The sequence below is a fragment of the Nesterenkonia sp. F genome (assembly GCF_000220985.1).
Lineage (GTDB): Bacteria > Actinomycetota > Actinomycetes > Actinomycetales > Micrococcaceae > Nesterenkonia.
Window position 1 is genome coordinate 1 of the sequence record NZ_AFRW01000118.1, and the last position, 178217, is coordinate 178217.

145 protein-coding genes, 3 tRNA genes, 4 pseudogenes and 1 riboswitch are annotated in these 178217 nt (G+C 71.4%); of the genes and pseudogenes, 66 read left to right on the forward strand and 86 right to left on the reverse strand.

All coding sequences use genetic code 11. The annotated features are described in order from the left end of the window. Positions 1-420: 420 nt before the first annotated feature. Together xylA and xylB are read left to right on the forward strand one after the other, a co-directional pair. Positions 421-1602, forward strand: a complete 1182-nt coding sequence (xylA, locus tag GU5_RS0110235) for a xylose isomerase (RefSeq protein WP_010525478.1) — start codon at positions 421-423, stop codon at positions 1600-1602. 165 nt (positions 1603-1767) lie between these two features. Continuing rightward, positions 1768-3213 (forward strand): xylulokinase, encoded by a 1446-nt coding sequence (gene xylB, locus GU5_RS0110240; RefSeq protein ID WP_010525479.1) that lies wholly within the window; start codon positions 1768-1770, stop codon positions 3211-3213. Between the two features lie 109 nt (positions 3214-3322). Here xylB and GU5_RS0110245 read toward each other — a convergent pair whose 3' ends face one another. From GU5_RS0110245 to GU5_RS0110285, 9 genes are all read right to left on the reverse strand, one after another. Then, complete coding sequence (locus tag GU5_RS0110245) at positions 3323-3823, reverse strand: Dps family protein (protein WP_010525480.1); 501 nt, start codon at positions 3821-3823, stop codon at positions 3323-3325. Positions 3824-4167: 344 nt separating this feature from the next. Beyond that, positions 4168-6546 carry a glycoside hydrolase family 3 N-terminal domain-containing protein gene (locus tag GU5_RS0110250; protein ID WP_010525481.1) on the reverse strand — a complete coding sequence of 793 codons (2379 nt, stop codon included), beginning with the start codon at positions 6544-6546 and terminating at the stop codon, positions 4168-4170. Between the two features lie 55 nt (positions 6547-6601). Next, positions 6602-7543: a carbohydrate ABC transporter permease gene (locus tag GU5_RS0110255; protein WP_083830475.1), complete on the reverse strand. Its 942-nt coding sequence runs from the start codon at positions 7541-7543 to the stop codon at positions 6602-6604. A gap of 1 nt (position 7544) precedes the next feature. After that, positions 7545-8453, reverse strand: coding sequence for a carbohydrate ABC transporter permease (locus GU5_RS0110260; RefSeq protein ID WP_010525483.1), 909 nt, complete (start codon positions 8451-8453; stop codon positions 7545-7547). 7 nt (positions 8454-8460) lie between these two features. Further along, positions 8461-9759 (reverse strand): extracellular solute-binding protein, encoded by a 1299-nt coding sequence (locus GU5_RS0110265; RefSeq protein WP_010525484.1) that lies wholly within the window; start codon positions 9757-9759, stop codon positions 8461-8463. Between the two features lie 249 nt (positions 9760-10008). After that, positions 10009-11298, reverse strand: coding sequence for an ABC transporter substrate-binding protein (locus tag GU5_RS0110270; protein WP_033228149.1), 1290 nt, complete (start codon positions 11296-11298; stop codon positions 10009-10011). A 234-nt stretch (positions 11299-11532) separates the two neighbouring features. Next, positions 11533-12972 carry a GntP family permease gene (locus tag GU5_RS0110275; RefSeq protein WP_010525486.1) on the reverse strand — a complete coding sequence of 480 codons (1440 nt, stop codon included), beginning with the start codon at positions 12970-12972 and terminating at the stop codon, positions 11533-11535. 259 nt (positions 12973-13231) lie between these two features. Beyond that, complete coding sequence (locus tag GU5_RS0110280) at positions 13232-14221, reverse strand: 3-hydroxyacyl-CoA dehydrogenase family protein (protein ID WP_010525487.1); 990 nt, start codon at positions 14219-14221, stop codon at positions 13232-13234. 43 nt (positions 14222-14264) lie between these two features. After that, on the reverse strand, positions 14265-15206 hold the full coding sequence (locus GU5_RS0110285) for a sugar phosphate isomerase/epimerase (RefSeq protein WP_010525488.1): 942 nt from the start codon (positions 15204-15206) through the stop codon (positions 14265-14267). Between the two features lie 192 nt (positions 15207-15398). Between GU5_RS0110285 and GU5_RS0110290 the strand changes: the two genes are divergently transcribed. After that, positions 15399-16148, forward strand: coding sequence for a GntR family transcriptional regulator (locus tag GU5_RS0110290; RefSeq protein WP_010525489.1), 750 nt, complete (start codon positions 15399-15401; stop codon positions 16146-16148). Between the two features lie 95 nt (positions 16149-16243). On the opposite strand, the gene GU5_RS0110295 is transcribed toward GU5_RS0110290, so the two are convergent. From GU5_RS0110295 to GU5_RS0110320, 6 genes are all read right to left on the reverse strand, one after another. Continuing rightward, positions 16244-17215 (reverse strand): SMP-30/gluconolactonase/LRE family protein, encoded by a 972-nt coding sequence (locus tag GU5_RS0110295; RefSeq protein ID WP_010525490.1) that lies wholly within the window; start codon positions 17213-17215, stop codon positions 16244-16246. A gap of 108 nt (positions 17216-17323) precedes the next feature. Beyond that, the gene (locus GU5_RS0110300; RefSeq protein ID WP_010525491.1) at positions 17324-18244 is read right to left on the reverse strand and encodes an SMP-30/gluconolactonase/LRE family protein; all 921 of its coding nucleotides are present in this window, start codon (positions 18242-18244) and stop codon (positions 17324-17326) included. A 21-nt stretch (positions 18245-18265) separates the two neighbouring features. Next, the gene (locus tag GU5_RS0110305) at positions 18266-19060 is read right to left on the reverse strand and encodes an SDR family NAD(P)-dependent oxidoreductase (RefSeq protein ID WP_010525492.1); all 795 of its coding nucleotides are present in this window, start codon (positions 19058-19060) and stop codon (positions 18266-18268) included. A gap of 67 nt (positions 19061-19127) precedes the next feature. Further along, positions 19128-20606, reverse strand: a complete 1479-nt coding sequence (locus tag GU5_RS0110310; protein WP_010525493.1) for a GntP family transporter — start codon at positions 20604-20606, stop codon at positions 19128-19130. A 67-nt stretch (positions 20607-20673) separates the two neighbouring features. After that, positions 20674-21576 (reverse strand): phosphogluconate dehydrogenase C-terminal domain-containing protein, encoded by a 903-nt coding sequence (locus GU5_RS0110315; protein WP_010525494.1) that lies wholly within the window; start codon positions 21574-21576, stop codon positions 20674-20676. Further along, positions 21573-22376, reverse strand: coding sequence for a sugar phosphate isomerase/epimerase (locus GU5_RS0110320; RefSeq protein ID WP_010525495.1), 804 nt, complete (start codon positions 22374-22376; stop codon positions 21573-21575). Before GU5_RS0110320 ends, GU5_RS0110315 begins: the two co-directional genes overlap by 4 nt. Before the next feature lie 124 nt (positions 22377-22500). Here GU5_RS0110320 and GU5_RS16815 point away from each other — a divergent pair. Next, positions 22501-23142, forward strand: a pseudogene (locus GU5_RS16815) (FadR/GntR family transcriptional regulator); the annotation flags it as partial. Positions 23143-23304: 162 nt separating this feature from the next. Here GU5_RS16815 and GU5_RS0110330 read toward each other — a convergent pair. Next, entirely contained in the window at positions 23305-24069 is a 765-nt protein-coding gene (locus tag GU5_RS0110330; protein ID WP_010525497.1) for a triose-phosphate isomerase, read from the reverse strand. A 34-nt stretch (positions 24070-24103) separates the two neighbouring features. Next, positions 24104-25813 carry a dihydroxyacetone kinase family protein gene (locus GU5_RS0110335; RefSeq protein WP_010525498.1) on the reverse strand — a complete coding sequence of 570 codons (1710 nt, stop codon included), beginning with the start codon at positions 25811-25813 and terminating at the stop codon, positions 24104-24106. 182 nt (positions 25814-25995) lie between these two features. Between GU5_RS0110335 and GU5_RS15250 the strand changes: the two genes are divergently transcribed. Then, a complete protein-coding gene (locus tag GU5_RS15250) occupies positions 25996-27024 on the forward strand; it encodes a sugar-binding transcriptional regulator (protein WP_010525499.1) in 1029 nt (342 codons plus the stop codon). Between the two features lie 121 nt (positions 27025-27145). On the opposite strand, the gene GU5_RS0110345 is transcribed toward GU5_RS15250, so the two are convergent. Beyond that, positions 27146-27619: a ribose-5-phosphate isomerase gene (locus GU5_RS0110345; protein WP_010525500.1), complete on the reverse strand. Its 474-nt coding sequence runs from the start codon at positions 27617-27619 to the stop codon at positions 27146-27148. 167 nt (positions 27620-27786) lie between these two features. After that, positions 27787-29076 (reverse strand): serine--tRNA ligase, encoded by a 1290-nt coding sequence (gene serS / locus GU5_RS0110350; protein ID WP_010525501.1) that lies wholly within the window; start codon positions 29074-29076, stop codon positions 27787-27789. 163 nt (positions 29077-29239) lie between these two features. Here serS and GU5_RS15255 point away from each other — a divergent pair, with 163 nt between their 5' ends. After that, positions 29240-30520 (forward strand): diacylglycerol kinase family protein, encoded by a 1281-nt coding sequence (locus GU5_RS15255; protein ID WP_010525502.1) that lies wholly within the window; start codon positions 29240-29242, stop codon positions 30518-30520. A gap of 31 nt (positions 30521-30551) precedes the next feature. On the opposite strand, the gene pheA is transcribed toward GU5_RS15255, so the two are convergent. Continuing rightward, positions 30552-31484 (reverse strand): prephenate dehydratase, encoded by a 933-nt coding sequence (gene pheA / locus GU5_RS0110360; RefSeq protein WP_010525503.1) that lies wholly within the window; start codon positions 31482-31484, stop codon positions 30552-30554. After that, positions 31481-31810, reverse strand: a complete 330-nt coding sequence (locus tag GU5_RS0110365) for a rhodanese-like domain-containing protein (RefSeq protein ID WP_010525504.1) — start codon at positions 31808-31810, stop codon at positions 31481-31483. The genes pheA and GU5_RS0110365 overlap by 4 nt, the downstream gene beginning before the upstream one ends. 215 nt (positions 31811-32025) lie before the next feature. On the opposite strand from GU5_RS0110365, the gene GU5_RS0110370 reads away from it, so the two are divergent. Continuing rightward, complete coding sequence (locus GU5_RS0110370; RefSeq protein WP_010525505.1) at positions 32026-33651, forward strand: amidase; 1626 nt, start codon at positions 32026-32028, stop codon at positions 33649-33651. A 78-nt stretch (positions 33652-33729) separates the two neighbouring features. On the opposite strand, the gene GU5_RS0110375 is transcribed toward GU5_RS0110370, so the two are convergent. Then, positions 33730-34974, reverse strand: a complete 1245-nt coding sequence (locus GU5_RS0110375; protein WP_010525506.1) for a Gfo/Idh/MocA family protein — start codon at positions 34972-34974, stop codon at positions 33730-33732. A gap of 149 nt (positions 34975-35123) precedes the next feature. Beyond that, a complete protein-coding gene (locus tag GU5_RS0110380) occupies positions 35124-35306 on the reverse strand; it encodes a hypothetical protein (RefSeq protein WP_010525507.1) in 183 nt (60 codons plus the stop codon). Between the two features lie 184 nt (positions 35307-35490). On the opposite strand from GU5_RS0110380, the gene GU5_RS0110385 reads away from it, so the two are divergent. Next, entirely contained in the window at positions 35491-36054 is a 564-nt protein-coding gene (locus tag GU5_RS0110385; protein ID WP_010525508.1) for a TIGR03086 family metal-binding protein, read from the forward strand. On the opposite strand, the gene GU5_RS0110390 is transcribed toward GU5_RS0110385, so the two are convergent. Then, a complete protein-coding gene (locus GU5_RS0110390) occupies positions 36023-36556 on the reverse strand; it encodes a GNAT family N-acetyltransferase (RefSeq protein WP_029514206.1) in 534 nt (177 codons plus the stop codon). The genes GU5_RS0110385 and GU5_RS0110390 overlap by 32 nt on opposite strands. A 192-nt stretch (positions 36557-36748) precedes the next feature. Between GU5_RS0110390 and GU5_RS17435 the strand changes: the two genes are divergently transcribed. Further along, positions 36749-37465, forward strand: a complete 717-nt coding sequence (locus tag GU5_RS17435; RefSeq protein WP_202797597.1) for a DJ-1/PfpI family protein — start codon at positions 36749-36751, stop codon at positions 37463-37465. Positions 37466-37545: 80 nt separating this feature from the next. Here GU5_RS17435 and GU5_RS17440 read toward each other — a convergent pair. Continuing rightward, positions 37546-38883, reverse strand: a pseudogene (locus GU5_RS17440) (uracil-xanthine permease family protein); the annotation flags it as partial. A 338-nt stretch (positions 38884-39221) separates the two neighbouring features. Between GU5_RS17440 and GU5_RS0110400 the strand changes: the two are divergent. The 4 genes from GU5_RS0110400 (at position 39222) to GU5_RS0110415 (ending at position 43714) form a co-directional block, all read left to right on the forward strand. Continuing rightward, positions 39222-40838, forward strand: coding sequence for a DASS family sodium-coupled anion symporter (locus GU5_RS0110400; RefSeq protein ID WP_029514207.1), 1617 nt, complete (start codon positions 39222-39224; stop codon positions 40836-40838). A 302-nt stretch (positions 40839-41140) separates the two neighbouring features. Continuing rightward, the gene (gene ectA / locus GU5_RS0110405; RefSeq protein ID WP_029514208.1) at positions 41141-41671 is read left to right on the forward strand and encodes a diaminobutyrate acetyltransferase; all 531 of its coding nucleotides are present in this window, start codon (positions 41141-41143) and stop codon (positions 41669-41671) included. Between the two features lie 167 nt (positions 41672-41838). After that, on the forward strand, positions 41839-43125 hold the full coding sequence (gene ectB, locus GU5_RS0110410) for a diaminobutyrate--2-oxoglutarate transaminase (protein WP_010525514.1): 1287 nt from the start codon (positions 41839-41841) through the stop codon (positions 43123-43125). Between the two features lie 199 nt (positions 43126-43324). Then, the gene (locus GU5_RS0110415; protein WP_010525515.1) at positions 43325-43714 is read left to right on the forward strand and encodes an ectoine synthase; all 390 of its coding nucleotides are present in this window, start codon (positions 43325-43327) and stop codon (positions 43712-43714) included. A gap of 103 nt (positions 43715-43817) precedes the next feature. On the opposite strand, the gene GU5_RS0110420 is transcribed toward GU5_RS0110415, so the two are convergent. Together GU5_RS0110420 and GU5_RS0110425 are read right to left on the reverse strand one after the other, a co-directional pair. After that, positions 43818-44723, reverse strand: coding sequence for an ROK family protein (locus GU5_RS0110420; protein WP_010525516.1), 906 nt, complete (start codon positions 44721-44723; stop codon positions 43818-43820). A gap of 44 nt (positions 44724-44767) precedes the next feature. Further along, positions 44768-45922: an ROK family transcriptional regulator gene (locus GU5_RS0110425; protein WP_010525517.1), complete on the reverse strand. Its 1155-nt coding sequence runs from the start codon at positions 45920-45922 to the stop codon at positions 44768-44770. Positions 45923-46152: 230 nt separating this feature from the next. Here GU5_RS0110425 and GU5_RS0110430 point away from each other — a divergent pair, with 230 nt between their 5' ends. From GU5_RS0110430 to GU5_RS0110445, 4 genes are all read left to right on the forward strand, one after another. Further along, a complete protein-coding gene (locus GU5_RS0110430; protein WP_010525518.1) occupies positions 46153-47430 on the forward strand; it encodes an extracellular solute-binding protein in 1278 nt (425 codons plus the stop codon). A gap of 49 nt (positions 47431-47479) precedes the next feature. Beyond that, positions 47480-48466 carry a carbohydrate ABC transporter permease gene (locus GU5_RS0110435; RefSeq protein ID WP_010525519.1) on the forward strand — a complete coding sequence of 329 codons (987 nt, stop codon included), beginning with the start codon at positions 47480-47482 and terminating at the stop codon, positions 48464-48466. Beyond that, entirely contained in the window at positions 48463-49320 is an 858-nt protein-coding gene (locus tag GU5_RS0110440) for a carbohydrate ABC transporter permease (protein ID WP_010525520.1), read from the forward strand. Before GU5_RS0110435 ends, GU5_RS0110440 begins: the two co-directional genes overlap by 4 nt. 85 nt (positions 49321-49405) lie before the next feature. Next, positions 49406-51226 (forward strand): family 20 glycosylhydrolase, encoded by a 1821-nt coding sequence (locus GU5_RS0110445; RefSeq protein WP_010525521.1) that lies wholly within the window; start codon positions 49406-49408, stop codon positions 51224-51226. A 43-nt stretch (positions 51227-51269) separates the two neighbouring features. On the opposite strand, the gene GU5_RS0110450 is transcribed toward GU5_RS0110445, so the two are convergent. The 3 genes from GU5_RS0110450 to GU5_RS0110460 are packed head-to-tail and all read right to left on the reverse strand — an operon-like array spanning position 51270 to position 54892. Beyond that, on the reverse strand, positions 51270-51914 hold the full coding sequence (locus GU5_RS0110450) for a bifunctional 4-hydroxy-2-oxoglutarate aldolase/2-dehydro-3-deoxy-phosphogluconate aldolase (protein WP_010525522.1): 645 nt from the start codon (positions 51912-51914) through the stop codon (positions 51270-51272). Next, on the reverse strand, positions 51907-53550 hold the full coding sequence (locus GU5_RS0110455) for an amidohydrolase family protein (RefSeq protein WP_010525523.1): 1644 nt from the start codon (positions 53548-53550) through the stop codon (positions 51907-51909). The genes GU5_RS0110450 and GU5_RS0110455 overlap by 8 nt, the downstream gene beginning before the upstream one ends. 10 nt (positions 53551-53560) lie before the next feature. Further along, positions 53561-54892, reverse strand: a complete 1332-nt coding sequence (locus GU5_RS0110460; protein WP_010525524.1) for an alanine racemase — start codon at positions 54890-54892, stop codon at positions 53561-53563. A 150-nt stretch (positions 54893-55042) separates the two neighbouring features. Between GU5_RS0110460 and GU5_RS15265 the strand changes: the two genes are divergently transcribed. The 4 genes from GU5_RS15265 to GU5_RS15270 all read left to right on the forward strand — a co-directional run bounded on the left by GU5_RS15265 (position 55043) and on the right by GU5_RS15270 (position 58616). Then, positions 55043-56083 carry a sugar kinase gene (locus GU5_RS15265; RefSeq protein WP_010525525.1) on the forward strand — a complete coding sequence of 347 codons (1041 nt, stop codon included), beginning with the start codon at positions 55043-55045 and terminating at the stop codon, positions 56081-56083. Next, positions 56080-56835, forward strand: coding sequence for an IclR family transcriptional regulator (locus GU5_RS0110470; RefSeq protein ID WP_010525526.1), 756 nt, complete (start codon positions 56080-56082; stop codon positions 56833-56835). The genes GU5_RS15265 and GU5_RS0110470 overlap by 4 nt, the downstream gene beginning before the upstream one ends. A 3-nt stretch (positions 56836-56838) precedes the next feature. Continuing rightward, positions 56839-57240 carry a RidA family protein gene (locus GU5_RS0110475; RefSeq protein WP_010525527.1) on the forward strand — a complete coding sequence of 134 codons (402 nt, stop codon included), beginning with the start codon at positions 56839-56841 and terminating at the stop codon, positions 57238-57240. A 230-nt stretch (positions 57241-57470) separates the two neighbouring features. Continuing rightward, on the forward strand, positions 57471-58616 hold the full coding sequence (locus GU5_RS15270; protein WP_010525528.1) for an ABC transporter ATP-binding protein: 1146 nt from the start codon (positions 57471-57473) through the stop codon (positions 58614-58616). A 102-nt stretch (positions 58617-58718) separates the two neighbouring features. Here the strand turns inward: GU5_RS15270 and GU5_RS0110485 are convergent, their stop codons facing one another. The 6 genes from GU5_RS0110485 to GU5_RS0110510 all read right to left on the reverse strand — a co-directional run bounded on the left by GU5_RS0110485 (position 58719) and on the right by GU5_RS0110510 (position 67709). Further along, entirely contained in the window at positions 58719-60233 is a 1515-nt protein-coding gene (locus tag GU5_RS0110485; protein ID WP_010525529.1) for a mannitol dehydrogenase family protein, read from the reverse strand. A gap of 62 nt (positions 60234-60295) precedes the next feature. Further along, positions 60296-62086: a thiol reductant ABC exporter subunit CydC gene (gene cydC / locus GU5_RS0110490; protein ID WP_237704713.1), complete on the reverse strand. Its 1791-nt coding sequence runs from the start codon at positions 62084-62086 to the stop codon at positions 60296-60298. After that, entirely contained in the window at positions 62083-63939 is a 1857-nt protein-coding gene (gene cydD / locus GU5_RS0110495) for a thiol reductant ABC exporter subunit CydD (RefSeq protein WP_010525531.1), read from the reverse strand. The genes cydC and cydD overlap by 4 nt, the downstream gene beginning before the upstream one ends. 68 nt (positions 63940-64007) lie before the next feature. Continuing rightward, positions 64008-65021: a cytochrome d ubiquinol oxidase subunit II gene (gene cydB, locus GU5_RS0110500; RefSeq protein ID WP_010525532.1), complete on the reverse strand. Its 1014-nt coding sequence runs from the start codon at positions 65019-65021 to the stop codon at positions 64008-64010. 15 nt (positions 65022-65036) lie between these two features. Then, a complete protein-coding gene (locus GU5_RS0110505; protein WP_010525533.1) occupies positions 65037-66467 on the reverse strand; it encodes a cytochrome ubiquinol oxidase subunit I in 1431 nt (476 codons plus the stop codon). A gap of 255 nt (positions 66468-66722) precedes the next feature. Continuing rightward, complete coding sequence (locus GU5_RS0110510) at positions 66723-67709, reverse strand: sugar-binding transcriptional regulator (protein ID WP_010525534.1); 987 nt, start codon at positions 67707-67709, stop codon at positions 66723-66725. A 198-nt stretch (positions 67710-67907) separates the two neighbouring features. Between GU5_RS0110510 and GU5_RS0110515 the strand changes: the two genes are divergently transcribed. The 4 genes from GU5_RS0110515 to GU5_RS0110530 all read left to right on the forward strand — a co-directional run bounded on the left by GU5_RS0110515 (position 67908) and on the right by GU5_RS0110530 (position 72743). Continuing rightward, positions 67908-69275: a sugar ABC transporter substrate-binding protein gene (locus tag GU5_RS0110515; protein WP_029514212.1), complete on the forward strand. Its 1368-nt coding sequence runs from the start codon at positions 67908-67910 to the stop codon at positions 69273-69275. A 3-nt stretch (positions 69276-69278) separates the two neighbouring features. After that, positions 69279-70232, forward strand: coding sequence for a carbohydrate ABC transporter permease (locus GU5_RS0110520; RefSeq protein ID WP_010525536.1), 954 nt, complete (start codon positions 69279-69281; stop codon positions 70230-70232). Next, a complete protein-coding gene (locus GU5_RS0110525; RefSeq protein ID WP_010525537.1) occupies positions 70229-71125 on the forward strand; it encodes a carbohydrate ABC transporter permease in 897 nt (298 codons plus the stop codon). Before GU5_RS0110520 ends, GU5_RS0110525 begins: the two co-directional genes overlap by 4 nt. 61 nt (positions 71126-71186) lie before the next feature. Further along, positions 71187-72743 (forward strand): SDR family oxidoreductase, encoded by a 1557-nt coding sequence (locus GU5_RS0110530; RefSeq protein ID WP_010525538.1) that lies wholly within the window; start codon positions 71187-71189, stop codon positions 72741-72743. 68 nt (positions 72744-72811) lie between these two features. Here the strand turns inward: GU5_RS0110530 and GU5_RS0110535 are convergent, their stop codons facing one another. From GU5_RS0110535 to GU5_RS15290, 13 genes are all read right to left on the reverse strand, one after another. Then, positions 72812-75511, reverse strand: a complete 2700-nt coding sequence (locus tag GU5_RS0110535) for an FtsX-like permease family protein (protein WP_010525539.1) — start codon at positions 75509-75511, stop codon at positions 72812-72814. Then, on the reverse strand, positions 75508-76275 hold the full coding sequence (locus tag GU5_RS0110540; RefSeq protein ID WP_010525540.1) for an ABC transporter ATP-binding protein: 768 nt from the start codon (positions 76273-76275) through the stop codon (positions 75508-75510). Before GU5_RS0110540 ends, GU5_RS0110535 begins: the two co-directional genes overlap by 4 nt. Before the next feature lie 212 nt (positions 76276-76487). Then, complete coding sequence (locus GU5_RS0110545; protein WP_010525541.1) at positions 76488-77201, reverse strand: response regulator transcription factor; 714 nt, start codon at positions 77199-77201, stop codon at positions 76488-76490. A 58-nt stretch (positions 77202-77259) separates the two neighbouring features. Beyond that, on the reverse strand, positions 77260-78588 hold the full coding sequence (locus tag GU5_RS15275) for a sensor histidine kinase (RefSeq protein WP_010525542.1): 1329 nt from the start codon (positions 78586-78588) through the stop codon (positions 77260-77262). A gap of 84 nt (positions 78589-78672) precedes the next feature. Then, a complete protein-coding gene (locus GU5_RS0110555; RefSeq protein WP_010525543.1) occupies positions 78673-80715 on the reverse strand; it encodes an alpha/beta hydrolase in 2043 nt (680 codons plus the stop codon). Next, positions 80712-81059, reverse strand: coding sequence for a hypothetical protein (locus GU5_RS0110560; RefSeq protein ID WP_158217728.1), 348 nt, complete (start codon positions 81057-81059; stop codon positions 80712-80714). Before GU5_RS0110560 ends, GU5_RS0110555 begins: the two co-directional genes overlap by 4 nt. Positions 81060-81246: 187 nt before the next feature. Beyond that, on the reverse strand, positions 81247-82014 hold the full coding sequence (locus GU5_RS0110565; protein ID WP_237704714.1) for a glycerophosphodiester phosphodiesterase: 768 nt from the start codon (positions 82012-82014) through the stop codon (positions 81247-81249). Between the two features lie 31 nt (positions 82015-82045). Further along, positions 82046-83065, reverse strand: coding sequence for an HAD family hydrolase (locus tag GU5_RS15280; protein ID WP_010525546.1), 1020 nt, complete (start codon positions 83063-83065; stop codon positions 82046-82048). Beyond that, positions 83065-84069 (reverse strand): carbohydrate kinase, encoded by a 1005-nt coding sequence (locus tag GU5_RS0110575; protein WP_010525547.1) that lies wholly within the window; start codon positions 84067-84069, stop codon positions 83065-83067. Before GU5_RS0110575 ends, GU5_RS15280 begins: the two co-directional genes overlap by 1 nt. A 66-nt stretch (positions 84070-84135) precedes the next feature. After that, a complete protein-coding gene (gene moeB / locus GU5_RS15285) occupies positions 84136-85473 on the reverse strand; it encodes a molybdopterin-synthase adenylyltransferase MoeB (RefSeq protein ID WP_010525548.1) in 1338 nt (445 codons plus the stop codon). Next, positions 85470-86378, reverse strand: coding sequence for a thiazole synthase (locus tag GU5_RS0110585; protein WP_010525549.1), 909 nt, complete (start codon positions 86376-86378; stop codon positions 85470-85472). The genes moeB and GU5_RS0110585 overlap by 4 nt, the downstream gene beginning before the upstream one ends. Before the next feature lie 13 nt (positions 86379-86391). Then, complete coding sequence (gene thiS, locus GU5_RS0110590) at positions 86392-86631, reverse strand: sulfur carrier protein ThiS (protein WP_010525550.1); 240 nt, start codon at positions 86629-86631, stop codon at positions 86392-86394. Between the two features lie 6 nt (positions 86632-86637). Beyond that, a complete protein-coding gene (locus tag GU5_RS15290) occupies positions 86638-88014 on the reverse strand; it encodes an FAD-dependent oxidoreductase (protein WP_010525551.1) in 1377 nt (458 codons plus the stop codon). Next, positions 88006-88112: riboswitch (TPP riboswitch) on the reverse strand. (Overlaps the previous gene by 9 nt.) Before the next feature lie 68 nt (positions 88113-88180). Between GU5_RS15290 and GU5_RS0110600 the strand changes: the two genes are divergently transcribed. Together GU5_RS0110600 and GU5_RS0110605 are read left to right on the forward strand one after the other, a co-directional pair. Then, positions 88181-88591, forward strand: coding sequence for a metalloregulator ArsR/SmtB family transcription factor (locus tag GU5_RS0110600; RefSeq protein ID WP_010525552.1), 411 nt, complete (start codon positions 88181-88183; stop codon positions 88589-88591). Next, positions 88591-89376 (forward strand): cation diffusion facilitator family transporter, encoded by a 786-nt coding sequence (locus GU5_RS0110605; RefSeq protein ID WP_083830492.1) that lies wholly within the window; start codon positions 88591-88593, stop codon positions 89374-89376. Before GU5_RS0110600 ends, GU5_RS0110605 begins: the two co-directional genes overlap by 1 nt. 19 nt (positions 89377-89395) lie before the next feature. Here the strand turns inward: GU5_RS0110605 and GU5_RS0110610 are convergent, their stop codons facing one another. Beyond that, a complete protein-coding gene (locus tag GU5_RS0110610; protein ID WP_010525554.1) occupies positions 89396-90292 on the reverse strand; it encodes a macrolide 2'-phosphotransferase in 897 nt (298 codons plus the stop codon). A gap of 142 nt (positions 90293-90434) precedes the next feature. Beyond that, positions 90435-90508 (reverse strand) — tRNA-Gly (locus tag GU5_RS0110615). Between the two features lie 230 nt (positions 90509-90738). Between GU5_RS0110615 and GU5_RS0110620 the strand changes: the two genes are divergently transcribed. Both GU5_RS0110620 and GU5_RS0110630 read left to right on the forward strand, forming a co-directional pair. Next, complete coding sequence (locus GU5_RS0110620; protein ID WP_010525555.1) at positions 90739-91371, forward strand: malonic semialdehyde reductase; 633 nt, start codon at positions 90739-90741, stop codon at positions 91369-91371. A 307-nt stretch (positions 91372-91678) separates the two neighbouring features. Next, positions 91679-93388, forward strand: a complete 1710-nt coding sequence (locus GU5_RS0110630; protein WP_010525556.1) for a BCCT family transporter — start codon at positions 91679-91681, stop codon at positions 93386-93388. Positions 93389-93487: 99 nt separating this feature from the next. Here GU5_RS0110630 and GU5_RS0110635 read toward each other — a convergent pair whose 3' ends face one another. Continuing rightward, positions 93488-94150: a TetR/AcrR family transcriptional regulator gene (locus GU5_RS0110635; protein WP_010525557.1), complete on the reverse strand. Its 663-nt coding sequence runs from the start codon at positions 94148-94150 to the stop codon at positions 93488-93490. Between the two features lie 112 nt (positions 94151-94262). Here GU5_RS0110635 and GU5_RS0110640 point away from each other — a divergent pair, with 112 nt between their 5' ends. After that, positions 94263-94787, forward strand: coding sequence for an HPP family protein (locus GU5_RS0110640; RefSeq protein WP_010525558.1), 525 nt, complete (start codon positions 94263-94265; stop codon positions 94785-94787). Positions 94788-94871: 84 nt separating this feature from the next. Here the strand turns inward: GU5_RS0110640 and GU5_RS0110645 are convergent, their stop codons facing one another. Beyond that, a complete protein-coding gene (locus tag GU5_RS0110645) occupies positions 94872-95855 on the reverse strand; it encodes a bile acid:sodium symporter family protein (RefSeq protein WP_010525559.1) in 984 nt (327 codons plus the stop codon). Between the two features lie 105 nt (positions 95856-95960). Then, entirely contained in the window at positions 95961-96659 is a 699-nt protein-coding gene (locus tag GU5_RS0110650; RefSeq protein WP_139084419.1) for a haloacid dehalogenase type II, read from the reverse strand. 123 nt (positions 96660-96782) lie between these two features. Here GU5_RS0110650 and thiE point away from each other — a divergent pair, with 123 nt between their 5' ends. After that, positions 96783-97514, forward strand: a complete 732-nt coding sequence (thiE, locus tag GU5_RS0110655; protein ID WP_010525561.1) for a thiamine phosphate synthase — start codon at positions 96783-96785, stop codon at positions 97512-97514. On the opposite strand, the gene GU5_RS15295 is transcribed toward thiE, so the two are convergent. From GU5_RS15295 to GU5_RS0110670, 3 genes are all read right to left on the reverse strand, one after another. Next, positions 97411-98274: a LysR family transcriptional regulator substrate-binding protein gene (locus tag GU5_RS15295; protein ID WP_010525562.1), complete on the reverse strand. Its 864-nt coding sequence runs from the start codon at positions 98272-98274 to the stop codon at positions 97411-97413. The two genes, thiE and GU5_RS15295, sit on opposite strands and share 104 nt — an antisense overlap. A 57-nt stretch (positions 98275-98331) precedes the next feature. Next, the gene (locus GU5_RS0110665) at positions 98332-99612 is read right to left on the reverse strand and encodes an ABC transporter substrate-binding protein (protein WP_010525563.1); all 1281 of its coding nucleotides are present in this window, start codon (positions 99610-99612) and stop codon (positions 98332-98334) included. Between the two features lie 276 nt (positions 99613-99888). Continuing rightward, on the reverse strand, positions 99889-100587 hold the full coding sequence (locus GU5_RS0110670; protein WP_010525564.1) for a dienelactone hydrolase family protein: 699 nt from the start codon (positions 100585-100587) through the stop codon (positions 99889-99891). Between the two features lie 180 nt (positions 100588-100767). Between GU5_RS0110670 and gdhA the strand changes: the two genes are divergently transcribed. Continuing rightward, on the forward strand, positions 100768-102126 hold the full coding sequence (gene gdhA, locus GU5_RS0110675) for an NADP-specific glutamate dehydrogenase (RefSeq protein WP_010525565.1): 1359 nt from the start codon (positions 100768-100770) through the stop codon (positions 102124-102126). 43 nt (positions 102127-102169) lie between these two features. On the opposite strand, the gene GU5_RS0110680 is transcribed toward gdhA, so the two are convergent. Together GU5_RS0110680 and GU5_RS0110685 are read right to left on the reverse strand one after the other, a co-directional pair. Further along, entirely contained in the window at positions 102170-102721 is a 552-nt protein-coding gene (locus tag GU5_RS0110680) for a GNAT family N-acetyltransferase (protein WP_010525566.1), read from the reverse strand. Between the two features lie 169 nt (positions 102722-102890). Further along, entirely contained in the window at positions 102891-103430 is a 540-nt protein-coding gene (locus GU5_RS0110685; protein WP_010525567.1) for a YceI family protein, read from the reverse strand. 418 nt (positions 103431-103848) lie between these two features. On the opposite strand from GU5_RS0110685, the gene GU5_RS0110690 reads away from it, so the two are divergent. Genes GU5_RS0110690 through GU5_RS16455 form a run of 7 tightly spaced genes read left to right on the forward strand, consistent with a single transcriptional unit; the run spans position 103849 to position 114565 of the window. Continuing rightward, positions 103849-104745, forward strand: a complete 897-nt coding sequence (locus GU5_RS0110690; protein ID WP_010525568.1) for a DUF3662 and FHA domain-containing protein — start codon at positions 103849-103851, stop codon at positions 104743-104745. A gap of 1 nt (position 104746) precedes the next feature. Continuing rightward, entirely contained in the window at positions 104747-105250 is a 504-nt protein-coding gene (locus GU5_RS0110695) for an FHA domain-containing protein (protein WP_010525569.1), read from the forward strand. 4 nt (positions 105251-105254) lie between these two features. Beyond that, positions 105255-107312 carry a PP2C family serine/threonine-protein phosphatase gene (locus GU5_RS17675; RefSeq protein WP_010525570.1) on the forward strand — a complete coding sequence of 686 codons (2058 nt, stop codon included), beginning with the start codon at positions 105255-105257 and terminating at the stop codon, positions 107310-107312. Positions 107313-107317: 5 nt separating this feature from the next. Continuing rightward, entirely contained in the window at positions 107318-108769 is a 1452-nt protein-coding gene (locus tag GU5_RS0110705; protein WP_033228174.1) for an FtsW/RodA/SpoVE family cell cycle protein, read from the forward strand. Then, positions 108766-110226, forward strand: a complete 1461-nt coding sequence (locus tag GU5_RS0110710) for a penicillin-binding transpeptidase domain-containing protein (protein WP_010525572.1) — start codon at positions 108766-108768, stop codon at positions 110224-110226. The genes GU5_RS0110705 and GU5_RS0110710 overlap by 4 nt, the downstream gene beginning before the upstream one ends. Further along, entirely contained in the window at positions 110223-112256 is a 2034-nt protein-coding gene (locus GU5_RS0110715) for a serine/threonine-protein kinase (protein ID WP_010525573.1), read from the forward strand. The genes GU5_RS0110710 and GU5_RS0110715 overlap by 4 nt, the downstream gene beginning before the upstream one ends. Further along, positions 112253-114565: a protein kinase gene (locus GU5_RS16455; RefSeq protein WP_010525574.1), complete on the forward strand. Its 2313-nt coding sequence runs from the start codon at positions 112253-112255 to the stop codon at positions 114563-114565. Before GU5_RS0110715 ends, GU5_RS16455 begins: the two co-directional genes overlap by 4 nt. 79 nt (positions 114566-114644) lie before the next feature. On the opposite strand, the gene GU5_RS0110725 is transcribed toward GU5_RS16455, so the two are convergent. From GU5_RS0110725 to GU5_RS15315, 3 genes are read right to left on the reverse strand one after another with little or no spacing between them, the layout of a single operon-like run. Continuing rightward, positions 114645-115325 carry an aminodeoxychorismate/anthranilate synthase component II gene (locus GU5_RS0110725; RefSeq protein ID WP_010525575.1) on the reverse strand — a complete coding sequence of 227 codons (681 nt, stop codon included), beginning with the start codon at positions 115323-115325 and terminating at the stop codon, positions 114645-114647. Positions 115326-115383: 58 nt separating this feature from the next. Further along, on the reverse strand, positions 115384-115581 hold the full coding sequence (locus GU5_RS15310) for a hypothetical protein (protein ID WP_010525576.1): 198 nt from the start codon (positions 115579-115581) through the stop codon (positions 115384-115386). A 1-nt stretch (position 115582) separates the two neighbouring features. Next, complete coding sequence (locus GU5_RS15315) at positions 115583-116452, reverse strand: class E sortase (protein ID WP_010525577.1); 870 nt, start codon at positions 116450-116452, stop codon at positions 115583-115585. A 311-nt stretch (positions 116453-116763) separates the two neighbouring features. Between GU5_RS15315 and GU5_RS0110740 the strand changes: the two genes are divergently transcribed. Beyond that, positions 116764-117102: a cell division protein CrgA gene (locus tag GU5_RS0110740; protein ID WP_010525578.1), complete on the forward strand. Its 339-nt coding sequence runs from the start codon at positions 116764-116766 to the stop codon at positions 117100-117102. A gap of 117 nt (positions 117103-117219) precedes the next feature. Here GU5_RS0110740 and GU5_RS0110745 read toward each other — a convergent pair whose 3' ends face one another. Beyond that, the gene (locus GU5_RS0110745) at positions 117220-118098 is read right to left on the reverse strand and encodes a hypothetical protein (protein ID WP_010525579.1); all 879 of its coding nucleotides are present in this window, start codon (positions 118096-118098) and stop codon (positions 117220-117222) included. Between the two features lie 226 nt (positions 118099-118324). Here GU5_RS0110745 and GU5_RS0110750 point away from each other — a divergent pair, with 226 nt between their 5' ends. The 3 genes from GU5_RS0110750 to GU5_RS0110760 all read left to right on the forward strand — a co-directional run bounded on the left by GU5_RS0110750 (position 118325) and on the right by GU5_RS0110760 (position 121108). Beyond that, positions 118325-118858 (forward strand): peptidylprolyl isomerase, encoded by a 534-nt coding sequence (locus tag GU5_RS0110750; RefSeq protein WP_010525580.1) that lies wholly within the window; start codon positions 118325-118327, stop codon positions 118856-118858. A gap of 476 nt (positions 118859-119334) precedes the next feature. Then, the gene (locus tag GU5_RS0110755; RefSeq protein ID WP_010525581.1) at positions 119335-119994 is read left to right on the forward strand and encodes a rhomboid family intramembrane serine protease; all 660 of its coding nucleotides are present in this window, start codon (positions 119335-119337) and stop codon (positions 119992-119994) included. Between the two features lie 211 nt (positions 119995-120205). After that, positions 120206-121108, forward strand: a complete 903-nt coding sequence (locus GU5_RS0110760; protein WP_010525582.1) for a PhzF family phenazine biosynthesis protein — start codon at positions 120206-120208, stop codon at positions 121106-121108. Positions 121109-121153: 45 nt separating this feature from the next. On the opposite strand, the gene GU5_RS0110765 is transcribed toward GU5_RS0110760, so the two are convergent. From GU5_RS0110765 to GU5_RS16460, 17 genes are all read right to left on the reverse strand, one after another. Next, positions 121154-122710: a copper amine oxidase gene (locus GU5_RS0110765; protein ID WP_139084421.1), complete on the reverse strand. Its 1557-nt coding sequence runs from the start codon at positions 122708-122710 to the stop codon at positions 121154-121156. 181 nt (positions 122711-122891) lie between these two features. Then, positions 122892-126497 carry a choice-of-anchor G family protein gene (locus GU5_RS17790; RefSeq protein ID WP_158217729.1) on the reverse strand — a complete coding sequence of 1202 codons (3606 nt, stop codon included), beginning with the start codon at positions 126495-126497 and terminating at the stop codon, positions 122892-122894. Between the two features lie 549 nt (positions 126498-127046). Further along, the gene (locus GU5_RS0110775) at positions 127047-127952 is read right to left on the reverse strand and encodes a mechanosensitive ion channel family protein (RefSeq protein WP_010525585.1); all 906 of its coding nucleotides are present in this window, start codon (positions 127950-127952) and stop codon (positions 127047-127049) included. A 375-nt stretch (positions 127953-128327) separates the two neighbouring features. Beyond that, positions 128328-129665, reverse strand: coding sequence for an arylsulfotransferase family protein (locus GU5_RS15320; RefSeq protein WP_158217730.1), 1338 nt, complete (start codon positions 129663-129665; stop codon positions 128328-128330). Between the two features lie 370 nt (positions 129666-130035). Further along, positions 130036-130108: transfer RNA gene (locus GU5_RS0110785), tRNA-Ala, on the reverse strand. A gap of 9 nt (positions 130109-130117) precedes the next feature. Continuing rightward, positions 130118-130240 carry a DLW-39 family protein gene (locus GU5_RS17690; protein ID WP_237704715.1) on the reverse strand — a complete coding sequence of 41 codons (123 nt, stop codon included), beginning with the start codon at positions 130238-130240 and terminating at the stop codon, positions 130118-130120. A gap of 72 nt (positions 130241-130312) precedes the next feature. Continuing rightward, positions 130313-130386: transfer RNA gene (locus tag GU5_RS0110795), tRNA-Ile, on the reverse strand. A gap of 102 nt (positions 130387-130488) precedes the next feature. Continuing rightward, positions 130489-131106 carry a DUF3566 domain-containing protein gene (locus GU5_RS0110800; protein ID WP_010525587.1) on the reverse strand — a complete coding sequence of 206 codons (618 nt, stop codon included), beginning with the start codon at positions 131104-131106 and terminating at the stop codon, positions 130489-130491. 70 nt (positions 131107-131176) lie between these two features. Then, entirely contained in the window at positions 131177-133882 is a 2706-nt protein-coding gene (gene gyrA, locus GU5_RS0110805) for a DNA gyrase subunit A (protein ID WP_010525588.1), read from the reverse strand. 73 nt (positions 133883-133955) lie between these two features. Next, positions 133956-136031, reverse strand: coding sequence for a DNA topoisomerase (ATP-hydrolyzing) subunit B (gyrB, locus tag GU5_RS0110810; protein ID WP_010525589.1), 2076 nt, complete (start codon positions 136029-136031; stop codon positions 133956-133958). Between the two features lie 302 nt (positions 136032-136333). Continuing rightward, the gene (locus GU5_RS0110815; RefSeq protein WP_010525590.1) at positions 136334-136924 is read right to left on the reverse strand and encodes a DUF721 domain-containing protein; all 591 of its coding nucleotides are present in this window, start codon (positions 136922-136924) and stop codon (positions 136334-136336) included. Next, positions 136921-138195 carry a DNA replication/repair protein RecF gene (recF, locus tag GU5_RS0110820; protein ID WP_010525591.1) on the reverse strand — a complete coding sequence of 425 codons (1275 nt, stop codon included), beginning with the start codon at positions 138193-138195 and terminating at the stop codon, positions 136921-136923. The genes GU5_RS0110815 and recF overlap by 4 nt, the downstream gene beginning before the upstream one ends. A gap of 14 nt (positions 138196-138209) precedes the next feature. Beyond that, positions 138210-139337: a DNA polymerase III subunit beta gene (dnaN, locus tag GU5_RS0110825; RefSeq protein ID WP_010525592.1), complete on the reverse strand. Its 1128-nt coding sequence runs from the start codon at positions 139335-139337 to the stop codon at positions 138210-138212. An 833-nt stretch (positions 139338-140170) separates the two neighbouring features. Beyond that, on the reverse strand, positions 140171-141754 hold the full coding sequence (dnaA, locus tag GU5_RS0110835) for a chromosomal replication initiator protein DnaA (protein WP_369750473.1): 1584 nt from the start codon (positions 141752-141754) through the stop codon (positions 140171-140173). Positions 141755-142223: 469 nt separating this feature from the next. After that, positions 142224-143927 (reverse strand): ABC transporter permease, encoded by a 1704-nt coding sequence (locus GU5_RS0110840; RefSeq protein ID WP_010525595.1) that lies wholly within the window; start codon positions 143925-143927, stop codon positions 142224-142226. Continuing rightward, entirely contained in the window at positions 143928-144863 is a 936-nt protein-coding gene (locus GU5_RS0110845) for an ABC transporter ATP-binding protein (protein ID WP_010525596.1), read from the reverse strand. After that, on the reverse strand, positions 144860-145645 hold the full coding sequence (locus GU5_RS16460) for a TetR/AcrR family transcriptional regulator (protein ID WP_010525597.1): 786 nt from the start codon (positions 145643-145645) through the stop codon (positions 144860-144862). The genes GU5_RS0110845 and GU5_RS16460 overlap by 4 nt, the downstream gene beginning before the upstream one ends. Positions 145646-145974: 329 nt before the next feature. On the opposite strand from GU5_RS16460, the gene rpmH reads away from it, so the two are divergent. The 8 genes from rpmH (at position 145975) to GU5_RS15335 (ending at position 154933) form a co-directional block, all read left to right on the forward strand. Then, positions 145975-146112, forward strand: a complete 138-nt coding sequence (gene rpmH, locus GU5_RS16830; RefSeq protein ID WP_010525598.1) for a 50S ribosomal protein L34 — start codon at positions 145975-145977, stop codon at positions 146110-146112. Positions 146113-146305: 193 nt separating this feature from the next. Then, positions 146306-146851, forward strand: a complete 546-nt coding sequence (gene rnpA, locus GU5_RS15330; protein ID WP_010525599.1) for a ribonuclease P protein component — start codon at positions 146306-146308, stop codon at positions 146849-146851. Next, a complete protein-coding gene (gene yidD, locus GU5_RS0110860; RefSeq protein ID WP_010525600.1) occupies positions 146848-147348 on the forward strand; it encodes a membrane protein insertion efficiency factor YidD in 501 nt (166 codons plus the stop codon). Before rnpA ends, yidD begins: the two co-directional genes overlap by 4 nt. Positions 147349-147456: 108 nt before the next feature. Next, positions 147457-148431 carry a membrane protein insertase YidC gene (gene yidC / locus GU5_RS0110865; protein WP_010525601.1) on the forward strand — a complete coding sequence of 325 codons (975 nt, stop codon included), beginning with the start codon at positions 147457-147459 and terminating at the stop codon, positions 148429-148431. After that, positions 148431-149096: a R3H domain-containing nucleic acid-binding protein gene (locus tag GU5_RS0110870; RefSeq protein WP_010525602.1), complete on the forward strand. Its 666-nt coding sequence runs from the start codon at positions 148431-148433 to the stop codon at positions 149094-149096. The genes yidC and GU5_RS0110870 overlap by 1 nt, the downstream gene beginning before the upstream one ends. Positions 149097-149151: 55 nt before the next feature. Further along, entirely contained in the window at positions 149152-149889 is a 738-nt protein-coding gene (rsmG, locus tag GU5_RS0110875) for a 16S rRNA (guanine(527)-N(7))-methyltransferase RsmG (RefSeq protein ID WP_010525603.1), read from the forward strand. A 108-nt stretch (positions 149890-149997) separates the two neighbouring features. After that, positions 149998-150996, forward strand: a complete 999-nt coding sequence (locus GU5_RS0110880; protein WP_010525604.1) for an AAA family ATPase — start codon at positions 149998-150000, stop codon at positions 150994-150996. 2176 nt (positions 150997-153172) lie between these two features. Beyond that, positions 153173-154933, forward strand: a complete 1761-nt coding sequence (locus tag GU5_RS15335) for a ParB/RepB/Spo0J family partition protein (RefSeq protein ID WP_237704716.1) — start codon at positions 153173-153175, stop codon at positions 154931-154933. Between the two features lie 140 nt (positions 154934-155073). Here the strand turns inward: GU5_RS15335 and trxA are convergent, their stop codons facing one another. The 5 genes from trxA to GU5_RS0110915 all read right to left on the reverse strand — a co-directional run bounded on the left by trxA (position 155074) and on the right by GU5_RS0110915 (position 161100). Continuing rightward, on the reverse strand, positions 155074-155400 hold the full coding sequence (trxA, locus tag GU5_RS0110895) for a thioredoxin (protein WP_010525606.1): 327 nt from the start codon (positions 155398-155400) through the stop codon (positions 155074-155076). Between the two features lie 41 nt (positions 155401-155441). Continuing rightward, the gene (gene trxB, locus GU5_RS0110900; protein ID WP_010525607.1) at positions 155442-156434 is read right to left on the reverse strand and encodes a thioredoxin-disulfide reductase; all 993 of its coding nucleotides are present in this window, start codon (positions 156432-156434) and stop codon (positions 155442-155444) included. Positions 156435-156684: 250 nt separating this feature from the next. Then, positions 156685-158568: a hypothetical protein gene (locus GU5_RS0110905; RefSeq protein ID WP_010525608.1), complete on the reverse strand. Its 1884-nt coding sequence runs from the start codon at positions 158566-158568 to the stop codon at positions 156685-156687. 47 nt (positions 158569-158615) lie between these two features. After that, a complete protein-coding gene (gene murJ, locus GU5_RS15340) occupies positions 158616-160475 on the reverse strand; it encodes a murein biosynthesis integral membrane protein MurJ (RefSeq protein WP_010525609.1) in 1860 nt (619 codons plus the stop codon). A 79-nt stretch (positions 160476-160554) separates the two neighbouring features. After that, positions 160555-161100: an NUDIX hydrolase gene (locus GU5_RS0110915; RefSeq protein ID WP_083830498.1), complete on the reverse strand. Its 546-nt coding sequence runs from the start codon at positions 161098-161100 to the stop codon at positions 160555-160557. Between the two features lie 189 nt (positions 161101-161289). On the opposite strand from GU5_RS0110915, the gene GU5_RS0110920 reads away from it, so the two are divergent. After that, positions 161290-162714, forward strand: coding sequence for a CCA tRNA nucleotidyltransferase (locus tag GU5_RS0110920; RefSeq protein WP_029514225.1), 1425 nt, complete (start codon positions 161290-161292; stop codon positions 162712-162714). Positions 162715-163027: 313 nt separating this feature from the next. Here GU5_RS0110920 and GU5_RS17925 read toward each other — a convergent pair. Next, positions 163028-164209: pseudogene (locus tag GU5_RS17925) on the reverse strand (glycosyltransferase 87 family protein); the annotation flags it as partial. A gap of 31 nt (positions 164210-164240) precedes the next feature. Here GU5_RS17925 and GU5_RS0110930 point away from each other — a divergent pair. From GU5_RS0110930 to rplI, 14 genes and pseudogenes are all read left to right on the forward strand, one after another. Next, positions 164241-165326, forward strand: coding sequence for an inositol-3-phosphate synthase (locus GU5_RS0110930; RefSeq protein ID WP_010525613.1), 1086 nt, complete (start codon positions 164241-164243; stop codon positions 165324-165326). Between the two features lie 868 nt (positions 165327-166194). After that, a pseudogene (locus GU5_RS17930) lies at positions 166195-166644 on the forward strand (DUF418 domain-containing protein); the annotation flags it as partial. A 49-nt stretch (positions 166645-166693) separates the two neighbouring features. Beyond that, positions 166694-166804: a hypothetical protein gene (locus GU5_RS17935; RefSeq protein WP_369750474.1), complete on the forward strand. Its 111-nt coding sequence runs from the start codon at positions 166694-166696 to the stop codon at positions 166802-166804. Positions 166805-166919: 115 nt separating this feature from the next. Continuing rightward, positions 166920-167882: an ABC transporter ATP-binding protein gene (locus GU5_RS0110940; protein ID WP_010525615.1), complete on the forward strand. Its 963-nt coding sequence runs from the start codon at positions 166920-166922 to the stop codon at positions 167880-167882. Beyond that, complete coding sequence (locus tag GU5_RS0110945) at positions 167882-168847, forward strand: ABC transporter permease subunit (protein ID WP_010525616.1); 966 nt, start codon at positions 167882-167884, stop codon at positions 168845-168847. Before GU5_RS0110940 ends, GU5_RS0110945 begins: the two co-directional genes overlap by 1 nt. A 75-nt stretch (positions 168848-168922) precedes the next feature. Next, entirely contained in the window at positions 168923-170431 is a 1509-nt protein-coding gene (locus tag GU5_RS15350; RefSeq protein ID WP_139084423.1) for a sensor histidine kinase, read from the forward strand. Then, on the forward strand, positions 170421-171260 hold the full coding sequence (locus GU5_RS0110955) for a response regulator transcription factor (protein ID WP_010525618.1): 840 nt from the start codon (positions 170421-170423) through the stop codon (positions 171258-171260). The genes GU5_RS15350 and GU5_RS0110955 overlap by 11 nt, the downstream gene beginning before the upstream one ends. 59 nt (positions 171261-171319) lie before the next feature. Beyond that, positions 171320-171916: an ATP-binding cassette domain-containing protein gene (locus GU5_RS0110960; protein ID WP_010525619.1), complete on the forward strand. Its 597-nt coding sequence runs from the start codon at positions 171320-171322 to the stop codon at positions 171914-171916. After that, the gene (locus tag GU5_RS0110965) at positions 171913-173568 is read left to right on the forward strand and encodes a hypothetical protein (RefSeq protein ID WP_010525620.1); all 1656 of its coding nucleotides are present in this window, start codon (positions 171913-171915) and stop codon (positions 173566-173568) included. Before GU5_RS0110960 ends, GU5_RS0110965 begins: the two co-directional genes overlap by 4 nt. A gap of 100 nt (positions 173569-173668) precedes the next feature. Further along, positions 173669-175051: a M18 family aminopeptidase gene (locus tag GU5_RS0110970; protein WP_010525621.1), complete on the forward strand. Its 1383-nt coding sequence runs from the start codon at positions 173669-173671 to the stop codon at positions 175049-175051. Between the two features lie 403 nt (positions 175052-175454). Further along, entirely contained in the window at positions 175455-175754 is a 300-nt protein-coding gene (rpsF, locus tag GU5_RS0110975) for a 30S ribosomal protein S6 (protein WP_010525622.1), read from the forward strand. Positions 175755-175823: 69 nt separating this feature from the next. Continuing rightward, positions 175824-176387 (forward strand): single-stranded DNA-binding protein, encoded by a 564-nt coding sequence (locus GU5_RS0110980; RefSeq protein WP_010525623.1) that lies wholly within the window; start codon positions 175824-175826, stop codon positions 176385-176387. Positions 176388-176488: 101 nt separating this feature from the next. Continuing rightward, the gene (rpsR, locus tag GU5_RS0110985; RefSeq protein WP_010525624.1) at positions 176489-176728 is read left to right on the forward strand and encodes a 30S ribosomal protein S18; all 240 of its coding nucleotides are present in this window, start codon (positions 176489-176491) and stop codon (positions 176726-176728) included. Between the two features lie 35 nt (positions 176729-176763). After that, positions 176764-177216, forward strand: a complete 453-nt coding sequence (rplI, locus tag GU5_RS0110990; RefSeq protein WP_010525625.1) for a 50S ribosomal protein L9 — start codon at positions 176764-176766, stop codon at positions 177214-177216. Positions 177217-178217 lie beyond the last annotated feature (1001 nt).

Consider the following 178217-nt stretch of genomic DNA (forward strand, 5'->3'; position numbering starts at 1 on the left):
GACCGGGCTGGACGTCGTCCCCGCCGCCGTTGAGCCCCCGGCCGGCGCCGCGACGGCCCAGCCGGGCGATCGGGGCCGGGCCGACGACGCGCCCGCCGGCTGAGCGCGACTCTCCCCGACCCGTTCCCCGGCCCTCGTCCGGGGCCTCGTCGGGGGCGGCATCCTGGGCTGCGTTCCGTGCGGCGTTCCGTGCGGCGTCCTGGTCGGCGGCGCGCGCTCCGGCCCCTCGCCCGGACCCGGACCCGGACGCGGGTCCGGCGGGCGGCTGAGCGTCGGCGTCGCCGGGTCTCGATTCGGTCACGGACTTGATCTTATCCCCCGTAAGATTTAGGTTCGATCTAGAAACAAAATGAGTGCCGAGTCACACCTGTGCTCCACACTATGCGCTCGCCCCGCATTCTTCTGCCAAGGAGGACCTCCATGACCCATCACGACGCCGTCTCCCCCAAGTTCTCGTTCGGCCTCTGGACCGTCGGCTGGACCGCCCAGGACCAGTTCGGCTCCGCCTCGCGACCGGCCTTCGAGCCGTGGGAGTATCTGCCTCAGCTCAAGGAGGCCGGAGCCGACGGCGTCACCTTCCATGACGACGACGTCGCCCCCTTCGGCACCGACGACGCCGAGCGGGAGAAGTACTTCTCGACGTTCAAGGAGGTCGCCGAACAGGTCGGGCTGACCGTCGAGATGGTCACCACCAACACCTTCGGCCACCCGGTCTTCAAGGACGGCGGGCTGACCTCCAACGACCGCTCGATCCGTCGCTTCGGCCTGCGCAAACTGCTGCGCAACGTCGACCGCGCCGCCGAGTTCGGCGCCGAGACCTTCGTGATGTGGGGCGGGCGCGAGGGCTCCGAGTTCGACGGCGCGAAGGACCTGCACGCCGCGCACCAGCGCTACGCCGAGGGCCTCGACACCGTCGCCGCCTACATCAAGGAGAAGGGCTACGACCTGCGCATCGGCCTGGAGCCGAAGCCGAACGAGCCCCGCGGCGACATCTTCCTGCCGACGATCGGTCATGCCCTGGGCATGATCGCCCAGCTCGAGCACGGTGACATCGTCGGACTGAACCCGGAGACCGGCCATGAGCAGATGGCGGGGCTGAACTTCACCCACGGCATCGCCCAGGCGCTGTGGGCCGGCAAGCTGTTCCACATCGACCTCAACGGCCAGCGCTCGATCAAGTACGACCAGGACCTGGTCTTCGGCCACGGCGACCTGACCTCGGCCTTCTTCACCATCGACCTGCTGGTCAACGGCTTCCCCGGCGGCGGCCCGCGCTACGACGGCTGGTACCACTTCGACTACAAGCCCGCCCGCACCGACCACGTGCAGGGCATCTGGGACTCGGCGAAGGCCAACATCGAGATGGTCACCATGCTCGCCGAGAAGGCGAAGGCCTACCGCGCCGACGCGGAGGTCCAGGAGGCCATGCGGGCCGCCGGCATCTACGAGCTCGGCGAGTCCACCCTGGCCGAGGGCGAGTCGATCGGCGACCTGCTGGCCGACCGTTCCGCCTACGAGGACTTCGACCCGGAGCAGGCCGCCGAGCGGAACTTCGGATTCGTGCAGCTCAACCAGCTGGCGCTGAAGCACCTCATCGGCTGATCCGCCGACGGGAGACGTGCGGGGAAGCCGCCGCGTCGGATCAGGCACCGCCCGTGACGCCGGCGACTTCCCCGCACGTGTCTGCGGCCTGCTGTGCCGCAGGTCACCCTCTGCCTCTAGACTGACACCGATCCCGACACCCGCCTCAGCACCAAGGAGACCGCAGTGCCCACGCTCGTCGCCGGCATCGATTCCTCGACCCAGTCCTGCAAAGTCGTCATCCGCGACGCCGAGACCGGCGAGCTGGTCCGCACCGGCTCCGCCAAGCACCCCGACGGCACCTCCGTGGCACCCTCCGCCTGGTGGGAGGCGCTGCAGCGGGCGATCGAGGAGGCCGGCGGGCTGGGCGACGTCGCCGCTGCCGCCGTCGGCGGCCAGCAGCACGGCATGGTCGCTCTCGACGCCGAGGGCGAGGTCATCCGCGACGCGCTGCTGTGGAACGACACGCGCTCGGCCGACGCCGCCGAGGACCTGGTCGCCGAGCTCGGCGGCGGCACGACCGGCGCGGCCGAGTGGACCCGGATGACCGGCTCGGTGCCGGTGGCCTCGCTGACGGTGACCAAGCTGCGCTGGCTGGCCGACGCCGAGCCGGAGAACGCGCGGCGCGTGGCCGCCGTCGCCCTCCCCCACGACTGGCTGACCTGGAAGCTCTCCGGCGCCGCCCGGCTGGAGGAGCTCACCACGGACCGTTCCGACGCCTCGGGCACCGGCTACTACGATCCCGCCGGCGGCGTGTACCGCCGCGACCTGCTGGCCCGGGCGCTGCGCATCGACGAGGACGCCGCCGAGCAGATCGTGCTGCCGCAGGTGCTTCAGCCCGGCGAGCGCGCCGGCGCCGGCGATGCCTCCCGGGGATGGGGCGAGCTGGTGCTCGGCCCCGGAGCCGGGGACAACGCCGCGGCCGCGCTGGGGCTGGGCATGACGCCGGGAGACGTGGCGATCTCCATCGGAACCTCCGGGGTGGTCTCGGCGATCTCCCCGCAGCCGATCCAGGACCCCACCGGCATGGTCACCGGCTTCGCCGACGCCACCGGCGCCTTCCTGCCGCTGGCGGTGACGCTGAACGGCTCCCGCGTGCTCGACGGCGCGGCCCGGATGCTCGACGTCGACCACGACCGGCTGGCCGAGCTGGCGCTCTCCGCCGCGCCCGGCGCCGACGATCTGACGCTGATCCCCTATCTGGAGGGCGAGCGCACGCCGAACCTGCCGCGGGCCACCGGCTCCTTCGTGGGGCTCTCGCTGGCCTCGATGAACCCAGCCGACGTGGCGCGGGCCGCCGTCGAAGGACTGCTCTGCGGCCTGGCCGACGGGCTGGAGGCGATGACCGGGCAGGGTGTGCCGGTGGAGTCGGTGAAGCTCATCGGCGGCGCGGCCCGCTCGGCGGCGGTGCAGCAGATCGCCCCGGCGGTGCTCGGCCGCGAGGTGCAGGTGCCCGAGCCGGGCGAGTACGTCGCCGACGGCGCGGCGCGGCAGGCGGCGTGGGTGCTCTCCGGGGCCGCGCAGCCGCCGGCGTGGACGACGTCGACGGTGCACACCTTCACCGCCGAGCCGACGCCGCAGGTGCGCGAGGCCTACGCCGCCCGCCGCGGCCTCTACGCCGAGCGGGACTGAGCCCACCCGTCACAGCGATGACTCGGCGGAAAGTGCGGGAAAGCGAATCTATTCCCGCACTTTCCGCCGAGTCACCGTGGGGGGGGGTGCCTATGAGGAGCGGGCCGGATCAGCCGGCCGAGCGCTCCAGGTGGGCGCGGATGAACCACTGGAACTGCTCGAGCTCCTTGGTCTGGCCGATCAGGATGTCCTCGGTGATCGGGTCGACCTGGCCGGACTTGGCGATCACCTCGCGATGGTCGCCGATGACGCCGCTGTAGACCTTCTCGAGCTCGGCCAGGTGGGCCATGGTGTCGGCCTTGCCCAGCGGGTAGTCCTCCCAGTGGCGTGCGCCGACGAGCTCGCCGGTGCGACCGCTGGGGGATCCGCCGAGGGTGGCGATCCGCTCGGCGAGCTCGTCGACGAACCCGCGGACCGTGGTCACCTGCGGGTCGATCATCTCGTGCACGCCGATGAAGTGCGGGCCGGTGACGTTCCAGTGGACGTGCTTCAGCGTCAGCTGCAGGTCGTTCAAGGCGTGCAGCCGGATCTGCAACAGCCCCGCGATCTCGTGGCCGTTCTCCGTCGCGAGTCCCGGGACGGTGTAGTCGGCGAACTGTTCGTCTGCCATGCGGTGATACCTCCTGGGGACGGTCCGTCCGCCCCGTGGGTCCTGATGTCGTCCTGATGTCGCCCTGACGTCTGCATGCTACGACGAGCACCCCCGGCCTGGGGACCCCTCCGGCCCGGGATGAGGTGGTGCATCGGGTCACGTCGCCCCGGCGGGCGCGCCTCCGCGCTGAGCGGTCGGCGACGACGGCACCCGGTTCGCATCTCCGAGGCAGCTCGCCGCCGCCGTCGCCGCTCGCACCGCGTCGCCGAGCGTCCGTCGCACCCGGGACGCGGCCCACCTGGTGCGGGAACGCGTCGATTCCCCGCGCGAGACGGAGCTGCGACTGACGATCCGGGACCCGCTCAGCCCTCGCGGGCGGGAGTGGTCATCACCCGGGCGCCGGTGACTTCGCGCAGCGCGCCGGTCAGCTCGACCTCCCCGGCCAGCGGCAGATCGCCCGCGGAGCGGCCGATCCACAGGTCCATCGTGCCCGGCTCGACGATGCGTCGCAGGTCGACGCCGATGAAGGAGAACCGATCGGCGTGCACCTCGAAGGTCACCCGCCTCGACTCCCCCGGCGCCAGCTCGACACGGGCGTAGCCGATCAGCTGCCGCACCGGACGCGCCACCTGGGCGATCCGATCGCCGACGTACAGCTGGACCAGCTCGTCCACGGGCCTCTCGCCGCTGTTGGTCACCGTCGCCGAGACCTCCACCGTGCCGTCCACCGGCATCTCGGCGGCCGAGACCTGGAGCCCGGAGTACTCCACCGTGGTGTAGCTCAGCCCATGGCCGAAGGGGTACAGCGGCGTCGGGTCCAGATTGGACACGCCCTCGCTGTTCTGCCCCAGCGGCGCGGCCAGGTAGCCCGCCGGCTGTCCGCCCGGCAGCGCGGGCACGCTGATCGGCAGCCGTCCGGCGGGCTCGATCGAACCGCTGAGCAGCTCGGCCAGCGCCGGGCCGCCCTCCTCGCCGGGGAAGAAGGCCTGCACGATCGCCGCGCAGCGCTCGGCGACCGCCCCCAGGGCGTAGGGACGCCCGGAGACGACGGCGAGCACCACCGGCGTGGACGAGGCCTCGGCGGCGTCGAGGACCGCCTCGACCAGCTCCTGCTGGGCGCCGGGCAGCCGCAGGTCCTCGACATCGCAGCCCTCGCCGGAGGTTCCGGCGCCGAACATGCCCGCCAGGTCGCCGACGGTGACCACCGCCAGGTCCGCCGCGGCGGCCTGCTCGGCGGCCTCGGCGATCCGCGAGGCGTCGTGCTCGACGATCGGGCAGCCGGACGCGTGGGTGATCTCGGCCCCGCCCCAGGCCTCGCGCAGCGACTCCAGGATCGTCGGCATCGGGACCCCGATCCCGCGATGCGGGAAGGTGCCGGCGGGGTACTTCGCCAGCACGTGGTTCGGGAAGGAGTAGCAGCCCATCATCGTCCGCGGCTCGTCGGCCGAAGGGCCGACGACGGCCACCCGCTTGCCGGACAGCGACTCGGGGCGGGCCGGCAGCACGCCGTCGTCGTTCTTCAGCAGCACCAGCGAACGCTCGGCGACCTTCTTCGCCAGCGCGCGGTTGGACGCCGAGTCCAGGTCCGTCGACTCGTCGACGGCCGGCTCCCAGGTCTCGCCCGCGCCGGCGTCGAGCAGCCCGAGCTCGATCTTCTGGCGCAGCACCCGGCGCGCCGAGCGGTCGACGATCGCCTCGTCGAGCTTCCCGTCGCGGACCTGCTGGGCCAGCGTGCGGTAGCCGCCGGTGTGCGGCAGCTCCACGTCGAGCCCGGCCGAGACCGCCAGGCGGGCAGCCTCGGCCTGGTCGGCGGCCGCACGGTGCATCGACTCCAGGAAGGCCACCGACCAGTAGTCGGCGACCACCGTGCCCTCGAAGCCCCACTCGTCGCGCAGGATCTCGGTGAGCAGCCGGCGCGACGCCGCCGGCGGCTCGCCGTCGATGTCGGCGTAGGAGTTCATCACCGAGCCGACCTGCCCCTCGCGCACCGCCATCTCGAACGGCGGCAGGATCAGGTCGTGCAGCTCGCGCGGACCGATGTGCACCGGCGCGTGGTTCCGTCCGGCCCGCGAGGCGGCGTAGCCGGCGAAGTGCTTCAGCGTGGCGATGATGCCGGCCTTCTGCAGCCCTTTCACGTAGGCGGTGCCCACGGTGCCGACCACGTGCGGGTCCTCGCCGATGGTCTCCTCGACGCGGCCCCAGCGGGCGTCGCGGACGACGTCGAGCACCGGCGAGAGGCCCTGCTGGACGCCGACGGCGGCCATGTCGGCGCCGATGGCCGCGGCCATCTCCTCGACCAGCTCGGGGTCGAAGGTCGCGCCCCAGGCCAGCGAGGTCGGGTAGACGGTGGCCTGGTAGGCGGTGAAGCCGGTCAGGCACTCCTCGTGGGCGACGGCCGGGATGCCGAAGCGGTTGGCCGCGACGACGGCGGCCTGCCGCTCGCGCAGGTCGGCCGCGCCCTCGGGCACCGAGAGCGCCGTCGTCCCGTAGGTGCGGGTCAGCTGGCCCTCGCCGTCGACGATCTCCTGCTCGAAGGGCAGCTTGCCCGCCGACATCGCGCTCTCCATCGGCGCGACCTCGCCCTGGGCCTCCTCGTCCTGGCGCATCTCCCAGTGCGAGCCCAGCTGCGAGACCTTCTCCTCCAGGGTCATCTCGGCCAGCAGGGCCTCGACGCGCTCGGCGACGGGGCGCGAGGCGTCGTTCCACGCTCCGGTGAGGCGCTCGGCGGTCACATCGGTCACAGGAGTCTCCTTCGTCCTCTGGTCCATCCTCGGATGCGCCCTCGGCAGGGCTGGGTCACTTGCTGAAGCCGGCGGTCAGCCCGGCGACGATGTAGCGGCGGCCGATGATGTAGGCGGCCAGCAGCGGCAGCGCCGAGAGCACGACGGCGGCCAGCGTGGCCGGCACGTCGACGGCGAACTGGCCCTGGTACTCCCACAGCGACAGCGGCAGCACGCGGACCTCGCGGCTCTGCGTGAGGATCAGCGGGAAGAGGAACCCGTTCCACACCTGCAGCGCCTGATAGATGCCGACGGTCATCATCGCCGGGATCGCCATCGGCAGCACGAGGTTCAGCAGGATCTTCCACTCGCCGGCGCCGTCCACGCGCATCGACTCGAAGAGCTCGGCGGGGATGTCGCGGACGAAGTTGACGATGATCAGCACGCTCAGCGGGATCGCGAAGGCGATCTGCGGCAGGATCAGCGCCCACAGGGTGTCGTACAGTCCGAGCTCTCGGATCAGGTAGTAGACGGGGATGATCGTCGCCTGCACCGGGATCGCGATGCCCAGCAGGATCAGGCTGAACAGCCGACGGCCGCCGAAGGTCGTCGAGCGGACGATGTAGTACGAGGCCATCAGCGAGACCGCCAGCACCGCCGCCACCACGGCCACCGTGACGATGACCGAGTTGAAGAAGAAGTGCATGAAGTCGTTCTCGAGGACCTTGACGAAGTTCTGCAGCGTCGGCTCGCTCGAGGGCACCAGCGGGTTCGAGTTGGCCAGGTCCTGGCGGCTGCGGAACGCCGTGATGACGATGAAGTAGATCGGCAGGATGATGACCGCCAGCCAGGCCCAGCCGGCCAGGCCGCCCAGGATGTTCGGACGGTCGGTGGGCTTGCGGGCCTTGTGGTTCGGGCCCTGCGCCTTCGGGGCCGCGGCGGCCGGGCGGCCTGATCCGGCGCCCGACGTCGCGCGGCCGCTCCCCTGACGGGAGGTGTCGTCCACAGTCGTGCTCATCTCACGCCCCTGCCTTGTCGCTCTCCATGCGGCTGGATCCGGAGATCTTGTTCAGCAGCAGGGAGAGGGTCACTCCGACGGCCACCAGGATCACCGCGATGGCCGAGGCTCCGCCCATGTCGTACTCGCGGAAGCCGGTGATGTACATGTCCAGCGGAAGGATCCGGGTCGCTCCGGCCGGTCCGCCCTGGGTGAGGACGAAGACCAGGTCGAAGTAGGTCAGCGATCCCACCAGCATCAGCGTGGAGGACGTGATGATCGTGTAGCGCAGCTGCGGCAGCGTCAGGCTGAAGAACTGACGCATGCGCCCGGCGCCGTCGATCGTGGCGGCCTCGTAGATGGTCGCCGGGATCTGGCGCACGCCGGCCTGGTACAGCAGCGAGTGGAACGGCACGAAGCACCAGCCGACGACGAAGATCACCACCAGCAGCGCGATGTTCGGGTCGCCGAGCCACTGGGCGGGGAGCCAGTCCCACCCCAGCGCGGGGCTCAGTCCGTAGTTGGGGCTGAACAGCGTCTGGAACGTGATGCCGACGGCCACCGAGGAGAACAGCAGCGGCAGGAAGTAGAGCACCGACAGGAAGGCCCGGTACTTCTGCTGGCCGGCCATGAACACGCCCAGCAGCAGCGCCACCGGCGCCTGGAAGACGTAGGAGATGACCACGAACAGGAAGGTCAGCCACAGCGCATTGCGCGTCTGGTCCTCCTGCAGGATGCGGAACCAGGTGTCGAGGCCGTTGAACGACGGCGTGCCGAGGCCGTCCCAGGACATGAAGGACAGCACGACGACGCCGGCCAGCGGCACCAGCGCGAAGAGGCCGAAGAAGAGCACCGCCGGCAGCGCCATCAGGAACGAGGGTCCCTGACGGCGCCGCGCGTCGGACTTGGGGGACGTCACAGTCTGGGTCATGCGGCGATCAGCCCTGCTGCCCGTTCATCGCCTCGGCGAACTCCTCCGGCGTGATCTCGCCGACCAGGATCTTCTCCAGGTTCTCCATCAGCGGCTGCGAGACCTCGGGGGCCACCGCCTGATCCCAGGAGAGCTGGAAGTTGTCCGCCTCGCTGACCAGTTCGTCGGCGAAGGTCAGGAAGTCGGCGTTCTCCGCAGACTCGATCTCCTCGTCGATGTCGTTCAGCGGGGGAAGGTTGCCGTCGTCGAGGGTGTCCTGCACGTACTCGTCGTTGTAGAGGTGCTCGGTGATGTAGTCCACCGCGACCTCCTGCTCCTCCTCGGAGGCGTCGGCCGAGACCGACCAGAAGTTCGCCGGGTTGCCGGTGATGTTGCTCGGGTCGCCCTCGCCGGACTCCAGTGCGGGGAACTCGGTGAAGCCGAAGGCGTCGGACTGCGCGAACTCCGGGAAGTCGGCGTGGATGGTCGAGTAGACCCAGGAGCCCTGCAGCAGCATCGCGGCCTCGCCCTCGGCGAGCAGGCGCGCATCCTCGTTCTGCGAGGCGTCGACGCCGGTGAAGGTCTCGTCGAAGCCGCCCTCGTCCGCCAGCCACTGGATCTCCTCCAGAGCCCAGAGGATCGACTCGTCGCTCCAGGCGCCCTCCTCGCCGTCGACGACGGCCTGGAAGACCTCGGCGCCGCCGTGGCGGTCGGTGAGGTACTGCAGCCACATCAGCGCCGGCCAGACCGAGCCGCCGGCCAGCGAGAACGGCGTGTAGCCGGCGTCGCGCAGCTGCGGGATGACCTCCTTGACCTCGGCCCAGGTCTGCGGGACCTCGACCCCGGCCTCGTCGAAGACGTCCTGGTTGAGGTACATGACCGCCGGCTGCACGCCGTTCATCGGCACGCCGTAGGTCGAGCCGTCGACGACGCCGTTGTTCCAGACCGACTCGTGGACGCGGGACTCCAGGTCGCCGACCTCGTCGGTGATGTCGACGACGCGCTCCTCGGCCACATACTCGGCCAGCGTGCCGCCGGTCCAGTTCATGATCAGCGTCGGCGCCTCGCCGGAGCCGACGACGGTGCGGATGCGCTCCTTGAAGGCGTCGTTCTCGAACGACTCCACCGCGATCTGCCGGCCGTCCTCGGCCTGGTCGTTCCAGCGCTGGATGTCCGACTCGACGTTCGGCCAGCCGCCGCCGGTCAGGATCCAGGCGCCGGCCCCGTCTCCGGAGCCTCCGCCGGATCCGCCGCAGGCGGAGAGGGCCAGCAGCGAGGCGGCGGCGACGCTCGCCGCGCCGGTGCGGGTGAGGGTGCGGGTGTTCATGAGAGATCCTTTCTCATCAGGGCGAGACGCCGTCGACCGACCGGGGAGGAGGCGGTCGCACGGCAGGTGATGCCATATGATCGGCATTTCGTCTTGCCGAAAGACTAAATAGATCGAACCTGGGTGTCAAGCGCCACATATGTCTCTGATCACACCCCGGACGCACCGCGGGCGACGGACGGCCGCCTCCGACCGTCCGCCGCCCGCGCGACGCTCCCCCGCACCCCGCCGAAGCGGGACGCCGACGACTCACTGCCCCTGAGTCGCGTTCATCTCCTCGGCGAACTCCTCCGGACTCATCTCCTGCAGGAAGACCTTCTCCAGGTTCTCCAGCAGCGGCTGCACCTGCGAGGGGGCCACCGCCTGGTCCCAGGAGAGCTGGAAGGTGTCGGCCTCCTGGACGGCGTCGTAGGCGAAGCCGAGGAACTCCTGGTCCTCGGTCTCGGCGATCTCGTCCTCGAGACCGGTCAGCGGCGGCAGATTGCCGGTCTCGAGCATCCCGTCGACGTACTCCTCGTTGAACAGCGAATCCTCCAGGTAGCCGGAAGCGGCCTCCTGCTGCTCCTCGCTCGCGTCGGCGGAGATCGACCAGAAGTTCGCCGGATTGCCGACGATGCTGCTCGGGTCGCCCTCGCCGCCCTCGACGGCGGGGAAGGTGGTGAAGCCCAGGTCACCGGACTCGACGAAATCGGGCTCGTCCTGGAGCAGCCGGGAGTAGACCCAGCTGCCCTGCAGGACCATGGCGGCCTCGCCGTCGGCGACCAGCTGACCGTCCTCGTTCTGGTCGGCGGAGACCGAGGCGAAGCCGGGGTCGAAGGCCCCGGCCTCGACGAGCTCCTGGCAGCGTTCCATGGCCTCGATGATGGCCGGGTGGGACCAGGCGTCCTCCTCGCCGGCGACGACGGCCTCGAAGACCTCCGCGCCGCCCAGCCGGTCGGTGAGGTAGGAGGCCCACATCAGGTACGGCCAGCGCGAGTTGCCGGCCAGCGAGAACGGATGCACGCCCTGCTCCTCCAGCGCGGGCACCACATCCATGAGCTCCTGCCAGGTGGTCGGCGCCTCGACGCCGGCGTCGGCGAGGACCTGCCTGTTGTAGTACAGGACCACCGGCTGCATGTTGTTCATCGGCACCGCGTAGGTGGTGCCGTCGACGACGCCGTTGTCCGCCACCGAGTCGATGAGCCGATCCTGCAGCCCCTCGGTCTGCTCGGTGATGTCGACCAGATAGTCCTCCTCGACGTACTCCAGCAGCGTGCCGCCGGTCCAGCCGACGATCATCGTCGGCGCCTCGCCGGAGCCGACGGCGGTGCGGATCCGCTCCTTGTAGACGTCGTTCGCGAAGCTCTCGACCTGGAAGTCCACCCCCTCGGTCTCCTCGCTGTAGCGGTCCAGGTCCTCCTCGACCACCGGCCAGACGCCGCCGTTGAGGACCCACGCGTCGGGGTTCTCGTCGCCTCCGGAGCCTCCGCAGGCGGAGAGGGCGAGCAGCGAGACGGCCGAGAGGCCGGCGACCACGGACGTCGTTCGACGTGCAGGCATGAGCGTGATCCTTTCCTCGTCAGTGCATGCGAGTGATGTGATTCACATTATGTGGTCCTGCAAAACTAATGCCGACGGGAACATGTGTCAAGAATCACGTGCACAGGTGTTCACCCCCGGGTCGTCGTCACCCGGCCACCCCCTCCCCGAGACACGATGAGTCCGCGGTTCGTGCGGGAAAGAACCGTCTTTCCCGCACGAACCGCGGACTCATCGCTCGCGCAGCGGCCTCGCTCAGGCGACCAGGGCGTAGACCACCCAGGCCAGCAGGAACGCCAGCACGCCGATGGCGGTGCCGATGACCGACCAGGTCTTCAACGTGGTGACCGTGTCGAAGCCGCAGAAGCGGCCGACCATCCAGAAGCCCGAGTCGTTGAAGTGCGAGCAGGTGATCGAGCCGGCCACGATGGCCACCACGATCGCCGCCAGCCCGAAGCCCTCCAGGCCCAGCTCGGCGACGCTCGGGGCCATGATCGAGCCCGCCGTCGTCGCCGCGACCGTCGCCGAGCCCTGCGCGACGCGCACGGCGACGGCGACCAGGAAGCCCGCCAGGATGACCGGCATCCCGAAGGAGTCCAGCGCCGAGGCGATGGAGTCGCCGATGCCGGTGGCGGTCAGCACGCCGCCGAAGGCGCCGCCGGCGCCGGTGATCAGGATGATCGAGCAGACCGGGGCGAAGGCCTTGTCCACCAGGTCCGAGAGGCCCGAGCGGATGTCCTGCACCCCGCGGCGCGGCCGGAGATAGAGCAGGTACATCGCCGTCAGCGTGGCGATCAGCAGCGCGATCGGCGTCGGGCCGATGAGCTTGGAGATGGTCAGCCCCACATTGTCCGCGGCGACGGCGCCGGTGGACTCCAGCGTGCTGAAGACCGTGTTGTAGAAGATCAGCGCCAGCGGCAGCAGCAGACAGAAGATCACCGTGCCGAACTTCGGGGCCCGCACGTGCTCGGTGATCTCCGGTTCGCCGAAGATGTCCGGCACCGGCATGTTCGGATGATTCTTCGCCAGCAGCAGGCCCAGCCGGTAGCCGGCCAGGTACCAGGTCGGGAGGCCGACGAGCATCGCGACGACCAGCACGGTGCCGATGTCGGCGCCCATCACCGTCGCCGCCGCCGTCGGGCCGGGATGCGGCGGGGTGAGCGCGTGCATCATCAGGAACGCGCCGACCGAGGGCAGCACGTAGATCATGAAGCCGCCCTGCAGCCGCCGGGCGACGGTGTAGATGATCGGCAGCATCACGATGAAGCCGGCGTCGAGGAAGATCGGGAAGGCGTAGAAGAGCGAGGCCACCGCCAGGGCCAGCGGGGCGCGCTTCTCGCCGAAGGTCGCCAGCATCCGGTCGGCCAGCACCTGGGCGCCGCCGGAGACCTCGACGAGTCGGCCGAGCACGGCGCCGAAGCCGATGAGCAGCGCGACGCCGCCGATGGTCGAGGAGAATCCGTCGACGACGACGTCGAAGACCTCCCCGTAATGGATGCCGGCGGCCAGTCCGGTCGCCAGCGAGGTGATGATCAGGGCGAAGAAGGCGTGCAGGCGGACCTTGATGATCAGCACCAGCAGCAGCACGATCGCCAGCGCGGCGATCGTCAGCAGCACCGGGGTGCCGGGCTCGAAGGACCGTCCGACGTCGGCGGCGGCCAGGGGCGAAAGCCCGGACGACAGTGTCTCAAGCATACGGGGATTCTCCGTGGGTCGCCCGCCGCCTCAGGCGGCGGGATGGCGGACGAGGATGTCGTGATGAGGGGAGGTGGGCCGCGCGGCGAGGGCGGCCGCAGACGTGGTGACGACGCTCACGGGCGGCGCGGGATGCACTCCGGCCGGAGCCCGCCGTCGACGACGGCGGGCCCGGGCCGATGCGCGGTGGTGGCGGGAGCCGACTGCGCCGGGCGTCGACTGCCCGAGGCCGCGCGGTGGCCGCGCGGCCGGGCAGGGCTCAGACCTGGTCGCTGCCGGTGCCGCGCGGCGCCGGACCCAGCTCGCGCAGCAGGTCGCCCATCTTCGCGTAGGCCTTGTTCCGGTAGGCGACCAGCTCGGCGGCGGTCTCCTCGTCGAAGTCGCCGGTCCAGCCCTTGCCGTTCTTCACGCCGTGGCGGCCGGCCTCGACGTTGTCGGTGAGCATCTGCGGCGTCGCCATCCGCTCGCCGTAGGCGTCCTCGACGATGGTGAAGCACTTGGCATAGACGTCCAGGCCGGCCTGGTCGGCGATGGCGAAGGGGCCGAAGAAGCCCAGCCGGAAGCCGAAGGTGGTGCGCACGATGGTGTCGACCGCCTCGGGCGTGGCCACGCCCTCCTCGACGACGTTCACCGCCTCCTTCAGCAGCGCGTACTGCAGACGGTTGAGCACCATGCCCGGCTTGTCGGCGACCTCGGCGCCCTCCTTGCCCGAACGCTCCAGCAGCTCCTTGACCGCCGCGACGGCCTCGGGGGCGGTCTCCTCGCCGGAGACCAGCTCCACGCCGGGGATGAACGGCGCCGGATTGGAGTAGTGCACGGTGAAGAAGCGCTCGGGGCGCTTCACCGCCGGCGCCAGCACGTGCACCGGGATGGTGGAGGTGTTGGTGCCGATGATCGCGTCCTCGCGGGCGCTCTCGGAGATCCGGCCGAGGACGTCCTTCTTCACCTCGGGGGACTCGAAGACCGCCTCCTCGATGAAGTCGACGTCGGCGACGGCCTCCTCCAGCGTGCGGCCGGCGGTCAGATTCGCCCGGATGGTCTCCGTGGAGCCGGCCGGGTAGAGGCCCTGGTCCTCGAAGTCCTGCGCCTCGCCGAGCAGACGCTCCAGGCCGCGGCGCGAGGCCTCGACGTCGACGTCGACGATCTCCACGGTGTAGCCGGCCAGCGCCAGGGACTGGGCGATGCCGCCGCCCATGTAGCCGGCGCCGACGACGGTGACGGTGCTGATGGACTGGACTGTGGATGTCATGGGGGACCCTCCTGGGTGATGGTCGGGCAGTGTCGGGATGCGGTCAGCGAGGCAGGGCCGAGGCGAGCACGCCGCGGATGTAGTCGCGGTTCTCGGCGCAGACGCCGATCGAGTCGGAGCCGTAGTGCTCGCAGCAGAACGGGCCGGTGAAGCCCAGCTCGAGCGCGCGGCGGATCATCCGGCGGTAGTTGATGTAGCCGGTCTTCAGCGGCGTCGGGGCGGAGAAGTACGCGCCGGTGGCCGGGTCGTAGTCCCGCGAGTAGTTCTTGATGTGCCAGAAGTTGATGTGCGGCAGGACCTTCTCGTGCATCTCCTCCGGCGTGCCGCCCAGCTCCTCCAGCGGGCGGTGCAGTCGCACCAGATTGCCCAGATCCGGGTTGAGGCCGACGGCGGGGTGGTCGACCTCCTCGAGGAAGGCCACCGCACGCTCGGGGGTGCCGATGAAGGTGTCCTCGTACATCTCCAGGCTCAGCTGGATGCCGTTGGCCTGCGCGTGGTCGCCGAGCTCGCGGACGCGCTCGATCGCCAGCGGACGCAGCGCCGGGTCGTCGACGTGGCCGGCGGCGTGCCAGAACCACTGCGCCTCGGCCTGGGCGGGGGTGAAGGCCTGCATGAAGCCGGTGTTGACGATCGCCGCTCCGAACGTCGGAGCGATGTCGATCAGCCGGTGGGCGTCGGCGAGGTTCCGCTCACCGTGCTCGGCGTCGACGACGGAGTTCCGCGTCATCGAGATCGACGAGATGCCCAGTCCCTCGGCGGCCAGCACGCCGCGGAACTCCTCCAGCCGCTCTGCGGAGAGCCGATGCAGCGGCAGCCAGGCGTCGGTGGGATCGATGTGGTCGAAGCCCAGCTCGCGCATCTGCCGCAGGCAGTCGGCCCAGTAGGCGGCCTCGGCCTCGTGCACGGGTGTGCCGTCGGGCGTGGCGCTGCCGAAGGCCAGCATGTTGCCGGCGATCGGCCAGGTCTCAGCGTCGTGGGCGATCAACGGATCGAACCTCCAGAATCTGCGGACGTCGGCGTCCACCGGCCATGTGACGCACACTACTGTCACATATCCAATAGGATATTGGGAAGTCGGTGACGTGACGTGTCGCACCATCGGCCCGACGACCGCATGATGAGAGAGGGCTCCGCGGCATCGAGCGCCCGGAGGACGTCCAGCTAGGATCGAGGGATCATGACGACTTCCCAGCCCGCCGCCGAGCCCGGCCCCGACGACGTCGGCGCGCGCCCGAGCCCGTCGATCTCTCGGCGCGCGCTGCGCGACGGGGTCTACGACGCGCTGCTCGAGAAGATCCTGGACGGCTCCGCGCCGGCCGGCAGCTCGCTGACCATCGACGCGCTGGCCCGCGAGCTCGCAGTCTCCCCCACCCCGGTGCGCGAGGCGCTGGTGCAGATGGAGCACACCGGCCTGGTCACCCGCGAGGCGCTGAAGGGCTACCGGGTGGCCCCGCCGATGTCCCGCGAGCAGCTCGAGCAGCTCTTCGACATGCGGCTGATCCTGGAGCCGGCCGCCGCCGCCCGCGCGATGGCCCGCATCGACGAGCTGCTGCCCGAGCTCCGCGCCGCCCACGCCCGGCACGAGGCCGCCGCCGAGCGGGTGCGCCGCCGACTGGACGCGGGCCGGCCGGCCTACGGCGAGGGCTTCGCGGAGCTGCGCGAGTACTTCACCTCGGACTGGGCCTTCCACCTGGCGATCGTGCGCGCTTCGGGAAACGTCTTCCTGCAGCAGTCGCTGGACTCGCTGCAGACCCACATCCAGCGCATGCGCCAGACCGCCGACCACGGCCGGCTGGACATGGAGGAGGCCGTCGCCGAGCACGCCGAGGTGCTGGCCGCCTTCGAGACCCGCGAGCCGACCACGGTCGACGACGCCCTGCGGCGCCACCTGCACGCCGTCGCCGGCCGCGTCTCCTCCGACGGCTGATCTGCCTCATCACCCGGGCGATGAGTCCGTGGAAGGTGTGGGAAAGATGCGATATTCCCACGCCTTCCACGGACTCATCGCCGGGGCGGGCGCGCTCAGCCGCCGATCCGCGACCAGGTCGTGTCGCGCACCAGCACCGGCAGGTGGTACAGCCCCGTGGTGGCGGCGATGTAGAGGTCCAGACCCTCCGGGCCGCCGAAGCAGAGGTTGGCCACCACCTCCGGCACCGGGACGGCGCCCAGGTGCGCGCCGTCGTCGGCGGAATAGACATGGACGCCGTCGGCCGCCGAGCTCCAGACCCGCCCGGCCTCATCGACCCGGATGCCGTCGGGCACCCCGGCCGGCGGCGTGAAGAGCACCCGCCCACCGGTGCAGCGCACCCGCCCCTCGGTGCGGACGACGTCGTAGGAGCGCACGTGCCGGTGTCCGCCGGAGGTCAGCCGGCCCGCCGAGGTGTCGCTGACGTGCAGCACCGACTCGTCCGGGGAGAAGGCCAGGCCGTTGGGGTCGCCCATGTCGGTGATCATCGACTCGGCCTCCCCGGTCTCCGGGTCCACGCGGAAGACGTGGCAGCCGCCGTATTCGAACTCGCCGGGATGGCCCTCGCGCGGGTTCACGATCCCGTAGGGCGGGTCGGTGAACCAGACCGCCCCGTCGGAGGCGACGACGACGTCGTTCGGCGAGTTGAAGCGTCCGCCGGCGAAGCGCTCGACGATCGGGGCGACCTCGCCGTCGCGCTCGACCTCGATCCGGCGCCGGCCGTGCGAGCACTGCACGATCGCGCCGTCGGCGCCGCGCGTGCGCCCGTTGGTGAACTCCACGCCGGCGCGATGGACGCGCGTCCGGCCGGCGGCCGGGTCGTGCTCCAGGATCTGGTCGCCGGGGATGTCGCTCCACCGGACCGTGCCCGTCTCCGGGATCCAGCAGGGACCTTCGGACCAGATCGCGCCGTCGGCGACCTTGGTCGGCGTCGCGCCCTCGGGGATCAGCCCGGCGCGGACCAGGGCGGCCAGCGTCTCCGCATCGGCGACCGAGGCGTCGGCGGGTTCGGAGTCTGCAGTCGTCACGGGCGTCTCCTTCGTCTCGCGGCGGACGGCACGACCGCCCTCGGGCGGCGCCGCTCCACCCCGGGGGACACGCTCATCATGCCATCCGCGGCGACGAACGGGCGCCGGTCAGCCGCCGATCCGTGACCAGGTCGCGTCGCGCACGGCGACGGGCAGCTGGTAGATGCCGGTGGTGGCGGCGATGAACAGCTCCCGTCCGTCGGCGCCGCCGAAGCAGAGATTCCCCACGACCTCCGGCACCGGGATGCGTCCCAGGTGCTCGCCGGCGTCGGTGTACACGTGGACGCCGTCGGCCGCCGAGCTCCAGATCCGTCCGGCCTCGTCCACCCGGATCCCGTCCGGGATGCCCGCGGGGATCTCGAAGAGCGTACGACCGCCGGTGCAGCGGATCCTCCCCTGCTCTCCCTGCTCCCGGACGACGTCGTAGGAGACCACCCGCCGCTCGCCGACGCCGACCGGCCGGCGCACCGCCGAGGTGTCGCTGACGTGCAGCACCGACTCGTCCGGGGAGAAGGCCAGGCCGTTCGGCTCGGCGATGTCGGTGATCATCGGCTCGGCCTCGCCGGTCTCGGGGTCGACGCGGAAGACATGGCAGCCTCCGTACTCCATCTCCCCCGGGTGCCCTTCCCCCGCGACGGTGATGCCGTAGTGCGGGTCGGTGAACCAAACCGCGCCGTCGGAGGCGACGACGACGTCGTTCGGCGAGTTGAAGCGCCCGCCCGACCATCGCTCCACCAGCGGCTCGACCACGCCGTCGCGCTCGACCTCGATCCGGCGCAAGCCGTGCGAACACTGCACGATCGCGCCGTCGGCGCGCCGCGTGCGCCCGTTGGTGAACTCCACCCCGTCCCGATGCACCGAGGTCGCCCCGGTGAGCAGGTCATGCTGGAGGATGCGGTCCCCGTGGATGTCGCTCCACCGCACGGTGCTCGTCTCCGGGATCCAGCACGGCCCCTCGGACCAGGTCGCGCCGTCGGCGATCTTCACCGGTTCGGCGCCGTCGCGGACCAGCTCGTCCAGGGCTGTCATGGTCTCTCCTCCCTCAGGCGGCTACACCGCGGTGTAGCCGCCGTCGACCTGCAGATTCGCCCCGGTGATGAACGAGGCCTCGTCGGCGAGCAGGAAGCACATGGCCGCGGCGACCTCCTCCGGGTCGCCGATGCGCCCGACCGGATGCGTCGCGGCCAGAGACTCTTCGGCCGCGGCCGGGTCCTCCTGGCTGCCCAGGAAGGAGTCCAGCACCGCCGAGCGTACCGAGCCCGGCCCCACGGAATTGCACCGGATCCCCTCGGCGGCGTGCTCGCCGGCGACCTGCCGGGTCAGCTGGACGATCGCACCTTTGGAGGAGGCGTAGGCCGCCTGGCCGTCCTGCCCGGCGAGCGCGGAGATGGATCCGGTGTTGACGATCGCCGCGCCGCGTCCGTGCTCCCGGGCGTGGCGCACCAGATGCTTGCATCCCAGGAACGCTCCGCGCGCGTTGACCTGCAGGCACCGGTCCCAGTCCTCCACCGTGGTGTCCACCAGCGCGCGCGTGACGATGACGCCGGCGTTGTTGACCAGTCCGGTCACCGGTCCGAGCGCCTCCGCCGTCTCGGCGATCATGCGGGCGACGTCGGCCTCCTGCGAGACGTCGACCGACAGCGCAGCGGCCGTGCCGCCGACCGCGGAGATCTCGTCGCGCACCTCCTCGGCGGCCGCGCGGTCGATGTCCGCCACGCCCACGGCCGCCCCGCGCCGGGCCGCCAGCCGGGCGGTCGCCGCGCCGATCCCCGACCCGCCGCCGGTGACGATCACCGTCCGGCCGGCGAGCTGCGACGTCTCCGTCGATGGCTGTCCCTGTCTCATGCTCACTCCTCCTCCGAGGCCGCCGAGCGGCGGCTCTCCCGTCGTCACCTCATTCTGCGCCGGACGATCACGCCGCCAGAAGCCAGAGCGCGGCGAGGATGATCATCGTGGTCCACCCCAGCACGGTCGTCAGCACCGTCCAGGTGCGCAGCCCGTCGGCCACCGAGAGCCCCAGGAAGGTGTTGGCCACCCAGAATCCGGAATCGTTGATGTGGGACAGCGCCACCGATCCGCAGCCGATGGCCAGCACGATCAGCGCCACCTGGAAGGAGGTGAAGTCACCGTCGACGACGACGTTCTGCACCAGCCCCGCCGAGGCGAGCGTCGCCACCGTGCCGGAGCCCTGCGCCACCTTGAAGACGGTGGCCAGCAGGAAGGCCATCAGCAGGATCGGCATGCCGGTGCCCAGCAGCTCCTGCGAGATGGTGTCGCCGACGCCGGTCTGGGTGAGCACCTCGGCGAAGACGCCGCCGGCGCCGGTCACGAACACCACGATGGCGGCGGGAGCCAGCGAGGAGTCCATCACCCCGCCGAGGTCCCGCATGCTCCACCCGCCGCGGATCCCCAGCACGAAGATCGCCGCGGCCACCGTCACCAGCAGCGCGAAGGCCGGCTCGCCGACGAGCGACACGACGCGTCCGGGGAGGCTCTCCTCCGCGACCACGAGGGATCCGAGGGTGCCGACGGTGATCATCAGCACCGGCAGCACCACCATGCTGGCCACGGAGACGGCCCCGGGGCCGCGCACCGGCGTCGGTGCTGTCCGCACGGCCGTCGCGACGTCGCCCCCTCCAGCAGGTGCCCGGCGGCCGGCGGCTCCGCCGGATCCGTCGCCCCCTTCCGTGCCGATCTCCTCGCCGGTCGCCCGACGGTCCTGCGCGTCGACGGTCTGCTCGAATCGCCGCCGGACCATCGGGTCGATCGGGAAGTCCCGCCGGTCGGTGATCAGGCGGCCGACGACATGGACCAGGAAGCCCATGGGCACGGCGATCCCCAGGCCGAGCAGAGTCACCAGGCCGACGTCGGCCCCGAGCAGCGTGGAGCTTCCGGTCACGCCGGGGTGCGGCGGCACCATGTTGTGGATGAACACCATCAGCGCGGCGATCGGTGCGCCGACGGCGATGGGCGCGCGGTGACCGGCGGCCCGCGCGAAGGAGAAGATGATCGGCAGCATGATGATGAAGCCGACGTCGAAGAAGATCGGCACCGCGAAGACCCCGGAGGTCAGCAGCAGGGCCGGACCGACGCGCCGCGGGCCGAGCGCGGCGGTCAGGGTCGTCGCCAGGGCGGCCGCGCCCCCGGTCTTCTCGATGATCGCGCCGAGCATGGCGCCCAGCCCGACCAGCAGGGCCACCGAGCCCAGCGTCCCGCCCATCCCGTCGACGAAGGTCGGGATGACCTCGTCCAGCGGCATCCCGCTGGCGAGGGCGGTCACCAGGGCGGCGGCGAGCAGGGCCACGAAGGCCGGAACCTTGAAGCGGATGACCAGCACCAGCAGTACGGCGACTGCGGCGACGGCCACTCCGATGACGGTGAGAGTGCTCATGGTCAGTGGTCTCCTTCCCCACGGACGACGCGGACCCGGCCGGCAGCACGGACGGGGCCCGACGACGTCAGCGGCGGACCGCCTCGATCTTCAGCATCTTGGCGATCGTGTCGTCGAGGACGGAGTCGTCGAAGACGCGCTTCCAGTCCTCCTTGATGATCATGTCCCGGCCGTGCCCCATGGCGATGTGGCAGGCCTCGGAGAAGGGGTTGTCGCCGCGCAGCGCGTTGGCCAGCGCGACCTGGATGTGGCCGTGGAAGAGCGCCTCGGCGGCTTGGCGGGGGACGCCGACAGTGTTCACGGTCTCCTCGAGGGCCTCGTGGAGCAGCTCGCCGATCATGCAGGCGATGGTCTCCACCAGCGTCGGCTCCAGCACCGCGAGCTGCTTGACCGTCACCCAGTGGACGTCGATCACCGGCGCGTAGATGGCGCGGATGACCTCGGCCGCACGCTCGGCGACGGCCTCGTCGCCGGACTCCACGGCGGCGACGGCGTGCTGCGGGGCCGCGACGCCGCCGAAGGTGTCGGCGTACTCCTCGTCGGTGCGCCGCTTGAGGAAGATCGAGGGATGCGCCGGGTGGGCGCAGACGTACTCGACGTCGTCGCGGGGGCTCAGCAGTCCCGCATAGGCGGCGGCCGGGTCCAGGGTCATCAGGATCGCCCCGGCCGGCAGCAGCGGCACGACCTCGGCGCTGACCGCGCCCAGGGCGACGTCGGGCACCGCCAGGATGGCGACGTCGACGCCGTCGACGGCCTCCTCCAGCGGCATGGTCTCCACGCCGGCCTCGCGCAGCCGTTCGGCGCCGGCCTCGGACTTCTCCACGTGGCGCACCTGCGCCTCGGTGGTGCGCAGGTTGTCGGTGATGCGGCGGCCCATCTTCCCGCCGGCGCCGATCAGCGCGATCGTCATGGTGTCGATCGTCGTGGTGTCGATGGTCGTGGTGTCGATGGTCGTGGTGTCGATGGTCATGCGTGCGTCCTCCTCAGACGGTTCTTCAGGTAGTCCATGCTGTGGACGGTCCAGTCGTGCTCGGCCGCCACGGTGGTCTCGGCGTCGGCCTGCCAGGGCAGCCAGTGCTCGACGATCTGGTCGATCCCGCGCTCCTCGGGCGCGACCGCCTCGACCATCGCCGCGTAGTCCAGGAGCCCCTCGCCCAGCCGCGCGCCGCTGAACGTGAATCCGACCCAGCCGGGCTCGCGGACGAAGGCGAAGTCCTTCACGTGCAGGTTCTTCACATGGGCGGCGGTCGCGGCGACGACGTCGGCGGGGCGCTCGAGGGCGGCCACGGAGTTGCCCGGGTCCAGAGTGATGCCCAGCGCCGGGCTGTCCACGGTCTCGACGAGGTCGACCAGCGCGGCGGTGGACAGCTGCTCGTAGGTCTCCAGCGCCAGCTCGACGCCGGCGTCCGCGTAGGCCGGCAGCGCGGCCCGCAGCTGCTCGCGGGCGACGTCGACGGGGGTGTCGGCCGGCTGGACCATCGAGCGGACCGTCCCGGCGCCCAGCGCCTCGGCGACGGCGAGGAAGCGCCGCAGGTGGGCGGTGCGCACGCCCCGGGTGCCCACCGCCAGCCGCAGGTCCAGGTCGTCGGCGAGGGAGCGCAGCTCGTGCAGCCGCGCGACGCCCATGTCCTCCAGGGGCGCGTGGTCGCAGATCTCGAAGACCTCGGCGCCCAGCGAGGCGGCGTCGGCGAGCATCTGCGGCAGCGTCCATGGCTCGGGGACCCGGTCGGACCCTCGCCACAGATAGGCGTAGGTGCTGATGCCGAGCATGCGGCTCCTCCCGTGAAGCAGGTTCTGGGTGATCTGACTCACCACAGCGAACCAGGGGAACGCAGAGTTGTCAACCGGTTGACCAATTGGGGCGCCCTCCGGTCCTGCTCGATACACTCGCGGCATGCCTCGTTATCCGCAGAACCCGGCCGAAGAGCTCCACGGCAGGCTGTCGACGATCCCGGCCAGCACACCGACGGCGGCGGTGGCCTCCCGGCTGCTGGCCTACTTCACCTCCGGCGGCCAGGAGCCGGGGACCCGGCTGCCCGCCGAGCGCCAACTGGCCGAGATGCTGGGCACCGGCCGCTCAGCGGTGCGCGAGGCCCTGGCCGCCCTGGAGATCCTGGGCATCGTCGAGGTCCGCCCCGGCTCGGGGACGTACCTGCAGTCGCATGCCTCCGAGCTGCTCCCCCGCACGCTGAACTGGGGCCTGATGCTCGGTGCGCAGAACGTCGCCGACCTGGTCGAGCTGCGCTCGACGCTGGAGACGCAGGCGGCGCGGCACGCCGCCGAGCGGCGCGACGACGACGCCGTCGACCGCCTGCAGCGGCACGTCGACACGATGGCCCGTCACCAGGACCTGGATGACCGCCAGCAGTTCATCGAGGCCGATGCGCACTTCCACCAGGAGCTGGCGGCCTGCACGGGCAATGCCGCGCTCTCCGCGCTGCTGCAGAGCGTGCGCGCGCTGCTGCGCATCTGGGTCGATCGCGGCGTCGCCCGGCCGCAGGACGCCGAGGAGGCGATCACGGAGCATGCGGCGATCATCGAGGCGGTCCGCGCCGGTGATCCGGAGGCCGCAGCGGCGGCCATGGGCTCGCACATGGGCACCGCCCAGGACCGCGTGCTCACCGCCGTCGAGGATCACTCCGGCGCGGATCGCACCGGAGAGGACGCCGGAGGGGGACGCCGAGGGGGACGCCGCAGCTCAGCCGGCCGCCAGGCGCAGCAGCTCCAGGTAACCCTCCAGCCGCCAGGCGGCCCGGCCGACGAAGAGACCGTCGACGTCGTCCATGGCCAGCAGCTCGGCGGCGTTGTCCTGGTGCACCGAGCCGCCGTAGAGGACCGCCGCGGTGCGGCTGCCGAACTCGCCTTGCAGCGCGGCGAAGGGCTCCTCGAGCTCGGGCACCGTCGCCGGACGCCCCTGCTCGCCGATCGCCCAGATGGGCTCGTAGGCGACCAGCACCCGGCCCAGCTCCTCCTCGGACAGCCCCTCCAGGGCCCCGCGGACCTGGGCGAGGACGTGCTCGGCCGAGCCGCCGGCGTCGCGGACCTCGGCGGACTCGCCCACGCAGAGCAGCGGCGTCAGCCCGTGGCGCAGCGTCGCCGCGACCTTCGCGGCGGTGGTCTCCACCGTCTCGTTGAAGTGCTCGCGCCGCTCGGAGTGGCCGATCTCGATCAGCGCCGCGCCGGCGTCGGCGACCTGCGGCACCGAGACCTCCCCGGTCCAGGCGCCGGCGTCCTCCCAATGGGCGTTCTGCGCGCCGACGACGACGCCGGAGCCGTCCAGCTCCGCGGCGACGGCGGCCAGCGCAGTGTGCGGCGGGATCACGAAGGGATGCACCCGCTCGCGCAGCCGCGGTTCCGCGGCCAGCGCCTCGGCCAGCCCGCGGGCGAACTCGCGACCCTCGGCCAGCGTCTTGGTCATCTTCCAGCTGGTGCCCACCCACGGGGCGCCGTCGATCCGCTCCATGCGGCTCCTCCTCGGCTCAGGCCCGGACACGTGCTCACGCCTCGGCGAGGTGCTCGCCGAGGGCCTGCATCAGCAGCGAGAACGAGACCGCTCCGGGGTCGGGCGTGCCCAGCGACTTGTCCCCGAGCACCCGGGAACGACCCAGCCGGGCGGTCATGTCAGCGGTGTCCCGAGCCGCCTGCTGGGCGATCTCGGCGGCGGCGGTGATGGCGTCGGCCAGCGGCGTGCCGGCGTCGAGGGCCTTGCGCAGCTCGCCGGAGAAGGGAACCGCGGCGTCGATCATCGTCTTGTCGCCGACTTCAGCGCCGCCCAGGCGGCGGACCGCGTCGACGGCGTCGAGCAGCGCCTGCCCCTTGGCCGCGTCGTCGCTGGCCCGCTCGTCGGAGAGCGCCCGACCGGCCGCGGTCAGCGCCGCGCCCCACAGCGCCCCGGAGGTGCCTCCGGCCGACTCGGCCCAGGCGGTCCCGGCATGGACCAGCACCGTCCGCGCGCCGGCGCCGCGCTCCAGGGCGGCGGCGCCGGCCTCGACGGCGCCGCGACTGCCGAGCACCATGCCCTGCCCGTGGTCGCCGTCGCCGGCGATCGCGTCGATGCGGCCGAGCTCCTCCTCCTGCTCGGCGCAGATGCGCGCGAAGAGCTCGATCACGGACTGCACGCGGCGGGCCTGCCGCTGCGCGTCCTCCTGGGCGGCGGGGACCTCCTCCTCGCCGGGGGTGAAGAACTCGGTGCGCGGGCTCCGCTCGCCGTCGACGACGCCGCGGCGGTAGGCCGGAGTGTCCACCGGGGCGGTCCAGTGCCGCTCCAGCTCCTCGTCGAGGTGGACCACGGTCAGCGAGAGCCCGGCCATGTCCAGGCTGGTGACGAACTCGCCGACCTCCGGACGCACCGGGGTCAGTCCGGCGGTCTCCAGCCGCTCGGCCACCCGACCGTAGACGACGAAGAGCTCCTCGTACTTCACCGTGCCCAGGCCGTTGAGGATGACCGCGACACGGCCGGATCCGACCCCGGGGTCCTCGTCCAGCACGCCGTCGACCAGCAGGTCGGCGACCTCGGAGGCGGTGCCCATCGGCAGGTCCTTCACGCCCGGCTCGCCGTGGATGCCCAGACCCACGCCCATGGTGTTCTCGGCGACGTGGAACAGCGGCTCCTCCGCCCCGGGCAGCGTGCAGCCGTCGAAGGCCAGTCCGAAGGAGCGGGTGGCGTCGTTGGCCTTGGAGGCGACCCGCTCGGCCTCGGCGACGTCGGCGCCGGCCTCGATGGCCGCCCCGGCGATCTTGAACACCGGCAGATCTCCGGCGATGCCGCGGCGGTCGCGGTGGTTCTCCTCCGAGTTGGAGGCGACGTCGTCGCTGACCTTGACGATGCGCACGTCCACGCCCTCGGCGCGCAGCTTCTCCGCGGCGGCGCCGAAGTGCAGCACGTCGCCGGCGTAGTTGCCGAAGCCCAGGATGACCCCGCCGCCGTTCTCGGCGTTGCGGGCCACCGAGTAGACCTGCGAAGCCGACGGGGAGGAGAAGATGTTGCCGCAGGGGGCGCCGTGGCCCATGCCGGGCCCGACCCAGCCGGCGAAGGCCGGGTAGTGCCCGGAGCCGCCGCCGATCACCAGCGCCGGCTGGCCCTTCGGCGTCTCGGTGGAGCGCACCACACCGCCGTGGACGGCGCTGACGTGCTCGGGGTGGGCGGCCACCAGGCCGCGGACCGCCTCGGCGGAGAAGTCGGATGCATCGTTGATCAGGTAGGTCATGTCTCGTCAGTCCTCGTGCTGTCCCGGGGTCCGACCAGCGGCGGGCGACAGGCCGTCGGCGCTGGTACAGATGTTCTCTGACAATTGTTCTGTCGCCCACCTTACGGCAGGATGGGTGACCAGCACCACTCTGAACCGCCGATCCGAGCGGAGGATACGATGAATCGATCGACGAGGATCCGATGGAGGCTGAGATGAACGACCAGGCGCCCTCGCCCCACGAGGACCCCGCCGCGACCGCCGACGCGAGCCCCTCGGGGCCCGCGGCCGACGCTCCGGAGTCCGCGGAGGCCGCCGAGACCGAGCGGCTCTACCGCGCCGCGCAGCTCTACTACGAGCAGGGAGCGACCCAGGCCGAGGTCGCCGCGCAGCTGCAGGTCTCCCGCCCCTCCATCAGCCGGATGCTCTCCGAGGCCCGGACGCGCGGGATCGTCGAGATCCGCGTGCACCGGCCGTCGGCCTTCGGCGTCGACGACCTGCAGGAGCGGCTGCGCACGCGGCTGGGGCTGCATGAGGTGCTCATCGCCTCCGGCGACCAGCGCCAGCGCATCGGCATGGGGCTGGGACCGCTGACGCGGCACGCCCTGGCCGGCACGGAGCTCGGCCCGGGCGACGTGCTGCTCATCGCCTCCGGCGAGACCACCTACGCGCTGGCCCAGCAGCGGCTGGGCTCCTTCTCCGGCGTCGTCGTCGCCCCCACCGTCGGCGGGCAGGCGGAACCGGACCCCTGGCATCAGACCAACGAGGTCGTCCGCGCCTTCACCTCCACCTCGGGCGGATATCCGCACTACCTCTTCGCCCCGTCGATGCCCTCGCAGGCGCTGCTGACCGCGCTGCAGGACGACCCGGGCTACCGGCAGGTCGCCGAGGACTGGCGCACGGCGAAGGTCGCGCTGGTGGGCGTCGGCGCTCCGGCGCTGTCCCGCGAGTCGATCGCCCGCTCGGTGCCCCGCGACCACCCGAACCTGGCTCGCTCGGTGGGCGACGTGTGCCTGGCCTTCTTCGACCAGAACGGCGACGAGGTCACCTTCCCCGGTCACGAGCGGATGGTGCGCATCCCGGGCGAATCGCTGCGCACGGTGCCGCATCGCATCGCCGCCGCCGTCGGCGTGCACAAGGCGCCCAGCATCATCACCGCGGCGAAGTCGCAGTGGTTCACCACGCTGATCACCGACGAGGTCACCGCCCGCGCGATCGACCGCACGCCGTAGTCGCGGACGGGGCCGGAGTCGGAGTCGGAACGACGATCGCCGCGCCGTCCACCCATCGCCGACGAACTCCTCGGCGATCGGTGACCAGCGCGGCGACTCGGGGAATGCTCGGCAGCCGAGCTCAGCAGCTGCCGGTCTGCTCGTAGTTCTCGATGGCGGCGACCTTGGCCGCCGAGGCGCTCTCCGGGTCGAAGGCATGGTCCAGCCACTGGGATGCGAGCATGCGGGCCAGCTCCAGGCCGACCACCCGCTCGCCGAAGCACAGCACCTGGGCGTTGTTCGACTTCACCGAGCGCTCCACGGAGAAGGGGTCGTGGGCGGTGACCGCGCGGATGCCCTCGACCTTGTTGGCCGAGATCGCCACGCCCAGGCCGGTGCCGCAGATCAGCAGGGCCCGGTCGGCCTCGCCGGCGGCGACCTTCTCCGCCGCGGCGACGGCGACGTTCGGGTAGGCGGTCGAGTCGCCCGCCGCGACGCCGACGTCGACGACGGAGGCCACCCGGTCGTCCGCCTCGAAGTCCTTCTTCAGGGCTTCCTTGTACGAGAAGCCGGCGTCGTCGCCGCCGACGATCAGGCGCAGCTGCTGAGTGCTCATCGTTCCGTCTCCTTGGTCGACATGGTCTCCGTCACCATGCTGACCCCGTCCAGCACGAACGTCAAGGCACATATGTTCACGGCCCCTGCGCACCGACACGACGACGCCCCGCGCCGGAATCCGGGGCGGGCGTCGTCGGCGGGGCCGAAGATCGGCGGCCGGAGGCTTCAGCGGATCGGCTCGAAGACCTCCTGGCCGCCCAGGTACGGGCGCAGCGCCTCGGGCACGCGGACCGAGCCGTCGGCCTGCTGGTGGTTCTCCAGGATCGCGACCAGCCAGCGGGTGGTGGCCAGCGTGCCGTTGAGCGTGGCGACCGGGCGCGTGCCGGCCTTGGCGCCGTCGTCGGCGGTGCGCCGCTCGCGGATGTTCAGCCGTCGGGCCTGGAAGGTGGTGCAGTCCGAGGTCGAGGTCAGCTCGCGATAGGTCTCCTGGCTCGGGACCCAGCCCTCGCAGTCGAACTTGCGGGCGGCACTCATGCCCAGGTCGCCGGCGGCGATGTCGACCACCCGGTAGGGCAGCTCCATCTTCGCCAGCATCTGCTCCTCCCAGGCCAGCAGCCGCTCGTGCTCGGCCGCCGAGTCCTCCGCGGAGCAGTAGACGAACATCTCCAGCTTGTTGAACTGATGCACGCGCAGGATGCCGCGGGTGTCCTTGCCGTGGGATCCGGCCTCGCGGCGGTAGCAGGTCGACCAGCCGGCGATCCGGCTGGGACCCGAGGAGAGGTCGAGGATCTCGTCGGCGTGGTAGCCGGCGATGGCGACCTCGGAGGTGCCGGTCAGATAGAGGTCGTCACGCTCGAGCCGGTAGATCTCGTCGTCGTGCTCGACGTCGAAGCCGGTGCCCTGCATCGTCTCCGGGCGCACCAGCGTCGGGGTGATCATCGGGGTGAACCCGGCGGCGAGCGCCTGATCCATCCCCATCTGCATCATCGCCAGCTCCAGCCGCGCGCCGACGCCCTGCAGGAAGTAGAACCGCGCGCCGGAGGTCTTCGCGCCGCGCTCCATGTCCACTGCGCCCAGCGACTCGGCCAGCTCCAGGTGATCCTTCGGGGTGAAGCCCTCGGCGGCGAAGTCGCGCGGGCTCCCCTCGGTGCGCAGCACGTCGAAGTCGTCCTCGCCGCCGGCGGGCACGCCCTCGTGGATCGGGTTCGGGACGCGCCGCTGCAGCGACCGGAAGGTCTCCTCGGCCTCGTTCGACGCCGCCTCGGCGGTCTTGACCCGCTGGGAGAGGTCCTTGACCTCGGCCAGCAGCCGGTCCTTCTCCTCGCCGGAGGCCTGCGCGACCTGCTTGCCGAAGGCCTTCTGCTCGGCGCGCAGCGACTCGAACCGGGCGATCGCCTCGTTGCGGGTCTGCTGGGCGGAGATGACGAGGTCGACGAGCGACTCGTCCTCCTGTCGCGCCCGCTGACTGGCCCGGTACTTCTCGGGATGCTCGATGAGGTCCTTGGTGTCGATCACCCCACCAGACTATCGGCAATGCGTCCCGCACGCTCCCGGCGTCGTGTCCGCGCAGCACCGCGCAGTACCGCGCAGGGCCGCGCGGGCACGACGCCGGCCGCCGGCGGCCCGCCGGGCGCCGGCACCCGGGTGCTCGCAAGCTTTCACAGTAGACTCGGCGCTGATGGATTCCGATCTGCTCCTCTGGCTGCTCGTCGCCTCCGCCGCCGTCCACGTCATCGCCGTGATCGTGCTCCTCCGCGCGCAGATCACGACTCGCCGGCTGCACGAGGAGATCCTCGAGCTCCGCCGCGCCCGCGATCGGGCCGCCGAGACCTCCCACGAGGTCGACGGCCGGCCGACGGTCGCCCTGGTGATCAACGCCTCCAAGCCCGAGTCCGACGCCGTCGCCCGCCTGGTGCACTCGGCCTGCTCGCGGTCGGGGCTCGGCGAACCGCTGGTGCTGCCGACCAGGCCCGAGGACCCCGGCGGAGCGATGGCCCGCGAGGCCCTCGACGCCGGCGCCCGCGTGGTCATCGCCGCCGGCGGGGACGGCACCGTCCGCGCGGTGGCCGCCCATCTGACCGGCACCGAGGCCGCGCTGGGCGTGGTGCCGATGGGCACCGGCAACCTCTTCGCCCGCAACATCGGCCTGCCCCACCACGACCTCGAGGCCTGCGTGGACCAGGCGCTGCACGGTCGGCCGCACCGTGTGGACACGCTGGAGCTGATGCTCGAACACCCCGACGGCACGCAGGCGCGGCACAGCTCGCTGGTCATCGCCGGCGGCGGTCTGGATGCCGAAGTCATGAGCGACACCCGCGACGCGCTGAAGGCCCGCGCCGGATGGCTGGCCTATGGCGAGGCCGGCATGCGCCACGTCACCGGGCGCCGTCGCACGCTCACCGTGGCCCTGGACGACCAGCCGCCGCACACGCACAAGGTGCGTTCGGTGCTGCTGGCCAATTGCGGGATGCTGCAGGCGGGCATGGTCCTGGTGCCCAGCGCGCAGTTCGACGACGGCGTCTTCGACACTGCCCTGTTCTCTCCGCGGCATGCGCTGGACTGGGCGAAGATCGTCGCCAAGACCGTCACGCGCTCCTCGGCGGACATCCCGGTGATGACCGTCCGTCAGTCCCACACCGGCCGACTGAGCATGACCGAGCCGATGCCCTTCCAGATCGACGGCGACCCGGTCGGCGAGGTCGTCGGCGTCGAGGCGAGCATCCGGCCGGCCTCGCTGCGGGTCAACGGCGTGGCCACCTCCGGCTGGACCGGCTGGAGCCCGACGACGGCGGACCCGGCCGACGACTGGGAGCCCGACCGCGGGATGACCTCGCAGATCACCGCGGTCCCGCCGCGACGCGACGGCGGTCACGCCGTCCGCAGCACGCCGGACGAGGCGGCCGACTCAGACGACGCGACGGGCGGCGCGACGACGGAGGAGTCGGCAGAACGCACCTGAACTCCCCGATCGCCCCCGCGCCGACGGCGGATCAGCCCCGGCGCAGCGTCTCGACCCAGGTGCGCGCGGCGGAGAAGGCCGCGTCGCCGACGTCGGCGGTGACCTGCTGCGGCTTGCCGTCGGCGCGCGGATAGGACCCCAGGAAACGGATCTTCGGCGAGATGCGGTGCACGCCGGCCAGCGCGTCGGCCACCCGCTCCTCGCGGATGTGACCCTCCAGATCGATGGAGAAGAAGTACTCCCCCAGCCCGTTGCCGGTGGGCCGCGACTCGATGCGGCAGAGGTTCACCCCGCGGGTGGCGAAGTGCTCGAGCAGCTCCAGCAGGGCGCCGGCGCGGTCCTCGGGCAGCGGGATCATGATGGTGGTCTTGTCCGCGCCGGTGGGCTCGGGCACCGGCCCGGGCCGGCGGACCAGCACGAACCGGGTGACCGCCCCGGCGACGTCCTCGACGCCGGCGGCGGCCACGTGCAGCCCCAGCTGCTCGGCGACCAGCGGCGAGCAGATCGCCGCGTCGGCCGCCGGCTCCTCGGCCAGCAGCCCCCGGGCGCCGGCCGCGGTGGAGGCCGCCGGGATGAACTCGGCCTCCGGCACGGTGGCGTCGGCCCAGCGACGCACCTGGGCCCAGGCGTGCGAATGGGTGGTGATCGTGGAGATCCGGCTCAGCGGCATCGGCTCGCGGGAGGCGACGACGAAGGTGATCGGCACCAGCGCCTCGGCGACGATGTGCAGCTGGTGGGCGACCGAGACGGCGTCGAGCGTGGCGGTCACCCCGCCCTCCACCGAGTTCTCGATCGGCACCATGGCCGCATCGACCGCGCCGTCGTCGACCAGCGCCAGCGCGGAGGGCACCGAGGTCGTCGGCACCCGTTCGGCGGTCTCGTCGCCGTCGAGGATCTGCAGCAGCGCGGCCTCGGTGAAGGTCCCGGCCGGCCCCAGGAAGCTGTAGCGGCTCGTCTCGCTCACAGGACCGTCGGCTCCTCGCCGGTGTCGGACTCCAGCGGCCGCCCGGCCTCGAGCCAGCCGCCCATGCCGTCGCCGACGAAGATCGCCGTGTACCCCTGCGCGGTCAGCCACTCGGCGATCTTCACCGCGCGGCCGCCGGTGCGGCAGACGACATAGGTGTCCTCGTCGGGGTCGAGCTCCTCGGCGAACCGCTCGGGGATCTGGCCGACCGGGACGTGCAGCGCGCCCGGCGCGTGGCCGGCGGCGAACTCGTAGTCCTCGCGGACGTCCAGCAGGGCGGCGCCGTCGGGGACGTCGGCGGCGCGGACGGTCTCGAAGTCCGACATCTCGGCCTCCTCGGATGGTGGCGGGTCGTGGCGGGTCCTCGGGCGCACGCCCAGTGATCCATGCACTGCTGCGCACGCCCGGTCGACGGTTCCGAGACTATCGCGCCGGGCCCCGGGCCGTCGGGCCCGGCGACGCACGGGACGGCGCGGGACGGCGCGGCGCGACGGCGGCGGGGGCCTCCCCAGTCCGGGCCCGGGTGCATAGGGTGAGGGCCATGAGCACCACCGGCCGCCACGGCACCGCTGAGCATCCGACCGACGCGACGTCGGCCTCCACCACCGACACCGAGCTGACGGACTTCCGCGCCGCCACCGCCGCGGAGTGGCGGGAGGCCTTCCTGACCGGCGACGTCAGCGCCGTCGAGCTGACCACCTCGGCGCTGACCGCCCAGGCGGTGAGCGCCTCGCTGGGGGCCTTCCTCCATGTCGACGCCGACCTGGCCCTGGCCCGCGCCGCCGAGCTGGATCAGGTGCGCGAGGCCGTCCTCGACGGCGTGCCGGACGCCTCGCGGGCGTCGCGGCTCTCCGACCTCTCGGCCCGGGACCCGCTGCTGGGCCTGCCCACGGCGTTCAAGGACCTGGTCGACGTCGCCGGCATGCCCACCACACTGGGCACCGCCGCGCTGGACGCCGCCGTCCCGCCCCGCGACGCCGACCTCGCCCGCCGGGTGCACCGGGCCGGGACGGTGAGCATCGGCAAGACCCAGGTCCCGGAGTTCGGCCTGCCCTGCTACTCGGAGAACGACCTGGGCGCGCCCTCGCGGAACCCGCTGGACCCGGCGCGGACCTCGGGCGGCTCCACCGGCGGCGGGGCCGCAGCGGTGGCCGCCGGGATCCTGCCGCTGGCGCCGGGCAACGACGGCGGCGGCTCGGTGCGCATCCCCGCGGCGGCCTGCGGACTGGTGGGGCTGAAGCCCGGCCGCGGCCGGATGCCCGACGATCCGCGCGAGGACCGGGTGACGAATTTGGCGGTCTCCGGGCCGATCGCCCGCACCGCCGAGGACGCCGCGCTGCTCTTCGACGTGATGGCCGGCGCACGGTTCACCGTCCCGGGCGTCGGCGGGCCGGACGGTGGATCTGACGGCGGGCGCAGACGTCGGCGAGCGGGGCGAGGGCGTCGCCGCGGGACGGACGACGACGGCGCCGACGTCGCCCTGGCCGAGGGGCCGGCGATGCGCGCGGTGCGTCGGGCGCTGGCCGAGGGCCTCGCACCGCTGCAGGTCGGCGTGGTGACCGAGTCCCCGTTCAGCCCGGAGCTGGACATCCTCCCCGACGAGGAGGCGATCCGTGCGCTGGAGGCCGGCGTCGCCGGGCTGGCCGGCCGTGGTCATGCGGTGCAGGGGACCGAGCACTGCACCGGCGGCGACCGCTTCTGGCCCTCCGGCTACCACGAGGACTTCCGCACGCTGTGGACCTCGCGGCTGGCCGGCCTTGAGCTGGAGGACGACGCCCGCGAGCGCCTGCGCCCGCTGACCCGGCATTTCCTCGAGCTGGCCGCCGACCGGACGGCCGAGCAGACGCGGCGCTCCGTGACCGCGATGCAGCGGCTCGCCGACGACGCCGAGGCGATGCTGGGGCCCTGGGACGTGCTGATGACGCCGATGCTGGGCCTGCGCCCGCCGGAGGTCGGCTGGTTCGCCGGCCTCGACCCGGCCGAGGACTATGTGCAGCAGTGCCGCTTCACGCCCTGGTCCTCCGTGGTGAACGTGATGGGGCTGCCGGCCATCAACGTGCCCGTCCACGCCGACGCCGAGGGGATGAGCTGGTCGGTGCAGCTGATCGGTCGCCGCGGGAGCGAGGAGCAGCTGCTCGCACTGGGGGCCACGCTGCAGCAGGACTGATCCCTTGCCCCGCCACCGGCGATGACTCCGTGGAAAGTGCGGGAAAGCGCACATATTCCCACACTTTCCACAGAGTCATCATCGGGCCGGGCCGTCGCCGAAGTCGGGGACCTCGATCCGCCGGCCCCCGTCGCGCATCGAGTCGTGGGCGACGATCCCCGGGGCGGTGAAGGCCGCCGCGCGCCACGCGTCGACCGGCGGACGCTCTCCGGTGACCACGGCCCGGACGAAGTCGTCGGCGAGGAAGTGGTGGGCGCCCTCGTGCCCGTTGGGCGCGCCGTCGTAGGCCGCCGGCAGCCGCGTCCGGTCGTGCACCGCGGCGGTGCCGGAGGTGAAGGCGGCGTGCAGCGCCGGGTCGACGCCGGCGAGGTCGGCGTCGTCGACGTCGCCGCGACCGGGCACGAACTGCTCGGAGATGTCGCGGGACTCCTCCTTGTCGTTCCACACCGTCTGGTGGGCGAGCTGCTCGAAGCTGGCCCGCGTGCCGAAGAAGCGGAACCGGGACTCGCGGATCGGGGAGGGATAGCCGACCCGGCGCATCTCGTTGGTGCGCAGCACGCCGCCGTCGGAGAGCTCGAAGAGCGCCGTGGCGTTGGAGACGTCGTTGTCGAACATGCTGACCTCGCGGTCGAAGACGCCGTCGTCGCGATCGTCCGGCACGCCCAGGCAGCTCACGCTGACCGCCCGCGCGGGGATCGCCCCCAGCACGCCGCCGACGGCGTGGGTCGGGTAGAGCATCGGCGGGTAGCTGGCGGTGGCCTTCCAGTTCTCGCCGCCGCTGTGCTGGTAGGCGGCGTAGAAGCCCAGATCCATGTCGTGGACGTAGTCACCCTCGCTGTAGAAGACGCGTCCCAGCGCCCCGCGACGGTGCTGCTCGCGGACGTGGACGGTGGCGGGGTTGTAGTAGCTGGTCTCGCCCATCATGTAGGTCAGACCGGTGCGCTCGACCGCTGCGAGGATCTGTTCGATCTCGGTGATCTCCACGGCCATGGGCACCGCCGAATAGACATGCTTGCCAGCTTCCAGAGCCTGCAGCACCAGCGGAGCGTGGGTCCAGCGCTGGGTGAAGATGGCCACCGCGTCGACGTCGGAGGCGAGCATCTCCTCGAAGGTGTCGTCGACGGTCGCGCCCTCGAGGCGATCGGCGAGCTCGCGGGCGCGCTCGGGACGCAGATCGGTGACGCGCAGTCCGCCGACGCCGGGGTGCAGGTCCCAGAGGGCGGCGAAGGAGCCGGAGAACTGTCCCGCGCCGACGATGCCGATGCTGACGCCGCCGGCGTCGGCGTCCAACGGCGCGGCGGGCTCGAGGGGGAAGGCGATCATGGTGTCCTCTCGGTCCGGGTGGTCGCTGGCCGGCGCCGCCCGATGCAGATGACTCCGCGGAAACGGCGGGAAAGACGGCCCATACCCACAGTTTCCACGGAGTCATCGGTCGGTCGCGGGCGACGCCGAGGCGTGTTCGCCGCGACGCCTCAGAACTTGTCCTTGAGCCCTTCGCCGAACTCCTGGGCATCGTTCTTGACCTGGTCGACGCCCTCACCGACGCTGTCGGCCTCCTTGACGTCCTCGACGGTCTCCCGGCCCTGCTCCTTGGCCTCCTGAGCCGCCTCGCCGGCCTTCTCCTTGTACTCTCCGAACGTGTCGCCGAGTCCCATCACATTCTCCCTTCGGTCTGGAGTCGGGCACTGGGCACGGTACCGACAGTTCCCGACGGAGGTCACCCCCTCGCGCCCGATCCGAACTCCGCCTGCACTCGGCCGGAGGACAGACTCTCCACCCCAGGTCAGCGCGGGACGTCAACTCTGGTCCGGGGTCGACTGCGCGTGGGATCCTCCTGATATGAGCCTCCCTGACCAGCCTGCCGCCCGGCACCGGTCCGTGGCCGCGACGTTCTCCGAGCACGTCGCCGGCGTCGAGGACTGGGACGCGCCCGCACCGGTGCCCGGCTGGCGCGCCCGCGACGTCGTGGGCCATCTGACCCGCTGGTTCCCGGAGTTCCTGCGACCCGATGGGCTGGAGCTCCCGCCGGGCCCGGACGACTCCGTCGACCCCGTCGGGGCCTGGGAGCATCTGCGGAACCAGGTCCAGGAGCTGCTCGAGGGCCCCGAGTCGCGGCGTTCGTTCTCGCACCCCGAGCTGGGCACGATGCCGCTGGAGGTCGCCGTCGACCGGTATTACACCCCCGACGTCTTCATGCACACCTGGGACCTGGGGCGGGCCGCCGGCCAGGACGTCCAGCTGGACGAGGACTATTCCGCCGAACTGCTGGCGGGGTTGGACCGGATGGACGACGCGCTGCGCGCCTCCGGCCAGTTCGGCCCGCGCGTGCCGGTCCCCGCCGACGCCCCGGTGCAGGAGCGGCTGGCCGGGTTCATCGGCCGCGATCCGTTCTGGAGGCGCTGAGCGTCCCCACCGGGCGCATCATCGTCGTCCGCGGCCAGCGGTCCAGCCCGTGGGCCGCCTCCTCCCGGAGTCGAACGCCCAGCTGCGGGCCGTGCCGATGCGGAGGCAGATCGACGAATCCCAGGCGACGATAATGCGGCGCGTTCCAGGGGATCTCGACGAAGGTCGTCAAGGTCAGCCGCGCCAGCCCACGGGCCAGGGCCCAGTCGGCGGCGACGTCGAGCAGCCGCGCCCCGATCCGACGGCCGGCGACCTCCGGGTCCACCGAGACCTGCTCCACATGTGCGGCGTCGTCCAGCTCCTCGACGAGCAGGTAGGCCCGGGCGGTGCCGGCGACCTCGACGAGCCACGCTCCTCCGCGGGCGACGAACCGCTCCAGGTCCCGGGGAGCGGGCGGCTCGTCGTCGGCGATCGGATCCATCGCCGTGCCGCGGAACATCTCGCCTGCGGCTCGTTCGATGCGCGCGATCGCCGCGTGGTCCTCGAGTCCGGCTGCCCGCACTCGCTCCCCGCGTCCGTCCCCGCGTCCATCCCCGCGTGCGCCCATGCCTCTCCTTCCCCGAACCGTCCGGCGACGCGCCGGCCTGTTCCCCCGCCGACCGTGCTGTGCCATGCTCATCCCATCATCGTCGACAGGATCGCAGGAGGTCATCCGATGAGCCCGTCGCCGCAGACCCCGCACAACTCGCATCCGATGGACGACGCCGGCGCCGGCGCACCGTCCGAGCGCCCGCTGAGGATCGTCGCCGTGCTCTTCCCGCACGTCACCCAGCTGGACTTCACCGGTCCGGCGCAGATCTTCTCCCGGATGCCGCACACCGAGCTGCATGTGGCCTGGCACCGCGTCGAGCCGGTGCCCACCGACGGCGGCTTCTCCATCCTGCCGACCACGACCTTCGACGACGCCCCGCAGGCCGACGTGCTCTTCGTCCCCGGCGGACGCGGGGCCTTCGAGCTGCTCGAGGACGCCACGGTGCTGGCGTTCCTGCGGCGGCAGGCGGCCACCGCCGAGCATCTGGCCAGCGTCTGCACCGGCTCCTTCCTGCTCGCCGCGGCCGGTCTGCTCGAGGGCCGGCGGGCGACCAGCCACTGGGGCTCGCTGCATCTGCTGGAGCGTCTGGGCGTCACGCCCACCGCGGAGCGGGTGGTCCGCGACGGTCCGGCGATCACGGCGGCGGGCATCTCGGCCGGCATCGACTTCGCCCTGCGGCTGGCCGCCGACCTGCACGGCGAGGACGCGGCCAAGCGCATCCAGCTGCAGCTGGAATACGACCCGGATCCGCCCTTCGACGCCGGCGCCCCGTCCCGGTCCGACGCCGACGACGAGCTCGCCCACGCCCAGATCGCGGCGATGACCGAGCTGCGCGGCGAGGTCGTCGACCGAGCCGCCGCCCGGCTGCACGCCGGCTGAGGCTCAGCGCCCGGGACTCTCCGGGCCCTCTGGAGTCTCCTGCTCCTCCAGATCGTCCCGGCCCACCGGACTGGCGAGCGCGTCGTCGTCCTCGGCTGCCCGCCCCCGGGGCCGGTGCCGCGCAGCCGGGCGACGGCGCCGAGCCCGTGATGGATGGCCAGCGCGGCGACGCTGCCGAGCGCGATGCCCTCGAAGACCACCTCGCCGAGAGTCATGGTGAAGTTCGCGACGGCGATGATCAGCGGCACCCCGGCCACGGCCAGGTTGATCGGGTGCGAGAAGTCCACGCGGTTCTGCACCCAGATCCGCACGCCGAGCACCCCGATCATGCCGTAGAGCACGGTCCCGGCGCCGCCGAGCACGCCCACCGGCACGGTCGCGATCAGCGCGCCGATCTTCGGCAGCAGGCCCAGCGCGACGGCGAAGAGCCCGGCGACCAGATAGGCCGCGGTGGAGTAGACCTTCGAGGAGGCCATCACGCCGATGTTCTCGGCGTAGGTGGTGGTGCCCGAGCCGCCGCCGGAGCCGGCGAGCATCGTCGCCGCGCCGTCGGCCATCAGCGCCCGACCGGTGACCGGATCCAGGTTCCGCCCGGTCATCAGCGCCACCGATTTCACATGTCCGACGTTCTCGGCGACCAGCACCAGCACCACCGGCACGAAGAGCCCGACGACGCCGAGGTGGAAGCTCGGGGCGGTGAACTCCGGCAGGCCGACCCAGGAGGCCTCGGCGACGCCGGAGAAGTCCACTTCGCCGCGCAGCACCGCGACCGCGTAGCCGACGACGACGCCGACCAGCACCGACAGCCGGCCCAGCAGCCCGCGGAAGACCACTCCGGCCAGCAGCATCGCCGCGATCGTCGCGAAAGCGGTGACCGGGGCGGCGTCGACGTTGTCCCAGGCGGCCGGGGCGAGGTTCAGCCCGATGAGCGCGACGATCGCGCCGGTGACCACCGGCGGCATGAGCACCTGGATCCATCGGGTGCCGGCCAGGTGGGCGATCAGCCCGACGAGGAACAGCCCCGCCCCGGCCATCACGATCCCGCCCAGCGCCCCGGCCATGCCGTACTGGCCCATCGAGGCGCCGACCGGCGCCAGGAAGGCGAAGGAGGAGCCCAGGTAGGAGGGCACCCGGCCGGCGGTGACGATCAGGAACAGGATGGTGCCCAGCCCGGAGAAGAGCAGCGTGGTCGAGGGCGGGAAACCGGTGATCAGCGGCACCAGGAAGGTCGCCCCGAACATCGCGACCACGTGCTGGAGTCCGATGCCCAGCGTCCGCGGCCAGCTCAGCCGCTCGTCGGGTGCGACCACGGCCCCCGGCGCGACGGCGACGCCGTCGCCGTGCAGCCGCCAGCCGAGCCCCGGGATGCCTCGGCGGCGCGCGGGCGCAGTGGTCTCGGTCGAAGTGCTGGCGGGCATGGGTCCCCCGTGGTGCTGCCGGTGCGGATCGCGGTCGGCACGACTCTACCGGGCCGCACGGCGGGGCCGATCGACGGCGTCGCGGCCTCGGCCGGCCCGACCGACCGTCGCGACGCGGGAGCCGCCGAGGTGCGGATGCGGACTCTCCCACCCTCCGCTCACGACGGGGCGATCATGGGCGTCTCTCATGCTGGACACCCCTGGTGTCGTGAGGCGCAGCACGCCGGTTCCGCTGCTAGCGTGCACACTCGTGTGATCATGCACACAGTGCATGCCAGGCGTGCCCCTCGGGCATGCCGCACGCGGTCCGACGCACCACCAGTCGAAGGAGCCCGGTGATGACCTCCCACCCCGCACCCCCCGATGCCGAGGGGACTCGAGAGACCGCCGGCCCGCGCCCAGGAGCCTCGGAGGAGCACGTGCCGCACGCCCGACTCTGGACCGGGCGGCTCCTCGGCCCGGCGCTCGGCGTGCTCGTCTACCTGGCGAGCAGCCAGGACCCCGCACTGAGCACGGATGCGGCGATGACACTGGGCGTCGCCGTGCTCATCGCCGTCTGGTGGATGACCGAGGCCCTGCCGCTGGCGGTGACCTCGCTGATGCCGCTGCTGCTCTTCCCGGCGCTGGGCATCTTCGACATCGACCAGGCGACCAGCCAATACGGCGACAAGATCGTCTTCCTCTTCCTGGGCGGCTTCATCATCGCCCTGGCCATGGAGAAGTGGAACCTGCATAAGCGCATCGCGCTGCTGACGATGAGCGCCATCGGTTCGAAGCCCCGGCAGCTGCTGCTGGGCATCATGATCGCCACCTGGTTCCTCTCCATGTGGGTCTCCAACACCGCGACGACGATGATGATGCTGCCCATCGGCGTCTCCGTGCTGACCATGGTCGCCGGCGAGAAGCTCTCCCACCTGCCCGCCGACCGGCGGCCCACCGACGAGGACGACCCGGTCACCGCGCTCTCCGGCGATCGCGACACCCGAAACTTCGCCATCAGCGTCATGCTCGGCATCGCCTTCGCCGCCACGATCGGCGGGCTGGGCACGCTGATCGGCAGCCCGCCCAACCTCGTCATGGTCGGCGTGCTGGAGGATCAGTTCGACACCACCGTCAGCTTCGCCGACTGGATGAAGCTGGGCGTCCCGCTGTCGCTGGTGTTCCTGGTCGTCGCCTGGCTGATGCTCAGCCGGGTCATCTTCCCCACCACCATGAAGGACGCCATGGGCGGCCGGGACGTCGTCCGCGAGGAGCTCCGCACGCTCGGGCGGATGTCCCGCGGCGAATGGAGCGTGCTGGCGGTCTTCGTCTCCACCGCCCTGCTGTGGATCTTCCTGGGGCAGCTGCAGAGCATCGACTGGCTGGTCGCGGCCCTGCCCTTCGTCGCGGGCCTCAACGACACCAGCGTCGCGATGGCCGCGGCGGTCGCGCTCTTCCTGATCCCGGTCTCGGCCAAGGACGGCGTGCAGGCCATGGACTGGAAGACCGCCCAGCGCGGAGTCCCGTGGGGCGTGCTGCTGCTCTTCGGCGGCGGCCTCTGCCTCGCCGCGGCGATGAGCGAGACCGGCGTCTCCGACTGGATCGGCCAGCGCATGGAGGGACTCGGCGTGCTGCCGACGGTGCTGCTCGTCGCCGCGGTCTGCCTGCTGACCCTGCTGCTGACCGAGCTGACCAGCAACACCGCGACGTCGACGACCTTCCTGCCGGTCTTCGCCGGCTTCGCCGTCGCGATCGGCGTCGACCCGATGCTGCTGATGGTCCCGGCGGCGATGGCGGCCACCTGCAGCTTCATGCTGCCGGTCGGCACGCCCCCGAACGCCATCGTCTACGGCTCCGGCTATGTGACCATGCCGCAGATGGTGAAGGCCGGCGTCTGGCTCAACCTCATCGGCGTCGTGCTGATCACCGGCATGACGATGCTGCTGGGCGGCTGGGCCATGGGCCTGGAGGTCTGAGCCGAACCGAACACGGTCGGGCACGGGCTGATCCGCGACGAGCGCGATCCACGCACTGGAAGGATGGCGCAGATCACAGCATAAGAAGGACTGTTGACCGCCTATGCATCACAAGACGATAACAGTCTGCGCATTTCTTCGCGCATTTCTCCCAGCCTCCTCGCATCGTCATGATGACGGGGATCGCACGGGATGAATATTCACCGCGGAAGGCGACGCGGGACCGCGATCACCCCGTGCGGACGCCGCAGAGACGGCGTCCACGGTTGATTCGTCCTCCACGGTCAGTATCGTGGGGCGCGATGCCTGACTCCGCAGACAACCCTGCCCATTCCGGGGAAGAGATCGAGCTCCGTGCCCCCGTGCTCTCCGACGGCGCCGCCCTGTGGCGGATCGCCGAGGGCACCGGCGTCCTCGATGTGAACACCCCGTACGCCTACCTGCTGTGGACCCGCGACTTCGCCGCCACCTCGGTGATCGCCCTGGTCGACGGCCGCCCCGCAGGCTTCATCTCCGGCTACCTGCGCCCCTCCGACCCGCAGACGCTGTTCATCTGGCAGGTGGCCGTCGACTCCGAGTTCCGCGGCCGCCGCCTGGCCTCCCGGATGCTCGCCGACGTCGTCGCCCGCTCCGGCGCGTGCCGCCTGGAGACCACCATCACCGCGGACAACGCCGCCTCCATCGCGCTGTTCACCGGGCTCGCCCGCGACCACGACACCGAGATCACCCGGTCCGACCTGTTCACCGAAGACCTGTTCCCCACTCAGCAGGAGACCGGCGAGCACCACGCCGCCGAGGACCTCTACACCGTCGAGCCGCTGCGCTCGAGCTGAGCGGGCCCCAGACGCACGACGTCGGCCGCCGCGACCGGGAACCGCCCGGATCCGCGGCAGCAGCGCAGCGGCACCCGCCGCAGGCGCCGACCAGCCGCCGTCGACCGCACCGAACCCCCATCCCAGACCGCGGCGCGCGACGCCGCATCACGGAGGAGACCACACCCATGGCCACCGACATCTTCGAAACCTTCGAATCCCAGGTCCGCAGCTACTGCATGAACTGGCCGGCCGTCTTCGAGAAGGCCTCCGGCTCCTACCAGTACACCGAGGACGGCTCGCGATACCTGGACTTCTTCTCCGGAGCCGGCGCGCTGAACTACGGCCACAACCATCCGGAGCTGCGCGACCTGCTGGTCGACTACGTGGCCAACGACGGGGTCACCCACTCGCTGGACATGAAGACCCCGTCCAAGCGCCGCTTCCTGGAGACCTTCGAGCGGGTCATCCTGGAGCCGCGGAGCATGGACTACAAGATCATGTTCCCGGGCCCGACGGGGACCAACAGCGTCGAGGCGGCGCTGAAGCTGGCCCGCAAGGTCACCGGCCGCCAGCACATCCTGTCGTTCACCAACGCCTTCCACGGCATGACGCTGGGGTCGCTGTCGGTCACCGGCAACTCGATGAAGCGCCGCGGCGCCGGCATTCCGCTGACCAACAGCTCCAAGATCCCGTACGACGACTACTTCGACGGCGACATCCCGGACTTCATCTGGCTGGAGAAGGTCCTGCAGGACTCCGGCTCCGGCGTCGACAAGCCGGCCGCGGTCATCGTCGAGACCGTCCAGGGCGAGGGCGGCCTGAACGCCGCGCGCATGGAGTGGCTGAAGGAGCTCTCCGCGCTGCTGAAGCGCCACAAGATCCTGCTGATCATCGACGACGTCCAGGCCGGCTGCGGCCGCACCGGCACCTTCTTCTCCTTCGAGGAGGCCGGCATCTCCCCGGACATCATCTGCATGTCCAAGTCGATCTCCGGCTACGGCCTGCCGATGGCGATCACCCTGTTCAAGCCGGAGCTGGACGTCTGGGAGGGCGGCGAGCACAACGGCACCTTCCGCGGCAACAACCTCGGCTTCGTCACCGGCGCCCGGGCGCTGGAGCTGTTCTGGTCGGACGACTCCTTCCAGAAGCAGCTGGCCGCGAAGATCGAGACTCTCCGGGAGGGCCTGGAGGACATCGCCCAGCACGTGAAGGGCGCGACGCTGCGCGGCCGCGGCTTCCTGACCGGCATCTGCTTCCCCGACGCCGACACCGCCGGCAAGGTCGCCGCCGAGTCCTATAAGCGGAACCTGCTGCTGGAGACCTCCGGTCCCGAGGACGAGGTCATCAAGGTCATGCCGCCGCTGACCATCGACGACGAGGACCTGCAGAAGGGCATCAAGGTCATCGAGGACGCCGTGCTGGCGGCCACCGGCCAGATGAGCGAGCCGAGCCGCCTGCGCGCCCCGCGCTGATCCGGCTCCCGCCCGAGCCTCTCGTGTCCCCCGCGCTCCGCCTCCCGGCGCGGCACTCGCCGTGCGATGATGCGTGAGTCCGGGGGACACGGGCCGTGCGCGGCACCTGCCCCGCGCCGTCGACCGGACGGCGTCGCCCGGCCGTGTCGCCCCGACGACCTCCACCCTCCCCACCCCTCCCCGCAGACAGGAGACGAGCATGTACACGCTGCACATCGACGACCTCAACGACGGCGAGCGCGACATCCGCAACGAGGACTGGCGCTCCCGCCGAATGGTCCTCGGCCGCGAGAAGGTCGGCTTCTCGCTGCACGAGACCACCATCTACGCCGGCTCCACGCATGAGTTCTGGTACGCGAACCACATCGAGGCGGTCTACTGCGTCGGCGGCGCCGGCCGGCTGACCAACCTGGAGACCGACGAGGTCCACGAGATCACCGACGGCTTCCTCTACCTGCTGGACGGCCATGAGAAGCACCGCGTGGAGGCCGACGAGGAGCTCCGCCTGGTCTGCGTCTTCAACCCGCCGGTGACCGGCAAGGAGGTCCACGACGAGAACGGCGTGTACCCGCTGATCGTCGAGGACTGAGCGCCGCTCCCTCCTTCCCCGGCGACGCCGAACCGTCGCCCGGACCACGACGCCCGCCCCGGGATCCCCGCGATCCCGGGGCGGGCGTCGTCGTGCGCGGGGCTCACCCCACGTCTGCGCGACGCATGCCGACGCCCAGATGCGCGGCGCCGACCGCAGGAGCGCCGGAACTGGGCGGCAGCATCTCGAGGCGCTCGTCGATCCGCAGCGAGTGCAGGAAGTCCGATGCCTCTCCCGCCCTCCTCAGCTCGTCCACCACGACGTCCCGGAGCCGATCGCCGAGATGGACCAGACCTCCTCCGAGAAGCACGGTCGGCACGTCGAGCGTGAGCACGATCAGACGCACCGCCGCCGCGACGCCGGCGGCGAACTCGCGGCGCAGTCGCATCGCCCGCCCCTCTCCGCGGTCGGCGGCGTCGAACATCTCCAGCACCGGCAGATCCCCGCCGCCCCACCGCCGCGCCACGGCCCCGCCGCCGGCGACGGTCTCGAGGCATCCGCGCTGGCCGCACGGGCAGGTCTCCCCCCGCGGGTCGACCGATATGTGGCCGATCTCGCCGGCCACTCCGCCGACTCCGCGCTGCAGGACCCCGTCCACCACCACCCCGGCGGCGACGCCGGTGCCCAGATTGAGGTAGACCAGGCTCTCCCTCTCCCGCCCGCGGATCCGGCACGCGCCGATCGCGGCGGCCTTCACATCGTTCTCCACCCGGACCGGCACGCCCAGTTCGCGCTCCAGGATGCGCGCGAGGTCCAGGTCCCGCAGGCCGAGGTTCACCGCGTGACGCACCCGGCCGCTCGGCACCTCGATCTGGCCCGGGATGCCGACGCCGACCGATTCCGCCGACACCTCGCCGGAGGGTCCGCAGAGAGCGGCGACGGCCCGGCCCACCGTGTCGACGACACCTGACGGCCCGGGGACGGTGACGCACCGGTGCCGCGCGACGACCCGTCCTGCCGCATCGAGCGCCAGCGCCTCAGTCTTGGTCCCGCCGACGTCGAGCCCCACGCGGACGGGTCGTCCGACGACCGTCGCACCATCGAGTCGCCGCGTCATGAGACCCCCAGTTCGGCGGACAGCACCATGACCAGCCCGCCCTGGAGGACGAGGTCGTCGCTCTGCAGGGGCACGCGCAGTCGCACATGGGTGTGGAAGCGACTCAGCGTGTGGCTCCGGAGCTTCTCCAGCGCGGCGTCGAGCAGCGTGCCGCCGAAGAGCTCATGCGGGGCCGCGATGACCACGTCGGAGAGGTTCAGCGCACCGACGATGGGAGCCAGCACGAGAGCCAGCCGGCCGCCCGCCTCCCGGAGGACCTGCTCATGCGCTCTGTCGCCTCCCGGATGCGAGGCATCGGCCTCCTCGAGCATCCGCGTCAGCTGCGGGACGGACAGCCAGGCTTCCAGACAGCCGGTCTTCCCGCAGGCGCACTCGGGCCCATCGCCCTCTCCCACCTGGACGTGGCCGATCTCGCCGGCCGCCTGGGCGCTGCCGACGACGAGCTCACCGCGCACCAGCAGCGCCCCGCCGACGCCGCGCCCGACGCGGACGAGGAACATGTCCGGCTCGGCCTGCCCGAAGGTGTGCTCGGCGAGTGCCGCGGCGTTGGCGTCGTTGCCGACCACGGTGGGCACGCCCAGCGCGTCCTCCAGACGATCCCGCAGCGGAACCGCCTCCCATCCGAAGTTCGGCGCCTCCAGCACCTGACCGTCCTCCGAGATGATGCCCGGCGAACCGACTCCGACGCCGAGGACGCGCCCGTCGGCGACGTCCACGAGGGACCTGGCCAGGTCCACCACTTCGTCCACCGCGTCGTCGCCGGACCCGACCGTGGCGCGCGTCCGGATGCGCCGATCGAGCACGGCACCGGTGAGGTCCATCAGCGCGCCGACATTCTCCTCGGCCCCCGCGAGGTCCAGGGCGACGACCTGGATCCCATGCCGATCGAGGTCGACGAGCACGGCCGGCTTGCCCGGTCCGGAAGGTGCCCGCACCCCCTTCTCCACCACCAGCTCTCGCTCGAGGAGATGGGCGACCAGATCCGACGTGGTCACTCGCGTCAGCCCGGTCTCCCGTGCGAGATCGGCACGACTCATCGCACCGCCGTGGAAGAGCGTGCGCAGCAGCAGGGTCAGATTGTGGGCCCGAGCATGCCGCGGCAGGACGCGCTGCGACGATCCGGCTCGTCGAGGGGTGGCGAGACTCTCCATGTTTGTAAGTATGGCTTACAAAGCGGCTCCTCGCCTAGAGCGGATCGGAGCCGGTTCGCAGCGAGGCCCCCTCGGAGGGGTGCCGCCCGCGGCGTCCGCCGCGAACCCGCCGACCGCGACGGAGCTCGGAGCCCCCTTCCATTTTGTTAGTTAAGACGCCATACTTTTCCGCAGGGAGGTGTGACCCACACCACGCATCTCTGTCACAGCACCACGAGAGGAATCCACTCATGCGACGCTCGATCGCGACGACCACCGCCGCAGCCCTCGCCCTCACCCTCACGGCCTGCGGCTCCAGCTCCGAGGGCGGCACCGACGGCGAGGAGTCCGCCTCCGCGGATCTCACGATGTGGTTGATGGAGCGCTCCGTGCCCGAGGAGGCGCAGGACTGGCTCGTCGAGGAGTTCGAATCCCGGCACGAGGGCTCCACGCTGACCATCCAGCACCAGCCCTGGGCCGGCATCGTCGAGCTGCTCCAGACCTCGCTGCCCGATGCCGAGCAGACGCCCGACCTCGTCGAGGTCGGCAACACCCAGGCCTCGACCTTCACCTCCGTGGGCGCCTTCGCACCCGTCGACGACATGCTCGACGAGCTCGGCGGGGACTCGCTCATCGAATCCAGCCTCGACGCCGGCTCCTGGGACGGCACCGCCTACACTCCTCCGCTGTACGCCGGTTCGCGGGTCATCTACTACCGCAGAGACCTCCTGGAAGACGCCGGGATCGACGTTCCGCAGACGCTCGAGGAGCTCGGCGACGCGGCGATCGAACTCAACGAGGCCAACCCCGAGGACACCGAGGGTTTCACCGGCATCTACCTGGCCGCGGCCGACCCGAAGACGCTCGAAGGCTGGCTGTTCACGCACGGCGGCGACTACGCCGTGCAGGACGAGGACGGCACCTGGGAGGGACGACTCTCCAGCCCCGAGTCCCTCGACGGGCTCCGAGAGGCTCAACGCCTGATGGAGCAGGGATCCGAGTACGTCCAGGATTCCAGCGAGACGGTCCAGGCCGCCGGCGAGCTGTTCAGCGCCGGCCGCGTCGGCTTCCTCTCCGGCCTGCCCTACATGGAGGACGAGATCGACCAGGAGATGTGGGACCAGGACCAGGTCGGAGTCATCGCGCTGCCGGGACTCACCGAGGGAGAGCCGGGCGTGACCTTCGCCGGAGGGTCGAACATCGGCATCTCCGCGGCCTCGCAGAACCAGGAGCTCTCCCAGGAGGTCCTGACGCTCATCTACAGCGAGGAGTTCCAGTCGCTGCTGGCCTCGGAGGGCGGCTGGGTGCCCGGAAACCTGGACTACGCCGACGCCCTCGAAGGACCCAGCGCCGAGCCGTTCCAGGTCGCAGTGGAGAACTCCAAGCTGACCCCGAACACCCCGTCCTGGGGCGTGGTGGACAGCGCCCAGCTGCCGGTCGAGATCTGGACGCGCATCGCCGAGGGCGACGACGTCGAACAGGTGGCCGAGGAGATCGACTCCGAGATCGAGGACGTCCTCAACGACTGACCCTGTCGCATCCGCGCCCGGCCGGGTGCGGAGCCGGCCTGGAGGCCCCATGACGATCCACGCACCGACTTCCCGCCGACCGCTCGACGAGGCGGCGACCGACCGACCGACGCCCGAGCCGCCGCGGCCGTCCCTCCGGTCCCGCGGACAGGTCCTCACTCCGTACCTGCTGCTGCTCGTGCCGACGGCGCTCGTCGTCCTGGCCCTCGGCTACCCGATGATCCGCCAGCTGGTGATGTCGTTCCAGGAGTTCGGCTTCGCCCAGCAGTTCGGACAGCCCCCGGAATGGGTCGGGCTGGACAACTACACCGCTATCCTCTCCGACCCGTACTTCTGGGTCGTCACGCTCAGGACGCTGGTCTTCACCGCGGGGGCCGCCGGCACGACCATGGTCATCGGCGTCGCCCTCGCCGTGCTGATGCAGCGAGTGGCGCCGGCGGCACGCACAGCTGTCCAGATCGCCCTCGTGTTCGCCTGGGCGACCCCGGTCATCGCCGCCGTCGCGATCTGGAAACTGATGACCGACCATCGCAACGGCGTGGTCAACGACGTCCTCGTCGGCTTCGGACTCACCGAGTTCGAGGGCTTCGACTGGCTGGACGGCGGAGCGGCCACCTTCATGCTGATCGGCGCCACAGTGGTGATCTGGGCCAGCACGCCGCTGGTCGCCCTCTCCGTCTTCGCGGCGCTGGCACAGGTGGACGAATCCATGGTCGAGGCCGCCCAGCTCGACGGCGCCTCGCTGGGACGGACGGTCTGGAGCGTCCTGCTTCCGAACATCCGTCCGGTGCTGGTGCTCCTGGGCATCCTCCAGGTGATCTGGGACCTGCGTGTGTTCGCCCAGATCTACTCGCTGCAGCAGGGCGCCGGAAGCACCGAGGAGACCAATCTGCTCGGCACGTACATCTACCACACCGGCATCGGAGGCGGGAACTATGGCGTGGCCTCCGCGCTGGCCATGGTGATGCTGCTCCTCCTCGTGGCGCTCACCTGGCGATACATCCGCAGACTCGGCAAGCAGGGAGATCTGTCATGAGTGCCGCGAACTCCATCATGCGCCCCCGGACCGCCCGGGGTCGGACGACGCTGAACGCGGTGGCCGTCGCCGTCGCCCTGGTCTGGGTGTTCCCCATCTATTGGATGATCAACACCTCGCTCCAGCCGACGAGCACGGTGCGCGTGGAGGGACCGGCTCCGGTGCCCCTCGAGTTCACCCCGGAGGCATACCTCGGCGTGCTGGCCGACCAGAGCTTCTGGACCGCGCTGAGCATGAGCCTGCGGGTCAGCCTGCTCGCCGTCGCCGTCGCCCTGGTGTCGGCGACGCTCGCCGCCGTCGCGCTGAGCCGGTTCCGCTTCCGAGGCCGGGCCTCGGCGGTGGTCGCGGTCCTGGTCATCCAGATGATCCCGGCCGAGGCGCTGTTCATCTCCCAGTTCCGGATGCTCTCGGACTGGGGGCTGGTGAACACCGTGCTCGGGCTGTCCCTGCTCTACGTCGGCACAGTGATGCCGTTCATCGTGTGGATGCTCAAGGGGTTCGTCGACGGAGTCCCCGCCGACCTCGAGGAGTCGGCGATGACCGACGGCTGCACCCGATTCGGGGCGTTCGCCCGCGTCACGCTCCCGTTGCTGGGCCCGGGACTGGTCTCCACCGGCGTCTTCGCGTTCCTCGTCTCGTGGAACGAGTTCACGCTGGCCCTGGTGATCCTCTCCTCCGGCGGGCGGGTCACCCTCCCCGTCTGGCTCCAGGGCTTCCAGGAGGGCATCAGCGGCACCGACTGGGCGGGGGTCATGGCCGGGTCGACGCTCATCGCCGTCCCGGTGCTCATCCTCTTCAGCATCGTCCAGCGGCGCATGGCGCGCGGGATGGTCTCCGGAGCCGTCAAAGGCTGACCTCCCGCGCGCCGCCGACGCGCCCCGACGAACTCCCGACGATCTTCCGACAGACCGATCTCGACCTGACGACGAAGGACGCCCCATGAACCTCCCCCTGCACCCTGCTCCCCGCCGGATCGAAGAGATCCCGGGCCGCCCGCCCCACGCCGACGTCGACGTGCTCACCTCTCAGGACGATCAGCTGCCGCCTCAGGGCTATCGGCTGGAGTACGGCGAGACGGTGCGCATCGCCCACGCCGACGCCGCCGGGCTGCGGTATGCCCTGCAGACGCTCGCGCAGCTGCGGGCGACGTCTCCGACGCCGGACCGTGCCGTACGGATCGTCGACTGGCCGGACTTCGCCCGACGCGGCTTCCAGCTGGACATCAGTCGGGATCGGGTCCCCACGCGGGCCGGACTGCGACGGCTGGTCGACGTCCTGGAGCTGGCGCGGTTCAACCAGCTCGAGCTCTACATGGAGAACACCTTCGCCTACCGCGACCATGCGGAGGTGTGGCAGGACGCGTCGCCGATGACGCCCGAGGACCTGCGCTGGCTGGACGACCTCTGCGTCGCGCGCGGGATCGAACTGGTGCCCAACCAGAACACATTCGGCCACTGGGAACGGTGGCTGTCCCACGACGAGCACCGGCACCGCGCCGAACATCCCGAGTCGCAGACCTTCGCCGGCACGGTCCGTCCGCCGTCGACGCTGGCCCCCACGGACGACAACGCCCGATTCGTGACGGGCCTGCTCGACGAGCTCACGCCCCACGTCCGCTCGCGCCGGCTGAACATCGGCGCCGACGAGACCTGGGAGCTCGGGACCGGCGCCAGCCGGCAGCAGGTCGCGGCACGCGGTCTGGGCCCGGTGTTCCTCGACTACGTGGAGAAGGTGGCGCGTCCGTGGACGGATCGCGGATACACCGTCGAGTTCTGGTCCGACATCCTCGGCAGTCACCCAGAGCTCATGGACCGCATCCCCGAGGGCACTGTGCCGGTCGTCTGGCTCTATGACTCGCCGGACCACATCGCCACCGTCCTGGAACGCATGAGCCCGGCCGAGCAGGAGTTCAACCGAGCCCACGGCGTCGACGCCGAGCAGCTGCGGAGCTTCTCCTCCCGGGCTCGCGCGCTGATCGATGCCGGCGTGTCGTTCTGGGTCGCCCCCGGGACCGGGACCTGGCTCTCCTTCGTCGGACGGCTCGACAACGCGATCGGCAACATGGTCGATGCGGCGGAGACCGGAATCGCCCACGAGTCGGAGGGGTTCCTGCTCACCTGCTGGGGAGACGGCGGACATGTCGATCCGCCGGCCATCAGCTATGCGCCGATCGTCTTCGGCGGCGGCGTGAGCTGGGCCCTGGAAGCCAACCGCGACGTCGAGCATCGCCTCGCCGAGGTCCTCGACCGCCACGTCTTCGACGACGAGGCCGGCGTCCTGGGCGGGGTCCTGACCGACGTCGGACGCGTGGCCGACGGCCTGGACGCCGCGATCGGCAACGCCAGCCCGCTGTTCCGCGTCATCCAGCAGGCCGGAGCGATGGAGCCGCACCACGTCCCCTCGGCCGGGAGTCTGGCCTCGGCCCGTGATGTCCTCAGCTCCGCCCTGTCCCGGCTGGACGACGCCCGTCCCGCCGCCGCGGACGGAGCCGCGGTCATCGCCGAGATCCGTCAGGCGGTCCGCTGGGCGCTGTTCGGCGTCGAGGTGTTCGAGTCCGGCCTCGTCGCCGTCGTCGACGGCACCGCGGAGATGTCGAGGGAGACGGCACGAGGCCTCCTGGACCGCTTCGACAGCCTGCTGGCCGATCAGCGGCGGACGTGGCTGCTCGCCGCGCGTCCGGGAGGACTCGACACGAGCATCGCGCGGTTCGCACCGCTGCGGCGGAGGCTGGCACGCCTGGCGAGCGGATCCGCGGACTGACCGGTGATCCCGTCCCGCGGCGGACCCGCCCGACGATCCGAGGTCATGGACGCGCCGTGTCCAAGCTTCCGGTGAACGAGGCGGCGCGCTCGGCGATCTCCGTCCAGCCGCCGTCCCGCACCACGGCGGGCGGCACCACGGAGGTGCCGCAGCACACCGCCGCGGCTCCGGCGGCCAGGAAGGCCGCGGCGTTCTCGGCGCCGATGCCGCCCGAGGGCAGCAGCTGCACGCCCGGATAGGGCCCCTGGAGGTCCTTGAGGTATCGCGGCCCCACGGTTCCGGCCGGGAAGATCTTGACCGGGTCGGAGCCGAGCTCCATGGCGCGCCCCACCTCGGTCGGCGTCATCGCCCCGAGGCTGAACGGAACCTGCGCCTCGCGGGCGACGGCGGCCACGTCCTCGCGGATCCCCGGCGTCACCAGGAACTGCGCCCCGGCGTCGACGGCCTCGCGGGCCTGCTCCGCCGTCATGACGGTGCCGACGCCCACCATCGCCCCGTGCTCGGCGGCGGTCTCGGCGATGCGTCGCACATGCGAGGCCACGCCCGGGGTGGTGAAGGTGAGTTCGACGACGCGGATGCCGCCGGCGGCCAGGGCGGCGGCCAGCTCCGCGGCGTCGGGGATGTCCTCCGCGCGCACGACGGCGAGCGTCCTGTCGGCGGCGAGGCGGCCTGCCAGGGTCTCAGTCACGGGATTCAGTTCCTTTCTCGGTGCGGCGCAGCGCTCGGCCCGCGCGGTCCCCCGTGGGATGCCCGCGGCGCCAGGAGAGCACTCCGTTGACGTAGACGCTGTGGATGCCCGCGGCCGGCCGCCGGGGCTCGTCGAACGTGGCCCGGGCCTCGACCGCCTCGGGGTCGAAGAGCACCAGGTCCGCGGCCGAGCCGAGGGAGACGGTGCCGCGGCCGACGAGCCGCAGCCGGGCGGCGGGGCGTCCGGTGAGATGGTGGATCATCTCCTCGAGCGTGAGCAGCCCGAGGTCCCGGCAGTAGCGGCCCAGATACCGGGGGAAGGTGCCCCAGGCGCGCGGGTGGGGTCTGTCGCCGTGGAGCAGGCCGTCGCTGCCGCCGGTGTGGACGCGATGGGTCATGATCGTCTGGACGTTCTCCTCATGACCGACGTGCTGGAGGATGCCGGTGCCCAGCCGATCGGCGGTCAGGATCTCGCAGAAGACGTCGAACGGCTCGCGATCCGCCGAGGCAGCGAGCTCCGCGATCGTCCGGCCCACGCACTCGGCGAGCGCCGGGTCCTGCACGGAGGAGATCTCGAGGGCGTCCCATTCCATGGGCACGCCGTGGCATCCGTCGGATCCCTCGACCTCCAGGGCGTGGCGGATCCGCGCCCGCGTCCGAGGGTCCTCGAGTCGGGCGAGCGCATCGTCGGCGGAGCCGGCGGTGGACCAGCTCGGCAGCATGGCGGCGAGCGTGGTCGCACCGGGCAGGTAGGGGTAGGTGTCCAGCGTGATGTCGACGCCGTCGTCGAGCGCGGCATCGATCATCTCCAGCAGCTCCGGTGCCCGGCCGGCGTTCTCCGCGAAGTTCATCGTCGCGTGCGAGAGGTGCAGCGCGCACCCGGAGCGCCGGCTCAGCTCGATCATCTCGGCATAGGCCGCCAGCGCGCCGTGGCCGTAGGAGCGATGATGCGGGGCGTAGAACCCGCCGTGGACGGCGACTTCGGCGCAGAGCTGCTCGAGCTCGGCGGAGGACGCGTACATCCCCGGCGTGTACGTCAGCCCGCTCGACAGACCGACCGCTCCCTGCTCCATGGCCGCGGCGACCATCGCGCGCATCGTCGCGATCTCCGCGTCTGTGGCCGGGCGATCGTCGAATCCGACGACGGCGGCGCGCACCGTCCCCTGAGGGACGAGGTAGGCGGCGTTCGCGGCGATCCGCCGGCCGGCCTCGTCCGGGGCGTCCAGGCGGTCGAGGTACTCGGCCACAGTGCGCCAGTCGACGGCGAAGTCCTCCGGGTCGCCGTTCCATCCGGCGATCTTCTCCCGGATCACCGGCAGCGTGACGTCGGTGACCGGCGCGTAGGAGAGCCCGTCCTGGCCCAGCAGTTCGGTGGTCACGCCCTGGGAGAGCTTGGGCGCGTGCTCGGGACGGGTGAGCAGATGCAGGTCCGAGTGGGCGTGCATGTCGATGAAGCCGGGGCACAGGACCAGGCCTTCGGCGTCGACCGACGTCTCGTCGGACCGTGGCACGAGGCTGCCGGGCTCGGCGATCTCCGCGATCAGACCGTCGGCCAGCCGGACGTCGGCGATCCGACGGTCGGCGCCGGTGCCGTCGATCACGGCGGCGCATGAGACGAGCGTGGAGGGTATCGACATCGGGATGCTCCTAGAAGCAGGTCCGCACGGTCGAGACCACGCGGGCGTCCTGCGGCGAGTCCGCGTCGTCGAGCACCGGCAGCAGCTGCCACTTGTCCAGCGCGGTGCACGGATGCGAGAGCCCCAGACGCACCACGTCCCCGGGCGAGATCTCCTGATCCGGGTCGACGACGAGGAAGCAGTGCTGGTCGTTCACCGCGGTGATCGCGGCGTCCCGGAGCTCCGTCATCGGGCCGCCGAGCCGCGGCCCGATCAGCTGCGGCGCCGGGAGCCCCTCGTCGACGGGGACGTCCCTCTTGCCGGCGTCGAGGATGGCCAGTCCCGGCTCAGGCTGCGAGACCACCCGCGCCCAGCAGTGCATGGCCGAGCGCAGCGCGCCCGGTCCGTCAGGGTCGGTGCGGCCCAGCGGAGAGATCCCGCGATAGAAGCCGTCGTCGTGGATGATGCAGGCCCCGCTGCGCAGCACGACGCGCACGGCCGGCCGGCCCCCGCCCGCCTCGCGGACACGCTCGGCCAGCACGTCGACGACATCGTCGAAGAACGCGGATCCGCCGGCCGTGATCATCACCTCGTCGGCGGCGTACAGAGCCTCGGCGTCGAGCTGGTCATGGAGCATGCCGACGCGCTCGAGATAGCCGCGCACGATCGTCAGGGCGGCGGCGTCGCCGGTGTGCGCGAGCGCGCCCTCGTATCCGCCGACGCCCACCAGACGCAGCTGCGGGGCGGCGGCGACGGCGCGGGCGATCGCCACCGCCTCGTCATCGGTCCGCGCGCCGGTCCGGCCTCCAGGTGCACCGAGCTCCACGACGATGTCCAGCACCGCCTCCGGGAACTCGGCGAGCACGGCCTCCAGGCGTGCGACGGCACGCTCCGAGTCGACCCAGGACACGATCTCCGCGCCGTCGAGGACATCCTGCGCGGCCTCGCCGATCGCCCCGGGATCGGTGAGGACGTTGGCGACCATCACGCGTCGCACACCGTGCTGCCGGGCCACCCGGAGCTGCGGCGCGTTCGCCAGCGTGATGCCCCAGGCACCGTGGGCGAGCTGCTGCGCCCAGAGCTGCGGGGCCATCGTCGTCTTCCCGTGCGGCGCCCAGTCCACGCCGTGGCGGGAGCACCAGGCCGCGAACCGCTCGCCGTTGCCCTGCAGACGTCCGGCGTCGAGCGTCATCACCGGCGTCTGGAGACGCCCCAGCGCCGGCCGCTCCTCCGCGAGCTCGCGGGCGGTCAGGCCGTGGAAGGCACGCGGGACGGCGTGGTGCCGCCACCCCAGCACCTCGTCGGAGATCTCGTCGACGCGCTCCCGGTCGATGGGATCGATCAGACGCGGGGAATCGGCCACGGGTCCTCCTGCATTGCATATCATGCAATTAACGTTGCAAAGTGAGCAGGATCATGTTTAGCATCGACCGCACCGGCCGTCAACGGCCACCGCGCCTCCGGACGCCGGCGCGCGGCGAACGGAGGGGCGACGAGGGAGAGGGGCACACAGGTGACGGATGCGATCTGCCTGGGTGAGGCGATGGCGATGGTGACCCCGCCGCCGGGCGAGTGCCTCGCAGACTGCGACGCGCTCAGCCTGTCGATCGGCGGAGCCGAGGCCAACGTCGCCCTGGGCCTGTCGTCGCTCGGGGTGTCCACCGCCTGGGCGAGCCGCCTCGGCGACGACGCCTTCGGCGAACGCATCCGCCGGACGCTGCAGGACGGCGGAGTGGACGGCTCCTGCATCGAGCACGATCCGCGGCGGCACACCGGTCTCTACGCCAAGGACCCCGCCGCCCGCGCGGCGGACCGCATGCTCTACTACCGCGCCGGATCTGCGGCCAGCGCCATGGGACCGGACTTCCTGCGCACCGGGCGACTCCCCGGGTTGCTCGAGTCCGCGCGGCTGATCCACACCAGCGGCATCACCCCCGCGCTCTCCGCGGAATGCTTCGCGATGACAGAGGAGCTGCTGAGTCGCCGGCCCGGCGAGGCGCTGGTCTCCTTCGACGTCAACTGGCGCCCCGCCCTCTGGGAGGGCCGGGAAGCCGCCGATCTCGCCCGACTGGCCGACCGGGCCGACGTCGTGCTGGTCGGCCGGGACGAGGCGGAGGCCGCCTTCGACGTCCACGACGAGCACCAGCTGCGCGAGCTTCTGCCCTCGCCGCGCCTGCTGGTGATCAAGGACGAGGCGGTCGGTGCGGTCGCCCTGGAGGCCGACGGCGCCCGCACCCGCGTGCCGTCGCTGACCGTCGACGTCGTGGAGTCGGTCGGGGCCGGCGACGCCTTCGCCGCCGGCTATCTCGCCGAACTGCTCCGCGGCGGCGACCAGCGCAGGGCGCTGCGCAGCGGACACCTCTGCGCGGCGGCCACGCTCACCGTGCCGACCGACCGGGGACCGCTGCCGGCGACGGAGACGGCGGCCGCGGCACTGGCCTCCTCGGAGGCCGCATGGCGCGCCGTCCGAGCCTCGGCCGAAGGGCTTCAGCTGCCGCATCGACCCCTGCGACCGGACCATGAGCCGCCGCGCCGCGACGGGAGCAGATCATGAGCGAATCGCTCAGGCGCGCGCTGACCCTCCTCGACCAGCTCGCCCACGAGCCCTCGACGCTGGACGAGATCGCCGGGCGGACCGACGCCCACAAGACCACCGTCATGCGCCAGCTCCACACTCTGGAGGACTGCCGGTTCGTCGTGCGGGACGCGCGGGGACGGTATCGGATCGGCTCCAAGGTCCTGGAGCTCTCGGCCCTCGCACTGGAGGAGCGCAGCATCGTCTCCGTGGCGCGGCCACACCTGCAGCAGCTGAACCGGGCCACCGGGCACACCGTCCACCTCGCCGCCTTCGAGGGGCCCGACGTCGTCTACATCGACAAGCTCGAATCGCGCCATGCGGTGCGGATGTACTCCCGCGTCGGCCTCACCGCCCCGCTGCATGCGACCGCGGTGGCGAAGGTGCTGATCGCCGACCTGCCTGCCGCACGGCGCGAGCACATCGCGACGTCGCTGGACTACCGACGATTCACGGACCAGACCATCTCCGGCCCGCAGGAGTATCTCGCGGCGCTCGATGACGTCGCCGCGCGCGGCTGGGCGATGGACGACCGGGAGCACGAGGAGTTCGTGCACTGCGTCGCGGCTCCGGTCCGCGACGCCTCGGGCCGGGCGGTCGCCGCCGTCTCGACCTCGGTGCCGGTCGTGCTGGCGGACTCGGAGCAGCTGCTGGCCCTGGTGCCCTCGCTGACCGCCGTCGCGGAGGCGGCCTCCGCAGATCTGGGATGGAACCCGACAGAGAGGACCTGACACATGACCAAGCACATCATCAGCACGGAGAACGCCCCGCAGCCGGCGCACACCTTCTCGCAGGGACTCCGGAAAGGGCCGATCCTGCAGATCTCCGGCCAGGGCCCCATGGATCCGGAGACGGCGCAGTACATCGGCGACGGCGACGTCCGGGTCCAGACCCGTCGCACGCTGGAGAACATCCGAGCGATCCTGGAGGCCGGCGACGCCTCCATGGAGGACGTCGTCATGCTCCGCGTGTACCTGAAGGACCAGCAGGACTTCGCCGCCATGAACGAGGCCTACGCCGAGTTCATCGAGGAGCACGTGCCCAGCGGCCGGAAGCCCTGCCGCACGACCGTCTTCGTCTGCCTGCCCCACGAGGTCATGCACGTCGAGATCGACGCCCAGGCCGTCGTGGCCTGAGGTCCGACGGCGAGCCTCGCGAGTGTCATGCGCCACACATGCGATGGACAGCGCTCCCGAAATATGATGTGATTCACGTGATCGTGTCGCAGATCACGCGATGCGCGTCACACAACCGAACTGAGCGAACCCCGGAGAGGCTCCGAGCATCGGACAGCGCTCTCCGCGACGAGCTCCCATTCACAACGGATCGTCGGGCACGTACCTGCCCGTGAAAGGGACTGAAGACTATGGCCTCTGTGACCTATGACGCCGCGAGCCGCATCTACACCCCCGGTGCTCGCCCCGCCATCAACCAGCTCCATCTCGAGATCGCCGACGGCGAGTTCCTCGTGCTCGTCGGCCCCTCCGGCTGCGGCAAGTCGACCGCGCTGCGTATGCTCGCCGGTCTCGAGGAGGTCAATGAGGGTCGCATCCTCATCGGCGGCGAGGACGTCTCGCACGTCTCGCCGAAGGACCGCGACATCGCGATGGTCTTCCAGAACTACGCGCTCTACCCGCACATGTCCGTCGCCGACAACATGGGCTTCGCCCTGAAGATCGCCGGCGTCGACAAGGACGAGCGCCGCCGTCGCGTCGAGGACGCCGCGAAGCTGCTGGACCTCGAGGACTACCTCGACCGCAAGCCGAAGGCGCTCTCCGGCGGTCAGCGCCAGCGTGTGGCCATGGGCCGCGCGATCGTCCGCTCGCCGAAGGTCTTCCTGATGGACGAGCCGCTGTCGAACCTCGACGCCAAGCTCCGCGTGCAGACGCGCACGCAGATCGCCGCGCTGACCCGCAAGCTCGCCGTCACCACCGTCTACGTCACCCACGACCAGGTCGAGGCGATGACGATGGGCGACCGCGTGTGCGTGCTGAAGGACGGCATCCTCCAGCAGGTCGACTCGCCGCGCAACCTCTACGACGCCCCGGCCAACGTGTTCGTCGCCGGCTTCATCGGCTCCCCGGCGATGAACCTGCTGCAGGTCGAGCACGACGGCCACTCCATCAAGCTCGGCAACGACCGCTTCGAGATCAGCGGCGACGCGCTGAAGAAGACCTCGAGCAACAAGGTCGTCGTGGGCATCCGCCCGGAGGACATCGACCTCGGCTCAGACAGCGGCATCGACATGGACGTGGACCTGACCGAGGAGCTCGGCGCCGACGCCCACATCTTCGGCGAGCCGAAGAACCTCGACACCTTCCAGCCGCTGGTGGTCCGCGTCGACGGCCGCCGGCCCCCGCTGCGCGGCGACGTCGTCCGCATCGCACCGAAGATGGACCGCATCCACCTCTTCGACGTCGAGACCGGCCTGCGCCTCAACGGCGACATCCCGGACCACACGCCGCACGCGGCCCTCGCCGACGTCGAGGCCCTCGCGGACGAGGAAGAGTGAGCGAGCGCAGCGACGCCGCTGAACGCCGCTGAACGAAGGGGCCGGCCCCGGAGATCCTCCGGGGCCGGCCCCTTCGTCATGCGCGGACAGCCCCCGAGGAGCTCAGCGGCCGCGCAGCTCGCGCAGCAGCGCCCGCGCGCCGTCGGTGCGCAGCACGTGCAGCGCGCGCCGGTACGGTGCGGTGAACTCCGGCCGCTCGACCAGATCGCCGAAGAGCTCGGCGTCGCGGAGGAACGCCAGCGGATCCTCGTCGTGGCGGGCCGCGGCGTCCATGACCCGCTCGCGCAGCCGGTCGACCACCGGCCAGACCTCGCCGTTCTCCCCGACTCCCTCGGCGTAGCGCGCCCAGGAGGCGACGACCGCGGCGCTGATCGAGACGTCGCGGCCGGCGTCGAGGTTCTCGCGGATGACCGGCACCATCCAGGTGGGGATCCGATCGGAGGACTCGGCGGCCAGCCGGGCGAGCGTGTCGGCGACGTGCGCGTTGGAGAACCGCGCCATCAGCTCGTCCTTGTAGCTCTCCAGGTCGATGCCGGGCACCTCGGGCACCGTGGGCGTGCCCTCGCCGTCCATGTAGAGCTCGCGGGTGAAGGGGGCCAGGTCCTCGTCGGCGCTGGCCTCGTGGGCGTAGGTGTGCCCCAGCAGCAGTCCGAAGTAGGCGATCACCTGGTGGCTGCAGTTGAGCAGACGCAGCTTCATCAGCTCATAGGGCTCGACGTCGTCGACCATCTGCACCCCGACCTCCTCCCAGGCCGGCCGCCCGGCGGGGAAGTCGTCCTCCAGCACCCACTGGACGAAGTCCTCGCTGACCACCGGCCAGCGGTCCTCGATGCCGTAGTCCTCGGCGACCATGGCCACATCCTGCGCCGACGTCACCGGGGTGATCCGGTCGACCATGCAGTTCGGGAAGGCGACCTCATCGCCGATCCAGCCCGCCAGCTCGGCGTCCTTCGCCGCGGCGTAGGCCAGGATCATCCGCCGGGCGAGATCGCCGTTGCCGCGGACGTTGTCGCAGGAGAGCACGGTGAAGGGCTCGACGCCGGCGGCCCGACGACGACGCAGCGCCTCGACCACGACGCCGAACATCGTCTCCGGGAAGGCCGCCCGAGGCGCATCGGCGCGGAAGTCGGCGGCCAGGTCGCGAGCCACCGCCGAGGCGTCGAGCCGGAACTCGCCGGTGGATGGTTCGTAGTTGTAGCCGCCCTCGGTGACGGTCAGCGAGACGATCCGCACCGACGGATCGGTCATCCGCGCGAGCACCGCCGCCGGCTCCTCGGGGGCGAAGAGATACTCGGCGATCGACCCGACCACCCGGGCGTCGCGGTCGCCGTCGGGGGCCTTGGGCACCAGCGTGTAGAGCCCGTCCTGGGCGGCGAGCGCCTCGCGCATCGCCGCGTCGCCGGGCAGCAGCCCGACGCCGCAGATCGCCCAGTCCGGAGCGTGGCCGCCGCTGAACAGCCGATCCAGGTAGTACGCCTGGTGGGCGCGATGGAAGCCGCCGACGCCGATGTGCACGATGCCCACGCGGCGCGCGTCCAGGGAGTAGTCGGGCACGGTGAGCCGGCCGGCGTTCTGCGCGGCGATCTGCGGCAGAGAGGCGACGCTGAGTGCAGTCATGGAACGGTCCCTTCATCCATCGGTGATCAGCACCACACTAACAGATGAGTGTTTCGGATTACTCAGATGAGCGAATCGGGTTCGTCGCCCGCCGCACGCAGCCGGACGCGATGATCGACCAGCCGGTCTGCCACCGGCACATGGGAGAGCAGCACGACCGCGCGATCCCCGGCGGCGCCGAGCAGCTCCTCATGCAGCCGGTCGGCCATGGCCGGATCCACATGGGCGGTGGGCTCGTCGAGGACCAGCACCTCGGCCCCGGAGAGCAGCCCGCGGGCGACGGCGATCCGTCGGGCCTGCCCGCCGGAGAGCAGCACTCCGTCCATGCCGACCGGCGTGTCCAGCCCCTCGCGCGCCTGCGCCCATCCGCCCAGCCCGACGGCCTCGAGCACCGTCCAGAGCGCGGCGTCGTCGGCCTGCTCGGGCCCCTGCGGATGGGCCAGCGCCAGATTGGCCCGGATCGTAGCGTCGAAGAGGTGGGCGTCCTGCTCGATCAGGCACACCCGGCGCCGCAGCTGCTCGCCGGTCAGCGCGGCGGCGTCGACGCCGCCGACGCGCAGCGTGCCGACGTGGTCGAGGAGACCGACCAGCCCCTGCGCCAGAGCCGTCTTGCCGACGCCGCTGGGCCCGGTGACCACCGCCCGCTCGCCGGCGCGCAGACGCAGCGTCACCGGGGCGCTGACCGGAGCCGTCGCGCCCGGTCGGCGGACCGCGACGTCGATCAGCTCCAGGGCCGGCGCCGAGGGGTCAGGCGCCGAGGGGTCAGGCGCCGGCGGCTCCTCCGAGGAGCCCGCCGACGTGCCCGCCGACGCGCCCGGCGGCTCCGAAGCGACGTCGACGATCCGCCGCGCGGAGGCGAGCACGCCGCGACGGGCCGAGATCGCCGGCGGCACGGCGGCGACGACGTCGAAGACCGCCAGCGGCACCAGGGCGAGCACCGCCAGCATGGCCGGGTCGACCTCGCCGGGCCGCGGCAGGAAGCCCGGGCCCAGCGACCGAGGCGGCTCCAGCGCGTCGAGGCCGACCAGCAGCAGTCCCAGCACGGCCGCCCCGGAGGCCGCGGCGAGCACCGCCGAGGCCACGCCGGTGCCGGCCGCGCTGCGCAGCGCGGTGCGACGCAGCCGGGCGTCGACGTCCTCGACCCGGCGCAGCTGCGCCTCGACGGCGTCGTAGGCCAGCAGCACGTCGAGGTCGGCGACCAGCTCCAGGATCTCGTCGGCCAGCCGGCCGCGCAGCCCGGCGGTGCGCCGCTCGGCGCGGGCGGCCAGCGCCCCGTGCAGCAGCGTGCCGGCCGTCGCGGCGACGACGAGCAGTCCGGCCAGCAGCGCGGCGGCGGACGGATCGAGGAAGGCGACCCCGGCCACGGCGGCCAGCGCGACGATGGCCGAGCTGACCAGCGGCTGGATCACGCGGGTGGGACGGTCGAGCAGCTGGTCGACGTCGGAGACCATCCGGGCGAGCAGGTCCCCGCGGCGCCGCCCGCCGAGTCGGGCGGGGGCCAGCGGGATGAGCCGTTCGACCAGACCGACGCGCAGCTCGGCCAGGACCCGGAAGGCGGCGTCGTGCGAGCTGAGCCGCTCGAGATAGCGGAACGTCGCCCGCGCCAGGGCGAAGGCGCGCACTCCGACGACCAGCAGGCTCAGATAGAGGATGGGCGGCTGCTCGGCCGCGCGGGTGATCAGGTACGCCGAGGCGGCCAGCAGCAGCACTGCGCAGAGCCCGGAGAGCGCACCGAAGCACAGGCCGGGAGCCATCCGACGCCAGCCCGGCATCGTGAGGCGCAGCAGGGCGGCACGGCCCGCCGTCGGCATCGCCGGCGTCGTCGGAACCGTCGGCGTCGTCCTCCCGGTCATCGGCGGCCTCCCCTCGTCGCGACGGCGGCGGTCGCCCGGGCCGCAGTCGCCCCGGCCGCCGAGGAGTCCGCACCGGGGACCAGGTCGATCCGCTGGTCGGCGGCCTCGATGACCGCCGAGCGGTGGCTGATGACCAGCACGACCCGGCCGACCGCGGCCTCCGCGCGCAGCGTGGCCAGCAGCCGCTGCTCGGCCTCGGCGTCCAGCGCGGCACTGGGCTCGTCGAGCAGCAGCACCGGACAGTCGCGCGCCCGGGCACGGTGCAGCGCCCGCGCCAGGGCGACGCGGTGGGCCTGCCCCCCGGAGAGACCGTCGCCCCGGACACCCAGCCGCCGGCGAGGGTCCAGGGCGGCGAGATCGACGGCCGCCAGCGCCGAGCGGACGGAGGAGGCGCCGTCGGCACCGGCGTGCTCGGCCCCCGACGCCGCGGGCTCGCCCAGGGCCACGTTCTCCGCCACAGTGCCGGCGCGCAGCCCATGGTCCTGCCCGGACCAGGCGATCGCCGCCCGAGGCAGCGGCACCTCGCCCTGCGGACCGTGCAGTCGTGCCCCGCCGGCGGCCGGCACCAGTCCGAGCAGCGCGGCGAAGAGCGTGGACTTGCCGACGCCGCTGGGCCCGGTGAGCACCGTCAGCTCGCCGGGGCGGGCGGTCAGCGCCACGCCGTCGAGGACGCGTCGACCGCCGCGGTCGACGCTCAGCCCGGCGACCTCCAGCCGCGCCCCGCGAGCGACCCCCGCGCCGGAATCGGCCGCACCGACGGCGTCGGCCTGATCGCCCGCCGGCCGGGTCGTCGCGCCCTCGCCGCGGGCGATGATCGCGAAGACCTCCTCGGCCGCGGCCAGTCCGTCGGCGGCGGCGTGATACGTCGCCCCGACCTGGCGCAGCGGGGCGAAGGCCTCGGGGACGATCAGCAGCGCGGTCAGCCCCACCAGCAGCACCATCTGCCCGTCGACCAGCCGGATCCCGATGGAGACGGCCACCAGCGCAGTGGAGAGGCTCGCGGCGAGCTCCAGCACGAAGCCGGAGAGGAAGCTGACCCGCAGCACCGCCATCGTGGAGCGCCGATGCGCCTCGGAGAGCCGGTGCAGGTTCTCCCGCTGGCGGTGCGCCCGACCGAAGATGCGCAGCGTGGACAGTCCCTCGACCACGTCCAGATACCGGCGGCCGAGCGTGTCGAGCCGATCGCGCTGCCGACACTGGGCCGACTGGGTCGTCCAGCCGACCAGCACCATGAACAGCGGGATCAGCGGCATGGTGACCGCGACGATGATCGCAGTGGTCAGGTCCAGCAGCGCCAGCACGATCAGATGCACCGGCACCGCCAGCACAGTGAGCACCAGCTGCGGCAGATGCCGGGAGAAGTAGGCGTCCAGCGCATCCAGCCCGGGGCCCAGCGTGGTCGCGGCCCGGGCTCCGCCGGCGACGCCGAGGCCCGCGCCGTCGGCATCGCCGTCGACGTCGCCGTCGACGTCGCCGTCGACGTCGAGACCGGCGTCTCCGGCCCGCGCCAGCGCCCGGACCGCCGCGGCGCGCAGCTGACTCTTCACCCGGGCCGCCGCCCGCGCGGCGAGCACCTCCTCAGCCCAGGTCAGCACTGCACGCAGGAGCACGACCCCGGCGAGGGCGGTCAGCAGCAGCACCAGCCGACGCTCGGCGGACATCGCCCCCAGCGCTGCGAGCGGCCAGTCCGACGAGGCTCCGACCAGCTCGGCGCCGCTGACCACCGCCGCGGCGACCAGCGCGCTGAAGACCAGCACCAGCACCACGCGCAGCAGACCAAGGGCGACCTGCGCGGCCAGGAACCCGCGCGCGGCGCGGGCATGGCGCAGCAGGCGCGGATCCAGCGGCTTCACGGCGTCACCTCGTCACAGTCGGGAGCGGGTCGGGAGCGGCGGGCCGGGGGCGGTGGGCGGCCACGGCGTCAGTGCGCCGCGGAGGCGATGTGTTCGCGGGTCAGCCGCCGGCGGAACACCCAGTAGGTCCAGATCTGATACCCGATCACCAGCGGCGTGGTGAACGCGGCCACCCAGAGCATCACGCCCAGCGTGTAGTCGGTGGAGCTGGCGTTGTCGATGGTCAGCGTCCCGACGCCGGAGGTCGAGGGCAGCACCGTCGGGAAGAGCACCAGGAACAGCGTGCTGATCGCCGCGGCCGTCGTCACCGCCAGACCGGTGAAGGCCAGCCCCTCGCGACCGACGAGGTTCGCCGCCAGTCCGCCGACCAGTGCGAGCGCGGCGAGGACGCCGACCACCAGCGCCGGACCGGCCAGCGCGGCGTCGCGGTGCTCCAGCAGCGTCCAGACGAGCAGTCCGACGGCGGCCGCGGCGGCGGGGGCCCCGACGCCGGCGGCGAGCCGACGCGCCCGGGTGCGGATGGCGCCGTCGGTCTTCAGCGCGATGAACACCGCACCGTGGACCAGGCAGAGCAGCGTCAGCGTGACACCTCCCAGCACGGTGTAGGGGTTGACGATGTCGGTGAATCCGGCGCGGACGTCATGATCGGCGGTCATCGGCAGGCCCTGCACCACGCCGGTGAAGATCAGCCCCCAGAGGAAGGCCGGAGCCAGCGAGCCGACGATGATCATCCGGTCGAAGGCCCGCTTCCACCCGGCGTGCTTGCGCTGGTGGCGGAACTCGAAGCTGACGCCGCGGGCGATCAGCGCCAGCAGGATGAGCAGCAGCGGCAGGTACATGCCGGAGAACAGCGAGGCGTACCACTCGGGGAAGGCGGCGAAGAGCACCGCGCCGGCGACGATCACCCAGGTCTCGTTGAGATCCCAGACCGGGCCGATGGTGTTGATCACCACGCGCCGATCGGTGTCGTCGCGGCTGAGCAGCGGCAGGGCCATGCCGACGCCGAAGTCGAAGCCGTCGAGGACGAAGTAGCCCACGAAGAAGAAGGCCACGAGGATGAACCAGAGCTGGGTGAGTTCCATGATGCGGCTCCTGCCTCAGTAGACCATCGCGAAGTCGGCGTCGTCGGCGCTGCTTCCGCCCTCGCCGTCGTCGTCCTCGGCGATCTCCGGCGGCCCCTCCTGGGCGGCCTTGAGGATCAGCCGGAACTCGACGACGGCCAGCACCCCGTAGATCAGCGTGAACGCGGCCAGCGAGATCGCGACCTGCCAGCCGGCGACCGTCGGCGAGACGGCCGCGGCGGTCTTCATCTCGCCGAAGACGATCCACGGCTGCCGGCCCATCTCGGTGAAGACCCAGCCGACCAGCGAGGCCAGCAGCGGCAGCGGGGCGGTCCAGATCAGCGCCCGCCACTTCAGGTCCTCCGCCCGGGCGCCGAGCGGCCGGGCCTTCTTCCGGGTGAACCACAGCGCGATCAGCGAGACCAGCGCCGAGCAGGCTCCCAGTCCGATCATCCATCGGAAGGCCCAGTAGGTGATCCAGATGATCGGGGTGTACTCGCCGGGTCCGAACTGGGCGACGTACTGGTCCTGCAGGTCGTTGATGCCCTCCACCTCGCCGCCGAGGGTGTGGGTGGACAGCAGCGAGAGCAGATGCGGGATGCGGATGGAGAACAGCTCCGAGGCACCGTCGGGGGTGCCGAGGGTGAAGATCGAGAAGCTGGCGTTCTTCGTGGTCTCGTAGAGGCCTTCGGCGGCGGCCATCTTCATCGGCTGGGCGTCGACCATCGCCAGCGAGAGCTGGTCGCCGGAGAGCCCGACGCCGGCGAAGGCGGCGACGTTGGCCCACAGGCCGGTCTTCAGCGCCGGGCGCATGGTCTCGACATGCTGGCGACGGCGCAGATGCCAGGCGGCGACGGCGACCATCACCGCCGCGGCGAACATGATCGCCGCGAAGATGGTGTGCGGGAAGGCGGCCAGGGCGACCGGGTTGGTCAGCACCTCCCAGAGGCTGGTCAGCTCCGCCCGACCGCGCTCGGCGTTCATCGTGTAGCCCACCGGGTTCTGCATGAACGCGTTGGCGGCGAGGATGAAGTAGGCCGAGAGCGTGCTGGCGATGAAGACCACCCAGATGCAGGCCAGATGGGCCAGCCGCGGGATGCGGCCCCAGCCGAAGATCCAGAGCCCGATGAAAGTGGCCTCGAAGAAGAAGGCGGCCAGCCCCTCGATGGCCAGCGGGGCGCCGAATACGTCGCCGACGAAGCGCGAGTACTCCGACCAGTTCATCCCGAACTGGAACTCCTGGACGATGCCGGTGACCACGCCCATGGCGAAGTTGATCAGGAAGATCTTGCCGAACAGTCGGGTCAGCTTCAGGTAGGTGACCTTGTTCGTCCGCACCCAGGCGGTCTGCATGATCGCCGCCATCAGGGCCATCCCGATGGTCAGCGGCACGAACAGGAAGTGATAGAGCGTGGTCAGCCCGAACTGCCAGCGTGCCATGGTCAGCGGGTCGAAGATCTGTTCCATGAGCGCCCACCTGCGCCTTCTCCGGCTCGAGGGTCCGCGCCCGACGGTCGGCGTCGCCGGCTGCGGTGATCCACCACGGGGATCACGGGCGTGATCCTATGCGGCGGAGTGCGCTCCGGCGAGGGTCGACGAGACCCGTCGCGGCGGGGAGGCCGGCGTCCGCGCGCCGTCGCCCCGCGAAGAATTCTACGCCGTGTAGAAGAGTTTTTCTACACGGCGTAGAACAGAGGCGCCGACCGAGGCGGACCCTCGCCCTCAGCGCACGTCGAGCATCTCGGCGAGCTGGTCGGCCAGCTCGGCGGAGATCACCAGATCATCGACGAAGCTCCCGCGGGCCGCGGCGATCACCGCGGCGGGCTGTCCCACCGCCGGCGCGACGGCGACCACCCGCGAGCGACGCAGCTGGGCGGGGTAGACCCCGACGACCCGATCCTCCATGACCGACTCGACCACCCCGCCCGACTCGTCCAGCAGGATCCCCGAACACTCGGCCACGACGCCGGCCTCCCGGGCCCGACGATGCTCCTCCTCGCTGAAGCGCCCCCAGAGCGTGGATCCCCCGGGATGCCAGGCGCCGATCGAGACCACGGCGACGTCCATCTCGTCGGCGGCCTCCAGGGCGGCCCGGACCTCGTCGGTGCCGCGCAGCGCGGCGGCGACGGCGGCGGAGTCGACGATCAGCGGCGTCGGCAGCGGCCAGACCTGGCCGCCGGCGCGGGCGCCGAGCCGATGGACCAGCGTCGAGGAGTCCGCCGTCGAGGACCCCGGGGCGCTGAGCGGGCCGACCAGCTGGACGATGTCCACCTTCGGCATGCCCTCGAGATGCTCGGGCAGGTGGCTCAGCGTCCGGGACCAGGAGACCCCCAGCCGGGCGCCGTCGTGCAGCCCGAGGGGCAGCAGATGGGCGACCTGACGAGCCAGCGCCGACCGCATGGTCTCATCTGAGCGCTGGGCGACCACGGTGACCGAGGAGACGCCCAGCGCGGCCGCCAGGTCGGCATGGTCGGCGCCGGAGTCGGAGGGGTTGACGATGGTGATGCGCACCACCCCCTCGTCGCGCGCCTGGTCCAGCAGTCGGGCCACCTGGAAGCGCGAGAGGCGATGCCGGCGGGCGATCTCCACCTTCGAGCGACCGTCGAGATAGTGCTCGCCGGCCAGCTCGGCCATCAGTGCCAGGGCGCGCCGATCAGGGTGCTGCGCGGCGGCCTCGGCGGGCTCGTCGGGTCGGCGATCCTGCGGCATGTCATCCTCCAATGCTTGCTCATCCGAGCATATATGACTAAGGTCACCTAACAAGTGAGCGATACATCACACTCAAACGAGCACCCTCCCCGATGATGACTCCGTGGAACGTGCGGGAATACCGACTCTTTCCCACACTTTCCACGGACTCATCGCAGGGCGGGAGGGCTCGGCGGCACAGATGAGGAACCTCCCACCATGACACCTCCTCCACCCTCCCGACGGACGGTGCTCGGCGCCGGGTTCGGCGCCGGCCTGGGCGCGACGCTGGGGCTGACCTCCTGCGCGCCGGCGACGTCGTCCGGCGGCCGCGAGACGATCGTCGTCGCCATCGTCTCGAATCCGCAGATGCAGGACGCGATGAGCCTGATCGAGCACTTCCGCGCCGACCACCCGCACATCGACGTGCGCTTCGTCCCGCTGCCGGAGAACGAGGCCCGGGCGAAGATCACCGCCTCGGTCGCCTCCGGCGGCGGCGAGTTCGACGTCGTGATGATCTCCAACTACGAGACCCCGATCTGGGCGGCCGACGGCTGGCTGACCCCGCTGGACGACTACATCGCCGCCACCGACGGCTACCGGCCCGACGACTTCATCGGCACCATTCGCGACGCGCTCTCCCACGACGGCGCGCAGTACTCGGTGCCCTTCTACGGCGAGTCCTCCTTCATGGTCTACCGCCGCGACCTCTTCGAGCAGGCCGGGCTGACCATGCCCGAGCAGCCCACCTGGGAGGAGATCCGCGGCTTCGCCGAGCAGCTGCATTCCCCCGACGACGGGGTCTCGGGCATCGCGCTGCGCGGTCTGGCGGGCTGGGGCGAGGTGCTCGCCCCGCTGAACACCGTCATCAACACCTTCGGAGGCCGCTGGTTCGACCCCGACTGGCGCCCCATGCTCGACTCCGACGCCGTCCACGAGGCCGTCTCCACCTACGTCGACACGCTGCGCACCTGGGGACAGCCCGGCGCGGCCACCGCCGGCTTCGGCGACTGCCTGACCCGCTTCGGCCAGGGCGACGCGGCCATGTGGTACGACGCCTCCTCGATGGTCTCCGGCCTCGAGGACCCCGACTCCTCCACCGTCGTGGGGAACACCGGCTACGCGCTGGCCCCCGTGGTGGAGACCGACTACTCCGGCTGGCTCTACTCCTGGAGCCTGGCCATCCCGGAGACCAGCCCGCGCAAGCAGGCCGCCTGGGACTTCATCGCCTGGATGACGCATCCGGACTACTTCCAGCTGGTCGGCGAGGAGCGCGGCTGGGCGGCCCTGCCGCCGGGGTCGCGGAAGTCCACCTACGACATCCCGGAGTACGCCGAGATCGCCGAGCACTACGCCGAGCCGACGCTGACCTCGATGGACCACGCCACCCAGGAACACTGCCTGGTCTCCGAGGTCCCCTACCCGGGCATCCAGTTCGTCGGCATCCCCGAGTTCCAGGACCTCGGCACCCGCGTCGGCCAGCAGATCTCCGCGGCGGTGGCCGGACAGCAGAGCGTCGCCGACGCGCTGCGCCAGTCGCAGACCTTCGCCGAGTCCGTCGCCCGCACCTACGGATGGGAGGGCTGAGCCATGAGCCCGGCTCCAGAACAGGCCGGTCGCCGAGACCGGCGCGACGCCGAGACGCTGCGCGCCGATCGCACCGCGGAGAAGGCCGACGCGCGCCGTCGTCGCCTGCCGCTGCTGCCGGCGCTGATCTTCGTCATCGTCTGCACCCAGATCCCGTTCCTGCTGACCATCTGGTATTCGCTGCGGTCGCGGAACCTGCTGCGCCCGGAGGGCGACCAGTTCGTCGGACTGCAGAACTTCGTCGACCTCTTCGTCGACTCCACCTTCCGCACCGCGGCGATCAACTCGGTGGGGATCACCCTGGGCTGCGTGCTGATCTCCATGGTCCTCGGCCTCGGACTGGCGCTGCTGCTGGACCGCAGCTTCCCCGGCCGCGGAGTGGTGCGCACGCTGCTGATCACCCCGTTCCTGATCATGCCGGTGGCCGGCGCGATGCTCTGGAGCATCTCGATGTTCGACCCCAGCTACGGGCTGGTGAACTGGCTGCTCGAGCTGGTCGGCATCGGGGCGGTGGACTTCACCTCCCAGCACCCGGTGGCCTCGATCATCGTCGCCCTGGTCTGGCAGTGGACGCCGTTCATGATGCTGCTCCTGCTGGCCGGGCTGCAGTCGCAGACCAAGGACGTGCTGGAGGCCGCGCAGATCGACGGCGCCGGCCCGGTGAAGACCTTCCTGCTGGTCACCCTGCCGCACCTGCGGTTCTACCTGGAGCTGTCGGTGCTGCTGGGCGCGATCTACGTGGTCAACACCTTCGACCACATCTACCTGATGACCGCCGGGGGCCCCGGGACGGCGAGCGCGAACCTGCCGTTCTACATCTACCAGCGCGCCTTCCTCGGCTTCGACATCGGGCAGTCGGCGGCGATGGGCGTGGTGACGGTGATCGCGACGATCATCCTGGCCCTGCTCGCCCTGCGGCTCATCTTCCGCAGCATCAACGCGAAGGAGCAGTCATGACCACCACAGCCGAGACCGCCCGGACGCCGCAGGCGAGCCCGACGAAGGCGAGCCCGGCCCGACGGCCGGCGAGCGCCCGACGTCGTCGTCCGCTCGGCACGCTGCTGACGATCCTGACTTGGCTCATCGCCCTGCTCTTCTTCGCGCCGGTGGCCTGGATGGTGATCACCAGCTTCAAGCAGGAGTCCCAGGCGGCCTCCTCTCCGCCGACGTTCTTCTTCACCCCGACGCTGGAGCAGTACGCCGCGATCGTCGACTCGAACGCCGGGGCCTATTTCCTGAATTCGGCGATCGCCACCGCGGTCTCCACGCTGCTGGTGATCGTCATGGCGGTGCCGGCGGCCTACGCGCTGAGCATCCGCCCGGTGAAGCGCACCCAGGACGTGCTGTTCTTCTTCATCTCCACCAAGATGCTGCCGATCGTCGCGGTCATCATGCCGATCTACGTGATCGCCGGGCAGATCGGCATGCTCGACAACCTGCTCACGCTGATCGTGCTGTACACCGCGATGAACCTGCCGATCGCGGTGTGGATGATGCGCTCGTTCTTCCTGGAGGTCCCCGGCGAGGTGCTGGAGGCCGCCGCCATGGACGGGGCCTCGCTGCTGGCGACGATGCGCCGGGTGCTGATCCCGATGGTCACCCCCGGCATCGCCGCCACGGCGCTGATCTGCGTGATCTTCGCATGGAACGAGTTCTTCTTCGCGCTGAACCTCAGCGCGGCGAACGCCGCCACCGCTCCCCTGTACCTGCTGAGCACGATGACCTCGGAGGGGCAGTTCCTCGCTCAGCTCTCGGCGGCCTCCGTGCTGGCCTCGCTGCCGGTGGTGCTGGCCGGCTGGTTCGCGCAGAAGCAGCTGGTCCGTGGGCTGTCCATGGGCGCGGTGAAGTGAGGCGGAACGGGCGACGGCTCTCGCCCCCGGCACCGGCCGTCGATAGCGTAGGTGCATGGATATGATGGGCGATTCCCCGCTGCAGCTGGACCTGCCGGACGGCGACGGGCGTCGCGTCCTGGTCACGGGCGCCACCGGATACGTGGGAGGCCGCCTGATCCCGGAGCTGCTGGCGGCCGGATTCACCGTGCGGGCGATGGCCCGCAACACCGAGGACCTCGCCGACCGCCCCTGGTTCGACGCGGTCGAGACCGTGCAGGCCGATCTGCAGCAGGTCGACCAGACGGCCGAGGCGATGCGCGACGTGCACACCGTGGTGTTCCTCGTCCACTCCATGGGCGGCGGAGGCGACTTCATCGAACGGGAACGGGTCATCGCGGAGACGGCCGTCGAGGCCGCGGGACGATCCGGCGTCGGTCAGATGATCTATCTGGGCGGCCTGCATCCTGACAAGCCCCTGGAGGAGCTGTCGGCGCACATGCGCTCCCGGGAGCAGGTCACCCAGGTGTTGCTCGACAGCCCGATCCCGACGCTCGCCTTCGAGGCGGGGATCATCATCGGCTCAGGCTCCGTATCCTTCGAGATGATCCGTCACCTCTCCGAGCGGCTGCCGGTGATGACCGGCCCCCGCTGGCTGAACAACCGGATCGAACCGATCGCCATCAGGGACGTGCTCTACTACCTGGCGCAGGCCTGCGCTCTGCAGGACCCGGTCGACCGCACGTTCGACATCGGATGCGGAACGGCCCAGCCGTTCCATTCGATGCTGACCGACTACGCGGAGGTAGCCGGCCTGGCGCCCCGACGCGTCTACCCGCTGCCCATCCCGGCCCAGCGACTCTCCGGGTTCTGGATCAGCCTGGTCACGCCGATACCCCGGTCGATCGCCATGCCGCTGGCCGCCTCGCTCGCCCACGACGCCGTCTGCGAGGAGTCCGACATCACGGGGCTCATCCCCGAACCGCCCGGCGGCCTGACCGACTACCGGGAGGCCTGTCGGCGAGCCGTCGACCGGCAGCGGACCGGCACCGTGACCCAGACATGGGACGACGACCTGCGAGCCTCTCCGACCTATGACCCGGCCGACCCTCTGCCCTCGGATCCGGACTGGGCCGGCTACACGGTCTTCACCGACTGCCGGGAGCGCGACGGCGACGCGACGCCGGAGGCCGTCTGGCACGTGGTGCAGTCCATCGGCGGGACCAACGGCTGGTACTCGACGCCGAGGCTGTGGAGGATCCGCGGCCTCATGGACAAGGTCCTGGGCGGGTACGGGCTGGACCGGGGGCGCCGGGACCCCGAGCGACTCCGGGTCGACGACTATGTGGACTGGTGGCGCGTCGAGGCGGTCGAGGAGGGACGATCGGTCACTCTCCGCGCCGAGATGCGCTCGGGAGGGCGCGCCTGGCTGCAGTTCGGCGTCGAGGGTCGCGAGGACGGCGGAACCCGCCTGCGACAGCGGGCGATCTTCATCCCCTCCGGCCTCCTCGGCCGGGCCTACTGGGGAGCCATCAAGCCGTTCCATGCGCTGGTCTTCCCCACGATGGCCGAGAACATCCTCGCGGCGGCCGAGGACGAGGATCGAGTCCGGAGCGCCTCCGGCGAGCCGACGCCCTGAGCACGAGCGGTCGTCGCGAGCTCCTCGGTCGAGTCATCGGGAGCCCGCGCCGCCGCGCCGTCGGACCGTCAGCTGCTCAATCCGGCCGCCGGGGCCGTGCGGGACAGCTTCCGCGCCGGGATCGCCGCGGCCAGCACCGCGGCGAGCAGACCCAGCCCCCAGACGACGCCCAGCTGCCCGATCGGGACGTCCAGCTGCACCGTCAGCACCTCGGAGCTGACCAGCGAGGAGACTCCGGCCCAGCCGAAGAGCACGCCCAGGCCGGTGCCGAGCACCAGCGCGACGCCGGCCATCAGCAGCGCCTCGACGGAGACCATCGACCCCACGCCGCCGCGGCTCATCCCCAGTGCACGCAGCAGCGCGGCCTCCCGACGCCGCTCGATCACCGAGAGCGCCAGCGTGTTCGAGACCCCGATCACCGCGACGATCACCGAGGCGGCCAGCAGCACCAGCACGACCAGCAGCACGGCCTGGATGGTCTGCATGTTCGACGCGCGCCGGCTCGCGCCGTCCAGCGCGACGCCCGAGGCGTCCGCGGCCTCGGCCTGCTCCTGATGCTGCGCGCCGGAGGCCGCCTCCAGACTCTGCTCCAGCGCTGAGTTCAGCCGCAGCACGTCGTCGACGCTAGCCTCGTCCTGCACCCGCAGCCACGTCTGCCCGGCCGACTCTTCCACCGTCCATCCGGCCCGCTCGGCGTCGGCGGCCGAGACCAGCACCGTCGCCGGCGGCAGCCATCCGGCCCGTTCGACGTCGAGAGAGGCCTCCTGCCCCTCGACGACCGCCTCGGCGGACGCCGCCTCACCGGACATGGACACCGCCGCGAGGACGCCGTCGGGCGCGACGTACGACGACGAGACCAGAGCCGTGCCCTCCTGCGGCGCGACGTCGTCGCGCCGGGCGATCTCCTCGATCACGTCCTGCGGGGCGACGACGATCGTCGCCTCCGCCGAGCCGGACTCCGTACGCAGCATCCCGTCCGTGCCGGGGACGGTCGCCGCGGCCTCCACCGCCTCGTCGGACTCGGCGGCCCGACGGACCGAGGAGTCCGACGAGACCACGGTGCCGTCGACGGGACTGGCCTCGGCCAGGTCGGCGTCGATGGAGCGCTGGGCGGTGGCCGCGCCGACGATCATGGTGACCACCAGGGTGATGCCCACCAGCAGCGCCGACGTCGTGGTGGTGGTCCGCCCCGGCACCTGCCGGGCGTTCTGCGCGACCAGCCGCGGCACGGTCGAACCGCCGGTGAGCCGGGAGACCAGCCGACCCAGCAGCTGCACCGCCGACGGCACCACGGCGCGGGAGGCCATCAGGACTCCGGTGAAGCCGATCAGCGCTCCCCCGACGCCGAGGAACGGCAGGTCGATCATCGCCGCGGCCACTGTGGCGCCGAGTCCGAGCACGGCGCCGATCAGCCCGACCACGGTGCGCGCCGTCGGGACGCCGCCCTCGGCCGCGGCCACGTCGACCGGCCGCAGCGCCTCCATCGGCGAGGTGCTCGAGGCGCGGCGCGCCGGTCCGAAGGTCGCCGCGGTCGTGACCACGGTGCCGACGACGACGCCGGTCACCACCGCCGCCACAGTCGGGGTCGGTGTCACGAAGCTCTCCAGCCACAGCGCCCGGGCGCCGGTGCCCAGACCGACGGCCGCGCCCCAGCCCAGCAGCACGCCGACCAGCGAGCCGGCCAGCCCCAGCACCGCCCCCTCGGCGATCGTGGCGCGCTTCAGCTGGGCCGCGGAGGCGCCGATCGCGCGCATCAGCGCCAGCGACTTCGCCCGCGAGGCGATCAGCACCCCGAACGTGGTGGTGATGACCAGTGCGGCCACGAAGACCGCGACCGCGCCGAAGCCCAGGCCGATGGTCAGCAGGATGCTGCTGTCGCCGGTGCGCTGGGCGACCCAGGCGTCGACGATCTGCTCGTTGGTCATCACCGTCACCTGGTCGACGGCCAGGCCTCCGCCGTCCATCTGATGGACGGGCACGCCCGCGGCGACGAGCCCGGAGTCGGCGATCGCCTGGGCGACCCGCTCCTGCGCGTCGGTCTGGGCCCCGGGGTCGCCGTGGGCGTCGCCGGCGAGCACCACCCGGATGCTGTCCGGGCCGGCGATCGGCGCCAGCCGGTCCATCCCGGATTCGGTGAGGAGCATCCGCGCCTGCGCGGAGCTGCTCGCCTCGGTCACGCCGACGACGGTCCAGCGGACCTCCTCGGACTCGGCGTCGGGACCAGCGTCGGGACCGGCGGCAGGATCGGCCGCAGGATCGTCGGCCGCCGGGACCTCCACAGTGACCTCGTCGCCGACGCCGACGTCGTAGGACTCGGCCGTCGAGGACGGCAGCAGCGCCTCGTCCGCGCCCTGCGGCAGCCGCCCCTCGGCGGTCTCGTGGTCGGCGTGCTCGGGCAGGTCGCCCACGCTGATCATCCCCTCGCGGCCGGCGAAGTCGGCCGCGGCGAAAGCTCCGCGGATGCTCTGCGCCGAGGCGACGCCGTCGACGTCGGTGATCTGCTCCGCCAGGTCGGCGGCCGCGGTCTCGCCGGCCTGCGGATCGGGGGTCCGCCCGCCCCCGTCGGCGGACGCGGTGAGCGGCGCCGAGTCGACGACCAGGTCGGCGCCGGCGGCGTCGGCCCGGGCCTGCTCCTCCATCGTGCGGGTGAAGGAGTCGACCAGGAGCATGCAGGCGACCACGAAGGCCACCGCCACGGCGACGGCGGCACCCGCCGCGAACAGACGGGTGCCGCCGGAGCGGAGATTGGCGCGCAGCACGGGATTCACCGGCCCACCTCCACCAGCGCGGCGGCGAGCGCCTCGGCGGACTGGCCCTCCAGGGCGTCGACGACGCGGCCGTCGTCCAGCAGCACGGTGCGGTCCGCGACGGCGGCGGCACCCGGGTCGTGGGTGACCATGATGACGGTCTGGTCGAACTCGTCGACGGCGGTGCGCAGCAGCTGCAGCACCTCGTCGCCGGTGGTGTGGTCCAGGTTGCCGGTGGGCTCGTCGGCGAATATCACCGACGGTCGGGTGACCAGCGCCCGAGCGACGGCGACGCGCTGCTGCTGGCCGCCGGAGAGCTCGAAGGGCCGGTGGCCCAGCCGGTCGCCCAGCCCGAGCCGGTCGACGACGGCGTCGAGGGTCTCGCGATCGACGCGCGTGCGGCCGAGCCGCGCCGGCAGCAGGATGTTCTCCTCGGCGGTCATCGCCGGGACCAGGTTGTAGGCCTGGAAGATGAAGCCGATGTGCGCGCGGCGCTGCTCGGTCAGCCGCTTCTCGTCGAGTCCGGTGAGCTCGACGTCGCCGACGACGACGCGGCCGGCGTCGGGGCTGTCCAGGCCGGCGAGCACATGCATCAGCGTGGACTTGCCGGAGCCGGAGGGACCCATGATCGCGGTGAACTGCGCCCGGGGGATCTCCAGGCTGAGCTCGCGCAGCGGGCGGACGGCGGCGTCGCCGGTGCCGTAGGTCTTGGACAGCCGCTCGGCGCGCACCGCGGGCGCGGCCGCCTCGGGACGGGTCACGGTGGTCTCGGGGGAGGTCGTCATGGTGACGAGCCTATGGAGCTGGACACCGCCTCCACATCGGCCGACAGGACCGTCCTCGTCTCACCCTGCAGGATGAGATCTCAGCATGCCCGCCTCCTCGGCGATGAGTGCGCTCTCGGACGATGACTCCGTGGCACGGGCGGGAATACGGGCGCTTTCCCACCCGTGCCACGGAGTCATCGCCCGGCACCGGCGGGCGCCGGCAGGTCGGCTCAGCGGTCGACCAATCCGGAGTCGTAGGCGAAGACCACCGCCTGCACCCGGTCTCGGACGCCGAGCTTGGCGAGCACATGGGCCACGTGCGTCTTCACCGTGGCCTCGGAGAGGAACATCCGCGCGGCGATCTCGCCGTTCGAGTCCCCGGTGGCCATCTCCCCCAGGATCTCGCGCTCCCGGGCGGTGAGCGTCTCGAGCGTGGCCTGCTGGGCCGCGTCGGGTTCGCGGCTCCGCGCGCTGCGGGCGTCGTCGAGCAGCGTCTGGTCGAGCAGCCGCCGCGTGGTGGTCGGGGCGATGACCGCGCCGCCGTCGACGGCGGTGCGGATGGAGTCCAGCAGCACCTCCGGCTGGACGTCCTTCAGCAGGAAGCCCGAGGCTCCGGCGCGCAGCGCCTCGACGGCGTATTCGTCCGTGTCGAAGGTGGTCAGCACGATCACCGTGGGCGCGTCCGCGGCCCCGCGTCCGTCCGCGCCGCCGTCGTCGGCGTCGCCGAGCAGCCGGCGGGTGGCCTCCAGGCCGTCGAGCTCGGGCATGCGGATGTCCATCAGCACGACGTCGGGCCGGTGTGCGCGGACGGCCTCCAGCGCCTCGACGCCGGTGCCCGCCTGGGCGATGACGTGCATGTCCTGCTGCGAGTCGATCACCATGGCGAATCCGGCCCGCAGCAGGGCCTGGTCGTCGGCGAGCAGCACCGAGATCGGCGTCTCCATCGTCCCTCCCGGGTCGTCGGCATCCAGCGGTCAGCGTGAAGCACCCCGCGTGAAACGGTCAGGGTGAAACGGTCAGCGGCAGCCGCAGCACGACGTCGAAGCCGCCGGGATGCGCCCGCGTGGTGACCGCACCCCCGTAGAGTCTGGCACGCTCGTCCATGCCCAGCAGACCGGAACCGCGCCCGTCGCCGTCGGCGCCGGAGCCGACGCCGGTGTCGCTGATGCGCACCATCAGCTGGTCGCCGGGCGGCGGCTCCCGGTCCGCACGGCCCTTCTCCGGCCCCTCGACGGCGAGCGCGACGTCGGCCTGGGCTCCCCCGCCCCCGTGCTTGAGCGTGTTGGTCAGCGCCTCCTGCACGATCCGGTGGACGGCCAGTCCCGCGCCCTCGGGCAGCGGCGGAGCGTCCTCGAGCCGCGGATCCTCCGCCGTCCCCCAGCTGCTCCGCAGCGTGACGGGCAGCCCGACGGCGCGCACGTCGTCGACCAGTCGCCGCAGGTCGGCCAGCCCCGGGCTGGGCGCATAGTCGACGCCCTCGGACTGCTCGCGCAGCACGCCCAGCATCCGGCGCATCTCGGTCAGCGCCTCGCGGCCGGTGCGGCCGATCGTCTCGAAGGCCCCGGCGGCCGCCTGCGGATCCTGCCCGACCACGTAGCGGCCGCCGTCGGCCTGGGCGATCATCACCGACATCGAATGGCTGACGACGTCGTGCATCTCGCGGGCGATGCGCATCCGTTCGGCGTCGGCGGCGAGCCGGGCCTCCTGCTCACGCTCGACCTCGAGCAGCTCGTTGCGCTGGGCGATCGCGGCGATCTCCCGACGGCGCCGACCGCCGAGGTCGCCGAGCAGCCAGCAGGCCAGCACGACGGCGGCGGCGAAGCCGGTGATCAGCACCACCGGCAGCATGATCTCGACGAGGCCGGTGCCCCGCGGAGAGGTGAGCAGGTAGCCGACCAGGACGTAGAGGCCCAGCAGGAGCGCGCCGGCCAGCGCGATGATCAGATACAGGCGCGCACTCCGCCGGGAGCCGAACTTCGCCGCCGAGTACACCGCGATCGGCACGCTGATGCTCGAGAACGCCGGACCGGCGAGCGTGAGCACCTGCAGCAGGGCGCCGACGGCGATCAGACCCGCGCAGACGGCCGGGCGCAGACGACGCAGGGCCAGCGGCAGCGTGGTGAGGAGTCCGAACATCAGGACCAGAGGCCACGCGGCGGGCTCGAGACCGCTGATGAGCAGGGGATTGAACCCTCCGCTCGTCGCGGAGCCGAGGCTGAGCAGGCCCAGCGGACCGGCCAGCAGCACGGTGTCGGCGATCCAGGGACGCCCCTCCAGGAAGCGCGAGACGCGCACGTGGAACGGCGTCCGAGCGGCGGCGGTGACGGACATGTCTCCCATTGTGCCCTGGACCCCGAGGCGATGACTCCGTGGGAGGTGTGGGAATGGACGCGCATTCCCACACCTCCCACGGAGTCATCGGACGGCGGCCTCATGGGAAAGGTCCTCCACCGCGACCCAGTCCTCCCGATCCTCATGGTCCTCCAGCAGGCGACGGCGCACCGCCTCCTCCTCGTCGAGGCCCTCGAGCAGACGAGGGTCGGCCGCGTCGTAGAGCGGCAGCACCTGCTCGTCCCCGCCGGAGACGATCGCCCGGATGCTCTCCACTGCGTGGGTGTCCTCGTCGAGCACCCCGCTGTGGGCGGCGAAGGGGCCCGCCGCGGAGACCAGCTGCGGCTCGTCGCCGTCGTCGAGCACCGTGCGATCCGCGGCCCCGGGCTCCAGCTCGATCGCCTCGAGCCCCTCCATGGGGTCCTGCCAGGGCAGGGCGGCCCGGCCGTGGATGCCCTGCCAGCCGAGCAGCTCGCGGACGGGGTCGACGGCGTCGTCGCGCGCCTCGACCATGAACACCTCCGTCGACGGGTCGGCGAGGTCCTCGGACGAGGACACGCCCTTCCCCGGCCCCGAGGGGGCGATGTAGATCAGCGCGTCGGCGGTCAGCCCATGGTCCCGGTGGGCGGCGCGGCCCATATAGGCGGTCCCGGCGCTGTGCGCGCTGACCGTCGAGCGCGTCTGCTCGCCGACCTCCAGGTCCAGGGCGTGGTCGAAGGCCGCGAGGTTCCGCGCCCCGCGCTCGATCTCATCGTCGAGGGCGAAGCTCGGGTCCAGACCGTCGATGTTGTCGATGAGCTGCTGCGGCAGCTCAGCTCCCTGCCAGGAGACGCTGACGGCGCCCTGCTGTGCGGCGCCGTCCAGCGCCTCCACCCGGTCGATCTGATCGTCCAGGCGACCCGGATCGGCTCCTGTGCCGGGCACATGGATCAGCGTGCGCTCGGTCTCCGTCGTCGGCGTGCCGTCCATGACGACGATCTCGCCATGCCCGCGGGCGGAGAGGTGGACGACGGATTTCCCCGCGGCGATCTGCCGCGCAGCCTGGTCGAGTCCCGCACGCAGCGTCCGACGGCGCTCCGCGTCTGCGCCGCTCGCCTCCCGGCCCGTGCTCCGGCCCAGCCGGTGCCGCATCGCCGCGACCCGCACCGCGTTGGCCCGGGCACGCATCGCCAGCGGAATCCCGTTGAGGTTCCCGAACTCCGTCGGGTAGGCCACGACCAGCCGGCGCTGCTGCTCGGCCTCCAGACCGAGGAACCCCTCCCGGATCGCCTGCATCCCCGCGTCGGTGCGATGGTCGTGGGTCGCCATGACCTCGCGCATCCGCCGGGCGGCGCCTCCCGGCAGCGCGAACTGCGCGTCGAGGCGTCGATCGGCGAGCGCCGCGGCCGCGGCGGCGGTCTCCCCGTCGTCGAGCCGCTCGATGATCGTCTCCGGGTCCTCGCCGGCCAGCTCGTCGACGAGGCCCTCGGCGGCCGCGGCGCCGCCGGATGGCGTGCGCGCCGATCCTCCGGCCGGCGCCGAGCCGGGACCGAGCGCGGCCTCATCGGCGACGCCCAGGGATCCGCTGCTCTCGGAACCGGCGCCATGGGATCGGGCCCCGTCGGCGCCGACCGCCCGTTCGACCGCGGCGAGCTGATCGCCGACGTTCTGCTGGGCCTGCTCCCAAGCCTCGCGCAGCTCGACGACGGCGGCGTTGAACTCGGCCACGCGCAGCCGCTGCCACCACGTCTCGACCCAGGAGTCGCCGGCCTCGATCTCTGCGGCGGCGCGGAGCACCTCGCCCCGGACGGTCCCCAGCTCCTCGGCCCGCGCCTGCAGCTGCCGCGCCTGCTGCGCGAAGTCCTCCACGACCGACCCGGCCTCGGCCATGGCCGCCGACCAGGATCCGGCCCGCGGAATCAGCGGATCCATCGCCCGGTGGACGACGGCGTTGGTGGACGACTCGTCGTAGCTCGAGACCAGCCGTGACCAGCTGCCGGCGGCCTCCGCGACCGCCGTCTGCACGAATCCCGCCGCATCCGCCATGACCGCGGCCTCCGAGCCGAGCGATTCCCAGGCCCCGGTGATCTCCGGCGGCACGGCGACCTCGGTCGTCGACGCGAACACTCCCGGCAGGCCGATGCTCATGCCGGGCCCCCGCCGAGCACGGGCCCGACCCGCCGAGCCGCCGCATCCGCCGCCTGCTCCGCCGTCGCGGCCATCGCCCCATCACCGACGACGACGGCGTCCAGCGCCGCTTCCACGGCAGTTCGGCGCGTCTCCACCTCGGCCAGCACCGCAGCACCCTCCGGCGACACCCGCAGCAGGAAGGCGATGAAGGCCGAAGCAGCCGTCGTCGCCGTGCCGAAGCATCGAGACGCATCGGCGCCGGCGGCCTCCGCACGCTCCCGTGCTCGCCGTCCGGATTCGGCGAGACGCCCCACCTCCCCGACAGTGTCATAGGCCGAGATATCCATGTCGTACCGCACCATGGCCGCCCCCTCCCCTGTGGTCTGGTCTGCCTCGATGCGCCACAGACTACGCAGGCCCGAGCCGACTCGCAGGAGGATCGACGGTTCTGTGGAGAGAGGAAGGATCAAGCCCTGTGCAGGATGACGATCCTGTGCAGGAGAGCGAGACTGTGCAGGAATCGAGCCCTGTGCAGGACCGCGCCCCGCCTCACCGCTGCGGCCAGATCGAGCGCACCGCCATGACCTCGGCGAGCACCTCGGCGTCGTCGGTCATCAGCCCGTCGACGCCCATGTCCAGCAGCCGGTGCATCTGGGTGGGATCGTCGACCACCCACACGTGGACCTGCAGCCCCGCGCGGTGGCAGCGGCGGACGAAGGAGGGGCTGACCACCCGGATCGGCCCCTGGGAGACCGGCACCTGCACGCAGTCGATGGTGGCCGCCCGCTCCTGCACCCGGTGCATCAGCCCCAGCGGACCCAGCAGCACGATCAGCGCGGTGGAGAGCCAGCCGCCCGAGGTCGCCACCGTCCGGGTCAGCCGACGGGCCACGCGGTGCCGGCGGGCGTCGTTGAAGCTGGCCGCCAGCACCCGGTCATGGGCCTGATGCTCCTCGACCAGCCGGGCGAACTCGTCGACGGCCGCGGCGTCCTTCAGATCCACGTTGAGATGGACGTCGTCCCAGGCGGCCAGCAGATCCTCGAAGCGCACCAGCGGCTCGCGATCGGGTCCGACGCCGAGCTCGGCCAGCTGCTCCCAGGTGTGCTCGCTCAGCGCGCCGACGCCGTCGGTGGCCCGCTCCAGGGTCTCGTCGTGGAAGACCACCAGCGTGCCGCAGGCGGCGGTGCGCACGTCGATCTCCAGGTAGCGATACCCCAGCTCGACGGCGCGGCGGAAGGCGGCCATGGTGTTCTCCCGCCGCGGATCGGCCCCGCGATGGGCGAAGGCCAGCGGCCTGCCGTGCAGCGGTCCCGGCACGCTGTTCAGCAGATAGGGAACGGGCGGATGCTCAGGCCGACGTCGCGCCATGCCTCTGCCGCCTCGTCTCCCCCGCTCCGGTCCGGTTCTCGCAGTCCTCACGGCAGGCCTCCGTGCAGCCCGCGCCGCCGGCGAGCAGATCCTCGAGCACTTCGGCGACGCCGTCGTCGTCGCAGGTGCCGGCGACGTGGCCGGCGGCATCGCGCGCCAGCGGGTGCGCCGAGCCCACCGCCCAGGAGGTTCCGGCCCACTCCAGCATGCCGACGTCGTTGGGCATGTCGCCGAAGGCGATGACCTCCTCGCGTCCGACGGCGGCCTCGTCGGCCATCCGGCGCAGCGCCGAGGCCTTGTCCACCCCCGGCGCGGAGAGCTCCAGCAGGCTGACGCCGGGCGCGGAATGGGTGACGGTCACCAGGTGGCCGACATGGTCGCGGACGGTGGAGAGGAAGGCGTCGGGATCCATGGCGGTGGTCCTGACCAGCAGCTTCACCACGCGGGCGGCGGGCCGTCCGGCGGAGGGGCCTGAGGCGACCCCGACGTCGTGCCGGCCCAGGGTCTCGTCCAGCGGGCCGACGCGCAGCATGTCGGAGGTGACCCCGGCGGCGCGCATCCGCTCCTCCTCGAAGAACAGCGAATCCCGGGTGAAGCCCTCCTCCAGGTGGAAGGCCTCCAGAGTCTCCGCGGAGAAGGCGGCCTCGGGGTCGAGCTCCAGCAGCCGGTCCTTGGCCTCGAAGAGCGCCGACGGCGCCAGCGGATCCTGGCGCAGCAGCCGATCCTCGGCGAGGTCGTAGACCACTGCGCCGTTGGAGCAGATCACCGTGCCGAGATCGCCGAGCGCGTCGGCGACCGGCCGGATCCAGCGCACCGGACGTCCGGTCACCAGCACCACGCGGACGCCGGAGGCCGCGGCGGCGCGGAAGGCGCTGACGGTGCGCTCGGTGACGCGCCCGCCCCGGGCGTCGTCGTAGCTGAGGATCGTGCCGTCGATGTCGCTGGCGATCAGCCGGGTGCTGTCGAGCCGGCTGCGCGCCGGACGGATCGTCTCGGTCATCAGTCGGCCCGCTCCGCGGCGACGGCGACGTCGGCGGCGTCCAGCGCGGCGTCGAGCTCCTCGGCGGTGGGCGGCTGGGCGCCGAAGCGCGAGGAGGTGATCGCGGCGGCCTGGGCGGCGGCGGCCAGGACTTCTTCGACCTGTCCGCGGGTGATGGCGTGCAGCTCCTCGCGGCGCGCGGCGCCGAGCAGCCCCAGCCGGCGCAGCATCGACAGCGTGGCGGCCATGAAGGAGTCCCCGGCCCCGACGGTGTCGGCGACCTCGATCGGCACCGCCGGCTGGTCGACGGCGCCGGAGCCGGCCAGCGCCATCGCCCCGGAGGCGCCGCGGGTGATGACCACCAGCGCCGGGCCCATCTCGAGCCAGGCGCGCATGGTGTCCTCGTGGCTGCGCTCGGGGTAGAGCAGATCGAGGTCGTCGGTGGAGGCCTGGACGACGTCGGCCAGGCCGATGAAGACCTCGGCCTGCTCCCGGGCGGCGTCGCGGTCCGGGATGATCGAGGGTCGGTAGTTGGGGTCGTAGCTGATCGTCGCGTCCTCGCGGGAGTCGCGGATCAGCTGCTTGACCGTCTCGGCGCCGGGCTGGAGCATCGCGCCGATCGAGCCGGTGTGCAGCAGCTCCACCGGCGGGTGCTCGCCCGGATGGGCCTGCTCGGCCAGCCGGCGGCAGGCGGCCTCCAGCTCCTCGGCCGAGGGCAGGGACCAGTCGAGGGTGAACTCGTAGCTGGCCTGGCCGGTGGGGTCGAGGGTCGCCTCGGCCACCGAGGTCGGCTGGGCGTCGGGCTCGAGCACCGAGGTGATCCCCTGGGCGCGCAGACTGCGCGAGATCATCCGGCCGTGCTCGTCCTCGCCGTGGCGGCCGACGAAGAGCACCTCATGCTCCAGGCGTGCGAGCCCGACGGCGACGTTGAACGGACTGCCCCCGACATGCGCCTTCGGGGCGGACGTCTCCGACTGGACGACGTCCACCAGACATTCGCCGATGACTGTCAGGTATGCGCTCACCCCTCCAAACTACCGCAGTCATGCGCAGAGTGCGGAGGACCGTCCGCGATCCGGACCCCATGGACCTCAGGCGGTCGTCGCGGGATCCGACGCCGACGGCGCCGCCCCGGCGGCCTTCACCTGGTGATAGCCGCCCACCAGGTTGCGCAGCGGGGCCTCGGGAGTGCGACTGCGGATGATCTCCATGGCCTGCCGCGAGCGCACGCCCATCTTGCAGTAGACCACCACCGGCCGCTCCTCGGAGGCCTCGTCCAGCCCGGGAATGCCGGCGCCGTCATGGGCGATCGACTCCAGCGGGACGTTCACCGCGCCCTCGACGTGGCCCATGGCGTACTCCCAGGGCTGGCGGACGTCGACCACCGAGGTCAGCCGGCCGGCGGCGGCGTCGCGCTCCAGCTGGCGGACGCCGACGTCGTCGGGCTCGTAGGGGGTGCCGGTGTAGGGGTTGATCTCGCCGACCACCGGAGTCAGCGCCGGGTCCTCCGGCTCGCTCGCGTCGGAGGATTCCTCGACGTCCGCCGAGCCGTCGACCGCGCAGGCCGCCGCGCTGTCCGGGCCCGAACCGCCCAGCCCGGCGGCCGAGCCACCGCCCAGCCCGGCGACGTCGGCGCCGATGGTGGTCACCGGCTCGCGGTCCGGATCCGGGCGCAGCGCGATCTCGCGGAAGCGGGCCTCGAGCGCATCGTAGGTCAGCACCCGGCCCAGCAGCGAGCGGCCGACGCCGGCGAGGAACTTGATCGCCTCGGTGGCCATCAGCGTGCCGATCACCCCGGGCAGCACGCCCAGCACGCCGGCCTCCGCGCAGGTGGGGACCTCGCCGGGGTCCGGGGCCTCCGGGTAGAGGTCGCGGTAGGTCGGGCCGCGCCCGCCCTCGGGCTGGTGGGCGGCGTCGGGGGTCGACCAGAACAGCGAGACCTGCCCGTCGAAGCGCAGGATCGAGCCGGAGATCAGCGGCTTGCCGGTGATCTCGCAGGCATCGGAGACCACGTAGCGGGTGGCGAAGTTGTCCGAGCCGTCGATGACCAGATCCGCCGGTTCGACCAGCTCCCGCGCGTTGTCGGGGGTGACCGGCTCGCGGTGCTCGTGCACCACGATCTCCGGGTGCAGCCCGCGCATCACCTCGGCGGCCGAGGCGGTCTTGGCCTCGCCGAGGCCGGCCTCGGAGTGGATGACCTGCCGGTGCAGGTTGGAGCGGTCGACGACGTCGTGGTCGACCAGATCCACGGTGCCCACCCCGGCGGCGGCCAGATAGGTCAGGATCGGGGCGCCGAGGCCGCCGGCGCCGACGACGAGCACGCGGGCGTCGAGCAGCCGCAGCTGCGCCTCCGGGCCGAAGCCGGCCAGCGAGAGGTGGCGCTGGAACCGCTCGAGCTGGGTGGTGGAGAGCTGGGACAGATCGGTCATGTGCGGTCCTCGATCGAAGCGATGCGGCCCTCCATGGCGGAGGAGGCCTGGGCGTGGCGCCGGCGCGGGATGCGGCCGGCCTCGGCGGAGAGGTGTCCGGCGGAGACGGCCAGACGCATCGCCCGGGCCATCGCGTCGGGGTTCTGCGCGCGGGTGACCGCCGAGGCGACCAGCACCGCGTCGCAGCCGAGCTCCATCGCCTGTGCGGCCTCGGAGGCGGCGCCGACGCCGGCGTCGAGGACGACCGGCACCTGCGCGCGGGAGGCGATGAGCTCGATGTTGTGCGGGTTCAGGATCCCCAGCCCGGTGCCGATGGGAGAGCCCAGCGGCATCACGGCCGCCGCACCGGCCTGCTCCATGCGCACCGCCGCGGCCGGGTCGTCGCTGGTGTAGACCATCGGGATGAAGCCGCGGTCGGCCAGCTGCTCGGTGGCCTCGAGGGTCTCGACGACGTCGGGCAGCAACGTGTGCTCGTCGGCGATGACCTCGACCTTGATCAGGTTCGTCTCCAGGGCCTCGCGGGCGAGCTCGGCGGTGAGCACCGTGTCCTTGACCGTGTAGCAGCCGGCGGTGTTGGGCAGCACGTCGATGCCCAGCCGCTCCAGCAGCGAGAAGACGCTGGTCTTGGTCTCCGGGCTGTAGCGGCGCATCGCCACCGTGGTCAGCGTGGTGCCCGAGGCGACGAGCGCCTGCTCCAGCGCCGCCAGGTCGGTGATGCCGCCGGTGCCCATGATCAGCCGGTTGTCCAGCGTGTAGTCGCCGACCGACAGCGGAGCGGGCGCGACGTCGTCGGCGTGGTGGACGCCGCGGCCGCCGACGGCAGGAGCCGGCGTCGTCGGCTGCTCGGCGGGCTGCTCGGCAGGGTGCTCGGTCGGGCGCGGGGTGTCGGAGGTGAGTGCGGTCATCGCAGGAGTCCTCTCAGCCGCCCTGGACGGCGGTGACGATCTCCACCTGCTCGCCGTGGGCGAGCTCGGTGCCGGCCCAGGCGCTGCGCGGCACGACGGCGGAGTTGATGGCCACGGCGACGCCGAGACGGCGGCCGTCGGCGGGGGTGCCGTCGGTGTTCAGCTCGCGCCCGGTGGTGCGGGCGACGGCGTCGACGACGGTCGCCCCGTCGGGAAGCTTGGTGTCCTCGTCATTGATGGTCACGGTGGGCATGAGGTCTCACCCCTTCTGTGCAGGTGTGGGAGGAACAGGTGTCGGGTCCGGTGACATTCCCGCCGCGGCGGGCTCGCCGCATGCGCCCGGAACGCCGACGGCATGGTCGTCGGAGGGGTCGCCGGAGGGATCGTCGGGGGTCGCGCGGGTCGGGTCCATCGAGGCCAGCAGCTGCGCGTCGGCGGCGGAGAGCTCCGCGTCGACGGCGCGTCCCGCATCCGGCGTCGGCGGGCCCACCAGCGCGGCGGCCAGCCGGGCGCCGATCGGCGCCAGCAGGATGCCGTGGCGGGAGTATCCGGTGGAGACCACGACGCCGGGCTCGTCGTCGAGGAGGCCCAGCAGCGGGATGTCGTCGGGGGTGCCGGGCCGGGCCCGGGTGGCGATCTCCTCGAGCTCCATGTCCTTGACCGCCGGCAGGATCGCCGCGGCGTCGTCGAGCAGCTCCTGGACCGATCCGGCTCGGGTGCCGGCCAGTCCGTCCTCGCGGGAGGAGGCGCCGACGACGAGCCCGCCGTCGCCGCGCGGAACCAGGTAGACGCTGCGGCCGCGGACCTTCGCCCGGATCGTCGCGGTGACCAGGTGCTCCTCGCCGGGAGCCAGTCGGCCGGGGTGGACCCGCAGGCGCAGCACGTCGCCGTGGACCGGGCGCAGCGGCAGCGGGTGCCGCCGCGGGATGCCCTCGATCCGCCCGTACCCCAGCCCCGGAGCCAGCACGACCCGCTCGTCGACGAGCTCCTCGCCGGAGGCCAGGGTGAGCCGGTACTGCCGCCGATCGTCGTCCGTGCCGTCGTGGGCGCCGTCGTGGGCGCCGTCGCGCTCCAGTCGGACGACGGTCCCGCGGACCTGTTGCGCGGCCGGGCCGGCCTCGGGGAAGGCCGCCGGATCCAGCGGGGCCGCCAGCGCCTCGGCGAGCGCGGCGGTGAGCAGCCGCGGGTCCACCTGATGGTCGGAGGGCACGTCCCAGCCCTTGGAGACGCCCGGCGCCAGCGCGGGCTCGCGGCGACGCAGCCGGGAGGACGTCATCGGCTCGACCTCCATGCCGTGGGCCTGCTGGACGCCGACCAGGTCGGCGACGGCGTCGCGGTCGGAGCGGTCGGCGGCGAGCAGCACCGTGCCGTTCTCGCGCCAGCCGGTCGGCGCGTCGACGGCGCGGGCCAGCTCGGCGAGGAGGTCCGGGTACTCGGCGCGGGAGGCGGTCATGATCGGATAGAGCCGGTCCTGGCCGTACTGGACCTCGCTGATCGGGGCCAGCATCCCGGCCGCGGCGTAGGAGGCGTCGCCGCCGACGTCGGGGGCGACGAGGGTGACGGCATGGCCCTCGCGGCGCAGCCTCCAGGCGGTGAGCAGGCCCACGAGCCCTGCTCCGACGACGGTGACGCCCACTGATCTCCTCCTCACGACGGCATGATCCGCATCGAGTCCGAGTGGTCGGCGGCGTCGCCCTCTCAGCCCGGCCGGCCCGGGCTCCCACGGATGTCGCCTCCCAGTGTAGTCCTCCGCAGGCCGTTCCCCCACGACTCAGTACAGCGAATCGTGTATCGTCGCCGCCATGGAGACTCTGACGACGTCGGATCCGTCGACGCCGGCGAGCCCGGCCCCCGCGGAGCCTGCAGACGCTGCGGGGTCCGCAGAGACTGCGACACTGACCCACTCGGCCGCCCTGGCCCGCTTCGGCCACGCTCTCTCCGACCCCACGCGCGCCCGCATCCTGCTGGCGCTGCGCCGCGGGCCGGCCTGCCCCTCGGACCTCGCCGAGACGCTCGGGGTCTCACGACAGGTGATGTCCAACCAGCTGTCCTGCCTGCGCGGCTGCGGCGTCGTCGCGGCCGCCCCGGAAGGACGGCGGACCTGGTATCGGCTGGCCGACGCGCGGCTGACCGCCGCGCTGTCCGATCTGCTCGACCTCACCCTGGCCGTCGACCCCGAGTGCTGCTGCGCCGGCGGCGAGTGCACCTGCTGATGAGCGAGAGCCCGCCGCCCCTCACCCCCCGCACGAACCCGGCCGGCACCGCGCGGAGGACCTCCTCGGCGCCCGCGCCGGCGCGCCGGACCCAGCTGGAGCGCCGACTGCGCCTCATCGTGGCCGCGACGATCACCTACAACGTCGTCGAGGCGATCATCGCGATCACCGCCGGCCGGCTGGCCTCCTCCGCCGCGCTGATCGGCTTCGGTCTGGATTCGACGGTGGAGGTCCTCTCCGCCGCCGCGGTGGCCTGGCAGTTCGCCGCCGCCGACCCCCGCCGCCGCGAGCGCACCGCCATGCGACTCATCGCCCTGTCGTTCTTCGGGCTGGCGCTCGTCGTCGGCGTCGACGCGGTGCGCACGCTGCTGGGTGCCGCCGATCCGGAGCACTCGACCGTCGGCATCGTGCTGGCCGCGCTGAGCCTGGCGATCATGCCGCTGCTCTCCTGGCTGGAACGGCGCACCGGCCGCGAGATGGGCTCGGCCTCCGCCGTGGCGGACTCGAAGCAGACGCTGATCTGCAGCTATCTCTCGGCAGTGCTGCTGGTCGGTCTGGTGCTCAACTCCACGCTGGGATGGAGCTGGGCGGACCCGCTGGCCGCGCTGGTCATCGCCGTCGTCGCGCTCCGCGAGGGTGTGGAGGCCTGGCGCGGCGACGCCTGCTGCACGCCGCTGGGCGCGATGCTCGAGCACGACGACGGCGCCAAGGACGACGGCCCGGGCGAGGCCGGCTGCGAGGGCGGCTGCTGCGGGCCGCCGGCGCCCCGGGGTCGACGCGGCTGATCCGGCCCGCAGGGGCGACTCAGTCGCCGTCGGGGTCGAGCAGCGCCGCCGCGGCGCTGCGATGGTGAGCGTCGCCGGTCTGCAGGGCGAACTTCGCATACCCCACCGGCCCGGCGGCCCAGAGCTCGTGGCAGTGCTCGGACAACCGCGGCCAGACGGCTCCGCCGGCGGCCTCGTAGGCGGCGACGGTCTCGGCGAAGACGTCCTGGCCGGCCAGGGCGAACTGGTGCATGAAGTCACGGCCCGGGTCGTCGACGCGGGCGGTGGTCCAGTCGAGCACCCCGGTGACCTCGCCGGAATCGCCCATCAGCGTGTGGGCGGGATAGAGCTCGCCGTGGGTCATCACCGAGCGCTGCGGCCAGAGGGAGTCATCGTCGAGCCAGGTGCGCCAGCGGCGCAGCAGGGCCCGATCCACGGAGAACTCCTCGGCCACGGTCTCGACGTCCTGCCACCAGCGGCGGCGGACCTCGCCGGGGTCGCAGACCTCCACGCCGGCGGCCTCGACCTCCGCGCGCGGGACGGCGTGCAGTTCGGCGAGCAGCCGGCCCAGCGACCGCGCATAGCTCAGCGACTCCGGGTCCATATGCCACTGCGGCTCACCCTCGATGACGCTGAGCCCGGGGCGGCCCGGCAGCGCGCGGTAGGCCAGCAGCTCCGGCTCGCGGATCTCCCAGCGCGGCACCTCGGCGGTCAGGTGGTCGCGGACGAGCTCCAGCACCGCGGCCTCGGCGTCCAGGCCGGCGACGACGTCGTCGCGCCGCGGGATGCGCAGCACCCAGCGCTCCCCGGCGGCGTCGTCGGCCAGCGCGACACGGAAGTCCAGGCCCGAGTCGATGATCTCGACGCTGTCCTGCTGCAGGGCGAGGCCGTGCCACACGGCCCGCTCGATCACGGCGTCGACAGCTGTGGAATCCATCACTTCACGCTATCGACCAGGGCCGATGGTGACAACGGGAAGCGTCGGGCCCGGGCGACGCCGCGCTGGCCGGTGCTGGACGCGGCGACGCGGCGACACGACGAAGGCCCCGCAGCACGATCGCTGCGGGGCCTCGACTCGATGGAGCGGATGACGGGAATCGAACCCGCGTCGTCGGCTTGGGAAGCCGAAGCTTTACCATTAAGCTACATCCGCGCTGAGCCCGGACTCGGAGGTCCGTGGAACTCTGCAGACAGATTATCACTCCTCCCGGCGGGGTCCGCCAATCGCCGCCTCCACCCCGCCCGACGGCACCCCGACCTGCGGTGATGCACCTCACTGTTTCAAACTTTCCGGAACACCCCTGCGCCTCGACGCGTTGGCGCAGGACGGACACGGCCGCCGCCCGGCCGGCCCCACCGGACCCCGATCCCGCAGGAGGACGCATGACGTCGACCAGCACCGAGACTGCCCAGAGCCCCGTGATGGACCGCGAGGCCGTGGACCGCCTCTTCGCCGAGTCCCGGACCACCAACCACTTCACCGACGAGCCCGTCGACGTCGACGTCGTGCGTCGCGCCTACGAGGACCTCCGCTGGGCGCCGACCGCGTTCAACAACCAGCCGCTGCGCCTCACCCTGGCCTCCGGCGAGGAGTCCCGCCGCGCCGTCGTCGAGCACCTGATGGGCGGCAACCAGGAGAAGACCCTGGCCGCGCCGCTGACGATCATCGCCGCCTACGACCCGCGGTGGCACGAGCACATGCCTTTCCTGACCCCGGGCATGCCGGGCCTGAAGGAGAACTTCGCCGAGCAGGAGGAGGCCCGCCACGGCCTCGCCCGCGACAATGCCTTCATCCAGCTCGGATACCTGCTGCTGGCGCTGCGGGCCCACGGCCTGCAGGTCGGTCCGATGACCGGCCTGGACCCCGCCGGCGTCGACTCGGCGGTGCACGCGGAGACCGGCTGGAAGACCATCGCAGTGGTCAACGTCGGCCACGCCCCGCACCCGGAGCACGACGACGCCCAGCGTCCGCGCGGCGGCCGCTTCGAGTTCGAGCAGGCCAGCCAGGTCCTCTGAGCCTCGGCGACTCGGACGCCCGCCCCTCCGACGACGGCGGCCGACACGGTTCGTCGAGCACGCCGCGCGCGGTGCCCCGGCCGCCTTCCCGGCCGGGGCACCCTGCCGGGGACGTGACCCGCACGGGCCGGGGGTGTAGGGTAGTGCGGATTCTCGCCATGCTCGCCCCGCCGAGCGGCCGCCCGGTGCCCGTCGGACCGTCCTTCCAGCACCGTGGTGCCCCGGCCGGCGGCAGTCCGCCGCAGACGTCTCCTCACCTGCGCGCCGACCACGGCGATCCTCCCTCCCCGACGAACGGACCGTCTCCATGCCGCAGGACCACCCTGCTGGGCCGCACCCACGCGCCGCCGAGCACTCTTCTCCGGACCATCCCGACTCCGACGACCCCGACTCCGCGACCGGCGGAGCCGCCGTCGTCGACCGGCCCCGCCGCGACACCGCCGAGCGCTTCCCCGCCGAGCCGCAGACCCCCGGCCGGGCTCTCAACGGAGTCTTCTTCACCGCGGTCACCCTGATCGTCGCCCTGCTGGCCGTCGCCGGCTTCTGGCCGGAGCGGATGAGCACCGCCGCCGACGCGGCGATGAACTGGGTGACCTCCTCGGCCGGCTGGTCGCTGATGCTGATCCCGCTGGGCCTCATCGGCCTGCTGCTCGTGCTCGCGTGCTCGCGCTTCGGCCGCATCCGGCTCGGCGGCGACGACTCGCGGCCGGAGTACCCCACCTACGCCTGGATCGCGATGCTGCTGGGCGCAGTGATGGGCATCGGGCTGATCACCTACGGCGTGGCCGAGCCGGTCACCCACCTCTTCGACCCGCCGCACGGCCTCTCCGAGCCGGGAAGCCAGCAGGCCGTCGTCGACTCGCTGCGCTTCACCTTCCTCGACTGGGGAATCCACGCCTGGGCGGTCTTCGCCACCTTCGGCCTGGCCATCGGCTACTCGACCCACCGCCTCGGCAACAAGGGTCTGGTCTCGCCGATCCTGCGCCCGCTGATCGGACGGCACGCCGACGGGCTCGTCGGCAAGGCCGTCGACGTCCTGGTGATCCTCTCCACGCTCTTCGGCACGACGACGTCGCTGGGCCTGGGCGCCGCCCAGATCAGCCAGGGCCTGAGCCAGGTCACCGGACTCGAGCTGACCCGCACCGGCGTGCAGGTCTCGGTCATCGCGCTGATCACCGTGCTGTTCACCGCCTCGGCGATGAGCGGCGTGGGCCGCGGCATCCGGATGATCAGCCAGACCACCATGGTGCTGGCCGCCGCGCTGCTGGCCTTCGTGCTGGTCACCGGCCCGACGAGCTGGCTGATCAACCTCTTCCTCCGCTCCCTGGGCAGCTACGCCGGCGGCTTCGTCGAGATCAGCCTGATGCTGCCCGCCGACGGCGACGACCTCGCCTGGATGCAGTGGTGGACCTACTTCATGATGGCCTGGTGGATCTCCTGGGGCGCCTTCGTCGGGATCTTCCTGGCCCGGATCTCCCGCGGCCGGACGATCCGGCAGTTCGTGCTCGTCGTCCTGGGAGTGCCGTCGCTGATCTTCTCCGCCTGGTTCACCGTCTTCGGCGGCTCGGCGATGTTCATGGACCTGGAGCGCGGCACCGCCATCGGCGAGGCCGCCGCCGCGGACATCAACACCGCCTTCTTCGGCCTGCTCGAGCAGCTGCCGCTGACGATGCTGACCTCGGTGGTCGCCGTCGTGCTGGTGGTGCTGTACTTCATCACCGGCGCCGACTCGAACACCTATGTCCTCTCGGTGATCTCCTCCGACGGGCGCATGCACCCATCACGTCCGGTGATGGGCGTCTGGGGCGTGCTCACCGGCGCGACGGCGGCGGTGCTGCTCTACGCCGGCGGGCTTCAGGCGCTGCAGACGGCGGTGATGCTCTCGGCCGCGCCGTTCATCTTCGTCATCCTCGCCCTGGCGGTCTCGCTCGTGATGCTGCTGCGCCGGGATCCGCTGATCGCCTCGCCGGGGGCGGGATCGACGTCGACGACGTCGGCCGCGGCCGACGCCCGCTGACGCCGGGGTCGCGGGATTCGTCGGCGGTCCCTCAGCTGCCCGGAGCTCATTCTTGTCGCAGGGTTGCGAGATGTCGCCGGACTATTGCGCTGCGGTATCTCACAGCCCTGCGATACGAGATCCCGCAGCCGTCGACTGAAGCAGTCGGTCCGCCGCCTCCCGCGCCTCGGCCGCCGTCCGGGCGACCGCCCGGGCGTCGCCGACGATCCCGCCGGTGACCAGGAGACCCTCGGCGAGCAGGTGGATCGCGTCGGCCGTGGCGGTCGAGGCCCCCGCTTCGGCGACCAGGACGCCGAGGTCCCGCCGGAAGGACGCCTTGTGCCGCCGGACGGCCTCGGCGACCGGCTCCGACGTGCCGCCGAGCTCGCCGAAGGCGTTGATCCAGGCGCACCCCCGATGGCCCGGACCGACGAGCCGCTCCTCCAGCCAGTCGTAGACGGCGAGCACTCGGCGGTGAGGGTCCTCGTGTCGGCGCACATGGGTGTCCAGCGCACCTCGCCACCGAGCGTCGCGGCGGTCGAGCATCGCCACGGCCACCGCCTCCTTCCCGGGGAAGAGTCCGTAGATGCGCTTCAGGGGCACACCCGACGCAGTGCGCAGGCGATCCATGCCGACCGCCTGGTACCCCTCCTCGTAGAACAGCTCCTCGGCGGCGTCGAGCAGGGCCGCTTCCTGGGACGACGGCGGCATGCGGCGCGCGGAGGCCTGTCCGGTCGCCGAGCCCTCGACTCTCGTCGGGTCCCTCGCATCGGCTGCGTCCATGAGTGCACCTCGCTCCTGCCTCGACGGCTCTGTTGACTGGAGAACGTTCGTTCTCTAGTCTAGTCGACACCGAAGAGAACGATCGTTCTCATCATCGATGAGAGGACTCCGCATGTCGAGCGCACTGCCTGCCCCCGTGTCGACGGCCTGGTCGTCGATCCGGGCCGGCCACGCTCCGGCGCGCCCGCCGATCGCCACGATCATCGTCGCCACGCTGGCGTCGACCGGCGCCCTGACAGCCCTGGTGCTGCTCGGCCTGCTGAGCGGCCACCTGCTGCTCATCCCGCCGATGGCGGCGAGCATGGCTCTGGTGGCCGGCGCCCCGACGCTCCCGCTCTCCCAGCCGCGGCACGTGATCGGCGGCCAGGTGATCTCCGCAGTCGTGGGCGTGCTCGTCGGGCTGGCGAGCCACTCCCTCTGGGCGGCGGCGCTGGCCGGCGGACTTGCGCTGGGGGCGATGCTCGTCACTCGCACGTCTCATTCGCCCGCGGCGGCGACGGCGGTCATCGGCGCCATGACCGTCGACGAGCCGCTGTCCTTCATCGTCTGCGCCGGGGCGGCCGCCGCAGTCCTCGTGCTCGCCGGTGTGCTGCGCGCCCGGACGGGCGGTGCGGCCTACCCTGCTTATTGGTGGTGAGGTCGTGGTCCACAGAGTCGTACCGGCCTGTCAGCGATGCCAGGAGGGCCCTGTCGCAGGCGCCCCAGGAACGACGAGCCGCCCTCACCCCGCCCGGCGACCCCAGAGCGAGGCCAGCAGCCCGCCGGAGATGTTGTGCCAGACGGAGAAGATCGCCCCGGGCAGCGCGGCCTCTGCGGAGAAGTACTGTCCGCCCAGCCCGGCGGCCAGCCCGGAGTTCTGCATGCCGACTTCGACGGCGATCGCGCGCCGGGTCGCCGTGGAGGCTCTGGTCAGCGTCCCGGCCAGGTAGCCGATGCCGTACCCGAGCACGTTGTGCAGCACCACGCCGAGCATCAGCAGTGCGCCGGCGGAGGCGATGACGTCGTGCGAGGTGGCCACCACGGCCACCACCACGAAGGTGATGCCGAGCGTCGAGACCCAAGGCAGCACCGGCTGGACGCGGGCGACGGCCCGGGGCAGCAGCAGACGCAGCACGATGCCGCCGACCACCGGGATCAGCACGATCTGCACGATCGTGGTCGCCATGTCCGTCGCCGCCACCGGCAGGTACTGGCCGGCCAGCCAGAGGGTCAGCACCGGGGTCAGCAGCGGGGCGAGCAGCGTGGAGACCGCGGTCATCGTCACCGAGAGCGCGACGTCGCCGCGGGCCAGATAGGTGACCACGTTCGACGACGTCCCGCCGGGCACGCAGCCGACCAGCACCATGCCGGCGGCCAGCGCCGGCGGCAGCTGCAGCAGCGTCGCGATCCCCAGGGCCAGCAGCGGCATGATCGCGAACTGGAAGACCACGCCGAGCAGCACCGGCAGCGGGCGCTTCAGCACCAGGGCGAAGTCCGGCACGGTCAGCGTCAGCCCCATGCCGAACATGATCACCATCAGCCCCGGGGTGATGCCGGCGCTCAGCGGCTCGAAGGTCGACGGCATCAGCAGCGCCAGCGCCGCCCCGCCGAGGATGAGCAGCGGGAAGACCGTGACCGCCAGGCGGGCGCCGCGCGAGGCCCGCGCGTCGGAGGCCGGCGCCGTCGCCCGCCGCGCCTCGGAAGCGGAAGGAGGTGTGTGCGTCATGACTGAGAAGACTGCTCCTCACCCGACCCTCGGTCAACGACGCTCGGGCGGCTCTCACAGTCTGGACCGCCCGATCCCGGCCTCCGCCGTCCTTCGCCGGCCGACTCAGCCCGAGAGGTGCGCCAGCTGCTCGGCCAGCGACGGAAGATCCGGCGCCCGCAGGTCAGGCGCGGCGAAATGGCCCGGATAGCGGGATCCCTCCCGATCGATCCAGGCGGTGCGCAGACCGGCGCGGTGCGCGCCGTGGACGTCCCAGGGATGGACCGCCACCAGCATCATCCGTCCGGGATCCGCGCCGCAGCGGGCGACGGCGTGCTCATAGGCCGAGCGCGCCGGCTTCCACGCCGGAGCATCCTCGACGCTCAGCAGCCGGGAGAACGACTCGCGCAGCCCCGCACGCTCCAGCAGCCGCTCGGCGACGCGCGCGGTCCCGTTGCTGAGGGTGACCAGCTCGGCCGACGGCGCCAGGGCCCGGACGCCGGCGACGACGTCGGGATGCACGTCCAGATCCTTGAACGTCCCCATCAGCCGCTCGGCCGCAGTCTCCGGGGCCTCCAGACGAGCCTGCTCGCCCAGGCGGACCAGCCCATCCCGGGCGATCTCGGCGAAAGGGGCGGCCCCGCCGGCGGCGGTCACGGCGAATCCGTCGCGCAGCGCCTCGGAGAACCAGGTCCTCGCCACGTGCTCCGGCAGGCCCTCCGCGACGAACGCCCGCCCCATCGGAGCCATGTCGGAGAGCGTCTCGTTGACGTCGAACACGATCACGTCCGGCGCGGCCACGTCCTGCCCCGTCATCCCATGCATCGCTCGTCTCCCGTCGTCCGGTGTCGTCGGGGTCTCCGACGGCGCCCCTCCATCCTGCCTCCGCTCGCCCGGATCCGCACCCGCACCGCTGGTCCGGCCGCCGTCCGAGGGTAGTCTGGAGGCATGAACACTGCGGCGCCCGACCACGAGCCCTCCCACGGCCAGCACACCATCGGCCAGCTGCGCCGCGGACGCCTGATGGCCTCGCGGCTCTATGCCTGCACCGACCTGCAGCGCTTCATCACCGCGCCCGACGCCGGTCCGGTGGACGAGCTGGACTTCGACGCGCTGCAGGCCTTCTTCGAGGCCGCCTACAGCGGCGGCGTCGACATCATCCAGGTCCGCGACAAGCACGTCGCGGTGCAGACGGAGATCGCCGCGCTGAACCTGCTGCGCCAGGTCGCCGACTCTCACGGCTGCCTCTCCGCGGCCAACGACCGCGCCGACGTCGCCGCAGTGACCGGCGTCGACGTCTTCCACATCGGCCAGGAGGACCTCACCGCCGATCAGGCCCGGCAGGTCCTCGGCGACGATGTGATCGTCGGGCTGTCCTGCCGCACCCCGGAGCAGGTCGACGACGCGGCGGCCGATCCGGCGCTGGACTACTTCTGCACCGGCCCGGTCTGGGAGACTCCGACGAAGCCCGGCCGCGCCGCCGTCGGGCTGGAGCTGCCACGTCATGCCGCGCAGCTGGAGAGCTCGAAGCCGTTCTTCGCCATCGGCGGCATCGACGAGACCACGATCGACGAGGTCAGCGCTTCGGGCGCCTACCGCGTGGTGGTCGTCCGCGCCGTGACCCAGGCCGAGGACCCCCACCGGGCCGCGGCCGCCCTCCGCGAGCGCCTGCCGGCGTAGCCCGGCCCGAGCGCCCGGAGGAGCCGGAGCCCCCGGACTTCTGAGACTTCTGAGACTTCTCAGCCTTCGCGGACTTCGCGCTCCGGCCCGAGGACTCGGAGATGCCGGCCGAGCGCACCGATCCGGCACGTCGTCCGCGGGCGACGCCGATCAACTCCTGGACCGCCTCGTCGTCGGCGCTGCGCAGCCAGCACAGCCCGACCGCATAGCCCGGCCGGTCCTCGAGCCGGCGGATGACCACGTCCTTGCGGGAGAGCATGCGGGCCACCGAGTTCGGCAGGACCAGCAGTCCGGCTCCGGAGGCGACGACCTCCATCGCCAGCCGCTCGGCGCGGGCCAGCTCGACGCCGGCGCGCGGGGCGTGGACGTCGAGGCTCGCGGGATCGACCATGCCCGCCGGGTCCAGCAGCGATTCCTCGGCGATGTCCTCGGCGGTCACCGACTCCTCGGCCGCTGCGATCCAGTGGTCGCGCGAGGCGCAGACCACCGGCTCCTCGCGGTAGAGCAGCACGCGGTGGAAGGTCTCGGGATCGTCGACGAGGGCATCGAGATCCTCGCCCTCGGGCAGCCGCAGATAGCCGACGTCGACGGTGCCGGCACGCAGCCGCTTCAACTGGCCGGCGTCGTCGAAGTACTCGACCTGCAGCCGGACCTCCGGGAAGCGGGCATGCCAGCGGGCGGCCCATTTGTCCGGAGTGGCCCCGGGGATCGCGCCGAGGCGGAGCACCTCGCGCGGCGGGCCGGCGGCGTCGTCAGTCACGCCCCCAGCCTATCTCTCCTCACCGCGCCCGGAGCAGGGCGCCCTCGTGGACGCTGATCACTGCAGAGCGGTCTCCATCTCGCCCACCATGGTCTCGGCCGCCTCGGACGGATCCTGCCGGTCGAAGGCCACCTCGTCCTGAGCACGGATCACGATGTTCATGAACTGGCCGAAGCCGGACGGCGGCACCGGCACTCCGGAGGTCACCTGCTCCTCGACCTCGGAGATGAACTCCGCGGCCTTCTGCTCCGGGCCGTCGGCATCCTCCAGGACCGCTTCGCGAACCTCGAGGTTGGCGGGCAGACCGCGCTCCATGCCGTTGATCTCGCCGGCCTCCTGGGAATTGGCGAAGAACTCGATGAACTGCTTCGCCTCCTCCGGGTGATCGGTGTCAGCACTGGCCGAGAGGAACATGGCTCCCTTGATCCAGGAACCGTTCTCCGCGGCGCCTCCCGCACTGCTGGGCATGTGCAGCGGTTCCAGGGCCGCCCCGGAGGCGCCGCTCAGCGCGGAGAGTTGGGTGGCCCACCACGTCTGCATCGCCGATTCGCCGGCGCCCATCGGACCGTCCTCCGGGCCCAGTCCGCGGGTCTCCGAGATGAAGTCGGACGAGGGGAACCCCTCGCCCTCCACGAGCCCCTGGGTGAACTCCAGATATTCGGCCGCCTGGTCCACGGTCAGCGCAAGCTCGCCGCCCTCGGTGAACAGCTCCGCTCCCTGCTGACGCAGCCAGAGCTGCAGCCCCATCGGCTCGCCGAGGTTCGTGGCGCCATAGACGCCGTCCTCCGTCCCTTCACCGAGCTCGGCGGCGGCCTCCTGGTAGTCCTCCCAGGTCCAGGTGCTGTCGTCGGGCAGGTCCACGCCGGCCTCGTCGTAGAGGTCGGTGTTGGCCACCATGGAGAAGGCGACCACGCCGAGGCTGACCGCCATCAGACCGTCCTCGGTCTGTCCGCCCTCGACCGCCGCATCCTGGAACTCGGAGGTGTCGACGTCGGAGAGATCCAGCAGCGCGCCGCGCTCGGCGTACTCCCGGATGTACTGCTCGTCCATCTGCATGATGTCCGGGGCGTCGCCGCCGGCCGACTGGGTGGCCAGCCTGTCCCAGTAGCCCGACCAGTCGCCGTACTCGGCCTCCACCGTGATGCCGGGGTTCTCCTCCTCGAAGACCTCGATGATCTCCTCGGTGTTCTCGTGGCGGGTGTCGGATCCCCACCAGGTGAAACGCAGGGTGACGTCACCGTCGCCCTCGCCACCGCCGCCTCCGCCGCAGGCGGTCAGCGCCACAGCGCCGACCGAGAGCAGCGCGGCAGAGCGGATGCCTCGTGAACTCCACGTCATGGTGTTCCTCCCTCATGTCGAGTGACCGTTCACTCATCGCGCCGTGCGCCTTTCCGTCGATCGATGCGAGAGACCGGGAGAGGCGCCGGGGCGGCGAGGAACCGTACAGCCCCAGCATCGCGTGATTGCACTCACATGTCAACAGGCGCGATCACGAATCAACACCGTCTCGGGCTCGAGCCGCGACGACCGCGCGGACCGGCCCACATCCTGCACAGGGCCGGCCCGGCGCGCCGTCGCGGCGAACACCAGGCGTCAGCAGGCGTCAGGCCGCCCTCAGGCCACCTTCGCCGTCAGGAAGTCCACTGCGCGACCCCAGGCCAGCGCGGCCTTCTCGGCGTCGTAGGTGCCGATCAGGTTCTCGTCGTTGTGGAAGGCGTGGCCGGCGTCGTAATAGTGGAACTCCACCTGCGCGCCTGACTCGTCGCGGATCTGCTGCTCCTGCTCACGGGCCTTCTCCACCGGGTACATCGCGTCCTGCTCGGCATAGTGGCCCTGCACTGCGGCGGTCAGTCCGGTGTAGGCCTCCGGCACGGCCTGGCCGACGCCGTAGAACGGGACGGCCGCCGAGACCTTCTCGCCCTGCTGGGCGGCCAGGGCCAGCACGAAGCCGCCGCCCATGCAGAAGCCGATCGCCCCGACGGTCTTCGAGGTGACGGACTCATGGCCGAGCAGGAAGTCGGTGGCGCCGGCGAGCTGGCGCGCGCCCTCCTCGGCGGGCAGCTTGGACATCATCTCGCCGGCCTCCTCGCCGTCGTGGGTGATCCACCCGCCGTAGAGGTCCGGGGCCAGCGCCACGAAGCCCGCGGAGGCCAGCCGGTCGGCGACGTCCTTGATGTGGTCGGTCAGCCCCCACCACTCCTGGATGACGACCACCGCCGGCCCGGAGCCCGACGCCGGCAGCGCCAGATAGCCGTGGGCGGTGCCGCCCTCGATGTCGAAGGTGACGTTCTGGTGCGGAGTCTTCTCTGCCATGGATCCTCCTGGGGATGATCGGCGTCGGTCGGAACGGCGTCCGGCGCCCAGCCTAATCCTCCCGGGCCGACGACCCCACCGCCCGGCGGACCGCAGGTGAAACACCCGCGGTGTCGCCCGCCGCACCATATAGGCTCGCCCCAGCATCCGCCGTCGTCCGGACTGCTGGAAAGGCACATCGTGGCTCCGCACACCGCGCACATCTCCTCCGTCTTCGAGCAGATCACCGGGCGCAATCCCGGCGAGACGGAGTTCCACCAGGCCGTCCGCGAAGTCTTCGACTCGCTGCACCACGTGCTGGCCAAGCATCCGCAGTACATGGAGGCCTCCGTCCTCGAGCGGATGTGCGAGCCCGAGCGGCAGATCATCTTCCGCGTCCCCTGGGTCGACGACTCCGGCCGGGCGCGCATCAATCGCGGATTCCGCGTGCAGTTCAACTCGGCGCTGGGTCCGTACAAGGGCGGCCTGCGCTTCCACCCCGAGGTGCTGCTGGGCACGATGAAGTTCCTCAGCTTCGAGCAGGTCTTCAAAAACAGCCTCACCGGCCTGCCCATCGGCGGAGCGAAGGGCGGCAGCGACTTCGACCCCAAGGGCCGCAGCGACGGCGAGATCATGCGCTTCTGCCAGTCGTTCATGACCGAGGCCTGGCGGCACCTGGGCGAGGAGGTCGACGTCCCGGCCGGAGACATCGGCGTCGGCCAGCGCGAGATCGGCTACCTCTTCGGGCAGTACAAGCGGCTGAGCAACCGCTTCGAGGCCGGCGTCATCACCGGCAAGGGCCTGACCTGGGGCGGATCGACGCTGCGGCCGGAGGCCACCGGCTACGGCACGGCGTACTTCACCGAGCGGATGCTCGCGAACCACGGACAGAGCCTCGACGGCAGGACGGTGCTGGTCTCCGGCTCCGGCAACGTCGCCACCTATGCCGTGGAGAAGGTCCACGAGATGGGCGGACGGGTGGTCGGCGCCTCCGATTCGAGCGGGGCCGTGCACGACCCCGACGGGATCGACGCGACGCTGCTCCGGGAGATCAAGGAGATCCGTCGCGAGCGGATCTCGGTCTACGCGCAGGAGCGCCCGCGGGCCGAGTTCATCCCCGGCCGGAACGTCTGGACCCTGGCGGAGAAGGTCGCCGTCGACGTCGCCCTGCCCTGTGCGACGCAGAACGAGATCTCCGGCGACGACGCCGGGACGCTGCTGCGCGGCGGACTCATGGCCGCCGCCGAAGGGGCGAACATGCCGACGACGCCGGAGGCCATCCGCCGGTTCCGCGACGCCGGGGTGCTCTTCGCCCCGGGCAAGGCCGCCAACGCCGGCGGCGTGGCCGTCTCGGCGCTGGAGATGCAGCAGAACGCCACCCGGGACACCTGGACCCACGAGCACACCGATGCCCGGCTGTCGGAGATCATGACCACCGTCCACGACGAGTGCGCGGCCACCAGCGAGGAGTACGGCGTGCCGGGAGACTACGTGGTCGGGGCCAACATCGCCGGCTTCGCCCGCGTGGCGGACGCGATGATCGCCCAGGGCGTCATCTGAGCGGCGCCGCCGCCGGCTCGGGATGCGGGCGGAGGCGGCGGGGTCAGCGCACCATGCGGAGCTCACGGGGGCCGAAGCTCTCGTCGAGCTCCGCCCCGCCGTCGAGGGCGAATCCGTGCCGACGATAGAAGCCCAGCGCCCGCGTGTTCCCCTCGGCCACCCAGAGCTGCGCCGGCCGGCCGCCGAGCACCGCCTCCAGCAGGGCGCCTCCGAGACCCCGCCCCTGGTGGGCGGCGAGGACGTAAAGGATGAACAGCTGCTCGTCACGAGCGGCGTGCGCCTCCGTGCACGGCCCGGAGAGCGCGACGCCGACCGGCGCGCCGTCGACGGCGGCCACGCGGGCGATCCGCCGCCCCTCGGCGAGCTCCGAGGACGCCAGCAGCCCCTCCCACATGCCCCGACGGCGCTCCCGAGCGGCCTCGTCGTAGAAGCTCTCCGGCACTCGACCGGCGTAGGTCTCGGCCCAGGCGGTGTTCTGCACGCCGGCGATCGCGTCGGCCTCGCCGGGCAGCGGCTCGCGGATGCTGAGCGCGGCTCCGGCGGCGGGTCCGACGGCGGGTCCGGCGGCGGGTCCGGCGGCGGAAGGATGCTCCATGCGCCCAGCGTAGGGGGCCGGCCGGGCCCGAGAGACGAACGGCGTCCCGCTCCTGGATGCATCTCCGGCGCATGACGCGCGAGATACGTCCAGAAACGGGACGCCGATGCCGGCCAGCTGCGAAGCCGGCCGCCGGGTCAGCCTTGGAGCAGGTCGAGGCTTCGGCCGATCACTCGCCCTGGTCGAGGACGAAGGCGACCTCCAGATCGATGGCGACCTTGTCGCCGACGAGCACGCCGCCGGCCTCCAGCGGAGCGTTCCAGGTCAGACCGAAGTCCTTGCGGGAGATCGCCGCGGAGGCGGAGAAGCCGGCGCGGGTGGCGCCGAACGGGTCCACCGCCTGGCCGCCGAACTCGGCTTCGAAGGTGACCTTCCGGGTCTCGCCGCGGATGGTCAGCTCGCCGGCGACCTCGAACTCCTCGCCCGAGGCCTTCACATCGGTCGCGCGGAAGGTCAGCTCCGGGTGGTTCTCGGCGTCCAGGAAGTCGCCGCCGCGGACGTGGGCGTCACGGTCGGCGCTCTTGGAGTCGAAGGAGGACGCACGGACGGTCGCCTCGACCGAGGCGGTGCCGTCCTCGCCGACGGTCAGCGTGCCGTCGGCCTCGCCGAAGGTGGCGCGCACCTTGGAGATGCCGGCGTGACGCACGGTCATGCCGATCTCCGAGTGGTGGGTGTCGAGCTTCCAGGTTCCGGGGGTCAGCTGAGCCATGGGGTGGTCTCCTCACATCGTGGATGGGGCCGCAGACCGGGTCGGCCGGTCGACGGTCGGCCGGTCGGGCCGATCTGTCCGTGCACAACCGCGGTCGCCTCGCGTTTATTTCAAATCTGAATAACAATCCGGCCACGAGTTCCCGTGGCATCTCTCACAGTACCGCCCGCGGCGCGGCGCGCACCGCCCCCGAGACCCGCGACCGCCGGATCGGCTCCTCGCCGGGGCCCTGCCGCCGATCCCGTCCCCGGCCGACGGTGGTCGGGCCCCGAACCTCGGTGGGTGCGTCCCGGACGCCGCCCGGACGCTCCCTGGACGATGCCCCGGAGAGAGCCCCGGGAGGGTCCGATCCCGTTCGCGGACGCGGAGAGAAGCCTGCAGAATGGGCTGAGCCAGTAGACTCTTCGAAGACGCCCTGATGAGAACCCTCGACGACGGCGCCGCCGTCGCACAGGAGATGAAGGAGGTGCCGGTGGGCCTGCTCGACACGTTGGAGCGTGGCATCGAGAAAGCCGTCCGCGGCGCCTTCTCCGGACGCGGAGGGAGCCTCGGCCCCGTGGAGATCGCCACAGCTGTCAGACGGCACATGGACCGCGAGTCCTTCACCATGAGCCAGGGACGCAGCTTCGTCCCGAACATCTACCGGATCCGCCTCTCCGCCGAGGACTTCGCCGAGGCGCGCCGCTACGGCGTCGCCCTCGCCGAGGAGCTCTGCGAGGAGATCATCCGGCACGCCGACTCGCAGGGATACACCCTGCTGGGACCGGTCAAGGCCACCTTCGTGAAGAACCTCGACCTCAAGCGCGGCCAGCTGGGCATCGAGTCGCAGACCGACCAGGACGCCGACGACGCCGGCCAGGAGTCCGACGCCGGCTCCGTCGGCGGCTCGCGGCCCGCTCCCCCGGCACCGGCCCCGGCCGCGCCCCAGCCGTCCCAGCCGGCGGCCCGACCGGCGCCGTCTCCCCAGGACGACCTGGCGCCGACGATGGCCCAGCCCGCCGTGGGCGCGCCCGCCGTGGTCGGCGTCCTCGAGCTCGACGGCCGCCAGCACCGGCTGACGGCGGACAGCACGGTGATCGGCCGCTCCTCCGGCGCCGACATCACCGTCGAGGACACCGGCGTCTCCCGTCGCCACGCCGAAGTCGTGGTCGAGGGCCGGCGCCACGTGGTCCGCGACCTCGGCTCGACCAACGGCACCTACGTCGACGGCACCCTGCTGCAGGGCGCCGGCAGCAGCGCCGAGCTGGCCGACGGCGCGCTGGTCTCGCTGGGCGGCGCGCGACTGCGCTTCCGCCTGACGCCGGGGGCCCGCTGAGATGAGCGAACTCGCCGTCACCGTCCTGCAGTTCGGGCTGCTCCTGCTGCTCTGGATCCTGATCCTGTCGATCGTCGGAGCCCAGGGCCGCGACCTCATGGTCTCCAAGAAGTCCCGCGCCTCCACCGCCGCGGCACGCTCTGCGCGGGCCTCCTCCGCCCCCGCCGAGGAGCGCGGCTCCACCAGCACGCCGCACGCCGGGGTCCAGCGACCGCGCCCCCGCACGCTGGCGGTCACCGACGGCCCGCTCGCCGGCACCACCCTGGAACTGGGGTCGGCGCCGATCATGATGGGCCGCGCCCAGGAGTGCACGCTGGTGCTCGACGACGACTACGCCTCCGGCAAGCACGCCCGGCTCTTCCCGCAGGGCTCGCGCTGGTTCCTGGAGGATCTGGGCTCGACCAACGGCACCTGGCTGGCCGAGGAGCAGCTCACCCGCGCCTCCACCGTCGAGCCGGGCGACCCGATCCGCATCGGCAAGACCGTCCTGGAGCTGAGGACGTAGCCCCGTGTCCCTGGTCTTCCGCTTCGCCGCCCGGTCCGACGCCGGCGCCGTGCGCCCCAAGAACGACGACTCCGGCTATGCGGGCCGGTACTTCGCCGTGGTCGCCGACGGGATGGGCGGCCATGCCGGAGGCGACGTCGCCAGCGCCTCGACGGTGCTGGACCTCGCCCATCTGGACACCCACGGCTTCGCCGACCCGGACACCGTGCTGCCCGACGAGATCCAGACCGCCAACGCGTTCCTCTCCAAGCTCGTCGGGGAGAACCCGAAGCTCGCCGGGATGGGCACCACGATCACCTCGCTGCTGGTCACCGGGGACCGGCTGCAGTTCGCCCACATCGGCGATTCACGGGCCTACCGGCTGAAGAAGGGCCGGTTCCGCCAGGTCAGCAAGGACCACACCTTCGTCCAGCGGCTCGTCGACGAGGGGCGGCTGAACCCCGACGAGGCCGAGTTCCATCCGCACAAGAACGTGCTGATGCGCGTGCTCGGCGACGTCGACGCCTCGCCGGAGCTGGACATCACCAGCTTCCCGCTGGAGGCCGGCGAGCGCTGGCTGCTCTGCTCCGACGGGCTCAACGCCGTGGTCTCCGACCGGCTGATCGAGCAGAAGCTGCGCTCTCCGCAGTCGCTGGAGTCGATCGTCGAGGAGCTGGTCGACCTCACCATCGAGGGCGGCGCCCCGGACAACGTCACCGTCCTCTGCGTGGAGGTCGTCGAGGCCGGCGAGGGCGACCTGACGCCCAGCCGCGGCCTGCCGCTGAGCCGCCGCGCCGTCGCCGCGGCCGGACGCGCCCCGGGCGAGGAGGAGGCCGACGTCGGCCTGGCGAGCTCCGGGCTCGACGACATGGACGATGCGCACGACGCGGACGATGTGGACGACGACGCCGCACGCCCCGCCGCGGAGTCGACGGCGGCAGGCGGCGACGAGGCCGGCGGCGAGGCCGGCAGCGAGACCATGGAGCTGGTTCCGGTGGTCAACGCCGGAGCCCTGGCCGGCCACGCCCCCGACGCCGACGACGAGCTCTCCCCGCTCTCGGCGGCGATGCTCGACCAGTCGCACCGAGCCCGACCGCACCTGCTGGTCGGTGCGGCCGCCCAGGCCACCGAGACCGGCATGATCCCGGTGGTCCCGCGCAACGTCGACGAGCACCCGATGGCGGTGCTGCTCAACGGACAGCCGCTGATCCCGGTGCGCCACACCTATTCCGAGATGCTCGACGAGCACCGCACCGGGGCGGGATCCCGGGCCGCGGCCGAGGGCGGGTCCGGCGCAGGTGCCGGCGCAGGTGCCGGCGCAGAGTCAGACGCAGGGTCCGACGACGACGGCGACGTCGCCTCCGACGCGTCCTCGGACGACTCCGACGGCGCCTCGGTGGGAGCGGCCGCACCGGCCCGGGAGTCCTCGCCCGACGCGGGGGAGACGACCGGCGCCGACGAGCGCAGTGCGGAGCGCCGGCCCGACGACGCCGACCGGATCGATGACCTCGACGACCTCGACGAGGAGGAGATGGCGCTGGCCGCCGGAGCGACGACCCAGCGCCGGCGCCGGGCCTGGTTCCTGCCCACCTTCGTGACCCTTCTCACCCTGCTGCTGGCGGCGGTGCTCTTCCTGGGGTACGTCTGGACCCAGACGCAGTACTACGTCGGCGAGGAGGACGGCGAGGTGGCCGTGTTCAACGGCGTCTCGCAGTCGCTGGGACCGATCCGCCTCTCGGAGGCCGACGAGCACGTCGACATCGCCGTCGACGACCTCAGCCCATACCACCAGGAGCGCGTCCGCCGCGGCATCCCGGCCGACGACCGGCGCCACGCCGAGAGCATCGTCACGCAGCTGCGCGGCACCCTCCCGGAGGACGCGCCCGGCGCCGACGATCCCGACCGGCGGCAGGACGGGGACCGGGACGCCGGGGAGTCGGACTCGGGCGGTGCGGACGGCTCGGACAGTCCGCAGCCCTCGGAGGAGAGCACCCGAGGCGCCTCGGGCAGCACGTCGGATTCGCAGGACGGACGGACATCGGCACAGGGCGCGGACTCGCGCGACGGAGGTGATCAGGGATGACGCAGGTGGACCAGGTGGACACCGCTCCGCGGCCGCGCCGCGGCGTCGAGCTGGTGCTCCTGCTGCTCGCCCTGATCATCGGCGTCGGGGCCAAGTTCATGGTCGCGGTGACCATGGAGGAGCCGATCACGCCGGCGTACTACGTGGCCACCGGCGTCTTCGCCGCCGTGGCGCTGGCCTTCCACGTGGTGCTGCGACTGCGGGCGAAGTACGCCGACCCCTTCGTGCTGCCGATCGTCGTCACCCTCAACGGCCTGGGGATCGCGATGATCCACCGCCTGGACCTCTCCTCCGGCGGGGACCCGGTCGAACCCCGGCAGCTGCTCTGGACGGTGGTCTCGGCGGTCGCGGCCATGGTGCTGCTGTGGCTGCTCCGCGACCACCGCCGGCTGCGCCAGCTGACCTACATCTCGCTGGTGGTCAGCCTGATCCTGCTGGTGCTGCCGCTGATCCCCGGGCTGGGGATGAGCGTCAACGGAGCCCGCATCTGGGTCAACCTCGGCTTCGCCTCCTTCCAGCCGGCCGAGATCGGCAAGATCACCCTGGCGGTCTTCTTCGCCGGCTTCCTGGCCAACAGCCGGGATCTGATCCTGCTGGCCGGCCGGAGGATCGGCCCGATGCAGCTGCCCCGCGCCCGCGACCTCGGACCGCTGTTCATCGCCTGGATCCTGGCCATCGGCGTGCTGGTGGTGCAGAACGACCTGGGCAACTCGATCATGTTCTTCGGGCTGTTCATGGCCACGCTCTATGTGGCGACCTCCCGGCTCTCCTGGATCCTCATCGGGCTGGCGCTGGTCGCCGTGGGCGGCGTGCTCGCCGTGGTGACCGTCCCGCATGTCGGCCAGCGCGTCGACGTCTGGCTGCACGCCTTCGACCCCGAGATCTACAACCGCGAGTTCGGCGGTTCGCTGCAGATCGTCCAGGGGCTCTTCGGCCTGGCCAACGGCGGACTGGCCGGCACCGGCCTCGGCGGCGGCATGCCGGACCGCGTGCCGCTGGCCAACTCGGACATGATCTTCGCGTCCTTCGGCGAGGAGCTGGGAATGGTCGGGCTCGGAGCGATCCTGATGCTCTATCTGCTGCTCTTCTCCCGGTTCATGCGGGCCGGCCTCGGCACCCGCGACGCCTTCGGCAAGCTGCTGGCGGTCGGCTTCGCGATGGTGCTGGTGCTGCAGGTCTTCGTGGTCCTCGGCGGCATCACCCGGGTGATCCCGATGACCGGCCTGGCCACGCCGTTCCTCGCCGCCGGCGGGTCGGCGCTGCTGGCCAACTGGCTGATCGTCGCGCTGGTGCTGCTGGTCTCCCACGCGGCCCGCCGGCCGATCGTCGTCGGCCCGATGGTCAACGCCACCGGCGAGTCCGCCGCCGGCACGGAGAGTCCGGCCCGCCAGGCGCCCACGCACACCGCGCCCCGCCCGACCGCCCCGACCGACGACGCCGCAGGAGGTGCCCGGTGAACAACGCCATCCGCCATACCTGGGTGTTCTCGGTGGGCCTGTTCCTGGTCCTCTTCGCGGCGCTGAGCGTCATCCAGGTCGGAGTGACCGACCAGCTCGAGGCGCATCCGCAGAACGTGCGCGAGCTCTACCAGGACCGCGGGGCCTCCCGCGGAGCGATCACCGTCGACGGCACGGCCATCGCCGACTCGGTGCCCTCCCCCGACACTCCGTTCGACTACCAGCGCGTCTACCGCGACTCCGAGCTGTACTCCGGACTGACCGGCTTCTACTCGATCGTCGAGCAGCCCACCGGGCTGGAGAGCGCGATGAACGAGTACCTCTCCGGCAAATCGGACAGCCAGTTCTTCGACCGCATCACGTCGCTCTTCACCGGCGACACGACCGAGGGCGCCCAGGTCGAGCTGACCGTCGACCCGGAGCTGCAGCGACTGGCCCACGACACCATCGCCGACGGCACCCAGGGCTCGATCGTGGTCACCGACGTCGAGACCGGCGAGGTGAAGGCGATGACCTCGAAGCCGAGCTTCGACGCGAACCAGCTGGCCACGCACTCGAGCTCGCAGTTCGTCTCGACCAAGGAGGAGCTGCAGAACCAGGGCGCGCCCATCTACGGCGATCCCGCGATCAAGGACCGGTTCTTCCCGGGCTCGACCTTCAAGCTCATCGACACCGCCGCCATGCTGGAGTCCGGCGACTACGCGGCCGACGAGGAGCTCGAGGTCCCCGATGAGCTCGACCTGCCGAACTCGAACACGCCGATCAGCAACTTCGGCGGCGGCATCTGCGCGCAGCGCGACGAGGCGGAGCTCTCCTGGATCTTCGCCCAGTCCTGCAACACGCCCTTCGCCGCCGCCGCCATGGACCTCGGCGAGGACGAGATCCGCAGCACCGCGGAGGCCTTCGGCTTCAACGAGGGGCTGCAGATTCCGATGACGGTCACCGAGTCGGTCTTCCCCGAGGACCTCACACAGGCCAGCCTGGCCCAGTCGGCCATCGGCGGGTTCGAGGTCCAGGCCACTCCGCTGCAGATGAACATGGTCGCCGCGGCCATCGCCAACGACGGCACCATGATGAAGCCGAACCTCGTCGAGTCGGTGCGCGGCCCCGATCTGCAGGTCCTCGAGCAGCCCGAGCCGGAGGAGCTCGGCGAGCCGATCTCCTCGTCGACGGCCGAGGAGCTCTCCGAGCTGATGAAGGGCCCGATCGAGTCGGGCACCGCCATCGGCGCGCAGAGCGACGTCGTCGACATCCACGCCAAGACCGGGACGGCGGACTTCGGCGAGACGAACGAGAACGGCGACCCGATCGTGAACTCCTGGATCACCGGCTTCGCCGACGTCGGCGACTCCACCTATGCGGTGACGGTGGCCTATCAGGACATTCCCTATGAGGACGGCCACGCCCTCACCGTGTCGAACCTCAAGACCATGTTCGAGGGGGCGGTGGACCAGTGAGACCGACTGTCGGCATCCTGATGGGCGACCGGTACAAGCTGACCGAGCGTCTGGCGATCGGCGGAATGGGGGAGGTCTGGAAGGCCCATGACGAGGTCCTCGGCCGCACGGTGGCCATCAAGATCCTCAAGGAGGAGTACACCGGCGACGAGGCCTTCCTGCGCCGTTTCCGAGCCGAGGCGCGTCACACTGCGCTGCTGAATCACCCCGGCATCGCCGACATCTACGACTACGGCGAGCAGGCCGGCTCCGGCTACCTGGTCATGGAGCTGGTCCCGGGACGACCGCTGTCGGTGCTCCTCGAGCGCGACCGCACGCTCTCCTGGGAGAAGACGCTGTCGATCATCGCCCAGACCGCCCGCGCGCTGCAGGTCGCCCACGACCAGGGGCTGGTCCATCGCGATGTGAAGCCCGGGAACCTGCTGATCACCCCCACCCGCCGGGTGAAGATCACCGACTTCGGCATCGCCCGACTCGCCGATCAGGTGCCGTTGACCGCCACCGGCCAGGTGATGGGCACCGTGCAGTACCTGTCCCCGGAACAGGCCACCGGTCAGAACGCCACCGGATCCTCCGATCTCTACGCGCTGGGCGTCATCGGCTTCGAGGCGCTAGCCGGGCACCGTCCGTTCACCGGCGAGTCGCAGATCGCGATCGCGCTGAAGCAGGTCAACGAACGGCCGCCCGGGCTGCCCGACTCGGTCCCCGAGCCGGTGCGGGCGCTGATCATGTCCCTGCTCGCCAAGGACCCGGGCGACCGGCCGATGAACGCCACCAAGCTCGCCGAGGCCGCCGACGCGCTGCTGCGCCACGACCTCGACTCCGCCGTCGAGGCCGTCCCGTCCCTGCTGAACCACATGGATCGTCCGGACGGGGGAGACGAACAGACCACGGAGGAGGTGCCGACGGCCACCCGGCCGACGGCGGCTGTGCCGCGCCCCACGACCGACGGCGCCGCAGGTGCCGCAGGTGCCGCAGGTGCCGCAGGTGCCGCAGGTGCCGCAGGTGCGGCCGGAGCCGCGGCCGCGCCGACGGCGCGCACCCCCGAGCAGCCGGCCGACGAACCGCTGAGCGGACAGGCGGCCTCGGCCGCCGGCGTCGGGCCGCTGGCCAGCTCCGCGACCCCGGCGGAGTCCGTCGGACGCCGGGAAACGGCCGGCGGATCCGGCCGGTCCTCCTCGTCCGCCTCCGACGGCGACCGCCGACTGCGCTGGGTGCTGATCGGGCTGATCATCGTGCTCGCGCTGGCGCTGGCCGCCGCCCTGCTGGTGCCGATGGTCACCTCCGACGACGAGTCGGAGCCCTCCTCGCAGCCCACGGTCACCCGCACCGAGACCACGGAGGCCGAGACCGTCGGCGTCCTGGAGTCGGAGTTCGTCGGTCTCACGGTCGATGCCGCCGTCGCCGAGCTGGAGGCTCTCGGGCTGGAGGCCCTCACCGACGAGGTCGCCTCCGACAGCCCGGCCGGCACCGTGGTCGCGCTGCACCCCACCGGGCAGCTCGCCCCCGGCACCGCGGTGACGCTGCAGGTCTCGGCCGGTCCGACGACCCGGCCCGACGACGGCGGCGACGCCTCCGCCGACGAGCCCTCCGGCCGCCCCGACGAGGACGCGGAGGAGACCCCGTCGTCCGAGCAGCCCTCGCGGTCCGGGGAACCGAGCTCCGAGGACACCTCCGCCGACTCCGCAGACCCCGGCGACGAGCCGACGAGCGACCCCGGCGACTCCTCCTCGCCGACCGAGGGGGCCACCGGCGACGCCGACGACACCGCCTCGGAGTCGACGTCGAGTCCCGACGGCGAGTCCGAGCAGACCACGCCGGAGAGCTCCCCCACCACGAGCTCCGAGGCCCGTGACGGGCGGTCGACGACGCCCTCCGACGATGCCGCCGACGGCGGCGCGGAGTCAGGCTCCGCCGACGACGACGCCACCACGGAGCCCGACGCCGCCCCGACGTCGTCAGCCGGCTCGACGACCCGACTCGCGATCGCCGCGGCCGCACTGGCCGCAGGAACGGGGATGACACGATGACCGAGACCCCCCGCCTGGTGCTCAACGGGCGCTACCGGATCGAATCGCTGATCGGACGCGGCGGCATGGCCGACGTGTATCTGGGCCATGATCTCTCGCTGGACCGTCAGGTCGCGGTGAAGATGCTGCGCCCGGATCTGGCCCGCGACCCGCAGTTCCAGGGGCGCTTCCGGCGCGAGGCCCAATCCTCGGCGTCGCTGAACCATCCCAACATCGTCGGCGTCTTCGACACCGGCCGGGCCGACGTCGAGGACTCCCAGCACGATTCAGTGCACAGTCCCTACATCGTCATGGAGTATGTCGAGGGGGTGACGCTGCGGCATCTGATGCACGGCACCCCGAAGCAGACCACCGGCCAGAACGAGGCGACCGACGCCGAGGACGCCCGCACCGAAGTGCGCCCGTCCGCCGACGACGAGGCGACCGCCGTCCACGATCCCGCGTCCGAGGAGGACTCCCAGGGACACGACGTGCTGGACCTGGGCGACGAGTCCCCGCAAGCCGACGCCGGCTCCCCCGAGGACCTCGACGAGCCGCTGCGCCGGCGCATCGACGAGGCCCTGGGACGTCCCATCGACGAGCAGGAGGCCGCCGACTACCTCTCCGGGGTGCTCGGGGCGCTGAGCTACAGCCACACCAAGGGCATCGTCCACCGCGACATCAAACCCTCCAACGTGATGGTCGGCCAGAACGGCGAGATCAAGGTGATGGACTTCGGCATCGCCCGGGCGCTGGCGGACTCGGCCTCGACGATGACCCAGACGTCCTCGGTGGTGGGCACCGCCCAGTACCTCTCGCCCGAGCAGGCCCGAGGCGAGGTCGTCGATCACCGCTCGGACCTGTACTCGGCCGGCTGCGTGCTCTTCGAGCTGCTGGCCAATCGTCCGCCGTTCCAGGGCGAGTCCCCGGTCTCGGTGGCCTATCAGCACGTCCGCGAGGAGCCGCCGCGGCTCTCCGATCTGAACCCGAAGGTCTCCCCGGCCATGGAGTCGGTGGTCGCCAAGTCTCTGGCCAAGGACGCCTCCGCCCGCTTCCAGACGGCCGAGGAGTTCGACCAGGCCATCACCGAGGCGCTGCGCGGTGTGCCGGTGGAGGACGCCACTGCGGCGCTGCCCGCCGTCGGCGCCGCCGGGACCCGCGGCTTCGACGACGTCGTCGCCCCCGCCGCGGCGACCACCGGCGGCCCGCTCTCGGCACGGACGCCGGAGGACCCGGTGCAGCACGCCGCACCGGCCGAGCCGCCGCGGCGTCGGCGCCGCGGCCTCGCCTGGCTGTGGGTGGTGATCCTGGTGGTGCTCGTCGCCGGAGGCTCCTGGGCCCTGGTGCGCGCACTGGACACCGCGCAGACCGAGATCCCCGCCGTGGCCGAGATGCCGCGCGAGGAGGCGGTCTCCACGCTGGAGGACGCCGACCTGGAGGCCGCGGTCGAGGAAGTCCCCCACGGGGAGATCTCCGCCGACCATGCGGTGCGCACTGATCCCGCCGCGGGCGAGCGCATCCGCCAGGGCGAGGAGATCACGCTCTACATCTCCACCGGGCCGGAGGAGCTGACCATCCCCGAGGATCTGCAGGGTCGCGAGCAGGACGAGGTGGTCCGGCAGCTGGAAGAGCTGGGGCTGACCGTCGGCGAGGTCGAGGAGGTCCCCCACCCCTCGGTGGAGGAGGGCTCCGTGGTCGCCACCGACCCGGGAGCCGGCGAGCAGGTCTCCGGCGGCGACGAGGTCGATCTGCAGGTCTCGAACGGCATGGTCGAAGTGCCCGACGTCGGGCTGATGGACGAGGGCGAGGCCACTCGGCTGCTCGAGTCCGACCAGCACGGGCTGAGCGTCGGGTCAGCGCTGCCGTGGAGCGACAGCGGATACTCCGCCGGCACCGTCGGAGCAGTCTTCTACCAGGGCGAACAGCTCTCGCCCGGCGCCACCGTGCCCCAGGACGCGACGGTCCGGCTGTCGGTCGCCACAGGATCACCGGACAGTTCCGAGGACTCCGACGACTCCGAGGACTCCGAGAACTCCGAAAACTCCGAGGGATCCGGCGGCTCCGACGAATCGGACGCCGAGGAGTCCGGGGACGGCGAGAACTCCGGCTCGCCCGACGAGGGGGAGGACTCCACCTCGCCCGATGACGAGGAATCTCCCTCCGACACCGCCTCCCCGGACGAGGGCTCCGAGTCCCCGACGGATGACGCCTCGGACTCCCCCGACGACCAGGGCTCCGCGACGGAGTCCCAGGGCGACGGCGGCGACTCCAGCCCGACCTCCGAGGCCTCCCCGACCGGGGACGCCTCGACGCCGACGCAGGACTCCTGAGCGCGGGACGGCCGGCTGCCGCACACTCGCCGGAGGAGGCCGCGCCGGGCCCGTCGACGGATCGGCTCGGCGGGTCAGTTCAGCGGATCGGGTGCAGGCGCGCTCCGCGCTCGGCGGCGCCGCCCTGTCCCAGCATCTCCAGCCAGTTGCCCAGCACCCGATAGCCGCCCTCGGTGAGCACCGACTCCGGGTGGTACTGCACCGCCCACAACGGCGCACGCCGGTGGACGAGCGCCATCACCACGCCGTCGTCGGTGGTGGCGGTGACCTCCAGGTCCTCCGGCACGGACTCCGGGCTGACCACCAGCGAGTGGTAGCGGGTGGCGGTGAAGGTCTCCGGCAGCCCCGCGAAGAGGGCATGGCCGGTGTGGGTGATGCGGCTGGTCTTGCCGTGCATCAGCTGCTCGGCGTGGCCGACGGTGCCGCCGAACGCCTCGCCCAGGCCCTGCAGGCCCAGGCAGACCCCCAGCATCGGGGTGGAGGACTCGACGCACCAGCGGGTCAACGGCACCGAGACGCCGGCTCCCCGCGGGGTGCCGGGACCCGGGGAGATGAGCACCCCGTCGTGGGCGGCGGCCAGCTCCTGCGCCTCGGCCAGCGTGAGGTCGTCGTTGCGCACCACGGTGGTCTCGGCGCCGAGCTCGCGCAGATAGCCGACCAGCGTGTAGACGAAGCTGTCGTAGTTGTCGACCACCAGGATCCGGGCATGCTCGACGGGGGCGTCGTCGGCATCCGCGGGGCGGGTCGGGGTCTCAGTCATGGTCACCGTCCGGATCGCATCGTGGCTGTCACGTCTGTCCTGCGCGGAGCCGGCGAGGTCATCCGGCCCCGTCGGGCGTCGGTCCGCCCGCTGCGCCGGCGTCTCCGATGGTCGAGTCGTTGAGCAGGTTGAACTGGTCGACCCAGGGGAAGACCACCTCCATCAGCAGCAGCACGACGGCGGCCAGCAGCCCCAGGGCGATCAGGATGCGGACCCACAGCGGGCCCGGCAGACTGCGGAATATCCAGGCATACATCCTAGCGCCCCTCCTCTCGATCGGTCTCGGCGTCGCCGGAGGCGAAGGGACTCGTCCCGTCGGCGCGGGCGAGCTCGTCGACCTGGTCGGCGATCGCCTCCGGAGCGCCCGCCTCGAGGCTCCGGTGGTCGACCAGCTCGGCGTGGGTGACCATCCGCTGCAGCGTCGTGTACGGCGGATGGCAGGTGGTCAGCGTGAGCCAGGAGGTGTCATCGTTGGTCTCCTCCGGCGATCCCGGCACCTCGGCCAGCACCTCGGAGTCGCCGGGATCGACGATCTCGGTGCTCCGGACCGCGTAGGTGTAGAAGCCGTCCGGGCTCTGCACGTAGATCCGGTCGTCGGCCTGCAGCTCGTCCTGGTCCCAGAGCACGTGGCCATAGGTCTGGCGATGACCGGCCATCGCGAAGTTGCCGGGCTCGCCGGGCAGCTGGGTGCTGGGGTAGTGCCCGAGCCCGGTGGTGTTCAGCTGGGCGTCCCCGATGCCTTCACGGACCGGTGCGGCCCAGTCTGACCCCAGGCGCGGACTGTAGACCATCGCCATGACCTGACCGTCCTCGATGAAGCGGCGCATGTTCTCCGGCTCCGGGACGACGGAGCCGTCGCCGTCTCCCCCGCCGTCGCCGGAGTCGCCGTCGGAGTCATCGTCGGATCCTGCAGAATCCCCGGAGTCTCCCAGGGTCACGCCGGTGCCCTCTCCCGGAGCGTGCGGCTCGATCTGCTCCAGATTCGAGAAGAGCTCGTCGGTCGCGTCGTCGCGGTCGCGCTCGGCGTCGAGTCCGGTCCACCACAGCTCCCAGGCCAGGAAGAGCAGGCCCAGCACGCCGACGGTGATCAGCAGTTCGCCGGCCACGGAGACGATGCGCGCGAGCATCGATGGACGCGGTCGGACAGGCTCCGCGGCGGCGACGCCGCCGCGGGCGCGGCGCGGGCGGGGCCTCCTCGCGGACGGAGGGCGGGCTGACGAGCGGGACGACATCGAGCGGGACCCAGTCCTTCCTGACGCGGGGCGACGATCGGCCGCGACCCCCGGTCGCGGTCGAGCCGTTAGAATGGCGCGCAGACACTGTGTCCGCCGATCTTCGGCGGAGACGCGTTCAGGATACCGAAGTCGACCCGAGTGCGCGTCGACGAGGCCGTCGGGCCCGTCGAGCACGCGGCCACCGAAGTGAGGAACAGCTCGCCGTGCCAGAGTCAAAGCGTCGCAAGAACCGCGGAGCCGTCAAGCGCAGCCGGACGAACCGCGGCGGTCTGCCCCAGGCCGAAGAGTCCATGCTGTCGAAGGCCAGCCCGCTGGACGATTCGGACCCGATCACCGAGGGCTTCGACGACCTCGAGGAGGAGACCCTGCCCCTGTGGTATCGGGTCACCATGTTCGGGCTGATGATCCTGGGCCTGCTGTGGCTGGTCGTCTGGTACATCTCCGGCACCATGCTGCCGATCGAGGCCATCGGCGGCTGGAACATCGCCGTCGGCTTCGGCATCGCCATGGTCGGCTTCTTCATGACGATGCGCTGGAAGTGAGCCGGCGACGTCGCCGACGCGCGACGTCCTGCACACACAGCACAGCCCACCACAGCCCCCGGACACGCGAAGGCCCCGACCGTCGGTCGGGGCCTTCTGTCGTGCCGAGAGTGCGACTCAGGTGGCGGGCTTGGGCTGCGGGACCGCCGCCCCGTCGGATCCGCCCTCCTGCGAGTCGTCGGCGGAGGAGCTCGTCTCCTGCGCCGGCTGCTTCTGCGCGGTCACCGGCGTCTCGGCCTTCGCATCCCCGGAGGTGGTCGGCCCGGCCGGCTTCACCACCTGCGAGGCGGAGGAGCGCGGCGTGACGGGCTCCGGCTTCTTCCACGGATCCTGCACCGGCTGCGAGGCGCGCCAGGCGGCCACGCCGGCCGCCGCACCGGCGGCGACGAGGCCGAAGACCAGCAGGCCCTTCTTCAGGCCCGAGCGCTGTGCCTTCTTCGCCGCCTTCTCCGCGGCCTTCTGCTGCTTCTTCAGCGTCTCGGAGGCCTGCTTGGCGTACTGCTCGGAGCCCTTGCGGAGCTTCTTGACGATCTTCTCGTCCCCGGTGGCCCGGATCAGCGCCTTCTCCACACGCGGGTCCACCTCGGCCCGGTGGATCAGCTTCGCCGTCTTGTCCGCGTAGCCGCTGAGCTTGGCCGAGGCGGCGGGCACGTAGTTCTGCTGCACGGTGGTCTTGGTGTCCTGGTACTTCGCCAGGACCTTGTCCACCTCGGACTGTGCCTCGGCGGGCAGCCGCCCGTACTGCGCGGCCAGGCCGTCGGAGGCCCGCGCCGACAGGTCCCGGGCGCGTCGACCGAGGTCCGCGGCGCCGCTGCCGGCCGTCTGCAGGGCGCGGGTGGAAGCGGCCTGGACCTTCGGAGCCTTCTCGCGGTAGATCTCCTCCGCCCGGTCGGCGGCGGAGCCGAGCTTCGGAGCGGACCAGTCGCGGGCCGTGTCCAGCCCGGCGAGCACCGTGCGCTCCCAGCTGCGGCTCGGTTTCTTCTTCTTCCCGAACATGCGTGTCCTCCGATTCAGGCTCGTGTGCTCTCCACAGCTTACGACCTTCACCCCTCCGCCTGCCATGATGCGCCGCGACCTGATCAGCCCCGAGGACCGACGACGGCGACGACCCCGGTTCCGCCGTCGGCTCCGACGCCGACCGGGACCTTCCCGGACGGGCCGGGATTCCGCCGTGAGCGTGCCCGCCTGACGTCGAGCACCTCCCCGGGGGACAATGGGAGGCATGAACGCCATCGCAACGCATACTGCAGTCATCCGCACCTCCCTCGGCGAGATCCGCGTGGACCTCTTCGGCAACCACGCGCCGAAGACCGTGGACAACTTCGTCGGCCTGGCCACCGGCTCGATCACCTGGCGCCACCCCGAGACCGGCGAGGAGAAGGTCGACACCCCGCTCTACGACGGCACCGTCTTCCACCGCATCATCTCCGACTTCATGATCCAGGGCGGCGACCCGCTCGGCCTGGGCGTCGGGGGCCCGGGCTACCAGTTCGACGACGAGATCCACCCCGAGCTGGACTTCACCTCCGCGTACAAGCTGGCCATGGCCAACGCCGGCCCCGGCACCAACGGCTCGCAGTTCTTCATCACTGCGGCGCCGACCACCTGGCTGCAGGGCAAGCACACCATCTTCGGCGAGGTCGCCGACGAGGACTCGAAGAAGGTCGTGGACCAGCTGAACACTGTGAAGACCGACATGCGCGACCGTCCGGTCGAGGACGTCGTCGTCGAGTCGGTCACCGTCGAGTCCCTCTGAGCGGCTCGTGAACGGCCCGACGATCGCCCGGGAGCCCGCCTCGTGACCGACGAGTCGTCCCGCTCCACCGCCGGCCGGCCTGTCCCCGCCTGCGCACGGCACCCGGACAGGCCGGCCGCGGCCGGCTGCCGCGGCTGCGGCCGACCGGTCTGCGCCGCCTGCCTCTCCGCGGGCGACGCGGCGCCCCTCTCTGCCCGGACTGCACCGGCGCCGCGCCGGGATCTGCGCTGGGATCTGCGCCGGGACCCGCCTCGAGCCCCGGCCCGGCCCCGCACTCCGCGCCGCCCGGCGCCTCGCCCGGCGGCTCCCCGGGGGCCGTATCGGGCGCCGCCTACGGCGCCCGATACGGCGCCTTCCGCGCGCCCGGCGCTTCATCCGGCTCCCCCACCGGCTCCCCCACCGGCTCCCCGCCCGACTCTCCGGGTCGCCCCGTCGCGGCCCCCGCCGTCCGCCGGCGCCGCGGACCGCGCCGACCGGTGGTCACCATCGGCTTCATCGCACTGTGCGTGCTGATGTACCTCGCCCAGCTGGGCCTGCCGAGGCTGGCCGGCGTCGACCTCACCTCCGCACTGGGCTATGCCCCGCTGCACACCTCGCCGTGGATCCTCGAGCCGTGGCGGATGCTGACCTCGGCGGTGCTGCACTCCCCCTCCAGCGTCATGCACATCGCCTTCAACATGATGGCGCTGTGGGTCGTCGGCCGGACCATCGAGCCCGCCGTCGGGACATGGCGATACCTGAGCCTGCTCGTCCTCTCGGCCTTCGGCGCCTCCGTGGCGGTGCTCTTCCTCTCCGAACCCGGCACGCTGACCGTCGGGGCCTCCGGCGCCGTCTTCGGCCTCTTCGGGGCGCTCTTCGTGCTGCTGCGCTCCACCGGCGCGCAGACCGGAGGCATCATCGCCCTGGTGGGGATCAATATGGCCGTCAGCTTCCTGGTGCCCGGCATCTCCTGGCAGGGGCACCTGGGCGGACTGGTCACCGGGCTGCTGACGGCGCTGATCATCGCCCGGGCGCCACGGGGTCCGCGCGGCGCGCCGCGTGATCTGTGGCAGATCCTCGGATTGATCGGACTGGCCGCGCTGCTGGTGGTGCTCACGCTGGGGGGCATGACTCTGGTCAGCCTTCCGGGCTCCTAGTCCACAGCCGCCATCCACAGTGTGGATAAACGACAGTGTTGTATTTCCCCAGGTCAGGACGATTTCCACAGGAACCTGTGAAGTGTGGGGAAAACATGGTCCACTTCTTCACAGCCCTGTCCTCCACAGGGTGCGCAGCTGTATGGACACCGCCGCCTCACAGGAGACGAGCCCGGGCGCCGACCGGCCGCAGCGGCGTACGCTGGAGACTATGGACATCGGGCCGAGGAGCACCACCAGCACCCCCTTCCGCCAGGTCGACGTCTTCGGCGAAGTCCCCTTCTCCGGGAATCCGGTGGCCGTCGTCGGCGGCTCGCAGGAGCTGACCACCGAGCAGATGCAGGCCATCTCGCGGTGGACGAACCTCTCCGAGTGCACCTTCCTGCTGCCGCCGCAGGACGACGGCACCGATGCGGTCGCCGACTACCGGGTGCGGATCTTCTCGCTCGACGAGGAGCTGTCCTTCGCCGGTCATCCCACGCTGGGCACTGCCCGCGCCTGGCTGGACATGGGCGGCGTGCCGGCCCGGGAGGACGTCATCATCCAGGAGTGCGGCGTCGGGATGGTGGAGATCCGCCGTGACGGCGACGACGGCGAGCGGCTGGCCTTCGCCGCTCCGGACCTGCTGCGCTCGGGCGCGGTCGACGACGCGCAGCTCGAGCAGATCCTCGCCGCCCTCGGCATCTCCCGCGACGTCGTCGTCGGGGCCGCCTGGGCGGACAACGGTCCGGGCTGGGTCGGGCTGCTGCTCGACTCACCGGAGACGGTGCTGTCCCTGCGTCCCAACTACGGCCGCACGCCGGAGCTGTCCACGCCGTACATCGGTGTCGCCGCCGTGCGCGAAGACGGCTCCGCGACCGATCTGGAGGTCCGCGCCTTCTTCCCCGACGACGCCGGCGCAGTCCGCGAGGATCCGGTCACCGGCAGCCTCAACGCCTCGCTGGGCCAGTGGCTGACCGACGCGGGGCATCTCACCACGCCCTACACCGCCGCCCAGGGCACTGTGCTCGACCGCCGCGGACGGGTGCACCTCACCGTGGCGGACGGCCGACTCTGGGTCGGCGGGAGCACCCACGTCGCCGTCGCGGGCGGCATCGACCTCGGTCTGGACTGAACGGTTCGCCGCAGGATCCTCGTGCGGCCGGCGTGAAGAGGCTTCTCAGGAGTCCTCGCCGGCGTCTCCCGTGCTCTCAGCCTCGTCCAGGTCGATGTCCTCGCGGTAGGGCGAGTCGGTCGGCACCCCGTTGACGTCCTGCCGACCCTCGGGCGCGTCGGGCCGCTGGGCGGTGAAGTCTCGGGGGACGAGGTCGAAGCCCTGCCAATGCATCTCCATCGGAGACTGCTCCTCGTCCCGAGGGACGTGGTGGAAGCCGACGGCGACCCAGGAGACGACGTCCTCCAGGGGCTCTCCGGCGGCGTCCTCCACATACTCCGGGACGCCGGAGCCGCAGTCGCCCTCGCGGTTCTGGGTCGCGAACTTCTCGCAGTCGTCGTGCGGCGTGAAGGCGACGTCGTAGCCCAGGTCTCCATGCTCGTGGTCATGACCGTTGTCGCCGTCGTCGCCGTCGCCGTCCTCGGACTCCTCCCGGGCGGCCTGCTGGTCGTGGACGAAGGTGAAGCTGTCGGTCGCGCCCAGGGAGATCTCGTAGGAGATCGGATGGTCGTCGGCGTTGGTCAGCTCCGGGGCCATCACGCGCCACCAGCGCCGGTCCTCGGCGCGGGCGAGCGTCGGTTCGTCGATGGTCGTGGTTCCGCCGTCGAGCACAGGTGATTCCTCGCCCCACTCGCCGGTGGGCTCGGCGTCGTACTGCTCGACCTGCATCGGCTCGTCCTCTCCCAGCCCCCAGCGGATCCTCCACACCGCGTTGTGGGAGTGGCTGGCGGCGTAGTCGGCCTCTCCCTCGCCGATCGGCCAGCCGTGGGCCTCGTCGGTGAAGTCCACCGGCGAGAGGTCGCCGGTGGCTCCCAGGGCGGGCCGGATGCTTCCGTCGGATCCGAAGGTGTACCGGCTGATGTACTCGTACCAGCCGACCTTGGAGACGGTGGACAGCGACCACTGCTCGCCGCGGTCGCTGTAGACCTCGCCGCGCTCTCGCAGTCGGTAGGCCGGACCGGAGTCCTCGCCGGCGGAGCAGAGGACCTCGCGGTCGCGGGTCTCTCCGTGGGTGCCGTCGCCGATGTCGGGCACCGGGTGGCTGATCAGCGCGCCGGCGCACTCCTGGGAGGTCAGCGTGTGCATCTTGGTGCCGCCGAAGCCGGAGCGGGTGATGTCCGAGGTCAGCCGCTCGCCGGAATCGTAGGGGACCTCGAGCTGGGAGACGGCCATCGAGCGGATCAGCCGCACCGGCTCCTCGCCGGGGGCGGCGAAGTGCACGTCGTGCAGCACCATGCCCATCTCGGGGTCGACGGCGAAGCACATCGACCATTCAGCACCGTTGTCCATCGCATGGGAGAGCGGCTGCTGGCCGTCGGCGCAGTCCAGGGACGCCGCGGCCCGCTCGCCGGTGTCGGCGGCGTGCAGCGCGGCAGGTGACTCGTCCGCATCCGCCGTCTGCTGCGCGTCCTGGCCGTCGCCGCAGCCGCTGAGCACCAGAGCGCTCAGCCCCAGCATCCCGACCGCGCCGCGCAGCAGGCCGCCCAGCATCCTGCGCCCTCCTCCCCGGCCGGCGGAGGTGGCGGTGCGGCGGTGCGTCTCGGCGGGAGGGAGCTTCGGCATGGGGACAGTCCTGTCGATCCGGGGCGGCCGGGGTCGGAGAAGGGGGACGTTCGGGTCAGCGGACGTCTGTGATCATCTCAGTCATCGTGCGTATCCGGGGGCGGACACGACGGCGGCCGCCCGGTCCCGGAGGACCGGACGGCCACCTGCGTCATGCGACGCCGGGATCACTCAGCGGTGATCATGCGGCGTTCCGGCGGTGCCGGACGAACGCCACGGCGCCTGCACCGGCGATCAGGGCCAACGAGGCCAGGACCGCCAGGGCGATGACACCGTTCGCACCGGTGTCGGCGAGGTCGCCGGTGTCACCGGAGGCGTCGGACGAATCCGAGTCGCCGGAGCCGGAGTCACCGGAACCGGAGGTGCCGGAACCGGAGGTGCCGAACCCGATCGTGCCCGAGCCGTCCTCACCGGAGCCGGACTCGTCGGAGCCGCTGCCGGAGGTGACGACCTCGAAGCCGACCGACTGATCCTCATACCCCTCGGCGGAGGTGGAGAAGGTGTGGTCGGCGACCTCGGCCTCGGCCGGGATCTCCCACTCGAAGGTCACGGTGCCCTCGTCGTCGGCGGTCTGCGTGCCGAGCTCGAGGCTGGGCGTGCTGTTCATGAAGCCCGAGACCTCTTCACCCGGCTCGTAGCCGGAGGCGTGACCGACCTGAGTCTCACCGTGGGTGATGACCTCGTGCTCGATGGAGATCGACAGCTCCGAGGATGCCTCCTCGACGCAGAGCACGCTCGTGGCCGAGTTGCCCTCGCTGTCGGTGGCCGTCAGGACCACGACGTCGCAGGCGCTCGGGTCGATGCCCTCCGGCACCTCCCACTCGTGGGTGAACGTGCCGTCGTCGCCGACCTGCACGTCCTCGATGGTGTCGAGAACGTTGCCGTCGATGTCCTCGACGTCGACGGTGACGGTCGTGCCCGGAGCGAACTGCTCGCCGTCGATGGTCACGGTGTCACCGGGAGCCGCCTGGTTCGGGTCGACCGTGAGGATCGGGTCCTCCGTCTCGGTCGACTGACCCGGGGGAACAGACACCGCCGTGCGACTGCTGATGTTCGGGTCGGACTCGTCGGTCGCAGTGATGAACAGCGCCGACGGCTGCACGCCCTCGACCGTCCAGGTGACCTCGAATGTGCCGTCCTCCGACACGTCGACGCCCTCGAGGGTCTCGTAGACCTCGTCCTGGCTCTCCGGAGCGGCGAACTCGACCTTCACCGTGGAGCCCGGCACGTAGCCCTCGCCCATCACGGTCACGTCCTCACCGTTCGGGACGGACTGCGGCTCGGCCGACAGCGACGGAGCGAACTCGACGACAACCAGCGGAGCCTCGGCCGACTCATCGGTCTCGTCGTCGGTGACGACGACGGTGTAGTCGCCCGGCTCAGTGCCCTCCGGCACCGGCAGCTCCTCGGTGAAGTTGCCGTTCTCGTCCGTCGGCGCCTCGATCGACTCGCCCACCGGGTTGCCCTCGTCGTCGACGAGCTCGATGGTCACCGTGTTGTCCGGGGTGTAGTCCGATCCCTCGACCGTGGTCGAGTCGCCCGGAGTCACCTCAGTCGGGTCGACGGTCACCGAAGGATCGGTCTCTGCACCGTCCTCACCGTCACCCTCGGTCACCGTCAGCGACGTCTGAGCCGACTCGTCCGTGGTGTCGTCGGTGACCACGATCGTGTAGTCGCCCGGAGTCGCATCGGCCGGAACCGGCAGCTCCTCCGTCAGGGCGCCCTCGGGATCGGTGGCCACGCCCTCGATCGGGTCGCCCACCGGGTTGCCGTCGGCATCCTGCAGCTGGATCGTGGCCGTGCTGTCCGGGGTGTAGCCGGTGCCGTCGACCGTGGTCGAGTCACCAGCCGGCACCTCGGCCGGGTCGGCCGTGACGGCCGGGTCGATGGTCGCGTCCGGCTCAGTGACCGTCAGCGCCGTGTTCGACGACTCGCCGGTCTCGTCGTCAGTGACGACGACGGTGTAGTCACCCGGGGTGGTGCCCTCCGGCACCGGCAGCTCCTGGGTGAAGTTGCCGTCGGCGTCAGTGGCCACACCCTCAATCGGGTCGCCCACCGCGTTGCCGTCGGCGTCCTGCAGCTGGATCGTGGCCGTGCTGTCCGGGGTGTAGCCGGTGCCGTCGACCGTGGTCGAGTCACCAGCCGGCACCTCAGCCGGGTCCACCGTCACCGCCGGGTCGATCGCGGAGAACTCCCCGCAGGCATCGATGCGCGCACCGGCGGAGCCGATGTTCAGCCGCGCACCGTCGACCGCGGAGGCCAGGCCCAGGCTGAGCGCCGAGACCTCCAGGCTGCCGGTGGTCTCGGTGCCGTCCGGCAGCGTGCACTGCGTGGTCTCCTGGTGGTTCAGCTGCAGCGAGACCACGTTGGTCAGCGCCTCGATGAACGGCTCCAGCGCCTCACGGATCGGGACCGTGATGCTGTCGGTCTTGATGTCGCCGATGGCCGTGTCGAAGAGCTGCTGCCCGGCGTCACCGATCAGGAAGTCGCGCACCGGAGCCAGCACGCCGTCGATCAGCGGGCTCAGCGTGGAGTACGCAGTCTGCAGCGTCGCACAGGCGACCTCCCCGTCGACACCTTCAGCGGTGCACTCGAAGGGCTGGACCTCTTCATCCATGAGGTTCACGGCCCACGAAGCAGTCGCCGAGCCGCCCAGCGGGCTGTCGGCGGTGGCCTCGAAGTTCACCGTGATGCTGCCCAGCGCACCCTCGACCGCTCCGATCGCGATGTTGGTGACTTCCTCCATGAGGTCGTGCACCGTCTCGGCGATCATCGGGTAGAGCTCGTCATCGATGAGCTCGGTGTTCGGGTTCTGGTTGTTCATCCCCGTCGGCTGGTCCGGACGGAGCTCGCCGGAGAGCAGCTGGTCCAGGTGCACCTGGGCCTGACCGGTGGAGAAGTCCACCGTCAGCACCTCGTTGTTCGTGGTGATCGGCTCAGCCACGATCGCCTGGAAGATCTCCTCCTGCATGTTGGAGTCGATCGTCACGTCCAGAGAGGTGTCGCCGGGCAGGGCATCGGTCAGCGCGCTGATGTCGAGCTGGTCGTTGACGATGCTCTCAGCCGTGGCATCCAGCTCGCCGACGGTGTCATAGATCATGTCGGCGGCCTCGGAGACCTGGGGAGACGTCACCAGGGCCGTGGCCTCGCCGACGCGGTACTGGCCCGCGCCGCCGACGCCGTCCTGGTCGAGGAACTGGCCGTCCTCGGCGATGACCTCGGCGCCGCCGGCACCGAGGCGCAGCGTGGCCTCGCTGATCAGGTCCTCGGTCACCGAGTCCACACCTGCTTCGCTGAACAACGACAGCAGGTCGACCTCGGCCGCGCCGAAGTCGGCATCGGCGCCGTCCAGGGTCACCGAGCCGTCGCCGGAGGCCAGCCCGGACACCGCATAGGCGTCCATCGGGCTCGAGGCTCCCGACTCCGACTGCAGGGCGCCCATCTGACCGAAGTCGATCAGGTCGGTCGCCGGCAGCTCGATGTTGCCGAGCTGGATCAGTTCGGAGCCGAGGACGTCGACGTTCAGAGCTTCATTGTTCGGACCCGGATTCGCGTCCCAGGTCGCCTCGGACCGGCCGCCGCCGGCGATCCCGGTGTCCAGCAGGCTCGCGTCGACGACGCTCGCCGCGGACTCGGCCGGCTGGTCCGGATAGTTGTCCACGGATGCTGCCGCGGGAAGGGCGTAGGCGCCCACGGAGATCGACGACGCCGCGCCGACCGCCAGTGCCCGCTTCAGCACCCCCTTCCATGGTGATCGGCGCGCACCTGCGCGCTCGTGGTGGTGCATGGGTTCCCCTTGCATGTCTGCCTCTCCATCGAATGGTTGGCGAGTCGGTGCGCACGCACGACGTGATCGCGCGCACGGACCATCGACCAGTCCACTCAACGTCCAGCTTCATGCCAAGGGTTTCCTCAGGAAAATCTTGATCTCCTCAAATCTGGAAGATTCAGGCGGCGTCCATGAATGATCCCCTCGTGGACCCCGAATGTAGACGAAAGTATATACCGGATCACCAAGTCCGCCCTCGTGCCGTGCCGCGCGACGGCGGGCACGCAGAAGGACCCCCAATCCCTGGAATGACAGGGATCGAGGGTCCTCGTCGGCGCATCGCCCAAGGCTCAGAGACTCCTCATCGACCTCGACCACGGCCCCGCGATGAGCCGAGGGCTCATCACATCGATCGAGGAATCTCGGAAGGAATGAGACTACATCCGGACTCTGCAGTCCGATGAATTCTCGACGGGAATCGTGTCGTGCGGTTGAACAGCAGGTGGACGCGGAGAAGCCGTCGCCCCGGCTTCTGCAGGGCGACGGCTCATGCCGCCACGGCGGCGCTCAGTTCCGTTCGGCACCTTCCGACGCGCGGCCGGAGTGCACCACGACCTGGCTGTGCAGCGGCACCGAGAGCCCCTGACGATCCAGCTGACGCTTCAGCTCCGCACGGAAGGCGCGGGTCACGGCCCACTGGGCCGCCGGACGCGTGGCGACCACGGTGCGGATGGTCAGTCCGTCGCCGTCGAGCTCCTCCACGCCCCAGACCTCGGGCTCGCCGAGCAGATCCCCGGCGATGCCGGCATCCTCGGACAGCGCCCGAGAGGCTTCGGCGATGACCTGCTGCACGGCGTCCTCGTCGGCCGCATAGGGGACCCGCAGGTCGATGATCGCCCGGGCCCAGCCCTGCGAGTGGTTCGCCACGCGCAGGATCTCACCGTTGCGCACATGCCACAGCGCGCCGTCGACGCTGCGGATCCGGGTGGTGCGCAGCGCCATGTCCTCCACCGTGCCCACGGCCTCGCCGACGTCGACGATGTCGCCGATGCCGTACTGGTCGTCGACGACGATGAAGAACCCGGCCAGATAGTCCTTGATCAGCGACTGGGCGCCGAAGCCGACGGCCAGGCCGATCACGCCGGCCGAGGCCAGCACGGGGGCGAGGTTGAAGCCCAGCTCGGCGAGCACCATCATGATCGCCACGGCGAAGATCACCGTGGTGGCCAGCGAACCGAGCATGGAGCCGACCGTCGTGGCGCGCTGTTCGCGCCGGGCGCGGGAGATGGCGTCCGTCGTCGCCGGGCTCTGGTCGCGGGAGCCCCGGCCCGAGCCCTTCGCCAGTGTGCGGGCGAAGCGGTTGATGAAGGCTCGGGCGATCAGGTTGATGATGATCGCGACGACGATGATCGTCGCCGCGCGCAGCGGCTCGCCCAGCAGGTCCTGCCACTGGAATCCGTCGGAGAAGTCCATGCGTCGGTCATCCTCACGTCTCGGGCTGGAGGGGTGTCAGCCGTGTCGGCATCGTCGGTCCGAGGGCGCCCGGCGGACGCGCCTCCTCAGCCTGTCACTATGACACACCGGCCTCCACGGCGGAGACTCCCGCGCCGGACCTCGGGATCAGGCGGCCCTGCAGAGGCGCGGGCCGGCACTCGACGCGTCCTGCAGGTCCCGGCCGACGCAGCCTGCACCGTTCGCAGATGATGGACGTGCGCACTGGCCAGCGCTTCACCTCGCGCGATTCGGAACACAGGTGGCCTTCCGTCGAGGCTTCCCGACCACATCACCGATCTGTGGACGACCGGGGGGGGCGACGGCGTGCGGGAATCGCCGAGCACGGAGTGACGGTCACGGCCAGGCCCCGGGTTCGGCAGTCGCCAACACCGTCCCGTCCGCACCGAGCGCCTCCACGGCGATGTACGCCTCGTCCGGCATCTCCGCCGAACTCTCGAAGCCGTCGGCGTCGACGGTCTCGACCTCCGCGGCGGTCTGTTCATCGGGTCCGGCGATGAATCGCCACTGCTCGACCTCGGTGGCGCCGTTCCAGCTCACGTATCCGCGGCCCCCGTCCAGCGTCATCTTCGGCGGTTCCACCGGGCTGCCATGCCACTCCTGGAGGTAGGCCCGGTAGCTGATCCCGCCGGCGAGCTCGGCATCCTGCAGCAGCGTCCCGTCCATGGCGTAGCGCGAGTACTGCGGCTCCGATCCCCAGCCGATGAACACGGTGCCATCCTCGAGCACCTCCATGTTCCCCTGGCTGTCGGCAAGACGTCCGTCCGGCGGAAGATACTCGGCGGCCACCTCGACCGTCGCCTCCTCGGTGTCCGCCTCCAAGGTCAGACCGCGCGACTCCTCGCCGATCTGTGGCGCCGCCTGGTTGTCGAACAGCGTGATCGTGCCGTCGCTCTGGCGCTCGGCGTCGTGCTGCCAGGCGAAGGAGGAGTTGCCGACCATCTCGAAGTCGCTGCTCTTGCCACCGAGGATCCAGTCGAGCTCCCCGCTCGTGCGCTCCACCCGATAGACCGCGTGCGTGTTCCGCGCAGAGACCAGGAGCGCATCCGAACCGTCCTCGGTGACCGAGTTGACGTGATAGGGGTCGAACGGCGCTTCTTCGGTGCCGTCCTCGGTGCCGTCTTCGTCAGCGTCCGGATCGAACTCGGCCTCGGAGTCCGACAGCGGAATGTCCTCCAGCGCATCCCACTCGAAGAGCACCTCCCCGGTCTCCACATCGACCTCGTGCACCACGGAGCTGCGAATATATCCGTCCTCGGGTCCGCCGAACGCGGACAGATCCTCCTCCACCACCGGATAGCTGATCAACAGCGCCGTGCCGTCATCGGTCAGGGTCATGTCATGGAAGTCGGCGTGCGTCTCCGGCGTCGTGACAGCGGCGATCTCCTGGTACGACTCGTCCATCACCACGAACTCGCCCTCGCCGTATCCGAATTCGGAGGTGTCGCCCCGCCACCAGGTCAACACCGGCTCTCGTTCGTACTCCTGCACGCGTACGTCATAGACCCACCGAGTGTCGCCCTGCGGATGGACCCACACCGGGTCGCCTTCGGCATCGACGATGACCGGGCCGTTCATCGGTGCATTGTTCTCCTCTTTGTCCTTCACCCCGAGCATCACCAGGTCCTCACCGCCGTCGACCCCGGCGGAAGCGCCCTCTTCGGTGGTCGTCACCTCGATCCGAGGAGGCGTCAGATCCGGTCGGGTGTGGAATTCCCACGCGACCTGCGCGTCCTCGTCGTCCGACGCCGAGTCGCTGGTGCACCCGGCTGCGGAGACCATGACGACGCAGGCGCTCGTCGCAAGCGCGTTCGATGATCGGAGATGCTTCATGGCTTCGCATCGTAGCCCGTGCACGCAGACCTGGGGCACTGCCGGCCGTCTCCGGAGCGGATTCATCGGCATGGCCAGCGCTGGGAGCGGCGCTCGTCTCCCCGGCGATCACCGGACCCGTGCGTCACGGGGAGTGACACACAGGAAGGGCCCCTCGAGCGGGGAATGCTCGAAGGGCCCTTCACCGACGGTCATCCGTCGGATCACACGGTGGAGGCAAGGGGACTCGAACCCCTAACCCTCTGCTTGCAAAGCAGATGCGCTACCAATTGCGCCATGCCCCCGTGAGGCGTTCAGCCGTCCTGCAGGGTGTCCGTGGCCTCGCGCCAGACGCGGCGGTCGTCCTCGGCCTGCCGCCACCGACGATAGCCGACGACCCCCAGGACTGCGAGAGCGGCGAGAGCGATGCGTCGCATCAGAACCTCCTCACGGAGTGCGACGGCCAGCGGGAGGGAGCCTGTGCGGCTCGCTCGTCCCTGAACCAGGAGTGGGCGTACGAGGACTTGAACCTCGGACCTCATCGTTATCAGCGATGCGCTCTAACCGTCTGAGCTATACGCCCTGGAACGTCGACTTGGAGGAGGACTCACCCGAAGGGGTCGTCCACCTCGCCGACGACCACTCTAATCTACATCGCTCGACTCGGCGTCGACAAATCGGGGCCTCAGTCGTCGGTCAACGTCACACCGATGCCGCCGACCAGCGAGGCGGAGATGTTGTAGAGCACCGCTGAGAGCATCGAGATCACCGTCAGCAGCACCACGTTGATCACCGCGATGATCGTCGCGAAGGAAGCCACCTGACCCAGCGTGACCATCTCCTCGACGGTGTAGCCGGATTCGTCGCCCAGCACTTGAGCGAGCAGCGTGTCCACCCGCTCGAAGATGCCGCTGAGGTCCATCACCGACCAGAGCATCACCGCGCAGACCACGGTCATGATGCCGAGCGCCACCGAGAGCAGGAAGCTCATCTTCAGCACCGACCACGGGTCGACCCGGGAGACCAGCAGCCGCGCCTTGCGCACCTTGGCCTTCGGCGTCGGACGCACCAGACCCTGCTGGCGGCCTCCGCGCGGCGGCGCGGCGGCCGCGGAGCCGCTCCGGCCCGAGGCCGGCCGCGGCGCCGTCGGACGCGTCGGCTTCGCCGCCGGACGCGAGGCCGTCAGCGTCGCGGTCTCGTCAGAGCCGGAACCGCTCTGCGCGCGGGGGCGCGGCGCGGGGAACCGGCTCCCCGATCCGTGGGAGGAGGAGCCGGATCGGCTCTCGGGGTTCGTCGCGCTCACTGAAGACCTCCATCAGACATCATCCCGGTCCACCGCGGGCCGGCCTCCGTCGGTGCGGCGCCCGCGATGCTCATGCCGGCTCCTCCGGCGATCTCGCATCCTCCGCGGGCTCGGACCGCTCGTCAGAGTCATACGGTACTGCATCACTCCGGACAGGCTCTCCAGGCTTCTCCGAGTCGTCGGCGACCGCTCGGCCGGCTTCGACGGCACCGGCTTCGGCACCGGCTTCAGCACCGCCCTCATCCTCCGCACCGGCGGCGGCCAGCGCGGCGCCGGAGCTGCGGGCGACCTTGAGGATGTGGTCCTTCTTCCGCGGCTTGGCGAAGATCACACCCATCGTGTCGCGACCGCGTGCCGGCACGCCGGAGACCGGCGAGCGGACGACGTTGCCGGAGGCCATGACCACCAGCACCTCGTCGTCCTCCTCGACCACCATGGCGCCGACCAGATCACCGCGGCCCTCGGCGAACTTGGCCACCTTGATGCCCAGTCCGCCGCGGCCCTGCACGCGGTACTCGTCGATATGGGTGCGCTTGGCGTATCCGGCCTGGGTGACCACGAAGACGTAGGAGTCCGGGGTGATCACGTCCGCGGTGAGCAGCTCGTCGTCCTCGCGGAACTTCATGCCGGTCACGCCCGAGGTCGCGCGGCCCATCGGCCGCAGCGCGTCGTCGGAGGCGGTGAAGCGCAGCGACTGCCCATGCTTGGAGACCAGCATCAGGTCGTCCTCGGCGGAGACCAGCTTCGCCGAGACCAGCTCGTCCTCCTCGCGCAGGTTGATCGCGATGACCCCGGCCTGGCGCGGCGAGTCGTAGTCGCTCAGCAGGGTCTTCTTCACCATCCCGGACCGGGTGGCCAGCACCAGGTACGGAGCATCGTCATAGCTGCGCAGCGGCAGGACGCCGGCGATGTGCTCATCCGGCTGGAAGGCGACGATGTTGGCCACGTGCTGGCCCTTCGAGTCCCGGCCGGACTCCATGAGGTCGTAGCACTTGGTGCGGTAGACCCGACCGAGGTTGGTGAAGAACAGGATCCAATGATGAGTCGTGGTGACGAAGAAGTGCTCGACGACGTCGTCAGCCCGCAGCTGAGCCCCGCGCACTCCCTTCCCGCCGCGGTGCTGGGCGCGGTAGTTGTCGATCCGGGTGCGCTTCACGTAGCCGTCGCGGGTGATGGAGACGACCACGTCCTCCTCGGGGATGAGGTCTTCCATCGACATGTCGCCGTCGTAGCCGCGCACCACGTGCGTGCGCCGCTCGTCGCCGTGCTTGGCGACGATGGCGGCCAGCTCCTCGGAGATGATCGTCCGCTGCCGGAACTCGGAGGCCAGGATGTCCTTGTAGTCGGCGATCTGGCGCATCAGATCGTCGTACTCCTCCTGGAGCCGCTGCCGCTCGAGCGCGGCGAGCTTGCGCAGCTGCATGTCCAGGATCGCCTGGGCCTGGTCGTCGTCGATGTCCAGCAGCGCCTTCAGGTTCTGTCGGGCGGCCTCGACGGTGGAGGACTCGCGGATCGTGGAGATCACCCGGTCGAGGTCGTCGAGGGCCTTCAGCAGGCCCACCTTGATGTGGGCCTCCTTCTCCGCCTTGGCCAGCCGGAACTGGGTGCGCCGGACGATCACGTCGATCTGGTGGGTGACCCAGTGGTGGACGAAGGCGTCCAGGCTCAGCGTGCGCGGCACGCCGTCGACCAGGGCGAGCATGTTCGCCGAGAAGTTCGTCTGCAGGTCGGTGTGCTTATAGAGGTTGTTCAGCACCACCTTGGCGACGGCGTCGCGCTTGAGCACCACGACCAGCCGCTGGCCGGTGCGGCCGGAGGACTCGTCGCGCAGGTCCGCGATGCCGCCGACCTTGCCGTCCTTGACCAGCTGGGCGATCTTGATCGCCAGACTGTCCGGGTTGGCGTGGTACGGCAGCTCGGTGATCACCAGGCAGGTGCGGCCCTGGATCTCCTCGACCTCGACGACTGCGCGCATGGTGATCGAGCCGCGACCGGTGCGGTAGGTCTCCTCGATGCCGCGGGTGCCCAGCACCTGCGCGCCGGTGGGGAAGTCGGGCCCCTTGATCCGCTGCATCAGCGCCTCGAGGAGCTCCTCGCGGGAGGCCTGCGGATTCTGCAGATACCACTCGACGCCGTCGGCGACCTCGCGGAGATTGTGCGGCGGGATGTTGGTGGCCATGCCGACGGCGATGCCCGAGGAACCGTTGACCAGCAGGTTCGGGATCCGCGCCGGCAGCACGACGGGCTCCTGCTGCTTGCCGTCGTAGTTGTCCTGATGGTCGACGGTGTTCTCGTGGATGTCGCGGACCATCTCCATGGCCAGCGGCGCCATCTTCGTCTCGGTGTACCGCGGCGCGGCGGGGCCGTCGTTGCCCGGGCTGCCGAAGTTCCCCTGACCGGCCACCAGCGGGTAGCGCATCACCCAGTCCTGGATGAGCCGGGCCAGGGCGTCGTAGATGGCCGAGTCGCCGTGCGGGTGGTAGTTGCCCATCACGTCGCCGACGACGCGCGAGCACTTGTTGAAGCTGCGCTCGGGCCGGTAGCCGCCGTCGTACATCGCGTAGAGCACGCGCCGGTGGACCGGCTTGAGGCCGTCGCGGACGTCGGGCAGCGCGCGGCCGACGATCACGGCCATGGCGTAGTCCAGGTACGACCGCTTCATCTCCGTCTGCAGGTCGATCTGCCGGATGCGGTCGGTCAGCACGTCGCCCTCGGCGACCGGCTCGCCGGTCGCGTCGGTCTGCGGCTGATCGGGGGTGTCGGTGGTGTCACTCACGGGCGGTTGTTCTCCCTTGGATGGCTGGAGCCTCGTCGGCGGACGGTCCGGATCGCGGCGGCGTCTGCGCCGATCAGATGTCGAGGAAGCGGACGTCCTTGGCGTTCTGCTGGATGAAGCCGCGGCGGGACTCGACGTCCTCGCCCATCAGCACCGAGAACACCTCGTCGGCCGCGGCGGCGTCCTCCATGGACACCTGCAGCAGCGTGCGGTGGTCGGGGTCCATCGTGGTGTCCCACAGCTCGCTGTAGTCCATCTCGCCCAGACCCTTGTAGCGCTGGATGCCCAGCTCCTTGGGCAGCTTGCGGCCGGCGGCCAGCCCCTCCTGCAGCGCCTGGTCCCGCTCGGCATCGGTGAAGACGTAGTCGTGCGGAGCGTTGGACCACTTCAGCCGGTACAGCGGCGGCTGGGCCAGGAAGACGTGCCCGCCCTCGATCAGCGGTCGCATATAGCGGAACAGCAGGGTCAGCAGCAGCGTGGTGATGTGCTGGCCGTCGACGTCGGCGTCGGCCATCAGCACGATCTTGTGGTACCGCAGCTTCGCGAGGTCGAAGTCCTCCCCCACGCCGGTGCCGAAGGCGGTGATCATCGACTGCACCTCCTGGTTGCCCAGCGCCTTGTCCAGCCGGGCCCGCTCGACGTTGAGGATCTTGCCGCGCAGCGGCAGGATCGCCTGCGTCTCCGGGTTCCGGCCGCGCTTGGCCGAGCCGCCGGCCGAGTCGCCCTCCACCAGGTAGACCTCGCAGCGCGAGGGGTCCTTCGAGGAGCAGTCGGAGAGCTTGCCGGGCATGCCCAGCGTCTCCAGCGGGGACTTGCGCCGCGCATTCTCCCGAGCCTTCCGCGCGGCCACGCGAGCCTGGGCGGCCGACTGCGCCTTGCGCACGATGTCGCGGGCGGCGGCGGGATTGCGCTCCAGCCAGGCGCCGAGGTGGTCGGTGACCACGCGCTGCACGAAGCCGCGGGCCTCGGTGTTGCCCAGCTTCGTCTTGGTCTGGCCCTCGAACTGCGGCTCGGAGAGCTTCACCGAGATCACCGCGGTCAAGCCCTCGCGGATGTCCTCGCCGGCGAGGTTGTCGTCCTTCTCGCGCAGCAGCTTGTTCTCCCGCGCGTAGCGGTTCATCAGGCTGGTCATCGCCGCGCGGAAGCCCTCCTCGTGGGTTCCGCCCTCATGCGTGTTGATGGTGTTGGCGTAGGTGTGGACCGACTCGGAGTAGGTCATCGTCCACTGCATCGCCAGCTCGGCGGTGATGCCGCGCTCGTCGTCGTCGGCCTCGAAGGCGATGATGTCCTCGTGGACGTTCTCGGCGCGCTTGGCCTTGTTCAGGTGCTCGACGTAGTCCAGCAGGCCGGCGTCGTACTGGTAGACCACCACTCGGCCGGTCTGCTCGGCCGCCGCGGCCTCGTCGTCGTCCTCACCCTCGGCGATCTCGTCGCCCTCGACCGCGTTGGCGGCGATGCGGCGCTCGTCCGCCAGCGTGATGCGCAGCCCCTTGTTGAGGAAGGCCATCTGCTGGAACCGGGCCCGCAGCGTCTCGAAGTCGAACTCCGTCGACTCGAAGATGTCCGGATCCGGGTAGAAGATCTGGGTCGTGCCGGTCTCGTCGGCGGGCCCGCCCTCGGTCAGCGGCTGGACCACCTTGCCGCCGTCGGCGAAGTGCACCGACCAGGTCTTCCCGTCGCGGCGGACGATGGTCTCCACCCGGGTGGAGAGCGCGTTGACCACGGAGATGCCCACGCCGTGCAGACCGCCGGAGACGGCGTAGCCGCCGCCGCCGAACTTGCCGCCGGCGTGCAGGATGGTCATCACGACTTCGACCGTCGGGCGCCCTTCGGTGGGGTGCATGGCGACCGGGATGCCGCGGCCGTCGTCGGAGACGCGCACGCCGCCGTCGTCCTGCAGGGTGATCTCGATGTGGCTGCAGTGGCCGGCCAGCGCCTCGTCGACCGAGTTGTCCACCACCTCGTAGACCAGGTGGTGCAGGCCGCGTTCGCCGGTGGAGCCGATGTACATGCCCGGGCGCTTCCGGACGGCCTCGAGGCCTTCCAGGACCGTGATGTCCGAGGCGCCGTACTCTCCGGCCTGGGCGCGGTGGCGCTCGGCTGCGGCCTGGGCGTCGTCGGACGGGAGGGGGGTGTCTTCCGAGGTCACGGGCTCTGCCGTCTCCTTCGTCGCCGGTCGTCAGGCCGCCGGCAGGCGACCTGGTCATGACATGGACCGACCCGTCGACGCAGAGCGTCCGGGTCAGGCCACCATTCTACCGCGTCATGGCCGTTTCTCCCGTCTTCTCAACGGGTCCGGATGCGGGAAGGTGGCCGCTGCAGGCCGTCGACGGCGTCCAGGAGCGGTTCGGAGAGCGGCCGATGAGGCCCAGTTCGTGCCCCGCGCCGCGATCGACGCAGGGACGCATCTGCGCGCTCCGGCGTCGCGGCGGAAGGTTCCCCGAGGCGGGATCACCCGTAGGTGTCCCGCGGTCCGGGGCCGCGGACCGAGAAGCGGCCCTTCTTCCAGCTGGGGGCCTGCGGCCCGCGGATCCGCAGTCCGGTGACGATGCCGCGGCCCAGCTCCCGGGTGAAGACGTCCATCAGCTGGGGCTGCATCAGCTTCAGATTCGTCGCCCAGGCGGTGGAGTCGCAGACGACGTCGACGACGCCGTCCTCGAAACGTTCCGGCACGCAGTGGGCGGCGACCTCGGGCCCGACCAGCTGCTCCCAGCGGGCGATCACCGAGCCCACGGCCACCGGCGAGGTCCAGCCGCGGGTGGAGATCAGCCCGTCGACCACCGATCCGAGCAGGCTGGGGTCTCGCCGATTCGTCCCCGACCCGGGCCGGCCGGCCTCTGAGGAGCCGCGCCGGGCGGCGGCCCGGGGATCGCCGGAGAGCGAGCCCTTCCGCGGCATCCCGCGCATCCGATGCTCGCCGCGGGACTCCGCGGCCCGACGCATCCGGGCGAGCACCAGCGCGGCGGCGTCCTCCGACTCCGCCGCCGAGATCCCGTCGGGGCTGGGCTCGACCTCCGGGTGCTCCGCGGAGGCGGGGGTCATCGCTCGGCCTCCGTCGGCTCCATCGGCTCCGTCGGAACCACGCGGGAGAGCTGGTCCACCGACTCCACGCGCTGGGCATGGACCATCAGCGACTCGGGCACGTCGTCGTCGACCGCGGCGGTGACGATCAGCTGTTCGGCCTCGCCGGCGAGCTCGGCCAGCCGGCGCCGGCGCCTGGCGTCGAGCTCGGCGAAGACGTCGTCGAGGATGAGGATGGGCCGGGCGCTGGGATCAGGATCGTCGTCGACCATCGCGCGGTAGGAGCCCAGCCGCAGAGCCAGAGCCACCGACCAGGTCTCGCCGTGGGAAGCGAATCCCTTGACCGGAACCTCGTCCAGGGCGAGGAAGATGTCGTCACGATGCGGGCCCACGAGCGTCAGACCGCGGTCGATCTCCTGCTCCCGGGAATCCTGCATCGCCTGGTGCAGCATCTGGGCGAGTTCGCCGCGGGAGGCCTGCTCCAGCGTGGAGGCGTCGCCGGCCTCGCCGGCGGTCTCGTCGGTCCCCGGAGTCGTCCCGCCGCCGATTCCGCCGGCGTCTCTGCGGACTCCCCCGGGCCCCTCGGTCTGCTCGGCCAGCGAGCTGACATAGCGCAGCCGAGCCGAGCGCACGCTGCCGGAGAGCTCCCGGTAGGCGGCCTCGACGTGCGGGCGCATCGTGGCGAGCATGTCCAGCCGTGCGCGCAGCAGCCGGGCGCCGGCGTCGGCGAGCTGCTGGTCCCAGACCGCCAGCGTGGACTCATGCGTGGCGGTGAAGCCCTCGTGCCGGATGGACTTCAGCAGCGCGTTGCGCTGGCGCAGCACCTTCTCGTGGTCGAGCCGGACGCTGCCCAGCGCCGGGCGCAGCTGCATGGCGAGGTCGTCGAAGAGTCGACGGCGCACCTCCGGCGGTCCCTTGATCAGCTCGAGATCCTCCGGAGCGAAGAGCACGGTGCGCAGGATGCCCAGGGCCTCCGTGGCCCGGACCGAAGCGCCGCGATTGATCCGCACGCGATTGCTGCGGCGCGGATTGATCTCGATCTCGAGCGTGGCCTCCTGGCTCCCGCGATGCGCGGTGGCGCGGACGAAGGCCTGGTCGGCGCCGTGACGGACCAGCGGCGCGTCCTGGGGCACCCGGTGGGAGCCGAGCGTGGCCAGATAGCCGACGGCTTCGGCGATGTTCGTCTTGCCGACGCCGTTGTACCCCAGCAGCACGTTCGGCCCGGGGACGAGCCGCAGCTGTGCGGCGGCATAGCTGCGGTAATCGGCGAGGGAGAGGGTCGACAGCCGCATCGGCGCAGCCGGGGCTACTGGTTCAGCAGCCGGACCGGCATGAGCAGGTAGCGGAAGTCGGTGGAGTTGCCGCCGTCCGGAGTGTCCTGCCCGGTGATCATGGCCGGCTTGGGGGCGGAGACGAAGGAGAAGCGCAGATACTCGCTGCCGATGACGTTCAGCCCTTCATTGAGGTAGCTGGGGTTGAAGCCCACGGTGATCGCCTCGCCGGTGAGGTCGGCGTCGACGACCTCGGTGGCCGCGGCGTTGTCGTCGGCTCCGGCGTCGAGGATGACCTGCCCCTCGTCGGTGAACTGCAGGCGCACGTGCGAATTGCGCTCGGCCACCAGCGAGACGCGGCGCGAGGCCTCGATGAGGTCCGAGGTGCGCACGACGGCGTGGATCGGAGTGTCCTCCGGGAAGAGCTGGCGGATCTTGGGGTAGTCGCCGTCGACGAGCACGCTGGTGGTCCGACGTCCGGCGGAGGAGAATCCGACCATCTCGGCGGATTCGCCGAGGGCGATGGACAGCTCGCCGCCGCCGGCGAGCGACTTGGCGACGTCGTTGAGCGTCTTGGCCTTGATCAGCGCCGACGTCGAGAGATCCGGCCGGGCCGGAGCCCAGGTGATCTCTCGCATGGCCAGCCGATAGCGGTCAGTGGCCAGGAACGTGATGGTGTCGCCCTCGAACTCCACCTTCACCCCGGTGAGGATCGGCAGCGTGTCGTCCTTCGAGGCGGCGGTGATGACCTGGGAGACCGCGCGGGCGAAGGCCGCACCGTCGACGGTGCCGGCCAGCTCGGGCATCTCGGGAAGCTCCGGGTACTCGTCCACCGGCATCGTCGCCAGGCTGAACTTCGACGAGCGGCAGGTGACCAGCACCTTGGACTCGTCCAGCTCGACGACCACCGGAGCATCCGGCAGAGACTTGACGATGTCGTTGAGCAGCCGTCCGGAGACCAGGATCGTGCCGGGGGTCTCGACCTCGGCCTCGATCTCCAGCCGTGCGGAGATCTCGTGGTCGAAGCTGGCGATGGAGACGGTCTGGCCCTCGGCGGTGATGAGCAGACCGGAGAGCACCGGTGCCGGCGGTCGAGGTGACAGAGACCGGGCGGTCCAGGAGACCGCCTCGGCGAGGACATCACGCGCCGCCGTGAACTTCACTGAAATCCGCCTTTCAGGCCGTTGACTGGTGACGAGCCGTGCTGTCCCCGGCTGACGCGGTGGAACGCATCGGCAGCGACTGCAGAGGATCTGCAGCGTCTGCCGCAGAGCCGATGTCAAGCATCACGGCTGCTGTGTCGGGAATCGAGCTTACCCGTCGGTGCTGCCCCGGGGCCAGCGCCGACGATGTCCACCACGATATGTGGTCTCGAGGGTCCCGTCGACCGGCACATCTAGTGCACGCCGCGTCGCGGCGTGGGATCCGAGGACGGCGACGTGGTCGAAAGCCCGGCTGTTGTCTGTCGAAGGTTCTTGGAAGGGTCAGCAGTGTTAACAAGTGCTGTGGATTCTGTGGATAACCCAGTCCTGCCCGCCGTTGCGCCGGAAGTGGCTGTGCACGGCGAGGTGAAGTTCTCTCGCTTGGACTGTGCACGTCCGGTGGACGACGAAACCCGCCATCATGCGGTTCTCCGCAGAACAGGCCCGTTCGTCCACAGGCTGGAGGGTGAACTTCACCGCCTTCTCCACCGGTTCGTCCACAGGTGTGGGAACTGCTGGGTCAACACTTCACCGCCACCTGTGGATATGTGGGGAAAACTGTGGAGGAGGCTCTGTGGACAACGTGTGGATCGCGGTCATGCCGGGGAATTACACAGGTGTGAGTTGTGCACAGGACCGTCCTCCACAGGAGTGGACCATGGACTTGACTTCGACCTCCCTGCATGCAGCGGGATCTTCCCCGGACGTCGCAGAGTATGACGAGAATCACGAAACTTCCGGTGCGGGGTGCAGGAGGAGGGACGGTCAACGCGTGGACGGAGGGACCGAGTCCCTCAGCGCTGCTGCTTGATCTTGTTCGTGAGTTCGGTGACCTGGTTGAAGACCGCGCGGCGCTCGGCCATCAGCTCGCGGATCTTGCGCTCGGCATAGATCACGGTGGTGTGATCGCGGCCGCCCAGGGCCTGGCCGATCTTCGGCAGCGACATCTCGGTCAGCTCGCGCAGCAGATACATCGCGATCTGTCGGGCGGTGACCAGGGTGCGGTTCCGCGACTTCGACATCAGATCGTCGACGGTGAAGGAGTAGTACTCCGCAGTGGCGTCGATGATCTGCTCGGCGGTGATCTCCTGGACGTGGTCGTCGGAGATCAGATCCCGCATCACCTGCTCGGCCAGCGGAAGGTCCACCGCCTGCTTGTTCAGCGAGGCATAGGCGGTCACGCGGATCAGCGCGCCCTCCAGCTCACGGATGTTGGTGGAGATCTTCGAAGCGATGTACTCCAGCACGTCGTCGGGGCAGGAGAAGTTCTCCGCGGTGGCCTTCTTGCGGAGGATCGCGATGCGGGTCTCCAGGTCCGGCGGCTGGATGTCGGTGATCAGCCCCCACTCGAAGCGCGACCGCAGCCGCTCCTCGAAGCCGGAGAGCTGCTTGGGCGGCAGGTCGGAGGTGATCACGACCTGCTTGTTGTTGTTGTAGAGCGTGTTGAAGGTGTGGAAGAACTCCTCGACCGTGCGCTCCTTGTCGGCGAGGAACTGGATGTCGTCCAGCAGCAGCACGTCGACGTTGCGATAGAGATGCTTGAAGCTCGCGCCCTCGTCGTCGCGGATGGAGTTGATGAAGTCGTTGGTGAACTCCTCGGAGTTCACATAGCGCACCCGGATGCCGCTGTAGAGCCGCTGGGCGTAATGCCCGATCGCGTGGAGCAGGTGGGTCTTCCCCAGTCCGGAGTCGCCGTAGATGAACAGCGGGTTGTAGGCCCTCGCCGGCGCTTCGGCCACGGCGTTCGCCGCGGCATGGGCGAAGCGGTTGGACGAGCCGATGACGAAGGTGTCGAAGGTGTAGCGCGGGTTCAGCCGGGAGGTCTCGAAGCTCTCCGAGGAGCTGCCGGCGGCCGCATTGGCCGGCGGGATCGTGCCGTTGTCGGCCAGGCCGGACGGCTGCACGGCCGGCCCCGGCCGGGCGTGCTCCGCCGGGGCCGGGGCCAGTCCCGGATGCGGCTGGGTGCCGCGCTCCACGTCGGTCGGCCTCGGTCCGCCGGGGGCGCTCGGCGCCGAGGGCGCGGGCGTGTAGCTCGGCTGCGGCCCCGGCGAGACGTCGTCGACCGCGGTGCTCGAGGCGGAGGATGCCGAGCCGGCCGACGGAGCCGCCTCCGAATCCGGGCCCGCGTCGAGGTCGGTGCCGTCGCCGGAGGCCAGGTCGGCCTTCTGCCGGGCGGCGAGGTTCGGGTCGATGACGTAGGCGCAGAGGATGTCTCGGCCGAAGACAGTGCGCAGCGCCTCGCTGAGCTGGGCCTGCAGCGTGGACTGCATCAGCTCGCGCACCCGCTCGTGCGGGACCGCCAGCAGCAGGGTGTCTCCGATGAGCTGATCGCCCTGCGGGGCCGCCCGGCCGACGTCGTTGAGCTTCAGTCCCGAGATCCCGTGATTCTCCCGCAGTTCGGCGAGCACCTGCTCCCATCGCTGCGACACATTGATCTCCGGCTCGGCTGACACTGAAGCTCCTCCTGGGTGGTGGACGGGCGTGCACGAGCCGTCTCGACTCGTCGGCTCCCCAGCGTCGAAGACCCTGTGGAGACATCGCCCCGACTCTACCCCCGGCCTGTGGATGTCGCCGCATGGACTCCGGTCTCCGCGGCTCGAGGGGCAGGGTGCGACGCGGTCGATTCTACGCGTCGCGCGAGGCCGTCGTCAGCCGGGTCATCCGCGCGAGGACGCCGATCCACCGGCATCGCGCTGACGGATCGGCGTGCTCGTCGCAGCGGGGGCGATCCTGCTCGCCTCCGGCGCAGGGGCGCTGTGCGGCCGCTGTGGAATTCGAGCGTCGAGCTGTGGAGAGCCCTGTGCACGCCTGGGGACGGGCGTGCCTGGTCAGCGGGGACCGGCCCGGTCAGCCGGCGGCGACCTCGCGGCGGTTCCAGCCGATCATCCCGAGCAGGATGCCGACGACGCCGATGCCGCTGAGCACCAGGAACGGCGCCCAGTCGACGCCCTCCACGGGAACCTGGGCCAGGTGACCGAAGACGTTCAGGTCCTCCATCACCGCGGGCAGCTCCAGGAGGCTGCCGAAGTTGGTCATCACCGCGGCATAGCCGAGGAGGAGCCAGCCGACGACGCCGGCCAGCCGGGGCAGCCAGCCGAACAGCGCCACGACGATGCCGAGGACCGCCAGCACAGGAGCGGCCTGGTGCAGGCTGGCGAGCACGAGGTCGTCGGCGTGCTGGACGCCGTCCTCGCCGAGCACCGCCAGCGCGCCCAGCGCAGTGCCCAGGCCGGTCAGCAGCAGCATCAGCCCCAGGCCCAGCAGCAGCACCGCCAGATGCGCGGCGAGCCATCGGGTCCGACTCATCGGCGTCGAGAGGCTCAGCTCGGCACGTCCACGAGCCTCCTCGCCGTGCAGCTGGGTCAGCCCGCTCACCCCGGCCGCGGCGACGAAGATGGCCAGGAACAGGGCGATGTAGGCCAGGTATCCCAGCATCATGGAGTCGCCGGAGAAGATCGCGGCGAACTCCTCGGGGAGGGCGTCGGCGGCGTCGATCATCGACTCGGCGTAGCTGCCGAACAGCAGCGCCGTCAGCACCAGGGCGATGGTCCAGCCGCGCAGACCGCCGCGCAGGATGCGATACGCCATGCCCATCGGGGTGCCCAGCGACGGCCGGGCCCGGGCCCGGCCCAGGCGGGAGGGCATCAGGCTCGCTTCGACGTCGCGCCGGGTGCTCAGCCAGTACCCCAGCCAGACGAATCCGACGGCGCAGCCGACCAGCGGCAGCAGCGGCCACCAGTGGTCGTGCACGTAGGGCGCGGTCTGCTGCGACCAGCCCAGCGGCGAGAACCAGGACAGCGTGCCGCCGCCCTGCTCGGCCATGTCCCCGCCCATGCGGATGAGATACGCCAGCCCGAGCAGCGCGCCGGCCATCGCCGAGGCGCCGCGGGAGGACTCGCTGAGCTGGGCGGTCACCGCCGCCGCCCCGGCGAAGAACATCCCGACGGCGACTGCGGCGGCGCCGACGAGCAGCGAGCCCGCCGTCGCGTAGCCGGCGGCCAGCGCCCCGGCGGAGACCAGCAGTCCGACGAGCACGTCGGCGAGCAGCACCAGCAGCAGGGCGGCCGTCAGCGTCGCATGCCGGCCGACCACATTCGCCCGGATCAGCTCGGCCCGGCCGGTCTGCTCCTCGGCGCGGGTGTGTCGCACCACGGTGAAGATGCTCATCAGTGCGGCCAGGATGAAGAGGAACAGGATGTAGCCGGTGGCGTAGAACCGTTCGAAGGTCGGCGCGTCCATGCCGTAGGCCGGGCCGGTCATCAGCCGCCCCACCGGGTCGGCGAACATGGTCGTCATCTGCGCCAGCTGGGCCCGGTCCTCGGCGACGACCTGGATGGCGCCGGCGAAGTAGAAGCCCATCAGCCCGATGCCCAGCACCCAGAGGCTGAGCCGCATCCGGTCCCGGCGGAGCATCAGGCGCAGCAGGGCGGGCGTGCCGGCCAGCGGCGACCGCGTCGCCCCCGGGCCGACGGCGGTGCTGGCCGCGGCCGCGCGCTCGGCGAGGGGCGTCGTCGTGGTGGTCGTCCGGGTGGTCTCGTTCGAGCCGCGCATTCAGGACACCGTCCTCTCCGCCGCGCGGTCATCGGTGCGACCGCCCCGGTCGTCTCCGTAGTGGCGCATGAGGAGCTGCTCCAGCGTCGGCGGGTGCGCCACCAGTGACCGCACGCCGAGCGGGGCCAGCTGCCGCATGAGGTCGTCGACGCGATCGCCGTCGACCTCGAGGATCGTCCGCTCGCCGTCGCGGCGCAGGTCATGGACGCCCTGCAGTCCCGCCAGCGACTCGGCGGGCTCGGTGGTCTCGACCTCGACGGTGGTGCGGGTCATGTGCCGCAGCTCGCTCAGTGAGCCGGACTCGACGATGGTCCCGTCGCGGATGATCGACAGGCGGTCGGAGAGCGCCTCCACCTGGGCGAGGATATGGCTGGAGAGCAGTACCGAGCGTCCCTCGCGCTGCTCCTCGGCGATGACGTCCTGGAAGACGACCTCCATCAGCGGGTCGAGGCCGGCGGTGGGCTCGTCGAGCAGGAGCAGATCGACGTCGGCGGCCAGCGCCGCGATCAGCGCGACCTTCTGCCGGTTGCCCTTCGAGTACGTGCGGGTCTTCTTCCGCGGGTCCAGGGCGAAGCGCTCGATGAGCTCGTCCCGGCGGCGGGGGTCGTGGGAGCCGCGCAGCCGCAGGAACATGTCGATGACCTCGCCGCCGGAGAGGGTGGGCCACAGCTCGACGTCGCCGGGCACGTAGGCCAGCCGTCGATGGAGGGCGACGGCGTCGTGCCAGGGGTCGCCGCCGAAGACGCTGACCTCGCCGGCGTCGCGGCGCAGCAGGCCGAGCAGGATGCGCATCGTGGTCGACTTCCCGGCGCCGTTGGGGCCGAGGAAGCCGTGGACCTCGCCCGGGGCGAGGTCGAGGTCCAGGCCGTCGAGGGCCGTGACCGGGCCGAAGGTCTTGCCGACTCCGCGGGCGCGGATCACCGGAGTCTCGCTCATCGGTCGTGTCCTTCCTGGGGGGAGCTCCCGGGGGAGCCGGTCGTCTGCTCCGCCGGAGCGTCGCGGAGGTCGGCCATCAGGCGGCGGTAGACCTCGGCGTCGAGCAGCGGGCGGGTGTAGAGCTCGAGGACCGCCGACATGTAGCGCGCCATGTCCTCCGGCCGGTCCTCCAGCGGGTCGACGCCGAACTGCCGCTTCATCTGGCGGTGCAGCACCAGGGCGCCGAAGGAGTGCAGCAGCATCACCGCCGCGCGGTCGCGCGGATTCTCGCTCGGGGTGACCAGGCCGAGCTCCTGGGCGCGGGAGGTGTACTCCAGCGAATCGTCGACCAGACGGTCGAAGAGGGCGTCGATCTCCTCGCCGCCGGCGAGGAAGGCCTGCAGCAGGTAGCGGATCAGCGGCCCGGACTCCTGGACCATCTCCATGACGTGGTTGCGCGGCAGTCCTTCGGCGGTGTCCTCGACGGCGGCGTCCTTGTAGTCGTGGAACAGGCGCGCGACGTGCTGGTCGCAGGCGCGGCGCAGCCCCGCCTTGGAGCCGAAGTGGTGGATGACCAGCGGCGCGGAGACTCCGGCGTGCGCGGCGATGGCCTTGAGGCTCGTCGCGGAGAAGCCGCGCCGGCCGAAGAGCTCGACGGCGGCGTCGAGGATGCGCTCGGCGCCCTCGCGATCCGTCGTCGAGCTCGTCGGGGCGTCCGGAGAGCCCTGGGACGCATCGGCGGCGGAACCGCGGTCTTCGCGGTCGTCGGCCGCAGTCGGCGGGGTGGGCGAAGTGCCGGTCATGATCACCTTCCGGGAGGGGCGGCGTGCGGGCTGAATGCCTGTTCAGCAGATGATGGCCTCAGGCTGACTTAACGTTCATTCAGCTGTCAAGACCCCGGCGCCGCGTCTGTCGACGGTCGTGCGACCGGATGGACACTTGACGACGCGCCGACGGGGCGTCTAGTGTTGACAGGTCAATCTGCGGGCGCAGGTGTACCACCGCGCGCTCGGAGCGGCCGACCGATGATCGGCGGCGTCCTCGGGACGACCGCTGCGGCAGGCCGCCGGAGTCGACCGCCCCCGGGCACGGCTCCCTTCCGGACTTCGCAACCATCCAGTGGGAGTACACAGTGAGCAAGCGGACTTTCCAGCCGAGCAATCGCCGTCGCAGCCGCAAGCACGGCTTCCGTTCCCGGATGCGCACCCGTGCCGGCCGGTCCATCATCTCGGCCCGCCGCAGCTCGGGCCGCAAGAACCTCTCGGCCTGACCCGACGCATCCGGCCGCCGCGACGGCGGCCCCGCGGCGTCGACGGGCAGCGCCCATCGAACGCCGCCCACACCACGGCCCGTCCCCGTTCCTCGGGTGCGGGCCGTCGGTGCATCCGGGAGCATCCGGGGCCGGGAGACGGTCCGGATCCGCGCATCCCGTCCCCGTCCGCCCAGACCCTGCAGGAGGTCGCATGCTGCCGCGTGAGCATCGGATCACCCGTTCGCAGGACTTCCGCGCCGTGATGCGCGGGGGCGCCCGGGCGGGCACCGACACCGTGGTCGTCAGCGTGCTCCTGCGGCCGGGCGGGGAGGCGGCGTCGGCATCATCGACGGCGACGCCCGCGGCGGATCCCTCCGACCCCTGGCGCTGCGGATTCATCGTCTCCAAGGCCGTCGGCAACGCGGTCGTCCGCCACCGCGTGCAGCGGCGGCTGCGGCATCTGGCCGCCGACCTCGTCCCCGCTCGTCTGCCGGCGTCGGACTCCCCCGCCGCGGCCGGTCCTGATGCCGGTCCTGACGTCGGCCCGGATGCCGCCGCCGACGTGCCGTCGGGGCCCGCTCTGGACGTCGTCGTGCGGACGCTGCCGGCCGCCGCGGAGGCCGATCACCCGACGCTGCGCGACGACTTCGCCTCCGGTCTGGAGCGTGCGCTGCGCCGTGCGCGGCGGGGTCGCCGGCGTCGTCCGGGAAACTCGGGAAGCTCGGGGAGTGCGGCCCGCGCGGGGAGCGAGGCATGACCACCGCCGCCTCCGGTGCGGAGGACGGCTCCGGGCGCGAGGCGCCTCGGGGATCCTCCGTCCAGGTCTGGATCAGGCACGCCGACTACTATGTGCCCGACGGCGGAACGCCGGGTCGGCCCGGGCCGCCGCCGACGGCCGAGGAGCTGCGCCGTCAGCGCTGGGGCTGGCTGCGTCGGGCGCCGTCGACGCTGCTGGCCGGGCTGATCATCGCCTATCGGACGGTGATCTCGCCCCTGTACGGTCAGGTGTGCAGCTACTATCCGAGCTGCTCGGCCTATGGGCTGGAGGCGGTGACCGCCCACGGGGTGCTGCGCGGAGTGCCGCTGACGGTCTGGAGGATCCTGCGCTGCAACCCCTTCGGGGCCGGCGGCGTCGACCACGTTCCGCCCGCGCGGAGGATTTGGCCCCTGGGCTCCGCACCGTCGATCATAGAGACAAACCACCCGCCGATCCCTCCGGACGACGACTGTGCTCCCGCGGAGCACGAGCAGTGACCCTGCCGAGCGCGGTTCCCGACGCCGGCAGGGCTCGCGTGTGCCGTCCGGGCCCGAGCACGACGCCGCGCCAGCCGGCGTCGGCCGCCACGACGACTTGAGAGACACATGGGCTTCTTCGACACACTCCTGACGCCGTTCACCTGGGCGGTCTCCTGGCTGCTGAGCATGTTCCACCAGCTGCTCACCCTGTTCAGCGACGACGCCGGGTGGGCCGCCTCGGGATGGAACTGGGCGCTGTCGATCGTCATGCTGGTGATCGTCATCCGCGTGATCCTGATCCCGCTGTTCGTCCGGCAGATCAAGTCGCAGCGCGGCATGCAGATCATCCAGCCGGAGATCCAGAAGCTCCAGGCCAAGTACAAGGGCAAGAAGGACCCGGTCTCGCGCCAGGCGATGGCCCAGGAGCAGCAGGCGCTCTTCCGCAAGCACAAGGTCAACCCGTTCATGACCTGCCTGCCGCTGCTCGCCCAGATGCCGGTGTTCATCGCGCTGTTCTGGATGCTCAACCGCATGCGCCAGGAGCAGTACCGCACCGACGGCTACGGCGCGCTGAGTCCCGAGGAGGTCCAGAGCTTCGACGCCTCGTCGATCTTCGGCGTCGGCACCTCGGACAGCTTCCTGCCGGCGTTCCAGGCGGATCCCACGCGCTGGGACGTGGTGCTGCTGACCTCGCTGATGATCATCACGATGGTGCTCACGCAGTTCTTCACGCAGAAGCAGCTGATGAGCAAGAACATGTCCGAGTCGGCCCTGCAGGGGCAGTTCGCCCAGACGCAGAAGATCATGCTCTACATGCTGCCGCTGGTCTTCGTCATCGGCGGTGTGAACTTCCCGGTCGGCGTGCTCATCTACTGGACCGCCACCAACTTCTGGACGATGGGCCAGCAGTGGTGGGTCATCCGCAACAACCCGACGCCCGGCTCGCAGGCGGAGAAGGAGCTCAACCTCCGCCGCGCCGCGAAGGGCCTTCCGCCCATGAACGAGAAGCCCCAGGCCGCTGAGGAGCAGAGGGAGAAGCCCACCGGGAAGCATCTCGGCCAGGGCGCCCAGCCCTCCAAGAAGAAGAGGAAGAAGAGCTGATGAGCCAGACCCGGACGGAGCACCCCGAGGACGCCGAGCAGGCTGAGCAGGCCGAACAGGCCGAACAGGAGCCGGCGGCCGCGCAGGAGGAGCCGCAGCAGGAGTTCACGGAGGACACGGCCGAGGACGGTCGGACGGACGACGACGCCGGCGCGGTCGATCAGGCCGAGGACGCCGAAGACTCCCAGGACGCCGAGGATCAGGACGGTCCGGACGAGGGCGACATCGCCGCGGACTACCTCGAGGAGCTGCTGGACATCGTCGACCTCGACGGCGACATCGACATCGAGGTGCGCGGGGAGCGGACCTATGTCTCGGTGGTGGCCGAGGAGGGCGAGGAGGAGCTCGACGACCTCGTCGGCCGCAAGGGGGAGGTCCTGGACGCGCTGCAGGAGCTCACCCGCCTGGCCGTGCTGACCGCCACCGGCGGGCGCACCCGGCTGGTCCTCGACATCGCCGGCCATCGCGAGACGCGTCGCGGCGAGCTCAAGGAGCAGGCCGACGACGCCGTCGCCAAGGTCCGTGAGAACGGCCAGGACGTCCACCTGGAGCCGATGAGCTCCTACGAGCGGAAGATCGTCCACGACTTCATCGCGGAGGCCGGACTGGTCAGCGAGTCCGAGGGCGAGGGGAAGCGGCGCCACGTCGTCGTCACCGCCGCGTGACTCGACGGACCGAGCGTCAGCCGTCCGAGCCGACCGACCCGACGGAGGGGACCGCATGACCGAGCAGGACCGAGGCGTTCAGGACGCCGACCGACCCCAGGGCGCGTCCATGGAGGACGCGGCCGTCGAGGGGCAGGAGGGCCAGCCTGAGCAGCAGGAGCGTCCACAGCTGACCGACTCCGAGCGGGCGGCGGCGGAGCAGCTCTTCGGGGATCGGCTGCCGCTGGCCGAGCGGTTCGTCGACCACCTGTGCTCCACCGGCATCGAGCACGGCCTGCTCGGCCCGCGGGAGGTGCCGCGGATGTGGTCCCGGCACGTGCTCAACTGCGCGGTGCTGGGGCCGGAGCTCCCTGCCGGGGGCGACGTCGCCGACGTCGGGTCCGGCGCCGGACTCCCCGGGATCGCGCTGGCCATCGCCCGCGAGGATGTCTACATCACGCTCATCGAGCCGATGGAGCGCCGTGTGGACTGGCTCGGCGAGGTGGTCGGGGACCTGGGCCTGGAGAACGTCACGCTCATCCGCGGCCGTGCTGAGGAGGTCGCCGACGAGGTGATGGCCGACGTCGTCACCGCCCGGGCGGTCTCGGCGCTGAAGAAGCTGGTCCCGCTGACGGTTCCGCTGCTGGCCGAGGACGGCCAGCTGATGCTCCTCAAGGGGCGCAGCGTCGATCAGGAGATCGAGGCCGCGTCGAAGGCGTTCTCCAAGCACCGGATGGAGCAGCCCGAAGTGCTGAGGCTGGGGGAGGCGCTCCTCGAGGAGCCGACGACCGTGGTGCGCTGCCGGCGTCGCTGACGGTCGGCGGGCTGATGCTCCCGGCGGCGGTGGCTTAGACTGCTCCAGGGGCGACACAGGGCGCCGACAGGGTGCCCGCCGAGGAATCCGACGGAGGGAAGGACACACGTGGCCAGCGAGGACGTTGCACGCGAGAGCCGGCCGAGCGCCGGCGCGGGCGAAGCGGCCCATCAGGCCGCCGAGGCGGCCCGCGGATCCTCCATCCTGGACAGCATGGACGGGTCGTCGCCGCTGGGCGCCGAGCTGGCCGACGAGCGGCGCCGGCGTCAGGCGCTCTCCGAGACGGAGCTCGAGCGCCCGGAGACGACGCGCACCATCACGGTGTCGAACCAGAAGGGCGGCGTCGGCAAGACCACCACGACGGTGAACATCGCCGCCGCGCTGGCCGCCCAGGGCTTCAACGTGCTGGTCATCGACATCGACCCGCAGGGCAACGCCTCCACGGGGCTGGGCGTGCCGCACTCGGCCGACGAGGAGTCGGTCTATGACGTGCTCATCGACGATCTGGCCTTCGCCGACGTCGTGGCCGACTGCCCGGACCTCGAGCGGCTGCAGGTCGTCCCGGCGACGATCCACCTGGCCGGTGCGGAGATCGAGCTGGTCTCGCTGGTCGCGCGCGAGCAGCGGCTGCAGCGTGCGCTGGACCAGTACCATCGGCACCGCGAGGAGCAGGGCGAGGAGCGTCTGGACTTCGTGTTCATCGACTGCCCGCCGAGCCTGGGGCTGCTGACGGTCAATGCCTTCGTCGCCGCCCAGGAGGTCCTCATCCCGATCCAGTGCGAGTACTACGCGCTGGAGGGGCTGAGCCAGCTGCTCAACAACATCCAGATGATCCAGAAGCATCTGAACCCGCCGCTGACGGTCTCGACGATCCTGCTGACGATGTACGACGGCCGGACCCGGCTGGCCGCGCAGGTCGCCGAAGAGGTGCGGGAGCACTTCCCGGATGCGGTGCTGGAGACGCTGATCCCGCGCAATGTACGGATCTCCGAGGCGCCGTCCTACCAGCAGAGCGTCATCAGCTATGACCGCGGCTCCACCGGAGCGCTGGCCTACCTGGAGGCCGCGGCCGAGATCGTCGCGCGCGGCGAGGAGGCCGGCCGCTGACCGGTGCGTCGGGTCCGCGTCCCTGCGGAGCCGACCCGTGAGAAGTGCACGCCCTCCCGTCTCCGTCGGTCCACCGACGGGGACGGGAGGGCGTTTCTCGCCTTTGGGGAGGCCATGCCCGCCTGTGCAGAACGTCCATGTCGGCTGATCGGGACGGGGCTCGCGGTACCGCGCATCGGCTTCTCGGGCGGGCCTCGGGCTGACGTGTTCTGAGGCGCCGGCGACGACGGCATCGGTGGGTATGACGGTCCTGCCGGCGCAGAGGCTGAGGGTCACGGACGAATCCCGCCGAGAGGATGAGATCGAGGAGCAGATGGGCGACTGACCTGGACTGATGAACACAATCGGCTTTGGCTCAGAGTGTGTTCATCGGAGACCTCATGTTCAGCGAGGCAGGGAATGTTCATGACCCTCCACTTGGGTAGAAAGTGACATCGAGCACGTGTGGCGGAGAGTGCTCCAGGCGCCTCGACGGAGGGCACTGCTGTGGATTCACTTTGTGGAGAACACCTGTGGATATCGGCTGTGGATAATCGATGTGGATGACGCGGCCGAGTGATGTGCGTTCGTGTGCGGAGTCGGCGACCGTGACGCCGGGACGGATGGTTGCGGTCTGTGTCCCGATCCTTCGAAGGCACAGGGAGCAACGTTTCATGGGAAACATCGCTGGCGTCGACGACGGGCCCGGCCGACTGTGTCCCCTGGCGGAGCCCCTCTTGTCCGGGCTGTCCACGATGACCCTGGCGTGCCTGTTCCAGCGGTCGACATGCGCCGTTGATCTCGCCGTCGTTTGGATCGATCCCCCGGCGTCCAGGAGCGGCGACGGTGTCGTTTCCCGTGAAACACACAGGGGTGCTGCGTTGCTCACTCCCGCTCCTCCCTGCAGCGCAGGGTGTGGTGTGGCCCGGATTCTGGGACAGGATTCCGGGGCGCAGATGGTGGATGGTGGCGTTGACGCCGGCCCATTGCCCCTCGCGGCGCGGACCCCGGGACCAGGAGCATCTGTCGTCGACGCTGAGGCGGACCGCTGCGGAGGACTGGAACTTGGGCTGGTCGGGGATGCGCCGGTGGGCCCCGCCGTCCGGACACTTGCCAGGCTGCAGCGTGCGTGGTGTCTATGACCTCGGGACACACGCTCCGGTGATGGAGTCGAAGCCCATAGTGGATCGATGTTTCCCGTGAAACGTCCGCCCCGCAGGAGAACGGGCACGACGGGCGCTTCGAAGCGTCAGGTGCGACGGACCTCGGAGGACTCGATCCGAGACGGAGAAGGGTTGATGGCGGAAGGGGGCCGGGGTCAGCAGCTGCGCTTTGGGGATACGTATACCCTGAGGCGGTGGGACGGGGCAGCCTGTTTCACGGGAAACATGGTGCGATCGACGGCCCAGGTGCCACGTGAGGTGCTGCGCTGGTCCGAGGTGTTGTGAAGGGTCCGTGGCGTCTGGTTGCCCTTCGTCGAACTGCTGATCGTGCTGAGATATCCCCGTGGTGGCGCCGGAGGGACGGCAGTGATCTTCGGCGTGCGCAGTCCCCCGCCGTGTCGGCGCGGTGGTGAGCCGACGGCGGATGGGGGTTCTGAGGGCTGCTGTTCCCGCTGCGCCTGGAGTGTGCAGAGGCAGCCTCGCATGTTCCTCATGAAACACCGGTGGATGGGCGCAGGCCTTGAGGCGGCGCCTCAATCGGGTCCTCGGGGCCGGTTGATGAGCAGCTCAGTGTGCCGTCATCCCGGTGCTTGGAGGTCGAATGCCGTGACGGCGCGAGGGCAGGCGATCGACGTTTCACGTGGAACAGACGAACAACCTCCGTCGCTGTCTGAGCGACGGAGCCTCCCCGCAGAAGTGCTCGGGCGGCACCGAGGACTTCCCACAACCGGCCCTTCATCTGGGACTGACCGGCCGTTGCGGTCCTCCAGCGGGGTGCCGTACTGCCGACCGGCTCTCTCCGGCGGGGATGTGCCTGCGGATGAGGCGGATGGGAGGCCAGGCCGCCGTCGAGGCGAGGTCGAGGGAAGCCACGTTCCACGGGAAACTGTCAGTCATCGCTGGATGAACTCCGGAGTCGTGTTTCCCGTGGAACATCGTGGATGGGAAGTGGGGGCCGTACAGCTTAGGTCTTTAGAATGGAGGAGTTGTCGACCGGGACGGTCGGTCTGGGCTCAGGAAGGTGGAGGGACTCCATGACAGAACGGAAGCGGCGAGGGCTGGGGCGCGGCCTCGGTGCGCTGATCAACAGCGACGGCCAGGAGACTGAGGCGTCCGGCGCGACGGCGCATGCTGTCGCGGAGCCGGAGGGCTCGGAGGATGTTTCCCGTGAAACTCCGGTCGATGGTGCAGGATCTCCTGAGGTTGGCTCCGACGAGGGCACGTCGGAAGCCCCATCATCGGATGCGTCCGGAGGCCAGACCGTCGCAGCGAAGGTTTCGACGGGTGGGGAATCCGCTCACATGACTGAGGACGACGAAGCGTCGGCACCCGATGAGCAGCCGGACCCGGAAGACCAGCTGGAGTCGGGGGCGCAGGCCGCGCGAGAAGAGTCGGACTCCCCCGCCGACGAGTCGAGCGACGGCGTCGTGGTGCCGGAACGTCCGATCGATGTCTTCTTCTCCGCGAAGTCGCATCTGGACACGCAGCGCGTTTCACGTGGAACGACCGGATCCACCACACGCACCACGAGCAGTCGCCGCGGCCGGGGAAACGGCCGGGTGGAGATGCCGGACGTTCTGGGCGATCGTGCACGCAGGAGCCCCCATTCCGCGGTGAGCACGGGATCCGCTCCCTCTGCCGCGTCGGCGGAGGACGTCGCGTCGAACGTCTACTCGGCCGACGCGACCGATGCGGCGGAGGCTCCGTCGTCTGCCCAGACGACGACGTCGCCCGCTGAGGGCACGGGCGGCGAATCTCCGACGAAGGATGCGCCCAGCACCTCGGCCACGTCACAGAAGTTCTCTGCGCCGAAGCGGAGCACGAAGAGCTCGACCACCGAGGGCGCCTCGACGACCGGCTCAGGACCGGCCGATTCCGCGTCTGCGGAGGCGAACGGTGTTTCGCCGGACGCTGAGGCACCTCCCGCTGTTGCGGATACCGATGGCGTTTCACGTGGAACGGCTGATGCGGTCGACGGCGCAGAGTTCCGATCGGTGTCCGTCGAAGCCATCGTGCCGAACCCCCGGCAGCCCCGGCAGGAGTTCGACGAGGAGGACATGGCCGAGCTGGTGCACTCCGTGCGCGAGATCGGGGTTCTGCAGCCGATCGTCGTCCGGCGGATCGCCGAGGATCAGTACGAGCTGGTGATGGGCGAGCGCCGGTGGCGCGCCTCGAAGGCGGCGGAGCGGTCGGAGATCCCTGCGATCATTCGGGCGACGGATGACATCGACCTGCTCCGCGATGCGCTGCTGGAGAATATCCACCGCTCCGAGCTCAATCCGTTGGAGGAGGCCGCGGCCTACCGGCAGCTGCTGGACGATTTCCAGTGCACCCAGGACGAGCTCGCCACGCGCATCGGGCGCTCCCGGCCGCAGATCAGCAACACCCTGCGTCTGATGAAGCTGCCGCCGGGGGTCCAACGTCGCGTGGCGGCCGGAGTCCTGTCCTCTGGCCATGCTCGGGCGCTGCTGGGTCTCTCCACGCAGGGGCAGATGGAGGAGCTCGCCGCACGCATCGTGGCGGAGGGACTCTCCGTCCGTGCGACGGAGGAAGCCGTGACGATGATGCAGCAGCCGCAGGATGAGGCTGACGTTTCACGTGAAACGGCCGATCGGCTCCCATCGAACACCCGATATCAACAGTTGGACGAGTACGCTGACGCGCTCACCGACCGACTCGACACTCAGGTGAAGATCACCCTCGGCGCGCGCAAGGGACGCATCGCGATCGACTTCGGCTCCATCGAGGATCTGCACCGTCTGATGGAGATGATCGGACAGTCGCAGAACAGCTGATCCGTCCTCGGGGTCGGTCGAACAGCCTCTGGGGAGGGGAGCAGCCCGAACGCATGAAGGCCCCGGGTCCGCCGTCGCGGATCCGGGGCCTTCGTCGTGTTCAGCGCTGGTGTTCCACGTGGAACACCAGGACGTGGGAGTCAGCCGAGGAAGTCGGCGAACTCCTGCTCGAGCGCCTGCTTCGGCTTGGCGCCGATCGAGGAGATGACGTGCTCGCCATCCTTGAATCCGTAGACGGCAGGGATGGAGGTGATGCCGAACTTGGCGGCGGTGCCGGGGTTCTCGTCGACGTTGAGCTTCACCACCTCGATGGACTCCGGGTTCTCGGTCGCCAGTTCCTCGAGGATCGGGGTGAGCATGCGGCACGGGCCGCACCACTCGGCCCAGAAGTCGACGATGACCGGCTTGTCAGCCTGGAGGACGTCCTGGTCGAAGCTTTCGTCGGTGACACTCTTGAGGTCTGCCATGGTGTCTGTCCTTTCGTGCGGTACGTGAGCGGGGGAGGAGTTCAGGCCGTCGGGGCGACGAGGTGGGCGGCGTCGGCCTCAGCGGAGTCTGCCGCGGAAGCGAGCCAGTGCTCGACGTCGATGGCGGCGACGCAGCCGGAGCCGGCCGCGGTGACCGCCTGGCGGTAGGTCGGGTCGAGGACGTCGCCCGCGGCGAAGACACCGGGCAGCGAGGTCCTCGACGACCGCCCCTCGACCTGGACGGTGCCGTCTGCGGTCAGGTCGAGCTGGTCAGCGAAGAGCTCGACTCGCGGGTCATGACCGATAGCCACGAAGAGTCCTGTCACATCCAGCGTCGACTCCTCGCCGGTGACAGTGTCTTTCAACGCGAGGGAGCTGACTTTGCCCTCGCCGCGGACCTCGGTCACCTCGGAGTTCCAGACGAAGTCGATCCGTTCGTTCGCCATGGCCCGGTCGACCATGATCTGCGAGGCGCGCAGGCTGTCCCGGCGGTGGACGACGGTGACCTTGGAGGCGAACTTGGTCAGGAAGAGGGCTTCCTCCATCGCAGAGTCGCCGCCGCCGACGACGGCGATGTTCTGCTCGCGGAAGAAGAAGCCGTCGCAGGTGGCGCACCAGGAGACTCCGTGGCCGGAGAGCTCCTTCTCTCCGGGAACTCCCAGCTCCCGGTAGGCCGAGCCGGTGGAGAGGATGACCGCCCGGGCCCGCACGACCTCGCCGGTTCCCAGGGTGATCTCCTTGATCGGCGCGTCCAGGCGCAGCGCCGTGGCGTCCTCGCGCCGGACGTCGGCGCCGAAGCGGGTGGCCTGCTCCTCCATCTTCATCATGAGGTCCGGGCCCATCACACCGTCGGGGAAGCCGGGGTAGTTCTCCACGTCGGTGGTGTTCATGAGCTCTCCGCCCGTGGTCACCGAGCCGGCCAGCATCACCGGCTGCAGGTTCGCGCGGGCGGTGTAGGTCGCGGCGGTGAAGCCGGCCGGGCCGGAGCCCACGATCACCACGTCATGCACCTGGTCGGGGATCTGTTCAGTCACGAGGTCGCGTCCTTCGAGGTCGAGGAGGAATGGACGGACGGCCGCTGTCGGAGCCGTCAGTGGTGAAACTATACGAGGCCGGAGGGTATTCCGTCCCCGATGACGCCGTGAGCGCCTCATGACCGGACGCCTCCGGACCTGTCCGACGACCTGAGCGGCTCGCGACCGTCTGAGGAGGGGGCAGGGTGCCGGCCGGGCGGGTCGAGGCCTGTGCGCGGCGCACAGGCGGTCCTCGGTGTCGGGGCGGAGGTCAGCGGCCTTCGACCGCGATCTCGCCGACGGTCAGCGAGTACGGCAGGTCCGCGTTGCCGGGGCTGGTCTGCAGGGGCAGCGCCGTGGTGCGGATGATGACGTACTGCCCCTCGGCGGGCTCCTCGAGCTCGACCGTGGTGTCGTTCCAGTTCCAGGTGCCGGTGCCCACGCTCGTCGCCCCCTCGCCGGAGGCGGAGTCGCCGACGAGCACCTCGAAAGAGCCGCCCTCGGTGTCGGTCTGCTGCGAGAGCGTCACCGCGGTGACCTCCGCGCTCTCCTCGAGCTCCACCACCAGGTCCAGCTGGGAGGCGAAGCCGCCGAACTCGGCGGAGCCGTAGTTGAAGGTGGTCCAGGTGCTGGACGGATCGTCGTCGATCAGGTTCGGCAGCTGTCCGTCGGTCTCGGCGTTCAGACCCGGGCTGTCCGGCACCTCGCGGGTGACGCCGCTGAGTGCCAGCGGCTCGGCCTCAGCGGGTTCGCTGGGCGAGGGGGAGTCCGACGGCGACTCCGCCGCGGACTCGGAGGACTGCTCCGACGGCGACACATCGCCGGATCCCTCCGTCGTCTCCTCGGCGGAGGAGTCCGCCCCGGCCTGGCTGTCGGGCGCCTCGGCGCCGCGCAGCTGCAGGAAGGCCGCGACGGCGCCGACCAGCACGAGGGCGGCCAGGGCGGCCAGCGCCACCCAGCGTCCGGCCCCGCCGGAGCGCTCGGAGTCCTCGGACGGCTCAGGTTCTTCGGCGTCCCCATCGGCTCCGGCCGATCCGCCGGCTGCCGCGGCGACGCCCGGGAAGCCGGCCGCGGCAGGCTCGTCGCGTGCGTCGTCGTCGCGGCCGATCGGTCTGATGAGACCGGTGAAGCTGGGGCGGTCCTGCTCGACCTGCGCGGCCGCGGGCACCGACTGCACATCAGCCGGCGGAGTCGTCGGCGGAGCAGCCGGCGGATCGTCGATGACCTCCTCGTCCCTGGCTTGCCGCTCCAGTGCGTCGAGGTCCGCGTCCGCGGCGTCGGGTGCGGAGCTCGCCGCGGCGGCCGCCGAGACGTCGCCGGCGGCGCCGTCGTCGGCGTCGTCACCCACGAAGGCTGCCGAATCGGTCGAGAGTCCGGCATCGGGGGTCGCGGGGCTCTCCTCCTCCGGGCCCCCGGGCGTCGCGGTCCCGGCGGTGAAGGCCTCGTCGGTGTCCGCCTCGGCGCGGGAGTCGACCACCTCGAGGTCGTCCAGCGCGCCGCCGGAGGAGCCGGCCAGGGCTCCCGCCGCCGCGGAGGCGGCCTCGGAGGTCTGCGCCCCGGCATGGTCCGGCGCCTCGGCGACGAGTCGGTCAGCGTCCCTGTCAGTTCTCAAGCGACGGTTGATGCTGTCGGAGACGCGGGAGAGGAAGGCCGGACGGCCGCGGCGGAAGCGTGTGCCGGCGTCCTCGGGCTCTTCCCCGGTCTCGCCGTCGGACTCGGCGAGGTGGTCCTGCAGCTCGGCGTAGTACTCCTCGTCGTCGGCGTAGGTCTCCGGCTCCATCACCCGGGACTGGCCGAAGAGCTCCTGGCCCAGCGAATCGGTGAAGAACGGCTCCACGAACGGCGCGGCGTCGGGGACGACCAGGTCGAGCAGCTCGTTGGGGTGGGTCAGCGTGGAGATCAGATAGGTGCGGTCCGCCGACAGGCCGAGGTCGAGCACCTGCACCTCGGACGTCCGGTCGCCGGTGGCCAGCTCGCGCGCCGAGGTCGCGACCTGCTTCGCATTGGCCGTCGAGGCGAGCAGCACGCTCACCTCGCGATTGAGCACCTGGTCGACGGCCTGGAAGACGATGTCCTGATCCGCAGAGGTCACCACATGATGGGTGATGCGATAGCGTCCGCCCACCACATCGCCGACGCCGAACGGCTGGGTCACGGGTCCTCCTGAGAATAGCCGGTCGATCTGCTCCCTGCCCGGCCACCTTACCGGACCGGCGGCGCCAACCTCCTCAGTGCGGGGAGGCGCCGGGAGAGCGTCTCGACGAGGTCGCCGAACTCCGGCACGCGCAGCGCCCGCAGCAGCACCAGGAACGCCGCGGCCATCGTCGCACCCACCGCCGCGCAGGTGATCACCGCGGTGCCGATGGACTGCCAGGCGAAGCCGAGATCGGCACCGGTGCGGTAGCCGCCGAGCAGCCAGAGCACCGCGACGCCGACGACGCCGGCGCCCGCCGCGGCCCAGCCGGCCCGGGCGTAGGAGGCCGCCACCGAGCCGACGTCGAAGGAGCCCCAGCGACGGACGACGCGCACATGGCAGATCACATACTGGACCACGTGCAGCGCGGAGAACATCCCCACCACGATGAACGGCAGCGCGGTGTTCGGCAGCACGGCGGCCAGGCTGTGCGAGATGGTCAGTCCGAGGCCGACGATGATCGTCTGCACCAGCATCGGGGTGCGCGCGTCCTCGGCGGAGTAGAAGACGCGCATCAGGTAGAAGTTCGCCGAGCGGAAGGGCATGCCCAGCGCCAGCAGCACCAGCAGCTGGGCGATCGCCGCGCCGGAGAGCACCGAGGCGCTCGAGGAGCCGCCGAAGAGCCGGCCCAGCGGACCGGCGAGCACCAGGATGGCGATCATGCAGAACATCACCGGCAGTGCGAACATCCGCAGCCCGCGGTTGATGATGTCGCGGACCTCGCCCAGCCGGCCGAGGTCCATCGAGCGGGCCAGCTGGTTGAACAGCACCGTGGCCATCGAGAGCACGAAGACCGAGTGCGGCAGCACGGCGATGAGCTGGGCGGCGTTGGCGGCGTACTCGCCGGGGATCGACGGATCCCCGCCGGCGTCCTGTCGGCTCGCCGTCGCTCCGGAGATCAGCCGCATGTAGAGCAGGTTGCCGATGTTGGAGATCAGCATGGTCACCAGCGTCCAGGCCGCGATCTGTCCGGTGGCGCGCAGCCCCAGGCCCCGCCAGCCGAAGCGCGGCCGCAGCGGGATCCCCAGCGTGCGCAGCGGCCACAGCAGGATCAGCGCCTGGGCGATGATGCCGATCGTGTGGCCCGCGCCCAGCCAGACGGTCTGCGCGGTGGTCCACTCGGCCAGCTGATCGCCGCCGGCGGCGTAGGCGCTGAACACCGCGATGTAGGAGCCGATCACCGTGATGGCGATGAGGTTGTTCAGCACCGGCGCCCACATGTACCAGCCGAACTTGGCATTGGCGTTGAGGACCTGGCCGATCACCGCGTAGAGGCCGTAGAAGAAGACCTGCGGCAGCGTCCAGACGGCGAAGGAGGTGCCCAGCGCGAGCATCGGCTCGGACCAGTCCTTGGTCAGCGCGGTCATCAGCGGATAGGCCAGCGCGGTGATCAGCAGCGTGGCCGCGGCCAGCACGATCGTCGCCAGGGTGAGCAGCCGCGAGGTGTAGTCGGCGCCGCCGTCGGAGCGTTTCGCCGCCTTGATCAGCTGCGGGACCAGCACGACGTTGAACATGCCGCCGGCCAGCAGCATGTAGATGACGTTCGGGACGGTGTTGGCCTTCTCGAAGACGTCGGCCACCAGGGCGGTGCCGCCCAGGGCGACTGCCAGCAGCATGGTGCGCACGAAGCCCAGCAGCCGCGAGATCAGCGTCCCGGAGGCCATCAGGGCACTGGCCCGGGCCATGCCGCCGGCGGGGACGTGGGAGTCCTCGACGGCGGGCGTCTCGCCGGTGGTCTCGACGGCGGCCTCGGCCGGGGCGCCCGCGTGCTGCGCGGAGGGCGCGGCGGGGGATTCTGCGGTGCGGGACGCGCCGGAATCGTCTCCGGAGGAGTTCCGGGCTGCGTCGCGGGGGGAAGTCGGCTGCATCGGCTGTGACTATAGCGCCTCCGCCGGTGCGACGGCTCGACGGGGCGCGCGACGGCGGACCCGGTGACCCGCCCGACGGTCAGAGCGTGTCGTCGATGACCTGCCGGGCGGCGGTGACGATGCGGCGCTCGTTCGGGAAGGACAGCCGGCGCTCGAGGTCGTCCAGGGCGACCCAGGCGACGTCGACGGCCTCATGGTCCGGATCGTTCTCCGTGGTCAGCTCCCCGCCGACGGCCTCCAGCAGGAAGTGGTGGACTGTCTTGTGCACCCGGTGCGTCGGCACGGTGAACCAGTACTCGATGCTGCCCAGCGTGGTGAGCACGCTGCCGGAGATGCCGGTCTCCTCCTCGACTTCGCGCACGGCCGCGGACGCGTGGTCCTCGGGTCCCTCCGGGTGGCCCTTGGGCAGGCACCATTCGAGCCGGCCGCCGCGGTTGTAGCGGGCGATGATCGCGACCTCGAAGCCGGAGACGGCCGGGCGGATCACCACGCCGCCGGCGCTGACCTCCTCGACGGTCGGCAGGCCTCCGGCGTGCCGACCGGGCCGGTCCGCCGACGCGCGTCGCGCGCCCACTGACGCAGTCAGCGGGGTGCAGCGTTCGCCGCCGGCTCCGGTTCCTGTCATGAACACCACTCTAGCGCTCGCAGGTCGTGGACCCGCGCCGGCGTCGCCGGGGTCCGCCCCGACCGGCGCGCTGGTGGGCGACCCGCCGACGTCGCGGCGTCGACGGGAGCGTCGGGGCCGGCGGCGGAGGGGGGTTCCGGAGGGGGTTCGGGAGGGGTGCGGAGAGGCTGTGCGAAACTGTCTGACGTCATGCCTTATCTTCCCGCTGGATTCCCCGACGGCGCCTGGGTGCCGGACGTCGTCATCGCGCTCGGAGAACAGTTCACCGCCCACGGCCACGAACTCTCGCTGGTCGGCGGGCCGGTCCGCGACCTCTTTCTGGGGCGCAGCTCGCCGGACCTGGACTTCACCACCGACGCCGACCCGGATCAGATCATCGCCGCGGTCTCCGGCTTCGCCGACGCCCACTGGGACATCGGCCGCGACTTCGGCACCATCGGGATCCGCAAGGGCGACGACATCCTCGAGGTCACCACCTACCGCGCCGAGGCCTACGACCCGGAGTCCCGCAAGCCGCAGGTGAGCTTCGGCTCGCGGCTGGAGGACGACCTCGTGCGCCGCGACTTCACCGTCAATGCGATGGCGCTGCGGCTGCCGAGCCTCACCCTGGTCGACCCGCACGGCGGGGTGAAGGACCTGGTGGCGAAGCATCTGCGCACCCCGGGCGCGCCGGAGGACTCCTTCTCCGACGACCCGCTGCGGATGATGCGCGCCGCGCGCTTCGCCGCCCAGCTGGGCCTCGACGTCGCCGTCGAGGTCCGCGCGGCGATGAGCGCGATGGCCGACCGGCTGGAGATCGTCTCCGCCGAGCGTGTCCGCGAGGAGCTGGTCAAGCTGATCACCGGGGCGCACCCGCGGCAGGGCGTGGACCTGATGGTAGAGACCGGCCTGGCCGACGTCGTCCTCCCCGAGATCCCGGCGCTGCGGCTGGCCGACGACGAGCACCACCGGCACAAGGACGTCTACCAGCACTCGCTGCAGGTGCTCGAGCAGGCGGCGGACCTGGAGACCGACGCCGACGGCCCGGTGCCCGGCCCCGACTTCGTCCTGCGCTTCGCGGCGCTGATGCACGACGTCGGCAAGCCGCGGACCCGGCGCTTCGAGCCCGGTGGAGCGGTGAGCTTCCGCCACCACGACGTCGTCGGGGCGAAGATGACGCGCAGGCGCATGCAGGCGCTGCGCTTCGACAAGGACTCCATCAAGGCGGTCAGCCGGCTGGTGGAGCTGCACATGCGCTTCTACGGCTACGGTGACGCCGGCTGGAGCGACTCGGCGGTGCGGCGCTACGTCACCGACGCCGGGGACCAGCTCGAGCGGCTGCACCGGCTGACCCGCTCGGACGTGACCACCCGCAACCGGAAGAAGGCCGCGCGGCTCGACCGGGCCTACGACGACCTCGAGCAGCGCATCGCCGAGCTCGCCGAACAGGAGGAGCTGGCCAGGATCCGCCCGCATCTCGACGGCGAGCAGATCATGGAGATCCTCGGGATCTCCCCGGGCCCGGACGTGGGGAAGGCGTACCGCTTCCTGCTGGAGCACCGGATGGACCACGGCCCGATCCCCGAGGACGAGGCCGAGCAGCTGCTGCGTCAGTGGTGGGCCGAGCAGGAGTGAGCGGCGGCGCCGGGTCCCGACCCGTCCGCACCACATCCTGCTCCGGGCGCATCATGTCGCGGACGACGACGGCCATGATCCACACCGTCGCGGCCACATGACCCAGCACTGCGGCGACGTAGACGACGTCGTCCATGGTGTGCCGGGTCTCGAAGTCGGAGGTGTTCGCGGCCAGGTGCATCCAGATGGCCCAGAAGTGCGCCACCTCCAATGCCTGCCAGATGATCGCGTCCCGCCAGCGCGGGGCGGCCAGCGCGATCAGCGGCACCAGCCAGATCATGAACTGCGGCGAGTAGACCTTGCTGACCAGCAGGAAGGCCGCGACGATCAGCAGCATCAGCTGGGCGGCGCGCGGGGTGCGCGGGGCGACGAGGCCGAGCACCAGCACACCGGCGCAGGCGGCGACGAACAGCCCCAGGGCCGCCAGGCTGACCAGCTCGGCCGAGGGCCCGGAACCGCCGTTCGCCTCGGCGATGAGCTGCCAGACGTACCAGGGCGAGGAGTAGCCGACGCCGCGCTCGGCGGAGAAGACGAAGAACTCGCTCCAGTTCTCCCAGCTGATCAGCATCGCCGGGATGTTCAGCCCCAGCCAGACCACCGCCGTCGCCGCCAGCGTGCGGCCGAAGCGGCGCAGCCCCATCCCGTCGGGCCGCAGCGCCAGCACCAGCAGCGCACCCAGCAGGAACAGCGGGAAGAGTTTGAAGGAGACGCCGACGGCGATGAGCGCCCCGGCGGCCAGTTCGCGGCCGCGCAGGTGACAGAGCAGCGCCAGGACCATCGCCGTCGTCGCCCAGAGATCCCAGTTGATCCCGGCGCCGAGGATGATCGCCGGCGAGGTCGCCACGATGGCGGCATCCCAGCGTCGTCGGCCGGCGGCGGCCATCACCGCCAGCACCAGCACGATCCACGCCGCCGCGAGTCCCAGGAAGGTGACGTCCCAGTAGAGCAGCGAGCCGCGCTCGCCCCACCAGTCGAGCATCGGGGCCGCGGCCCCGACGACGCCGTCGACCCCGGAGGTGATCACCGCCGCCAGCGAGGCGACCAGCCCGGTGAGCACCGGGTACTCGAAGGAGCCGCCGTCGAGGAACGGGCTCCAGGCCTCGGCGTCGAACCCGCGGTGGGTGTAGAGCGCGGCGACGTCGGAGTAGCAGCCGGCCAGGTAGACCGCGTCCCCTCCCCAGCCGTGGGCGCGGCAGTGCTGCATGGACAGCACCGAGAGCAGGATGCTGACCAGCGTCATCGCCACCAGGATCCGCGGCACCGTCCAGAAGCGGCCGCGGCCCGGGTCGCCCAGCCGTCGGCCGGCGGGCCCGCCGAGGCGGTCGGAGAGATGCCTGATCAGCGGGTCGGAGCGGGTGGGGGCGTCCATCGCTTCCACGATATGCGCTGCGCGGCCGGGAGTCGGGCAGGCCCGGCGGGCGATCTGTGCCGGGTGCGACGGCCGCTCTGACCTGCGGGGCCGGGGAATAGAATCGCCTCCGGCGGTGTCGGACATCACGTCCCCATCGACGAACCGAGGAGTGCCTGTGTCCCCCAGCCCCGTCCGTGTCGCCGTCGCCGGCGTCGGCAACTGCGCCTCGTCCCTGATCCAGGGCGTGGAGAATTACCGCGAGGCCCGCACCGACGACGACGTCCCCGGCCTGATGCACGTGCAGTTCGGCGAGCACCACATCTCCGACGTGCAGTTCGTCGCCGCCTTCGACGTCGACGAGGAGAAGGTCGGCCTGGACCTCTCCGAGGCGATCCACGCCTCGCAGAACAACACCATGAAGCTCGCCGACGTCCCGCACGCCGGGGTCACCGTCCAGCGCGGGCCGACGCTCGACGGGCTGGGTCGCTACTACCGCGAGACCATCGACGAGTCCTCCGCCGAGCCGGTCGACGTCGCCGCCGCGCTGCGTGCCGCCGCCGTCGACGTGCTGGTCATCTACCTGCCGGTGGGATCGCAGGAGGCGACCGAGCACTATGTGCAGGCCGCCCTCGACGCCGGCGTCGCGGTGGTCAACGCGCTGCCGGTGTTCATCGCCAGCACCGAGGAATGGGCGCAGAAGTTCGTCGAGGCCGGGCTGCCGATCGTCGGCGACGACATCAAGTCGCAGATCGGGGCGACGATCACCCACCGCGAGCTGGCCGCGCTCTTCGAGTCCCGCGGGGTGACGCTGGATCGGACGCATCAGCTCAACGTCGGCGGCAACATGGACTTCAAGAACATGCTCGAGCGCGAGCGGCTGGAGTCGAAGAAGACCTCCAAGACGCAGGCGGTCACCTCCAACACCTCCGCCGAGCTCGGCGCGGGCGACGTGCACATCGGTCCCTCGGACCACGTGCAGTGGCTCGACGACCGCAAGTGGGCCTACGTCCGCCTGGAGGGGCGCACCTTCGGCGACGCCCCGGTGGCGCTGGAGTACAAGCTCGAGGTCTGGGACTCGCCGAACTCCGCCGGGGTGATCATCGATGCCGTCCGCGCGGCGAAGATCGGCCTGGATCGCGGCCTCGCCGGGCCGCTGACCTCTGCGTCGAGCTACTTCATGAAGTCCCCGCCGGAGCAGCTGCACGACACCGTCGCCCGGGAGAAGGTCGAGGCCTTCATCCGGGGTGAGATCGAGCGCTGAGCCTGGAGTTGCCGCGGGAGGTGCTGGTGGGGGCGCTTCCCGCCCCCTGCCCCTCCTCCTGCTCATCGAGTGGCGGCTCCCAGCGACATCTCGGCCCACGACACGGCGTGTCGGCGGGGAGATGCCGCTGGGAGCCGCCACTCGACGCGGGGGCCGGACGGGACCCTCGCGTCGCCTCTACGCTGGGGCCATGAGCCCGGCCCCGCAGCCTCCCCCCTCGGCCGAGTCCCGGCCGCGCCGCCTGCCCGCCGTCGACGCGCTGCGGGCGCTGGCCCTGCTCGGGATCCTCGCGGTCAACATCTGGTTCTTCGCCGATCCGGTCCGGCTGGTCGGCGGGGAGCCGACGACGGCGGCGCCGACCGTCGCCGACCAGCTGGTCGCGCTGGTCGTCACCGTGGTCTTCGAGGCGAAGTCCTATGTGCTCTTCTCCTTCCTCTTCGGGCTCTCCTTCGTCCACCAACAGGCCGCCGCCTGGCGCGCGGGCACCTCGGAGAGCGGACGGACGCTGCGCCGGATGCTGGTGCTGGCCGTGCTCGGCGTGCTCCACGGGATCCTGCTCTTCGCCGGCGACATCCTGCTGGCCTACGCGATCCTCGGGGTGCTGCTGCTGGCGCTGCGCGGACTGCGCACGCGCACCGCGCTGGTGCTCGCCGTCGTCGTCGCCGCCGGCTTCTCTCTGGTGATCCTCGGCATCGGGGCGCTCGCGGCGCTGCTCTCCGGCACGCCGGGATTCGCCGAGGCGCTGCCGGAGACGCCCGACGCCGCGGCCGCCGTCGCCGCCTACACCGGACCGCTGCCCGAGTACCTGGCCTTCCAGCTCGCCCGGTGGGCCGCGCTCGCGCCGTCGATCCTCTTCGGTCAGGGGATCATGGCCTTCGCCGCCTTCCTCGTCGGCCTCGCCGCGGCCCGCGCGCAGGTGCTCGAGCGCATCCTCGACCGCTCGGCCGCACGCCCGATCCCGACCGGTCTGCTGGTCGCGATCCTGCTGCCGAGTCTGCTGGTCGGCCTGGCGCTGTCGACGACGGCGGCTGTGCTGCGCCACGGCCTCCCCGGCGCGCCGACGACGCCTCAGCCGGCCGAGAGTCTGCTGGCCTCCGGGCTGAGCCTGGTCGCCGGACCGATCCAGGCGACCGGTGCGACGATCCTCGTCCTGATGGTGCTGCGCAGTCGTCCAGGAGCCCGGCTCACCGCCGCGCTGGCCCCGGCCGGGCGGATGACGCTGACGAACTACCTGGGTCAGTCGCTGGTGCTCGCGCTGCTCTTCTCCGGACTCGGCCTCGGGCTGGCCGGCGAGGTCTCCGGCGTCGTCGTCGGATCGCTGATCGTGCTGATCGTGGGGCGTCCAGCTGCTGGTCTCGGCGCTGTGGATGCGCAGCTTCCGCACCGGCCCGCTGGAGATCCCGCTGCGTGCGATCACCTATGCCGATCTCCGGACCGGCGAGCGGTCCGACGGGGGAACGTCTCCTCCTCAGGGATGAGCCTCGGCGTGCGGGGCGACGTCGAGGCGGAGGAGAAGATCACCCCCCGGGGTGAAGCCGGGCACCTCCGTGCGGTCATAGCGTGGGTCTCGAGATCACACGGGAAGGGAGATCCATGATCACCGCAGAATCCCTGACGAAGACCTACGGGAGCACCACCGCGGTCGACGACGTCAGCTTCACCGCCGAGCCGGGGCGCGTCACCGGGTTCCTGGGGCCCAACGGCGCCGGGAAGTCCACCACGATGCGCATGGCCATGGGACTGGACCGCCCCACCCACGGGTCGATCACCGTCAACGGCCGCCGACTGGCCGAGCACCGGGCCCCGCTGCGCGAGGTCGGCGCGGTCCTCGACGCCGGTGCGACCCACCCGGGCCGCACCGGTCGGCAGCATCTGCGGGTGCTGGCCGCCACCCACGGGATCAGCCGGCGACGCGTCGACGACGTCATCGATCTGACCGGCATGGAGTCGGCGGCGACCAAACGGATCGCCGGCTACTCGCTGGGCATGAACCAGCGACTGGGCATCGCCGCCGCGCTGCTGGGCGACCCGGCCACGCTGATCTTCGACGAGCCGGTCAACGGCCTCGACCCGGAGGGCGTGCGCTGGGTCCGGCAGATGGTCCGTCAGCTCGCCGCCGAGGGGCGGACCGTCTTCATCTCGTCGCATCTGATGGCCGAGATGGCCCAGACCGCCGACCACCTGGTGGTGCTCGGCCGCGGCAGAGTGCTGGCCGACATGCCCATCCAGGACCTCATCGACGCCTCGGGCGAGGCGCGGGTGCTGGTGCGCTCGCAGGACGCCTCGACGCTGATGAACGCGCTGTCGGCCCAGGACGTCACGCTCGTCGCCCGCGACGCCGAGACCTTCGAGGTCACCGGCCTCGACGCCCGGACCGTCGGCCGTCGGGCCCAGGAGGTCGGCGCGGTGCTGCACGAGCTCACCCCGCTGCAGTCCTCGCTGGAGGACTCCTACATGAAGCTCACCGACCACGCGGTCCAGTACCGCAGCGGGGCGGCGACGGCCGACGTCGCCTCGACCGGCCCCTCGGCCGCCGCCCCGGAAGGAGTGCGCTGATGACCCCGCAGACCGCCGACGATCGGCTGAACACCAGTTCCATGGACTCTCCCGGCACCGGTCCAGGACCGGTCGCGGCGACCGGCTCGCCGGCGGCGTCGGCGACGTCGTCCGTCGAGGGCCGGCTGAGCTTCGCCCGCGCGCTGCGCGCCGAGCTGATGAAGATCCGCGTGCTGCGCTCCAGCTGGTGGCTCTCGGCCATCGCGCTGGTGCTCGTGGTCGGCTTCACCGGGCTGACCCTGCTGTCCTTCAACGCCATGCGTTCCATGCAGGAGCAGGGCATGCCGGACGGGGCTCAGATGCCCGAGCAGAGCGACGCTGATCTGATGCGTCAGCTGCTCACCAACGGCACCGGGGGACTGGCCTTCGCCGGGATCCTGCTGGGCTGCGTGGGCATCATCGCGATCTCCTCGGAGTTCGGCACCGGCTCGATCCGCTCCTCGGCGAACGCTGTCCCCCGTCGCGGACTCTTCGCGGCCGCGAAGCTGACCGCGGTGGCCATCACCGCCGCCGTCGTCGGCGCGGTGCTGATCATCGCCTCGACGGCCATCATCCTGGCCTTCGCCGCCGGCGAGGGACTGCTCGGCGCCGCCGACTCCGGCGAGGTCTGGCAGTCGGCGCTGACGAACTGGCTGTCGATGATCATCGTGACCCTGCTGGCCTGCGGGCTGGGGCTGCTGCTGCGCAGCACCGCCGGGGCGATCGTCACGCTGACGATGTTCCTCTTCGTGGTGCAGATCGCGCTGGGCATCCTCTCCGGCATGACGCAGAACGCCGAGTTCGTGGAGTTCCTGGCCACCTGGGAGTTCGGGAACCTGCTCTCCAGCCTCACCCAGCTGCGCGAGCCCACCGGTGAGGCCTACGACCTCTCGGTGAGCACCGGGACCGCGATCGTGGGGCTGCTGGCCTGGCTGGCCGCGGTGATCGTCCCGGCGACGGTGCTCTTCCAGAAGAGGGACGTGTGAGCCGGTCCGCGACGTCGGCGGCGGAGGCCGGCAGCGGGCTGATCGCCGCCGCCGTCGCCCAGTAGGCTCATGACCATGGAGTCCGTGTCCACAGTCCGCGGCGGCGCAGCCCAGGAGGGCCCGGTCGCCGGCCCGGTCGCCGGCCCGGCCGCCGATCCGGCCGCCGGGAGGCAGCCGCCGGGCTGGGACCAGCTGGCCATGGTGCGGCAGCGCGGCGTGCGCGGCTGGTTCCGCCGCCACCCGCGGGTGATGAACCTGACCGTCAGCGGCATCTATCTGCTGCTGGCCGCCTGGACGCTGCCGATCGCCTTCCTCGACATCGGCGCCGAGGCCCGGGGCGTGGCCGTGGCCTGCGGCGCCATCGTGCTGCTGCTGCTCGCCCGGCACCGGTGGCCGCTGGTGATCACCGTGCTGGTCACCGTCGCCGAGGCGTTCAGCCTCTGGCTCTATCCCTGGCAGGGCGCCCAGATGGTGGGCACCTGCTTGGCCCTCTACTGCGTCGGTCTGCATCGGGGGCTGCGCACGGCGGTGATCACCGCGGTGCTGGCGATCGGTCTGGGGTACACGCCGATGCTGCGCTTCGACGCCTGGCAGCGGCAACATCCCGACGCCGACTTCTGGCATGAGATCTTCCAGGCCTATTCGAGTCCGCAGGAGGCGGTGCTGCCGTCGATCGTGATGATGCTGCTGGCGGGCGCCCTCTCCGGAGGCATCGGCGCCTCGGTGCGCCGCGGGCGCGAGCATCAGCGCGAGATCCTGGAGTGGGCGCGCCGTGCCGGCGACCTGGCCCAGCTGGGCGAGCGCAACCGGATCGCCCGGGAGATGCACGACGTCGTCGCGCACTCGCTGTCGGTGATGATCTCGCTGGCCGACGGCGCGCGGGTCGTCTCCCGCCGCGATCCCGACCGGGCCGAGGAGGTCCTCGGCGAGCTCTCCTCGACCGGGAGGACTGCACTGGCCGACATGCGCCGGGTCATCGGCGTGCTCCGACAGGGCGAGGATGTGGAGAGCGCCCGGCGTCCGGCGCAGGAGTCGCTGGACGAGCTCTTCGAGGGCTTCCGTCGGGTGGGACTGCCGCTGACGGTGACCATCTCCGGCCCGCCGCTGCCCGAGGACGCGGCCTTCGAGCTGACCGTCCACCGGATCATGCAGGAGGCGCTGACCAATGTGCTGCGCTACGGTCGGCGGGTCACCGACGTGCAGGTCAGCATCGAGCACGAGCCCGGGCCCGACGCCGACGAGCGGGCCCGGCATGAGGAGCAGGGGCTCTCCGTCGAGGACCAGCAGGCCCTGGGGCTCTGCCCCGACGGACAGGTGGTGCTCACCATCGCCGACGACGGTCTGCCGCCCGAGCAGGGGACGCCGCGCGAGTCGGTGGGCTCGGGACAGGGCATCCGCGGCATGGGGGAGCGGGCCGGCTTCTACCGGGGATCCGTCTACGCCGGGCCGCGGGCCGGCCGCGGCTGGGTGGTCCGAGCGGTGCTGGAGCCCCCGCGGCGGCCGGAGAGCGGCGCCCGGGGCGGAGCGACGACGGACGAGGGGACTGATGAGGGGAACGACGAGGGGGATCACGATGGACGATGAGACGCAGGACGGGGCGCGCGGCGCCGAGAGGTCGAGCGCCGAGGGCCCGGTGCGCGTGATGCTGGTCGACGATCAGCACCTGCTGCGCATGGGGTTCCGGCTGATCCTGGAGGGCGAGGACGACGTCGAGGTGGTCGGCGAGTCCGCCGACGGCGTCGAGGCGCTGGAGGCGCTGCGCGCGCAGGGCCCGGAGACCCGGCCGCATGTGGTGCTGATGGACGTGCGGATGCCGCGCATGGACGGCATCGAGGCGACCCGCCGGATCGTCGAGGAGATGCCCGAGGTGCGGGTGATCATCCTGACCACCTTCGACGTCGACGAGTATGCCTTCTCCGGGCTGCAGGCCGGGGCCAGCGCCTTCCTGCTCAAGGACGTCGCGCCGGAGGATCTGGTCAGCGCCGTGCGCGTGGTCTCGGAGGGAGACGCCGTCGTCGCCCCGCGGATCACCCAGCGGCTGCTGGAGACCTATGTGCGCTCGCCGGAGGAGCGCGGCGAGGCTCCTGCGGCCGGCTCCCGGGTCGAGGCGACGCCGCCGGCCGCCGTCGCGGAGCCCGCCGACGAGGCGGGCGATGCCGGGCAGCCGCGGCCCGACGGCGCGCGGATCGCCGCGGCCCTGGACGACGGCGTGGTGCGCGAGCCGCTGACCCAGCGCGAGGCCGAGGTGCTCTTCGCCGTCGCCGAGGGGCTGTCCAATGCCGAGATCGCCGCCCGGCTCTTCCTCTCCGAGGCGACGGTGAAGACCCATGTGCGGCGCATCCTGACCAAGCTGCAGCTCCGCGACCGCGTGCAGGCGGTGGTCTACGCGTACCAGACGGGGCTGGTGCGGTGAGCGGGGAGGCCGGAGGTGCCGACCCCGCGGGCCCGGCGGTGGTCTGTCGCGGATCGTCCGTGGAGATCGCCGGGACGGCGCTGCTGGATCCGGTCGATCTCGAGGTGCCGCGCGGCACACTGTGGTCGGTCCGCGGCCCCAACGGCTCGGGGAAGTCCACGCTGCTGCGTCTGCTGGCCGGCCGCGCAGTCGACGGCGCGGACCGCTGCCGGGTGCTGGGTCGTCGGCCCGACGACGCCGAGCCGGCCTTCCGGGCGGCAGTGGCCTCCTTCGTGGACGCCCCGCCGATCGCCCGGGACCTGACGATCCTCGAACAGGTCGCCGTCGTCGACGCGTCCTGGCACGGCGACGGCGACGCCGCCGTCGACCGGGCGTCGCGGCTGCTGGAGCGATTGACCCTCGGAGAGCTGCAGACCCGCTTCCCGCACGAGCTCTCGGCCGGACAGCTGCAGCTCACGGGGCTGGCCCTGGTGCTGGCGCGCCCGGCTGAGCTGCTGCTGCTCGACGAGCCGGAGCGGCATCTGGATCCCGACCGGGCGGAGGTCGTCGCCGGCCTCGTCGACGAGCGCGTCGCGCAGGGCACGACGGCGCTCGTCGCGGCCCACGACCCGCGGATGGTCGCCTCCGCGGTCGGCGAGGTGCGACTGGACCGATGACGATCCACCACGGGGACCGCCGCATCACCTCCGACGACGCCCCCTCGCCGAAACAGCGGGTCCAGGCGGTGACACGACTCCTCGCCGGCCGTCGGTCGGCGCCGCAGGCCTCCGACCGCGCCTTCCTCGTCTACCAGGTGGTGCTGCTGGTGCTGGTGTTCGTCGGCCCGTTGGTCGGGATGAGCCTCTCCGGCGTCGAGGCCCCGCAGCTGACCGGACTCCGGACGCTCGCCGAGGACCGCGTCGTCGTGCATGCGGCCGCGGCGACGGCGCTCGTCGCCGCGCTCTGGCTCGGCATGCTCCGCGGGCCGGCCCTCATGCCGGTCTTCGTGATGCGCGTGCTGCTGGCCACCGACATCCCGCGGCGGGCGCATCTCATCGCCCGAGCCCGGCGCACGGTCGCCGTCGTCTGGCTGGGCATCGGGGCGGCGCTCGCCGGCATCGAGCTGCTGTTGGTGCACCCCGGCGGCGGGGACCCGGGCGCGACGGCGATTCGCGTCGTCGCGCTGCTGGGAATCACCGGCTGTCTGATGCTCGCCTGGACGCTGGGCCAGGTGCTGGGGTCGATCGCCCGCCAGCTGGTCACCGGTCTCCTGGGCGCGGCGGCGCTGGTCGCGCTCGCGGTGCCGGCGGCCGACTGGGTCTCCCCGGCCGGGTGGTTCTCCCGGGCGCTGACCGGTCCGGTCGAGTTCGGCGGCCTGCCGGCGGCGGGCCTGCTGGTCGCCGTCGTCATGTTCCTGCCGACGCTGGCGTCGCGACTGGAGCGGCTGCCCGCCGAGGTGCTGGTCGGCCAGGCCTCCCGGGTCTCGGCGGCGATGCTGTTCAGCAGCATCGGTCAGCTCGGCGACGTCGCGGAGCTGTGGGGTCCGGCTCCGCGCGGATTCCGCGGAGGGTGCCGGCGGGGGCCGGGGCGCCGGACGCGCCTCGGCGTCGTGGAGCTGCTGCGTCGCCCGGGGCCGCTGGTCTGGGGCGCGGCGGCGGTCGTCCTCGGCACGGCGGTGCTGATGGTCCTGCAGTCGGACGGACTCGACCTGCCGTGGAGTGCGACGGTGGCGCTGGCCGGCGTCGTCGCGGCGCTTCTGGTCCAGGCGGTGGGACCGTTCAGCCGGTCCTGGCGGCGGCTCGGCGACCAGCTGGAGGGCCCGGCCCTGTTCGGCACCTCGCCGCGTCGACGGCTGCTGGCCGGTTCGTCGCCGCCGGTGCTGATCACCGGTCTCTGCGCCGTCCTCGGCGGGATCGGCGGGGCCGCAGTCGCGGTGGGTCTTCCCGGAGCGGCCGGCGCGGGGCTCGGGCCTGCGGTCGTCGACGTCGGCGCTGTGCTGCTCGCGGTGCTGGGCGGACGGCTGGTGCTCGCGCTCAAGGGTGAGATGCCGCTGGCGCTGACCGTCCCCGTGCCCACGCCCGCGGGGGACCTCTCGGGTCTGGCCATGGTGGCCTGGCATCTCGACGGGCATCTCCTCGCCGTGACGGTCTGCGGCTGGGTGCTGCTCGCCGATCCCGGCCCGCTCGCCGCACTCGGCGTGGGCGCGGCGACGGCGGCCGGCTGCCTGCTGCTGGCCTGGTCCAGGCGCGGGCTCGGCGTCGCCGAGCTGCTCTCCCCGCGCCCTCGGTCGCCCAGGGCGCATCGAGCGGCCATTCGTGACGAGGAATGACCCGAGTCCGGGGCTGTGTCGCCCGAAACTCTCGTCATCGGCGGCCGCTCGATGCCGAGGTCCGCTGAGCGCTCCGCCGGCCCCGGCATAGGATGAGGCCATGCCTGAGAACAGCTCCACGACCCCGTCTGTGCCCGGCTCCGATGCGCTCAGCCCCGACGCGCTGGTCGACGACCTCGGCGCCTTCGTCGCCGCCGCGCCGTCGTCGTACCACGCCGCCGCCGAGGTCGCGCGCCGGCTGACCGCGGCCGGCTTCACCCAGCTCGGCGAGCACCAGGACTGGCCCACGGCGCCGGGGCGCTATCTGGTGGTCCGCGACGGCGCGGTCATCGCCTGGATGGTGCCGGAGGCGGCGACGCCGACCACCCCGCTCCGCATCCTCGGCGCGCACACCGATTCGCCCGGCTTCAAGCTCAAACCCAAGTCCACTGTGATCTCGCACGGGTGGGTGCAGGCCGGCACCGAGGTCTACGGCGGGCCGCTGCTGAACTCCTGGCTGGACCGCGAGCTGGTGCTGGCCGGACGGCTGGTGACTCGAGACGGCGCCGCCCACCTGGCCGCCACGGGGCCCGTCGCCCGCATCCCGCAGCTGGCCATCCACCTGGATCGGCAGGTCAACGACGGACTCACCCTGGACAAGCAGGCGCACACCGGCCCTGTGCTCTCGGTGGCCGCCGACGCCGAGGCGGCCGCCTCCGCGGACGTGCTGGGCGTGGTGGCGGAGTCCGCCGGCGTCGATCCCGGTCAGGTGGACGGCTACGACGTCGTCGTCGCCGACGCCCAGGCTCCGGCCCGCTTCGGCGCCGGACGCGACGGCCGCGGCGAGTTCCTGGCCTCCGGCCGGCTGGACAACCTCTCCTCGGTGCACGCCGGGGTGGTCGCGCTCGAGCAGGCGGCCGCAGCGGCCGAGCGCGGTGAGCAGGGCCCGGGTGGGCAGTCCGCGACGATCCCGATGCTGGCGGCCTTCGACCATGAGGAGCTGGGCTCGGCCTCGCGCTCGGGCGCGGCGGGTCCGTTCCTGGAGGAGGTCCTCGCCCGCATCCAGGAAGGTCTGGGGGCGACGGCCGGCCAGCGCGCGCAGGCGCTCGCGGCCTCCTGGCACCTCTCCTCCGACGCGGGCCACGCCGTGCACCCGAACTACCCGGGCCATCACGATCCGGCGAACCGGCCGTTGCCCAACGGCGGGCCGCTGCTGAAGATCAACGCGAATCAGCGCTACACCACCGACGCCCCGGGGGCGGCGATGTGGGCGCAGGTCTGCCGCGCCGCCGGCGTGCCGACCCAGGAGTTCGTCTCGCACAATGCGATCCCCTGCGGCTCGACGATCGGGCCGATCACCGCCACGCGGCTGGGGATCCGGACGGTCGACGTCGGGATGCCGCTGCTGAGCATGCATTCGGCCCGCGAGATGTGCGGCGTCGACGACGTCGCCCACCTGCGGGACGCCGTCGCGGCGTTCTTCACCGCCGAGCTGACCGTCTGAGGGGTCGGTCGGGCTCGCGCCTGCTCCCGGGATCCCCGAGTCTTCGCAGGACCCCCGTGCTCTATCACGATGATCCTGCGAAAACACAGGGATCGCCGGCGCGACGGCGGGCCGGGCTCCGGGTCCCGAGGCGCGCGCCGGACAGTGCGGACGGCCCGGCGGAGTCCCGCCCGTCCCGGTGCGCTCCTGCACAGGGGTTCCGCCGCCGACGGCGCCCGGTTAGTGTCGAAGGCGCAGACCCGGTAGCATGGTGCAGGTTGTCTGCCGGCCGATGCCGCCTGCCCTCGGGCAGGTGCGGCGACGGCGCGGAACCTCCGCGCCGCGGCGGCGACAGCGCACGCAGAGAGAACCTCCTGTTACGGAAGGCCCGTGACCGCAAGACCGAAGGAGGTGGGTTCACACAATGCGTCACTATGAACTGATGGTGCTCGTCGACCCCGAGGTGGATGAGCGCACCGTGGAGCCGACCCTGGGCAAGTACATGGAGATCGTCAAGCGCGACGGCGGCTCCGTGGCGGAGATCGACGTCTGGGGACGTCGTCGCCTGGCCTACGAGATCAAGAAGAACAACGAGGCCGTCTACGCCGTCGTCGACTTCCACGCGACCCCGGACTCGGCTGCCGAGCTCGACCGTCTGCTGCGCCTGAACGAGACGATCATGCGCACCAAGATCATCCGTCCCGAGGACCAGCGCATCGCCTGATCCTCTGCACGGAGCGGCTCCTCCGCGAGCCGATCCACCTGTCAGGCACCCCCTTCTTAGGAGCTGAACATGGCCGGCGAGACCATCATCACCGTTGTCGGTAACCTGACGGCGGACCCGGAGCTGCGCTTCACCCCCTCGGGTGCGGCCGTCTCGAACTTCACCATCGCTTCCACGCCGCGGTTCTTCGACCGCCAGGCCAACGAGTGGAAGGACGGCGAGACGCTGTTCATGCGCTGCTCCCTGTGGCGGGAGGCGGCGGAGAACGCCGCCGAGTCGCTCACCAAGGGCACCCGCGTGGTCGCCCAGGGCCGCCTCAAGGCCCGGTCGTTCGACACCAAGGAGGGCGAGCGTCGCACCGCCTGGGAGCTCGACGTCGACGAGATCGGCCCCTCGCTGCGCTTCGCCACGGCGAGCGTCACGCGCCAGGGCCGCGGCGGCGGAGGAGGCTTCAACGGCGGAGGGCAGTCCGGCGGAGGCTTCGGCGGCGGAGCACCCGCCGGCGGCGGCTTCGGCGGCGCCCCGCAGCAGGCCTCCGGCGGCTTCGGCGGCGGCGCCTCCGACCCGTGGGGCGGTCAGCCCTCCGGCGGCGGAGGCTGGGACACGCCTGACAGCAACGAGCCCCCCTTCTGATCCGGCGTAAGACCGGAGCGGAGGGCCCACGGCTCATCCACACCACATCCACCATCCCGCAGGATCACCTGCGGGCTCCGATCCAGTGAAGGAGCACCACGATGGCAAAGGCTGACGTCAAGAAGCCGAAGCCCAAGGCGAACCCGCTGAAGGCTGCAGACATCACGGTCATCGACTACAAGGACACCGCCCTGCTGCGGAAGTTCATTTCCGACCGAGGCAAGATCCGCGCGCGTCGCGTCACCGGCGTGACCGTCCAGGAGCAGCGCAAGATCGCCCAGGCGATCAAGAATGCTCGTGAGATGGCCCTGCTGCCGTACTCCGGCGCAGGCCGCGGCTGATCCTCAGACTGTCTGGGAAGGAAAGGAACACAGATATGGCAAAGCTCATCCTGACTCAGGAAGTCACCGGTCTGGGTGCCGCGGGCGACGTCGTCGACGTCAAGGACGGCTACGCGCGCAACTACCTGCTGCCGCAGGGCTACGCGATGGCGTGGACCAAGGGCGGCGAGAAGGACGTCGAGCGGCTCCGTGCCGCTCGTCGCGCCCGGGAGATCGAGACCGTGGAGGAGGCCCGCGCCGCGGCTGAGAAGCTGCAGTCGGCTCAGGTCACCATTCCGGTGAAGGTCGGCGAGAACGGCCGCCTGTTCGGCACCGTCGGCCCGGCCCACGTGGCTCAGGCCGTCGAGGCCGCCGGCCTCGGCTCGATCGACAAGCGCACTGTCGAGATCCCGCAGCGGATCAAGGCCCTCGGCGAGTACACCGCCACGGTCAAGCTGCACGCGGACGTCACCGCCTCGCTCGACCTGCAGGTCGTCGCCGAGAAGTGATGCGAGGGGCCCGCCGGCGACGCCGGTGAGTGCCCTGCCCGCCCACACGCTTCGGGCCCCGGAAGGATCCGTCCTTCCGGGGCCCGAGCCGTGTCCGGCCGGGATGTGCCCCGGCCGGGGTGATCGGCGGGATCGGATCGCCGGGCGTCCGGCAGAATCACGACGTCGCCCGTCGAGCCCGGTGCCCGTCGGCCGGGGCCGCGCGGCCGTCCCTGGGCGGACGGCGCCGTGATTCCCTTCCCATCGCCGGGCGCTCGGCGATCCGATGTTGTGTTTCGCCCGATCCCTGCGCGCCGCGATGATCGTCGGGCCGGCACGGAGCCGGTCCCACGGATCGTCATGCTGCGGCCCGCGGCGTGCGCGAGACCTCGTCGGCCTCGCCGCCGTCACTCGCATGATGGCGTGTCTGCCGCCGTCGACTGCCGGCCGGTCGGGCTGGCCTGCGACCGGGCTCGGAGGGCCGGCGGTCACCGGTCCGGCGACTGCCGCACTCCCGAGACCGAGCCGGTCAGTGCCGCCGGTCGGCAGGTGGGCGGATGCGCGCCGAAGAGGTCAGCCAATACCCGCCCTGCGAGTGGGGGATGTCAGACACCATATGGCGCGTCCGTGAGCCTGGCAACAGGTCGTCGAGGAGATCTTGTGGAGAACATGTGAAGTGTGCGGCGTGTCTTGTGCACGGCCCTGGGGACGCACTGTGGACAGTCATCCACATTCTCCTCAGAAGTGCTTCTGACCTGGGGCGATGTAGCGACACGCCTGTGAATTCAGAAATTCTTCCCGTGGATGGAGCCGTGGAGGACAGTCCTTGCCGGGCCGTCCGCAGAGGGTGTATAGGCCCCCTGAGGCCCTCAATCTCCACATGTTCTCCACATCGTCGGACGCCGGAGGAGTGACGTGGGTCATAACGTTCCAGGTCAGCGGGCGCACGGTGGACCCCGCTGACGGAGTCGGGGTGGAATAGGCCCCGGAGGCGGGGCGTTGAGACACCTCAGATGATTCAA

Coding starts and splice junctions, on each gene's coding strand:
- xylA (WP_010525478.1), top strand. CDS start 421: ATGACCCATCACGACGCCGTCTCCCCCAAGTTCTCGTTCGGCCTCTGG.
- GU5_RS0110245 (WP_010525480.1), bottom strand. CDS start 3,823: ATGGCAGACGAACAGTTCGCCGACTACACCGTCCCGGGACTCGCGACG.
- GU5_RS0110255 (WP_083830475.1), bottom strand. CDS start 7,543: ATGAGCACGACTGTGGACGACACCTCCCGTCAGGGGAGCGGCCGCGCG.
- GU5_RS0110260 (WP_010525483.1), bottom strand. CDS start 8,453: ATGACCCAGACTGTGACGTCCCCCAAGTCCGACGCGCGGCGCCGTCAG.
- GU5_RS0110265 (WP_010525484.1), bottom strand. CDS start 9,759: ATGAACACCCGCACCCTCACCCGCACCGGCGCGGCGAGCGTCGCCGCC.
- GU5_RS0110270 (WP_033228149.1), bottom strand. CDS start 11,298: ATGCCTGCACGTCGAACGACGTCCGTGGTCGCCGGCCTCTCGGCCGTC.
- GU5_RS0110275 (WP_010525486.1), bottom strand. CDS start 12,972: ATGCTTGAGACACTGTCGTCCGGGCTTTCGCCCCTGGCCGCCGCCGAC.
- GU5_RS0110280 (WP_010525487.1), bottom strand. CDS start 14,221: ATGACATCCACAGTCCAGTCCATCAGCACCGTCACCGTCGTCGGCGCC.
- GU5_RS0110290 (WP_010525489.1), top strand. CDS start 15,399: ATGACGACTTCCCAGCCCGCCGCCGAGCCCGGCCCCGACGACGTCGGC.
- GU5_RS0110300 (WP_010525491.1), bottom strand. CDS start 18,244: ATGACAGCCCTGGACGAGCTGGTCCGCGACGGCGCCGAACCGGTGAAG.
- GU5_RS0110305 (WP_010525492.1), bottom strand. CDS start 19,060: ATGAGACAGGGACAGCCATCGACGGAGACGTCGCAGCTCGCCGGCCGG.
- GU5_RS0110310 (WP_010525493.1), bottom strand. CDS start 20,606: ATGAGCACTCTCACCGTCATCGGAGTGGCCGTCGCCGCAGTCGCCGTA.
- GU5_RS0110315 (WP_010525494.1), bottom strand. CDS start 21,576: ATGACCATCGACACCACGACCATCGACACCACGACCATCGACACCACG.
- GU5_RS0110320 (WP_010525495.1), bottom strand. CDS start 22,376: ATGCTCGGCATCAGCACCTACGCCTATCTGTGGCGAGGGTCCGACCGG.
- GU5_RS0110330 (WP_010525497.1), bottom strand. CDS start 24,069: ATGGAGCGGATCGACGGCGCCCCGTGGGTGGGCACCAGCTGGAAGATG.
- GU5_RS0110335 (WP_010525498.1), bottom strand. CDS start 25,813: ATGACCTACCTGATCAACGATGCATCCGACTTCTCCGCCGAGGCGGTC.
- GU5_RS15250 (WP_010525499.1), top strand. CDS start 25,996: ATGGAGGCTGAGATGAACGACCAGGCGCCCTCGCCCCACGAGGACCCC.
- GU5_RS0110345 (WP_010525500.1), bottom strand. CDS start 27,619: ATGAGCACTCAGCAGCTGCGCCTGATCGTCGGCGGCGACGACGCCGGC.
- GU5_RS15255 (WP_010525502.1), top strand. CDS start 29,240: ATGGATTCCGATCTGCTCCTCTGGCTGCTCGTCGCCTCCGCCGCCGTC.
- GU5_RS0110365 (WP_010525504.1), bottom strand. CDS start 31,810: ATGTCGGACTTCGAGACCGTCCGCGCCGCCGACGTCCCCGACGGCGCC.
- GU5_RS0110370 (WP_010525505.1), top strand. CDS start 32,026: ATGAGCACCACCGGCCGCCACGGCACCGCTGAGCATCCGACCGACGCG.
- GU5_RS0110375 (WP_010525506.1), bottom strand. CDS start 34,974: ATGATCGCCTTCCCCCTCGAGCCCGCCGCGCCGTTGGACGCCGACGCC.
- GU5_RS0110380 (WP_010525507.1), bottom strand. CDS start 35,306: ATGGGACTCGGCGACACGTTCGGAGAGTACAAGGAGAAGGCCGGCGAG.
- GU5_RS0110385 (WP_010525508.1), top strand. CDS start 35,491: ATGAGCCTCCCTGACCAGCCTGCCGCCCGGCACCGGTCCGTGGCCGCG.
- GU5_RS17435 (WP_202797597.1), top strand. CDS start 36,749: ATGGACGACGCCGGCGCCGGCGCACCGTCCGAGCGCCCGCTGAGGATC.
- GU5_RS0110400 (WP_029514207.1), top strand. CDS start 39,222: ATGACCTCCCACCCCGCACCCCCCGATGCCGAGGGGACTCGAGAGACC.
- ectA (WP_029514208.1), top strand. CDS start 41,141: ATGCCTGACTCCGCAGACAACCCTGCCCATTCCGGGGAAGAGATCGAG.
- ectB (WP_010525514.1), top strand. CDS start 41,839: ATGGCCACCGACATCTTCGAAACCTTCGAATCCCAGGTCCGCAGCTAC.
- GU5_RS0110415 (WP_010525515.1), top strand. CDS start 43,325: ATGTACACGCTGCACATCGACGACCTCAACGACGGCGAGCGCGACATC.
- GU5_RS0110425 (WP_010525517.1), bottom strand. CDS start 45,922: ATGGAGAGTCTCGCCACCCCTCGACGAGCCGGATCGTCGCAGCGCGTC.
- GU5_RS0110430 (WP_010525518.1), top strand. CDS start 46,153: ATGCGACGCTCGATCGCGACGACCACCGCCGCAGCCCTCGCCCTCACC.
- GU5_RS0110435 (WP_010525519.1), top strand. CDS start 47,480: ATGACGATCCACGCACCGACTTCCCGCCGACCGCTCGACGAGGCGGCG.
- GU5_RS0110440 (WP_010525520.1), top strand. CDS start 48,463: ATGAGTGCCGCGAACTCCATCATGCGCCCCCGGACCGCCCGGGGTCGG.
- GU5_RS0110445 (WP_010525521.1), top strand. CDS start 49,406: ATGAACCTCCCCCTGCACCCTGCTCCCCGCCGGATCGAAGAGATCCCG.
- GU5_RS0110455 (WP_010525523.1), bottom strand. CDS start 53,550: ATGTCGATACCCTCCACGCTCGTCTCATGCGCCGCCGTGATCGACGGC.
- GU5_RS0110470 (WP_010525526.1), top strand. CDS start 56,080: ATGAGCGAATCGCTCAGGCGCGCGCTGACCCTCCTCGACCAGCTCGCC.
- GU5_RS0110475 (WP_010525527.1), top strand. CDS start 56,839: ATGACCAAGCACATCATCAGCACGGAGAACGCCCCGCAGCCGGCGCAC.
- GU5_RS15270 (WP_010525528.1), top strand. CDS start 57,471: ATGGCCTCTGTGACCTATGACGCCGCGAGCCGCATCTACACCCCCGGT.
- GU5_RS0110485 (WP_010525529.1), bottom strand. CDS start 60,233: ATGACTGCACTCAGCGTCGCCTCTCTGCCGCAGATCGCCGCGCAGAAC.
- cydC (WP_237704713.1), bottom strand. CDS start 62,086: ATGACCGGGAGGACGACGCCGACGGTTCCGACGACGCCGGCGATGCCG.
- cydB (WP_010525532.1), bottom strand. CDS start 65,021: ATGGAACTCACCCAGCTCTGGTTCATCCTCGTGGCCTTCTTCTTCGTG.
- GU5_RS0110505 (WP_010525533.1), bottom strand. CDS start 66,467: ATGGAACAGATCTTCGACCCGCTGACCATGGCACGCTGGCAGTTCGGG.
- GU5_RS0110510 (WP_010525534.1), bottom strand. CDS start 67,709: ATGCCGCAGGATCGCCGACCCGACGAGCCCGCCGAGGCCGCCGCGCAG.
- GU5_RS0110515 (WP_029514212.1), top strand. CDS start 67,908: ATGACACCTCCTCCACCCTCCCGACGGACGGTGCTCGGCGCCGGGTTC.
- GU5_RS0110520 (WP_010525536.1), top strand. CDS start 69,279: ATGAGCCCGGCTCCAGAACAGGCCGGTCGCCGAGACCGGCGCGACGCC.
- GU5_RS0110525 (WP_010525537.1), top strand. CDS start 70,229: ATGACCACCACAGCCGAGACCGCCCGGACGCCGCAGGCGAGCCCGACG.
- GU5_RS0110530 (WP_010525538.1), top strand. CDS start 71,187: ATGATGGGCGATTCCCCGCTGCAGCTGGACCTGCCGGACGGCGACGGG.
- GU5_RS0110540 (WP_010525540.1), bottom strand. CDS start 76,275: ATGACGACCTCCCCCGAGACCACCGTGACCCGTCCCGAGGCGGCCGCG.
- GU5_RS0110545 (WP_010525541.1), bottom strand. CDS start 77,201: ATGGAGACGCCGATCTCGGTGCTGCTCGCCGACGACCAGGCCCTGCTG.
- GU5_RS15275 (WP_010525542.1), bottom strand. CDS start 78,588: ATGTCCGTCACCGCCGCCGCTCGGACGCCGTTCCACGTGCGCGTCTCG.
- GU5_RS0110555 (WP_010525543.1), bottom strand. CDS start 80,715: ATGAGCATCGGCCTGCCGGGAGTGTTCGCGTCGACGACCGAGGTCGCC.
- GU5_RS0110560 (WP_158217728.1), bottom strand. CDS start 81,059: ATGGTGCGGTACGACATGGATATCTCGGCCTATGACACTGTCGGGGAG.
- GU5_RS15280 (WP_010525546.1), bottom strand. CDS start 83,065: ATGACCGAGACGATCCGTCCGGCGCGCAGCCGGCTCGACAGCACCCGG.
- moeB (WP_010525548.1), bottom strand. CDS start 85,473: ATGACCGATCTGTCCCAGCTCTCCACCACCCAGCTCGAGCGGTTCCAG.
- GU5_RS0110585 (WP_010525549.1), bottom strand. CDS start 86,378: ATGACCGCACTCACCTCCGACACCCCGCGCCCGACCGAGCACCCTGCC.
- thiS (WP_010525550.1), bottom strand. CDS start 86,631: ATGCCCACCGTGACCATCAATGACGAGGACACCAAGCTTCCCGACGGG.
- GU5_RS0110600 (WP_010525552.1), top strand. CDS start 88,181: ATGGAGACTCTGACGACGTCGGATCCGTCGACGCCGGCGAGCCCGGCC.
- GU5_RS0110605 (WP_083830492.1), top strand. CDS start 88,591: ATGAGCGAGAGCCCGCCGCCCCTCACCCCCCGCACGAACCCGGCCGGC.
- GU5_RS0110610 (WP_010525554.1), bottom strand. CDS start 90,292: ATGGATTCCACAGCTGTCGACGCCGTGATCGAGCGGGCCGTGTGGCAC.
- GU5_RS0110620 (WP_010525555.1), top strand. CDS start 90,739: ATGACGTCGACCAGCACCGAGACTGCCCAGAGCCCCGTGATGGACCGC.
- GU5_RS0110630 (WP_010525556.1), top strand. CDS start 91,679: ATGCCGCAGGACCACCCTGCTGGGCCGCACCCACGCGCCGCCGAGCAC.
- GU5_RS0110635 (WP_010525557.1), bottom strand. CDS start 94,150: ATGGACGCAGCCGATGCGAGGGACCCGACGAGAGTCGAGGGCTCGGCG.
- GU5_RS0110640 (WP_010525558.1), top strand. CDS start 94,263: ATGTCGAGCGCACTGCCTGCCCCCGTGTCGACGGCCTGGTCGTCGATC.
- GU5_RS0110645 (WP_010525559.1), bottom strand. CDS start 95,855: ATGACGCACACACCTCCTTCCGCTTCCGAGGCGCGGCGGGCGACGGCG.
- GU5_RS0110650 (WP_139084419.1), bottom strand. CDS start 96,659: ATGCATGGGATGACGGGGCAGGACGTGGCCGCGCCGGACGTGATCGTG.
- thiE (WP_010525561.1), top strand. CDS start 96,783: ATGAACACTGCGGCGCCCGACCACGAGCCCTCCCACGGCCAGCACACC.
- GU5_RS0110665 (WP_010525563.1), bottom strand. CDS start 99,612: ATGACGTGGAGTTCACGAGGCATCCGCTCTGCCGCGCTGCTCTCGGTC.
- GU5_RS0110670 (WP_010525564.1), bottom strand. CDS start 100,587: ATGGCAGAGAAGACTCCGCACCAGAACGTCACCTTCGACATCGAGGGC.
- GU5_RS0110680 (WP_010525566.1), bottom strand. CDS start 102,721: ATGGAGCATCCTTCCGCCGCCGGACCCGCCGCCGGACCCGCCGTCGGA.
- GU5_RS0110685 (WP_010525567.1), bottom strand. CDS start 103,430: ATGGCTCAGCTGACCCCCGGAACCTGGAAGCTCGACACCCACCACTCG.
- GU5_RS0110690 (WP_010525568.1), top strand. CDS start 103,849: ATGAGAACCCTCGACGACGGCGCCGCCGTCGCACAGGAGATGAAGGAG.
- GU5_RS0110695 (WP_010525569.1), top strand. CDS start 104,747: ATGAGCGAACTCGCCGTCACCGTCCTGCAGTTCGGGCTGCTCCTGCTG.
- GU5_RS16455 (WP_010525574.1), top strand. CDS start 112,253: ATGACCGAGACCCCCCGCCTGGTGCTCAACGGGCGCTACCGGATCGAA.
- GU5_RS0110725 (WP_010525575.1), bottom strand. CDS start 115,325: ATGACTGAGACCCCGACCCGCCCCGCGGATGCCGACGACGCCCCCGTC.
- GU5_RS15310 (WP_010525576.1), bottom strand. CDS start 115,581: ATGTATGCCTGGATATTCCGCAGTCTGCCGGGCCCGCTGTGGGTCCGC.
- GU5_RS15315 (WP_010525577.1), bottom strand. CDS start 116,452: ATGCTCGCGCGCATCGTCTCCGTGGCCGGCGAACTGCTGATCACCGTC.
- GU5_RS0110745 (WP_010525579.1), bottom strand. CDS start 118,098: ATGTTCGGGAAGAAGAAGAAACCGAGCCGCAGCTGGGAGCGCACGGTG.
- GU5_RS0110750 (WP_010525580.1), top strand. CDS start 118,325: ATGAACGCCATCGCAACGCATACTGCAGTCATCCGCACCTCCCTCGGC.
- GU5_RS0110760 (WP_010525582.1), top strand. CDS start 120,206: ATGGACATCGGGCCGAGGAGCACCACCAGCACCCCCTTCCGCCAGGTC.
- GU5_RS0110765 (WP_139084421.1), bottom strand. CDS start 122,710: ATGCCGAAGCTCCCTCCCGCCGAGACGCACCGCCGCACCGCCACCTCC.
- GU5_RS17790 (WP_158217729.1), bottom strand. CDS start 126,497: ATGCACCACCACGAGCGCGCAGGTGCGCGCCGATCACCATGGAAGGGG.
- GU5_RS0110775 (WP_010525585.1), bottom strand. CDS start 127,952: ATGGACTTCTCCGACGGATTCCAGTGGCAGGACCTGCTGGGCGAGCCG.
- GU5_RS17690 (WP_237704715.1), bottom strand. CDS start 130,240: ATGCGACGCATCGCTCTCGCCGCTCTCGCAGTCCTGGGGGTCGTCGGC.
- GU5_RS0110815 (WP_010525590.1), bottom strand. CDS start 136,924: ATGACCCCCGCCTCCGCGGAGCACCCGGAGGTCGAGCCCAGCCCCGAC.
- recF (WP_010525591.1), bottom strand. CDS start 138,195: ATGCGGCTGTCGACCCTCTCCCTCGCCGATTACCGCAGCTATGCCGCC.
- GU5_RS0110840 (WP_010525595.1), bottom strand. CDS start 143,927: ATGCGCGGCTCGAACGAGACCACCCGGACGACCACCACGACGACGCCC.
- GU5_RS0110845 (WP_010525596.1), bottom strand. CDS start 144,863: ATGAGCGAGACTCCGGTGATCCGCGCCCGCGGAGTCGGCAAGACCTTC.
- GU5_RS16460 (WP_010525597.1), bottom strand. CDS start 145,645: ATGACCGGCACTTCGCCCACCCCGCCGACTGCGGCCGACGACCGCGAA.
- rnpA (WP_010525599.1), top strand. CDS start 146,306: ATGCTGCCGCGTGAGCATCGGATCACCCGTTCGCAGGACTTCCGCGCC.
- yidD (WP_010525600.1), top strand. CDS start 146,848: ATGACCACCGCCGCCTCCGGTGCGGAGGACGGCTCCGGGCGCGAGGCG.
- yidC (WP_010525601.1), top strand. CDS start 147,457: ATGGGCTTCTTCGACACACTCCTGACGCCGTTCACCTGGGCGGTCTCC.
- GU5_RS0110870 (WP_010525602.1), top strand. CDS start 148,431: ATGAGCCAGACCCGGACGGAGCACCCCGAGGACGCCGAGCAGGCTGAG.
- rsmG (WP_010525603.1), top strand. CDS start 149,152: ATGACCGAGCAGGACCGAGGCGTTCAGGACGCCGACCGACCCCAGGGC.
- GU5_RS15335 (WP_237704716.1), top strand. CDS start 153,173: ATGACAGAACGGAAGCGGCGAGGGCTGGGGCGCGGCCTCGGTGCGCTG.
- trxA (WP_010525606.1), bottom strand. CDS start 155,400: ATGGCAGACCTCAAGAGTGTCACCGACGAAAGCTTCGACCAGGACGTC.
- murJ (WP_010525609.1), bottom strand. CDS start 160,475: ATGCAGCCGACTTCCCCCCGCGACGCAGCCCGGAACTCCTCCGGAGAC.
- GU5_RS0110915 (WP_083830498.1), bottom strand. CDS start 161,100: ATGACAGGAACCGGAGCCGGCGGCGAACGCTGCACCCCGCTGACTGCG.
- GU5_RS0110920 (WP_029514225.1), top strand. CDS start 161,290: ATGCCTTATCTTCCCGCTGGATTCCCCGACGGCGCCTGGGTGCCGGAC.
- GU5_RS17935 (WP_369750474.1), top strand. CDS start 166,694: ATGCGCAGCTTCCGCACCGGCCCGCTGGAGATCCCGCTGCGTGCGATC.
- GU5_RS0110940 (WP_010525615.1), top strand. CDS start 166,920: ATGATCACCGCAGAATCCCTGACGAAGACCTACGGGAGCACCACCGCG.
- GU5_RS0110945 (WP_010525616.1), top strand. CDS start 167,882: ATGACCCCGCAGACCGCCGACGATCGGCTGAACACCAGTTCCATGGAC.
- GU5_RS15350 (WP_139084423.1), top strand. CDS start 168,923: ATGGAGTCCGTGTCCACAGTCCGCGGCGGCGCAGCCCAGGAGGGCCCG.
- GU5_RS0110955 (WP_010525618.1), top strand. CDS start 170,421: ATGGACGATGAGACGCAGGACGGGGCGCGCGGCGCCGAGAGGTCGAGC.
- GU5_RS0110965 (WP_010525620.1), top strand. CDS start 171,913: ATGACGATCCACCACGGGGACCGCCGCATCACCTCCGACGACGCCCCC.
- GU5_RS0110970 (WP_010525621.1), top strand. CDS start 173,669: ATGCCTGAGAACAGCTCCACGACCCCGTCTGTGCCCGGCTCCGATGCG.
- rpsF (WP_010525622.1), top strand. CDS start 175,455: ATGCGTCACTATGAACTGATGGTGCTCGTCGACCCCGAGGTGGATGAG.
- GU5_RS0110980 (WP_010525623.1), top strand. CDS start 175,824: ATGGCCGGCGAGACCATCATCACCGTTGTCGGTAACCTGACGGCGGAC.
- rpsR (WP_010525624.1), top strand. CDS start 176,489: ATGGCAAAGGCTGACGTCAAGAAGCCGAAGCCCAAGGCGAACCCGCTG.
- rplI (WP_010525625.1), top strand. CDS start 176,764: ATGGCAAAGCTCATCCTGACTCAGGAAGTCACCGGTCTGGGTGCCGCG.